169 protein-coding genes and 6 pseudogenes (1 of these 175 running past the window's edge) are annotated in these 230,686 nt (G+C 69.2%); 99 read left to right on the top strand and 76 right to left on the bottom strand.

Features of this window, described 5'->3' with window-relative positions; translation table 11 throughout:
* The 14 genes from AOM45_RS14505 to AOM45_RS14440 all read left to right on the top strand — a co-directional run.
* On the top strand, positions 1-4,890 hold the 3' portion of the coding sequence (locus AOM45_RS14505; protein ID WP_051784489.1) for a non-ribosomal peptide synthetase. 2,280 nt of this gene lie to the left of the window's left edge; the window shows 4,890 of its 7,170 coding nt (coding positions 2,281-7,170); its start codon lies off the left edge, out of view; the stop codon is at positions 4,888-4,890.
* Positions 4,887-6,131, top strand: coding sequence for an MFS transporter (locus tag AOM45_RS14500; protein WP_051784488.1), 1,245 nt, complete (start codon positions 4,887-4,889; stop codon positions 6,129-6,131). The genes AOM45_RS14505 and AOM45_RS14500 overlap by 4 nt, the downstream gene beginning before the upstream one ends.
* Positions 6,132-6,198: 67 nt before the next feature.
* Positions 6,199-7,065 (top strand): 3-deoxy-7-phosphoheptulonate synthase, encoded by an 867-nt coding sequence (aroF, locus tag AOM45_RS14495; protein ID WP_030472202.1) that lies wholly within the window; start codon positions 6,199-6,201, stop codon positions 7,063-7,065.
* Positions 7,056-8,009 carry a 2,3-diaminopropionate biosynthesis protein SbnA gene (sbnA, locus tag AOM45_RS14490; RefSeq protein ID WP_035913067.1) on the top strand — a complete coding sequence of 318 codons (954 nt, stop codon included), beginning with the start codon at positions 7,056-7,058 and terminating at the stop codon, positions 8,007-8,009. The genes aroF and sbnA overlap by 10 nt, the downstream gene beginning before the upstream one ends.
* Before the next feature lies 1 nt (position 8,010).
* Entirely contained in the window at positions 8,011-8,289 is a 279-nt protein-coding gene (locus tag AOM45_RS14485) for an acyl carrier protein (protein ID WP_030472200.1), read from the top strand.
* Complete coding sequence (locus tag AOM45_RS14480; RefSeq protein ID WP_030472199.1) at positions 8,286-9,521, top strand: beta-ketoacyl-[acyl-carrier-protein] synthase family protein; 1,236 nt, start codon at positions 8,286-8,288, stop codon at positions 9,519-9,521. Before AOM45_RS14485 ends, AOM45_RS14480 begins: the two co-directional genes overlap by 4 nt.
* Positions 9,518-10,567 (top strand): beta-ketoacyl synthase N-terminal-like domain-containing protein, encoded by a 1,050-nt coding sequence (locus tag AOM45_RS14475; protein ID WP_030472198.1) that lies wholly within the window; start codon positions 9,518-9,520, stop codon positions 10,565-10,567. Before AOM45_RS14480 ends, AOM45_RS14475 begins: the two co-directional genes overlap by 4 nt.
* Positions 10,567-11,304 carry a 3-oxoacyl-ACP reductase FabG gene (gene fabG / locus AOM45_RS14470; RefSeq protein WP_030472197.1) on the top strand — a complete coding sequence of 246 codons (738 nt, stop codon included), beginning with the start codon at positions 10,567-10,569 and terminating at the stop codon, positions 11,302-11,304. The genes AOM45_RS14475 and fabG overlap by 1 nt, the downstream gene beginning before the upstream one ends.
* The gene (locus AOM45_RS14465; protein WP_051784487.1) at positions 11,301-12,404 is read left to right on the top strand and encodes a beta-ketoacyl synthase N-terminal-like domain-containing protein; all 1,104 of its coding nucleotides are present in this window, start codon (positions 11,301-11,303) and stop codon (positions 12,402-12,404) included. Before fabG ends, AOM45_RS14465 begins: the two co-directional genes overlap by 4 nt.
* Before the next feature lie 26 nt (positions 12,405-12,430).
* The gene (sbnB, locus tag AOM45_RS14460; protein WP_030472195.1) at positions 12,431-13,462 is read left to right on the top strand and encodes a 2,3-diaminopropionate biosynthesis protein SbnB; all 1,032 of its coding nucleotides are present in this window, start codon (positions 12,431-12,433) and stop codon (positions 13,460-13,462) included.
* Positions 13,459-14,571, top strand: a complete 1,113-nt coding sequence (locus AOM45_RS14455) for a carboxyl transferase domain-containing protein (protein ID WP_051784486.1) — start codon at positions 13,459-13,461, stop codon at positions 14,569-14,571. Before sbnB ends, AOM45_RS14455 begins: the two co-directional genes overlap by 4 nt.
* 68 nt (positions 14,572-14,639) lie before the next feature.
* Positions 14,640-14,942: a 3-hydroxyacyl-ACP dehydratase FabZ family protein gene (locus AOM45_RS51765; RefSeq protein ID WP_051784485.1), complete on the top strand. Its 303-nt coding sequence runs from the start codon at positions 14,640-14,642 to the stop codon at positions 14,940-14,942.
* Entirely contained in the window at positions 14,939-15,412 is a 474-nt protein-coding gene (locus AOM45_RS14445) for a 3-hydroxyacyl-ACP dehydratase FabZ family protein (protein WP_030472192.1), read from the top strand. Before AOM45_RS51765 ends, AOM45_RS14445 begins: the two co-directional genes overlap by 4 nt.
* Entirely contained in the window at positions 15,409-16,662 is a 1,254-nt protein-coding gene (locus tag AOM45_RS14440; protein ID WP_051784484.1) for an alpha/beta hydrolase family protein, read from the top strand. The genes AOM45_RS14445 and AOM45_RS14440 overlap by 4 nt, the downstream gene beginning before the upstream one ends.
* A gap of 381 nt (positions 16,663-17,043) precedes the next feature.
* Here AOM45_RS14440 and AOM45_RS14435 read toward each other — a convergent pair whose 3' ends face one another.
* Positions 17,044-18,555, bottom strand: a complete 1,512-nt coding sequence (locus tag AOM45_RS14435; protein WP_030472190.1) for an ArnT family glycosyltransferase — start codon at positions 18,553-18,555, stop codon at positions 17,044-17,046.
* An 894-nt stretch (positions 18,556-19,449) separates the two neighbouring features.
* On the opposite strand from AOM45_RS14435, the gene AOM45_RS14430 reads away from it, so the two are divergent.
* The 8 genes from AOM45_RS14430 to AOM45_RS14395 all read left to right on the top strand — a co-directional run bounded on the left by AOM45_RS14430 (position 19,450) and on the right by AOM45_RS14395 (position 69,333).
* Positions 19,450-50,307, top strand: coding sequence for a non-ribosomal peptide synthetase (locus tag AOM45_RS14430; protein ID WP_059362449.1), 30,858 nt, complete (start codon positions 19,450-19,452; stop codon positions 50,305-50,307).
* Positions 50,308-50,555: 248 nt separating this feature from the next.
* Positions 50,556-62,276, top strand: coding sequence for a non-ribosomal peptide synthetase (locus tag AOM45_RS14425; RefSeq protein ID WP_081902540.1), 11,721 nt, complete (start codon positions 50,556-50,558; stop codon positions 62,274-62,276).
* A gap of 12 nt (positions 62,277-62,288) precedes the next feature.
* On the top strand, positions 62,289-63,299 hold the full coding sequence (gene gntD / locus AOM45_RS14420; protein ID WP_030471430.1) for a guanitoxin biosynthesis L-enduracididine beta-hydroxylase GntD: 1,011 nt from the start codon (positions 62,289-62,291) through the stop codon (positions 63,297-63,299).
* 14 nt (positions 63,300-63,313) lie between these two features.
* Positions 63,314-65,161, top strand: coding sequence for an ABC transporter ATP-binding protein (locus tag AOM45_RS14415; protein ID WP_035912611.1), 1,848 nt, complete (start codon positions 63,314-63,316; stop codon positions 65,159-65,161).
* A complete protein-coding gene (locus AOM45_RS14410; RefSeq protein WP_051784340.1) occupies positions 65,154-66,938 on the top strand; it encodes an ABC transporter ATP-binding protein in 1,785 nt (594 codons plus the stop codon). The genes AOM45_RS14415 and AOM45_RS14410 overlap by 8 nt, the downstream gene beginning before the upstream one ends.
* 13 nt (positions 66,939-66,951) lie before the next feature.
* Positions 66,952-68,070 carry a capreomycidine synthase gene (vioD, locus tag AOM45_RS14405; protein WP_030471427.1) on the top strand — a complete coding sequence of 373 codons (1,119 nt, stop codon included), beginning with the start codon at positions 66,952-66,954 and terminating at the stop codon, positions 68,068-68,070.
* Positions 68,057-69,088: a guanitoxin biosynthesis L-enduracididine beta-hydroxylase GntD gene (gntD, locus tag AOM45_RS14400; protein WP_030471426.1), complete on the top strand. Its 1,032-nt coding sequence runs from the start codon at positions 68,057-68,059 to the stop codon at positions 69,086-69,088. The genes vioD and gntD (AOM45_RS14400) overlap by 14 nt, the downstream gene beginning before the upstream one ends.
* 14 nt (positions 69,089-69,102) lie before the next feature.
* Complete coding sequence (locus AOM45_RS14395; protein WP_030471425.1) at positions 69,103-69,333, top strand: MbtH family protein; 231 nt, start codon at positions 69,103-69,105, stop codon at positions 69,331-69,333.
* 379 nt (positions 69,334-69,712) lie between these two features.
* Here AOM45_RS14395 and AOM45_RS14390 read toward each other — a convergent pair whose 3' ends face one another.
* The gene (locus AOM45_RS14390) at positions 69,713-70,729 is read right to left on the bottom strand and encodes an SMP-30/gluconolactonase/LRE family protein (protein WP_030471424.1); all 1,017 of its coding nucleotides are present in this window, start codon (positions 70,727-70,729) and stop codon (positions 69,713-69,715) included.
* Between the two features lie 433 nt (positions 70,730-71,162).
* On the opposite strand from AOM45_RS14390, the gene AOM45_RS50870 reads away from it, so the two are divergent.
* Positions 71,163-71,372: a hypothetical protein gene (locus tag AOM45_RS50870; RefSeq protein WP_201779963.1), complete on the top strand. Its 210-nt coding sequence runs from the start codon at positions 71,163-71,165 to the stop codon at positions 71,370-71,372.
* 185 nt (positions 71,373-71,557) lie between these two features.
* On the opposite strand, the gene AOM45_RS14385 is transcribed toward AOM45_RS50870, so the two are convergent.
* Both AOM45_RS14385 and AOM45_RS14380 read right to left on the bottom strand, forming a co-directional pair.
* Positions 71,558-72,769 carry a sensor histidine kinase gene (locus tag AOM45_RS14385; protein ID WP_030471422.1) on the bottom strand — a complete coding sequence of 404 codons (1,212 nt, stop codon included), beginning with the start codon at positions 72,767-72,769 and terminating at the stop codon, positions 71,558-71,560.
* Positions 72,769-73,425, bottom strand: coding sequence for a response regulator transcription factor (locus AOM45_RS14380; RefSeq protein ID WP_030471421.1), 657 nt, complete (start codon positions 73,423-73,425; stop codon positions 72,769-72,771). The genes AOM45_RS14385 and AOM45_RS14380 overlap by 1 nt, the downstream gene beginning before the upstream one ends.
* Before the next feature lie 112 nt (positions 73,426-73,537).
* Between AOM45_RS14380 and AOM45_RS14375 the strand changes: the two genes are divergently transcribed.
* On the top strand, positions 73,538-74,710 hold the full coding sequence (locus AOM45_RS14375) for a serine hydrolase domain-containing protein (RefSeq protein ID WP_030471420.1): 1,173 nt from the start codon (positions 73,538-73,540) through the stop codon (positions 74,708-74,710).
* A 187-nt stretch (positions 74,711-74,897) separates the two neighbouring features.
* On the opposite strand, the gene AOM45_RS53795 is transcribed toward AOM45_RS14375, so the two are convergent.
* Positions 74,898-75,122 carry an integrase core domain-containing protein gene (locus AOM45_RS53795; RefSeq protein ID WP_162185731.1) on the bottom strand — a complete coding sequence of 75 codons (225 nt, stop codon included), beginning with the start codon at positions 75,120-75,122 and terminating at the stop codon, positions 74,898-74,900.
* A gap of 1,132 nt (positions 75,123-76,254) precedes the next feature.
* Between AOM45_RS53795 and AOM45_RS14370 the strand changes: the two genes are divergently transcribed.
* The 6 genes from AOM45_RS14370 (at position 76,255) to AOM45_RS14340 (ending at position 84,786) form a co-directional block, all read left to right on the top strand.
* Complete coding sequence (locus AOM45_RS14370; RefSeq protein ID WP_201779962.1) at positions 76,255-76,869, top strand: MmyB family transcriptional regulator; 615 nt, start codon at positions 76,255-76,257, stop codon at positions 76,867-76,869.
* Positions 76,870-77,297: 428 nt separating this feature from the next.
* Positions 77,298-78,728, top strand: coding sequence for a phenylacetate--CoA ligase family protein (locus tag AOM45_RS14365; RefSeq protein ID WP_156094210.1), 1,431 nt, complete (start codon positions 77,298-77,300; stop codon positions 78,726-78,728).
* Positions 78,716-79,186: a hypothetical protein gene (locus tag AOM45_RS14360; RefSeq protein ID WP_030471417.1), complete on the top strand. Its 471-nt coding sequence runs from the start codon at positions 78,716-78,718 to the stop codon at positions 79,184-79,186. The genes AOM45_RS14365 and AOM45_RS14360 overlap by 13 nt, the downstream gene beginning before the upstream one ends.
* 101 nt (positions 79,187-79,287) lie before the next feature.
* Positions 79,288-80,403 carry a cytochrome P450 gene (locus AOM45_RS14355; RefSeq protein WP_201779961.1) on the top strand — a complete coding sequence of 372 codons (1,116 nt, stop codon included), beginning with the start codon at positions 79,288-79,290 and terminating at the stop codon, positions 80,401-80,403.
* Between the two features lie 10 nt (positions 80,404-80,413).
* A complete protein-coding gene (locus tag AOM45_RS14350; RefSeq protein ID WP_030471415.1) occupies positions 80,414-80,764 on the top strand; it encodes a VOC family protein in 351 nt (116 codons plus the stop codon).
* 665 nt (positions 80,765-81,429) lie between these two features.
* The gene (locus tag AOM45_RS14340) at positions 81,430-84,786 is read left to right on the top strand and encodes a diguanylate cyclase (protein ID WP_030471413.1); all 3,357 of its coding nucleotides are present in this window, start codon (positions 81,430-81,432) and stop codon (positions 84,784-84,786) included.
* Between the two features lie 258 nt (positions 84,787-85,044).
* On the opposite strand, the gene AOM45_RS14335 is transcribed toward AOM45_RS14340, so the two are convergent.
* Positions 85,045-86,103, bottom strand: a complete 1,059-nt coding sequence (locus AOM45_RS14335) for an NAD(P)-dependent alcohol dehydrogenase (RefSeq protein WP_030471412.1) — start codon at positions 86,101-86,103, stop codon at positions 85,045-85,047.
* A 490-nt stretch (positions 86,104-86,593) separates the two neighbouring features.
* Here AOM45_RS14335 and AOM45_RS14330 point away from each other — a divergent pair, with 490 nt between their 5' ends.
* From AOM45_RS14330 to AOM45_RS14240, 19 genes are all read left to right on the top strand, one after another.
* Positions 86,594-87,463, top strand: coding sequence for a branched-chain amino acid ABC transporter permease (locus tag AOM45_RS14330; RefSeq protein WP_030471411.1), 870 nt, complete (start codon positions 86,594-86,596; stop codon positions 87,461-87,463).
* A gap of 9 nt (positions 87,464-87,472) precedes the next feature.
* The gene (locus AOM45_RS14325; protein WP_030471410.1) at positions 87,473-89,950 is read left to right on the top strand and encodes an ATP-binding cassette domain-containing protein; all 2,478 of its coding nucleotides are present in this window, start codon (positions 87,473-87,475) and stop codon (positions 89,948-89,950) included.
* Positions 89,947-90,960 carry an acyl-CoA dehydrogenase family protein gene (locus AOM45_RS14320; protein ID WP_030471409.1) on the top strand — a complete coding sequence of 338 codons (1,014 nt, stop codon included), beginning with the start codon at positions 89,947-89,949 and terminating at the stop codon, positions 90,958-90,960. The genes AOM45_RS14325 and AOM45_RS14320 overlap by 4 nt, the downstream gene beginning before the upstream one ends.
* A gap of 77 nt (positions 90,961-91,037) precedes the next feature.
* The gene (locus tag AOM45_RS14315) at positions 91,038-91,826 is read left to right on the top strand and encodes an enoyl-CoA hydratase/isomerase family protein (RefSeq protein ID WP_059362442.1); all 789 of its coding nucleotides are present in this window, start codon (positions 91,038-91,040) and stop codon (positions 91,824-91,826) included.
* A gap of 4 nt (positions 91,827-91,830) precedes the next feature.
* Positions 91,831-92,070, top strand: coding sequence for a Zn-ribbon domain-containing OB-fold protein (locus AOM45_RS14310; protein WP_035912605.1), 240 nt, complete (start codon positions 91,831-91,833; stop codon positions 92,068-92,070).
* Positions 92,067-93,200: a thiolase family protein gene (locus tag AOM45_RS14305; RefSeq protein ID WP_030471406.1), complete on the top strand. Its 1,134-nt coding sequence runs from the start codon at positions 92,067-92,069 to the stop codon at positions 93,198-93,200. The genes AOM45_RS14310 and AOM45_RS14305 overlap by 4 nt, the downstream gene beginning before the upstream one ends.
* Positions 93,197-94,339, top strand: coding sequence for an acyl-CoA dehydrogenase family protein (locus AOM45_RS14300; protein WP_030471405.1), 1,143 nt, complete (start codon positions 93,197-93,199; stop codon positions 94,337-94,339). The genes AOM45_RS14305 and AOM45_RS14300 overlap by 4 nt, the downstream gene beginning before the upstream one ends.
* Positions 94,336-95,244, top strand: a complete 909-nt coding sequence (locus AOM45_RS14295; protein WP_030471404.1) for a phosphotransferase family protein — start codon at positions 94,336-94,338, stop codon at positions 95,242-95,244. The genes AOM45_RS14300 and AOM45_RS14295 overlap by 4 nt, the downstream gene beginning before the upstream one ends.
* 2 nt (positions 95,245-95,246) lie before the next feature.
* On the top strand, positions 95,247-96,446 hold the full coding sequence (locus AOM45_RS14290; protein ID WP_030471403.1) for an acyl-CoA dehydrogenase family protein: 1,200 nt from the start codon (positions 95,247-95,249) through the stop codon (positions 96,444-96,446).
* Complete coding sequence (locus AOM45_RS14285; protein WP_030471402.1) at positions 96,446-97,216, top strand: SDR family oxidoreductase; 771 nt, start codon at positions 96,446-96,448, stop codon at positions 97,214-97,216. The genes AOM45_RS14290 and AOM45_RS14285 overlap by 1 nt, the downstream gene beginning before the upstream one ends.
* Positions 97,216-97,944 carry an SDR family NAD(P)-dependent oxidoreductase gene (locus tag AOM45_RS14280; RefSeq protein ID WP_030471401.1) on the top strand — a complete coding sequence of 243 codons (729 nt, stop codon included), beginning with the start codon at positions 97,216-97,218 and terminating at the stop codon, positions 97,942-97,944. The genes AOM45_RS14285 and AOM45_RS14280 overlap by 1 nt, the downstream gene beginning before the upstream one ends.
* Before the next feature lie 215 nt (positions 97,945-98,159).
* Positions 98,160-98,930 carry an enoyl-CoA hydratase/isomerase family protein gene (locus tag AOM45_RS14275; protein WP_030471400.1) on the top strand — a complete coding sequence of 257 codons (771 nt, stop codon included), beginning with the start codon at positions 98,160-98,162 and terminating at the stop codon, positions 98,928-98,930.
* Between the two features lie 59 nt (positions 98,931-98,989).
* Positions 98,990-99,616 (top strand): TetR/AcrR family transcriptional regulator, encoded by a 627-nt coding sequence (locus tag AOM45_RS14270; RefSeq protein WP_030471399.1) that lies wholly within the window; start codon positions 98,990-98,992, stop codon positions 99,614-99,616.
* A gap of 121 nt (positions 99,617-99,737) precedes the next feature.
* Positions 99,738-100,925: an ABC transporter substrate-binding protein gene (locus AOM45_RS14265; RefSeq protein ID WP_030471398.1), complete on the top strand. Its 1,188-nt coding sequence runs from the start codon at positions 99,738-99,740 to the stop codon at positions 100,923-100,925.
* Positions 100,926-100,955: 30 nt separating this feature from the next.
* On the top strand, positions 100,956-101,321 hold the full coding sequence (locus tag AOM45_RS14260; protein WP_030471397.1) for a nuclear transport factor 2-like protein: 366 nt from the start codon (positions 100,956-100,958) through the stop codon (positions 101,319-101,321).
* On the top strand, positions 101,318-101,704 hold the full coding sequence (locus AOM45_RS14255; protein ID WP_030471396.1) for a hypothetical protein: 387 nt from the start codon (positions 101,318-101,320) through the stop codon (positions 101,702-101,704). Before AOM45_RS14260 ends, AOM45_RS14255 begins: the two co-directional genes overlap by 4 nt.
* Complete coding sequence (locus tag AOM45_RS14250) at positions 101,704-102,024, top strand: EthD family reductase (protein WP_030471395.1); 321 nt, start codon at positions 101,704-101,706, stop codon at positions 102,022-102,024. The genes AOM45_RS14255 and AOM45_RS14250 overlap by 1 nt, the downstream gene beginning before the upstream one ends.
* Positions 102,021-103,502, top strand: a complete 1,482-nt coding sequence (locus AOM45_RS14245) for a class I adenylate-forming enzyme family protein (protein WP_030471394.1) — start codon at positions 102,021-102,023, stop codon at positions 103,500-103,502. Before AOM45_RS14250 ends, AOM45_RS14245 begins: the two co-directional genes overlap by 4 nt.
* The gene (locus AOM45_RS14240; RefSeq protein WP_030471393.1) at positions 103,499-104,509 is read left to right on the top strand and encodes an MBL fold metallo-hydrolase; all 1,011 of its coding nucleotides are present in this window, start codon (positions 103,499-103,501) and stop codon (positions 104,507-104,509) included. Before AOM45_RS14245 ends, AOM45_RS14240 begins: the two co-directional genes overlap by 4 nt.
* Here the strand turns inward: AOM45_RS14240 and AOM45_RS14235 are convergent.
* From AOM45_RS14235 to AOM45_RS14225, 3 genes are read right to left on the bottom strand one after another with little or no spacing between them, the layout of a single operon-like run.
* On the bottom strand, positions 104,506-105,234 hold the full coding sequence (locus tag AOM45_RS14235; RefSeq protein WP_030471392.1) for an SDR family NAD(P)-dependent oxidoreductase: 729 nt from the start codon (positions 105,232-105,234) through the stop codon (positions 104,506-104,508). The two genes, AOM45_RS14240 and AOM45_RS14235, sit on opposite strands and share 4 nt — an antisense overlap.
* 8 nt (positions 105,235-105,242) lie before the next feature.
* Positions 105,243-106,241: a phosphotransferase family protein gene (locus AOM45_RS14230; protein ID WP_030471391.1), complete on the bottom strand. Its 999-nt coding sequence runs from the start codon at positions 106,239-106,241 to the stop codon at positions 105,243-105,245.
* Positions 106,238-107,428, bottom strand: coding sequence for an acyl-CoA dehydrogenase family protein (locus AOM45_RS14225; RefSeq protein WP_030471390.1), 1,191 nt, complete (start codon positions 107,426-107,428; stop codon positions 106,238-106,240). Before AOM45_RS14225 ends, AOM45_RS14230 begins: the two co-directional genes overlap by 4 nt.
* 92 nt (positions 107,429-107,520) lie before the next feature.
* On the opposite strand from AOM45_RS14225, the gene AOM45_RS14220 reads away from it, so the two are divergent.
* Positions 107,521-108,141: a TetR/AcrR family transcriptional regulator gene (locus tag AOM45_RS14220; protein ID WP_030471389.1), complete on the top strand. Its 621-nt coding sequence runs from the start codon at positions 107,521-107,523 to the stop codon at positions 108,139-108,141.
* Positions 108,142-108,345: 204 nt separating this feature from the next.
* Positions 108,346-108,597 carry a hypothetical protein gene (locus AOM45_RS50865; RefSeq protein ID WP_156094208.1) on the top strand — a complete coding sequence of 84 codons (252 nt, stop codon included), beginning with the start codon at positions 108,346-108,348 and terminating at the stop codon, positions 108,595-108,597.
* Positions 108,598-108,780: 183 nt separating this feature from the next.
* On the opposite strand, the gene AOM45_RS14215 is transcribed toward AOM45_RS50865, so the two are convergent.
* Complete coding sequence (locus AOM45_RS14215; protein WP_174517900.1) at positions 108,781-109,752, bottom strand: LysR family transcriptional regulator; 972 nt, start codon at positions 109,750-109,752, stop codon at positions 108,781-108,783.
* Positions 109,753-109,840: 88 nt separating this feature from the next.
* Between AOM45_RS14215 and AOM45_RS14210 the strand changes: the two genes are divergently transcribed.
* The 3 genes from AOM45_RS14210 to AOM45_RS14200 are packed head-to-tail and all read left to right on the top strand — an operon-like array spanning position 109,841 to position 112,742.
* Positions 109,841-111,121: a CitMHS family transporter gene (locus AOM45_RS14210; protein WP_030471387.1), complete on the top strand. Its 1,281-nt coding sequence runs from the start codon at positions 109,841-109,843 to the stop codon at positions 111,119-111,121.
* Positions 111,122-111,130: 9 nt separating this feature from the next.
* Positions 111,131-112,417: an acyclic terpene utilization AtuA family protein gene (locus tag AOM45_RS14205; protein WP_030471386.1), complete on the top strand. Its 1,287-nt coding sequence runs from the start codon at positions 111,131-111,133 to the stop codon at positions 112,415-112,417.
* Positions 112,404-112,742, top strand: a complete 339-nt coding sequence (locus tag AOM45_RS14200; protein ID WP_030471385.1) for an AtuA-related protein — start codon at positions 112,404-112,406, stop codon at positions 112,740-112,742. Before AOM45_RS14205 ends, AOM45_RS14200 begins: the two co-directional genes overlap by 14 nt.
* Here AOM45_RS14200 and AOM45_RS14195 read toward each other — a convergent pair.
* The 4 genes from AOM45_RS14195 to AOM45_RS14180 form a co-directional block, all read right to left on the bottom strand.
* On the bottom strand, positions 112,699-114,069 hold the full coding sequence (locus tag AOM45_RS14195) for an alpha/beta hydrolase-fold protein (protein ID WP_030471384.1): 1,371 nt from the start codon (positions 114,067-114,069) through the stop codon (positions 112,699-112,701). The two genes, AOM45_RS14200 and AOM45_RS14195, sit on opposite strands and share 44 nt — an antisense overlap.
* A 456-nt stretch (positions 114,070-114,525) precedes the next feature.
* On the bottom strand, positions 114,526-114,948 hold the full coding sequence (locus AOM45_RS14190; protein ID WP_051784338.1) for an ankyrin repeat domain-containing protein: 423 nt from the start codon (positions 114,946-114,948) through the stop codon (positions 114,526-114,528).
* A complete protein-coding gene (locus tag AOM45_RS14185; RefSeq protein ID WP_030471382.1) occupies positions 114,945-117,206 on the bottom strand; it encodes a catalase in 2,262 nt (753 codons plus the stop codon). Before AOM45_RS14185 ends, AOM45_RS14190 begins: the two co-directional genes overlap by 4 nt.
* Positions 117,207-117,459: 253 nt before the next feature.
* Complete coding sequence (locus AOM45_RS14180; RefSeq protein WP_236703544.1) at positions 117,460-118,608, bottom strand: alpha-L-rhamnosidase-related protein; 1,149 nt, start codon at positions 118,606-118,608, stop codon at positions 117,460-117,462.
* 265 nt (positions 118,609-118,873) lie between these two features.
* Between AOM45_RS14180 and AOM45_RS52860 the strand changes: the two are divergent.
* A pseudogene (locus tag AOM45_RS52860) lies at positions 118,874-119,068 on the top strand (cold-shock protein); the annotation flags it as partial.
* 39 nt (positions 119,069-119,107) lie between these two features.
* Complete coding sequence (locus tag AOM45_RS53790; protein ID WP_372497396.1) at positions 119,108-119,812, top strand: cold shock domain-containing protein; 705 nt, start codon at positions 119,108-119,110, stop codon at positions 119,810-119,812.
* A gap of 620 nt (positions 119,813-120,432) precedes the next feature.
* Here AOM45_RS53790 and AOM45_RS14165 read toward each other — a convergent pair.
* The 3 genes from AOM45_RS14165 to AOM45_RS51755 all read right to left on the bottom strand — a co-directional run bounded on the left by AOM45_RS14165 (position 120,433) and on the right by AOM45_RS51755 (position 123,306).
* Positions 120,433-121,452, bottom strand: a complete 1,020-nt coding sequence (locus AOM45_RS14165; protein ID WP_156094207.1) for a trypsin-like serine peptidase — start codon at positions 121,450-121,452, stop codon at positions 120,433-120,435.
* Between the two features lie 439 nt (positions 121,453-121,891).
* Positions 121,892-122,581 (bottom strand): hypothetical protein, encoded by a 690-nt coding sequence (locus AOM45_RS14160; RefSeq protein ID WP_156094206.1) that lies wholly within the window; start codon positions 122,579-122,581, stop codon positions 121,892-121,894.
* Between the two features lie 458 nt (positions 122,582-123,039).
* Positions 123,040-123,306, bottom strand: a complete 267-nt coding sequence (locus AOM45_RS51755) for a hypothetical protein (RefSeq protein ID WP_030471376.1) — start codon at positions 123,304-123,306, stop codon at positions 123,040-123,042.
* A gap of 34 nt (positions 123,307-123,340) precedes the next feature.
* On the opposite strand from AOM45_RS51755, the gene AOM45_RS53480 reads away from it, so the two are divergent.
* Both AOM45_RS53480 and AOM45_RS14150 read left to right on the top strand, forming a co-directional pair.
* Complete coding sequence (locus tag AOM45_RS53480; RefSeq protein WP_269083642.1) at positions 123,341-123,463, top strand: hypothetical protein; 123 nt, start codon at positions 123,341-123,343, stop codon at positions 123,461-123,463.
* Positions 123,464-124,044: 581 nt separating this feature from the next.
* Positions 124,045-124,788, top strand: coding sequence for an AAA family ATPase (locus AOM45_RS14150; RefSeq protein ID WP_030471375.1), 744 nt, complete (start codon positions 124,045-124,047; stop codon positions 124,786-124,788).
* Positions 124,789-124,952: 164 nt separating this feature from the next.
* Here the strand turns inward: AOM45_RS14150 and AOM45_RS14145 are convergent.
* The 3 genes and pseudogenes from AOM45_RS14145 to AOM45_RS14135 all read right to left on the bottom strand — a co-directional run.
* Positions 124,953-126,349, bottom strand: a pseudogene (locus tag AOM45_RS14145) (IS1380 family transposase).
* 153 nt (positions 126,350-126,502) lie between these two features.
* On the bottom strand, positions 126,503-127,627 hold the full coding sequence (locus tag AOM45_RS14140; protein ID WP_030471374.1) for a nucleotide disphospho-sugar-binding domain-containing protein: 1,125 nt from the start codon (positions 127,625-127,627) through the stop codon (positions 126,503-126,505).
* Positions 127,628-127,677: 50 nt separating this feature from the next.
* Positions 127,678-128,343, bottom strand: a pseudogene (locus AOM45_RS14135) (oxidoreductase dimerization domain-containing protein); the annotation flags it as partial.
* On the opposite strand from AOM45_RS14135, the gene AOM45_RS14130 reads away from it, so the two are divergent.
* Positions 128,281-128,697 carry an aromatic-ring hydroxylase C-terminal domain-containing protein gene (locus tag AOM45_RS14130; RefSeq protein WP_346004601.1) on the top strand — a complete coding sequence of 139 codons (417 nt, stop codon included), beginning with the start codon at positions 128,281-128,283 and terminating at the stop codon, positions 128,695-128,697. The pseudogene AOM45_RS14135 and the gene AOM45_RS14130 overlap by 63 nt on opposite strands.
* A gap of 36 nt (positions 128,698-128,733) precedes the next feature.
* Positions 128,734-129,090 (top strand): carboxymuconolactone decarboxylase family protein, encoded by a 357-nt coding sequence (locus AOM45_RS14125; protein ID WP_030471372.1) that lies wholly within the window; start codon positions 128,734-128,736, stop codon positions 129,088-129,090.
* Positions 129,091-129,195: 105 nt separating this feature from the next.
* Here the strand turns inward: AOM45_RS14125 and AOM45_RS53785 are convergent.
* The 4 genes and pseudogenes from AOM45_RS53785 to AOM45_RS14115 form a co-directional block, all read right to left on the bottom strand.
* Positions 129,196-129,390, bottom strand: a pseudogene (locus AOM45_RS53785) (multicopper oxidase domain-containing protein); the annotation flags it as partial.
* Between the two features lie 329 nt (positions 129,391-129,719).
* Positions 129,720-130,106: a hypothetical protein gene (locus AOM45_RS50855; protein ID WP_156094204.1), complete on the bottom strand. Its 387-nt coding sequence runs from the start codon at positions 130,104-130,106 to the stop codon at positions 129,720-129,722.
* Entirely contained in the window at positions 130,103-130,975 is an 873-nt protein-coding gene (locus AOM45_RS14120; protein WP_030471371.1) for a sugar-transfer associated ATP-grasp domain-containing protein, read from the bottom strand. The genes AOM45_RS50855 and AOM45_RS14120 overlap by 4 nt, the downstream gene beginning before the upstream one ends.
* On the bottom strand, positions 130,972-132,099 hold the full coding sequence (locus AOM45_RS14115; protein WP_156094203.1) for a 7TM domain-containing protein: 1,128 nt from the start codon (positions 132,097-132,099) through the stop codon (positions 130,972-130,974). The genes AOM45_RS14120 and AOM45_RS14115 overlap by 4 nt, the downstream gene beginning before the upstream one ends.
* Before the next feature lie 288 nt (positions 132,100-132,387).
* On the opposite strand from AOM45_RS14115, the gene AOM45_RS14110 reads away from it, so the two are divergent.
* From AOM45_RS14110 to AOM45_RS14090, 5 genes are all read left to right on the top strand, one after another.
* Positions 132,388-133,458: a sensor histidine kinase gene (locus AOM45_RS14110; protein WP_030471370.1), complete on the top strand. Its 1,071-nt coding sequence runs from the start codon at positions 132,388-132,390 to the stop codon at positions 133,456-133,458.
* Positions 133,455-134,117, top strand: coding sequence for a response regulator (locus tag AOM45_RS14105; protein ID WP_301313362.1), 663 nt, complete (start codon positions 133,455-133,457; stop codon positions 134,115-134,117). Before AOM45_RS14110 ends, AOM45_RS14105 begins: the two co-directional genes overlap by 4 nt.
* A 115-nt stretch (positions 134,118-134,232) precedes the next feature.
* Positions 134,233-134,502, top strand: a complete 270-nt coding sequence (locus tag AOM45_RS14100) for a hypothetical protein (protein ID WP_030471368.1) — start codon at positions 134,233-134,235, stop codon at positions 134,500-134,502.
* Positions 134,499-135,527 (top strand): hypothetical protein, encoded by a 1,029-nt coding sequence (locus tag AOM45_RS14095; RefSeq protein WP_030471367.1) that lies wholly within the window; start codon positions 134,499-134,501, stop codon positions 135,525-135,527. The genes AOM45_RS14100 and AOM45_RS14095 overlap by 4 nt, the downstream gene beginning before the upstream one ends.
* Complete coding sequence (locus AOM45_RS14090; RefSeq protein ID WP_030471366.1) at positions 135,524-136,567, top strand: HAMP domain-containing protein; 1,044 nt, start codon at positions 135,524-135,526, stop codon at positions 136,565-136,567. The genes AOM45_RS14095 and AOM45_RS14090 overlap by 4 nt, the downstream gene beginning before the upstream one ends.
* A 66-nt stretch (positions 136,568-136,633) precedes the next feature.
* Here the strand turns inward: AOM45_RS14090 and AOM45_RS14085 are convergent, their stop codons facing one another.
* From AOM45_RS14085 to AOM45_RS14035, 11 genes are read right to left on the bottom strand one after another with little or no spacing between them, the layout of a single operon-like run.
* Positions 136,634-137,041 carry a nitroreductase family deazaflavin-dependent oxidoreductase gene (locus tag AOM45_RS14085; protein ID WP_035912595.1) on the bottom strand — a complete coding sequence of 136 codons (408 nt, stop codon included), beginning with the start codon at positions 137,039-137,041 and terminating at the stop codon, positions 136,634-136,636.
* Complete coding sequence (locus tag AOM45_RS14080; protein ID WP_030471365.1) at positions 137,038-138,054, bottom strand: amidohydrolase family protein; 1,017 nt, start codon at positions 138,052-138,054, stop codon at positions 137,038-137,040. Before AOM45_RS14080 ends, AOM45_RS14085 begins: the two co-directional genes overlap by 4 nt.
* A 4-nt stretch (positions 138,055-138,058) precedes the next feature.
* The gene (locus AOM45_RS14075) at positions 138,059-138,580 is read right to left on the bottom strand and encodes a 3-hydroxyanthranilate 3,4-dioxygenase (protein WP_030471364.1); all 522 of its coding nucleotides are present in this window, start codon (positions 138,578-138,580) and stop codon (positions 138,059-138,061) included.
* A gap of 18 nt (positions 138,581-138,598) precedes the next feature.
* Positions 138,599-139,018 carry a RidA family protein gene (locus AOM45_RS14070; protein ID WP_030471363.1) on the bottom strand — a complete coding sequence of 140 codons (420 nt, stop codon included), beginning with the start codon at positions 139,016-139,018 and terminating at the stop codon, positions 138,599-138,601.
* Position 139,019: 1 nt separating this feature from the next.
* Positions 139,020-139,766, bottom strand: coding sequence for a 2-keto-4-pentenoate hydratase (locus AOM45_RS14065; protein ID WP_030471362.1), 747 nt, complete (start codon positions 139,764-139,766; stop codon positions 139,020-139,022).
* The gene (gene dmpG, locus AOM45_RS14060; RefSeq protein ID WP_030471361.1) at positions 139,763-140,770 is read right to left on the bottom strand and encodes a 4-hydroxy-2-oxovalerate aldolase; all 1,008 of its coding nucleotides are present in this window, start codon (positions 140,768-140,770) and stop codon (positions 139,763-139,765) included. The genes AOM45_RS14065 and dmpG overlap by 4 nt, the downstream gene beginning before the upstream one ends.
* Complete coding sequence (locus tag AOM45_RS14055) at positions 140,767-141,702, bottom strand: acetaldehyde dehydrogenase (acetylating) (protein WP_030471360.1); 936 nt, start codon at positions 141,700-141,702, stop codon at positions 140,767-140,769. Before AOM45_RS14055 ends, dmpG begins: the two co-directional genes overlap by 4 nt.
* Complete coding sequence (locus AOM45_RS14050) at positions 141,699-142,496, bottom strand: 2-keto-4-pentenoate hydratase (RefSeq protein ID WP_236703488.1); 798 nt, start codon at positions 142,494-142,496, stop codon at positions 141,699-141,701. The genes AOM45_RS14055 and AOM45_RS14050 overlap by 4 nt, the downstream gene beginning before the upstream one ends.
* On the bottom strand, positions 142,493-143,950 hold the full coding sequence (locus AOM45_RS14045) for a 2-hydroxymuconic semialdehyde dehydrogenase (protein ID WP_030471358.1): 1,458 nt from the start codon (positions 143,948-143,950) through the stop codon (positions 142,493-142,495). Before AOM45_RS14045 ends, AOM45_RS14050 begins: the two co-directional genes overlap by 4 nt.
* A complete protein-coding gene (gene kynU, locus AOM45_RS14040) occupies positions 143,950-146,013 on the bottom strand; it encodes a kynureninase (RefSeq protein ID WP_156094202.1) in 2,064 nt (687 codons plus the stop codon). Before kynU ends, AOM45_RS14045 begins: the two co-directional genes overlap by 1 nt.
* Positions 146,010-147,152 carry an indoleamine 2,3-dioxygenase gene (locus AOM45_RS14035; RefSeq protein ID WP_162185730.1) on the bottom strand — a complete coding sequence of 381 codons (1,143 nt, stop codon included), beginning with the start codon at positions 147,150-147,152 and terminating at the stop codon, positions 146,010-146,012. Before AOM45_RS14035 ends, kynU begins: the two co-directional genes overlap by 4 nt.
* Positions 147,153-147,279: 127 nt before the next feature.
* Here AOM45_RS14035 and AOM45_RS14030 point away from each other — a divergent pair, with 127 nt between their 5' ends.
* Positions 147,280-148,836, top strand: a complete 1,557-nt coding sequence (locus AOM45_RS14030; RefSeq protein WP_030471355.1) for a PucR family transcriptional regulator — start codon at positions 147,280-147,282, stop codon at positions 148,834-148,836.
* A 486-nt stretch (positions 148,837-149,322) separates the two neighbouring features.
* Here AOM45_RS14030 and AOM45_RS49520 read toward each other — a convergent pair.
* A pseudogene (locus AOM45_RS49520) lies at positions 149,323-149,639 on the bottom strand (lysine 2,3-aminomutase); the annotation flags it as partial.
* Positions 149,640-149,678: 39 nt separating this feature from the next.
* Here AOM45_RS49520 and AOM45_RS14025 point away from each other — a divergent pair.
* Positions 149,679-149,915 carry a hypothetical protein gene (locus AOM45_RS14025; RefSeq protein ID WP_030471354.1) on the top strand — a complete coding sequence of 79 codons (237 nt, stop codon included), beginning with the start codon at positions 149,679-149,681 and terminating at the stop codon, positions 149,913-149,915.
* Positions 149,916-149,992: 77 nt separating this feature from the next.
* Here AOM45_RS14025 and AOM45_RS14020 read toward each other — a convergent pair whose 3' ends face one another.
* Both AOM45_RS14020 and AOM45_RS14015 read right to left on the bottom strand, forming a co-directional pair.
* Positions 149,993-151,540, bottom strand: coding sequence for a S8 family serine peptidase (locus tag AOM45_RS14020; RefSeq protein WP_059362439.1), 1,548 nt, complete (start codon positions 151,538-151,540; stop codon positions 149,993-149,995).
* Positions 151,541-151,880: 340 nt separating this feature from the next.
* Positions 151,881-152,453 carry a hypothetical protein gene (locus AOM45_RS14015; RefSeq protein ID WP_156094457.1) on the bottom strand — a complete coding sequence of 191 codons (573 nt, stop codon included), beginning with the start codon at positions 152,451-152,453 and terminating at the stop codon, positions 151,881-151,883.
* A 62-nt stretch (positions 152,454-152,515) separates the two neighbouring features.
* Between AOM45_RS14015 and AOM45_RS50850 the strand changes: the two genes are divergently transcribed.
* On the top strand, positions 152,516-152,683 hold the full coding sequence (locus AOM45_RS50850) for a hypothetical protein (protein WP_156094458.1): 168 nt from the start codon (positions 152,516-152,518) through the stop codon (positions 152,681-152,683).
* Positions 152,684-153,322: 639 nt separating this feature from the next.
* Here AOM45_RS50850 and AOM45_RS14010 read toward each other — a convergent pair.
* The 8 genes from AOM45_RS14010 to AOM45_RS13975 form a co-directional block, all read right to left on the bottom strand.
* Positions 153,323-154,978, bottom strand: a complete 1,656-nt coding sequence (locus tag AOM45_RS14010; protein ID WP_030473880.1) for an alpha-keto acid decarboxylase family protein — start codon at positions 154,976-154,978, stop codon at positions 153,323-153,325.
* Positions 154,979-154,996: 18 nt separating this feature from the next.
* On the bottom strand, positions 154,997-155,794 hold the full coding sequence (locus tag AOM45_RS14005; protein WP_201779960.1) for an MBL fold metallo-hydrolase: 798 nt from the start codon (positions 155,792-155,794) through the stop codon (positions 154,997-154,999).
* Between the two features lie 88 nt (positions 155,795-155,882).
* Complete coding sequence (locus AOM45_RS14000; RefSeq protein ID WP_269083644.1) at positions 155,883-156,881, bottom strand: sugar phosphate isomerase/epimerase family protein; 999 nt, start codon at positions 156,879-156,881, stop codon at positions 155,883-155,885.
* A 183-nt stretch (positions 156,882-157,064) separates the two neighbouring features.
* Positions 157,065-157,991, bottom strand: coding sequence for a myo-inosose-2 dehydratase (gene iolE, locus AOM45_RS13995; protein WP_030473883.1), 927 nt, complete (start codon positions 157,989-157,991; stop codon positions 157,065-157,067).
* Positions 157,988-158,497 (bottom strand): hypothetical protein, encoded by a 510-nt coding sequence (locus AOM45_RS13990; RefSeq protein ID WP_030473884.1) that lies wholly within the window; start codon positions 158,495-158,497, stop codon positions 157,988-157,990. The genes iolE and AOM45_RS13990 overlap by 4 nt, the downstream gene beginning before the upstream one ends.
* The gene (locus AOM45_RS13985; protein WP_030473885.1) at positions 158,494-159,603 is read right to left on the bottom strand and encodes a ferritin-like domain-containing protein; all 1,110 of its coding nucleotides are present in this window, start codon (positions 159,601-159,603) and stop codon (positions 158,494-158,496) included. The genes AOM45_RS13990 and AOM45_RS13985 overlap by 4 nt, the downstream gene beginning before the upstream one ends.
* A complete protein-coding gene (locus tag AOM45_RS13980) occupies positions 159,600-161,513 on the bottom strand; it encodes a GMC oxidoreductase (protein ID WP_051784801.1) in 1,914 nt (637 codons plus the stop codon). The genes AOM45_RS13985 and AOM45_RS13980 overlap by 4 nt, the downstream gene beginning before the upstream one ends.
* Positions 161,514-162,944 carry a glycoside hydrolase family 15 protein gene (locus AOM45_RS13975; protein WP_201779958.1) on the bottom strand — a complete coding sequence of 477 codons (1,431 nt, stop codon included), beginning with the start codon at positions 162,942-162,944 and terminating at the stop codon, positions 161,514-161,516.
* A gap of 499 nt (positions 162,945-163,443) precedes the next feature.
* Between AOM45_RS13975 and shbA the strand changes: the two genes are divergently transcribed.
* The gene (gene shbA, locus AOM45_RS13970; RefSeq protein ID WP_081902828.1) at positions 163,444-164,064 is read left to right on the top strand and encodes an RNA polymerase sigma factor ShbA; all 621 of its coding nucleotides are present in this window, start codon (positions 163,444-163,446) and stop codon (positions 164,062-164,064) included.
* A 21-nt stretch (positions 164,065-164,085) separates the two neighbouring features.
* Here shbA and AOM45_RS13965 read toward each other — a convergent pair whose 3' ends face one another.
* Together AOM45_RS13965 and AOM45_RS13960 are read right to left on the bottom strand one after the other, a co-directional pair.
* Positions 164,086-165,093 (bottom strand): alpha/beta fold hydrolase, encoded by a 1,008-nt coding sequence (locus AOM45_RS13965; RefSeq protein ID WP_051784806.1) that lies wholly within the window; start codon positions 165,091-165,093, stop codon positions 164,086-164,088.
* 209 nt (positions 165,094-165,302) lie between these two features.
* Complete coding sequence (locus tag AOM45_RS13960) at positions 165,303-165,776, bottom strand: cupin domain-containing protein (RefSeq protein WP_030473890.1); 474 nt, start codon at positions 165,774-165,776, stop codon at positions 165,303-165,305.
* A gap of 970 nt (positions 165,777-166,746) precedes the next feature.
* Between AOM45_RS13960 and AOM45_RS13955 the strand changes: the two genes are divergently transcribed.
* The gene (locus tag AOM45_RS13955; protein WP_051784802.1) at positions 166,747-169,872 is read left to right on the top strand and encodes an NAD-glutamate dehydrogenase domain-containing protein; all 3,126 of its coding nucleotides are present in this window, start codon (positions 166,747-166,749) and stop codon (positions 169,870-169,872) included.
* A 428-nt stretch (positions 169,873-170,300) separates the two neighbouring features.
* Positions 170,301-170,672 (top strand): hypothetical protein, encoded by a 372-nt coding sequence (locus tag AOM45_RS13950; protein ID WP_156094459.1) that lies wholly within the window; start codon positions 170,301-170,303, stop codon positions 170,670-170,672.
* Positions 170,673-170,752: 80 nt separating this feature from the next.
* Here AOM45_RS13950 and AOM45_RS13945 read toward each other — a convergent pair whose 3' ends face one another.
* Both AOM45_RS13945 and AOM45_RS13940 read right to left on the bottom strand, forming a co-directional pair.
* Positions 170,753-171,958, bottom strand: coding sequence for a leucine-rich repeat protein (locus AOM45_RS13945; protein ID WP_030473893.1), 1,206 nt, complete (start codon positions 171,956-171,958; stop codon positions 170,753-170,755).
* Positions 171,959-172,203: 245 nt separating this feature from the next.
* Positions 172,204-172,383, bottom strand: a complete 180-nt coding sequence (locus tag AOM45_RS13940; RefSeq protein WP_156094461.1) for a hypothetical protein — start codon at positions 172,381-172,383, stop codon at positions 172,204-172,206.
* Positions 172,384-172,766: 383 nt separating this feature from the next.
* On the opposite strand from AOM45_RS13940, the gene AOM45_RS13935 reads away from it, so the two are divergent.
* From AOM45_RS13935 to AOM45_RS13890, 10 genes are all read left to right on the top strand, one after another.
* Positions 172,767-173,810, top strand: a complete 1,044-nt coding sequence (locus tag AOM45_RS13935; RefSeq protein WP_051784804.1) for a hypothetical protein — start codon at positions 172,767-172,769, stop codon at positions 173,808-173,810.
* 67 nt (positions 173,811-173,877) lie between these two features.
* The gene (locus AOM45_RS13930; protein WP_030473896.1) at positions 173,878-174,975 is read left to right on the top strand and encodes an alpha/beta fold hydrolase; all 1,098 of its coding nucleotides are present in this window, start codon (positions 173,878-173,880) and stop codon (positions 174,973-174,975) included.
* A gap of 2 nt (positions 174,976-174,977) precedes the next feature.
* Entirely contained in the window at positions 174,978-176,561 is a 1,584-nt protein-coding gene (locus AOM45_RS13925; RefSeq protein ID WP_030473897.1) for an FAD-binding oxidoreductase, read from the top strand.
* Entirely contained in the window at positions 176,558-178,981 is a 2,424-nt protein-coding gene (locus AOM45_RS13920) for a GMC oxidoreductase (RefSeq protein WP_035913991.1), read from the top strand. Before AOM45_RS13925 ends, AOM45_RS13920 begins: the two co-directional genes overlap by 4 nt.
* Before the next feature lie 3 nt (positions 178,982-178,984).
* Entirely contained in the window at positions 178,985-179,983 is a 999-nt protein-coding gene (locus tag AOM45_RS13915) for an NAD-dependent epimerase/dehydratase family protein (RefSeq protein WP_030473899.1), read from the top strand.
* A gap of 301 nt (positions 179,984-180,284) precedes the next feature.
* The gene (locus AOM45_RS13910; protein ID WP_059362433.1) at positions 180,285-183,122 is read left to right on the top strand and encodes a helix-turn-helix transcriptional regulator; all 2,838 of its coding nucleotides are present in this window, start codon (positions 180,285-180,287) and stop codon (positions 183,120-183,122) included.
* A gap of 99 nt (positions 183,123-183,221) precedes the next feature.
* On the top strand, positions 183,222-183,605 hold the full coding sequence (locus tag AOM45_RS13905; RefSeq protein ID WP_059362430.1) for a hypothetical protein: 384 nt from the start codon (positions 183,222-183,224) through the stop codon (positions 183,603-183,605).
* A 144-nt stretch (positions 183,606-183,749) separates the two neighbouring features.
* Complete coding sequence (locus AOM45_RS13900) at positions 183,750-185,315, top strand: S8 family serine peptidase (RefSeq protein WP_236703479.1); 1,566 nt, start codon at positions 183,750-183,752, stop codon at positions 185,313-185,315.
* Between the two features lie 172 nt (positions 185,316-185,487).
* Positions 185,488-185,805 (top strand): GYD domain-containing protein, encoded by a 318-nt coding sequence (locus AOM45_RS13895; protein WP_030466705.1) that lies wholly within the window; start codon positions 185,488-185,490, stop codon positions 185,803-185,805.
* Positions 185,806-185,901: 96 nt separating this feature from the next.
* Positions 185,902-186,516 carry a cysteine hydrolase family protein gene (locus AOM45_RS13890; RefSeq protein ID WP_030466706.1) on the top strand — a complete coding sequence of 205 codons (615 nt, stop codon included), beginning with the start codon at positions 185,902-185,904 and terminating at the stop codon, positions 186,514-186,516.
* A gap of 132 nt (positions 186,517-186,648) precedes the next feature.
* On the opposite strand, the gene AOM45_RS53635 is transcribed toward AOM45_RS13890, so the two are convergent.
* Positions 186,649-187,353 (bottom strand): Ltp family lipoprotein, encoded by a 705-nt coding sequence (locus tag AOM45_RS53635; protein ID WP_201779956.1) that lies wholly within the window; start codon positions 187,351-187,353, stop codon positions 186,649-186,651.
* Between AOM45_RS53635 and AOM45_RS13880 the strand changes: the two genes are divergently transcribed.
* The 3 genes from AOM45_RS13880 (at position 187,352) to AOM45_RS13870 (ending at position 189,247) form a co-directional block, all read left to right on the top strand.
* On the top strand, positions 187,352-187,645 hold the full coding sequence (locus tag AOM45_RS13880; RefSeq protein WP_081902000.1) for a cytochrome ubiquinol oxidase subunit I: 294 nt from the start codon (positions 187,352-187,354) through the stop codon (positions 187,643-187,645). The two genes, AOM45_RS53635 and AOM45_RS13880, sit on opposite strands and share 2 nt — an antisense overlap.
* Positions 187,646-187,924: 279 nt before the next feature.
* Positions 187,925-188,548 (top strand): DUF4360 domain-containing protein, encoded by a 624-nt coding sequence (locus tag AOM45_RS13875; RefSeq protein ID WP_030466709.1) that lies wholly within the window; start codon positions 187,925-187,927, stop codon positions 188,546-188,548.
* A gap of 57 nt (positions 188,549-188,605) precedes the next feature.
* Positions 188,606-189,247: a DUF4360 domain-containing protein gene (locus AOM45_RS13870; protein ID WP_059362427.1), complete on the top strand. Its 642-nt coding sequence runs from the start codon at positions 188,606-188,608 to the stop codon at positions 189,245-189,247.
* A 167-nt stretch (positions 189,248-189,414) separates the two neighbouring features.
* Here AOM45_RS13870 and AOM45_RS13865 read toward each other — a convergent pair whose 3' ends face one another.
* On the bottom strand, positions 189,415-190,116 hold the full coding sequence (locus AOM45_RS13865; protein WP_030466711.1) for a DUF4386 domain-containing protein: 702 nt from the start codon (positions 190,114-190,116) through the stop codon (positions 189,415-189,417).
* Between the two features lie 105 nt (positions 190,117-190,221).
* Between AOM45_RS13865 and AOM45_RS13860 the strand changes: the two genes are divergently transcribed.
* Positions 190,222-190,911, top strand: a complete 690-nt coding sequence (locus AOM45_RS13860; protein ID WP_030466712.1) for a TetR/AcrR family transcriptional regulator — start codon at positions 190,222-190,224, stop codon at positions 190,909-190,911.
* 80 nt (positions 190,912-190,991) lie between these two features.
* Here the strand turns inward: AOM45_RS13860 and AOM45_RS53470 are convergent, their stop codons facing one another.
* The gene (locus AOM45_RS53470) at positions 190,992-191,120 is read right to left on the bottom strand and encodes a hypothetical protein (protein WP_269083641.1); all 129 of its coding nucleotides are present in this window, start codon (positions 191,118-191,120) and stop codon (positions 190,992-190,994) included.
* A gap of 420 nt (positions 191,121-191,540) precedes the next feature.
* Between AOM45_RS53470 and AOM45_RS13855 the strand changes: the two genes are divergently transcribed.
* A complete protein-coding gene (locus AOM45_RS13855) occupies positions 191,541-192,149 on the top strand; it encodes a hypothetical protein (RefSeq protein WP_030466713.1) in 609 nt (202 codons plus the stop codon).
* Between the two features lie 1,085 nt (positions 192,150-193,234).
* Here the strand turns inward: AOM45_RS13855 and AOM45_RS51750 are convergent.
* Positions 193,235-194,599: a glucosaminidase domain-containing protein gene (locus AOM45_RS51750; RefSeq protein ID WP_063756997.1), complete on the bottom strand. Its 1,365-nt coding sequence runs from the start codon at positions 194,597-194,599 to the stop codon at positions 193,235-193,237.
* 265 nt (positions 194,600-194,864) lie between these two features.
* Here AOM45_RS51750 and AOM45_RS50845 point away from each other — a divergent pair, with 265 nt between their 5' ends.
* Positions 194,865-195,011: a hypothetical protein gene (locus AOM45_RS50845; protein ID WP_156093715.1), complete on the top strand. Its 147-nt coding sequence runs from the start codon at positions 194,865-194,867 to the stop codon at positions 195,009-195,011.
* A gap of 684 nt (positions 195,012-195,695) precedes the next feature.
* Here the strand turns inward: AOM45_RS50845 and AOM45_RS13845 are convergent.
* The 9 genes from AOM45_RS13845 to AOM45_RS13805 all read right to left on the bottom strand — a co-directional run bounded on the left by AOM45_RS13845 (position 195,696) and on the right by AOM45_RS13805 (position 206,287).
* The gene (locus AOM45_RS13845; protein WP_030466715.1) at positions 195,696-195,953 is read right to left on the bottom strand and encodes a hypothetical protein; all 258 of its coding nucleotides are present in this window, start codon (positions 195,951-195,953) and stop codon (positions 195,696-195,698) included.
* Between the two features lie 2 nt (positions 195,954-195,955).
* On the bottom strand, positions 195,956-197,041 hold the full coding sequence (locus AOM45_RS52835) for a cation:proton antiporter regulatory subunit (RefSeq protein ID WP_236703470.1): 1,086 nt from the start codon (positions 197,039-197,041) through the stop codon (positions 195,956-195,958).
* A 37-nt stretch (positions 197,042-197,078) separates the two neighbouring features.
* Positions 197,079-197,531, bottom strand: a complete 453-nt coding sequence (locus AOM45_RS13835; protein ID WP_030466717.1) for a CBS domain-containing protein — start codon at positions 197,529-197,531, stop codon at positions 197,079-197,081.
* Between the two features lie 23 nt (positions 197,532-197,554).
* Positions 197,555-198,295: a respiratory nitrate reductase subunit gamma gene (gene narI, locus AOM45_RS13830; protein ID WP_030466718.1), complete on the bottom strand. Its 741-nt coding sequence runs from the start codon at positions 198,293-198,295 to the stop codon at positions 197,555-197,557.
* The gene (narJ, locus tag AOM45_RS13825; RefSeq protein WP_201779955.1) at positions 198,292-198,996 is read right to left on the bottom strand and encodes a nitrate reductase molybdenum cofactor assembly chaperone; all 705 of its coding nucleotides are present in this window, start codon (positions 198,994-198,996) and stop codon (positions 198,292-198,294) included. The genes narI and narJ overlap by 4 nt, the downstream gene beginning before the upstream one ends.
* Entirely contained in the window at positions 198,993-200,615 is a 1,623-nt protein-coding gene (narH, locus tag AOM45_RS13820; protein ID WP_030466720.1) for a nitrate reductase subunit beta, read from the bottom strand. The genes narJ and narH overlap by 4 nt, the downstream gene beginning before the upstream one ends.
* Position 200,616: 1 nt before the next feature.
* Entirely contained in the window at positions 200,617-204,330 is a 3,714-nt protein-coding gene (locus AOM45_RS13815) for a nitrate reductase subunit alpha (protein ID WP_051783047.1), read from the bottom strand.
* Between the two features lie 355 nt (positions 204,331-204,685).
* On the bottom strand, positions 204,686-205,102 hold the full coding sequence (locus AOM45_RS13810; RefSeq protein WP_030466722.1) for a sensor histidine kinase: 417 nt from the start codon (positions 205,100-205,102) through the stop codon (positions 204,686-204,688).
* A gap of 36 nt (positions 205,103-205,138) precedes the next feature.
* Positions 205,139-206,287, bottom strand: a complete 1,149-nt coding sequence (locus AOM45_RS13805; protein WP_162185632.1) for an acyltransferase family protein — start codon at positions 206,285-206,287, stop codon at positions 205,139-205,141.
* A 268-nt stretch (positions 206,288-206,555) separates the two neighbouring features.
* On the opposite strand from AOM45_RS13805, the gene AOM45_RS51745 reads away from it, so the two are divergent.
* Positions 206,556-206,783: a hypothetical protein gene (locus AOM45_RS51745; RefSeq protein ID WP_030466724.1), complete on the top strand. Its 228-nt coding sequence runs from the start codon at positions 206,556-206,558 to the stop codon at positions 206,781-206,783.
* Here the strand turns inward: AOM45_RS51745 and AOM45_RS13795 are convergent.
* The gene (locus tag AOM45_RS13795; RefSeq protein WP_051783030.1) at positions 206,762-207,589 is read right to left on the bottom strand and encodes a CPBP family intramembrane glutamic endopeptidase; all 828 of its coding nucleotides are present in this window, start codon (positions 207,587-207,589) and stop codon (positions 206,762-206,764) included. The genes AOM45_RS51745 and AOM45_RS13795 overlap by 22 nt on opposite strands.
* The gene (locus AOM45_RS49505; RefSeq protein WP_030466726.1) at positions 207,586-207,987 is read right to left on the bottom strand and encodes a pyridoxamine 5'-phosphate oxidase family protein; all 402 of its coding nucleotides are present in this window, start codon (positions 207,985-207,987) and stop codon (positions 207,586-207,588) included. The genes AOM45_RS13795 and AOM45_RS49505 overlap by 4 nt, the downstream gene beginning before the upstream one ends.
* A gap of 180 nt (positions 207,988-208,167) precedes the next feature.
* Here AOM45_RS49505 and AOM45_RS13785 point away from each other — a divergent pair, with 180 nt between their 5' ends.
* Positions 208,168-208,488, top strand: coding sequence for a hypothetical protein (locus tag AOM45_RS13785; RefSeq protein ID WP_156093718.1), 321 nt, complete (start codon positions 208,168-208,170; stop codon positions 208,486-208,488).
* Positions 208,485-209,585, top strand: a complete 1,101-nt coding sequence (locus tag AOM45_RS13780) for an alpha/beta hydrolase family protein (RefSeq protein WP_081901981.1) — start codon at positions 208,485-208,487, stop codon at positions 209,583-209,585. Before AOM45_RS13785 ends, AOM45_RS13780 begins: the two co-directional genes overlap by 4 nt.
* A 15-nt stretch (positions 209,586-209,600) precedes the next feature.
* Here AOM45_RS13780 and AOM45_RS13775 read toward each other — a convergent pair whose 3' ends face one another.
* Both AOM45_RS13775 and AOM45_RS13770 read right to left on the bottom strand, forming a co-directional pair.
* Complete coding sequence (locus tag AOM45_RS13775) at positions 209,601-210,041, bottom strand: hypothetical protein (protein ID WP_030466729.1); 441 nt, start codon at positions 210,039-210,041, stop codon at positions 209,601-209,603.
* Complete coding sequence (locus AOM45_RS13770; RefSeq protein ID WP_236703467.1) at positions 210,038-212,569, bottom strand: multicopper oxidase domain-containing protein; 2,532 nt, start codon at positions 212,567-212,569, stop codon at positions 210,038-210,040. The genes AOM45_RS13775 and AOM45_RS13770 overlap by 4 nt, the downstream gene beginning before the upstream one ends.
* Before the next feature lie 248 nt (positions 212,570-212,817).
* Here AOM45_RS13770 and AOM45_RS13765 point away from each other — a divergent pair, with 248 nt between their 5' ends.
* Both AOM45_RS13765 and AOM45_RS13760 read left to right on the top strand, forming a co-directional pair.
* Positions 212,818-213,996: an MFS transporter gene (locus tag AOM45_RS13765; RefSeq protein WP_035909739.1), complete on the top strand. Its 1,179-nt coding sequence runs from the start codon at positions 212,818-212,820 to the stop codon at positions 213,994-213,996.
* Complete coding sequence (locus AOM45_RS13760) at positions 213,993-214,328, top strand: cupin domain-containing protein (protein WP_030466732.1); 336 nt, start codon at positions 213,993-213,995, stop codon at positions 214,326-214,328. The genes AOM45_RS13765 and AOM45_RS13760 overlap by 4 nt, the downstream gene beginning before the upstream one ends.
* A gap of 7 nt (positions 214,329-214,335) precedes the next feature.
* Here AOM45_RS13760 and AOM45_RS13755 read toward each other — a convergent pair whose 3' ends face one another.
* Positions 214,336-214,758: a pyridoxamine 5'-phosphate oxidase family protein gene (locus tag AOM45_RS13755; protein ID WP_030466733.1), complete on the bottom strand. Its 423-nt coding sequence runs from the start codon at positions 214,756-214,758 to the stop codon at positions 214,336-214,338.
* Between the two features lie 125 nt (positions 214,759-214,883).
* Between AOM45_RS13755 and AOM45_RS13750 the strand changes: the two genes are divergently transcribed.
* Positions 214,884-216,614 (top strand): GAF domain-containing sensor histidine kinase, encoded by a 1,731-nt coding sequence (locus tag AOM45_RS13750; protein WP_051783032.1) that lies wholly within the window; start codon positions 214,884-214,886, stop codon positions 216,612-216,614.
* 22 nt (positions 216,615-216,636) lie between these two features.
* On the opposite strand, the gene AOM45_RS13745 is transcribed toward AOM45_RS13750, so the two are convergent.
* From AOM45_RS13745 to AOM45_RS13735, 3 genes are all read right to left on the bottom strand, one after another.
* Positions 216,637-217,008 carry a DUF5655 domain-containing protein gene (locus AOM45_RS13745; RefSeq protein WP_030466735.1) on the bottom strand — a complete coding sequence of 124 codons (372 nt, stop codon included), beginning with the start codon at positions 217,006-217,008 and terminating at the stop codon, positions 216,637-216,639.
* Between the two features lie 75 nt (positions 217,009-217,083).
* Entirely contained in the window at positions 217,084-217,872 is a 789-nt protein-coding gene (locus AOM45_RS13740; RefSeq protein ID WP_236703455.1) for a universal stress protein, read from the bottom strand.
* A gap of 298 nt (positions 217,873-218,170) precedes the next feature.
* Positions 218,171-218,617, bottom strand: coding sequence for a hypothetical protein (locus AOM45_RS13735; RefSeq protein ID WP_030466736.1), 447 nt, complete (start codon positions 218,615-218,617; stop codon positions 218,171-218,173).
* A 331-nt stretch (positions 218,618-218,948) separates the two neighbouring features.
* Between AOM45_RS13735 and AOM45_RS13730 the strand changes: the two genes are divergently transcribed.
* The 3 genes from AOM45_RS13730 (at position 218,949) to AOM45_RS50830 (ending at position 220,278) form a co-directional block, all read left to right on the top strand.
* Positions 218,949-219,329, top strand: coding sequence for an STAS domain-containing protein (locus AOM45_RS13730; RefSeq protein ID WP_030466737.1), 381 nt, complete (start codon positions 218,949-218,951; stop codon positions 219,327-219,329).
* Positions 219,330-219,600: 271 nt separating this feature from the next.
* Entirely contained in the window at positions 219,601-220,068 is a 468-nt protein-coding gene (locus AOM45_RS13720) for a hypothetical protein (protein WP_030466739.1), read from the top strand.
* Positions 220,069-220,152: 84 nt separating this feature from the next.
* Positions 220,153-220,278: a universal stress protein gene (locus AOM45_RS50830; protein ID WP_156093719.1), complete on the top strand. Its 126-nt coding sequence runs from the start codon at positions 220,153-220,155 to the stop codon at positions 220,276-220,278.
* A gap of 186 nt (positions 220,279-220,464) precedes the next feature.
* Here AOM45_RS50830 and AOM45_RS52310 read toward each other — a convergent pair.
* Positions 220,465-220,778, bottom strand: a pseudogene (locus tag AOM45_RS52310) (integrase core domain-containing protein); the annotation flags it as partial.
* A gap of 461 nt (positions 220,779-221,239) precedes the next feature.
* Between AOM45_RS52310 and AOM45_RS13710 the strand changes: the two are divergent.
* Both AOM45_RS13710 and AOM45_RS13705 read left to right on the top strand, forming a co-directional pair.
* On the top strand, positions 221,240-224,374 hold the full coding sequence (locus tag AOM45_RS13710) for an RHS repeat-associated core domain-containing protein (protein WP_081901984.1): 3,135 nt from the start codon (positions 221,240-221,242) through the stop codon (positions 224,372-224,374).
* Positions 224,374-224,583 carry a hypothetical protein gene (locus tag AOM45_RS13705; protein WP_030466741.1) on the top strand — a complete coding sequence of 70 codons (210 nt, stop codon included), beginning with the start codon at positions 224,374-224,376 and terminating at the stop codon, positions 224,581-224,583. Before AOM45_RS13710 ends, AOM45_RS13705 begins: the two co-directional genes overlap by 1 nt.
* Before the next feature lie 173 nt (positions 224,584-224,756).
* On the opposite strand, the gene AOM45_RS13700 is transcribed toward AOM45_RS13705, so the two are convergent.
* Genes AOM45_RS13700 through AOM45_RS13685 form a run of 4 tightly spaced genes read right to left on the bottom strand, consistent with a single transcriptional unit; the run spans position 224,757 to position 229,163 of the window.
* A complete protein-coding gene (locus AOM45_RS13700) occupies positions 224,757-225,725 on the bottom strand; it encodes a PDR/VanB family oxidoreductase (RefSeq protein ID WP_030466742.1) in 969 nt (322 codons plus the stop codon).
* A 19-nt stretch (positions 225,726-225,744) separates the two neighbouring features.
* A complete protein-coding gene (locus AOM45_RS13695; protein ID WP_030466743.1) occupies positions 225,745-226,935 on the bottom strand; it encodes an acetyl-CoA C-acetyltransferase in 1,191 nt (396 codons plus the stop codon).
* A gap of 41 nt (positions 226,936-226,976) precedes the next feature.
* Complete coding sequence (locus AOM45_RS13690) at positions 226,977-227,582, bottom strand: histidine phosphatase family protein (protein WP_030466744.1); 606 nt, start codon at positions 227,580-227,582, stop codon at positions 226,977-226,979.
* A 42-nt stretch (positions 227,583-227,624) separates the two neighbouring features.
* Positions 227,625-229,163: an AMP-binding protein gene (locus AOM45_RS13685; RefSeq protein ID WP_030466745.1), complete on the bottom strand. Its 1,539-nt coding sequence runs from the start codon at positions 229,161-229,163 to the stop codon at positions 227,625-227,627.
* Positions 229,164-229,361: 198 nt separating this feature from the next.
* Between AOM45_RS13685 and AOM45_RS13680 the strand changes: the two genes are divergently transcribed.
* Positions 229,362-230,603: an acyl-CoA dehydrogenase family protein gene (locus AOM45_RS13680; RefSeq protein WP_030466746.1), complete on the top strand. Its 1,242-nt coding sequence runs from the start codon at positions 229,362-229,364 to the stop codon at positions 230,601-230,603.
* Positions 230,604-230,686 lie beyond the last annotated feature (83 nt).

The following is a 230,686-nucleotide window of genomic DNA, read 5'->3' as shown; positions in this document are numbered from 1 at the left end:
CTCGCACCGTGGATCAGCCGGTTCGGCCTCGACGGACCCGCTCTGATCAACATGTACGGCATCACCGAGACCACGGTGCATTCGACGTTCCACCGCGTCACCGAGGCCGATCTCGCGCCGAACGCGGGCAACCCGATCGGGCACCCGCTCGACGACCTGCGCATCCACCTGCTCGACCGGCACGGGGAACTGGTGCCGATCGGCGTGCCCGGCGAGATCCACGTCGGGGGCCCCGGCGTGACCCGCGGCTACCTCAACCGGTCGGAGCTGACCGCGCAGCGCTTCCTCTACGACCCGTACGCCCCCGGCGCCAAGCTCTACCGCAGCGGTGACCTGGCCCGCCGGCTGCCCGACGGCAGCCTGCACTTCCTCGGCCGCATCGACCACCAGGTGAAGCTGCGCGGGTTCCGCATCGAGCTCGGCGAGATCACCGCGGCACTGACCGAGCACCCGGCCGTGCGCGAGGCGGTCGTGGTGCTGCGCGAGGACGTTCCCGGTGACCGCAGGCTCGTCGCCTATCTCGTGCCCCTGGGCGAGGGCGCACCCGATCCAGGCGAGTTGCGCGCCACCGTCGGCCGGAAGCTGCCCGACTACATGGTGCCGTCGGCGTTCGTCACCATCGACGTCATCCCGTTGACGCCCAACGGAAAGCTGGACCAGCGCGCCCTGCCGGCTCCCGACGAGAGCGCGATGCGGGCCCGTGGCGAGATCGTCGCGCCGCGGACGGTGACCGAGGCACGGCTGGCCGCGGTGTGGCGTGACGTGCTGGACGTGGAGACGGTCAGCGTGCACGACGGGTTCTTCGACCTCGGCGGTGACTCGATCCGTGCGGTGTCGCTCGTCGGCTCGCTGAGGGCGGAGGGCTTCGCCGTCTCGGTGCGCGACGTCTTCGAGTACCGCACGGTCGCACGGCTCGCCGAGCACCTCGACCAGCAGACCGCGCCGGCGCCGGAGGAGCCACCGGTCGAACCCTTCGCGCTGATCTCCGCGGAGGACCGCGCGCTGCTGGGGCCCGGCGTCACCGACGCCTACCCGATGTCACAGCTGCAGATGATCATGCTGATCGAGATGATGGCCAGCGGTGACACCAACCTCTACCACAACGTCAGCTCGTTCAAGGTCAAGGACCCCAACGCCTTCGACCACGAGGCACTGCTCGAAGCCGGACGGTTGCTGGTGTCCCGGCACGAGATCCTGCGCACCTCCTTGCACCCCGAAGGTTTCTCGGTGCCGATGCAGGTGGTGCACGCGCACGCCGAGATGGAGATCGGCACCCAGGACCTGCGCGGGCTGGACCGGCCGACCGCCGAGGCGGTCATCCGCGAGTGGACGCGCGAAGAGCGGGAACGCCGGTTCGACATCGAACGCCCCGCCCTGCTGCGGTACTTCGCCCACGTCGTCGACGACGGCTGGTGGGTTTCCATCACCGAATGCCACCCGATCCTCGAGGGCTGGAGCTACCACTCGCTGCTGATGCAGCTGCTGACCGCCTACTTCGAGCTGAGCGCCGGCCGTCCCGCGCCCGAGGTGCCGCCGCCCCCTGCGGTGCGTTACGCGGACTTCGTCGCCGCGGAACAGAAATCAGTCGAGTCCGAAGAGGACAGACGATACTGGCGGGACGTCGTTAGCCGGTATCCGGCGTTCGAGCTGCCAGCGGCGTGGCGTGGCGTGGAACCAGGAGAGCGCTACCGCCTCGACCTGTCCTGCCGCGACATCATGGACGACCTGCGCGACATCGCCCGGCGAGCGGACGTCTCCGTCAAGGCCGTGCTGCACAGTGCCTATCTGAAGGTGATGAGCACCCTCACCGACGCGGAGGAGTTCTTCACCGGCCTGGTGTGCGACACCAGGCCCGAGGTGCTCGGCGCCGACCGGGTCGCGGGCATGTACCTGAACACGTTGCCGTTCTCCTGCGACAGGTCCGCGAAGACGTGGCGAGAACTGGTGAAGCAGACCTTCGCCAAACACGTCGAACTGTGGCCGCACCGCCGGTTCCCGTTGCCGGAGATCCACCGGGAGGCCGGCGCGACCGGCAGGCTGATCGACACGTTCTTCATCTACCTCGACTTCCACGTGGTCGACGCCGACCTCGTCGAACCCGACACCGTGATGGACGACAGCCCGAACGAGTTCGCCCTGACCATCGCGAACATGCGTGACGTTCTGTTGTTGCACACCAACACAAGCGTGCTCAGCAGGGCCAACGGGGAACGCCTCATGGCGATGTTCCGCGTGGTGTTCGAAGCGATGATCGCCGACCTCGACGGTGACGCGCGGGCCACCTGCCTGCCGCCCGGCGAGCGCGATCTGGTGCTGGAGCGGTGGAACCGGACCGAGCGCGACCTGAGCCCCGAGGGCGTCGTCGATCGGGTGCGCGACTTCGCCGAGCGCACGCCGGAGGCGATCGCCGTGGTGGACGGCGACGAGTGGGTGACCTATCGGACGCTCGCCGGGCGGGCCAGTGTGGTCACCGCCAGGCTCGCCGGCCTGCCGCGCGGTTCGGTGGTGCCGATCCTCGCGGACTCAGGTGTGGGTTTCGTCGCCGCCGTGCTCGGTGTGCTCGGCGCCGGGTGCGCCTACATCCCCCTGGACACCACGGCACCCGTGCTGCGGACGGCCAAGCTGCTGGCCGACAGCGGTGCACAGGCGATGCTGGTGGCCTCACAACACGTCGAGCACGCCAGGAGCGCGGCCGACGGCCTGCCGGTCGAGGTGCTGGTGATGGTGCGCGCGGAGCACACCCGGGAGGAGTGGACGACTCCGATCGGCGACGAGAACGACCTCGCGTACGTGATCTACACCTCCGGCTCGACCGGCATGCCGAAGGGCGCCGTGGTGCATCGCCGGGGAATGGCCAACCACCTGCTGGCCAAGGTGGAGGACCTGGAGCTGACCTCGGGCGACGTCGTCGTGCAGAACGCACCGCTCACCTTCGACGTGTCGGTGTGGCAGATGCTCGCCCCGCTCGTCGTCGGTGGCCGGGTGCACGTGGTGGACAGGTCGGCCGCGGCAGACCCGGCCGCGCTCTTCGGCGCGGTGACCTCCGAGGCCGTGACGGTTCTCGAAGTGGTGCCTTCGTTGCTGCGCGCGGCTTTGGACGACTGGGAGGCGGGTGCGCCGCTGCCGGACCTCGGTTGTCTGCGCTGGCTCGTGGTCACCGGTGAGGCGCTGCCGCCGGAGCTGTGCACGCGGTGGTTCGCGCTCTTCCCCCACGTCCCGATGGTCAACGCCTACGGGCCCACCGAGTGCTCCGACGACGTCACGCACGCGTTCCTCGACGCGCGGACGCCGATCGAGGGCCCGATCGTGCCCATCGGCAGGGCGATTCGCAACACCAGGTTGTACGTGCTCGACCCGAACCGCATGCCGGTGCCCGTCGGCATTCCCGGCGAGCTGCACGTGGCCGGTGAAGGTGTGGGCCGGGGCTACCTCAACGATCCGGAGCGCACCGCGCAGGCGTTCGTCGAGGATCCGTTCCGCGGCGGGCTGATGTACCGCACCGGTGACCGCGTGCGGTACCGGCCGGACGGGCAGCTCGAGTTCATCGGCAGGCGCGACAACCAGGTGAAGATCCGCGGCCAGCGGGTGGAGCTGGGTGAGGTCGAATCGGCGCTGCGCGCGTGCCCGGACGTCCAGGACGCCGCCGCGAAGGTCCACGCCGGGAGCCTCGTCGGCTACTTCGCCGGAACCGCCGACCCGGCGGAGATCCGGCGGCGGCTGGCGGCCTCGCTGCCCGAGCACCTGGTGCCGTCCGCGCTCGTCGAACTGCCCGTGCTGCCGTTGACCGCGAACGGAAAAGTGGATCGCAAGGCCCTGCCGGCCCCGGACCGGGCCGCGCTCGGGGCGGGGGAGGCCGTCGCGCCTCGCACACAGGCCGAGGCGCGTCTGGTCGAGGTGTGGCGGGCTGTGCTCGGGGTGGACGAGATCGGGGTCGAGGACGACTTCTTCGCGGTGGGCGGTGACTCCATCCGCACGCTGACGCTGGTGTCCGCGATGCGTGCCGAGGGCTTCCAGCTGACCGTGCGGGACGTCTTCGCGCATCGGACGATCGCGGCGCTCGCCGCCCAGGACGGTGCGTCCGGCGAGGACGAGGCACTGGTCTGGCTGCGGCAGGGCGAGGGCAGGCCCGCCATCTACTGCGTGCATCCGCAGGGAGGCAGTGCCCACTGGTTCGTGCCGCTCGCCGACTCCATCGGTGACGGCTGCGCGGTGGCGGCGTTCGAGGCACCGGCGTCGCTCGGCGAGCGGGCGGTCGATCTCCGTGAGCTGGCCGGCCGCTACCTCGGTGAGATGGCGACGGACGGGCCGAGGATCCTGTTCGGCTGGTCCTCCGCCGCGACCCTCGCCTGGGAGATGGCCGCGCAGCTCGACGCGGCGGGTACCCCGGCGGCGGCGCTGGTTCTTCTCGACCCGACGGGCGACCCCACCGCCACGTCCGGCGTCGTGACCACCGACCCCGTCGTCGAGAGGCTCGTCGAGCTGATGGCCGCGGGTGCGGCCGTGCCCGATGACGAGGTCGCCGTGTTGCTCGGGCTCGCCCGGCTGTCCGGGGCCGCGTCGGATCGGGACACCGTGCGGCTCCAGCTCAACCGGATGCGGATGCTCACCAGGGCCATGTACTCCTACCGCTATCCGGCAATCGAGACACCGGTGCTCCTGCTGGCGACCGACGACTGCGCGGAGCACGGCCACGGTGTGCTGCGCGGCCGCGGCTACCCGGAGTACGTGCGGCGCTGGACCGAACTCGCCTCCGGAGGTCTCGACGTGCGGCGGGTGTCCGGTGGCCACGAGGACGTCCTGTCCGAGGCGCGGGTGCACGAGCTCGTGGCGGTGCTGCGCGAGGTCGTCGATGGACTGTCCACGAAGGACACCGCGGTGGTTCTCCCGTGAGCGCACCCCCGATCAGGCCACCAGCGTCCGGACTCAAGGGCAACCGGAACTTCCTGTTGCTCTGGGCGGGCGCGGGACTGTCCTTCCTCGGGTCCAGGGTCAGCGCCTACGCCTATCCGCTCATCGTGCTGTGGGCCACCGGGTCGGCGACCGCCGCCGGTCTGGTGGCCGCGGCGGCGCAGTTGCCGTACCTGCTGGTGCAGCTGCCCGCCGGCGTGCTCGCGGACCGCTTCGACCGCAGGACTCTGATGGTCGTCTGCGACATCGCCAGGGCAGCCGTCGTCGGTGTCGTGGTGGTGCTGGTTCTGGTCAACGGCGTGCACCCGGTGCACTTCGCGGTGCTCGGTTTCGTCGAAGGTGGTTTCACCGTCGTGTACCGGGTTGCCGAGCGAGCCGCGCTGCCGAGCGTGGTCGCGGCGGAGTTCATCGGCGCGGCGACGGCGCGCAACGAGGCCAGGGAACGCGCGGCCGGCCTGCTGGGCCAGCCGGGTGCCGGGCTGTTCGCCGCGCTGGCCGCCTGGGCTCCTTTCCTGTTCACGGTGATCAGCCACGTCCTGTCGCTGCTCATGCTGCTGCGGATCAAGGTGCCGCTTCAGCCGCCGAGGCGGTCGCTGCGCGGCTCGGTGGTGCGGGAGGTGGCCGAATCGGTGAGCTGGCTGCGCGGGCAGCGGTTCGCCCGCCTGGCCGTCGGCCTGATCGCGTCGACCAACCTGCTGTTCCCGATGGTGCAGCTCGCCGTCCTGGTCGTCGTGCGGAGAAGCGGAGGGTCGGAGCTCGTCGCGGCACTGGTCACCGGCGCCGCGGGAGTCGGTGGAGTTGTCGGCGCGTTGAGCACGCCCTGGTGGGTACGGAGGTTCACCCTGCCCCGTCTCATGATCCTGTCGAACCTGCTGTGGGCGTGCCCCCTGCTCGTCGTGGCGTTCGTGAGCGCTCCGGTCGTACTGGGAACCGTGTTCGCCCTGTCTGCCGGTGCCGCCGGGGTGTGGACGGTGGCGCTGAGCGCCTACCTGTTCGGCGTCGCGCCCGAGGACATGCGCGGCCGGATCGCGGGCGCGGTGACGTTGCTCGCCTACGGACCGCTCGCGATCGGGTCGGCGTTGGGCGGTGTCACGCTCGACCTCCTGGGCGTGCGGGCGACGGTGATCGCCGCCATGGGCGTGCACGTCCTGCTGCTCCTGCTCGCCTCGATCAGTCCGGGAACGCGTTCGTTCCACGACGCAGGCAAGTCAGATTCCGCGTGACGCGGAGAGCCGGCCGCGACCGGCTGCACACAGATTGCTCGACGCCGACACATGTCAGGAGATGGTCATGGCCGATCCAATTGAGCTGGTGGGCGCGAACGGACGGGCCGGACGGTCCACGGTCGCGGTGGGAGGGGTGACGATCGGGCCTGGCACGTTCACGCTCGTCGCGGGCCCCTGTGCGGTCGAGACGGCGGAACAGACGCTGCGGGCAGCCCAGATGGCCGTGTCGGCCGGTGCGTCCCTGCTGAGGGGTGGTGCGTTCAAGCCGCGCACCTCGCCCTACTCCTTCCACGGGCTGGGCGCCGAGGGACTGCGGATCCTGTCGGACGTCCGGGCCGAACTCGGGGTGCCGTTCGTGACCGAGGTCCTCGACACACGCGACGTGGACCTCGTCGCGGACCACGCCGACATGCTCCAGATCGGAGCTCGCAACATGCAGAACTTCGCACTGCTGCGCGCGGTCGGGACAACCCGTCGCCCGGTTCTGCTCAAACGCGGGCTGAGCGCGACCGTCGAGGAGTGGCTGCTCGCCGCCGAATACGTCGCTGCAGCCGGAAACGAAGCCATCGTGTTGTGCGAGCGCGGGGTTCGCACCTTCGAGAACGCGACCAGGAACACGCTCGACATCAGTGCGGTCCCGGTGGTGCAGAAGATGAGCCACCTGCCGGTCATCGTCGATCCCTCGCATTCCGCCGGGCGGCGCGACCTCGTGCTGCCGCTCAGCAGGGCCGCCGTCGCGGTCGGCGCCGACGGGCTGATCATCGAGTGCCATCCGGAACCCGCGGTGGCGTTGTGCGACGGCCCGCAGGCACTGGGACCCGAGGACATGCCGGAGCTGTACGCGCTCATGAAGGACGTGCCGCGGCTGGCCGGGCGCGCCCTGACCGAGACGCCCACGCCGGTCGAGGCGGGTGGCCGGGCGTGCCGGTGATCTCCGCACCCGACGCGTTCACGGTCGACGACCTGTACGTCGACCTGCACGGCATCGTCGGCCACCACCTTCATCTCAAGTGCGAGGGGCTCAACCTCGCCGGTTCGATCAAGCTCAAGGCCGCGGCCGGCATGGTCGACGACGCCGTGGCCTCGGGGCTGCTCCGCCCAGGACAGACCCTCGTCGAGTCGTCGTCAGGCAACCTCGGCGTGGCCCTGAGCATGATCGCCGCCCATCGCGGCTACCGGTTCGTGTGCGTCACCGACAACCGGTGCACGGAACCTTCGGTACGCATGATGCGGGCACTGGGGGCTCGGGTGGAGGTGGTCTCCCGGCCGACCGCGGACGGCGGCCTGCTCGGTGCGAGGCTGGATCGCGTGCGGGAGCTGTGCGCTGCCGACGACTCGTACGTGTGGCTGAACCAGTACGCGAACGAGGGCAACTGGAGAGCGCACTACGCGAGCACCGCACCGCAGATCCTCAAGCAGTTCCCGGACATCGACCTGTTGTTCGTCGGCGCGGGCACGACCGGGACGTTGATGGGATGCGCCCGGTTCTTCCGGGACGAAGGGCTGCCGGTCACCGTGGTCGCGGTCGACGCGGTGGGATCGGTGACGTTCGGCGGGAACCCCGCACGCCGGCTGATTCCGGGACTGGGCACGAGCCGGCGACCGGAGATCCTCGATCCGTCCTTCGTGGACGACGTGGTGCACGTCGCCGAGTCCGACGCGATCCGCGCCTGTCACCGGCTCGCCGCGCACGGCTTCCTCTTCGGCGGGTCCACGGGCACCGTCGTGGCCGGAGCACTGCGCTGGCTGGCCCGCAACGGCGGGAGTGAGCACCAGACCGCGGTGCTGATCGCTCCCGACCTGGGGGAGCGCTACCTCGGTTCCGTTTACGACGAGAACTGGCTGCACACCAACTACGGAACGGAATGGACGTGACATGAGCACTCTGATCGATGACCGCAAGAACAGGATCAAGCAGCTGGCCTGTACCTCCTTCGAGGTGGCACCGGAGCAGATGACCGACCAGACGCACTTCGTCGAGGACCTGGGCGTCGACTCGCTCAACGCGATCGACCTGCTCGCCGCGCTCGAGACCGAGTTCGAGGTCGAGATCGAGCCGGAGGAGATCCATCGCATGACCAGCGTCGACGCCGTCTACGACGTCGTGGCGGAGGTCGCCGGCTGGCCTGCCGACGAGAACGTGGCGAGCCGGTGACGGCCCAGGTCGCCGGACGCCGCGTGGTGGTGACCGGCATGGGTGCCGTGTCCGGCATCGGTGTCGGACTGCGCGAGTTCGCCGCCGCGCTGCGGGCGGGCCGCAGCGCGGCGGCACCGGCGACCTCGTTCGACACCACGGGCTTTCCCTCCGATGTCGTGTGCGAGGTGCGTGGTTTCGCCGCGGGCGACTGGATCCGCACGCTCGATCCCGCCCGGCTGGGACGTGCCGCGCAGTTCGCCACCGCCGCGGCGCGGATGGCGGTGCAGGACGCCGGTCTCGAACCGGAGGCCCTGGCGCGGCGCAGAGGACTCGTCACCATCGGCACGACGAACGGTGAGTCGCAGGACGTCGACGAGCTGACCTCGGCCGACGTGCGGCACGGGCCGGAGCACATGCGCCCAGAACTGGCCCGCCGGATACCCCCGCAGACCATCGCGACCTCCATCGCGCGGGAGCTGGGTCTGTCCGATGTGGATGCTCGGGTGATCGGCACCGCGTGTTCCGCCGGCAACTACGCCATCGGCGAGGGGCTGGACGCGATCAGGCTGGGCCTGGCCGACTACGTGCTGTGCGGCGGTTCGGACGCGGTGAGCCGCAAGACGTTCGCCGCGTTCCACCGGCTCGGGCTGGTCGACCCGGACGCGTGCCGCCCGTTCGACGCGGAACGGCGCGGCATCATCACCGGCGAGGGCGCCGGTGTGCTGCTGCTCGAAAGCGCCGAGCACGCTGCCGCCCGCGGGGCCCGTGTCCACGCCGAAGTGCTCGGCTACGGGTTGAACTGCGACGGCGAACATCCCGTCGCGCCGTCCCGTGCGAGTGTCGCGCGCTGCATGCGGCTGGCCCTGGACGACGCCGGGGTGAAGCCGCGGGAGGTCGGCTTCATCTCGGCGCACGGCACCGGGACCAAGCTCAACGACGTCACCGAGTGCGAGGCGATCCGGGACGTCTACGACGGTCGCCCGCCTCCGGTGGTCTCGCTCAAATCGATGCTGGGGCACACGATGGGCGCGGCGAGCGCTCTCGCGGCCATCGGGTGCGTGCTGGCGCTGACCGGGGAGTTCATCCCCCCGACGATCAACCACCGGCAGACCGATCCCGACTGCGGGGTCGACTGCGTGCCGAACGTGGCGCGCGCCGCCAGGGTGGACGTGGTGCAGAACAACGGGTTCGCCTTCGGCGGCGACAACGCCGTCGTCGTGCTCGGCAGGTACGCCGGGAGGGATCGATGAACGACACCACCGCGGTGGTCACCGGCTGGTCGGTGGTGTCACCGTTCGGGTTCGGCGCGAAGTCCTATGTGGATGGTGTGCTGGGCGGCGACATCGCGGCCCGCCCGGTCGACGCCGGCGAAGTGGTGCTGCCGGACGCGCTCGCGTGCACGGTGCGCGGACTCGACCCGGCGGCGATCCTCGACGGCAAGGGCATCCGGCACCTCGACCGTGCGAGCCAGCTCGCGCTGGCGACGCTGAGCGAGCTGGTGGAGCCCGGCCTGGACACCGGTGAGCGCGCCGGGCTCGTGCTGGGTACCGCGCTGGGCAGCGTGCAGACCGAGATGGACCACATGCGCGCCTCGCTGCGGGCCCGCAGGCCGCACCTGCTCGACCCGAAGACGCTGGCGAGCGGCACGATGAACTGCGCGGCCGCGCAGTGCGCGATCCGCTTCGGCATCACGGGCCCCAACACCACTGTCGCCGGTGGTCGTGCCGCGGGTCTGCACGCGCTGGACTACGCGAGCCGTCTGCTCGCCGCCGGCCGGGCGGACCGGGTGATCGCCGGCGCGGTCGAGGAGTACACGCCGGCCAGGGCCTGGCTGACCCACCACGCCTGCAGCCGCAGGCTGGAGTGGCTCGGCGAAGGCAGCGCGATGTTCCGGCTGGAGGCACCCGGAGCGCGCGAACCGCTGGCGCACGTGCTCGCGGTGACCGGACGGGTCGCGGTCGACCGCGATCTGCCCGCCGCGGTGGTGGCGTGCGCCAGGGATGTGCTGGACCGCGCCGGAGTCGGTGCCGCAGCCGTCTGGGCGGCGATCGACGCGGGCAGCTCACTGCGGGAACGCGCAGCCCTCGCCGGGCTCGTCGGGCTGGACGCGCTGACCAGGGTCCCCGGTGCGGAAGGGATCGGTGACACCGGCGCCGCGTCGGCCGCCTTCGCCGTCGCCACCGCGCTGGGACTCGTCGGCAGGTGGCCGGAGGCGGCGGGACGGAATGTGCTCGTGATGGCGACGGATCCGAATGGCGCCGTGAGCGGCGCGTTGCTGCGCTTGGGAGGTGCGTGATGGCCGAAGGCACGCGGGTGGCGCTGGTGAGCGGCGGTTCGCGGGGGATAGGGAGGGCCTGCGTCGCCCGGCTGGCCGCCGACGGGTTCGACGTGGCGTTCTCCTACCGATCGGACTCCGAGGCCGCGGAGCAGCTGGTGAAGGAACTCGACGGGACGAGGGTGTCCGCGACGAGGGTGGACGTGACCGACGCGGCCGCGGTCACGGCGTGGGTCGCGGACGTGGAACGGAACTTCGGCCCGATCCACGCGGTCGTCACCTCGGCCGGTATCACCGCGGACGGCGGGTTCGCCACGATGTCCGCGCAGCGGTGGGGTGACGTGCTTCGCACGAACCTGGACGGCACGTTCCACGTCTGCCGGGCCGCGACGTTCGGGATGATGAAACGCAAGTGCGGCAGCATCGTCACGCTGTCGTCGGTGTCCGGCGTGCACGGCAATCCCGGCCAGGCCAACTACTCCGCGGCCAAGGCGGGCATCATCGGGATGACCAGGGCGCTCGCCAAGGAGGTCGGCAGGTACGGCGTGCGGGCGAACGTCGTCGCTCCCGGACTCATCGCGACCGACATGACGGCGGGACTGTCCGAACAGGTTCGCGCACGCATGATCGAGCGGATCGCGTTGCGTCGCGCGGGCACCGGTGAGGAAGTGGCCGACCTGGTCTCCTACCTCAGCTCGGGACGGGCCTCCTACGTCACCGGCGCGGTGTTCGAGATCGATGGTGGCATCGGCGCATGAGCCCGGTCATCACGGCGATGTCGGTGATCTCCCCGTTCGGGCTCGGCGCCGCTGCCTTCACCCGTGGCGTGCTGGCCGGCCGGACTGCCCTGGCCCCTGTCGACCCGTCCGCCGAACTGCCCTACGCGGCGGCCGGGGTCGTCGAGGAGTTCGACCTCACGGCCATCATCGGCAACGACGCCAAGAACCTCGCCGCACTGGGCCGTGCGGCGAGCCTCGCGGTCGGTACCGCGGGACTGCTGCTGCGACGCCATGATCTCGCCGAATATCCCGCGACCGCGAAGGCCGTGGTGCTCGGCGGCGATCTCATCGCGACGGACCGGGCGATGGAGCTGACCCGTCAGTCGCTGACCAACCCGCAACCGTTCCAGGTGGACACCAAGGCGTTCCCGAGCAGCGTCATGAACAACTCGGCGGCGCAGTGCGCCATCCGGTTCGGCCTGCGCGGCCCGAACACGACGGTGACGACCGGGCGGGTGACAGGCCTGTCGGTGCTCGCCTGCGCGCGGCGGTTGCACCTGCGGGGCCGGGCGCCGGCCGTGCTGGCCGCCGCGGTCGAGGACCTGACGCCACGACGTTCGTGGCTCACCTGGCACGGGCACGGCGCCCGATCGGCCGATCCGCTCGGTGAGGGATGTTGCGTCTTCCTCCTCGAGGACGCCGGGGCGGCCGCCGAGCACGGACGCGTGCCACTGGCGGAACCGCTCGCGCTGGAGTTCGGCGTCGCCCCGCACCCCGGCGCGGCCGCCGAGGTGCTGGCCGCCCTGATCCGTCGTGCGCTGGACGCCGTGGGCGGATCGGTGACCGAGGTTTCGTCGATCGTGGTCTCGCGCCGGTGCGCGGTCGCGGAGCGCCTGGCGGTCGAGAGCGTCTTCGGCCGCGACCGGGAGATGATCGAGCCCGCCGGCCTGATCGGCGACACGGACGGGGCTTCCGCGGCTTTCCAGCTGGCGACGGCGATCGCCCGCGGTTGCGCGTCGGATTCCGTCGCACTGGTGACCTCGGCCGACCCCGACGGCAACGTCGGGTGCGGCCTGTTCCGCATCTCCGCCGCGGTGCCCACGACGGGCAACCACCCGCACTCCGACGTCCTGCCCTGAACATCGACGACCTTGTGGAGACCGACATGACCGAGTCCGTGGCACCGTCTTTCGCCGTCATCACCGGTGAACAGGTGAGCCGGGTACTGCACGGGCAGGAACAGCGCGTGATGGGCATCGTGGCGGACACCTACCGGTTGCACGGTGCCGGGCGCACGGTGAACCCGCCGTCGTACTTCCTCAGGTTTGCCGACCGGCCCGCCGACCGCATCATCGCGCTGCCGGCGTCGCTGGGCGGAGACTCCACTGTGGACGGTGTCAAGTGGATCTCCAGCTTTCCCGGCAACGTCACGACCGGCCTGCCGAGGGCGTCCGGCGTCATCGTGCTGAACGATCCCGCCAACGGTTATCCGTTCGCGTGCCTGGAGACGTCCGTCATCAGCGCCACTCGCACGGCCGCCTCCGCGGTGCTGGCCGCGGGACTGTTGCGCAGGGGCCCGGGCACCCCGAGAGTCGGGTTCGTCGGTACCGGACTCATCGCCAGGTACGTGCACACCTATCTCCGCACCGCGGGCTGGGACCTGAACGACGTCGGGGTGTACGACACAGCGGCAGCGCACGCGGAGGGGTTCTCCTCGTACGTGGCGCGGTCCGGCGGCCGGGCCAGGATCCACGCCGACGCGGGCGAACTCGTCCGCGCGAGCGACGTGGTGGTGTTCGCGACGGTGGCCGCGACGCCGCACGTGCACGACCCGTCGTGGTTCCGGCACAACCCGTTGGTCCTGCACCTGTCGCTGCGCGATCTCGCACCCGAGATCATCCTGTCCTCGGTCAACGTCGTGGACGATGTCGATCACTGCCTGCGTGCGAACACGTCACCGCACCTGGCGGAGCAGCAGGCGGGCCACCGCGACTTCGTGCACGCGACGCTGCCCGACGTGCTGACCGGTACCGCCGTCCTGCCGGACGACCGGCCCGTCGTGTTCTCCCCGTTCGGGCTCGGGGTGCTGGACCTGGCGCTGGCCAAGCACGTCCACGACGAGCTCGACGCCGGCGGCGAACTGCGCACGGTGCCCGGTTTCTTCGACGAGCTCGAGCGGTACGGCGGACGGTCATGATCTCATCACGTTCCGCGTCCTGGCTCGATCCGGGCAGCGCCGTCGTGCTGGCCGACGACGACCGCGCGGGCGTGTACACCGCCCGCGGCACGATCACGGGTGTCCCCGTCGTGCTGTACGTCGTCGAGATGGACGAGGCGAACGAGGTCTTCGAGAAAGTCAGATGCCGTCACGTCGTTGCGGCGATCGACCTCGCCGACCGGGAGGACCTCCCGCTGATCGGGGTGTGGCGGATCGAAGCCGCGACCGGCACCGGGAACGAGCTGTCCGGCGGACTGGTGCACGTGTACGCGGCGATGATGAGTGTTTCCGGCCGTGTTCCCCAGATCCTGACCGTCGCCGGCCCGGCGGGTGGCGGGATGGCCGCCTGCGTGGAGCTCGCCGACGTGGCGATCTCCGTCGGTGGGCGGGGTCTGCACCTGGACGTGGCGAACGAAGTGGACGCGCGGGCTGCCACGACCCGAGTCCTGCGCCTGCTGACCGGATCGGCGCGGGCTGATGACGTAGTGGCCGGCTGCCGCCAGGACCTGCGAAAGGTGTTGCCGGCCTGCGGGCAGCAGCCCTACGACGTCGAACCGCTGGTGCGCGAGCTGCTCGACGACGGCACGTTCGAGGCGCTCCGGCGCGAGACGGCGCAGAGCATCGTGGTCGGCCTCGGCACGCTGGGAGGCCGCGCGGTCGGTGTCGTGGCGAACAACCCGAGCGACCGGTGGGGCCTGCTCGACGTGGCGGCCGCGAGAAAGGCTTCGCAGTTCGTGCGGATGTGCGACGCGTTCTCGGTGCCGTTGATCGTCGTCGTGGACGTGCCCGCGTTCCTGCCGGGCATCGACGAACGGTGGGCAGACCTGTTGCGCGGTGGCGCGGAACTTCTCGACGCCTTCGCGTCGACGTCCGTCCCACGCGTGGTGCTGATCACCCGCGAGTGTTATCAGGGCGCGTACTTCGTGGCGAGGGCCTGCTCTCTGGGCGTGACGACGGTGTATTCCTGGTCATCGTCCGGTGTGGACGCAGCAGCCGTGGACGAGGTGATCGACCCGGAGGAGACGCGGATGAAGGTCGCGAACGCTTTGTCGCACCGGCCGGTCTGTCACGAGCGGATGGTCCGGTGAAGGGCCCGGTGCGGGGCCGGCCCCGTCTCGTCCAGCCACCGTCCTGTGTGGATGGTTGCTGGACCGCGGTGCTGGAACTCGGTGTCTCACCGCGAGAGCCGGTCTTCGCCGGGCACTTCCCGGACCTGCCCATCTTTCCGGGTGTCTGTCTGGTCGAATGCGTCCACCTGGCGGTCCGCCAGGTGGTGCCGGACAGCCCTGCCGGACTCGTCGCCGTGGACTCGGTCAGGTTCCAGTCGCCGGTCTTCCCGCACGACGTGATCACGATCTCGCTGCGCTGGGATCAGCACGTTTGTGAGGCTCGTGTCGGCACGGACAGGGGCCCGGCCGCGGTGGTTCGTCTCAGGCTCGGCAAGAGGAGCGCGGCGTGATCGGCGTGACGGAGATCAAGAAGCTGCTTCCGCACCGGTACCCGATGTTGCTGGTGGACGGGGCGACGTGGACGGACGACGGGACGAGGCTGGTGGTGGTCAAGGCGGTCAGCTGCAACGAGCCCTGGTACGACGAGATCGGTGACGACGATGACCACGCCTACCCGGAGACGCTGGTCGTCGAGTCGTGGATGCAGGCCGTCGGGGTGGTGCTCGGCCTCACCGGCGCCCTTGACCTGCCTCGCGACCACGTGATGCTCGCGGGAAAGCTGTCCGGGCTGGAGTTCCGCCGCCGGGTGGTCCCAGGCGAGGTGCTGCACCACGACGTCCGGGTGGTGCGGGCGATACCCGGCACGGTGATCGTCTCCGGTGAGACCCGCGTCGGCGGAGAGGTCGTGCTGTCGCTGGAACGGGTCGTGCTCGCGATCCGCCCGGCCGGAACGCTGCCCGCGGCGGTGGGCACGTCGTGATCCGGACCAGGGAGGTGTCCTTCGAGAACGCGGGGACGACTCTGCGCGGCACACTTCACGTACCGGCCCGCGGCACCGGCAGACCCGGCGTGGTGCTGGTGCACGGATCGGGGCCAGGACCCCGGTCCTCGCTCACGGCGCACGCCGAGGCTTTCGCGCGCGAGGGCATCGTCGCGCTGACTTACGACAAGCGCACCGAGGGCTACTCGGCCACCCGGCGCGACTACGGCCTGCTGGCCGCGGACGCGCTCGCCGCGGTCAGGCTGCTCGCCGCGCAACCGGAGACCGACCGGAAGCGGGTCGGGCTGTGGGGTTTCTCCGAGGGCGGCTGGGTGGCACCCCTGGCGGCGTCCCGTTCGGACGAGATCGCGTACGTGGTTCTGGTCGGGGCCAGCGGACTGTCGCCGGCCCGCCAGCAGGGCTGGGCGCTGGAGACCTACCTGCGCCGCAACGGCGTGCGGGGCGCGCTGGTGGACGCTCTGGCGGAAGTGGGGATCCGGCAGCTCGCGGGTGCCGGTCTGTTCGCGGAGGCGCACCACGACGGCGTGTCGGTGCTCCGCACGCTGCGCCAGCCGGTGCTGGCGCTTTGGGGTCAACACGACAGTGTCGTGCCGCCGGGGGAGAGTCTGCTGATCTTCCGCGAGGCGCTGGCGGACAACGATCGGATCACCCTCCGAGTGGTTCCGGCAGCGGATCACGGTGTGTGCGAACCGGGGCAACCGGAGAAGCTCGCACCCGGCTACGTCGAGTTCGTGACGTCCTGGATCACAGGCGTGCCGGCGACCGCGTGGCCCGCAACCAGTGCTGTGCCACCGGTGCAAGCCGTGTACAGCAGGACGGTCGACCCGCTGGCGTGGTGGGAGTCGACCGGTGTCCAGTGCGCCGCCGTGGCGTTGTTCTTCATCGCGTTCCCCGGCAGCCTGAGCCGGCCGGGGGAACTGGACCGAGTAGGCCGCTGGGCGGCCGTGCTCGGCTCGGTCACCGTTGGTGGCTGGATCGTCTACTTCCTCCGCGTCACCGTGGATGAGAAACCCGCGCTGGGACCGATGTTCGGTGGCCGGACCCTTCCCTGGCTGGCCCTGCAGGGGACGGCGGCGGCGACCGTGGCGACCACGGCTCTCACCGCGGTGCGGGCGAGACGGCTCTGGCCCCGGCTTCCCGGCGCGGCGAAGGCGAGGCTCGGCCTGCTGATCGCGGGCGGTCTCGCCATGGTGCCGTGGGGTCGCTACTGGCGGCTGCTGCGGCGCTGACGCGTTCGGCCAACGCCGGATCCGTGGCGGCCGTCCGCCTCGGGCGGCCGTCATGTCCTGTACACCCGGCCGACTGTGACGTGAGGGACGGGACGCTTTCCGCAAACAGGCTCCGGCACGTTACGAGCGGCCGCGCCGGGCGGTGCCTGGCCCGGCCGGCGGCAAGGCGAGGTCGCGTGTCCTCGCTTCGGAGTTGAGGCCCGTGACGTGCTGGTCGGCATGGAAGTCCTTTTCGGACGAATTGGGAGGATCCATTGTGTGTCAACGGTGTTCGGCCGTGTTGAACGGTGACCAACGGCACCGTCGTGAGCTGCGGTTTCGGTGTTTTGGCAGGTAGTGTGCTTGATCGACTGTGGGGCAAGGGGTCACAGAGGTGCGGTCTCAGTAGGCGCCCACCAACCGGTACCTGGGCCACAGCTCGGCCCACGGCGCGCGCGGGCCGCGGCACACCGAGATGGCCCGGCCGTGCTCCCTGGTCTCGAGCCCGTACCCGTTGTCGATGCGCGCCAGCGCGGCGCACTCGCGGAAGTCGCGCGCCAGCCGGTCCTCGGGCAGGGCCACCGCGATCACCACGTCCGCGGTGTCGGGCGGTGGTCCCCGGAAGTACAGCTCGTTGTGTCCACTGTAGACCTGCGGGAGTGGTCGGTCGTCGGCCAGCCAGTGCAGCGCGCCCGCTTCGCCGTAGTTCTCCGTCAGCACGATGGCGCGCGACTGTTCGTCTGCCGGCAGTGCGGCGTAGGCGTCGGCGACCTGTCCGACCAGTTGCGGCCAGCCGATGGTCTCCGTCGTCAGACTCGTCAGCGGGAGCTGCGCGTACACCCGCTCCGGCACCACCGGCAAGGTGATCGCCACCTGCGCCACAGCGAACAGTGACAGCACCGACACCGCCGCGGGCCACCGCGCACGGCCCCTGTCCAACCACCCGTCCGCGACGACGCAGCCCGCGGCGACCAGCGGAGGCAGGTAGCCCTCCGTGTAGTCGATGCCGCTCGGCGCGACGACGAGCACCAGGGTCGTGCCGACGAGATAGGCCACTCCCAGCGGCCGTGCCGGTCGCCATGCGGGGTGGCGGAGCAGGCCGACCAGGCCTGCCACCAGGATCGGGGCCACTGCCGGCCCGACCAGCATCGCCAGGTCGACGGGGAACAGCACTCCGTCCGTCCAGTGGCCGTCGGACAACGACCGTGCCATGACGAGCTGCGGCCAGCCGTTGACCGCTTGGTAGAGCAGGTTCGGCGCGCCGATCACGAGCGTCAGCCCGGCACCCGCCCATAACCACCGGCTGCGCAGCTCCTGCCACGGCCCCATCAGCAGCATTGCCGCCAACAGCGTCAGCGGCAGCAGAATGATGACCCACTTGGCGTACGTCGCCACCCCGCACGTCACACCGACGGCGAGCCACCACCTGCCGTCCCCGCGCAGCAGCGCCCGCAGCGCGAACAGCGTCACCGCGCACCAGGCGACGATGTCCGGGCTGTTGGTCAGCAGGAAGTGCCCGATGGTGAGCGTGGTCACCGACGTGCCCACGGCGGCCGCCGCGAGCACCTGCGCGCGCGGTCCGCCGCCCAGCTCCGCGGCGATCAGCGCGGAGAGCACGACGATCGCGACGCCGCACAGCAGGGCCGGCATCCGGATGCCCGACACCGTGTCGCCGAACACCACCGCACCTGCCTTCGCGAGCAGCGGCGCGAGTGGTGGCTGGTCGAAGTAACCCCAGCGCGGCTCGTCGCCCAGCATCCGGAAGTACAGCTCGTCGACCATGAGCCCGTAGCGTCCGGCGAACGGCAGCACCACGGCCGCGTAGAGCACCGCGACGACCGCCACCGGGCCTCGCGCGAGCGGGGCGGCCGTGCCGGCCCGTGTTGCCACGTCCTGCACCGTCAGCACCGGCATCGATCCCCCCAACGGCCGCGCGAATGGGCGACCGGGTGATTTGGAGCGGCCTCGTCCGCGACAGGAATGTCAAGCCGCACGGATGCGGTGATCCGCTGCCACCGCGGTCGCGATGCTACCGAGATCACCGGCCCGGTGAATGATTCATTCCGTTTGGAAAGATCGACAACCGGTGCCGGCTGATTTGCGGCACTGGTCAGCCGGGTGCATTTGGCGCAATCCGTGGGTGGTGGCGGATTGTCGCCACGTTTGCAGAACCCTTGGGTTCACCTATTGTCTGCCGGTCGAGGCGTTTCGGTCACTGCCCGTGTTTGGGCGAGTGCCTCAGGTGACCGGTGCAATTAACATTGCTGCATTGGGTGGAGGGCCGGTTTGTAGAGCTGCGTAACACCTCAAATTGGACTGTTCGGTGGATTCGACCAGTTCACAAGCCTGGTTAACCTCGCTTCGTCACTTCAGTGGCGCAGGGGGCTTCTTTGGGGTGGTCGCTTCCGTTGGTCTGGTTGATTCGCCGCACGAATCGGCTGGATTGATGGATGAGCGGGGGGTGTCGTGGTTGTTCGGCGAGAATTCGTGTACAAGTCGCGCGCGGGCTCGGTATTAGCCTCGCTGCCGATGAACGTCGCCCGTTTTCGGGATTGTCGACGAGATCCGCACGGGATGGCCACCGGTCTTCGCGCCTGCTCGCGTCCGTGACGCCACCGGCCGCGGAGCACGTGGCCGGCCGGGTTCGGCCGCGAAGTCCGCTCTGCGGAGTTCCTTCTTCACCCGCGGTATCTCAGCCTCCGGCGATCGCTCCGTTCTCTCGTGGCGGAGCGGTTTCGCACGTGTCGGCAGCGGCACGCCAACCCGCTCGCGCAGTGGCGGAGGTCATCGATCAGGAGGGGCGGTTCTGTGGTTGAGCGGCGCGCACCCGGCGTTCGGTACTCGCTGACCGCGGCGCAGCTGGACATGTGGCTGTCCGCGGAACTGCTCGGGGACACCCCGGAGTTCAACCCGGCGCAGTACGTGGTGCTGCACGGGCCCCTGGACGAGGAGCTCCTGCGGCGCAGTGCCCAGGTCGCGGCGGAGGAAACCGATGCCTACCGGCTGTTCTTCGGTGAGCACGCGGACGGTTCGCCGTGGCAGGCCTTCGCCGACGAGCTGCCCGGCGAGGTCATGCCCGTGGTGGACCTGCGCGCACAGGACGATCCGGCGGGCGCGGCCGTGGCGTGGATGCACGCCGAGGGCGCCCGGCCGATCGACCACCGGATGGCGCCGCTCTGGCGCTGGGCGCTGCTGCGCGTCGCCGACGACGAGAGCTGGTGGTACCACCGGGCGCACCACCTCGTCTCGGACATCTTCTCGTTCAACCTGATCACGCACCGGGTGGCGGAGGTCTACGCCGGTGCGCACCGGCCCCGCCACTTCGGTTCGTGGGCCGAGGTCGTGGCAGAGGACCAGGCTTACCGGCGGTCCGCCGACCGGGCCGCGGACGAGCGGTACTGGCTGGACACGGTGCCCGGCCGGGAAGAAGGCCGTCCCGAACGCCGGCGCCCGTCACGGCGGCGTACGGTCGCGGTCGACGCGGCGTTGCGCGGTGCCGTCCTCGATCGCTGCGCCGAGCTGGGGATGCGCGTTTCGCACTTCCTCGTGTCGGCGTTCGCGGCCTACCGGCGGCAGCTCGCCGATCACGAAGACGTGGTGTTCGGCCTCGCCACGGCCGCGCGCCGGAGTCCGTTGGCGCGCACCACTCCCGGGCTGCTCGCGAACGTCGCCCCCGTTGTCCTGCACCTGCCGGACGACACGACGGTCCGGCAGCTGACCGGCGCCACCGCCGCGCGGCTGGCGGAGATCGCCGTCAGGTCGCGGTACCGGGGTGAGGACCTGGCCCGGCGGCTCGGGGCCACCGGCAACGGCGCGTGGTTCGGCCCCACGCTCAACGTGATCGACCTCAACCGGCCGCTCTCGTTCGGCGCGGAGGTGCACGCCGACGTGCCCCGCAACCTGTCGGTCGGGCCGATCCGCGACCTCACCGTCACCACCTACGGCTGGTCTCGTGGTGGGCAGGCGTGGCTGGACGTCGACGTGGAGGACGGCGTCGCCGCCGGCGCGGAACTGGCGTTGCACGAGGAACGGTTCCTCGACGTGCTCGACCGGATCGCGCGCGGTCCGCTGGACGGCGCCGTCTCCTCGTCCACTGTGGACCATAGTCGTACCCGGAGCTGGGGAGCGGGAACCGCGCCGGGTGTCACCTCGTGCGTACCGGACCTGATCGCGGGTCACGCCGTGACGCGGCCCGAACGGCCCGCGGTCGTGTGCGGTCAGGAGCAGCTCTCGTTCGGCGAACTGGGGGAGCGGGCCGACGCGCTCGCCGCTCGGCTCCGGCAGGCGGGCGTCACCGTGGAGTCGCCGGTCGCGGTGCTGGTGCCGCGCGGGATCGAGCTGGCGGTCGCCTTCCAGGGTGTGTTGCGCAGCGGTGGCGTCTACGTGCCGATCAATCCCGGGCTTCCCGCGGAACGGCTGGCGTTCCTGCTGGCCGGCGTGACGGTCGCGGTCACGACCGCGGCTCTCGCCGGTGAGCTCGCCGGGTTCACCGGCGAGGTGCTGGTGCTCGACGACGTGGTTTCGGGCGCCGGGGTGTCTTCGGTGCGCATCGACCCGGCTGCGCTGGCGTACCTGGCCTACACGTCGGGATCGACGGGACGGCCCAAGGGTGTGGCGGTGACGCACGGCGCGTTGTCGTCGTACGTGGACGGCTGGCGCCAGGCACTCGGCGCGCTGGGCGGGGCCGGCACGGTGCTGTCGATGTCGGGGCCGGGGTTCGACGTCTCCATCGGTGACATGACCCGCGCTCTGGCGTTCGGGCAGACCGTGGTGTTCCTGCCGCACGACGAAGCCGTGTCCGTCGAGTCGTTGCACCGCACGCTGGTGGACCACGAGGTAGAGGTCGCGGAGATCGTGCCTGGCATGCTGCTGCGCGATCTCGCCGCCCACTGCCGCGAGGCGGGTCCGGTCGAGTCGCTGCGGCTGGTCATCTCCGGCACTGACATGTGGACCTACGACGCACTCGTGTCCGCGGTCGCGGACGTGGCGCCCAATGCGGTGCCGGGCAACGTCTTCGGCGTGACCGAGGCCGCGATCGACTCGATCTTCCACCCCGTCGTGGAGCGGCCGGAGCACGAGGGCGAGGTCGTGCCGATCGGCCTGCCGCTCGCCGGGGTCGACGTTTTCGTCGTCGACGGCCGGATGCGGCCGGCGCCCGTGGGCGTCGAGGGTGAGCTGCTGGTCGGCGGGCCGGGACTCGCCCGGGGTTACGCCGGACGCCCGGACCTGACCGCGGAACGGTTCCTGCCCGACGTGTTCGGTGGCTCGGGCGGCCGGTTGTACCGCACCGGTGACCGGGCCCGGTGGCGTGCCGACGGCGTGCTCGAGTTCCTCGGTCGCGTGGACGAGCAGGTCAAGATCCGCGGGTATCGCGTGGAGCCGGGTGAGGTCGAGGTGGTTCTCGGTGATCACCCGGATGTGCGTGATGTCGTTGTGGTGGCGCGGGATGGCGGTCCGCACGGTGGCAAGCGGCTCGTTGCGTACGTGGTGGGTGAGTTCAGTGCGAAGGTGTTGCGGGAGTGGTTGCGCGAGCGGGTGCCGGACTACTTGGTGCCGTCGGTGTTCGTTGCGCTGGACCGGCTTCCGCTGACGCCGAACGGCAAGGTCGACCGCCGGAACCTGCCCGACCCGGAGCCTGGCACGGCGGAAGCCTACGAGGCACCGCGAACGTCCGTTGAGGACACTCTGGCGGCCGTGTGGTCGCAGGTGCTCGGGGTCGGCCGTGTCGGTGTGCACGACAACTTCTTCGAGCTGGGCGGCGACTCGATCCTGAGCCTGCAGATCGTGGCCCGCGCCCGTGCCGCCGGTCTGGGTGTGGACGTCGCCGACGTGCTGACCCGCCAGACCGTCGCCGAGCTGGCGGCCGTCGTGCGTGACACGCCGGTGGTGACGTCGGCGGAGCAGGGCGTGGTGACCGGCCCGGTGCCGCTGACGCCGATCCAGCACTGGTTCCTGGCGCAGGACATCGCCGACCGCGACCACTGGAACTGGTCGGGGGTGTTCGAGCTGGCACCGGGCACCGACCCAGCCCGGCTCGCCGGCGCACTCGCCGCCCTGATCGACCACCACGACGCCCTGCGGATCCGGTTCTCGGCCGACGGTCAGCACAACGCCGGGATCGAGCCCGTCGATCTCCTGCGGGTCGTCGCGGTGCGCGACGATGACGTGGCCGCCGAGATGACGGCGGCGCACAAGTCGTTGCGGCTGGCCGACGGTCCGCTGGTGGCGGCGGTCTACCTCGACCGCGGTTCCGAACCGGCCTGGCTGGGCCTGATCGTCCACCACGTGGTGATGGACGGCGTGTCGTGGAACGTGTTGCTGGAGGATCTCGGCACCGCGTACCGCGCTGAGGCGTTGGGGCCGAAGACGACCTCGTTCCGGCAGTGGTCTGAGCACCTGGCGGGGTTGGAGGTCGGCGGGGAACGGGACCACTGGGTCGCGGCGACGTCGAACGTGAGCGCACTGCCTGTCGACGGTGTCGGGCCCAACGACGAGCGGTCCGCGCGGGTCCACACGACGTGGCTCGACGCCGGGACCACCGCCGCGTTGCTCGGTGACGCGCACAAGGCGTATCGCACGCGGGGCAACGACTTGCTGCTCGCGGCGCTGGTGCGCACGCTCGGTCCGTGGGCCGGCACCGACGACCTGACCATCGACCTGGAGAGCCACGGCCGTGAGGGCCTGGACCTGTCGAGGACCGTCGGGTGGTTCACGTCGATCTTCCCGGTGCGGCTGAGCCGGCACGAGGACCCCGGTGCGACGGTGAAGGCGGTCAAGGAGCAGCTGCGGGCCGTGCCGCGCCGCGGAGTGGGCTACGGCGTGCTGCGGTGGCTGCACGGCGAACTGGCGGACGCTCCGGACCGTCCGGTGCTGTTCAACTACCTGGGAGCCACCGGGGGCACCGGGGACCTGCTGCGCCGTGAGCTGCCGGCGCACCTGCGCGGTGCCGCGACGGCCGGTCGTGGCACGCGGTCCCACCTGCTCAACCTGGAGGTGACGCGCACCGCGGACGGGCGGCTGCGCGTCGAGTGGCACTACAGCGCGAACCTGCACACGACGGCGACCATCGGCCGGCTGGCCGAGACCTACCAGCGTGAGCTGGAGGGGCTGGTCGAGCACTGCCGGTCCGGGGTCTCCGGCTTCACGCCGTCGGACTTCCCGTTGGCGTCGTTGGCCCAGCACGAGATCGACCGGCTGGCGGCGCGGTTCCCGGGGCTGGCGGACGTGTACCGGTTGGCGCCGGTGCAGTCGGGCATGCTGTTCGGGGTCGTGGGCGCCCCTGCCGAAGGCGACGGACTCTATTGGGGCCAGGGGGTTTACGAGCTCACCGGAACCGTGGACGCCGACCGGCTCGCGGGGGCGTGGCGGTCGGTGATCGCGCGTCAGGCGGCGTTGCGGAGCGGGTTCGTGTGGGAGGGCGTCAGCGAACCGGTGCAGGTCGTGCTCGCCGATGTCGACGTTCCGGTGCAGCTGTGCGACTGGTCCGGTCTCGACGCGGACGCCCAGCACGCCGGGTTGCGGGAGCTGCTGGATTCCGATCGGGCGCTGGGTTTCGACCTGGCGGCGCCGCCGTTGCTGCGCCTGTACCTCGTCGACCGGGGTCGCGGGCAGCACTGGCTCGTCTGGGGGCTGTATCAGGGTTTGTGCGACGGGTGGAGCCTGCCCGTCGTGATGGACGAGGTGTGCGCCGAGTACGCGGGCCGGTCGCTCGGACCGGTGAGGTCGTACCGGGAGTTCATCGCCTGGCTGGACGGGCGCGATCCGGGCGAGGCCGAGGGGTTCTGGCGGTCCTGTTTGGACGGCTTCGAGGCACCCACGCCGTTGCCGGTGGATCGGTTGGCCGCCAGCCACTACGCGCAAGACCGGAGCCGGACCGCGCTCGACGCCGATGTCACGGCCAGGATCGTCGACCTGGCCCGCCGCGAGCGCGTGACGTTGTCGGCGGTGGTGCAGGCGGCGTGGGCGAAGGTGTTGTCGGCGTCGTCGGGTGAGGACGATGTGGTGTTCGGCCTGACGGTGTCGGGCCGCCCGCCCGAGCTGGCCGGTGTCGAGTCGACCGTGGGCCTGTTCATCAACACTTTGCCCGTGCGGGTTGTCGTCCCCGGCGACGTGCCGTTCACGTCGTGGCTGCGCGAGGTGCGCGACAACCAGGTCGCGGTGCAACGGTTCGAGTACACGCCGCTGGTCGACGTGCAGCGCTGGTCGGCTGTGCCCGGCGGCCGCGCGTTGTTCGACAGCATCGTCGTGCTGCGCAACTACCCCGGCGGCACGACCCGCGTCGCCGACTTCGAGCTGTCGCCACTGCTCGACTCGGTGGAGCAGGGCAACTACCCGCTCACCTTCGCCGTCGACGTGGACGACACGCTGCGCGTCGAGGCGGAGTTCTCGACGGCGGCGTTCGACGCGGTCACGGTCGAACGGATCCTCGACCAGCTCGTGGTCGTGCTGACGGCGGTGGCCGAGCGGCCGGACCTGGCGGTGCGCGACGTGCCCTTGCACCGGCCGGAGCAGGCGGCGGCGTTGGTGGCGTGGGGCGAGACCCGCGCACCCGCCGCCGAACGGCCGGTGCCGGACCTGATCGGCGACTGGGCGCGGATCTCGCCCGAGGTCGCGGTGGTCTGCGGTGCGGAGAGCCTGACGTACGCCGAGCTGGGTTTCCGGGCGGAGGCACTGGCCGGGCGGCTCCAGCGGGCCGGAGTGGTGCCGGGGTCCCGGGTCGCGGTCCTGGTGCCACGCGGGATCGAGCTGGCGGTGGCCTTCCAGGGTGTGTTGCGCAGCGGTGGCGTGTACGTGCCGATCAATCCCGGGCTTCCCGCGGAACGGCTGGAGTTCCTGCTGGCCGACGCCGGTGTGGTCGCCGCGGTCACGATGTCGGCGCTGGCCGGCGAGCTGGCAGGGCTCGCCGGGGTGGTGCTGCTGGACGACGACTCTCCGGGTTTCGGGGCGTTGCCGGTGCGGATCCATCCCGAGGCTTTGGCCTATGTGGCATACACCTCGGGCTCGACCGGGCGGCCGAAGGGTGTGGCGGTGACGCATGCCGCGTTGTCGTCGTACGTGGCGGGGTGGCGCGCCGGGCTCGCCGAGCTGGGTGGTCCGGGCACGGTGTTGTCGATGTCCGGTCCCGGTTTCGACGTGTCGATCGGGGACATGACGCGGGCGTTGGCTTTTGGGCGGACAGTGGTGTTCCTGCCGCACGACGAGCACGTGACAGTGGAGTCGTTGCACGAGACCTTGGTGGAGCACGAGGTCGAGGTCGCGGAGATCGTGCCGGGCATGCTGTTGCGCGACCTGGCCGCCCACTGCCGGGAGGCTGGTCCGGTCAAGTCGTTGCGGTTGGTGATCTCGGGTACGGACCTGTGGACGCATGAGGCGTTGACTGTCGCGGTGTCCGAGGTGGCGCCGAATGCGGTGGCGGGCAACGTGTTCGGGGTGACCGAGGCGGCGATCGACTCGATCTTCCACGTGGTGGGTGAGGATCATCCTGCCGCGGTGGTGCCGATTGGCACTCCGCTCGCCGGTGCGCGAGCCGTCGTGGTCGACCGCATGATGCGGCCGGTGCCGGTGGGTGTGCCCGGTGAGCTGCTGGTCGGTGGTCCTGGCGTGGCTCAGGGTTATGTGGGGCGGCCGGATCTCACGGCTGAGCGGTTTGTGCCGGATGTGTTCGGTTCGGTTGGTGGTCGGTTGTACCGCACTGGTGACCGGGCGCGGTGGCGGGCGGACGGGACGATCGAGTTCCTGGGTCGTGTGGACGAGCAGGTGAAGATCCGTGGTTATCGGGTCGAGCCGGGTGAGGTCGAGGTGGTCCTTGGTGATCACCCGGATGTGCGTGATGTCGTTGTGGTGGCTCGGGATGGCGGTCCGCACGGCGGGAAGCGGCTCGTTGCGTACGTGGTGGGTGAATTCAGCGCGAAGGTGTTGCGGGACTGGTTGCGCTCGCGGGTCCCGGACTTCCTGGTGCCGTCGGTGTTCGTTGGCCTGGAGCGGTTGCCGCTCACCCCGAACGGCAAGGTCGACCGTCGCGGGCTGCCGGAGCCGGAGGCTGAGGTCGGTGAGGCGTACGTCGCGCCCCGGACCGCTGTCGAGGAGACGCTCGCGGCGGTGTGGGGCGGGGTGTTGGGCGTTGAGCGCGTTGGGGTGCATGACAACTTCTTCGAGTTGGGTGGCGACTCGATCCTGAGCTTGCAGATCGTGGCGCGCGTTCGCGCCGCCGGTCTGGGTGTCGACGTGGCGGACGTGTTCGCCCACCAGACCATCGCCGAGCTCGCGCTCGCCGTGCGCGACACCCCCGTGGTCTCGGTGGCGGAGCAGGGCGTCGTCACCGGTCCGGTGCCGTTGACGCCGATTCAGCGGTGGTTCCTGGCGCAGGACATCCCGGACCGCGACCACTGGAACTGGTCGGGTGTGTTCGAGTTGGCGCCCGGCACCGATCCGAACCGGTTGCGACAGGCGCTCGATGTTGTGGTGGCGCACCACGACGCACTGCGGATTCGCTTCGGCGTTTCTCAGCACAACGCACCGGTTGAGGGTGGCGGGTTCCTGCGGGTTGTCGAAGCGGCGGATGTCGTTGCGGAGATGACCGCGGCGCAGAAGTCGTTGCGGTTGGCCGATGGTCCGCTGGTTGCGGCCGTGTTCTTCGATCGGGGTTCCGAGCCTGCGTGGCTTGGTTTGACCGTGCATCACCTCGTGATGGACGGCGTGTCCTGGAACGTGTTGCTGGAGGACCTCGACACCGCGTACCGGTCGGAGGCGTTGGGACCGAAGACGGTGTCGTTCCAGCAGTGGGCCTCGCACCTGCAGGAGTTGGAGGTCGGCGGGGAACGGGACCACTGGAGCGCGGCGACGGCCGACGTGGTCGCGCTGCCGGTCGACGGGGACGGCCCGAACACCGAGGACTCCGGGGCGGTGGTGCGCACCTGGCTGGACGCCGCCACCACGACCGCCCTGTTCGGTGAGGCGCACAAGGCCTACCGGACGCAGGCCAACGACCTGCTGCTCGCCGCACTGGCGCACGTCCTGGGGGACTGGGCGGGCAGCGACCACGTCACGATCGACGTCGAGAGCCACGGCCGCGAGGGCCTGGACCTGTCGCGGACGGTCGGGTGGTTCACGTCGATCTTCCCGGTGCGGTTGAGCGGTCACGCCGATCTGGGCTCGGCGATCAAGGCGGTGAAGGAAGAGCTGCGGGCGGTGCCGCGCCGAGGTGTGGGCTATGGCGTCCTGCGGTGGCTGCGGGGTGAGTTCGCCGAGGCACCGGATCGGCCCGTGCTGTTCAACTACCTCGGCGCCTTCGACGCCGTCGGCTCGGCTGGCCTGATCCGCCGTGAGCTCGCGGCCGAGCTCGCCGGTCCGCTGCAGGGACCCGGTGGTACCAGGGCGTATCCGCTGCAGCTCGAGGTGGTCCGCGCGGACGACGGCCGGCTGCGGATCGACTGGCTGCACAGCACGAACCTGCACGAGTCCGCCACCGTCGAACGGGTCGCGGCGCGGTACGTCGAGGCGTTGCACGCACTGGTGGCGCACTGCCGGTCCGGCGTTTCAGGTTTCACGCCGTCGGACTTCCCGTTGGCGTCGCTGAGCCAGGGCGAGGTTGACGGTCTAGCGGAGCGCTATCAGTTGATGGACGTGTACCGGTTGGCGCCGGTGCAGTCTGGCATGTTGTTCGGTGTCGTCGGCTCTCCGGTTGACGGTCTGTACTGGGGTCAGAGCGTCTACGACCTGACCGGACCGATCGACGCGGACCGGCTGGCCGGCGCCTGGCGTCAGGTGATCAACAGGCACGCCGCGTTGCGGAGCGGGTTCGTGTGGGAGGGCGTCAGCGAGCCGGTGCAGGTCGTGCTCGCGGACGTGGAGGTTCCGCTTGAGCAGCGGGATTGGTCTCGGCTTGACGACGGTGCTCAGCAGGTGCGGTTGCGGGAGTTGCTGGCTTCCGATCGGGCGTTGGGTTTCGATCTGGCGGCGCCGCCGTTGATGAGGTTGTACCTCGTTGATCGCGGTGAGGGCCGGTTGTGGTTGGTGTGGGGGCTGTACCAGGGTTTGTGCGACGGGTGGAGCCTGCCGGTCGTCATGGACGAGGTGTTCGCGGCGTACGAAGGCAAGGCTCTCGGTCCGGCGCGGCCGTACCGCGAGTTCATCGCGTGGCTCGACGGGCGTGACCCGGACGAGTCCGAAGGTTTCTGGCGGTCCTTTTTGGACGGCTTCGAGGCGCCCACACCGTTGCCCGTGGACCGGTTGGCGGCGAGTCATTACGCCCAGGACCGCCGCAGGACGATGCTGGACGAGGACGCCACGACCAAGCTGGCGGAGTTGGCGCGGCGTGAGCGCGTGACGTTGTCGACGGTGGTGCAGGCGGCGTGGGCGAAGGTGTTGTCGGCGTCGTCGGGTGAGGACGACGTGCTGTTCGGGCTCACCGTGTCGGGCCGCCCGGCCGACCTGGCCGGCGTGGAGTCGATGGTCGGGTTGTTCATCAACACGTTGCCCGTGCGGGCCGTGGTGCCCGTCGACACGCCGTTCACGTCGTGGCTGCACGAGTTGCAGGACAATCAGATTGCGCTGCAACGGTTCGAGTACACGCCGCTGGTCGACGTGCAGCGCTGGTCGGCTGTTCCGGGTGGCCGCGCGTTGTTCGACTCCATCGTCGTGTTCGGCAACTACCCGAGCCAGGAGCTGCCCGACGACGGCCAGGGCGGCTACGCGGGAGTCGATTCGGTGGAGCAGGGCAACTACCCGCTGACCTTCGCGGTCGACCTGGAGCGCCGGCTGCGCATCGAGGCGGAGTTCTCCACGGCCGCGTTCGACGCCTCGACGGTCGAGCGGATCCTCGACCAACTGGTGGTCGTGCTGACCGCGGTGGCGGAACGGCCGTCGCTGGCCGTCGTGGACGTTCCGTTGCAGCGTCCTGAGCAGGCCGCGCAACTGGTGGCGTGGGGCGAGACGCCGATCCCCGCTGTCGAGCCGACCGTGCCGGAGCTGATCCACAGCTGGGCGGACAGCGACGACACCGCCGTGGTGTGCGGTGACGAGCGGCTCTCGTTCGCCGAGTTGAATGCTCGGGCTGATGCGTTGGCCGTTCGGTTGCGGCGGGCCGGGGTGACGGTGGAGTCGCCGGTGGCGGTGCTGGTGCCGCGGGGGATCGAGTTGGCGGTGGCGTTCCAGGGTGTGTTGCGCTCCGGTGGCGTTTACGTGCCGATCAATCCCGGGTTGCCTGCCGAGCGGTTGGAGTTCCTGCTGGCCGATGCCGGTGTGGTTGCCGTGGTCACGACGGCGGCGTTGGCCGGTGAGCTGTCGGGTGTGGCTCGCGACGTGCTGCTGGTGGACGACGCGTCCGACACCACGAGCGGGTCGCTTGCCCCGGTTGACCGCAGTGCGTTGGCGTACATCGCGTACACCTCGGGTTCGACCGGCCGTCCCAAGGGCGTGGCCGTGACTCATGCCGCCCTGTCGTCCTACGTGGCCGGCTGGCGCGACGGTTTGGCCGCGTTGGGCGGTCCGGGCACCGTGCTGTCGATGTCCGGCCCGGGTTTCGACGTGTCGATCGGGGATATGACGCGGGCGTTGGCGTTCGGGCAGACGGTGGTGTTCCTGCCGCACGACGAGCACGTCTCGGTGGAGTCGCTGCATGCCACGCTGGTGAGGCACCAGGTCGAGGTCGCGGAGATCGTGCCGGGCATGCTCCTGCGCGACCTGGCGGCCCATTGCCGTGTCGCTGGTTCTGTGGAGAGCCTGCGTCTGGTGATCTCCGGCACCGACATGTGGACGCACGAGGCGTTGAGCGGTGCGGTGGCCGAGGTCGCGCCGAATGCGTTGGCGGGCAACGTGTTCGGGGTGACCGAGGCGGCGATCGACTCGATCTTCCACTCCGTCACCGACGATCATCCCGCGGCCGTGGTGCCCATTGGCACGCCGTTGGCCGGCGCCCGCGCTGTTGTCGTCGACTCCGCGATGCGGCCGGTTCCCGTCGGTGTTCCCGGTGAGCTGCTGGTCGGTGGTGCCGGGGTGGCGCGGGGCTACCTGGGGCGTCCCGACCTCACCGCCGCACGGTTCGTGCCGGACGTGTTCGGTGAGGCCGGTGGCCGGTTGTACCGCACGGGCGACCGCGCCCGGTGGCGGGCGGACGGGACCATCGAGTTCCTGGGCCGGGTGGACGAGCAGGTCAAGATCCGTGGTTACCGGGTCGAGCCCGGTGAGGTCGAGGTCGTTCTCGGTGATCACCCGGACGTGCGTGATGTCGTTGTGGTCGCCCGAGATGGTGGACCGCATGGTGGCAAGCGGCTGGTCGCGTACGTGGTGGGTGAGTTCAGTGCGAAGGTGTTGCGGGACTGGTTGCGCGAGCGGGTGCCGGATTACCTCGTGCCGTCGGTGTTCGTCGCGCTGGAACGGTTGCCGCTGACGCCGAACGGCAAGGTCGACCGTCGAGGACTTCCCGACCCCGAGCCGGAAACGAGCGTCGAGGCGTATGTCGCGCCACGCAACGCGGCCGAGGAAACCCTCGCCGCGGTGTGGAGCGGTGTGCTGGGGGTTGACCGTGTTGGCGTTCATGACAACTTCTTCGAGCTTGGTGGCGACTCGATCCTGAGCCTGCAGATCGTCGCCCGCGTTCGGGCGACCGGTCTGAACATCGCCGTGGCGGACGTGTTCGCCCACCAGACAGTCGCCGAGCTGGCGGGCGTGGTTCGCGACACCCCAGCGGTGACCCTGGCTGAACAGGGTGTGGTGGCCGGACCTGTCGCGCTGACGCCGATTCAGCACTGGTTCCTGGCCCAGGACATCCCGGACCGCGACCACTGGAACTGGTCGGGCGTGTTCGAGCTGGCGCCCGGCACCGATCCCGATCACCTGAGCCGGGCGCTCGATGTCCTTGTGGCGCACCACGACGCGTTGCGGATCCGCTTCAGCGAGGGACAGCAGTACAACGCGCCGGTCGATGGTGGCGGGTTCCTTCGCGTTGTCGAAGGGGCGGATGTCGTTGCGGAGATGACGGCGGCGCAGAAGTCGTTGCGGTTGGCTGATGGTCCGTTGGTAGCGGCTGTCTTCTTCGACCGCGGTTCTGAGCCTGCGTGGCTGGGTTTGACCGTGCATCACCTGGTGATGGACGGCGTGTCGTGGAACGTTCTGTTGGAGGACCTCGACACCGTTTACCGCGGTGGAGAGCTCGGGCCGAAGACGACGTCGTTCCAGCAGTGGGCGGACGTTCTGCGGGGACTGGACGCCGAGGAAGAACGCGAGATCTGGCTGGCCCAGACCGCGGACGTCGTGGACCTGCCGCAGGACCGCGAGGGGCCGAACACCGAGACGTCGGCCGGCGTCGTGCGGTCGTGGCTCGATGCCGACACCACCGCCGCGCTGCTGGGCGACGCCCATCGCGCCTACCGCACCCAGGCCAACGACCTGCTGCTGGCGGCTCTCGCCCAAGCGCTGGGCGAATGGGCGGGGAGCGATCACGTGACCGTGGACCTGGAGAGCCACGGCCGTGAGGCGGTGGCCGACGGCGTCGACCTGTCGCGCACGGTCGGGTTCTGCACGTCGATCTTCCCGGTGCGTCTCACGCACTCCGGCGATCCGGCGGGGGCGATCAAGGCGGTCAAGGAGGAGCTGCGGGCGATCCCGCGCCGCGGTGTCGGTTTCGGGGTGCTGCAAGACGAGCTGGCCGGTGCGCCGGATCGGCCGGTGCTGTTCAACTACCTGGGTGCGTTCGACGCCGTCGACTCGCTCGGGGTGATCCGCCGCGAGCTCCCGGTCGAGCTGGCCGGGCCGATGCAGGGGCCTGGCGGGACGCGGTCGCACGTCCTGCAGGTCGAAGCCCAGCAGGACGCGGACGGACGTCTGCGGGTCGAGTGGCACTTCAGCAACAACCTGCACGACACCGGCACGATCGAGCGCGTCGCCGCACGTTACGCGGAGGCGTTGCGGGAGCTGGTCGTGCATTGCCGGACGGCTGGTGGGTTCACGCCGTCGGACTTCCCGTTGGCGTCGTTGCCACAGCACGAGATCGACCGGCTCGTGGAGCGCTATCCGCTGGTGGACGTGTACCGGTTGGCGCCGGTGCAGTCGGGGATGTTGTTCGGGGTCGTGGGCTCTCCCGTCGACGGGCTCTACTGGGGTCAAGGGGTCTACGACCTGTCCGGTCCGATCGACGCCGGACGGCTCGCCGCTGCCTGGCGCGAGGTGATCGCTCGGCAGGCCGCGTTGCGGAGCGGGTTCGTGTGGGAGGGCGTCAGCGAACCGGTGCAGGTCGTGCTCTCGGACGTGGAGGTTCCGATCGAGCGGCGGGACTGGTCGCAGCTCGACGACGCTGCTCAGCAGGAGCAGCTGCAGGAGTTGCTGGCTTCCGATCGCGCGTTGGGTTTCGATCTGGCGGCGCCGCCGTTGATGAGGTTGTACCTCGTGGATCGCGGCGAGGGCCGGTTGTGGCTGGTGTGGGGCCTGTACCAGGGTTTGTGCGACGGGTGGAGCCTGCCGGTCGTCATGGACGAGGTGACCGCCGTCTACCGGGGCCAGTCCCTGGAGCCCGTGCGGTCCTACCGGGACTTCATCGCGTGGCTGGGCCGGCGTGACCCGGCTGAGTCCGAGGGGTTCTGGCGCGGCTACCTGGGCGGGTTCGCAGCTCCCACGCCACTTCCTGCCGACCGGTTGGCGGGCAGCCACTACGAGCAGGACCGGCGGCGCATGCGGCTGGACGAGACCGTCACCGGCGAGCTGGTCGAGTTGGCCCGCCGCGAGCGCGTGACGTTGTCGACGGTCGTTCAGGCCGCGTGGGCACTGTTGCTGTCGACGTACTCAGGTGACGACGACGTCGTGTTCGGTCTGACCGTGTCGGGCCGCCCGGCCGAACTGGCCGGCGTGGAGTCCGTGGTCGGGTTGTTCATCAACACGCTTCCGGTTCGGACTGTGGTCCCCGCGGAGACCCCGTTCACGTCGTGGCTGCACGAGTTGCAGGACAACCAGGTTGCGCTGCAACGGTTCGAGTACACACCTTTGGTGGATGTGCAGCGCTGGTCTGCCGTTCCCCACGGCCGCGCGTTGTTCGACTCCATCGTGGTGTTCGGCAACTACCCGCAGGAGGAGCTGCCGGAGGACCTGGGCGGCTTGCGGGCCACCGACTCGGTCGAGCAGGGCAACTACCCCCTGACCTTCGCCGTCGACCTGGAGCGCACGCTGCGCGTCGAGGCTGAGTTCTCGACGGCGGCGTTCGACGCGGCCACGGTAGAACGGATTCTCGACCAGCTCGCGGTCGTGCTGACGGCCGTGGCCGAGCGGCCGGACCTGGCGGTGCGCGACGTGCCGTTGCAGCGTCCGGAGCAGGCGGCGGAGCTGGTGGCGCTGGGTGCCACGCCGATGCCTTCCGCCGAACGACCGGTGCCGGACCTGATCGCGGGGTGGGCGTCGTCCGACGTGGCGGTGGTCTGCGGCGACGAGCGGTTGACGTTCGCCGAGCTGGGTGCTCGGGCCGATGCGCTGGCCGTTCGGTTGCGGCGGGCCGGGGTGACGGCCGAGTCGCCGGTCGCCGTGCTGGTGCCGCGCGGGGTCGAGCTGGCAGTCGCGTTCCTGGGCGTGTTGCGCAGCGGTGGCGTGTACGTGCCGATCAACCCAGGGCTGCCTGCTGAGCGGGTGGAGTTCCTGCTGGCTGATGCCGGTGTGGTGGCCGCGGTGACGACGGCGGCCTTGGCCGGTGAGCTGTCGGGTGCGGCCGGCGACGTACTGGTGGCCGACGGAGTGTTGCTGCTGGACGACGTGTCTGTGGTCGCCGGTGAGGTGCCGCTGTCCGAGGCAGTCGGTGAGGTGCTCGCCGCGGCCGATCCGAACGCGTTGGCGTACATCGCGTACACCTCGGGTTCGACCGGGCGGCCGAAGGGTGTGGCGGTGACTCATGCCGCCCTGTCGTCCTACGTGGCCGGTTGGCGTGACGGCCTGGCCGCGTTGGGTGGCCCTGGCACGGTCCTGTCGATGTCCGGCCCGGGTTTCGACGTGTCGATCGGTGACATGACTCGGGCCCTGGCGTTCGGGCAACGTGTGGTGTTCTTGCCGCACGACGAGCACGTGACCGTGGAGTCGCTGCACCGGACGTTGATCGACCACGAGGTCGAGGTCGCGGAGATCGTGCCCGGCATGTTGTTGCGCGATCTGGCGGCACACTGCCGTACCGCCGGCCCTGTGGAGAGCTTGCGGTTGGTGATCTCGGGTACCGACTTGTGGACGCATGAGGCGTTGACTGCCGCGGTGTCCGAGGTGGCGCCGAATGCGGTGGCGGGCAACGTGTTCGGGGTGACCGAGGCGGCGATCGACTCGATCTTCCACCCCGTCGGTGAGGATCATCCGTCGGCGGTGGTGCCGATCGGTACGCCTTTGGCCGGTGCTCGGGCTTTTGTGGTGGACGGGGCGTTGCGGCCGGTGCCGGTTGGCGTGCCGGGTGAGTTGCTGGTCGGTGGTCCGGGTGTGGCTCAGGGGTATGTGGGGCGGCCGGATTTGACCGCGGAACGGTTCGTGCCGGATGTGTTCGGTGCGGCTGGTGGTCGGTTGTACCGCACGGGTGACCGGGCGCGGTGGCGGGCGGACGGGACGATCGAGTTCTTGGGTCGTGTCGATGAGCAGGTGAAGATCCGGGGTTATCGGGTCGAGCCGGGTGAGGTCGAGGTGGTTCTCGGTGATCACCCGGATGTGCGTGATGTCGTTGTGGTGGCGCGGGATGGCGGTCCGCACGGTGGCAAGCGGCTCGTCGCCTACGTAGTGGGCGAGTTCAGCGCGAAGGTGTTGCGGGACTGGTTGCGCTCGCGGGTGCCGGACTACCTCGTTCCGTCGGTGTTCGTGGCACTGGAACGGCTGCCGCTCACCCCGAACGGCAAGGTCGACCGCCGGGGTCTGCCCGACCCCGAGCCCGAGGTGATCATCGGCGCGTACGTCGCGCCCCGGACCGTGGCGGAGGAGACCCTCGCCGCGGTGTGGAGTGGTGTGCTGGGCGTTGACCGTGTTGGTGTGCACGACAACTTCTTCGAGCTGGGTGGCGATTCGATCCTGAGCCTCCAGATCGTGGCTCGGGCTCGTGCCGCTGGACTCGGCATCGACGTGGCGGACGTGTTCGCCCACCAGACCATCGCCGAGCTCGCGCTCGCCGTGCGCGACACCCATGCGGTCTCGGTGGCGGAGCAGGGCGTGGTGACGGGACCTGTTCCGCTGACGCCGATTCAGCGATGGTTCCTGGCGCAGGACATTCGGGACCGCGACCACTGGAACTGGTCGGGGATGTTCGAGTTGGCGCCCGGCGCCGATCCTGATCGCTTGAGCCTGGCGCTCGATGCTGTGGTGGCGCATCACGATGCGCTGCGGATTCGGTTCGACTTGGACGGGCAGTACAACGCGCCGGTCGAGGGCGGTGGTTTCCTGCGCGTTGTCGAGGCGGCGGATGTCGTTGCGGAGATGACGGCGGCGCAGAAGTCGTTGCGGCTGGCGGACGGTCCGCTCCTGGCGGCGGTGTTCTTCGATCGTGGCTCTGAGCCTGCGTGGCTGGGTTTGACCGTGCATCACCTGGTGATGGACGGCGTGTCGTGGAACGTGTTGCTGGAAGACCTCGACACCGTCTACCAAGGCGGGCAGCTCGGGCCGAAGACGACCTCGTTCAAGGCGTGGGCCGAGCAGCTCCAGACCCTCGACGCCGAGGACGAGCGCGACCACTGGACCGCTGTCACCGCGGACGTCACGGCCGTGCCGGTGGACGGCAACGGTCCGAACACCGAGGAGTCCGGTGCGGTCGTGCAGTCGTGGCTCGACGCCGAGACGACGACGGCGTTGCTCGGTGAGGCGCACAGGGCGTACCGGACGCAGGGTCATGACCTGCTGCTGACCGCACTCGCCCAGGCGCTGGGCGAGTGGGCCGGCAGCGAGCACGTGACCGTGGACTTGGAGAGCCATGGTCGTGAGGGTGCGGATCTGTCGCGGACGGTCGGGTGGTTCACGTCGATCTTCCCGGTGCGGTTGAGCGGTCACGCTGATCCGGGTTCGGCGATCAAGGCGGTGAAGGAGCAGCTGCGGTCGGTGCCGCGCCTCGGGATCGGCTACGGGGTCCTGCAGGTCGAAGCACCGTCCCGGCCGGTGTTGTTCAACTACCTGGGTGCGTTCGACGCGGTCGGCTCGCACGGGCTGATCCGCCGTGAGCTTCCCGCGGAACTGGCGGGGCCGAGCGAGGGTGGCGGCGGGACTCGCTCGCACCTGTTGCAACTCGAGGTGCAGCAGAGTGCTGACGGGCGGTTGTCGATCGAGTGGTTCCACTCCACGAACGTGCACGACAGCGCGACTGTTGAACGGGTTGCGGCGCGGTATGTGGAGGCGTTGCGTGAGTTGGTCGTGCATTGCCGGACGGCTGGTGGGTTCACGCCGTCGGACTTCCCTCTGGCGACGCTGAGCCAGGGTGAGGTTGACGGGCTCGCGGAGCGTTACCCGTTGGTGGACGTGTACCGGTTGGCGCCGGTGCAGTCGGGGATGTTGTTCGGTGTCGTGGGTTCGCCGGTCGACGGGCTCTACTGGGCGCAGGGTGTCTACGACCTGGCCGGCCCGATCGACGTGGACAGGCTGGCGGCGGCGTGGCGTCAGGTGATCACACGGCACGCGTCCCTGCGCAGCGGGTTCGTGTGGGAGGGCGTGACCGAGCCGGTGCAGGTCGTGCTCTCCGATGTCGACGTGCAACTTGAACAGCGGGACTGGTCTCAGCTCGACGACGGTGCCCAGCAGGCTCGGCTGCAGGAGCTGCTGGATTCCGACCGGGCGCTGGGCTTCGATCTGGCGGCGCCGCCGTTGATGCGGTTGTACCTGGTCGACCGCGGAGACGGGCGCAACTGGCTGGTTTGGGCGCTGTACCAGGGTTTGTGCGACGGGTGGAGTCTGCCTGTCGTCATGGACGAGGTGTCGGCCGCCTACCAACGGCATTCCCTGCCGCCCGTGCGTCCGTACCGCGACTTCATCGCGTGGCTTGGTCAGCGCGATCCCGCTGACACCGAAGGTTTTTGGCGCGAGTATCTCGCCGGGTTCGAGGCGCCTACGGCGTTGCCGGTGGATCGGTTGGCGGCGAGCCATTACGACCAGGATCGGCGGCGTACTCAGCTGAGTGAGGACGTCACCGCTGGGTTGGTGGAGTTGGCGCGGCGTGAGCGTGTGACGTTGTCGACGGTGGTGCAGGCGGCGTGGGCGAAGGTCCTGTCGGCGTCGTCGGGTGAGGACGACGTCGTGTTCGGCCTGACGGTGTCGGGTCGGCCGGCTGAGTTGGCCGGCGTGGAGTCGATGGTCGGGTTGTTCATCAACACGCTGCCCGTGCGGGCGGCGGTACCGGTCGAGACGCCGTTCGCCGCGTGGTTGCGTGATCTGCGGGACGATCAGGTTGCGGTACAACGGTTCGAGTACACGCCGTTGGTGGATGTGCAGCGGTGGTCGTCCGTTCCGCACGGTCGGGCGTTGTTCGACAGCATCGTGGTGTTCGGCAACTTCCCGCAGGAGGAGTTGCCGGAAGACCTGGGCGGGGTGCAGGCCGTCGAGTCCGTCGAGCAGGGCAACTACCCGCTCACCTTCGCGGTCGACCTGGAGACCACGCTCAAGATCGAGGCGGAGTTCTCGACCGCCGCGTTCGACGCGATGACGGTCGAGCGGATTCTCGATCAGCTCGTGGTGGTGCTGACCGCGGTCGCCGAGCGACCTGGTCTCGCGGTCGGTGACGTGCCCTTGCAGCGGCCCGAGCAGGCCGCGGAGCTGGTGACGTGGGGGAGGACGCCGGAACCCGCCGCCGAACAGCCTGTTCCCGAACTGGTCGACAGCTGGGCGCACGCCACCCCGGACACCGTGGCGGCGGTGTGCGGCTCGGACAGCCTCACGTTCGCCCAGTTGGGCGCTCGGGCCGACGCGCTGGCGGCACGACTCCAGCAGGCCGGTGTGACGGTGGAGTCGCCGGTGGCGGTGCTGGTGCCGCGCGGGGTCGAGTTGGCGGTGGCGTTCCTGGGTGTGTTGCGCAGCGGTGGCGTGTACGTGCCGATCAACCCCGGCCTGCCCGCCGAGCGTGTGGCGTTCCTGCTGGCCGATGCCGGTGCGGTCGCCGTGGTCACGACGTCGGCTCTGGCGGGTGAGCTGGCCGGGTTCGACGGCGAGGTGGTGGTGCTGGACGACGTCACCGCGACCGGCGCCCGCCCCGCCCGCCCCGTCAGCCGCGAAGCGTTGGCGTACATCGCTTACACGTCGGGCTCGACCGGGCGGCCGAAGGGCGTGGCGGTGACCCATGCCGCGCTGTCGTCCTACGTGGCGGGGTGGCGTGACGGGCTGCGCGCGTTGGGCGGTCCGGGCACCGTGTTGTCGATGTCCGGTCCCGGTTTCGACGTGTCGATCGGTGACATGACTCGGGCTCTGGCGTTCGGGCAACGTGTGGTGTTCTTGCCGCACGACGAGCACGTGACCGTGGAGTCGCTGCACAAGACCTTGGTGGACAACGAGGTCGAGGTCGCGGAGATCGTGCCGGGCATGCTCCTGCGTGACTTGGCGGCGTACTGCCGTACCGCCGGTCCCGTGGAGAGCTTGCGGTTGGTGATCTCGGGTACGGACCTGTGGACGCATGAGGCGTTGACCGCGGCGGTGGCGGAGGTGGCGCCGAATGCGTTGGCGGGCAACGTGTTCGGAGTGACCGAGGCGGCGATCGACTCGATCTTCCACGCCGTCTCCGACGACCACCCCGCGGCGGTGGTGCCGGTCGGTACTCCTTTGGCCGGTGCGCAGGCTTTTGTGGTGGACGGGTCACTGCGTCCGGTGCCGGTGGGTGTGCCGGGTGAGTTGCTGGTCGGCGGTGCCGGGGTGGCCCAGGGATATGTGGGCCGGCCGGACCTGACCGCCGAGCGGTTCGTCCCCGACGTGTTCTCCGGCTCAGGTCGGCGTCTTTATCGCACTGGTGACCGTGCTCGCTGGCGTGCGGACGGGACGATCGAGTTCCTGGGTCGCGTCGACGAGCAGGTCAAGATCCGTGGTTACCGCGTCGAACCCGGTGAGGTCGAGGTCGTTCTCGGCGATCACCCCGACGTGCGCGATGTCGTTGTGGTGGCGCGGGATGGTGGACCACACGGCGGTAAGCGCCTGGTCGCATACGTGGTAGGCGAGTTCAGCGCGAAGGTCGTCCGGTCGTGGCTGCGCGAACGCGTGCCGGACTACCTGGTGCCGTCGGTGTTCGTGGCCATTGATCGGTTGCCGCTCACTCCGAACGGCAAGGTCGATCGACGAGGTCTGCCCGACCCGGAGGCTGAGGTCGGTGAGGCGTACGTCGCGCCGCGCACCGCGGTCGAGGAGGTGCTGGCCGCGGTGTGGGGCGACGTGCTGGGTGCTGAGCGCGTTGGTGTGCACGACAACTTCTTCGAGCTGGGTGGCGATTCGATCCTGAGCCTGCAGATCGTGGCGCGCGTGCGCGCCGCCGGTCTGGGTATCGGGGTGGCGGACGTGTTCGCCCACCAGACGATCGCCGAACTTGCTCTCGCTGCTCCTGACCTCCCTGTGGTGTCGGTGGCGGAGCAGGGTGTGGTGACCGGTCCGGTGCCGTTGACGCCGATTCAGCGGTGGTTCCTGGCGCAGGACTTGCCGAACCGGGATCACTGGAACTGGTCGGGTGTGTTCGAGTTGGCGCCCGGCATCGATCCGGACCGCTTGAGCCTGGCGCTCGATGTTGTGGTGGCGCATCACGATGCGCTGCGGATTCGGTTCGACTTGGACGGGCAGTACAACGCGCCGGTCGAGGGCGGTGGTTTCCTGCGCGTTGTCGAGACGGCGGATGTCGTTGCGGAGATGACGGCGGCGCAGAAGTCGTTGCGGTTGGCTGATGGTCCGCTCCTGGCGGCTGTCTTCTTCGACCGCGGTTCTGAGCCTGCGTGGCTGGGTTTGACCGTGCATCACCTGGTGATGGACGGGGTTTCGTGGAACGTTTTGTTGGAGGACCTCGACGTCGTCTATCACGGCGGGGGGCTCGGCCCGAAGACGACGTCGTTCCAGCAGTGGGCGCGGCAGTTGCAGGATGATGACGCGAGCGGTGAACGTGAGCATTGGGCTGCGGTGACCGCGGATGTGGTCGTACTGCCGGCTGATGGCGATGGCCCGAACACGGATGCATCCGAAGCGATCGTGCAGTCGTGGCTCGACGCCGAGACGACCGCGACCTTGCTCGGCGACGCGCACAGGGCGTACCGGACGCAGGGACATGACCTGCTGCTGACCGCTCTTGCTCGGACGCTCGGAGAGTGGGCGGGCACTGAGCACGTGACCGTGGACTTGGAGAGCCATGGTCGTGAGGGTGCGGATCTGTCGCGGACGGTCGGGTGGTTCACATCGATCTTCCCGGTGCGGTTGAGCGGTCACACTGATCCGGGTTCGGCGATCAAGGCGGTGAAGGAAGAGCTGCGCGCGGTTCCACGTCGTGGTGTGGGCTACGGCGTGTTGCGGTGGTTGCGGGGCGAGTTCGCCGAGGCACCGGATCGGCCGGTGCTGTTCAACTACCTCGGTGCGTACGACGGCGTCGACTCGGGTGGGTTGATCCGTGGTGAGTTGGACAGCGAGCTCGCCGGCCCGAGCGAGGGCGGCGGCGGGACTCGCTCGCACCTGTTGCAACTCGAGGTGCAGCAGACCGCTGACGGGCGGTTGTCGATCGAGTGGTTCCACTCCACGAACGTGCACGACACCGCGACTGTCGAGCGGGTTGCGGCGCGGTATGTGGAGGCGTTGCGGGAGCTGGTCGTGCATTGCCGGACGGCTCGTGGGTTCACGCCGTCGGACTTCCCGTTGGCGTCGTTGACACAGCACGAGATCGACCGGCTCGCGGAGCGCTATCCGCTGGTGGACGTGTATCGGTTGGCGCCGGTGCAGTCGGGCATGTTGTTCGGGGTCGTGGGTTCGCCGGTCGACGGCCTGTATTGGGGCCAGAGCGTCTACGAGCTGGCGGGCCCGGTCGACGTGGAGCGGTTCGCGGCGGCGTGGCGTCAGGTGATCACACGGCACGCGTCCCTGCGCAGCGGATTCGTGTGGGAGGGCGTGACCGAGCCGGTGCAGGTCGTGCTCTCCGATGTCGACGTGCAGCTTGAGCAGCGGGACTGGTCGCAGCTCGACGACGGTGCCCAGCAGGTGCGGCTGCGGGAGCTGCTGGATTCCGACCGGGCGCTGGGCTTCGATCTGGCGTCGCCGCCGTTGATGAGGTTGTTCCTGGTGGATCGCGGCGAGGGCCGGCTTTGGCTGGTGTGGGGGCTGTACCAGGGTTTGTGCGACGGGTGGAGTCTGCCCGTCGTCATGGACGAGGTGACCGCCGCCTATCAGGGCAACGCTCTCGAACCCACGCGCCCCTACCGGGACTTCATCGCGTGGCTGGACGGTCGTGACCCGGCCGAGCCGGAAGGCTTCTGGCGCGAGTATCTCGCCGGGTTCGAGGCGCCTACGGCGTTGCCGGTGGATCGGTTGGCGGCGAGCCACTACGACCAGGATCGGCGGCGTACTCAGCTGAGTGAGGACGTCACCACCGGGTTGGTGGAGTTGGCGCGGCGTGAGCGTGTGACGTTGTCGACGGTGGTGCAGGCGGCGTGGGCGAAGGTCCTGTCGGCGTCGTCGGCTGAGGACGACATCGTGTTCGGCCTGACCGTTTCGGGTCGTCCGGCCGAGTTGGCCGGCGTGGAGTCGATGGTCGGCTTGTTCATCAACACCTTGCCGATCCGTGCCGTGGTGCCCGCGGACGTGCCGTTCACGTCTTGGTTGCACGATCTGCGGGACAATCAGGTTGCGGTACAACGGTTCGAGTACACGCCGTTGGTGGATGTGCAGCGGTGGTCGTCCGTTCCGCACGGTCGGGCGTTGTTCGACAGCATCGTGGTGTTCGGCAACTTCCCGCAGGAGGAGTTGCCGGAAGACCTGGGCGGGGTGCAGGCCGTCGAGTCCGTCGAGCAGGGCAACTACCCGCTCACCTTCGCGGTCGACCTGGAGACCACGCTCAAGATCGAGGCGGAGTTTTCCACGGCCGCGTTCGACGCGGTCACCGTCGAGCGGATCCTCGACCAGCTGACGGTGGTGCTCGCCGCGGTGGCCGAGCGGCCGGACCTGCGGGTCGACGACATCCCGTTGCAGCGCCCGGAACAGGCCGCGCGGATCGTCGAGCGGGGCACCACGGCCTCGCCCGCGGCCGAGCGGCCGGTGCCGGAGCTGATCGACGGGTGGGCGCGGACTTCCGCCGGAGTCGCGGTGATCTGCGGCGATGACCGGCTCTCGTTCGCCGAGCTGGGTGCCCGGGCTGACGCGCTGGCCGTTCGGCTTCGGCGGGCCGGGGTGACGGCAGAGGCGCCGGTGGCGGTGCTGGTGCCGCGCGGGGTGGAGTTGGCGGTGGCGTTCCAGGGTGTGTTGCGCTCCGGTGGCGGCTACGTGCCGATCAATCCTGGGCTTCCTGCGGAACGTGTCGCGTTCCTGCTGGCTGATGCCGGTGTGGTGGCTGCGGTTGCGACGGAGGCCTTGGCCGGCGAGTTGGCCGGGTTCACCGGGGAAGTGTTGCTGCTGGACGACTCCGTGGTCTCCGGTGAGGTGCTCGCCCCGGCCGATCCGAACGCGTTGGCGTACATCGCCTACACCTCCGGCTCAACCGGCCGCCCCAAGGGAGTGGCCGTGACCCACGCCGCCCTGTCGTCCTACGTGGCCGGTTGGCGCGATGGCCTGGCCGCGTTGGGTGGCCCCGGCCCGGTGCTGTCGATGTCGGGTCCCGGTTTCGACGTGTCGATCGGTGACATGACGCGGGCGTTGGCGTTCGGGCAGACCGTGGTGTTCCTGCCGCACGACGAACACGTCTCCGTCGAGTCGCTGCACCGCACCCTGTCCGCGCACGACGTGGCGATCGCCGAGATCGTGCCGGGCATGCTCCTGCGCGACCTGGCGGCGCACTGCCGCACCGCAGGACCGGTGGAGAGTCTGCGCCTGGTGATCTCCGGCACCGACCTGTGGACCCACGATGCCCTCACCACCGCGGTTGCCGAGGTGGCGCCGAACGCGTTGCCGGGCAACGTGTTCGGGGTGACCGAGGCGGCGATCGACTCGATCTTCCACGAGGTCACCGACGACCATCCCGCGGCCGTGGTGCCCATCGGCACACCGCTCGCGGGTGCGCGGGCGTTCGTGGTGGACGGGTCGTTGCGGCCGGTGCCGGTCGGTGTGCCGGGTGAGCTGCTGGTCGGTGGTGCCGGTGTGGCCCAGGGTTACGTGGGTCGGCCGGATCTCACGGCCGAGCGGTTCGTGCCGGACGTGTTCGGCGCGGCCGGCAGCCGCCTGTACCGCACGGGCGACCGCGCGCGGTGGCGGGCGGACGGGACCATCGAGTTCCTGGGCCGGGTGGACGAGCAGGTGAAGATCCGCGGTTACCGGGTCGAGCCGGGTGAGGTCGAGGTGGTCCTCGGTGATCACCCGGATGTGCGTGATGTCGTTGTGGTGGCGCGGGATGGTGGTCCACACGGTGGCAAGAGACTCGTCGCGTACGTAGTCGGCGAGTTCAGTGCGAAGGTGTTGCGGGACTGGTTGCGCGAGCGCGTGCCGGACTACTTGGTGCCGTCGGTGTTCGTTGCGCTGGAACGACTTCCGCTGACGCCGAACGGCAAGGTCGACCGTCGAGGACTGCCCGACCCGGCGCCCGAGACGGCCGTCAAGACGTATGTCGCGCCACGGACCGCTGTCGAGGAGACGCTGGCCGCGGTGTGGAGCGGTGTGCTCGGCGTCGAACGCGTTGGTGTGCACGACAACTTCTTCGAGCTGGGCGGCGACTCGATCCTGAGCCTGCAGATCGTGGCACGGGCCCGCGCGGCCGGCCTCGGCATCGACGTGGCCGATGTGTTCGCCCACCAGACCGTTGCCGAGCTGGCGGGAGCCGTCCGCGACACCCCGCCGGCAACCCTGGCTGAACAGGGTGTGGTGACCGGACCTGTTCCGCTGACGCCGATTCAGCGGTGGTTCCTGGCCCAGGACATCCCGGACCGCGACCACTGGAACTGGTCGGGTGTGTTCGAGCTGGCACCCGGCACCGATCCGGACCGCTTGAGCTTGGCACTCGATGCTGTGGTGGCGCACCACGACGCACTGAGGATCCGGCTCGACGCCAACGGTCAGTACCACGTGCCGATCAAGAGCGGCGGGTTCCTGCGGGTCGCCGAAGGCGCGGACGTCGTCGCGGAGATGACGGCGGCGCAGAAGTCGTTGCGGCTGAACGTTGGTCCGCTTCTGGCGGCCGTCTACTTCGACCGCGGCGATCAGCCAGCGTGGCTGGGCCTCACCGTGCATCACCTGGTGATGGACGGGGTGTCGTGGAACGTGTTGCTGGAGGACCTCGACACCGTCTACCACGGCGGGGAGCTCGGGCCGAAGACGACGTCGTTCCAGCAGTGGGCGCGGCAGCTGCAGCACGACGACGCGAGCGGCGAGCGTGAGCACTGGGTCGCGGCGACCGCGGACGTGGTCGCGCTTCCGGCTGACGGCGACGGGCCGAACACCGACGCGTCCGAGGCGATCGTCCAGGAGTGGCTGGACGCCGAGACGACGGCGGCGCTGCTCGGTGAGGCGCACCAGGCGTATCGGACGAAGGGCAACGATCTGTTGCTGGCGGCGCTGGCCTGGGCGTTGGGGGAGTGGGCGGGCAGCGATCACGTCACGATCGACCTGGAGAGCCACGGCCGTGAGGGTGCGGACCTGTCGCGCACGGTCGGGTGGTTCACGTCGATCTTCCCGGTCCGCCTGACCAGTCGGCGTGACCCGGCGGCGGCCGTCAAGGCGGTGAAGGAAGAACTTCGCGCGGTGCCACGGCGCGGCGTCGGCTACGGCGTGCTGCGGTGGTTGCGGGGAGAGCTGGCAGGCGTGCCGGATCGGCCGGTGCTGTTCAACTACCTGGGTGCGCACGACGGAGCGGACTCGGGCGGGCTGATCCGGCGCGAGCTGAACGCCGACCTGGCGGGGCCCAGCGAGGGAGAAGGCGGGACGCGGTCGCACTTGGTGCAGATCGAGGTGCAGCAGACCGACGACGGCCGGTTGTCGATCGAGTGGTTCCACTCCACCAACGTCCACGACACCGCGACCGTCCAACGGGTGGCGAAACGCTACGTCGAGGCGTTGCGTGAGCTGGTCGTGCACTGCCGGACTGCCGGTGGGTTCACGCCCTCGGACTTCCCGTTGGCGTCGCTCTCGCAGGACGAGGTCGACGGGCTCGCGGAGCGCTATCCGCTGGTGGACGTGTACCGGTTGGCGCCGGTGCAGTCAGGCATGTTGTTCGGCGTCGTGGGTTCGCCGGTCGACGGCCTGTACTGGGGCCAGGGTGTCTACGAACTGGCCGGTCCGATCGACGCCGGACGGTTGGCGGGTGCCTGGCGTCAGGTGATCAACAGGCATCCCGCGTTGCGGAGCGGGTTCGTGTGGGAGGGCGTCAGCGAACCCGTGCAGATCGTGCCGGCCGACGTCGAGATGCCGCTGACGACCCACGACTGGTCGGATCTCGACGAGGCGGCGCAACAGTTGCGGCTCCAGGAGTTGCTCGCGGACGACCGCGCTCTCGGCTTCGACCTCGCCCGGCCGCCCCTGACCCGCGTCCACCTCGTCGATCGCGGCAACGGGCGGAACTGGCTCGTCTGGGGCCTGTACCAGGGTTTGTGCGACGGGTGGAGCCTGCCCGTGGTGATGGACGAGGTGTCGGTCGCCTACCAGGGCCAGCCGCTGCCGCACGCCCGCCCGTACCGCGACTACATCTCGTGGCTCGGCCGGCGCGATCCCGCTGACACCGAGGGATTCTGGCGCATGTACCTCGACGGGTTCGAGGCACCCACGGCGTTGCCGGTGGACCGTCTCGCCGCGAGCCACCACGACCAGGACCGGCGGCGCACGCACCTCGACGAGGACGTCACCACCCGGCTCGTCGAGCTGGCGCGGCGCGAACGCGTCACCTTGTCGACGGTCGTGCAGGCCGCGTGGGCCAAGGTGTTGTCGGCGTCGTCGGGTGAGGACGACGTGGTGTTCGGCCTGACCGTCTCGGGTCGTCCGGCCGACCTGGCCGGGGTGGAGTCGATGGTCGGCTTGTTCATCAACACGCTGCCGGTGAGGGCCGTGATCCCCGGCAGGACGTCGTTCGCCGCGTGGTTGCACGAGCTGCGGGACAACCAGGTCGCGTTGCAACGGTTCGAGTTCACGCCGCTGGTCGACGTGCAGCGGTGGTCGGCGGTGCCGCACGGGCGCGGCCTGTTCGACAGCATCGTCGTGTTCGGCAACTACCCGCAGGAGGAGGCACCCGGCGACGCCGGCGAGGAGTGGGCCGACGCCGTCGAGTCCGTCGAGCAGGGCAACTACCCGCTCACGTTCGCGGTCGACCTCGAAGCCACGCTCAAGATCGAGGCCGAGTTCTCCACGGCGGCGTTCGACGCGACCACGGTCGAACGCGTCCTGGACCAGCTCGTCGTCGTCCTCACCGCCGTCGCGCACGAGCCGGAGCTCGCGGTCGCCGACCTGCCGTTGCAACGGCCTGAACAGGCCGCACGGCTCGTCGAGCAGGGCGAGACGCCGGCGCCCGCGGCCGAACTGCCGGTGCCCGAGCTGATCCACGGCTGGGCGCACACCGACGCGATCGCCGCGAGGTGTGGCGACGAGCGCCTGACGTTCGCCGAGCTCGACGCCCGGTCGGCGGGGTTGGCGGCACGGCTGCGGCACGCCGGGGTGACGGTGGAGTCGCCGGTCGCAGTGCTGGTGCCGCGCGGGATCGACCTCGCGATCGCCTTCCAGGGCGTGCTGCGCAGCGGTGGCGTGTACGTGCCGATCAACCCGGGCCTGCCGGCCGAACGTCTCGCGTTCCTGCTGGCCGACGCCGGCGCGGTCGCCGCGGTCACGACGGTCGAGCTCGCCCGCGAGCTGGCCGGGTTCACCGGCGAAGTGCTCGTGCTCGACGACACGGTCCGCGACGACCTTCCGGTGAGGGTTGACCCGAACTCGTTGGCGTACATCGCTTACACGTCGGGATCGACCGGCAGGCCCAAGGGCGTGGCAGTGACGCACGGCGCGCTGTCCTCGTACGTCGCGGGATGGCGGGCCGGGCTCGCCGACGTGGGTGGTCCCGGCGCGGTGTTGTCGATGTCCGGCCCGGGTTTCGACGTGTCGATCGGCGACATGACCCGTGCGTTGGCGTTCGGCCAGAGTGTGGTGTTCCTGCCGCACGACGAGCACGTGTCCGTGGAGTCGTTGCACAGCGCGCTGTCCGGTGACGGTGTGGCGATCGCCGAGATCGTGCCGGGCATGCTCCTGCGCGACCTGGCGGCGCACTGCCGCACCGCCGGTCCCGTGGAGAGCCTGCGCCTGGTGATCTCCGGCACCGACCTGTGGACCCACGACGCCCTCACCACCGCGGTCGCCGAAGTGGCGCCGAACGCGGTGCCGGGCAACGTGTTCGGCGTGACCGAGGCGGCCATCGACTCGATCCTCCACAAGGTCGCCGACGACCACCCCCAAGCCGTCGTGCCCATCGGCACGCCGCTCGCCGGTGCCCGCGCCGTGATCGTGGACGACGCCATGCGCCCCGCACCCGTCGGTGTTGCGGGCGAGCTGCTCGTCGGTGGTCCTGGCGTGGCACGTGGTTACGTGCACAGGCCTGACCTGACCGCGGAACGGTTCGTGCCGGACGTGTTCGGTGCGTCTGGCGGCCGCTTGTACCGCACGGGCGACCGCGCCCGGTGGCGGGCGGACGGCACGATCGAGTTCCTGGGCCGGGTCGACGAGCAGGTCAAGATCCGCGGCCACCGCGTCGAACCCGGTGAGGTCGAGGTCGTCATCGGCGATCACCCCGACGTGCGCGAGGTCGTCGTGGTGGCGGCGGACGGCGGCCCGCACGGTGGAAAGCGACTCGTCGCGTACGTGGTGGGCGAGTTCAGCGCGAAGGACCTGCGGTCGTGGCTGCGCGAGCGCGTGCCGGACCACCTCGTGCCGTCGGTCTTCGTGGCGCTGGAACGCCTGCCGCTCACGCCGAACGGCAAGGTCGACCGGAGGAACCTGCCGGACCCCGAGCCCGGGACGGCCGAGGTCTTCGAAGCGCCACGAACGTCCGTCGAGGACACGCTGGCGGCCGTGTGGTCGCAGGTGCTGGGCCTCGAACGTGTTGGTGTGCACGACAACTTCTTCGAGCTGGGCGGCGACTCGATCCTGAGCCTGCAGATCGTCGCCAGGGCCAGGGCCGCCGGGCTGGGTGTGGACGTGGCGGACGTGTTCGCCCACCAGACCATCGCCGAGCTCGCTCCCGTCGTGCGCGACACCCCCACGGCCGTGCTGGCCGAACAAGGTGTCGTCACCGGCCCCGTCCCGCTCACGCCGATCCAGCACTGGTTCGTCGAGCAGGACGTCCCCGGCCGCGACCACTGGAACTGGTCGGGCGTGTTCGAGCTGGCGCAGGGCACCGACCCCGCCAGGCTCGCGCGGGCACTCGACGCGGTCGTCGCCCACCACGACGCCCTGCGCATCAGGTTCCGCCAGGACGGCGACACCTGGGTGCAGGACAACGACGGTGAGCGGACGCCGGCCCTGCGCGTCCTCACCGCTCAGGACGACGACGAGGTCGTCGCGCGGATGACCGAGGCGCAGATGTCGTTGCGCCTGGCGGACGGTCCGCTCCTCGCCGCGCTCTACTTCGACCGCGGGACCGCACCGGCCTGGCTGGGACTCACCGCGCACCACCTCGTCATGGACGGCGTGGCGTGGAACGTCCTCCTGGAGGACCTCGACACCGCCTACCGGGCAGGACCGGAGGCGTTGGGGCCGAAGACGACCTCGTTCCGGCAGTGGGCCGAGGTGCTGCACAACGACGACCCCGATGCCGAGCGCGATCACTGGGCCGCGCAGGTCGAACGGGTCACCGCGTTGCCCGTCGACGGCCACGGCGCCAACACGGAGGCGTCGGCCGACACCGTCCGCACCTGGCTCGACGCGAAGTCGACCGAGGTGCTGCTGGGTGAGGCCCACCAGGCCTATCGCACCCAGATCAACGACCTCCTGCTGGCCGCCCTGCTCAGAACCCTGGGCGAGTGGGCCGGCAGCGGGGACGTCACGATCGACCTCGAGAGCCACGGCCGTGAGGCGATCGGCGACGGTGTGGACCTGTCCCGCACCGTCGGGTGGTTCACGTCCATTTTCCCGGTCCGCCTGCGTCACGATCGCCTCGACGACAGCGGCGAGCTGATCAAAGCGGTCAAGGAACAGTTGCGGGCCGTACCGCGCAGGGGCGTCGGATACGGGATTCTCCGCTACCTGGTACGTGACGCACGTTTGGTCGACGCACCCGAACGGCCCGTTTTGTTCAACTATCTGGGTGCCTTCGACGCCGTGGGCGACGACGCGGTCGGGTTGATCCGGCGAGAACTGTCGGCAGATCTGTGCGGTCCGACGGAGAACGAACAGGGGACGAGATCGCACCTGCTGCAGATCGAGGCCGAGCAGACCTCGGACGGACGCCTGCTCGTCGAGTGGTACTTCGGCATCGGAGTGCACCGGCGGACGACGGTCGAACGGCTCGCGACTCGGTACGTCGACGTGCTGCGCGAGCTGGTCGAACACTGCCAGTCGGGAGCCCGCGGGGTGACCCCGTCCGACTTCCCGCTGGCGGGTGTCGACCAGGCCGGCCTCGCCGCCGTGCTCAGGCAGATGGGCGGGTGATCGGGCCGGACCGAGGCACCGAGAAACAGCGGGCATTCAGGGCACTGGCGTTTCCGCAACTGGGGCAGTGAATTGCACGGCGCCGGCAGGCTTTATTTTGGCGCGCCGTTTTCGTGAGGCGATGGCCGTTGTGAATGATCTGTATTCGAATATTCTATGCGTGGTGATAATTCCTTGCTCTGTAAATGACCGCTGTGTAAAACGGTTGTTAGGAAGAGGGATTGGGGCGGGGACCCTTGATTGAAGACATGTATCCGTTGGCACCTGTTCAACAGGGCATGCTTTTCCACGTCCTGGAGGCGCAGTCGGACGGGGGCGTCTACTGGGCGCAGGGCCTCTACGAATTCGACGGGGTGCTCGACCTCGACGCCATGAGGCGTGCCTGGGAGCTGGTGATCGCCCGCCACGCGGTGCTGCGCACCGGCTTCGTGTGGGAGGGCGTGCCCGAACCGCTGCAGGTCGTGATGAGCGACGTCCGGGTGCCGTTCGAGGTGCACGACTGGACGGCCGTCACCGACCAGCAGGCCGCGCTGGAGGAGCTGCTCGCCCGCGACCGCGCCCAGGGTTTCGACCTCACCAAACCCCCGCTCATGCGCGTGCACGTCATCAACGACGGCACCAGCCATCACCGGATGGTGTGGGCCCTCTACTCCGGACTGTGCGACGGCTGGAGCGTGCCCGTCGTCCTGGAGGAGGTCGGTGCCGCCTACGACGCCCTGTGCCGCGGCAGGAAGCCCGTCCTCGAACCGGTGCGGCCCTACCGCGACTTCATCGCCTGGCTGGGCAAGCGCGACCGTGCGGAGGCCGAGGCGTTCTGGCGGAACTACCTGGCCGGGTTCGACGTCCCGACGGCGTTGCCCGTCGACCGGTCGGTGCGCGACCACTGGGCTCAGGGCCGCCGCCGCGTCGAGCTGCCCCTGGACCTGACCGCCGGGATCATGGACCTCGCCCGGCGCAGGCGCGTCACGCCCTCCACGGTGATCCAGGCGGCGTGGGCGCTCCTGCTCGCCGCCTACTCGGGTGACGACGAGGTCGTCTACGGCCTCACCGTGTCCGGCCGCCCCGCCGACCTGCCCGGCGTCGAGTCGATGGTGGGCGTGTTCATCAACACCCTGCCGGTGCGCGTGCGGGTGTCGTGGGAGCGCACGTTCGCCGACTGGCTCGGCGAGCTCCAGGAGAACCAGGTCGCGGTGCAGCGCTACGAGTTCACCGCGCTGACGGACATCAAGCGGTGGTCGGAGCTGCCGCGGGGCAGCGGTGTCTTCGACAGCATCGTGGTGTTCGGCAACTACCCGCAGGCGCTGTTGGCCGAGGAGGAAGAGGAGGGCGACGAGGACCGCTTCGGCGCGCTCGACTCCATCGAGCAGGTCAACTACCCGATCGCGTTCGCAATCGACCTGGAGGACACGCTCAAGATCGAGGCTGAGTTCTCGGTGGGCGCGTTCGACGAGGCCACCGTCGACCGGCTGCTCGACCAGGTGCAGGCGGTGCTGGGCAGCGCGGTGGCACAGCCCGACCGGCTGGTGCGCGAGGTGACGCCGGAGCCCGTGACCGGGTGGGGCGTGGGGCCTGTGGTGGAGGAGCCGTTCGTCGGCTTGGCCGAGCGGTTCCGGCTGGCGGTAGGGCGGTTCGGGGATCGGGTGGCGGTCGGTGGTCTGACCTATGCCGAGCTGGGTGAGCGGGTGGCGCGGGTGGCTGCCAGTTTGCGGGCCGCTGGTGTTGGCGAGGAGACGCGGGTCGGGCTGTGGTTCGAACGGTCGGTCGACCTCGTGGTGGCGCTTCTCGGTGTGGTGCAGGCCGGTGGAACGTATGTGCCGCTTGATCCTGCGTTGCCGCACGGCCGGTTGCGTGATGTGCAGGTCGCTGCCGGGGTCGAGCTGGTCGTGTCCCGTGGCGATTACGCCCTCGACGGTCCGCGCGTCCTCGACTTCGTGGATCTGGTCAGCGGACCCGCCGAGTGGCCGGAACTCGTTGCTGTGCCTGGGCGTCTGGTCTACACGATGTTCACCTCGGGCTCGACCGGAGTGCCGAAGGGCGTGGAGGTCACCGAGGAGGGCGTTCTGCGGGTCGTGCTCGATCCTGCCGTCGCCGCTGTGCCCGGTGACGTGGTCGCGCACATGGCGGCGGTGTCGTTCGACGCGTCGACGTGGGAAATCTGGACGGCGTTGCTGAACGGCGCCACGCTCGCGGTGGCGTCCGCGAACCTCGCTGAGCGACTGGACGTTGCCAGGTTCTACGCGTCGCACGGCGTCACCTTGTCGTTCATGACCACCGGTTTGTTCCACCAGCTGGCGGACACCGATCCCGCTGTGTTCGCCGGGCATCGCCTGGTGCTGGCCGGTGGCGAGGCGATGTCGCCGGTGCAGGCCCGCAAGGTGCTGGACGCGAACCCTTCTGTGGCCATCTACAACATGTACGGTCCGACTGAGTCCACTGTGTACGCGTCGTTCCACGACATGCACACCGGACGACTCGGTCCGTCGTCGGTCCCGATCGGCACCGCGTTGCGCGGCTTGCGTTTCTACGTGCTGGACCGCTGGCTCCAGCCGACGCCGGTCGGTGTGCCGGGTGAGCTGTACATCGGTGGCATCGGGTTGGCGCGTGGCTATGCGGGTCGGCCGGATCTTGCCTCGGAACGGTTCGTGCCTGACCCGTCCGTGCCCGGTGCGCGGATGTACCGCACGGGCGACCTGGTGCGGTGGGGTGCGGACGGTGCGGTCGACTTCGTCGGACGCACGGACGACCAGGTCAAGATCCGCGGGTTCCGGGTGGAGCCGGGCGAGGTCGAGCACGTGCTCGCCGGCCACCCGGACGTCGCCAACGCCGCCGTGATCGTCACCGACAAGCGGCTGATCGCCTACGTCGTGAGCACCGCGCAGCCGGCGGACCTCCGCCGGTTCCTCGCCGAGCGGCTGCCCGAGTTCCTGGTGCCGTCGGCGATCGTGCCGCTCGACGAGCTGCCGTTGAACCCCAACGGAAAACTCGACAAGCGCGCGCTGCCTGACCCCGGCGCTCCCGAGACCACGTACGAGCCGCCCAGCACCGACGCGGAACGCACGCTCGCCGCGGTGTGGGAAGAGGTGCTCGGCGTCGAACGTGTTGGTGTGCACGACAACTTCTTCGAGCTGGGCGGCGACTCGATCGTGAGTCTCCAGATCGTGGCGCGGGCCCGTGCCGCCGGACTGGGCCTGGCGATCGCCGACGTGTTCACCCACCAGTCCGTGCACGAGTTGGCCGCGCACGTCAGCACGGCCGCACCTGCGGCGGTCGATCAGGGTGCCGTGAGCGGACCGGTGGCCTTCACGCCCATCCAGCGCTGGTTCCTCCGCGAGGAGCTGCCCGAACGCGACCACTTCAACTGGTCCGGGATGTTCGAGCTGGCACCGGGAACCGATGCGGGCACGATGCGGGCCGCGCTCGGCACCGTCGTCGCCCACCACGACGCCCTGCGGCTGCGTCTGGACGACGGTGCGCAGGAGAACGCGGCGGCCGAGACCGCCGAGCTGGTGACCGTGCTCGACGCCGGCGACCTGGACGGCCAGGCGCTGGACGAGGCCGTCACCGCCGCCATGACCACCGCGCAGACGTCGTTGAGCCTCACGGACGGACCGCTGCTGCGTGCCGTGTACGTCGACCGCGGCGACCGGCCCGCGTGGTTCGGCCTCACCGTGCACCACTACGTCGTGGACGCGGTCTCCTGGAACGTCCTGCTGGAGGACCTCGACACCGCGTACTCCGGTGGTGCGCTCGGCCCGAAGACCACCTCGTACCAGGAGTGGGCGGCCGCGCTGGAGGCGTTCGACCCGTCCGGCGAGCTGCCGTGGTGGCGCGAGGTCGTGCGGACGACCACCGCCGTGCCCACCGACCTCGACGGCCCCAACACCGAGGACTCCACCGAGTCCGTCCGGGTCGCCCTCGACGCGGACCGCACCTCGGCGTTGCTCACCCACGCCCACCGCGCCTACCGCACCCAGGGCCACGAACTGCTGCTCGCCGCACTGCTCCAGGTGCTCGGGCGGTGGACCGGCAGCAGCGCCGCCGCCATCGACCTGGAGAGCCACGGCCGCGAGCCGATCGCCGACGGCATCGACCTCAGCCGGACCGTCGGCTGGTTCACCGCCATCCACCCCGTCGGGCTGCACCACACCGACCTCGGCGACATCGGCGGTGTGATCAAGGCGGTCAAGGAACAGCTGCGCGCCGTGCCGCGCCGCGGTGTCGGCTACACCGTGCTGCGCGAGCGGGACGAGCAGCTCCGCAACGCCCCGGCGCGCCCGGTCGTCTTCAACTACCTCGGCGGTGTGGACGCCGTGGAGGACTCGGACGGCGGCCTGTTCGCCCGTGAGCTCTCCGAGGAGCTGTGCGGCCCGGCCGAGGGAGAGGGCGGACTGCGCTCGCACGTGCTCGGCGTCGAGGTGACCCAGGCCGCCGACGGGACTCTTTCCGTGGAGTGGCAGTACAGCGCGAACCTCCACCGGCGTTCGACGATCGAGCGGCTCGCCGAGGCCTACGTGCGGGCGCTGGCAGATCTCGTGGACCACTGCCGGTCCGGCGCACACGGCCTGACACCGTCCGACGTTCCGCTGGCAGCCCTGGAACAGTCCTCTTTGGACGCTCTGGTCGCACGTGCGCCCGGACTGGTCGACGTCTACCCGTTGTCGCCGTTGCAGCAAGGAATGCTCTTCCACGCCGTCGAGTCACCGGACAGCGGCGTCTACTGGACCCAGGACGTGCGAGAGCTGACCGGTGAGCTGGACGTCGACGCCGTGCGCGCGGCCTGGCAGCTCGTCCTCGACCGGCATCCCGCACTGCGCACCGGCTTCGTGTGGGAGGGCGTGCACGAGCCGCTCGAGGTCGTCTTCGGTGACGTCGACGTGCCGTTCGAGGTGCACGACTGGTCGGCTGTCACCGATGTCGACGCCGCCATCGAGGAACTGCTGGCCCAGGACCGCGCACGCGGCTGCGATCTCTCTTCCGCACCGCTGCTGCGCGTTCACCTGGCTCGCGGACGCGATCGGCACTGGATCCTGCTGGCGTTCCACCACCTCTACGCCGACGGCTGGAGCATCCCGCTGCTGTGGGACGAGGTCACCGCCGCCTACCGGCGCGAGTCCCTGCCTCCCGCACGGCCCTACCGCGACTTCATCGCCTGGCTGAGCCGGCGTGACTCCGTTGAGGCGGAAGCGTTCTGGCGCGAGTACCTCGCCGGGTTCGACTCACCGACGCCGTTGCCGGTGGACCGCGTGGTGCGCGAGCACTGGGCCCAGGGACGGCGTGAGCTGGCATTGCCCCGTGACGTCACGGCGGCACTCGTGTCGCTGGCCCGCGAGCGGCGGGTCACCCTGTCGACGGTCGTGCAGGCGGCGTGGGCGGTGCTGCTGTCGGCCTACTCGGGCGAGGACGACGTCGTGTTCGGCCTCACCGTGTCCGGGCGCCCGGCCGAGCTGCCCGGCGTGGAGTCGATCGTCGGCCTGTTCATCAACACCCTGCCGGTGCGGGTGCGGGTGGCCTGGGAGCGCACGTTCGCCGACTGGCTCGGTGAGCTCCAGGAGAACCAGGTTCTCATGCAGCGCCACGAACACACACCGCTCGCGGAGATTCAGCGCGTCTCCTCAGGTGGCCTGTTCGACAGCATGCTCGTGTTCGGCAACTACCCGCAGGGTGCGATGCCGGAGGAGGGCGAGGAGGACCCGGAGGAGCTGTTCGCCTCGATCGACTCGGTCGAGCAGATGCACTACCCGATGATTCTCGCGGTCGACCTCGAAGCGACGCTGAAGGTCGAGGCGAACTACTCGGCCGGCGCCTTCGATCCGTCCACTGTGGAGCGGTTGCTCGGGCAGCTCGCCGAGGTGCTCACCGCGGTCACCCGCACGCCTTCCGCCGTCGTGCGCGAGGTGACGCCGGAGCCCGTGACCGGGTGGGGTGCGGGGCCTGCGGTGGAGGAGCCGTTCGTCGGCTTGGCCGAGCGGTTCCGGGTTGCGGTGGAGCGGTTCGGGGACCGCGTGGCGGTCGGTGAGCTGACCTACGCCGAACTGGGTGAGCGGGTGGCGCGGGTAGCCGCCGGTCTGCGGGCTGCCGGTGTTGGTGAGGAGACGCGGGTCGGGCTGTGGTTCGAGCGGTCGGTCGACCTGGTCGTCGCGATCCTGAGCGTGGTGCAGGCGGGTGGGACGTATGTGCCGCTTGATCCCGCTTTGCCGCACGGCCGGTTGCGTGATGTGCAGGCCGCGGCCGGGGTCGAGCTGGTCGTCTCCCGTGGTGACTACGCCCTGGAAGCACCGCACGTCGATCTCGCGGAGTTGCTCACGTCGGGTGCCGAGTGGCCGGAACTCGCCGCTGTGCCGGGACGTCTGGTCTACACGATGTTCACCTCGGGCTCGACCGGTGTGCCGAAGGGTGTGGAGGTCACCGAGGAAGGCGTCTTGCGGGTCGTTCTCGACCCGGCCGTGGCCGCTCAGCCCGACGACGTCGTGGCGCACACCGCCGCGGTGTCGTTCGACGCGTCGACGTGGGAGATCTGGACGGCGTTGCTCAACGGCGCCACGCTCGCAGTGGCGTCCGCGAACTTGGCCGAACGACTGGACGTTGCCACGTTCTACGCCTCGCACGGCGTGACGTTGTCGTTCATGACGACAGGGCTCTTCCACCAGCTGGCGGACACCGATCCGGGCGTGTTCGCGGGACATCGTCTGGTGCTGGCCGGTGGCGAGGGGATGTCGCCCGTCCAGGCCAGGAAGGTGCTGGACGCGAATCCTTCTGTGGCGATTTACAACATGTACGGTCCGACTGAGTCCACTGTGTACGCGTCGTTCCACGACATGCACACCGGACGGCTCGGCCCGGCCACCGTGCCCATCGGCACCGCGTTGCGGGGCTTGCGTTTCTACGTGCTGGACCGTTGGCTCCGGCCGACGCCGGTCGGCGTGCCGGGTGAGCTCTACATCGGTGGCACTGGGTTGGCGCGTGGCTATTCGGGTCGGCCGGATCTTGCCGCGGAACGGTTCGTGCCTGACCCGTCCGTGCCCGGTGCGCGGATGTACCGCACCGGCGACCTGGTGCGGTGGGGCGCTGACGGTGCGGTCGACTTCGTCGGGCGCACGGACGACCAGGTCAAGATCCGCGGGTTCCGGGTCGAGCCGGGCGAGGTCGAGCACGTGCTCGCCGGGCACCCCGACGTCGCCAACGCCGCCGTGGTCGTTCGCGAGCTTCCGCAGGGCAAGCGGCTGGTGGCCTACGTCGTGGGCGCAGCTGAACCGGCGGACCTGCGCGGCTTCCTCGCCGAGCGGCTGCCCGAGTTCCTGGTGCCGTCGGCGATCGTGCCGCTCGACGAGCTGCCGTTGAACACCAACGGAAAACTCGACAAGCGCGCGCTGCCGTTGCCCGACGCGCCGGACTCCTCTGGTCACGAGGCGCCCGGCACCGACGTCGAACGCACGCTCGCCGCGGTGTGGGAAGAGGTGCTCGGCGTCGAGCGCGTCGGCCTGCACGACAACTACTTCGAGCTGGGCGGCGACTCGATCATCAGCCTCCGGATCGTGGCCAGGGCCAGGGAAGCGGGCCTGGAGCTGCGGATCGCCGACCTCTTCACGCACCAGACCGTGCAGCAGCTCGCCGCTCACACGGGCGTCGTGGTCGACTCCACCGCCACCGCAACACCGTTGGTGGACCTGGAGTCGCTGCACGTACCGGGCCTCGTCGACGCCTACCCGTTGTCGCCCATGCAACAGGGCATGCTCTTCCACGTGCTGGAGGCGCCCGCCGACACCGCGGTGTACTGGGCGCAGGACGTGCGCGAGCTGCGCGGCCCGCTCGACGTCGCCGCCCTGCGGGAGGCCTGGCGGACCGTCGTCGGCCGGCATCCCGCGTTGCGCAGCGCCTTCGTGTGGGAGGGCGTCGACGAGCCCGTGCAGGTCGTCATCGGCGAGGTCGACGTGCCGTTCGAGGTGCTCGACTGGACTTCCGCGGCGGACCCGGACGCCGCGCTGGACGAGCTGCTCGACGCCGACCAACGCCGCGGGTTCGACGTCACCACCGCGCCACTGCTGCGGGTGTACGTGGCGGATCTGGGCGAACGGCAGTGGGTCGTGTTCACGTTCCACCACCTCTACCTCGACGGCTGGAGCATCCCGCTCGTCTGGGACGAGGTGATCGCGGCCTACCGGGGGGAGCCCCTGCCGGCCGTGCGTCCCTACCGCGACTACATCGCCTGGCTGCGGGAACAGCCCGCCGCCGACGACTTCTGGCGCCAGTACCTCGACGGCTTCACCTCGCCCACCGCTCTGCCCGTCGACCGCACCACGCGGCTGCACTGGGAGCAGGGCAGGCGGCACCGCGAGCTGCCGGAAGACGTCGCCCTGGCACTGGAAGCCCTGGCACGACGTGAGCACGTCACGATCAGCGCCGTCGTGCAGGCGGCGTGGGCGCTGCTGCTGGCGTCGCACAGCGGTGAGGACGACGTGGTCTTCGGGCTCACGGTGTCGGGGCGTCCCGCTGCTCTGGCGGGTGTCGAGTCGATCGTCGGCCTGTTCATCAACACACTGCCCGTGCGGATCGAGGTTCCGCGCGACCGCACGCCGTTCGACGAGTGGCTGCGGACGGTTCAGGACGGCCAGGTCGCCGTGCAGCGCTTCGAGCACTCGCCGTTGGTCGACATCCAGCGGGTGGCCGGGGTGCCGCGGTTGTTCGAGAGCATCGTCGCGGTCCAGAACCTGCCCGGCGGTGTCGACGACGGGGACGACGCGGACGAGTTCGACTCACCCGCGTTGCTGGAACAGGGGCGTTATCCGCTGAAGCTCGTCGTCGACGTCGACGGTCAGCTCGCGCTGCTGTGCGAGTACTCCACGGGCGCGTTCGACGACGCCACCGTGGAGGCGTTGCTCGACCAGCTCGAACGCATCCTCACCACCGTCGCCGGCGCGCCCGGCACACCTGTGCGCGAGATCGCGTTGCTCGACGACGACCAGCGCGCCGAGGTGCTCGCGTGGAGCTCGTCGGAGCCCCGCGAGATGCCCGCGGCACACCTGGCCGCCTTGTTCGGGCGCCAGGTAGCGGCTGACCCGGACCATCTGGCGCTGCGCGGTAGCGGTGTCGAGCTCACCTACGCCGAGCTCGACCGCCGGGCCTGTGCGGTCGCGGAACGGTTGCGCGCCAACGGTGTCGGTGCCGGCACGCGGGTCGGGCTGCACTTCGACCGGAGCGCGGAGCTGATCGTGGCGATGCTCGGGGTGATCGGGGCGGGCGGCAGCTACGTGCCGCTGGACCCGGCCCAGGGGACGGCGCGCACGAGGCAGATGATCGCCTCGGCGGGTGTCCGGCTCGTGGTGTCCGCGGGTGACCGGCCTCTCGACGTACCCGGCGTGCGCGTGCTCGACCTTCCCACCGCCGAGACCGAAGGTCCGCTACCAGTGGTCGGCGGCCCCGCCTGCGAGCTGTACGTGCTGTTCACGTCGGGCTCCACCGGCGTCCCCAAGGGCGTGTCGCTGACCCACGAGGGCGTGGCCAGGGTCTGCACCGATCCCACCTTCGGCGTCGGGCCCGGCGACGTCGTGTCGCACCTCGCGGGCATCGGCTTCGACACCGGCGCGTTCGAGATCTGGCTGGCACTGCTCAACGGCGCCACCCTCGTCGTCGGACCCACGGACCTCGCCGAGCGGATGGACGTCGGCAAGTTCCTGCGCCACCACGGCATCACCGCCTCGCTGCTCACCACGGGCCTGTTCCACCAGCTGGTCGAGACCTCGCCCGACGTGCTCGACGGCCTGCGCCTGCTCGTCGTCGGCGGCGACGCGCTCCAGGCACAGCACGCCCGCACGGCCCGCGAGCGCCGGCCGGAACTGCGCATCGTGAACGCCTACGGGCCCACCGAGACCACCATGACGTGCACCGTCCACACCCTCGACGAGGTCGGTGCGCAGGTACCGATCGGCAAGCCGTTCGCGGGGATGCGGGCCCACGTGCTCGACCCGTGGCTGCAGGTGCTGCCGCCCGGTGTGACGGGCGAGCTGTTCGTCGGAGGTCCCGGCGTGGCACGGGGTTACGTCGGCCGTCCGGACCTCACCGCGGAACGCTTCGTCCCCGATCCCACCGGCACCGGGGAACGCCTGTACCGCACCGGGGACCGGGCGCGCTGGCGGTCCGACGGCACGCTGGAGTTCCTCGGCAGGACCGACGACCAGGTCAAGATCCGGGGGTTCCGGGTCGAGCCCGGCGAGGTCGAGGCGCTGCTGACCCGGCGCGACGACGTGCGGGCCGCCGCCGTCGTGGCCACCCAGGGATCCGGGAAGCGTCTCGTGGCCTACGTGGTCACCGACGCCGACACCGCGGAACTGAGGACGTTCCTGCGCGAGCGGCTGCCGGACTACCTGGTGCCGTCGGCGTTCGTGACACTGGAAGCCCTGCCCCTGACGGCCAACGGCAAGCTCGACCGCCGTGCCCTGCCTGCACCCGCCGCCGCGGAGACCGACGCGTACGTGGCCCCGCGCACCGACGCGGAACGGGCGCTGGCCGACATCTGGGCGAAGCTGCTCCAGACCGACCGCGTCGGCGTGCACGACAACTTCTTCGACCTGGGAGGCGACTCGATCGCCGGTCTCCAGGTGGTGGCACGCGCCCGTGCCGCGGGTCTCGGCCTCGCGGTGGCGGACCTGTTCACCCACCAGACGATCGCGGAACTGGCCACCACGACGACCACCCCTGTCGTCGTCGAGGAGGGCCCGGTCACCGGACCGGTACCGCTGACCCCGATCCAGCGATGGTTCACGACGGCCACGATCGACGACCGCAACCACTGGAACTGGTCGGGACTCTTCGAGCTGACCCCGAACGTCGACGCCGCACGGCTCGCCGCCGCGCTCGCCACCCTGGTGACCCACCACGACGCCCTGCGCACCCGCCTGCACCACGGGCCCGACGGCTGGAGGCAGCACGTCGCCGAGCCCGGCGAGGCGGTCGCGTTCGCGATCGTCCAAGGCGATGTCCAGGAGCACATGGACGCGCTGCAACGGTCGCTCGACCTCGCGAACGGGCCTCTGGTGGCAGCCGTGCTGTTCGACCGCGGCGAGGAACCGGCGTGGCTCGGCCTCGTTGCGCACCACCTGGTCGTGGACGGCGTGTCGTGGAACGTCCTGCTGGAGGACCTCGACGCGGCCTACCACGGCGAACCCCTCCCGCCGAAGACGACGTCGTTCCGGCGGTGGGCCGAGTCGGTCGCGGCCTTCGCGGGCAGCGACGAGGTTCGGGCCGAACTGCCGTACTGGCTCGCGAAGGCGGAGACGGCCTTCACGCTGCCGGTCGACGCCACCGGCGCCAACACCGAGGACTCCGCCGCCGTCGTCGAGGTCGCCGTCGACGCGGCGGGACTGCCGAACGCCCAGGTCCTGGATCTGGTCCTGGCCGCGCTGCACCAGACGCTGGGGGAGTGGGCAGGCACCGACACGGTCGTCGTCGATCTCGAACACCACGGCAGGGAAAGCTTGGCGCCCGGCACCGACCTGTCCCGCACGGTCGGCTGGTTCACCTCGGTCCACCCGCTGGTGCTCCGGCACGACGACCTGACCGACCGCGCCGGACTCGTCCTAGCCGCCGCGGAAAGCCTGAAGTCCGTGCCACGCCACGGAGTCGGCTACGGCGCACTGCGCCACCTGACCCCGGACGACCAGGACGTGCGCCGCCTGCGCGCGGCCCCCGACCGGCAGGTCAACATCAACTTCACGGGCGGGCTCGACGCCGTGAACGACGACGGGAGCAGGGGCCTGGTCGTCGACGAGTTACCGGGTGACCTGTGCGGCGAGAGCACGAGCGGAGGCTTGCGCCCGTACGCACTGCACCTGGAGATCGAGCGCACCGGCGAGGGAGATCTCCTCGTCGAGTGGCACCACAGCACGAACCTCCACCGGACCGAGACCGTGCGGCGGGTCGCCACCCGCTTCCAGCACGCCATGGAGGGCCTGATCGAACACAGGAAAAGGAATTGAGGGGAGCAGTCCTTGTCCACGTCGAAGAGGATCTATCACCTGACGGCCGAGGAGGCCGCCGAGGTCGAGAACCTGACACTGCGCATCGCCAAGGAGTACTCGGGCCCGGAGGACGAGCAGCTGCTGCGCGACCTTCCGCTGCTCGCCACCGAACTGCCCTTGGGCCAGCGCCGCTTCCTGCGTGACTTCGCGCTGGAGGACGAGCTCGGCTACTGCGTGGTCCGCGGCCACGTCATCGACGACGAACGCATCGGCCCGACACCGCAGCACTGGCGCGGCCGGCCGACGCCGACGCCGGAGTTCGCCGAGGAGATCCTCCTGCTGCTGCACGGTTCTCTGCTCGGTGAGCCGTTCGGCTGGAAGACCCAGCAGGACGCGCGGCTCGTGCACGACATCTTCCCCATCAAGGGTTTCGAGACCGAGCAGATGGGGATCGGCAGCACCGACACGCTCACGCTGCACACCGAGGACGCCTTCCACCCGTGGCGCGCCGACTACCTCCTGCTGGAGTGCCTGCGCAACCCGGACCGGATCGCCACGATCGTCTCGGAACCGGATCTCACGACGCTCGCCGCCGAGCACCTGGACCTCCTGCACGAGCCGAACTTCCTGATCCGGCCGGACGACTCGCACCTGGCGAAGCACAACGTCACCGAGGGCGTCGACGCCGAGTTCGCCGAGATCGCCGAGATGAAGGCCGACGACAACCGCGTCGCCGTGCTCTACGGGTCCCACAAGCACCCGTACATGCGCCTCGACCCGTACTTCATGGAGACCCCTCGCGACCCCGCCGCACGCGAGGCCCTGGAGGCGGTCAACGAGCTCCTGGAGTCGTCCTGTTTGGACGTCGCCCTCGAGCCGGGGGACGTCCTCGTCATCAACAACCACCGGCTCGCGCACGGCCGGCAGGCGTTCCAGGCCCGCTACGACGGCACCGACCGCTGGCTCAAGCGGGTCAGCATCACCACCGACCTGCGCAAGTCGCACGAGCGGCGCGCCTCGGCGACCGCCCGCCTGATCTGACGGACACGGACCTCATGCCGAACCCGCTCCACAACCTCCCGCCCACCGCCAAGGGCATCCTCGCCGTCCTCCGAGTCCTGCCACGGGTCAGCCGGCCGCGCACGGCACTCCTGGCGGGCGGGGTGGTGGTGAGCGCCGTCCTGCCCATCGGGATCGCCGTCCTGACCGGCCTGCTCATCGGCGCGATCGAAGGTGCCGCGCGCGACGGTGCGGACTCGGCCGCGGCCGGGCGGGTGGGCACCCTGCTGGTCGCCGTCGCGATCACGATCCTCGTCGAGCGCCTGACGTCACCCCTGCTGCGGGCCACCGTGTCCACGCTCGGCCGCGACGTCGACCGGTACCTGCAGGAGGTGGTGCTCACGGCGCTGGCCAGACCGAGGGGCATCGCCCACCTGGAGGACCCGGCCGTGATCGACGAGATCCGCATCGTGCGGGGCCTCGGCATGAGCGCGTACCGGCCGGGCCAGACCGTCGAAGCCCTGCCGGAGGTGCTCACGTCGTGGCTGCGGGCCGTCGGCTCGGCGGCCGTGCTCACCTGGTTCCACTGGTGGCTCGGCCTGCTGTGGCTCGTGGTCTGGCCGATCATCGTCTACCGGATGCAGCGCGACTACCTCCGCGTCGGAGAGGAGGGGTTCGGGCAGAGCGCCCAGCTGCGGCAGGCCGAGTACGTCCGCGACCTGGCGCTGGATCCACCGCCTGCCAAGGAAGTCAGGCTCTGGGGCGTTCTCGGCTGGCTCGTCACCCGCTTCGACACGTTGTGGCAGGCCGGTGTCGGCCCGATCCGCAGGGCGCGGCGGCCGCGGCCGGGCATGGTGCTCGGCTCCGCGTCCGCGATCCTGGTGATCAACGCCCTGTCCTACGCCCTGCTGGCGTACGCCGCGGTGCGGGGAGACCTGACGCTCGCCGCCCTCGCCGTGTTCGTGGAGGCACTGGCCAACGCCAACGACTACGCGGTCGGCGACGAGCACCTGTACCTGTCGCACGCCGCCGTCACCGTGCCCAAGGTGCTGTCCCTGGAGAAGCGTCTCGCCGACAGCGCGCCCCCGGAGTCCGGTCTCCCCGTCAACCCGGACGTTCCGGTGCAGGAGATCCGCTACGAGGGCGTGTCGTTCCGCTATCCCGACACCGAACGCGACGTTCTCAGTGGACTGGATCTCGTGGTCCCGGCAGGGGGATCGTTGGCGGTCGTCGGTGACAACGGCGCGGGCAAGACCTCGCTCGTGAAGCTGCTCGCCGGTTTCTACGAACCGACAGCGGGCAAGATCACCGTCGACGGCGCCGACCTCGCCAGTCTCGATTCCGAGGCGTGGCGCAGGCAGGTGGCCGTGCTGTTCCAGGACTTCACGCGCTATCACCTGCCGGTGCGCGACAACATCGGTCTCGGAGCCCCCGAGCACGCGGGCGACGAGGACATGCTGCGCCGCGCCGCCGACCGCGCGGGGATCGGTGACCTGATCGAGTCGTTGCCGAACGGCTGGGACACCGTGCTGTCGCAGGCCTACACCGATGGTGTCGACCTCTCGGGCGGGCAGTGGCAGCGCGTCGCACTGGCCCGCGCGATGTTCGCCGTCGAGGCGGGCGCCAAGGTGCTCGTGCTCGACGAACCAGCGGCGGCACTGGACGTGCGGGCGGAAGCCGAGCTGTACGAACGGTTCCTGGACCTCACCCAGGGGCTCACCACGATCCTCATCTCGCACCGCTTCTCCACTGTGCGGCGTGCCGACCGGATCGTGGTCGTGTCCGGCGGGCAGGTCGTCGAAGCCGGTGCGCACGACGAGCTGCTCGACCTGGACGGCCGCTACGCCCACCTCTTCCGCCTGCAGGCGGAACGGTTCCAGCCCGCGGGAGGCCTCGATGCGTGACACCTGGCGGGCCTTCGTCACCACGATCAGCTTCGGTTTCCGCGCGGCGCGCTGGTACGCGTTCTTCCAGATCGCGACCGAGATCGCGCTCGCGCTCACCGGCCCGATGATCGCGTACGGCGCCAAGGTCCTCGTCGACGCCGCCACTGAACGCGACCTGAACCTCGCGCTCACCGCGGGGCTCGGCATCGCCGCCGCCACCGGGCTGCTCATCGTCGCCCAGTACTACAACGCCCACTGCGTGTTCGCGGTCCTCGAACGCACCCAGGCGTTGTCCGACCGCACCCTCATGCGCCTGCTCGGCGGGATCGACAGCCTGGCACCGCACGAGAACCCCGAGTACCTCGACCAGATCCAGCTGTTGCGCGAGGAACGCGAGAGCCTGGCCGAGATGACCAACGCCACGGCGGGTCTGATCAGCGCCTTCGTCGGGTTCGGCGCCACGGCGGTCCTGCTCGCCGAGGTCCACCCGGCACTCATCTCGTTGGCGCTGCTGGCGTTCATCTCGTTGTGGATCACCAGCCGGGCCAACGACCTCGCCGTCGACGCGCAGGAGGACACCGGCGAACCGGAACGCCTGCGCCGCCACCTGTTCGACATCGGCACGAACGCCGGTGCGGGCAAGGAGCTGCGGGTCTTCGGGCTCACCCGCGAGCTGGTCCGGCGTCACCACGAGGCGTCCGGCGAGGTGCTCGACACCCGCAACCGCGCGGCCTGGCGAGGTGCCGCACTCAAGAGCGTCGACGCCGTGATCAACGCGGCCGGGTTCGTCGGTGCGGTCGCGCTGGTCGTCTGGCTCGCCGTGAAGGGCCAGGCCACCGTCGGCGACGTCGTCCTGGTCGTCGGGCTCACCATCGAGATGGCCGCGGTCGTCGCCACCTCGGTGGGCTACAGCGGTGACTTCCTGTGGTGCCTCAAGCAGGCGCGGCGCTACGTCTGGCTCGAACGGTTCGCCGCCACCAGCGGCAAGCGGCCGGACGAGCCAGCCGCCCCGCCCGCGTCGCTGAGCCGCGGCATCGACCTCGTCGACGTCACCTACCGGTATCCGGGCAGCGAACGCACGGTCCTCGACGGTGTGTCCCTGCATCTGCCCGCCGGGTCCGTGGTGGCGCTGATCGGCGAGAACGGCGCGGGCAAGTCCACCCTCGTGAAGCTGCTGTGCGACTTCTACGAACCGGACGGCGGCGAGATCCTGGTCGACGGCGTGGACCTGCGCCGCATCCCGACCCGCGAGTGGCGAACCCGGCTCACCGGCGCCTTCCAGGACTTCGTGGAGCTGCAGCTCCTGGCCCGCGAAACCGTTGGTGTGGCGGACATCGACCGGATCGACGACGACGCGGCACTGCACGCGGCTCTCGAACGGGCCGGCGCGACCTCGGTCGTCGAAGGCCTGCCGCGCGGCCTCGACACCGGACTGGGCCGAGCGTGGGACGGCGGCGTCGAGCTGTCCGGTGGGCAGTGGCAGAAGCTCGCCCTCGCCCGCGGCCTGCTGCGCACCGAGCCGTTGCTCGCGGTGTTCGACGAGCCCACCGCCGCGCTCGACCCGCAGACGGAGCACGCGTTGTTCGAGCGCTTCGCCGGTGCGGCCAGGGCAGGGCGGTCCAGGGGAGCGGTGACGTTGCTGGTGTCGCACCGCTTCTCCACGGTGCGCATGGCCGACCTGATCGTCGTCCTCGACGGCGGCCGCGTCCGCGAGATGGGCAGCCACGAGCAGCTCATGGCCCACCCCGACCTCTACGCCGAGCTGTACGAGCTGCAGTCCTCGGCCTACCGATGAAAGGCACCGCCTCATGAAGTTCGAACCAGCGCCCCTCGAGGACTGGATGCGTCTGTACTACTTCGCGGTGGACGACGACATCGGCAGCAGCGGCGTCGAGGACTACTCGCTCGCCGACCTGCGCGCGCTGCTCGGCATCACCACCGACGAGCTCGACGCCGTGGTGTTCCGCGACAGCACGTCGTTCGGCAGCGAGGAGGTGCGCACCGCGATCGCCGAGCAGTGGGGGACCGGCGACCCCGACCGGGTCATGGTCACGCACGGCGGCAGCGAGGCGATCTACCTCGTGCTGAGCACCCTGCTCGACCCCAGCGACGCCGTCGTCGTCACCGAGCCGACCTACCACACGCACACGTCGATCGCCCGGACCATGGGCTGTGAACTGCGCGTGTGGCCGCTACGACCGGAAAACAACTTCCGGCCCGACCTCGACGACCTGCGTGCGGTGATCGACGGCGCCAAGGCTGTCGTCGTGAACTTCCCGCACAACCCGACCGGTGCGTCGCTCACTCCGCAACAGCGCGACGAACTGGTCGCGGTGTGCGCGGAGGCCGGCGCGCACCTGGTGTGGGACCAGGCGTTCCGCGAGATGGTCGTCGAGGGCGAGCCGCTGGTCGATCCCGTGCACGACTACGACAAGGCGATCTCCATCGGCACGCTGTCCAAGGGCTACGGCCTGCCGGGACTGCGGGTCGGCTGGGCGATCGCGCCGCACGAGGTCCTGCGCGGCACCCTGGACCTGCGCGACCGCATGACGCTGCACCTCTCGCCGCTGGTCGAGCTGCTCGCCACCCGCGTCGCCCGGCACGCCGACCTGCTGGTCGGCCCGCGCATGGCGAGCGCCCGCGGCAACCTGGCGCTGCTGCGCCGTTGGGCCGCCGACCACCCGGACCTCGTGGACCTGCCGGAGCCGATGGGCGGCGTCACCACGTTCCCGCGACTGCTCGGCCACACCGACACCACCGCCTTCTGCCACGACCTGGCGCGCGACCACCGCACGCTCCTGGTGCCGGGGTCGTGCTTCGGGGACCCGACCCGCGTCCGGCTGGGCTACGGCGGTTCCCCTGCCTCGTTCGCCAGAGGCCTCGAAACGCTCGCACTCGTGGGGGAGAAGACCCGTGTTCAGAGTTGAACTGTCCACATCGGACATCGAAGAGGCCGGTGCGCTCGTCACCTCGCTGGCGCAGCGGTACCAGACGGTCGAGGACCCGGCCTTCGTCCGCGAGGCCACCGTCATCGCCCACGAACTGCCCCGCGCCCTGCGCGCGGGCCTGACCGAGTTCCGCCTCACCGAGCCACATCCGCTGTGCGTCGTCGGCGGCTACCCGATCGACGACGAGCGCATCGGACTCACCCCGGCGCACTGGAAGGACTGCGGCGGCGAGGGCAGGCCCACGCTGGCGGAAGACCTGTTCTTCTACCTGTGCGCGTCGTTGCTGGGCGACCCGATCGCCTGGTCGACCCAGCAGGACGGCCGGCTGCTGCACGACGTGTTCCCCATCAAGGAGCACCAGTACGAGCAGCTCGGCTCGGGCAGCGAGGAACTGCTCACGTGGCACATCGAGGACGCTTTCCACCCGATGCGCACCGACTACGTGGGCCTGATGTGCCTGCGCAACCCGGACGGCGTGCGCACCACCTACGGCTCACTGGAAGGCGTCGACCTGCCGGCGGACGTCGTCGAAGTCCTGCGCCAGGAACGGTTCCCGATCCGCCCCGACCGCTCCCACCTCGCCGCCAACCGCCAGCACGACGACGGCGACGAACAGCTGCGCCGCCTGCGTGACCGCAGCTACGAGTGGATCTCCCGGCTGGACACCGACCCCGAGCCCATCGCAGTCCTCTTCGGACCGCAGGAGAACCCGTACCTGCGCCTCGACCCGTACTTCATGGAAGTACCCGCGTCGGACCCCGAGGCCGCCGCCGCACTGGACACGATCGTCAAGGCCATCGACGCGAACATCTCCGGCTACGCCCTGGCACCAGGCGAGATCCTCTTCCTGGACAACTACCGGGGAACACACGGCCGTGAGCCGTTCACCGCCCGCTTCGACGGCACCGACCGCTGGCTCACCCGCCTGAACATCGCCCGCGACCTCCGCAAGTCGCGCGCACACCGCCGCAGCGCGGACGACCGCACCATCTACTGAGACGGAGTTTCCCGATGCGCACCAGTCCCTTCGACGACGAGGACGGCCGCTTCTTCGTGGTGGTCAACGACGAGGACCAGCACTCCCTGTGGCCGGCGACGCTCGCCACCATCCCCGACGGCTGGACCGTGGTCCACGGCGAGGAGACCCGGCAGGCCTGCCTCGACTACGTGAACCAGCACTGGACGGACATGCGTCCGCGCAGCGTTCGTGAGCAGCTCGACCGCCAGGCGGCTGAGTGCTGAGCCGCACCACGCCGACGCCCGGTACCCGGTCGGGGCCGGGCGTGGCAGGCTTCTCGGGCGGTCAGCCACGGCTTCCGCGGGCGGCTCTCTGGGCCGGTGAGTGCGCGCAGCCGGCGACAACGCGCTGCGCGAGTACGAGAGGCACTACAACGAGCACCGGACCCACCGATCACTCGACGCCGCAGCACCCTTGAGGGCCCGGCCGCAGCCTCTTGAGCCCGATCAGATCGAACGCTTCGCCGTGGAACGACGTGACCGTTTTGGGGGAGTCGTCCACGAGTACCACCGTGTCGCTTAACCAGCACGGATGCAGTTTTCGGCACGTACAAGGCGCGGCCCGGCGTGACACGTTCGCCTGGACTGTCGAAATGTGCCGGGGTCAGTAGGGCCAGCCGGGAACGTTCAGGCGAATGCTGTACAGGCCGAAGTTTCCGGTGTTGCCGCCGGTGGATGCGGTACCCGACGTGATGTAGAGGGTTTTCCGGTCGGGGCCGCCGAAGGCGACGTTGGTCGTGTTGCGGCCGGCGGAGATCGTGCCGAGGAGCTTGCCGGCCGGGGAGTACACGTGGACCTTTCCGCTGCCGTAGGTGGCCTGGTACAGGTTTCCCGCGCAGTCGACGGTGCCGCCGTCGGTGCCGTCGAGCGACGCGAAGTCGCTGCGCTGTCCGGTGCTCCCGTCCGCGTTGACGGGGTAGCGGTAGATCTTGCCGGTCGCGTTGCCGCCGACGTAGAGGGTCTTGCCGTCGGGGGAGAGCTCGATGCCGTTCGGCTGGCGGATCGTGTCGTCGATCAGGGTGACGAGACCGTTGGTGACGCGGAAGACGCCGGTCCTGCCCGACATCTGGTCCGGGCGGTTCGCGCGCTGGAAGTTCGGGTCGGTGAAGTAGGCCGTTCCGTTCGCGGCGACGGTGACATCGTTGGGAGAGTTGAACAGTCGTCCCTGGTAGGTCGCCGCGATCGTCGCCCGCCGCCCGGTGGTCAGGTCGTACGAGGACAGGCTGCGCTGGTCGTGGGTCGCCGCGAGGACGGACGTGCCGTCACGGCTGATCGCCAGGCCGTTGCTGCCCGCGTTCTTGACGAACGTGGTGAACGTGCCCGTCGAGGGGGTGTACCGCAGGATGTCCGAAGGCTGGACGTTCTGCGGGCCGGTGCCGTCGTACATGTTGGACAGCAACAGGGTTTGCGTCGCCGCGTCCCAGGTCGGGCCCTCCAGGAAGTTGAACCCGTCCTTGATCTTGGCCGCGGTCAGGTTCGGTGAGGGCAGCGGAGTGCCGAACGGCCCGCCGGGACACGGTCCTTCGGGTGCCGCGGCCGAGGTGCCGGTGACGCTCGCGGAGACCACGCCCAGGATGATCGTGGCCACCGCGATCTTTCGCTGCCGTGCTCGGATGTTCATGCCGGCGACATCCTCGCTTCCGGTTGGAGGACTGGTGCCATTGAACTGTGAAGGATGATTTCGAAGCGGTCAAGACACGACGAAAACATTTCTTCCGGCTGAGCGGTGGATCGTTGGAGTGTATTCAGGATTGCTAAAATTCGGGTGAGTTTTTAGCTTGAGGGGTGGCTGCGCGCGGGCGCCGTCAGGTCCTCGCTTCACGTGCGCTGCGGTTCGACAGTCGAATCGAGTGGTGGTTCGATGAATTCGACGAGCGGTCCATGTGAGAAAGCGGTGGACGTAGGACGTGTCGAGTGCGAATTGTTCGTACTTCATTCACGCGTGACGGCCGCGTGGCAGCCGGAACGCCGTGCCTCGCTATCGCGCATGTGCGCGCCGGGAAATACGTCCGTGCAGGTCAGCAGGCGTCGGTGGGTAGAGGTCGTCATCGGGCATGATCGCGGCCGTGCTGGTTCGCATCGCCTACCTCGCTGTCTCCCACGCTTTCGCCGCGCTGTGGCTTCTGCGCATGTCCGCTCGGGAGAAGGATGTCGAGATCGGAGGAGAGGGTGTTGCTCGCAGCCTTGCTTGTGCCCTTGGCGCGCGCGACGTTGCGTCGGCTCCGGCTGTTGGTCAGCCCGGATACCGTGCTGAGGTGCGGTGATCAGGTTCTGTCGTCCTGCAGGCATGATCGTGAGCGTGACGGTGCGACTGCTCTATCTCCTCTTTGTTGCGACACGAAAATACTGACCGTGCCGCTCATCGGCATGGGAACGAGTCGAGGGTTCGAGAACTCCCCAGCCGACATCGCCGACCTCCGTGAGGTCGGGATGATCTGAGGACCGAGGATCAGGTGTGTTGCGTTGCGGCAGCTGGGAGCGTGACGGTGACGATCAGTCCGCCGTCATGGCCTGGGTGTGCGGTGGCTTGGCCGCCGTGGGCCTGCGCCACCGATCGGACGATGGACAGGCCGAGCCCGGCGCCTTTGGCGGTGGGCGGATGGTTGGTGTGCAGGCGGCGGAACGGCTCGAAGAGCGCGGGGATTTCGTCCTGTGGCACAACAGGACCGGTGTTGGTCACCTCCAGTTCGACCGTGCCGTCGTCGCGGCTGCGGCTGGTGATCGTGACGTGGCCGCCGGGTCCTGTGTTGTGTCGGATGCCGTTCTCCACGAGGTTGTGCACGAGTCGCTCAAGCAGCAGGGCGTCGCCGGAGGTGGGCGCGTTGTCGGCGTGCTCATGGAGGGTGATCTCGGTGTTCGCTGCCTCAGGCGTGGTTTGTGCGACGACGTGGGTGACCAGGTCGGCCAGGTCGACCGGGAGTCGTTCGGTGATCTCGTGCTCCGATTTGGCCAGCAGTAACAGGCCGGAGATCAGCTGTTCGTGCCGTGAGTTGATCTCCAGCAGGTGCTTGCCGAGTTCTTTGACGTCCGCGGAGGCGGACTTGCGGTGCATGGCCAGTTCGACCAGGGAGCGCCCCAGCGTCAACGGGGTGCGCAGCTCGTGGGAGGCGTTGGCGACGAAGCGGCGCTGACCGTCGAAGGACCGGTCGAGCCGTCGCACCATGGTGTTGAAAGCATCGGCGAGGTCGGTGACCTCGTCGTGCGGGCCGTGCGAGGTGATGCGTTCGGGCAGGCCCCGATCGGCGGCCGGCGCCGCGGCGATTCGTCTGGCGGTATCGGTGACCCGGCGCAGCGGGACGAGCGCCCGGCCAGCGGCCAGCCAGCCGAAACCGGCCGCGAGGCCGGTGACCACGCCGAGCGCGATCGAGCCCTGGGCGAGTAGTGAGGTGGTGGCGGCGTTGTGCAGCATTTCCCGCTGTTGCTTCATCCACCGTTCGGCGTCCGCTCCGGCCAGCAGTTCGCCGGCATCGGTGAACACGAACCCTTCCTTCGTCACCGGCCAGCCGTCAGCGCCGCGGGCGACGAGCAGTCGGCCCGGGTTGGCGAGCTGCTGGTCGAACAGCGCGTAGGTGGTGCCGAGCAACACGACTCCGGCGACGGCGAACAGACCACCGTAGATCAGGGTCAGCCGGGCCCGCAGGGTGATGCGACGCGGCGGCATCACGCGATCCGGTAGCCCACTCCGGTGACGGTCTCGATGACGGGTGGGTCGCCGAGTTTGCGCCGCAGCTTCAGGATGGTGAGCCGGACGGTCCCGGTGAACGGGTCGGCGTGTTCGTCCCATGCCTTCTCCAACAGGAACTCGGCGGAGACCGTCGCTCCCTCGGCGCGCAGCAGTTCGGTGAGGACGGCGAACTCCTTTCTGGACAAGGGAAGGTAATGGCCGTCGCGGAACACCTGGTGGCGTGCGGGGTCGAGGGTGATCCCGGCCCGGCGCAGCACCGGCGGGGCGGCCGGGCGGGAGCGTCGTCCCAGTGAGTGGATGCGGGCGGCCAGCTCGGGGAAGGCGAAGGGTTTGGTGAGGTAGTCGTCCGCACCGAGGCCCAGCCCGGCGACGCGGTCGGTGACATCCGCGGCAGCGGTGAGCATCAGCACGCGCGTGGGAGCTGACGACTCGACCAGTTCACGGCAGACGTCGTCGCCGTGGACGACTGGCAGATCCCGGTCAAGGACCACGACGTCGTAGTCGTTGACCGCAAGTCTGTCGAGTGCGGCGCCACCGTCGTGCGCGACGTCCACCGCGAACGCCTCGTCACGCAACCATTCCGCGATCGCGCCGGCCAGCATCGGCTCGTCCTCAACCACCAGAACCCGCATCCGGGCATGATCGCCGATCAGGGTGTTTCCTCCCCGTTAGCGCCCCAGCAAACACCTGGGAAACGCGCTGTCGCGTTGCATCTCCTGCCGTCGACCGACGACAGGAGCAACGATGACTAAACCATCTCGGCGATCGGTACTCGGCATGCTGGGCGCAGTACCCGCCACCATGCTCGTCGCTTCCGGTACCGGCGCCGCCGACGGGTCCCGGACACCCGAAGACCTGCGGCCCGGCGGAGCATACGACCGCTTCGTCGCACAACTGGCAGCCCAGGACAGGTTCTCCGGCACCGTGCTGGTCAGCCACCGGGGAAAGACGGTGCTGTCCAGGTCCTACGGCATGGCCGACAAGCAACTGTCCACACCCAACCGGGCGGACACCATCTTCGCGCTCGCGTCGGCGTCCAAACCGTTCACCGCGCTGGCGATCTTGCAACTGGCCCAGCGGGGCGACATCAACTTCTACGACACGCTCGGAACCCATTTGGACGGTTTCCCGGCCGCGATCGCCGACACCGTGACCGTTCATCACCTGCTCACCCACACCTCCGGCATGGGCGACCTGCTCGCCAACCAGGAGTTCCTCGCCAAGGCCGGCACGTGGACCAGTGCCGACGAGGTCATGACCGAGCTCATGAACATCATCCGGAAGGAACCCCTGAAGTTCGCCCCTGGCACCGGGAACCAGTACAGCAACAACGGCTACGACACCCTCGGCGCGATCGTGGCGGCGGTCTCCGGGCAGTCCTTCTACGACTACGTTCGCACACATGTCTTCGCCCCGGCCGGCATGACCCGCACCGACTTCTACACCAGACCGCAGTGGCTGACCGACCAGCGCATCGCCCATCCCTACACACTCGATGCCTCCGGGCAACGGGTTGACGCGCTGCGCACCGGGCAAGGCGCGTCACGCATGTTCATCGGCACCGGCGGCGGCAATGCGTTCTCGACGGCGCCTGACCTCGTCCGGTTCGCGTGCGCGCTCCAGGACGGGAAACTGCTCAACCCCGCCTACACCGAGCTGTACATGAGCGCGAAGCTTCCCATGCGCCAACGAGCCGCGGACCCCGCCGTGCGGAGTTTCATGGCTTACGGCGCGACCGCCCCCATCGTGAACAACCACCGGCTTCTCACCCACGGCGGCGGTGCTGCGGGCGAGTCGACGAACTGGACCATCTATCGCGACCTGGACTGGTGCGGGGTCATCCTCAGCAACTACGACCAGATCGATCTCACAGCCATGATCAACCAGGAACGGAACTCGATCGTCGGCCAGGCATGACCGAATCCAGCTCGCCAAGGCACACTTAGTTCCGGAGCACAACATGCTCGTACTCATCCCAACCTGAAGCCGAAACGGTCTTCCGCGCCAGGTATCGCACCGGCACTCAGCTCAAAGCCGTACGAGATAGCCGGGATGGTCGAGAGACAGGTAGCACGAGGACTTGGTGAAGGTCGCCCCGGCAAGCTCATCGGGAACTTCGACCGAGGCCACGGGGCTGAGGTAGCCGAGGCTGGAATGCCGTCGGCGGGTGTTGTACCAGCCCCTCGATGCATTCGAAGATTGCCTTGTGCGCCTTGGCTTTCGTGGGCCAGGCCTGCCGGTCGAGCAGCTCGGTCTTGATGGTGGTGAAGAACGACTCGGCGACCGCGTTGTCCCAGCACTGACCCGTGCGGCCGACGGACAGCCGCACCCCGGCGTCGACAGCCGTCTGCCGAGAAGTGGGAAGCACCCGCGGGCGCGGGCAGGCCGCTACGCGTGGTGGCCGAGCTCATCCCGGTCCCGCCGCGTGGTGATCGTCTCTCGTTCGCGAGCTCGGGTGATCACCGGACGCTGTTGGGCGTCCTCGGCCTCTGTCACCGGCTGGATCTGTACCAGTCGTCGTTGCGGCCCGACCGACGTGCCCTCTCCGGAGAAGGCACGTCAAAGTCGGTCGCGGCTCAGGCGCACACCTTGCCGTTCAGGGCGAGAAGGCGAACGGCGGCGCGCCACCGCCCCGCGCGATCCCACGCCTCGGTCACCGGACCTCGGTGTCCACAGGGGACCAGCTCACTCCACGACGAAGGTCCTGATGCTCAGGGCAGGCAGCTGGGCCCCGGACGCTCCATTCGACGTGGAGAAGGTGTCGTAGTGAGCCAAGGTCCGCGTCGCGCCGGTCAGCCAGGCCGAGTCGTTTCGGGGAAAGTAGCGCGCAGGTTCGTCCAGGGCGATCAGAAAACTATTGGACCATGTCGGTGAACTGCTGAAGAGAATGTTGCCAATATTATATCCGTCATTTCGGTGTGTTCGACGAAGCATCAACGTTGCCGGCCTTGAGTCGAGTCATACCGCCCGTGACTCCGCTGCCTCGCGTCAGATCGCCTGACAACGCCTCATCGCCCCTGTCTGGCCGAACGGGACAAGCCCAGGTGTGCTGTACCTGGGATGAACAGGTGAAGTGCGCCGCTCGGGAAGGCAGCCCGCACATCGAACTCCGTCGTGCCGGCCGCGTCCGTGTAGTCCACTGTGGAGTTTGGCGGAACATGCCATTCACAGCTTCCGCACAAGAGATTCACAACTCCTCGCTTTACCGTCGCGTCATGAGCAAATCCGAGCTGACTTACGAAGGCCGTCCGCTGCCCACCTCAGGCGCGGCCTGACCGTCGGCACCCGCGTCACCCTGGAGGCCGGTAAGTCCTGCGGCAGGTGCGCACGCAGGGCTGAGCACCGCGGGTCGCCGTCGAGTTCCCGGCCTGCGGCGAGACGAGGTCGCCCTGCTCGCCGGGCTGAGCGCGGGCTACTACGCCAGGCTGGAACAGGGCCACGAGCGCCCGACCCACCAGACGGTGGAGAGCCTGAAACATGCGCTGCGCCTGGACGAGAGCGCCGCCATCGAGCTGCACCGGCTGGCTCGCCCCGCGCCCCGCCGGCGGACCCGCGACCGGCCCGAGCGCGTCAGTCCGCACCTGCTGGTCCTGCTCGACGACTGGACCGCGGCGCCCGCCTACGTTCTCGGCCGGTCCGGCGACGTCCTGGCGCGCAACGCCCTCGCCAGCGCACTGCACACCCGTTTCGTCCACCGCGACAACCTGCACCGCATGATCTTCCTCGACCCCGCGGCACTCGAGTTCTTCCGCGACTGGACGGCCACGGCCCGCGCCGCCGTGCACGACCTGCGTCAGGTCGCCGGCCGCACCGCCGGCGAGCGCGGGCTGCGCGAGCTGGTCGGCGAGCTCGCGATCGCCAGTCCCCGGTTCCGCGGGCTCTGGGCCGAACCGGCGCCACGCGGCGCGGTCCGCCCCGGAACCTCCTTCTTCCACCCCGACGTCGGCGAACTGGACCTGCGCACGGAGATCTTCCCGATCAGCAGTGCACCCGGTCAGCGACTGGTCGCCCAGCCGGCCGAGCCGGGGTCCCGCTCCGCCGACGCGCTGGTGTTGCTGAGCACGCTGGACCTGTGACCGGGTCGGGAAAGTGCCATCGGAGTCGGGACCCGGCAAACCTGCGGGTTCTCACCGCCCCTGACATGTCGATCTTTGTCAGACCTGTTGCCCGCAGTCTGCCCGTCGCGATCCGTCCAGCCCCGTTGTTTAAATGCCCGTTCGGGCGACTTTGGTGCCCAATGAGCCTGTTTGGTGGTGGGCGCGTAGTTGGCTCCTGCCCGGAAGCGTCGCTCGTTCCGTCGGGTGGAACGTGATGTGCTAGATACGTTGGTATGTAGCCGAAGCCGGAGTCGTGGCGCCTCCACTCTGGACCCGCGCCGCCAACCTCAACCACCGCAGGCCCGGGCTGGAGTCCGTTGCAGGTCGACGGCGGGCTGCCTGTTTCGCTCGACGACAACTTCGATTCGCCCTGCTCTGTCACGTCGTGTGGAAGCGAGGGAGTGCACATGTTGCTCATGCGTGACGAGGCGCGTCGCCGGGCCGCCGCTCGAACATTTCGGCGCCACCAGTCGCTCATTGCAGACATCCACACGGGGAGAGCGGTTTCGGACGAGCTGCGTCTCCAGAAACTGCGCGAGATCCTCGCCGCCGCGTCGCGCGCGGAACTTTACGCGGACTCGGTGCCGGCGCTGCTCGCCGACGACGTCAGGCGCCTCCGGCCTCTTGCCGAGGTGCTAGGTGCACTGCCCCTGCTGCCGAGGAGTGAACTGAGCGCTCACAGCCACGCCGCGTTCACGGTGCCGCTCGGCGAGTTCCTGCACTACTACGAGACATCCGGAACCACCGGTCCGGCCTCGGCTGCACCGAAGGCCGACGACGACCTCATCGTCAACACGGTCAACATCGGTGAGATGTGGGCCCGGTTCCTCTCACCGGGGGACATCGCGCTGATCTTGATCATCGGTGCGCTCGCGCCGGCTCCGTACCAGTTCGAGAAGGTGTTCGAGTACCTCGGCATCACGTCACTGCGGCCGACGGTGGACTACATCGACGGCGACTACTCGAAGGTGCTGCGGCTGATCGACGAGCTGTCGGTGAACGTCTTCGTGGGAGCCCCGTCACGATTGCTGGCGATGATCCAGTTCGCCGCCCGGCACGGCCTCGCGGTGCCGCGGTTCGACCGCCTGCTGCTCATCGCCGAACAGGTCGGTCCGGCTTGCCGGCGGCACTTGAGCCGTCTGACGGGAGCGGAGGCGTTGGTCGGGAGCTTCGGCTCGTCCGAGACCGGGACGACCGCGGTGACCTGTGAACGCGGTCAGCTCCACCTGCAGCTGCAGAGCTATGTCCTCGAGTTGCTGGACGAGCGCGGTGTCCGCGTGGTGGATGGCGCTGCCGACAGCGGGGAACTGGTGGTCACCACACTCGACCTGCCCGGCCGGCCGCTGCTGCGGTACCGGACGGGCGACCTGATCGAGGTGGTCGGGACACCGTGCGCGTGCGGACTGGCGCTCCCGGTCATGCGGACCAGGGGGAGGGAGTCGGACGTGCTCGCCTTCGCCGGTGGCACTGTGCGCCAGGAAGACGTCGAGTCCGCTCTGTGGGTGGATGGCTCGCCTGACGCGACCGTCCTCAACTACATGCTGGTCATCCACGAGGACGAGATCGTCTGCCTGGTGACCACGGATGTGCTCCCCGACAACGGGTGGGCGGACCGGACGGCCAGCCGGATCGCCCATGTCTTCCCGGCCCACCACCTCACCGTCCGGCCGGTAGAGGTGCTCTCGCCGTTGACGACGTTGAGCGGGGACCTCGGCTGGAAGCTGTCCCGCGTGCTCGATCTCGGTGACATCGGGGCGTGGAGCCGGTTGCCGACGTCGTTGAGCCACGTGGTCAAGGAAACCCTTGAATCAAGAGGAGTGATGGTGTGCCCGAGATGACCGACCGCGAGAAGTACGAGTTCGTGCTCGGGGTGTACTTCCGCACCCAGGCCGCCATCGAGAAGTACATGGGACGTGAGCGGCTTCCGGAGTGGGCCGCTCACGTGGCGCGGATGAACACCGACGCCACGAGGAAGCGTTTACCCGAGCGGGTCGACCAGGAACGCAGCGTCCTCGGTTCGCTGGCGGCCATGTTGGACGTGTACGGCTCGGACCAGACATTGGCGGAGGACGACGGCGGGTACCGGCTCGAGGTCCGGCGCTGCGGCATCTTCGACTACCGCGAACGGGCCCGTGATCAAGGGGTGGAGCTGACCCTGCCCGTCCCGTGCGAGTTCTGCGTGGAGCTGCGCTACCAGACGGCGGCCAACCTGGACATGGTCGTGTCGCACCAGTTGGGTCATCGGTCCTGCACCTGGGAGTGTCACTCTGCCGCTGAACCCGAGGGTTCGCGATGACCGCGACCCGGACGGAACCGCCGTTGCCCTACCGGCGAGATTCCGCGCATCCGTGCAACCCCGCGAGTGACCTTCGAGCGGCAGCGGCCGGGAACCCCGTCGTGCGACTGCCGCTCACCAGCGGAGTCCTGGTGTGGCTCGTGACCGGTTACGACGAGGCTCGACAGGTGCTGGCCGACTCCAGGTTCAGCAGCAACCTCACGACGCCCGGCACCGCGTTGCCGAAACCAGGGGAGCGGACAGTCGCCGAGGAGCTCCAGGATCGGCAGCCGGGCACGTTCCTGGAGTACGACCCGCCTGACCACACCAGGCTGCGCGGCATGGTGGCCGGAGAGTTCACCGCTGGAGCCGTGCATCGGCTCCGGCCGCGGATCGAGGCCGTCGTCGAGGAATGCCTCGACGCGACCGAGGAAGCCGGCTCACCCGTCGACCTGGTCGAGACGTTCGCCTTGCCGATGCCGTCGAAGGTCATCTGCGAGATGCTCGGCGTCCCGTACGACGACGACTTCGACTTCGCGGGTCACACCGTTGTCATGACGGATCTCATGGCCCGGCCCGAGGACACCCTGGCGGCGCGCGACGCGCTGCGCGGCTACATGCGCGGCATCGTCCAAGACCGGCGCAAGAACCCGACCGACGACGTCCTCGGGAGGCTGATTCGCAACTACGGCAACGATGTTACCGACGAGGAGCTGGTCGGCATCGGCAACCTGCTGCTCATCGCAGGCCACGAGACCACCGCGATGATGCTCGGCCTCGGCACGCTCGCCCTGCTCCAGCACCCCGAACAGCTCGCGATGGTGCGAGACGACCCGTCGGCGGTACCTTCCGCGGTGGAGGAGTTGCTGAGGTACGCGTCGATCGCGAATCACGGCGCCATCCGCACCGCCACCGAAGATGTCGTGATCGGCGGCAGGCTCATCCAGGAGGGTGACGCGGTGGCGGTGTCGATCCCCGTGGTCAACCGCGATCCCGATCGGTTCGACGACCCGTACCGCTTCGACATCACCAGAGATCCGAAAGCGGGACACCTGGCTTTCGGCTACGGCATCCACCGCTGCATCGCCGCCCCGATGGCGAGGATGGAGATGCAGATCGCCTACCCCGCGTTGTTGCGCAGGTTTCCCGCGCTCTGCCTGGCGATGCCCCTCGATCGCATCCCGGTCCGCACGTCGAACGCGACCCACGGCCTGCACGCACTTCCCGTGGCCTGGTGAAGGAGCTCCAATGGTCAACATCATCGAGGTGGTCGCCAGAGTCCACGTCGACGATCTGGACGCGGCGCTGCCGTTGTACCGCAGACTTGCCGGTGTGGCTGAGGCGAAGCGATTCGAGTTCGGCGAGGTCCAGCTCGCGAGCATTGGTCCGTTCCTGTTGCTCAGCGGCAACACCGCCCCCTACCGGGACCGTGTCGCGACGCTCGTCGTCGCTGATCTGGTGCCGGTGATCGAGGCGCTGGAGGAGAGCGGCGGGACGATCTTGGACGGGCCGTCGCCGACTTCCAACGGCGATCGGCTGATCGCACGACATCCAGACGGCTCGGTGTTCGAGTACATCGGTAAGGGAGCAGCGATCTGACGCGCAGCGCGTCGTCGGCCAGCCACGACTGCTGCTCTGCACCAGAGCGAGGTGGTGACGGTGTGCGTGCCGAGAAATACGTCCGTGCAGGTCAGCAGGCGTCGGTGGGTAGCGGTCGTCATCCGGCGTGATCGTGGCCGTGCTGGTCCGGTTCACCTACCGCGCCTTCGCTCCGCTGTGGCTCTTGCGCATGACTGATCGTGGAAGAACGTCGAGATTCTCGTTCTGCGCCATCAAGTCGCGGTCCTGCGTCGCTCACCGGCAGGCACTACCACCACCGCTACCGAATCGGGCTGCAGCCGCGGCCGTGACGCCCGCCGGAGGCCGGGTTCCAGGACGCTTCGATCTCCGGGGCGATCTCACCGAGCCGGCGGGAGGTGACCGGGTCAGGCACTGGGGAGTGCAGTCGCCGCACCACGTTGACGTCGCCCGTCTTCGCGCGAACGTCGGTCGCGGGCAGCCTGGAGTTCCAGGTCTGGTGGTACGTCGACCTCACCGCGATCGGACAGGGATGATCCCACCTGTCCCCCCGCAGCTGATCGGCATGGCCGAATTGGAGAATTGCGGCGGTTGGTTGTGGTAGTCGTTGGGTACCGTCCAACTGCCGCTGCGGGTTACGGTACGCGGCTCACGAAAGCGGGCGTCCAAACCTCTAACGGAGCGTCGTGACCGATCCCCCCGATCTCGACCGCGGTGTGCTCCGCACACTGCTCACCGACGTGGTCACCGGTGCGCTCGCGCGCGAGGCTCTGATCGGCTGCCTCGACGGGGCGATCGCCAGGGCTCGGCTCATCGGCGGTTGCTGCTCGGTGTTCGTGTTCGACGTCGACCACTTCAAGACCGTCAACGACGCGTACGGGCACGCCCGCGGTGACGCGGTGCTGCGGTCGATCGTCGAGCGGGCCAAGGGCGTGGTCCGCGACGCCGACGTGCTGGTGCGCTACGGCGGGGACGAGTTCGTGCTGGTGCTGCCGGAGACGGGCGCGGTGGAGGCGCTGCAGGTCGCGACGCGGCTGGTGGACGCGGTCGGCACCAAGCCGTTTCCCGGTAATCCGCCGCTGTCGGTGTCGATCAGCCTCGGGCTGGCCACCTTCCCGGACGACGCGGCGGATCGGCAGTCGCTGCTCGATCTCGCCGATCGCCGCAACTACCTGGCCAAGCGCCGCGGCCGGGGCCGCGCGGTCGGTGACGACCTGCAGGCGAGCGGGCGGCGGTCCTCCGAGAGGTTGCTGGAGCGGGACGCGGCACTGGCGGTCGTGCGCGACTTCCTCGTCCGGCTGGACGCGTGCGGACGTGGTGCGCTGAGGGTGACGGGCGAGCGCGGCGCCGGGCACACCAGGTTCCTGGCCGAGGTAGGCAAACTGGCCGGGCTGCGCGGGTTCGAGGTGGTCAACTGGGCTTCGGCACCGGCGGGGCACGCCGAGCGGGTGCTCGTGCTCGCCGACACCGACGCCGACCTCGCGGACGTGGGACGGCGGGTGCGGCGACTGGCCGCCTCCGGTGGCGCGCGGGTCGTGGGGCTGGTCCAGGCGATGCACGATCCCGCGGGTCCGGTGCCGCAGGTGCTGCCGCTGCTGGACACCGCGGTGCTGACGCCGCTGTCCGAGTCGGCACTGCACGTGTGGCTGCGTTCGACGCTGCGCGGTGAGCCCACGCGGGAACTGGTGCACTGGCTGGCTCGGCGCAGCAGCGGCCTCGTCGCTCAGGCCGAGCGCGGGCTGACGCAGCTCGCCGACCGCGGCCACCTGGAGCAGGGCGGCGAGGGGGACTGGGGCGTGTCCGCGGAGGCCCTCGCCCGTGCCGACAACGCCCGGCGACGGTTGCCCGCGCCGGTCAGCAGCCTGGTGGGCCGGGCGCGAGACGTCTCGCGGATGGCCGACCTGCTGTCCGAACGGCGGCTGGTCACGCTGACCGGCGCCGGTGGCATCGGCAAGACGCGGCTGGCGCTGGCCGTCGCGGGGGCCGTGGCGGATGAGTTCGCGGACGGGGCCGTGTTCGTGTCGCTCGCCGAGGCCACCACGACCGAGATGGTCGTCTCCGCGGTCGCCGCGGTGCTGGAGGTGCCGGAGGGCACGAACGAGCCGCTGACCGACGCGGTGATCCGGGCGCTGAGCGAGCTCGAGCTGTTGCTGGTGCTGGACAACTTCGAGCACGTGCTGAGTGCCGGCTCGTTCGTGGCGGCGCTGCTGGCGGCGGCACCGGGGGTGCGGGTGCTGACCACGAGCCGGCAGCGGCTGCGACTCACCGGCGAGCAGGTGTACCCGGTCCCGTCGCTGCCGGTGCCCGACCTCGACCGCCTGCCGTCCCGGCCGGAGGAGACCGACGAGGCGCTGGTGTCCTGGCCCGCGCTGGCGTTGTTCGTGGCCAGGGCCACCGAGGCCGTGTACGGGCTGACGTTCTCCGCGGACGACCTGCGTGCCGCGGCAGAGGTGTGCATCCGGCTGGACGGGCTGCCACTGGCGATCGAGCTCACCGCGGCGAACTGCGACGTCCTCTCGCCCACCCAGATCCTCGCTCAGCTGAACGAGCGGTCGGAGCTGCCTGCCAGCGGGCCCCAGGACCTGCCGGCGCGGCAACGTACCCTGCACGCCACCATCGACTGGAGCGTCGCCCTGCTCGACGCCGACGACCAGGAGCTGCTGACGCGCCTCGCGGTGTTCGCCGGTGGTTGCACGGCTGACGCCGTCGCCGCGATCTGCCTGCCGTCCGCGACGAGCGACGAGTCAGTTGCCAGGCTCACGAAGCGCCTGAACGGGCTGGTGGACCGCAACCTCCTCGGCGCGCGGCACACCGAGGACGGCCTCAGGTACACGATGCTGGAGACCATCCGGGCTTACGCGGGCGAACGGCTGACGGACGAGGAGGTGATCCGGCGCCACACCGCCTTCTTCGCCGAGCTCGCCGAACGCGCGGACCGCGGACTGGGTGGCCACGACGGAGCGGCCTGGTACGCGCGGGTCAGCCGCGAGTACCTCAACCTGCGCGCGGCGCACACCCAGGCGATGGCGGCCGGGGATCCGCTCACCGCTGCCCGGATCGTCCTCGGCGTCAACCGGTTCTGGCAGAAGGGCTGGCACATCCGCGAGGGCAGGGAATGGCACCGCCGCCTGCTCGCGGACGCGGTGGACTGGCTGCCGGAGGGTGTCCGCGGCAGGGTGATGGAGTCTGCGGCGTTCCTCGCGATCAAGCAGGACGACCAGGCGACTGCCCTGTCGCTCGGCGAGGAGAGCCTGCGGATCGGCCGCCGGCTCGGCGACCACGACCTGGTGGCCCAGGCGCTCAACATCGTCGGCCTCGTCGCCCGGCAGAGCGGTGACCTGGACCAGGCCCGTGCGTGCTTCCGCGAGTGCGTCGAAATCGAGCAGGCGCACGGGAAACGCGGCACCGTCCTGGCTGCGGCGCGGGGCAACCTGTCGATCATCGCCCGCTTCGAGGGTGATCTGCACACCGCGCGCGAGCTGATGCGGCACAACGTCGAGATGGACCGCAGGGTCGGCAACCTCCGCACGCTGTCCCTGGACCTCGTCGGTCTCGGCGACGTCTGCGTGGACCTCGGCGACGCCGCCGCCGCTCGTCCGCTGCTCACCGAAGCCGTCGAGATCAGCAGGCAGATCGGGGACATGGGCGGTGAGGCGTACGCCTTCCACATCCTCGGCCGCCTCACCCGGCTGGAAGGCGATCCGGTCGAGGCGTACCGCCTCTACACCGCCGCCATCCGCATCCACCACGGGTTCGGCGACCGGTTCGCGGTCCTCTACACGCTCAGCTCGCTCGTCGACCTGCTCAGCACGGTGGACGCCGCGTCGGCCGCCGGGATGCTGGGCGCCGTCGAGGTGATCCGCGAACAGGACGGCCTACCGATGACCAAGCACCAGTGTGCCGTCCGCGACAGCACGCTGCGCCGCATCCGCGCCGTGCTCACCGAAGACGAACTGCACGTCGCGACGGTCGCCGGAGCCGCGATGGACCTCGACGCCCTGGTCGCCCACGCCTTCGAGGTGGATCCGGCCGTGTTCGCCTGACCCGGCATGTCCAGTGAGATCAACGGCGCGTGTACGCATCGGGATGGGTAACACTCATCATCCGTCATGATCGCGGCCGTGCTGGTCCGCTTCGCCTACCTCGCTGTCTCCCACGCCTTCGCCGCGCTGTGGCTCCCGCGCATGACCGATCGAGGTGCTTGGTGGCGGTGCAGGCGGTGCCTGGCCACGGGCTGTGCACCGTGATCGAGCCGGGCCGGCTGCCGACACGGGGCTCTCGGCACCGAGAAGGTGAGACCGTCACGACGGAACGAGCACGACACGGCCGAGGACGCGGCCGGCTCTGAGGTCGTCGAAGGCCTGGACGGCTTCGGTCAACGGACGGACGTCCGTTGCCACGCGGAGTTTTCCGGCCAGGGCGAGCGCGACGACGGCGTGCAGTTCCGGTCCGGTGCCCCAGAACGGCAGGCTCAGCGTCGCGCCCTGGGGAAGTGGTCCTGGTTTGCCGATCATGAGGCGCCCACCCCCGCTGCCGAGCGCGACGAGGGTGCCGCCGGTGCGCAACGTCGCGGCGCCGAGCGCGAGCGTCGCGTCGTTGCCGACGAAGTCGAGGACGGCGTCGAAGCCGGTTCCGCCGGTTGCCGCGCGTAGGACGTCGGCCGTGTCCGCGCGGGCGAGTGTGCCGAGGTGGGCTCCGCAGGAGTGGGCGAGTTCGAGCGCGTCCTCGCGGGTGTCCACGGCGACGACCCGGCTCGGGGTGAGGGCGCGCAGGAGCTGGACGGCGAGGTGTCCCAGGCCGCCGACACCGACGACCGCCACGGCCGAGTCCTCGCCGAGTTCGTCGACGAGGCCGGCGATCGCGTGGTACGGAGTGAGGCCGGCGTCGGTGAGTGGCGCGGCTTGGGTGGCGTCGAGTTCGCCCGCCGGGACGAGATGCCGGGCGTGCGGCACGAGGACGTGGCCGGCCATGCCGCCGTCACGGCCGAGTCCTGCCCCGGACCACTCGAGGCCGGCGCGGCGGTCGCAGTAGTTGTCCTGCCCCGCGACGCATCGCCGGCACTGTCCACAGCCCCACGGTCCGTGAACGACCACTCGCTCGCCGATCGTGACGCCCCGGGCCTCCGTGCCGATCGCGGCCACCCGGCCGGCGATCTCGTGGCCGAGTGTGAACGGCAGGCGATACGGCAACGTTCCCGGCCGGGCGTCGAGGACGTGCAGGTCCGAGTGGCAGACACCGGCCGCCTCGACCCGCACGAGCACTTCGTCGCCGATGGGATCGGGCACCTCGGCCTCGGTGAGTTCGGGGTGGCCGCCCCAGGTGGAGAGGCGCACCGCAGGAGTCTTGCGCGTCGGCGTCACGCCTGCCCACGATACAGAAATGAACTCAGTTCAAGAAGGTGGCAAGGGAAAGTGGCTCGGGTGGCCGGTGCCGCGGTCGCGCACAAGCTCGCCGGGCTCGGCGCCCAGGTCGTGTGAGCCGACGTCACCGCGCCGGACGGGGGAGGGGTGGTGAACGTCGCGGCCTCGCCAGGTCGAAAGTCTCGTCGTCGGCGTGCGGTCCGACCACGGCAGCCTCGACGTCGTCGTGCACGCGGCGGCGCGCCAAACTGGCCGACGGGTGCTGAGTGTGAACCTTGACGGCACGTTTCGCGTCCAGCGCCGCGGTGCGGGTGATGTCCCGCGCGCGGCACGCACGCTGGACGTTCGCGGGTTTTTCGTGTGCGACGCCGGAGCAGATCGCGGTGTTCCTCGCGGGCGGCCGTTCACGGTCTGAGGGTTGTCAGCGGCCGAGCCGCGGTCTACCGTCACCTGAACTGAGTTCACTTTGTCCTCAACGGAGAGGCGTGACGTGGATCAACTTCTCCTCGTGCTGGTCAGCGGGGTCGCCAGCGGTGCGATCTACGGCCTGATGGGCCTGGGCCTTGTGATCATCTACCGCGCGACGGACGTCGTGAACTTCGCGCTGGCGAGCCTGGCGACGCTCGGGCTCTACGTCGCGATCACCTTTCACGACAACGGCACCGCGGTGATCGTGGGCGTGCTGGGCGCGGTCGCGGTGACCGTCGTCGCCGGACTGGCCGTCCGCGAGGTCGTCATCAGGCCTTTGGGACAGGGGCAGCTCTTCGCGGCTCTCGTGGTGACGATGGGTGTCGCGCTGATCGCCGAGAGCGTGATCAGCGAGCTCTGGGGCACGCAGCCCAAGGCGTTCCCGAGCATCGTCGACGGCACGGTCCGCGTCGGGGAGCTCGCGATCCCGACGCAGAGCCTGCTGACCATCGCTGTGGCCGGGGTGGCGATGGCGCTGGTCGCGTTCCTGTTCGGACGGACCACGCACGGCTCGGCGATGCGCGCGGTCGCGGAGTCCGCCGACACCGCGCAGGTGATCGGGATCAGCGCGCAACGGATCGCGCGGATGGCGTGGGCGCTCGGGCTCGGGCTCGCCGCACTCGCCGCGTGCCTCTACGCACCGAAGGTCGGCCTGGTGCCGACCGTGCTGTCGGCGCCGCTGTTCCGGGCGTTCGCGGGGATCTTCCTCGGCGGGCTGAACAGCATGTACGGCGCGGTCGTCGGTGGTCTGGTCGTCGGGGTGCTGGAGAACCTCGGCGCGAGCTACGTGTCGGCGAGCTTCCGCGACACCTTCGTCTTCTCCTTCACCGTCCTCGTGCTGCTGATCCGCCCGCAGGGTCTGTTCGGCACACGCACGTTCCAACGGGTGTGAGGTAACGCGATGACCTTTCTCGGTTCCACAACGGTGCGGGCGCTGCTCGGCCCGCTCGCCGCGGCCGTGGTGATCGCCTTGATGAGTGTGGGCGCGCTCCCGCCGTACCAGGCGTACTCGGTGGCGCTCGCCGCCGTCTACACGATCGTCGTGCTGTCGGTCGGGCTGCTGGCCGGCTGGTCCGGCATCTGGTCGGTCGGCCATCCCGCGTTCTTCGCGCTCGGCGCGTACTTCGCCGCCTACGGCAGCGGGCACGGCTGGTCGTTGGAGACCATCCTGCTCGGCACGGTCGTGTCCGCCGCGGCGCTCGGCGGGTTCGTCGGGTACGCGGGTGCTCGCTTCTCGACGCTCTACATCGCACTGCTGACGCTGGCGTTCAGCCTGGTCTCGCTGGAAGTGATCCACCGCTGGACCGCCGTCACGGGTGGTGACCAGGGCGTGCCGGTAGCGGAGGTGCCCACGCTCGCGGGACCGGTGCCAGGCGGTGGCACCGAAGCGCAGCTCCTCTCGGTCGCCGCGGCCGGGATCTGCCTGGCGATCGCGGTCGTCGCCAAGGGATCGGCGTTGCGGATGCGGCTGGTGGCGGCGAAGTCCCACCCCCTGGTGGCGCAGTCGGTCGGGATCGCGCCCGAGGCGCAGTCGGCGCTCTCGTTCGCGGTGAGCGCCGCGTTCACCGGCGTCGGCGGGGTGCTGCTGGGCCTGATGACCGGGTTCGTCAGCCCTGACCTGTTCTCGCTCAACCTCGGGGTCTCGCTGATCGCCTCCTGCGTGCTCGGCGGGGTCGGCAGCGTGCTGGGCGCGGTGGTCGGCGGCGTCTACCTGGCCTGGTCGCCCACGCTCGCCGGCGCGGTCGGGCTGCCGCAGCCGGTCGTGCAGGGCCTGGTGCTGATCGCGGCGCTGCTCTTCCTGCCCGGCGGCGTGGTGCCGTTCCTCGGCAAGCTCGTCCGGAAGCGGCCCCGCAAGACCCGCCCCGTGGCCCTGCTTCCCGAGCCGGAGATCGTCCGCCGGACACCGGAGGGTCCGCCGCTGCTGACGTTGAACGACGTGTCGGTGCGCTTCGGTGGACTGAAAGCCCTCGAAGAGGCGTCGCTTTCGGTGCGGCGAGGCGAGGTGCTGGCCGTCATCGGACCGAACGGCGCCGGCAAGACGACCCTGCTGAACGTCCTTTCCGGACTCTCGGGCGGCGGCAAGATCGAGGGCGCCGCCCAGTTCGACGGCGGGCAGCTGCTGACGGCCCGCGCGACGGCCCGGCGGCGGTTCGGGATGGGACGCACCTTCCAGCACGCGGAGACGTTCGACGAGCTCACCGTGGTGGAGAACCTCCTCTGCGCGCATCGCCGGATCACCTCTCGGCGACGCACTGCCGTTCTCGATCTGCTGAACCGGGTGGGGCTCGCCGACGTCGCCGACCGCAACCCGGCCGACCTGCCCTTCGGCCTGCAGAAACGCCTGGACCTGGCCAGGGCGGTCGCGGAGGACCCGAAGCTGCTGGTCCTGGACGAACCGTTCGGCGGACTGGACGCGGACGAGCGCGCCATCGCGGCCAAGCAGATCGAGCGGCTGCGGGACGGCGGCGCCGCGGTGCTCATCATCGACCACGTGCTGGACGACCTGTTCGCCGTCGCGGACCGCGTCGTGGCCTTCGACTTCGGCAAGCCGATCGGGGAGGGCCCGCCGGGGGAGGTGTTGCAGGACAGCGCGGTTCTCGCGTCGTACCTGGGCACGTCCACCAGCCGGGTCCGGCCCGCGGACCGGCCGGACGACGCACCGGTGGTCGTCCGGCTCGCCGGGATCGAACACCACTACGGTGGCATCACCGCGTTGCGCGGGATCGACCTGGACGTCCACCGGGGTGCCGTCCTGGGCGTCGTCGGGGCGAACGGCGCGGGCAAGAGCACGCTCGGCCGCGTCCTGCACGGCTCGCTGCGGCCCTCCGGCGGCTCCCGCGAGGTGCTCGACGTGCGCGCCGGCCTCGTCCCGGAAGGGCGGGCGTTGTTCAAGACGTTGTCGCTCAAGGAGAACCTCGAAGTCGCGGCGTACGCGGCCGGTCTCAAGGGCGCCCGGCTGCGGGCGCGGCTGGACGAGACGGCCGGGTGGTTGCCGCCGCGCGTCCGGGACCGGCTCGGTGTCCAGGCCGCCGGGCTCAGCGGCGGCGAGCAGCAGATGCTCGCCATCGCCCGCGCCCTGATGGCGGAACCGGATGTGCTCATCGTCGACGAACCCGCGCTCGGCCTCGCCCCGGCACTGGTCGACGAGGTCTACACACGCCTGGCGGAACTCGCGGACGGCGGCATGACGGTGGTCTTGCTGGAACAGCTGCTGAGCCGGGCACTGGCGAGCTGCCACGAGGTGGTCGTGCTGCACGAAGGAGTCGTTGCCGCGAAAGGCGCGGCAACGGATCCGGCGTTCACCGCACGGGCCGAGTCGGCGTACTTCGGCGGCGAGCACGCCGTCGCACTGGGCATGACGGCGCTGGAGCCACGATGACGTATCCGCGGATCGATCCGGCCCTGCTCGTCGAAACTCCGGAGCAGCGAGAACTCCGTTCCGTCGCACGGGACTTCTTCACCGAGCACGGCGGAGACCAGTGGAAGCGGATGGCGGGCGAGCTCGGCATCCAGGGACTCGCGATTCCTGAGGACTACGGCGGCTCCGGGTACACGTTCGCCGAGCTGGCCGTGGTGCTGGAGGAGGCCGGACGGGCGTTGTGCGCGGTGAAGTTGCTCCCGACCGTGGTGCTGGCCGTGCACACGTTGCTCTACAGCGGCAACACCGAGGCGTGCGCCCGCTACCTGCCGGGCATCGCCGACGGCACCCTCACCGCGACGGTGGCGTTCGGCGGCGACGTCCACGTTCGGGACGGGACCCTGCACGGCACGGTGGACTATGTCCTCGACGGAGCGGACGCAGACCTGGTGCTCGTAAGCGCGGATGGTCAGATCTTCGCCTGCGAGTCCGTGACGCGCACTTCCCGGCGCGTGCTCGACGAAACACGGCCGCAGGCCCTGCTGGAGTTCCGCAGCTCACCAGCGACACCCGTGGGCAGCGCGGACGTCGTGCCACGGGTGCGCGACGTCGGCCGAGCGGCCCTGGCGGCCGAACAGGTCGGCGGCATCGGGCACGCTCTGGACGCCACGGTGTCCTATGTGGAGCAACGCAGGCAGTTCGGGCGGCCCATCGGCTCGTTCCAAGCGGTGAAACATCGGCTGGCCAGGCTGCTCGTCGAGTACGAGGCAGCTCGATCGGCCGCCGCGTACGCCACCGCGTGCGTGGCGACCGAGTCGGCCGAGCTTCCGGTGGCCGCCGCCGCGACCGCCGTCTGTTCGTCCGCCTACCAGCTCGCGACCGCCGAGTACGTCCAGCTGCACGGCGGGATCGGCTTCACCTGGGAACACCCGGCGCACCGCTACGTCCGGCGGGCACGTTCGTCCGAGGTGCTCTTCGGCACGACCCAGGACCGGCTGACGGACCTCGCCGCCGTGCTGGGAATCGCCTGACCACACCAACCCATTGACAGCGGGCGGTTCCCGCCCTTAGAACTTGAACTGAATCCAGTTCAGTTAGGAGAACCGAGATGGCCGTGGAAGACGAGATCCAGTTCGAGCGCGACGGGCACGTGGCCAGGGTGTGGCTGAACCGGCCGTGGAAGAAGAACTGCGTCACCGTGCCGATCCTGGAGCGGCTCGACGAGATCATCGCCGAGGTCGACAAGGACCCGGACCTGCGCGTGCTGGTGCTGCGCGGCCGTGGCGGCACGTTCTGCTCCGGGTTCGACCTGGACAGCCTGCAGGCCGAGTACATCGGCAGCTCGACGGCCATGGACGTCGCGGTCATCTCGGCCAAGGTCTGCGACCGGCTCTACTCGATGAACACCCCGTCGGTCGCCGTGCTGGAGGGCTACGTCACCGCGGGCGGCTTCGAGCTGATGATCTCCTGCGACTTCGCGATCGCGTCCGATGACGCCAGGATCGGCGACTTCCACATGCGCCGGGGGCTCTTCGGCGGCGCCGGCCCGATCTACCGGGTGCCGCGGATGATCGGCATCCGCAAGACGAAGGAGCTGATGCTGACCGGCAAGCTGCTGTCCGGCGTGGAGGCCGAGAACTTCGGCCTCATCAACAAGTCAGCTCCGGCGGAGGAGCTCGACGCCGCGGTGGACGAGTTCATCGGTCAGCTCACGGACAAGAGCCCGTTCCAGATGCGGATCACGAAGATGACCGTCGACCGCAGCCTGGACGCGGACACGCAGTCGTTGATGGTCATGGAGCACCTCGCGGTCGGCGTGACGCTGAACTCCGACGACGCCGCCGAGGGTGTGGCGGCGTTCCTGGAGAAGCGCGAGCCCAAGTGGACGGGGCGCTGATCAGATGACCGAGGGCACGTTGTGGACCTGGACGGTGCAGCGGTTCGCGCCGAAGTCACCCCCGTACGTCCTGCCGGAGGACGGCTTCCGGCCCTTCGCGGTCGGGTACGTGGAGCTCGACGGCGAGGGCGTCCGGGTGGCCGCGGTGCTCGACGTGCCGGATCTCGACGACGTCCGCATCGGGATGAGGTTGTCGGTGAAGGCATCGGGCGGCGTGCCGCGGGCCAGGCCGGTGTCGTCGTGACCGGGGTGCTGATCTGCGGCGCCGCCCGCACGTCGTTCGCCCGGTCCGAGCGGACCGGCAGGGAACACGCGGTCGCGGCGATCAACGCCGCGCTCGCCGACGCCGGGATGGAGTGGTCACGGGTGGGAGCGGCGTTCGGCGGCAGCGACGCCGCCGGGCTCGCCGACACCCTCGTCGCCGACCTCGGGCTCACCGGGCTGCCGTTCGTCAACGTCAAGAACGGTTGTGCCACCGGCGGAAGCGCGCTCGTCTCGGCGGTCAACGCGATCCGGAGCGGGATGGCGGACGTCGTCGTCGCCGTGGGGTTCGACAAGCACCCGCGAGGCGCGTTCGATCCACGGCCGGAGGACTGGGGCCTGGACGACGCCTACGGGCGTGACGGGCTCATGGTCACGACTCAGTTCTTCGGCATGAAGATCCAGCGCTACCTGCATGATCACGGCATCACGCCGCGAACGTTGGCACTGGTCGCGGAGAAGGCGTACCGCAACGGCAGCCTCACGCCGGAAGCGTGGCGGCGGAAGGAGGTCAGCGCGGACGAGGTCCTCGCCTCCGGTCTGGTCAACGACCCGCTGACCCGCTTCATGTTCTGTTCTCCGGGGGAGGGCGCGGCGGCGGTGGTCCTGTGCTCTTCCTCGGTCACCACCCGCGACCCGGTCACCCTGCGCTCGGCCGTCGTGCGCACGCGGCGGGCGGGCTCGTTCGAGGTGTTCAGCCCGCTGGTCGACGCGGGCCCGTTGACCAGTGTCAGCAGGGACGCCGCCGCGGCAGCGTTCGAGCAGGCCTCGCTCGGACCATCCGATGTGGACGTCGTGCAGCTGCAGGACACCGAGAGCGGCGCGGAGGTGATGCACCTGGCCGAGTGCGGGTTCTGCGACGACGGCGAGCAGGAGAAGCTGATCGCCGCGGGCGCCACCGAGATCGGCGGGACGCTGCCGGTCAACACCGACGGCGGCTGCATCGCCAACGGCGAGCCGATCGGCGCGTCCGGGCTGCGGCAGGTCTACGAGATCGTCCAGCAGCTGCGTGGCCGGGCCGGTGCACGGCAGGTGCCAGGGCACCCGCAGATCGGTTTCACCCACGTCTACGGCGCCCCCGGGGTCAGCGCGTGCACGGTGTTGAGCCGATGAGCTTCCGCGAAGAGGCCAGAGCCTGGCTGTCCACTGTGGCCGATCGGAAGCCGGAGGCGGCCTGGGGGAGTGGCGACGACTCGGTGGCCGTGTTCGAGAACTGGACCGAGGAAGAGGAACGCGAGCACACCGCGCGTCGTCAGGACTGGGAACGAATCCGGTTCGATGCGGGCTGGGGCGCGCTGTCTCCGTTCCACGAGCACCTGTACCGCACCGAGGAAGCGGCGTTCGACGTGCCCCGCCGGCCGGAGATCTTCCCGGTCACGCAGCAACTGGTCGCTCCGGCGATCGAGCTGTGGGGCACCGAGGAGCAGAAGGACCGCTGGCTGCGGCCGATGCGGCGGACCGACGAGCTGGCGTGCCAGCTGTTCTCCGAGACCGAGGCCGGTTCCGATCTCGCGGCCGTGCGGACCCGTGCCGTGCGCGACGGAGACAGGTGGATCCTCAACGGCCACAAGGTCTGGACGTCCGGCGCCACGGTGGCGACCTGGGGCGTCGCGGTCTGCCGGACCGATCCCGACGTGCCCAAACACGCCGGCATCACGGTGTTCCTGGTGCGGATGGACGCACCGGGGGTCACGGTCCGGCCGATCCGGCAGATGACCGGCGGAGCGAGCTTCAACGAGGTCTACCTCGACGACCTCGTCGTGCCGGACACGGATCGGCTCGGCCCGGTCGGGCAGGGCTGGCGGGTCACGCTGAGCGTGCTGGCCGCGGAACGGCTGGACTCCGGCTCGCTCGGCCTCGACAACGCCGACCGCGCGATCGAACTGGCCCGCCATCAGCCGTCGCTGACCGGCGTCGAACGGCAGCAGACCGCGGAACTGTTCGTGCGCACGCTCGTCCAGCGGCTGATCGGCCTGCGGGTCACGGCCACGCTCGCCGCGGGCCGCGCACCCGGCGCCGAGGCGTCGGTCGGGAAGCTCTACGCCACCGAGACGATGCGGCGGACCAGCGATCTCGTGCTGCGCCTGCTGGGGCCGAAGCTGGTCGCGGACACCGGTGAGTGGGGCACCTTCGCCTGGACCGAGCACCTGCTCGGCGCCCCCGGCTACAGCATCGCCGGTGGTTCCGACGAGATCCAGCGGACGATCCTGGCCGAGCGCGTGCTCGGCCTGCCGAAGGAGCCGTCCAGATGACGCTGTCCGAACGAGTGCGCGCACGACTCGGCACCGCCGGCGAGCTGGAAGTCCTGCCCGGCGGGCATTCCGGCCTCACCTACACCTTCAACGGCACCTGTGTCGTCAAGGCCGTGCCGCCTGGGCAGAAACCGCTCGGGCGCAACGACGTCCTGCGGCAGGCGCGGGTCCTGCGCGCACTGGAGGGCTCACCGGTGCCGGTGCCGGGTGTGCTCGCGGTCGACGAGGAGCCACCCGCGTGGTTCGCGATGGAGTTCGCCGACGGTGAGGCGATCGAGCCTGTCCTCGACGAGCACACACTCACCCCCGGACTCACGCGCGCCAGGATGATCGAGGCGGCGAAGGTGTTGCGGCGCCTGCACGACTCCGGTCCGGTCACGGAGGAACCCGTCGGAGTGGCGGGGGAGCTGGAGCGGTGGAGCCGGACGATGCACGCCGTTCCCGCCGAGTTGCGGCCAGGAGCCGACAAGTTGTTGCGGCTGCTCGGCGAAGACGTGCCACAGGACGGTCCACCGGTGCTGGTGCACGGCGACTTCCGGCTCGGCAACGTTCTGTTCGCAGGGACCAGGCCGACCGCGGTCGTCGACTGGGAGATCTGGAGCACCGGCGACCGGCGGGTCGACCTCGGCTGGTTCCTGCTCTTCGCCGACCCCCGCAACTTCCCCGAGCTCGGTCGTCCGGTGCCGGGTCTGCCGAGCGAGGACGAGCTGCTGGAGGCCTACGGCGTGGAGCTGTCGTCGATGGCGTGGTTCCGGGCGCTCGGGCGGATGAAGATGGCCGCGATCATGGGCCACAACCTGCGCCGTCACCGCGAGGGCCGTCACCACGACCCCGACCAGGAACGGCTGCCGCCGACGATCGCCGCGATGATCCGGTCCGCCGTGGACATTCTCACCAGGAGGTAGCCGTGGACTTCGCGTACCCCACCGAGCTGGTGGAGAGGGTTTCGTCATTCATGGACACTCACGTTTTGCCCGCTGAACCGGTGTACGACCGGCAGATCGCCGGGGCCGCGAACCCGCACGCGTTGCCGCCGATCATGGTGGAGCTGAAGGAGAAAGCCCGCGCCGAGGGCCTGTGGAACCTCTTCCTCGCCCATGGGGACTGGGGCGCCGGGCTGACCAACCTCGAGTACGCGCCGCTCGCCGAGCAGATGGGCCGCTCGATCATCGGCAACGAGGTGTTCAACTGCTCGGCCCCGGACACCGGGAACATGGAGCTGCTCGCCCTGTTCGGCACCCCGGAGCAGCAGGATCGCTGGCTGCGCCCGTTGCTGGACAGCCGGATCCGCTCCTGTTTCGCGATGACCGAGCCCGACGTCGCCAGCTCCGACGCCCGCAACATCCGCACCCGCATCACCCGCGACGGCGACGACTACGTCGTCAACGGCCGCAAGTGGTACACCTCCGGCATCCTCGACCCGGACTGCGAGCTCATCATCCTGATGGGGGTCAGCGACCCGGACGCGCCGACGTACCGCCAGCAGAGCATGGTGCTCATCCCGCGGGACACGCCTGGTGTCACGGTGCTGCGTGACTTGCCGATGTTCGGCTACACCGACCGCCTCGGCCACGGTGACGTGCTCTTCGAGGACGTCCGCGTGCCGGCCGTCAACCTCCTCGGTGGTGAGGGACAGGGGTTCGCCCTCGCCCAGGGACGGCTCGGACCTGGCCGCATGCACTACGCCATGCGCGCGGTCGGGTTCGCCGAACGGGCGTTGCGGCTGATGTGCGAGCGCGCGCTCTCCCGCGTCGCGTTCGGTGGCCCGCTGGCGGACCGGGGCGTGGTGCGCGAATGGATCGCCCGCAGCCGCATCGAGATCGAGCAGGTGCGCCTGCTGGTGCTCAAGTCGGCGTGGCTGATGGACACCATCGGCAACGCCGCCGCACGCATGGAAGTCGCCGCGATCAAGGTCGCCGCACTGGAAGTCGCCCACCGCGTGGTCGACCGCGCGGTGCAGGCACACGGCGCTGCGGGCGTGAGCGACGACACCGTGCTGGCCAGGCTGTTCTCGATCACCCGCGCGCTGCGCATCGCCGACGGGCCCGACGAGGTGCACCTGCGCACGGTCGCCCGCCATGAACTCGCCAAGTACGAGGAGAAGTGATGAAGGTTCTCGACGGCCGCGTAGCCGTCATCACCGGTGGCTCGCGCGGCATCGGCCTCGGCATCGCACGGGCGTTCCGTGCCGCGGGCGCGCACGTCGTGATCGCCGCCCGCAAGGAACAGGGACTCAAGGATGCCCGCGCCGAGCTGTTGCGCGGTGAAGGCACGGGCGACGTGCTCGACGTCGTCGCGAACGCGGGCGAGCCCGACCACGCCCAGCGGTGTGTCGCGGACACGATGCTCCACTTCGGACGATTGGACGTCCTGGTCAACAACGCGGCGACGAACCCGTACATGGGCGATCTGCTGGAACTGGACCTGCCGCGCGCGGAGAAGACCGTGCGGGTCAACCAGTACGGGATGATCGCCTGGAGCCGATCCGCCTGGCACGCCTGGATGTCCGAGCACGGCGGCACCATCGTGAACATCGCCTCGGTCGGCGGCCTGATCGTCGATCCGCAGATCGGCTACTACAACGCCACCAAGGCGGCCATGCTGCTGATGACCCGTCAACTCGCCTACGAGCTGGGTCCGAAGGTCCGGGTCAACGCGATCGCCCCCGGCGTGATCAAGACCGAACTGGCCCGCGCGGTCTGGGAGGCGCGCGAGCCGGTGCTCACCGCGAAGCTGCCCCTGCGCCGCCTCGGCACGGTGGAAGACGTCGCGAACGCAGCGGTGTTCCTCGCTTCGGAGGCGTCGTCGTGGATGACCGGCCAGGCCCTGGTGCTGGACGGCGGCGCGACCGCTCTCCCGATCGCGGTGGACTCCTGATGAGAGACCTGTTCTCGCTCGAGGGCAAGACGGCCGTGGTGACCGGTGCCTCGTCGGGCCTGGGCGCCCGCTTCGCGTCGGTGCTGGCCTCCGCGGGTGCCACCGTGTTCGCCGCTGCGCGCCGGGTCGACCGGCTGCGGGAGCTGGGTGTTGGCGTGGTGAGCTGCGACGTCTCGGTGGAGGCCGATCGCGTCCGGCTGGCGGAGACCGCGTTCGCCGAGACGGGCCGGTTCGACATCCTCGTCAACAACGCGGGCGTGCCGGGGGAGACGCAGGCGGCCGAGGAGACCGCGGACTCGTTCGCCTCGGTGCTCGCGGTGAACCTCGTGGCACCGTTCCACCTCGCTCAGCTGATGGCCTCGCGCGGCGGCACCAGCATCATCAACGTCGCGTCCATCCTCGGCCTGGTGTCGGCCGCACCGTTCGGCGGCGCGAGCTATGCCGCGTCGAAGGCGGGGCTCATCGGCCTCACCCGCGAGCTGGCCGGTCAGTGGGGCGGCGCCGGTGTCCGGGTGAACGCGCTGGCGCCCGGCTGGTTCCGCACGGAGATGACCGAGGACCTGTTCTCCGACGAGCGGTCCAGCCGCTGGGTGGACCGCAACACCATGCTGAAGCGGGGCGGCGAGGTGGGTGAGCTCGACGGTGCGCTGCTGTTCCTCGCCTCGGACGCGTCCTCGTACTGCACCGGCCAGGTCATGGTCGTCGACGGTGGTTGGACGGCGCGATGAGCGCCCCGGTAGTGGTGGTGTCGTGTGTGTGAGGTTTGCTGGCTGGTGGCTGGAATGTGCGATGAGTGCCCAGGTCCGTGGGCATGCCGCGCGCCCACGGCCTGTGAGTGGCCGGCGTGCGGTGGACCGGCGCCAGAGCTGAAGCAGCCGATGAGTGCCCAGACCCGTGGTGGTGCCGTTGAGCGGCGCCCCTGCCCGGACAGCCGGAGCGGACGATGACCGTCGAGACGGAAGTCCGGGACGGCGTCGCCCGGGTGCGGCTGACCCGCGACACGATCGGCCTGGCCACCGCACGTGGGCTGCTCGACGCGGCCCAGCGCGCACAGGCCGAGGACGTGCGGGCCGTGCTGCTCACCAGCGCGGCCAGGTCGTTCTGCGTCGGCGGGGACCTCAAGGAGTTCGCCGCCGTCACCGACCTCCGTGAGCACCTGATCCAGGTCACCACGGCCCTGCACGAGGCGCTGAGGATCCTCGCGGCGCTGGACGCACCGCTGGTCGCGGCGGTGCACGGCGCCGTGGCGGGGGCCGGACTGGGCCTCGTCGCCGCCGCCGACCTCGCGATCGCCGCGGACGACGCGACGTTCGTCGCCGCCTACACCGGGATCGGGTACTCGCCGGACGCGGGCGTCACCTGGTCGTTGCCCCGTCTCCTGGGGCCGAAGCGTGCGCTGGACCTGCTGCTGACCAACCGCAGAATGGACGCCGCCGAAGCGCTGTCCGCCGGGTTGCTGACGGCGGTCGTCCCGGCCGGACAGGCGGTTCCCGCGGCGACGGAGCTTTCCGCGCGACTGGCCGGGGGACCGTTCCCCGCCTTTGCCGCGACGAAACGCCTTGTCCGGCAAGGGATGTCGGCACCCTTCGGCGCGCAGCTGGACGATGAGGCCCGCGCGATCGCCGACGCGGCCGTGTCCGCGCACGGGCGTGAAGGTGTCGCGGCCTTCCTGAGCAAACGACCACCCCGGTACCCGGCGGACCACTGCCCGTGACTGTACCGAATTCAGGTTGGTACTACGCTCGGGCAAGAACACCGACGAGAGGGTAGGCCATGACGGGGGCAAGGCTCGTGGAGCCGGACGAGGGACCGCGGTCCAAGCGCGGCGCGATCCTGGCCGCGGCGATCGAGTACTTCGGCGAGACCGGGTACGAGACCACCAAGTGGTCGGCGGTCGCGAAGCAGGTCGGCATCGGGCAGACCGCGCTGTACCACTACTTCGAGTCGAAGGCCCACTGCCTGCTGACGATCATGCGGCTGGAGCTGCAGCGTTCGCGGGACGAGTTCGTCGAGGCGACCCGCGACGAGAAGGACCCGGTCGAGGCGTTGCGGGCCGCTGTGCGTGCGGCGTTCGCGGTGTCCGAGCACGAGATTCTGCAGATGCGCATCCTGCAGAACAACATGGTGCTGCTGGCCGGAACGCGGGCGTCCCAGCGCGAGGAGACCGAACGCCGCGCGGCTCGCGAGCTGGTGCAGCTCATCGAACGCGACTGGACGCGCCTGCTCACCCAGGGCATGTCGCAGGGCGCGTTCCCGGTGCGGGACGCCCACACCCTCGCGCTCGCGTTGCTCGGCCTGATCGTGAGCGTGTGGCGCTGGTACCGGCCGGGAGGCCCGACGCCGCTCGACGAGGTCCGTGACCTCATCGAGGGCTGCTGCGTCCGCATGGTCACGGAATAGCCGTACTGGCAAGGCTTTTCGCGCGTCGCTCCTGATTGGATAGTTTTCCGCGTCCCTTGTCTGCGCGGGGTGCCCCAGTTACAGTCAAACTGAACTGAACTCAGGTTGCTAGGAGCCAGCCATGCGCCTCCGCTCGACGCACGTCAGAGTTGCCAGCGTCGCCGCCACCCTGGTTCTCGCCCTCACCGCCTGTATGAGCGCGAACTCGGCCGGCACGAACAGTGAAGAGATCACCATCGGTGCCTGGTACCCGTTGACGGGTGCGGTGAGCGCCTCCGGTGTGCCACAGCGGGCCGGTGCCGACGCCTACTTCAAGATGATCAACGACCAGGGCGGCGTCAACGGCCGCAAGGTGAACTGGATCGTCAAGGACAACGCGTTCGACCCGCAGCAGACCGTGCAGATCGCGCGTGAGCTGATCGGCCAGCACAAGGTCGCGGCCATCGTCGCGGCGAACGGCACGTCGCAGGCAGAAGCCGCGTTCCCGTTCGTGCTGCAGCAGTCGAAGGTGCCGATCCTCAACGAGCTCGGCGGGCTCGACTCCTGGTACACGCCGCCGCGCGCCAACCTGTTCGGCACGCAGACGCTGTACGAGGACCAGGCCGCGGCGCTCGGTGAGTGGGTGGCCAAGGACGGCAGGAAGAACGTGGTGGTCGTCCACAGCGACCCGGCCGCGTTCGTCAAGGTCGCGCAGGCGGCCGAGAGCGTGGCCAAGAAGTCCGACCCGTCGATGAGCACCAGCCTGTTCCCGGTCAAGTTCCAGTCCACGGACTACAGCCCGGTCATCAGCCAGCTCAAGGCGAAGTCGCCGGACGCGGTCGTCCTCATCCTCGCCTCGCCCGAGGCGGCGGCGTTCCTGAAGGAGGCCGAGCTGCAGGGCCTCACGGCACAGACGTACGGCTACGCCCCGGTGGCCGCGGAGTCGACCCTCACCCTGGCCGGAGCCGCGGCGGAGGGTGCCCGCGCGGTGCAGTTCGTCAAGTCCCCCAACGACTCCGACGCCGCCGTGCAGGAGTTCCGGGACGCCATGACCAAGTACGAGCCGGGTCAGCCCGCGGACTTCATCGCCCTGTGGGGATGGACCGCAGCCAAGGTGTTCTGCCAGATCGCCAAGACCGTCCAGGGTCCGGTCACCTCCGAGTCGCTCGCGAAGGCCTACGAACAGGCGAAGAACGTCGACCCCGGCGTGGCGCCCGTGATGAGCTTCGGCCCCGACAAGCACATGGGTACGCGCGACGTGCAGAAGGTGGTCGTCAAGGACGGCAAGTGGATCTCGGAGGGGACGTTCTACACCCCGCCCACACGCTGAACACCGCCCACCGCTCAAAGGAGAGTGACCGTGGCGTTGCGCGAGTATCTGGCCAGTATGGACAGTCAGGACCCGAACCGGGCCCTGGAGCTGATGGAGCCGGACCTGCGGTTCCTGATCGCCCTGCCGGGCCGCGAGGTCGCCGGTGAGTCCAAAGAGGACTTCGCGGCCTACATCTCCGGACGCAACGCCGTGGCACGCGTCCACGAGGTGCTCCGCTGCTGTGCCGACGGCGACACCGAGATGGTGTACGGCGTCGTCACCGAGTCCGGCGCGGTGGTGGGCGCGTTCCACTCCGCGGCGGTCGTGTCGCCACGTGGGCTGATCGCGCGGTACCAGTCGTTCTTCAGCACCTCGTTCGCGCTCATCGACCGGCAGGCGGAGGTGCACCCGTGAACGGTGAGGCGCCCTTCCTGACGGCCTGGTTCGAGATCATGGACAGCGACACGCCGTCGCGGATCCTCGATCTGATCGACGACGACTTCTCCTTCTCGATCCTGTTCTCGACGGACACCGGCGCGACCGACTTCGCGGGCGGCAGGGCCGAGATGGAGGGCTACCTCGCCCAGCGCGAGAAAGGCACGCTCACCCACCACCGGCTCGCGGCGGGCAGCACCGGACGGGACGAGTTCTTCCTCGGCGAGGTCCGCCGCGCGGGGGAATCGGTCGCGAACTTCGTCGCGGCGGGTCAGATCACCGCGGCCGGACGCCTGGAACGACTGCTCATCGGCCGTTCGCCCGGCGTGCGGTTCGCGTCCCAGAACGAAGGAGGCCGGTGATGTACAACCTGATCCTGCTCGCCGCGAGGCCGCCGGACTGGACCCACGACCAGTTCATCACCTGGTGGCGAACGGACCACGCCGAGCTGACCTGCCGGCTGCCGGGCCTGCGGTCGTGGCGGCACACCGAGATCGAGGCCGCGTTCGAGCCGCGGTCGGAGGGCTGGGACGGCATGTCCGTGCTCGGCTTCGACAGTGAGGACGACCTGCGCAAGGCGCTGACCAGTCCCGAATGGGCCGAGGCGGTGGCACAGGTCGGGGACATGCGCGGCAGGCGGGTCGCCGTCATGGGCACCGAGCGGGAGATGTTCGCGGGATGAGGGAGGTGGTGCTGGACTTCGCCAAACGCGCCGAGCAGGCGGACTTCGTCGCCGTCGTCGACGACGCGGGCGAGCACACGGCGCGACACCTGCTGAGCCGCGCGGAGGAGCTCGCCGACGCGATCGGCCATCGCGGCACCCTGCTGATCCAGGCCGACAACTCGTGGAGGACCGTCGTCGCGGCGCTGGCCGTCGGCCTGACCGACGGTGTCCTCGCGGTGGTGAACCGCCACACGACGCGCGCCGAGTTCGCGGCGGCGTTCGACGACATCCGGCCGGACGTCGTCGTGGCCGAACCGTCCGCGCTGGACGACTGGGATGTCCCGGCCCTGCTGTCAGGAGACGCCGCGACCGTGCTCGACGGCTGGACCGCACTGCGCGGAGTGGAGCGTGGAGGCACGGACCGCTGGAACGGCGGCGTGTTCATCGGTCTCACGTCCGGCTCGACCGGCCGCGCCAAGGGGGTCGTGCAGCGCGAGGAGGCGTTGAACTACGCCTGCGCCTGCACGATCGCGATCAACCGGCTCGCACCGGGTGACGCCGTCGCCGCGATCGTGCCGCTGTCCTCGACGGCCGCGTTCTGCTTCGGCGTCTACTGCTCGTTGCTGCTGTGCGGCCCGCTGGTGCTGACCGCGAAGTGGGACCCGCCCGCAGTGGTGCGACGGCTGACCGAGACGGGTGCGCGGTGGACGATGTGCGTACCGACCATGGCACTGCAGCTCGCCGCCGCGGCCGAGCCGCGGGCGCTGCGCGGGGTCCGCTCGATCACGGTCGGCGGCGGGCCGATGGACCGCGCCGCATTGGCCCGCGCCGAGGCCGCGCTGGGCACGAGGATCCTCCGGGTCTTCGGCATGTCGGAGTGCCTCGGTCACACCTCGCCGTTGCCCGACGAGCCGGAGGAGGTCCGGCTGGGCCACGACGGCAGGCCGTTCCCCGGCACGGAGGTGCGTGCCGTGTCACCGGAAGGTGCGGTGCTCGCACCCGGCGAGATCGGGCGGGCGCAGGTGCGCGGCCCGTCGCTGTTCCTCGGCTACGCGCGGGGCGGCCGGGTGGAACCCCCGGAGTTGACCGGCGACGGGTTCTTCCCGACCGGTGACCTCGTCATGTCCGATGTGGACGGACTGGTCACGATCATGGGGCGGGAGAAGGACGTCATCATCCGCGGCGGCCGCAACATCGACATCACCGAGATCGAACGCGCGATCGCAGGCTACGAGCGGCTGGACCACTCCTGTGTGGTGCCGGTACGCGACGACGTGCTGGGGGAGCGGGTGGCGCTGCTCGCCGTCCCCCGCGACGGCGGCCGGGTCGAGCTGGACGAGATCACCGGGTTCCTGCGCGACGCCGGGCTGTCCAAGACGAAGTGGCCGGAGTTCGTGTACGTGGTCGAGGCGTTGCCGCAGACCAGGGTCGGCAAGCTCGATCGCGTCCGCGCGCGTGAGCTGGCCGACGGGCTGCGCGCAGGGGAGCTCCCGTGAGCCTCGACCGCGGCCGGTGGGCGACGGGCGGCACGGAGACCGTCGCACCGGGCGTGCACCGGGTTCCGTTGCCGCTGCCGAACGACGGCCTGCACGCGGTCAACGTCTACGTGTTGGAGCAGGACGACGGTCTCGTGCTGATCGACGGTGGCTGGACGTTGCCCGAGTCCGTGGCCGTGCTGAAGGACGCGCTGGCCGGGCTCGGTCACGGGCTCGACGAGATCACCGACGTGTTCGTCACCCACGTCCACCGCGACCACTACACGCAGGCCGTCGACCTGCGTCGGCGCGTCGGCGCGCGCGTGCACCTCGGCGCGGGGGAGGAGCGCGGGCTGAGGATGCTCGCGGAACTGCGCACCGACGTCCCGGTCAGCTCGCTGGCGACGTTGCGCAGGGGCGGGGCAGGAGAGCTGGCCGGGCGGCTCGCCGACGGCTACGGCGAGTTCGACCCGTCCGGCTGGGAGCCGCCGGACCGGTGGCTGGAGGCGGGCGTGCTGTCGCTGGGGTTGCGGGTCGTGCCCACGCCGGGGCACACGCGGGGGCACGTGGTGTTCCTGGACGAGACACGTGGTGTGCTGTTCTCCGGTGATCACGTGCTGCCGCACATCACGCCGTCCATCGGGTTCGAACTCGGCGCCCCCGACCTGCCGCTCGGCGACTACCTCGACTCGCTGCGGCTGATGACGACGTTCCCGGACACCCGGCTGTTCCCCGCGCACGGGCCGGTCTCGGCCAGTACGCACACGCGAGTCGAGGAACTGCTGGCCCACCACGACGAGCGGCTCGCCGCGACCGAGGACGCCTTGGGCGCCGGAGTGCGTGAGGGCCACGCGGTCGCTTCCCGGTTGCGCTGGACCCGCCGCTCGATCGCGTTCGACGACATGAACGACTTCAACCGCATGCTCGCGGTCAACGAGACGGTGGCGCACCTGGACGTCCTCGTGGCGCGGGGCCGGGCCACGGTGTCCGAAGTGGACGGTGTGGCCCGGTTCCGGCTGAGTCGCTAGCGCGCCGTCCAGCCGCCGTCGACGTAGAGCTCGGATCCGGTCACGAAGCTCGCGTCGTCCGACGCCAGGAACACCACGGCGCCTGGGACCTCGTCGGTCCGCCCGAGCCTGCCCAGCGGCGTCCCGTCGACCATGGCCGTGTACCGGCTGGTCCCGTGCCACAGCTCACGTGACCGCGGAGTCTCGATGAACCCGGGATGCACCGAGTTGACCCGGACGCCCCGCTTTCCCCAGTGCAGCGCGGCGTTCTTCGTCATGAGCCGGACGGCGCCCTTCGCCGCGTGGTAGGAGAAGTGCGTGCCGAACCCGCCGACGGTGCCGAAGATCGACGCGATGTTGACGATCGAGCCACCGCCGGCGCGTTCGATGGCCGGGCCGGCGTGCTTCATGCCGAGCCACACGCCGCGCTGGCTGACCGCGATGACCTTCTCCCAGGTCTCCAACGTCTCCGTCTCGACCGTCCACGCCTCACCGATGCCCGCGTTGTTCACCAGCACGTCGACCCTGCCCACCTCTGCCACGACGCTCTGCCAGGCGACCTCGGACGTGACGTCGAGCGCGAGGCCGATCGCGTCCGGCAGCTCGGCGGCGAGGGCCTCGCACCGCTCGGCGTCCACGTCGGTGACCACGACCCTGGCGCCTTCCGCGGCGAGCCGGCGGCTGATCGCCTCACCGATGCCTCCCGTGGCGCCGGTGACCAGCGAGACTTTTCCGGACAGTCGCATGGATCCTCCTAGGCGAGCAGGTCGAGACCCGTGGCGAGCAGGTCGGGCACGGCCGAGCCGACGGTGCCGAAGCCGGTGCCGACGGTCCGTCCGGCGAGATGTCGGGCGTGGATGCCCTCGGCGATGACGGCGAGCTTGAAACACGCCAGCGCGCGGTGGAACCGGATCCCGGTCAGGTCCCGGCCGGACCGCCGGGCGTACCGCTCGGCGAGGTCGTCGGCGGGCGGAAAACCCTTGTTGTCGCTGGGGACGTGCCGGACGCCCAGCGCCGGCGTCACGATCGGGTCCCAGTAGAGGAGCAGCAGGCCGAGATCAGTGAGCGGATCGCCGAGCGCCGCCATCTCCCAGTCGACGATCGCCGCGATCCGGCCGGGATCGCCGGGAGCGAGGATCGTGTTGTCCCAGCGGTAGTCGCCGTGCACGAGTGCGGCACCGCTCTGCTCCGGCAGCGCCTTGACGAGCCGGGCGTGCAGGTCCTCCACCGCGGTGGAGTCACGGGTGGCGACCCGGTCCCACTGCCCGCGCCAGCGAGTCACCTGCCTTCCGAGAAACCCGTGGGGACGGCCGAAATCGCCGAGCCCGACCTCCACGGGGTCGACCGCGTGCAGCGTGACCAGCTCGTCGACGAGCGCCTCGGCACACCGGCGGGCGTCCTCTGTGGACAAAGTGGTGCCGTCGCGCACCACCAGTCCGTCCACGTGCTCGACGACGGTGAACGGCACGCCGATCACGTCCCGGTCGGTGCAGGAGACCACGGTGCGCGGGACCGGGACGTCCGTGGGGCCGAGCGCGGCCATGACGCGGTACTCGCGCCCGACGTCGTGCGCCGTGGGCGTGAGCGGTCCCAGGGGCGGGCGGCGCAGCACCCAGCGGCGGGTCCTGTCGGTCACGGCGTAGGTCAGGTTGGACCGGCCGCCGTGCAGGAGCTCGATCCGGACGGGACCGCTGCCGACCTCCCGTGTGAAGAACCGTTGCACGGCCGCGGTGTCGAGTCCGGCGACGGTCATCGCACGGCGGCCCTGGCCTTCGAGGCGCGCCGGGCGATCGCCCACCGGTGCGTCTCGGACGGGCCGTCGTAGATGCGGAACGGCCGGACCTCCCGGTACAGCCGGGAGAGCGGGGCGTCCGCGGAGATCCCCAGCGCGCCGCAGATCTGCACCGCCCGGTCGACTACGCGGTGCACGGCCTCGGCGACGAACGTCTTGGCGATGGACGTCTGCTGCGCACCCGTGCGGCCCTGGTCGAGCTCCCAGCACGCCTGCCACAGCAGTGCCCGCGCCGCCGCGATGTCGATCTCCGAGTCGGCGATGAGTTGCTGGACCATGCCGAGCTGGTCGAGCGGCTTGCCGAAGGCGGATCGCGTGGCGGCGCGGTCGAGTGCGATTTCCTGTGCCCGCACCGCGATGCCGAGCCACCGCATGCAGTGCGTGAGCCGGGCGGGCCCGAGCCGCACCTGGGCGTAGTCGAAACCGCGATCCGGTTCGCCGAGCACCGCGTCGTCGGAGACCTCGCAGCCGTCGAAGAGCACCTCGCTGTGCCCGCCGAACAGGCCTTCGTCGAGGGTCCTGATGTTGCGGACGATCTTCATGCCCGGGTTGTCCGCGCCAACCAGGAACATCGTCGCTCCGCCTGCGTCGCCGGGCGCGCCGCTGGTGCGTGCCATGCAGATCGTGAACGCCGCACCGTCGGCCCCGCTGATGAACCACTTGCGGCCGTCGATCCGCCACCCACCGGGAATCCGGGTCGCGGTGGTGGTGAGCGCCCTGGGATCTGACCCGGCGCCCGTCGGCTCGGTCATCGCGAAGCACGACCGCACGTCGCCCGCGGCCAGTGGTGCGAGATACCGCTCCTGCTGCGCTTCGGTGGCCACCTTCTCCAGCAGGTGCATGTTGCCCTCGTCCGGCGCGGCGATGTTCAGCGCCAGCGGCCCCAGCAGCGAGTACCCGGCCGCCTCGAACACGACCGCCTGGCCGCGCAGGTCGAGCCCGAGCCCACCCCACCGCGGCGACACGTGAGGGCTGAACACCCCGGCGTCGCGCGCCGCCTGCTGGAGTCGTCGCCGCAAGGGCTCCGGCCCGTCGTGCAGCACGCCGTCGCACGCCTGTTCTTCCGCGACGACGACGTCCCGGACGAACTCCGTCACCCGTGCCGCTGTCTGCGCGGCCCGTTCGTCGGCTTCGAACTCGATCGGCACCCGGCCTCCTCGGCTAACAGTCATTAGCCATAACAGTCCTCAGCTCTGGCTCTGTCAAGACAGCAGAGGCTAATGTCCGCTAGCCTGTCGGCATGAAGGTGGAGCGACAGCATCGACCAGGTGGCGTGCCGGGTGCGTTGCCCGGCGACCGTGCCGCCGCGATCCGCGTCGCGGCGCTGCGGCTGTTCGCCACCCAGGGCTACCGTGCGACGACGATGGCCGACATCGGCGCCGCGGTAGGCATCCGCGGCCCCAGCATCTACAAACACGTGTCGGGCAAGCAGGTGCTGCTCGCCGAGATCATGCTGGGTACGATGGACGCCCTGATCGCCGCACACGCCGAAGCCACCGCCAGTGCGGTCAGCGTGGGTGACCAGCTCCGCCGCGCAGTGGAGGCGCACGTCCGCTACCACGCCCGCCACCAGCTCGAGGCGTTCGTGGGCAACCGCGAGATCGCCAGCCTCGACCAGCCGGACCGCGACCGCGTCCTGCGCCGCCGCAGCACCTACGAGCGCGGCTTCCGCAAGCTCATCGAACGCGGGGTCAGCGAAGGCGCGTTCGACGTCCGCTCGGCGCGCCTCGCCTCGTACTCGATCCTCGACATGGGCATGGGCGTCGCGAACTGGTTCCACGACGGCGGCGAGTTCTCGGTGGACCAGCTGGCCTACCAGTACGGCGACCTCGCCCTGCGGGTGGTTGGTTGCCAGGCCTGATCACGCACCACCGACGGCCTCGCGCCCCGCGCGGCGCCCCTGCCGCACCAGGCAGGCGGCTGATCGTCCCGTGCACCGGACACACCGGAGATCGCCGGGCACGGAGCTACCAGCCTGGTGTCAGGGTGTTCGATTCCGCCTGTTTCGTGCTGGCCGCGACGCCGGCATTATCATGGCCAGCACGCCGAGGATCAGCCCTGGTTCTTGAGCAGCGAGCTCAGGTCGCCGCTGTCGGAAGCCGGCTCGCCGTCGGTGATCGCTGTCCACGAGCACGTCCGCGACGAACTCGGGCAGACCAGCGCCGAGCAGGACGTCGCGCTGCTGCTGGGCGGGCACGTCCTGGTAGGAGACCGGTTTGCCGGAGATCCGACCGACGGCTTCGACCAGCTCGGCGTAGCTCCAGGCCTCGTCGGCCGGCGAGCTCGTAGACCTTGTCCTCGTGGCCGGTGCCGGTGAGCAACTCGACCGCGGCGGCGGCGTAGTCGGCGCGCGGCACGTCCCCGACCTTGCCCGCGCGACAGCAGTACGACGAGGCGCGCCGGTCGTGCGCCTGATCCGGCCCCGAGATCGGCGCGAACCGCTGCCCCGTGGCCCAGCCCGATTTGCCGGTGGATTCCGGAGCAGGACTCCAGCCTCACATCACTTCGAGGACGGCCGGCCGGGCGCCCCCGGCCGTTGCGGCAGCCACGTGCTTTCCGGCGGTAGCGGAAGGTGTTGGCGGCCTGCGTCGGTGATCGCGGTGCGGAACGCGGCGGCGGCCGGCGACAGCGGTCGGTGGGGGACGCGGACGATGGCGATGCGGCGCTCGGTGCGTGGTGTGCCGAGCGGCCGGTGCAACAGTCCGGCGAACTGCGTCAGCGGCAGCACCAGGCCGGGCACGGCCGACACGCCCAGGCCCGCCGCGACGAGGCCGGCCACGGCGCTGATGTTGCGTGCCTCGATCGCGTTTCTCGGACGGGAGCCGGAATCGGCGAACGCTCGGTCGAGGTGCTGACGGATGCTGGTCGTGCGGTCGAACGCGATGAACGCCTCGCCGGCGAGATCCGCCCAGGCCACCTCGTCGAGTCGCGCGAAGGCGTGGCCCGCCGGGAAGACGCAGCAGAACCGATCGGTGGCCACTGGGGTGACTTCGAGGTCGTCCGTGGGCTCGGCCACCGCGGACACGACGGTGACCGCGAAGTCGACGACACCCGTGCGCACCAGGTCGAGCACCTCGGTCGCCAGAGCGTCCTCAATGGACAGTTCGACGTCCCGGCGTGCCCGCTGGTACGTGGACACGATGGAGGGCAACAGGATCGCGGCGAGTGACGGCAGCGCGGCCACGCGGACCCGTCCGCGCCGACCGTCCAGGAAACCCTCGAAGTGCCGGAGGTTCGCGTCGAACGTCGCGAGCGTCGAGCGTGCGATCGCGACGAACTCGCGTCCCTCCGCGGTCGGCTCCAGCCGGCGTGTGGTGCGTTCGAACAACGCGACGCCGAGTTTGCGTTCGACCTCCAGCACGCAACGGCTCAGTGACGACTGCGCGAGGAGAAGCCCTTCCGCGGCCGCGGTGAAGCTCCCGGCGTCGTGCACGGCGACGACCACGCGAAGCTGCTGGACGGTCAGATCCATGCGCACAGCACATCAATCTATCGAAATCCGATGCTTGAAGGCGATAGCGCATTCGCCGCAAGGTTGGGGCACTCGAAGGAGGTCGACGATGCTCGCCGCGGGTGGCTTCATCACGATTGCCGTGTTCCTGGTTGCGGTGCTGTCCCGGCGGGTGTCGGTGCTCATCGCGCTGACCGCACTGCCGATCCTGGCCGCGCTGCTGACCGGGTTCGGCGGCAGGCTGGGCACGCTGATCGGCGACGGGCTGATCAAGGTGGCCCCGGTCGCCGTCATGATCACGTTCGCGGTCCTCTACTTCAGCCTGATGGTCGACGTCGGCCTGTTCGACCCCGCGGTGAGGCGAGTGTTGCGGTGGGCGAAAGGGGATCCGCTCAAGATCACGGTCGGCACGGCGGTGCTGACCCTGCTCGTCGCGCTCGACGGGGACGGCGCCTCGACGTTCCTGATCACCGTCTCGGCGCTGCTGCCGATCTACCGCAGGCTGGGCATGCGCCCGCTGGTGCTGGCCGGGGTGATCTGCCTCGGGGCGGGCGTGATGAACATGGTGCCGTGGGGCGGCCCGACCGCGCGGGCCATGGCCGCGCTCAAGCTTGACAGCTCCGAGGTGTTCGTGCCGGCCCTTCCCGCGATGGCCGCCGGCATCGTGTGGGTGCTCGTCGCCGCGTTCCTCATCGGACGGACCGAGCGCAAGCGGCTCGGGGTGGTGGACATCGACGACGACGCGGAGCCACCCGAGCGCACCCGGCTGGAGAGCTTCCGCTTCTGGTTCAACGTGGTGCTCACGCTCGCGCTGGTCGTGGTGCTCCTCGGGCAGTTGGTGAAGCTCGAAGTGGCCTTCGTGATCGCCTTCGTGGTCGCGGTGATCGTGAACCGGCCGGCGTGGGCTCAGCAGCAGGAGTTGTTCGCCAAGCACGGCGGCAACGTCGTGCTGGTCACAGCAATGATCTTCGCGGCGGGCGTGTTCACCGGCATCCTCACCGGTACCGGGATGATCCCCGCGATGGCGCGCAGCCTGGCCGCCGTCATCCCGGACGGCGCCGGCGGGCTGCTGCCGGTCGCGGTCGCCGTCACGAGCATGCCGCTGAGCCTGGTCTTCACGCCGGACGCGTACTACTTCGGCGTGCTGCCGGTGCTCGCGGAGACGTCGTCCGCCTTCGGCGGCAGCGCGGCCGAGATCGGCACGGCTGCGATCCTCGGGCAGATGACGACCGGCTTCCCACTGAGCCCGCTGACCGCGTCCACCTTCATCCTCGTCGGCATGAGCGGCGTGGATCTGGGCGCACACCAGCGGTTCATCTTCAAACGGGCGTTCGGCACGACGATCGTGATGACCGTCGTGGCCCTGCTCACCGGCGCGATCTCGTTCTAGGGGAACCAGATGCAGACGACCAGGATCGGCTGTGGCGCAGGGTTCGCCGGTGACCGGATCGAGCCGGCGGAGGACCTGCTGCGCCGCGCCGGACTCGCCGACCTCGTGCTGGAGTGCCTCGGCGAGCGCACGATCGCGCTGGCCCAGCAGCGCAGACTCACCGACCCGGGCGGCGGGTACGACCACCGGCTGCCCGCCCGGTTCGAACGACTGCTGCCGCTGGCGGTCGAGCACGGCGTGCGAGTGCTGACGAACATGGGCGCGGCGAACCCGCTCGCTGCGGGCCGGGTGACCAGGGCCCTGCTGGACCGGATCGGGGCACGCGTCGCGGTCGCCGTCGTGACGGGGGACGACGTGCTCGGCGAGGTCGACCTGGACGCACCCGCCTGGGAGAACGGCATCCCGTTGCGCGAGCACGGCGAGATCGTCTCGGCGAACGCCTACCTCGGCGCGGACGCGATCCTTCCGGCACTGGACGCGGGCGCGGACGTGATCATCACCGGCCGGGTCGCCGATCCGTCGCTGTTCCTCGCCCCGCTCGCGCACCGGCTCGGCTGGGACCTCGGCGACATCGCGACGACCGCGGCCGGCACCCTCGTCGGGCACCTGCTGGAGTGCGCGGGCCAGCTCACCGGTGGTTACTTCGCTGATCCCGGTCACCAGGACGTGCCTGATCTGGCCAACCTCGGTTTCCCGTTGGCCGACGTGGCCGCGGACGGGACCGCGGAACTGGGCAAGCTGCCCGGCACCGGTGGTCTGCTGTCCCGCGCGACCGTGCGGGAGCAGTTGCTGTACGAGATCACCGATCCGGCCGCGTACCGAACACCCGACGTCGTGCTCGACGTGCGTGCGGTGACCGTCGACGAGCACTCACGAGGGGTGCGCGTCGCGGGCGCTCGTGGGATGCCGCGGCCCGACCGGCTCAAGGTCAGCGTCGGATACCGGGCCGGGAAGAAGGTCGAGGCCGAGATCTCCTACGTCGGCCCGAACGCCGCCGCACGGGCGGCGCTGGCCGGTGAGATCGTCACCACCCGGTTGAACGGCCTGCCGTTGCGGGCCGAGGTGCTCGGCGGCGAAACGGACTGCAGGTTGCGCGTGGCCGCGATCAACCGCGACGACGCGGTGCTCGAAGCGATCGGTGACGAGGTCGAGTCGTTGTACACCAACGGTCCCGCCGGCGGCGGTGGGGTGCGCGTGCACATCGGCGAGGTGCTCGGGATCGCGTCAACCCTCATCCCGCGGGAACTGGTGCGTCCCGTGGTCACCCTGGTGGAGACCGCCGATGTTGCTCCATGACCTCGCCCACTGCCGCGCCGGTGACAAGGGAAATGTGGCCACCCTGTCCGTTTTCCCCTACGACGAACGGCTTTTTCCGCTGTTGCTGCGTGAGGTCACCGCCGAGCGGGTCCGCGAGCATCTCGCGGAGTTCGTCGCCGGCCCCGTGGTGCGCTACGAGCTGCCGAACCTGGCGGCCCTGCACTTCGTGTGCCACCAGGTCATCGACGGCGGCGTGACGACCTCGCTGGCACTGGACACGCACGGGAAGTCGCTGAGCTCCAGGCTGTTGTCGCTGCCCGTCAACGCCGCCGGGGACGTGACTGGGCGAACAGCCACTCGATGATCACGTCGTTCTCGTAGGTCTGGGCCCACGAGAAGTGGGGGTTCACCGCCGTCGTCCCTGCCGAGTAGCTCGTGAACATGACGTGGCTGCCGGTCGCTTGTGCCGTGCGCAGCAGTTCCCGTGACCGTGCCTCGAACTCCGCCTTCGGCAGGTTGTTGGCCCACTCGCCGCGAGTCACCTTCGCGCCGGCCGCCTCCAGCGCGTTCATCAGCGTCCAGGTGCCTGGCTTGCCGAACCGGCCCTCGCGATACGGCACGGTCGGGTCGTCCACCGAGTGATCGGCCCACAGCGGGACGTCGACCATCCGTTCCATTGTGGACTGATCGCCCCAGCCCGCGGTCGCGACGGCCGCGGCGAACTTGCCGGGGTACCGCGGCAAGAGGCTGAACACACCACGGCCGCCCGAGGACAGGCCGACGACGTAGATCCGCTCGGTGTCGACCGGGTACCGGGCCGTGACCGTGTCGATGAGCTCGACGGTGGCCCGCTGCACGCGAGGGTCGGTCCAGTCCGTGCCGTCGGGTCCCTCCATCGGGCGCGGCAACGGGATCTGCGGCGAGAGCACGAACGCCGGGTGCCTGCGCCGCCGTCCGGGCGTGGCGAACGTGACCGCAATCCGGTTGGCGGTCAGCTGGGTCATGTTGTTGTCGGCGACCTCGCCGCCGCCGTGCAGCGTGACGACCAGTGGGTACCGGGTGTTCCGCAGGAGGTCCACCGGCTGGCAAAGCCGGTAGTCCAGTTCGAAACCGGCGGAGTCGACGAACGAGCCCGCGGTGAAGTCGTCGACCACGGGGTTGCGCACGCCGTCGTTGCGGACCGCAAGAGGGCTCGCGGGAAGAACAACGTCACCCGCGGGGTTCGTCAGGTCCGCCACCTGCCGGACCGCGTAGGCGCGGTCGAGCGGATACGGGTCGGTCCCGGCGGCGGAGGCGTTGACGTCGCTCGCGGCGAGTTCGATGATCAGATGATTGCCCGGCCGGCCGTGGTCGGTCACTTCGGCAGCGGTGTTCGAGTAGACCCTGGTCACGGTCCGCGGCGCGGTCTGCCGCTGCACGGTGGCGGTGACCTTGAACGCGCTCAGGGGGATCGTGCCGCCGCGCAGGTCGACGGGGTTCGCGTACCGGATGGCCACCGCGGTGACGCGCCAGCCGCCGCTCGGCGTCACGGTCGTGATGAGGTCGGCGCGCACGACCGGGTTGAGTCCGGACGCCGTCAGCCGCGGTGTTGCCGCGGCCGACGCCGTCACGGTGCTCATGGTGCTCACGGCCGGGGCAGCGGCCACGCCGGCGGCCAGAGCGAGCGCGGTGCGCCTGGAAATTCCTCTCATGGGCCCTCGTCTCGTCGTTGAGCTGCGGCGTGGCCTTGAGTTTGCTGCCGGAATCTGCGCGTGGTCCAACAGCAATGTCCGATGCATTGATGCTTGGCGCGCATTTGTCGCGGTCGGGTGCGGCGGTCCGCGGTGAACCTCCAGTGCGCGTGCCGCCGGGCAGCACAACACCTGTCGGTACCGGCGAAATTCACCCGCGCTGTTCGATGTGCTGGAGCAGGTGCCACATCAGGAGGGGGCGACGGGTCTCCAGCGTGAGGTCTCGCGCTTCTCACGGTGGGAACACCGTCACCGATAGGCGGTCGACATGGGCTCGACACCCCGCAGGGGGACGGCAAGTCGGCGGTGAACTTCACCCGCGACCGGCGCCGCCAGCCCGCGGAGTAGCCCCGCCACCACTGGCAATCACGCGAACCGCTCGGGGCAGCGGAACACCGCCGCCCCGAGCGCCGATTCTCAGCCGTGACCGCTGCCCGCCCGCGGAGCAACCGGCGCCTCCAGCAGCGCCAGCATCTCCGGCAGGCCGAAGAACCGCGCCACGTCCAGCGCCGACCGAGCCCCGAGCGCCGGGTCCGCACCCGCGTCGAGCAGCAACCGGACGGACCGCTCGGAACGGCGGAACACCGCCGCCCCGAGCGCTGTCTGCCCGCGGTCGTTGACCCGCCCGGTGGCCGCGCCGCGCTCCAGCAACGCGGCGACGGTGTCCGGGTGGTCGTGGTAGGCCGCGAGGATCAGCAACGTGTCGCCCGCGCTGTTGGTGAGGTTCACCGGCACGCCCGCGTCGACCGCCTCGGCCAGCTTCGCGGTGCCGCCGGAGCGGGCCAGGTCGAACATCCAGCGCAGGAACGTCAGCTCCTCCTCGGTGAGTGCGCCCGTCATGCGATCGTCGCGGGGAAGCGGTCCCACACCCGGTGGGCGCCGAGCAGGGTCATGAGCTCCGTGAACACCTTCGTCGCGTCGTCCATGGTCACGATCCCGGGAGCGCCGGCGATCCCAGCGGCGTCGAGGGCCAGGCGGCCGTTGCCCCACGCGCCGATCGCCTTGGCGTGGCGGTAGCACTCCTCGACCATCAGCAGGACGCGCGGGTCGATCGCCTCACCGGGCGCGCCCGCCTTCGCGTCCCTGGCCGGCGTCGCGTCCGGGCCAGGCGGCGGGGAGCCCGCGAGCAGCAGGGCGTCGAACTCGATCGAGCGCGCGGTGAGGAACGTGCGCTGGGCGACGAGACCGGAGTCGCCGATCGGGCCGCCGGTCGGGGCGATCAGCAACGGCACCATGCCACCGGCGAGGATGGTCTCGCGCACGGTCCGCACACCGTCCAGCGAGGCCGGGTCGACCACGATGCCGATCAGGCGGCCGTCGGTCGGCCAGGTCTGCCCGACCTGGGACAGCGCCGAGCTGGGCATGACCTTCTTCGGCCGCACGGTGGCGGCGGGCGCGGGCAGGCCGAGGCCGCGGGCGACCTCAGCGCACAGCACCGGGTCGACGTTGGCCAGCACCCGCAGCTGCCGTTCCTTGATCGCCTGCTCGTAGCACTTGCCGAGCTCGAAGGTGAACGCGCGCACCAGGTGTTCCTTCTCGACCGGCGAGAGGCTCAGCCAGAACAGCCGCGGCTGCGTGTAGTGGTCTGCGAACGACGCGGGCGACTGCCGCACCTTCACCGACTTCGCCACCGGCTGCGCCACCTCGACGAACGGCCGGTCCGAAGGCCCTGCGGTGAACGGGTTGCCGCCGTCCAGCGTGTTCGGCCGGTACGGCGCGACGCCCGCGTGCACCGCGTGCTGGTGGTACCCGTCGCGGAGCATGTCGTTGACCGGAACGTGCGGGCGGTTGATCGGGATCTGGTTGAAGTTCGGCCCGGCGAGCCTGGTGAGCTGCGTGTCCAGGTAGGAGAACAGCCGGGCCTGGAAGAGCGGGTCGTCCGTGACGTCGATGCCGGGCACCAGGTTGCCGAGGTGGAACGCCACTTGCTCGGTCTCGGCGAAGAAGTTCGTGGTGTTGCGGTTCAGCGTCAGCATCCCGACCGGCTGCACCGGCGCGAGCTCCTCCGGCACGATCTTCGTCGAGTCGAGCAGGTCGATGCCCTCGAACGTCTGCCGCGGCGTGTCGGGGAAGACCTGCAGGCCGAGCTCCCACTGCGGGTACGCGCCGGACTCGATGGCGTCGGCGAGGTCGCGGCGGTGGAAGTCGGGGTCGAAGCCGTTGATCATCTGCGCCTCCTCCCACACCAGGGAGTGCACGCCCAGCTTCGGCTTCCAGTGGAACTTCGCGAGCGCGGTCTCACCGTCCGCGTTGACCAGCCGGAACGTGTGGACGCCGAATCCCTCCATCGTCCGGTAGGAGCGCGGGACACCGCGGTCGGACATGTTCCACATGACGTGGTGGGTCGCTTCGGTGTGGGTCGACACGAAGTCCCAGAACGTGTCGTGCGCGCTCTGCGCCTGCGGGATCTCCCGGTCCGGGTGCGGCTTGCCCGCGTGGATGATGTCCGGGAACTTGATCCCGTCCTGGATGAAGAAGACCGGGATGTTGTTGCCCACCAGGTCGAAGTTGCCCTCCTGCGTGTAGAACTTCGTCGCGAACCCGCGGGTGTCGCGCACGGTGTCCGCTGATCCGCGCGAGCCCAGCACAGTCGAAAACCGCACGAACACCGGTGTCTCGACGCCGTCACCCAGGAACGCGGCCCTGCAGACGTTCGCGGCCGTGCCGTAGCCCACGAACACGCCGTGCGCGCCGTAGCCGCGTGCGTGCACAACGCGCTCCGGGATGCGCTCGTGATCGAAGTGCATGACCTTCTCGCGCAGGTGGTGATCTTGCAGCAACGTCGGGCCGCGGTCACCGGCCTTCAGCGAGTGGTCGGTGTCGTACAGCCGGGCTCCGGCCGTGGTCGTGAGGAACTCACCCTGCTGGGCCTTGGTGGTCTGCGGCGCACCGGTCGGCGCGCCCGTCGGCGACACCGTCTGCGGTCCGGTCTGGTCGGACTTGGGCGGCAACGGGCCGCGCGGCTCTGTCGGCTCCTCGAGCGATGGCGGCTCGCTGTTCGGGACACCCGGAATCGGCGGGTTCACCATCTCGGTGACCTTGTCCACCGCCTTCTCGAGTGCCGCCTTCACGAGCTTGCCGGGCTTGCGGTTGGCCACTGCTTCCTCCTCGGAGCGACGACTTCAGTCAGGCAGTACCCGCGCTTCAGCCATCTATGCGATCCAAACGGGTTCAGCACCGGCGGGTCATGAACGCGCATGTGGTGACGGTCAACGATGTTCTTGGGAGCGATCACTGGTAGGTGCCCATCTCTGGACTGACCCACGCCGTCCTGATGACGATCATGTACACGGGTAGGTCCTGTATCGGTCCGAACCGGTCGTGCGCACGATGACGTTGGACCCGAATTCGCTAGGCGCCGCAGCTGTCGACATGGGTACCGGGACCTGCGGTGAAACTCCGCCCGTCCGGCATCGTTGCAGTCGCGGTTGTTCCTGGCGGCACCGTGACGGACAGGTGGAACAGGTCGTCCGTGATGTGCCACTGAGACGTGGTGCGGCCGTGCACGGAGTCGAGCTCGGCCTCTGCCCACGTGAGGCCGCCACCCGGCTGCGGACGCACCTCGAAGTGGCGGTATCCCGGAGAGTCCTCGCGTAGCCGGATTCCCGCGGTGTAGCAGTGCAGGAACGAGACAACCGCGCCCTTGCTGTAGTGGTTGAGCGAGGCGTGCGGGGTGCCGTGTTCGTCGAGGCCGTCCCAGTGCTCCCAGATCGTGGTCGCCCCGCGGTCGATCATGGTCAGCCACGACGGCGCGGTGTCCTGGAACAACAACTCGTAGGCCACGCCGAGGTGCCCTGTGTCCGCGAGCACAGGCAGGAGATACGGCGTGGCGAGGAACCCGGTGCCCAGATGGGTGCCTGCAGCGCGGATCAGTTCGACGAGCCGGTCCGCGGTGGCCGCCCGCAGATCATCGGGAACCAGACCGAAAGCAAGCGCCCGTACGTACGTCGCCTGGGTGTTCGGGATCAGCGAGCCGTCGTCTGCGATGAACTCCTTGTGCCAGGCGTTGAGCGTGTTCGCCGCGAGGAGTGCGTAGCGGCCGGCGTCGTGGGGGTGTCCGGTGAGGGCGCAGATTCTGGACAGCAACGATGCCGAGCGGTACAGGTACGCGGTCGCCACCGCACCGTGGTCCGCGGTGCGGAAGGCCTCTTCGTCGACGTCCGGCTCGCACCACTCGCCCCAGTGGAAGCCGCCGTCCCAGACGAACTCGTGGTGTGGCGCCTGGGCGGTGCGGCTCGGGTGGCTTCGGGTGCGGGCGCGTTCCGCGGCGAAGTCGACCCAGCGGGTCATCATCGGCCGGAACTCCGCGAGCACGGCGAGGTCGTTGTAGACCAGGTACAGCTCCCACGGCACGATGACCGACGCGTCGCCCCATCCGGAGGAACCGGCGAACTGGTCCAGGATTTCGGCCGGCAGATGCTGGACGGCGCGTCCGCCCGGGTCGGGTGCGAAGTTGGTGAGACAGCCGTTGTCCCACTGGTCGACCGCGAGGTCGCGCAGCCATTTGACCGTCGTTCATCGTCGGCGAGTACACGGCTTGATCAACGAGTAGGAATCTGCGGCGGCCTGAGGCGCAGGTCAGACCACCAGGCATAGTTTTGGCCCCCACACGTCCGCATACTCGGGCAACGGCTGGTGACGGCGCGTGAACTCGGTGACTTCGGCGAGGTACTCACGGCGGAGCTGTCGCGCGTCGGGATCAGGATGTAAAGACAGCGCCTGGGACACTGGACCCCCGACCAACCCGCTAGACCAGGAGTGCACCGTGCAGCAGGGAACCGTCCGCTGGTACGACCTCGAGCGCGGCTTCGGCTTCCTCGCCCCCGACGACGGCAGCGACGACATCTTCGTGCACGTCTCGCAGGTGCAGGGCGAGGGCGCGGCCCGGGCGCTGCGCGAGGGCCAGACGGTGGAGTTCGAGACCGGTGAGGGACCCCGCGGTCCGCAGGCGCTGCGCGTCGTCGTCACCGGGGACGGCTCGCCCGACGCGGCCCTGGGCGTGCTCGCCACCGTCTCCTGGTACGAGCCGGCCAAGGGCTACGGGTTCGCCGTGCCGGACGGCGGGGGCGCGGAGGTGTTCGTGCACTCCTCCGCCATCGTCACCGGGGGCGTCCTGGCGGCCGGGCAGCGGGTGGCCTTCGTCGTCATCGCGGGGGAGAAGGGGCCGCAGGCCCAGCACGTGGTGCCGCTGAGCTTCGACGCCGGGGTCCGCAGAGCCCCTCTGGCCGCGCCCGGCGACGGCGCCGACGGCTCCGTCCTGTGGTTCGACGAGGAGAAGTCGTTCGGCTTCGTGGCCGCCGACGACGGGGCGGGCGACGTGTTCCTGCACGTGCGTGCCCTGGTCGACGACCGGTATCTGCCGGTGGAGGGTGACCGGGTCTCGTTCACCACGGTCACCGTGGACCAGGGTCGTCAGGCGCGCGAGGTGCGGTTCGTGGCCACCGGCGAGCCGGTGGAGGCTGCCGCAGCGCCCAGCCAGGCCCGTTCGTCCGCCCGGCCCGCAGCCCGCGCCGGCGACGGCACGGTGGCCCGCTACGACGCCGACCGCGGCTTCGGCTTCATCACCCCCGACGCGGGCGGGCCCGACCTCTTCGTGCACGTCTCGGTGGTCTCGGGCGAGCCCCTGGTGGCTGGTGAGCGGGTGCGCTTCCGCATCCGGCAGAGCGACCGGGGCCCGCAGGCCGACGCCGTCGAGCGCGCCTGACCGTCCGGTGGTCGTAGCGCACCCGCAAGCCGCGCGCGACGGGCGGGTGGAGCTCGCCTGCGGCGGGGTGACGGTCGCACCGGGACCTCGCTGGAGTGCCTGGCCGTCCTGGACGGGGTGCCGGCCGCCGAGGTTGTCACGTACGTCCACGCCTCCCGCAGCGCGTCCGCGGCGGGTCGGTTCATGAGCCAGGAGACCAGGCGGCATGGTGAGGGGTGCGACGCGGTCGAGGTTGGTCCGGCTCTGATTGAGAGAAATTCGGACTGTCGAACCAGCGCAGACGACGCGCGGTGTGTGCCGGGAAATACGTACCTGCAGGCCGCGATTGAGCCCAGGCAAGCCCATGCCTTGTCGTCCGAACAGGACTAAAAGTTCGACGGGCCGTCGCCGGCCGCGCCGAGCCAGGGCGAGATGTGGGTGCCGAATTCGGCGACCTAGGGCACCCGCGGTGAGTCGTATGTGCAGCCGCTCGCCCCGGATGCGGTCGGGGCGCGTCGACCTGGCCGCCGAACACCACCTTGCCTTCTGGGCCAACGAGTCCGACCGTGGTGAGAGGGGGCTGCCCAGGCAGCCCCCTCTCGGTACAACCCGGCGCGCGGTGTTACGACGGTTCAGGTGGCTTACCTGGCTTGCACGTCCGCGCGGACGTTGATCGCGGCTTGGCCGAGTGGCGGGCTGTAGATGTCCTGGCCCCCGCTGCCGACGTGGAAGCTGTGGCTGCCGATCACGTAGCCCCAGCCACGCGACCGCAGGTCGTAGATCCACGGTCCGCCACTGGCGCCACTTCCCAGGTCACAGTTGATAGATCGGTAACCGGGGACGGACGAGGAACCCACGCAGTACCGCAGGTCCTCACCGCTGGAGCTGATCCCCGACCGCGCCGGGTGGGTGTTCTGGGCGTATCCGAAGGCACGCACGTCGCCGTAAGTCGCCGACGAGGGGGTCCTGCCGAACTTGTACCCCTGCCATCCGACGACGTCACCGACCTTGCCGCGCGAGTTGGAGTTGAGCGCGAGTGCGGCCATGTCGTAGTAGTGATCGCCGCCGTCGTGGTAGCGGGTGGGTACCGACCAGGCCTTCGCGGTCCACGTCCCGTAGGGCCGCGACCCGTTGTGGTAGTCGGGGGCGAACTTGAAGTTCTTGTACCAGCCGCGGTGACCGTTGCTGACGCAGTGGCCTGCGGTCCAGATCGTGTTGTGGTTGCTGGCGCTGATGACCGTGGCGGTGCAGTAGTGGTTGCTGCCGTCCGAGTGGGTCATGTACAGCTTGCCGATGCTGCGCGCGGGGAGTCTCCCGTGTCCTGCCCAGACTTTGGACGTCCGGAAGTACGCCAGCGCCTCGTCGCTTTGGGCCGCGAGTGTGTCGGCGGGCCCGGCGTCACCGTCCCCGCTTTCGCTGACGTCGGGCTCGGTCGGCGTGGTCGTGGTATCGCTGTTCGGCGGGGACGGGTCGACCATCGGGGTGGCTTGCTGCATCCGCGCTTCGGTCCAGTAAGCGTCGACGCTGCCGGCGGGCTCGCTCCCGATGCCGGAGGTGGTCTCACTGGCCGCGGTCGCGGCGGAAGTCCCCGGCGAGACGAGCGCGAGGGTGCAACAGGCTGCGGCGAGCACAGCGGAAACGGGTTTGAATCGACGGGACAATGCAACTCCCCAGTTACGTGTGAAGTGTCGGAATTGCGCGCTGTGACTGGGTTTCGCAGTCTTCACGCCCGGACGACCGGGAGCCTAGGAGGCGATCATCAGGGACCCGCCCGATGTCGGACACAGTCGGACACTGTCGGACGCTCTCATTTTTGTTTGACTGTCAGCGCTTTTGCACGAGTCCGTTGATGTGCACATACGCGCGACGGCGTGCACGCGATCCCGCAACCCCAAGTTGGCCAACACCGATGCCGCGCAGTCACAGCGCTCACTGGTGTAGCCGCCCGCATCGCCCGGCGCTTTGCCGCTAGTTCAGAGCCGAGATCGTGGTCGATCGCATTTCTTCCCACCGAGAGAACCTGACCACAGCCCCGGCTTCCCGCGGTACCCCCAAGCGCCTGGGCCGCCGTGTTCGGTGCGCAGGCGGGGGTGTTCACGGTCAGATGCGCGGCAGGTAGGCGGAAACCTCGGCGATGGCGTCGAGGGTGTCGTGGTCGAAGTGGCCGGAGAAGAGTTCGGTTTCGGCGATGGTGACGGATTTGCCGTTGCGGTCGCTGCCGTAGTTCTCTCCGGTGAAGCGGATGTCGGCCAGACCGAGCGCGGTTGAGCCCAGGGGCCGGATGTCGCCACTGCCGGGGATGTCGATGACGGTCTTGAACTTGCCGGCGTCCTTGGTCGAGGCGAGGCCGACCCAGGCCACCGACAGCACCGCGGTGTTGCCTGCGCCGTCGCCGATGAGGAACACGGCGCGCTCGAGGGAGGTACAGCGGGTGCGGGTGAAGAAGTCGCGGACCTGCCCGAACGACATCGCGACGCACTCAGCCTGCTGACGGGCGGTGCGCTTGAGCTGCTTGACCCCGAGGCGTTGCCAGGCTGCGTCGCTGTCGCCTTTGCGCGCGGACTTCTGCCCCTCGCTCCTGCGGGCTTTGAGCTGCGGGGACCCGCCCGAACCCGCCCCGGATGCGGCCTCGTCGGCGACGGTGCCGACTTCGGAGACCACACCGGACCCGCCTGCGATGGTGAAGCCACCGGCACCGCCGGCCAGGCCGAGCGCGAGCACCCCGGCCGCCACCACCGCCCCGCTCTTGCCGCCACTGCCCCCGATCGGGACGCGCCGACCGTTGATCATTCTGAACTTCATCAGATTCCCGCCCTCAGCTGGATCGTGTTCACACCACAGCCGCTTCTGGTCGCTGATCTTGTGCCCAGCGACGAGAACTGTCGGTGACCGTTCTGCGGCGCTCTGTGAGCAAACGCGACCGGGCGCCCACCCGTTGACCGGCAAATGGGTGGATGAGAGCAAGGCGTGAAGGCGACCTTCGTGGTTTGCGCCGGAACGCGGCGGTTCGTTGATGCCTGCACGCGAGTGGGCGTTTCACGGTGATCAGTTCCGTGAAGTTGATGGTGGTCGGCATCCGAATCGGGTGCATGGGCGGTGGGTCGGTGAGTGCAGGTGTTGGTGCCGGATCCGATGGCTGCGCCGTGGGTGCGGACCCGGCGCAGAATGCGCACAGCCTCGACAAGTCCACAGCCCCTGTGACGGCGCCGCTGGCCCGAGCCTCGTGGCGGCCAGTCGAGCCGAGTCACTCACGGGACAAGGCGGCCACCTCCAGATCGAGTTCGCAGCACGCGGAGCAGCACCTCGTCGTCGATCTCCGTCAGGTCCCGCGCCCTGACGAACTCGTCGCGCTCGGCTTCGAGCATCGCCTTGCGTTCTCGCTCCCTCAGGCGCCGGGACAGCCGGTACGGGATCCACGCGGCGGGGTACATCCAGACGAACCTGGCGAGGATCGTCGCGAGCAGGACCGTGGCGGCGCCGGCAAGCAACGCGGCCGACGTCCGCTGGTGGCCCACCAGCAGGAGACTGGAACAAGCTTTCCTGTCCGGAGTGTCGCAGCTGCCGGAGCGCGGCAGGCGCCTGCTGCTGATCGCCGCGGCACCGGAGTCGTCGCTCGGCCAGCTGATGAGAGCGGCGGCCTGCGCGGGGCTGGGCCCGGACGACCAGCACTGACTTCAGGTGACGCTCGTTGATGATGAGCAGCCGGTCTGTGAGCTCTCGCCTGACGGTGCCGACAAACCGTTCGGCGTAGCAGTTGGCCCGCGGACACTGCGGCGGGATCTTTACAACGTCGATGCCGGCGTCAGCGAGAACGGAATCGAACGATGCCGTGAACTGGCCAGACCTGTCACGAACCAGGAAACGAAACTCGCTGGCCCGGTCACCCAACTCCATGAGCAAGTTGCGAGCCTGCTGCGTAGTCCACGGGCCGTCAGGGTTGGTGGTCGTGCCGAGGATGTGGACGTAGCGGGTGCCGACCTCCATCACGACGAACAGTCGACGCAGACGTCCGGTGGCCGAGCTTCAGCAGTTCACCCTGGATACGCCGATAACCCCGGCCCGTGTTCTCCCGCGCCATGGTCTCGACCACCGCCACCACGGTCTCATCGACCTGCGGTCTTCCAGTCCGCGTGCCCAACATGTGTGATCCGCAGTGCGGGCCGAGCTGCAGCCCGGCGTGTCGACCGGCCGGCAACTGCACACCTACGGGAGCCTGCGCTCCGGACTACCACTGACCGAAGGAACTGCCGCTCATGCTCGCCCGCCGTGCGTACATCCCCGCCGAGCAGCGTCCTCGTGACTCACGGCGGACATGGCCGCTCGACGTGCCGTGCGTCGCCCAGCTGGCGGACGAAGGGATGACATTCGAGCGGCCGGTGACCTTCCTGGTCGGCGAGAACGGCTCCGGAAAGTCGACCCTGGTCGAGGCGTTCGCTGAAGCGTGGGGGCTGGACGCGCAGGGCGGGCGGGCTGGGCGGAAGTACGTCAACGACAGGCCGAAGTCCGTGCTCGGCGAGATGGTGCAGTTCGAGACGACCGCGGCCGGCGCCCGGCATCGGATCGGGCCGCGGACGAAGCGCAAGGGCTACTTCCTGCGCGCGGAGACCGCGTTCGGGTTCATGAACGCGGTCAGCGGGATGCGCGGGTATTGGGACGAGGACACGAGCGAGATGAGCCACGGCGAAGGCTTTCTCACCGTGTTCGCCGCGATGTTCCGCGAACCAGGCTTCTACCTCATGGACGAGCCCGAGGCGGCGCTGTCATTCCAGTCCTGCCTGCGTTTGATGCACCTGATGTACGAGCTCGGCAAGTCGGGTGCGCAGATCATCTGTGCGACCCACTCGCCGATCCTGGCGTCCACACCGGACGCCGACATCATCGAAGTGGGCGAGCACGGCTTTCACCGGTCCAAGTGGGAGGACCTGGCACTGGTCGACCACTGGCGCAGGTACATGGCCACACCTGAGGCCTATCTGCGTCACGTCACCGAGGACTAGCCCGGATCTTTCGCGCGGGTGAGGGCCCCGCGCCGCTGCGTTGGCGGCTCGGTGACCTCTTCTTGTGTTCGGGGTGGGCGGGTTTGCCCCTTTGTCGACTGGGGTGTCGCCGGGTTCCACGTGTCCGGTGGTGGTGCTTGTTGGTAGGGACGGTTTCGGGCTGGTCAGGTCGGTGCGGGCAGGGTGGTCAGGCGCTGGTGGGCGGTGAGGGCCAGGTTGGCCCAGGGGCATGTGCGGCCAGTCGTAGGTGGATGAGTCGGGCGTGGTGGGCGATGCGTCCGGCGATGGTGAACAGCCGTAGCCGCAGGCGTTTGGGCTCCCAGCGGCGAGCGGGGTGGTCGTGCAGGGCGAGCATCTGCATCCACGCGGTCAGTTCGAGGGCGAGTGCGACGATCGCGACCCAGATCTGGTTGTGGGCGAATCCGTGCAGGGGCAGGTTCGATAGGCCGGTGGCTTTGGCGGCGCGGATACGGTCCTCGGCGCGGGCGCGGCGGCGGTGCCGTAGTTCGAGGTCGGCCAGTTGGCCGCGGCCGGTATTGGTGGCGAACGCGGTCAGGCGGTTGCCGTCGGCGTCGGTGAACCGCAGTTGCGCGCCGGGATGCGGCCGTTCCTTGCGCACGATGACCCGCATGCCGGGTGGCCGGCCGGCGAGGTCCAGCACGCCGGTGGCCTCGGCAACCCAAGCGCCGTCGCGGGGTGTGCGCTCGTCGTCGTAGGCCGGGGGCCACGCCTGGCCGGGGATCTGGGCGATGCGCTGCACCGCGTCATCGGGCAGGGTGAACCCGAGCGAGTAGCCCGGTTTCCGTGCGTGCAGCCAATCCACGAACTCGTGGGTGCCGCCACCGGAGTCGGCGCGGATCAGCACCTTGCGGCCGATCCGGCCGCCCTTGCCGGTGAACGGCAATTGCCGCAACGCATCCCGCGCCACGCTGATGTGATCTGCCGCCGTGTTCGAGCCGGCGTTACCCGGTCGCAGCAGGATGGATAGGGGTTCCCCGGTGCCCTCGGCACCGTGATCGACAAACGCGCACAGCGGGTGGAAGCCGTAGCCCCGCTTGAACGTCGGCGCCGCCTTCTCCTTGTCCGAATGCGCGGTCACCAACGTCGCGTCCACATCGACGATCACCGGATGATCGCCACTGATGCCACGGTCCGGGGCGTGCGCACCAGCCAGCTTCCACGCCCCGGCACGTGCCCTCGCACGGGCGGCGGCGATCGCGGCCAGCGCCTTGTCCGCGTCCCGGGCCAACGTGTCAATCAGCCGCGACACCGTCGGATCCGAGGCAACCAGGCCGAACACCGCCTGCTCCGCCCGCACAGTCGCGATGTCGGCCAGGCAATCGCCGCCCAGGGCCACCGCGATCGCCAGATCACCGACGATCTTCCCAGGGTCGTGGATCGCGGTCGGCCGACACCACCGGCCCAGTGCCGCCGACAACGCACGATCAAGCCCGACCCTGACCATCGTCGCCACCAGCAGCGTCGCGCCCGCATTCGACACCACACCCGTGCCCGCAGTGTCGACCTTCAACGACGGGTACAACGCGGTAGGGTTCCTCACCAGAAAGGTGCTCCAGAACTTGTACGGATACGGCCCTCAGTAAGCCATATCCTCGCAGTTCAGAGCACCTTTCTGCTTGATCGACACCCGTCACACCAAACCGTCATGAATGCGGCGGGTTGCTGCACACCACGGTGTGCACCCCTGGCAAAGTCAGGCGAGGCCGGCGATTTTCGGCACGAGGTCGGCGGGCTTCGGCAGCGTCGCGATCTCGTCGGCCACCTCGGAGGCGGCCCGGCCCAGTTCCGGGTCGGTGAGCAGGCGGTCGATCAGCTCCGCGTCCACCTGATCCGGCTCCGAACGCAGACCGAGCCCGCGCCGCGCCACGGCGTCCGCGTTCACGTACTGGTCGGCGCCGTGCGGCAGCACGAGCTGCGTGACTCCGGCGTCGATCGCGGTCAGCGTCGAGCCGGCCCCGCCGTGGTGCACCAGCGCCGTGCAGGTCGGCAGCAGCGCGGACAGGGGCACCCACCCGGCCGCCCGCACGTTGTCCGGCAGTTCTCCCAATGGCGACGGGTCCGCGTCGCCGAGGGCGAGTACGAACTCGGCGTCCAGATGCCGTGCCACGTCGACGAGTTTGGTCAACGACGTGAGCGCGCCGACCTGGGTCAGCACCGTGCCGAGTGTCACCGCGACGCGCGGGCGCGCGGGCCGTTCGAGCACCCACTCGGGCAGCACGCCGCCTCCGTTGTACGGCACGTACCGCATCGGCCAGCCGCGCACCGGCCGGTCGACCATGCTCGGCGGCGCCACGTCGATCGACTCGTGCACCTCGGGAAACCCTTGCACGCCATGCCGTTCGCGTTCCTCGACCATCTTCTTGAAGATCGCCTCGGTCATCGACGCCTCGTCGGCGAACCCGAAGCCGTGCGACACGGCCGGCACGCCGAGCTTCGCGGCGACCAGCGGCCCGGTGCCCTCCATCGACGAGTACACGACCACGTCCGGCCGCCACGATTCGGCCGCCGACACGGTCCGGTCCACCGACACGCCGGACAACTTGGCGAAGATCGCGCCGACGAACTCCAACCCCTTCCCGGTGTCGACGTCCGTGCTGTAGTCGAACTCCTCGGGTTGCTCGCTGGCCGCCTGCTGGAACACCGCGCCGATGTCGACACCCGGCGCGGTGTCCACGACGTGCAGGCCGGCGTTCGCGGCCTCCTTGCCGCCCGCGGTCGCCACCAGCACCTCGTGGCCGGCGGCACGCAGCGCGTGCGCTAGGGAGATCGTGGGGAACACATGGCCAAGACCGGGGGAGGCCGCGAAGAGTGCGCGCACCATTCCCATCTAACACGCGATCGGCGACCTTGGCGAACGTGACGGAACGGTCAGTCGAGCGGCAGGTTCAGCAGCGCGTTCTCGATCAACTCCGGCATCGCCGGGTGAATCCAGTACTGGCCGCGCGCCATGCTTCGCACGTCCAGACCGAAGCTCATCGCCTGGATCACCGGCTGGATCAGCGTCGAGGCATGCGGGCCGATGATGTGCGCGCCGAGCAACTGGCCGGTCGACGGGGTCGGCGACCAGCTTGGCGAACCCGGTCGTGTCCTCCATCGCCCAGCCGTAGGCGATCCCGGCGTACTCCTGGCGGGACACCACGTGCCGCGCACCGCGCTCACGCGCCTGCACCTCGGTCAGGTCGACCGACGCGACCTGCGGCGAGGAGAATACCGCGTGCCGCACGAACCGGTGGTCGGCGGCGATCGGCTCGCCGGGGTGCAGCAGGTTGTGCTGGACTACCCGCGCCTCGTGGTTCGCCACGTGCTTGAGCTGGTGATACGACGACATGTCGCCCAGCGGTATACACCGTCCACAGTGGATCTCTGGTGCTCGTCGACGATCACATGACCGCCGTCGTCCACGGCGACCCCGGTGGCCGCCACGTCCAGCAGATCGGTGTTCGGACGGCGGCCGGTGGCGACCAGGATCTCTTGCGCCGCAAGGGTTTCGCCGTTGTCGAGCTGAAGTGTCCGGAGCGTGACCTGCCCGAACCGACCTTCGCCGACTACACGCCGTGTGCGGCACCTGGTTACCGCGCGCCGCATCTCTGGTTGGCGGACGGGAGCTCGCTCTACGACCACCTCGGCCTCGGCCTCGGCTTCACGCTGCTCGACTTCGGTGGAGTCGACGCAACCGAGTTGGCGAAGCGCGCCGAGGAACGCGGGATTCCGCTGGCGGTCTTCGCGCCGGACGAAGGGGACCGCGAGTCGCTGTTCGCCCTGTACGAACGCCGGGCCGCCCTCGTGCGCTCTGACCACCACGTCGTGTGGCGGGGGGACGAGCTGCCGGCGGAGATCGAGCACCTTCTCGACATCGTCACCGGACACGCCTCGTGGGGACACCTGTGACCGACCTGGAATCGGACCCCGGATTTCGTGCGCGGCATGCGAGTGCGCCGAGAGGTGCTGGGTGACGGCCGGGTCGACGGCTCAATCGCCCGGTTGAGCCCTTTCAACCGTCCGTTCTTCGACTACCTGACCCGGTCCGTCTGGGGCCAGGTGTGGAGCCGCGAGACGTTGGACCGCCGCGTGCGCAGCTGCATCACTCTCGGCATCCTCACGGCGCTCGGGCGCGAGGACGAGATTGCGCTGCACACCGAGGTCGCGGTGCGCAACGGACTGACTCCCGAAGAGATCGCGGAGGTGCTGCTTCACTCGGCGGTCTACGCCGGGGTACCGAACGCACGCGGCGCCATGTTGGTCGCCGAACGCGTGCTGGACGCGCTCGCGGCGAGTGACTGACAAACTACGGTCGATTCGCCCCAGGGCCGTTCGCGGTCCAGGTCCAGGCTGATAGGTCAGGGGCTGGCCGGGCTTGCCGGACAGGAAGATGTTGTCAGCGTTGCCCTCCGGGGACAGGTGCATCCCGTGGAAGTGCAGGTTGGTCGACGTGGTGAGATCGTTTTTCAGTTGCAGGGTGACGCGCTGGCCGGGAACCACGCGCAGGGTCGGCCCGACGAGGCTCCCGTTGTAGGTCTGCGCGAGCACCTTCTTGCCCGAGATCTCCACCTCTTGCTGAGCCGTCGTGAGCTGAACGGTCATCTCCGCGGGGGTTGCCGTGTTGAGATCGGGCGGTTCCACCAGTGCGGCGCCGGGAACCATGCCGGCCGCCTGCTCCTCGACGGACGACAGTCCCTTTCCTCCGGCGGCCGACACCGGCCCTCCGCGCTCGCATCCTGCGAGGCAGGCGGTCAGGAGAGCGGCCCCGGTAGCGAAGCCTCCGAGGCGGGCGATGCGCGATCGGGATGCGGTCGAGCGTGCGGTCAAAGGATCATCCCTCCGTGGGACAGGCTCATGAACGAGCGCAGGGCTGCAGTCCGACGTGGACGGTCGCGGCCGCGTCACGAGATCAGGTGAAGCCGAGCGGCCGGCTACCGATCGGACGTCGTTGCGCCGGTGCACTCGGGATCGTTGTCCGCGCAGACCGTCTCGTCCGCCCCGCCGGTGTCTCCGGCATCGCCCGCCGGCTGCTGCTGTTCCTCGTCCATTGGCCGGGGCTGCTCCGTTGTGGACGGTGCGACCGGTGGTTTCTTCGAGGTGCTGGGCTTCGTCGAGGTGCTGGGCTTCGGCGGTTTGGTCTTCGACGTGGTCGGCGTGGACGTGCTCGTCGTGGAGGTCACCGTTGGCGCGGCTTCGTTTCGCGACTCGGGCGACGGTGTGGTGGTGAGCAGGCTGTAGCCGAGCAGTGCGGCACCGGCCAGCGCCGCGAGGGCGCGTCCGGCGAACCACAGTCCGCTCTGGGCGAAGAGTGTTTTCAACGCGAGATACCTTCGTCGAGCGCGATGGATGCGATGAGGCCCTGGCCGCTGATGTTCTGGATCTGGAGGCCGGGCCGGGCGTTGACCTCGAGGATGAGTGGTCCTCTGGTCCTGTCGACGACGATGTCGGCTCCCAGGTAACGCAGCCCGGTGGCCGCCGCGCACCGGCTGGCCGCGTCGAGCACCGCCGTCCAGTGGGGAACGGCCGCGCCGATCAGCGGGTAGCCGGTGTCCGGGTGCGATTCGATCGGCTGGGTGCCGACGCGGGCCTTGGTGACGCGGCCGGTGTCGAGGTCGACGGCCGCGCCGATGGCGCGCTGGTGCAGGTTGGCCCGGCCGCCGCTGTGCTTGGTCGGCAGGCGCAGCATCGCGAGCCGCGGTTCGTCGCCGACGCAGATCACCCTGATGTCCGGCAGCCCCTGGAACGACATGCGGGCGAGTGCCGGGTGGGCGTGGATCAGCGGTTCGAACAGCGCCCAGTCGGTCAGCCGCGGGGAGAAGTCCCCGTCGATGATCCGCGCGAGGTGGCTGGTGATGTCGTTCTGGGACAACGGTTTACCGGAGACCTTCCGCCAGTGCGAGTCCTGTCGCCCGGCGGCGAGCATGATGCCGGAGCCGCCGAGTCCCTGGTTGGGCTTCATCGCCCAGCTGTCGGGCATCGCGGCCCAGTCGATGTCCTTGATCTCCCGGCGGGTCCGCACCAGCCGCACCGTCGGCGAGGTCGGAGCGCCGGCGTCGGTCAGCGCCTGTTTGGTCTCGTACTTGTTGTTCACCAGGCGAATCGCGTTCTTGGAGTTCACCTCGGCGATGAGTTTGTTGCGGGCGTTCATGCCCATGATGGGGTCCCAGCCGCGCAGCAGCGGGCTCATCTGACGGCCTCCTGCGCACGCGCGGCCGAGCTGAAGCGCAGCAGTTCGGTCAAGCGCAGGCCGCGATAGGTGCCCGCGACGAACGACCAGATGAGGCAGGCCGCGGCGAAGGACAGCGGCACGGTTTCGCCCAGGTAGCGCACCATCGGCGTGACCATCACCAGGGCCGAGATGATTCCGGCGCCGATGGTGAGCGCGGCGCTGCCGGCAGCGTCCTTCAGTCCGTCGGCTTCCCACTGCTCCCACAGCCTCTCGATGATCACCGCGGTGACCACGACCGGCAGCGAGGAGCCGACCAGCACCGACACTCCGTTGGCCGCGGTCATCTCCCGCAGTGCCAGCAGCACGAGCACGACCACCCCGACCAGCACCGCGAGCCTCGCCACCCGCGGCAGATGCGTGCGGTGCAGCACCGCCTGCGCCGCGAACCCGATCACGATCATCACGAAGGTGGTGGCCAGGCCGGCGGCCAGACCGGTCTGCGTGTAGCCCAGGGCGAGCAGCACGGGGCTGAAGGTGCCGAGCGTGTTGAGCCCGATCCACACCCGGAGGACGACCATGAGCAGGACGGCCAACGGCAGCAGTGCGAGCAGGGACTCGACACCGATGCTCGGGGCCGGGGTGAGCAGCACGCCGATCGAGTTCGGCGAGGCCTTGCCGTCCGGGGTGGTCAGCATCTGCTGGCCGATGCGCACCTGGAGGTCGGTGAGCTCCGCCCTGCCGATGAGCACCAGCGCGTCCCGGCCGGTCCGGCTGTTGACGTTGACCTTCGCCACCCGGTCGTGCCCGGCCAGCTTGAGGTTGGCCTGTACCTGCGGCCGCCGTTCCTTGCCCAGCGACGACGACACCGTGACCTTGGGCGCGTTCTCCAGGTCGAACCCGAGCTCCCTGGCCAGCTCGGTGTCCATTGAGGACGCGGCGGCACCGGAGTCGATGATCGCCTTGACCTCCGTCGTCTGACCCGTCGGCCCGATGATCCGGACGATCTCCTGCTCGCCGACGATGTCGGGGCCGATCACGTTCCTGGCGGGCGAGAACAGCAGCCCCGCCGACAGGACCGCCGCCCCGACCGCGATGACGACCACCTTGACGACCGCGGGAAGTCGGCCACGCCGAACCGTCACGCGCTGTGCTTCGGACACACGCTCTCCGATCTACCTCACTACCTGGATCTGGCTGATTCGCCAGACGAGGAGACACCGCGCGCACTGTTGAGTTGCGTTGATGTGCGGATGGATGCATCGCGATGTGCGGATAGATACATCGCGGCAGACGAGTCCGGCGCGATCCCCTCGAATGCCCGTTCGACTCCACTTTGCACAGTTCGCCGACGCGGACACTGAACCCGCACACTGGGTCGCCACGTAGTAGCCAGCGATGGCGCAGCCCTGTCGTCGGCACGAGTGAATCCGGTGGACGTGAACATTTCCGTGGTCAAGAGGATCGAGACGCGCTGGCGGGGCGTCGGTAGACGGAATCGAGACCTGCTGGCCGACGTCACGGCCGTCGTGGCGTGCGCGGGCATCGACCTGGTCTCGGCGCACGGATCCGAGGAGACCGCGTGGGCTGTCGCTGCCGCCGTGCTGCTCGCGGCGCGCAGGAAGTTCCCCGCGACCGTGGCGGTGCTGGTCGCCTCCATCGACATCGTGACTCCCGGTGCCGTCTTCGCTGCCGTGTTCTGCGCCTTGTACACGGTCGGCGCCCGCGCCCGCGTCGGCCCGGGCTCGCTCGCGGTCGCCGCGACCTCGGCGGGCTACCTGCTGCCGCTGTGGGACGACGAGGAATCGTTCGGCCTCACCGTCGTCGCGTCGGAGATGGTGCTGCAGATCCTGCTCCCGCTCGCGATCGGCCTGTACCTGCGCCACGCTCGGCGGATGGTCGCGATGCAGCGGGATCAGGCCGTCGCACGGGAACGCGACCGGATCGCGCGTGAGATGCACGACGTCCTGGGCCACAAGCTGAGTCTCATCGCGTTGCACGCGGGAAAGCTGGAGCTCATCGGTACGGACACCGAGACCGCGCAGCTGCTCGGCGGGACCAGCCGCGCCGCCATGCGGGACCTGCGTCAGATCATCGGCGTGCTGGACGCGCGACCGGTACCGGTGGCCGAGCTCATCGAGAGCTCGCGCCGCGCGGGCCTGCGGGTCAGGTCGGCGTTGCCCGGCGATCTCGACACTCTCGCGCCCGAGGTGTCCGACGCTGTGCGGCGCGTGGTGCAGGAGGCGTTGACCAACGTGCACAAGCACGCCGGACCGGTCGACGTCGTCGTCGAGTACGAGGTAGTGCGGGGCAGGCCGCGGTTGACGGTGCGTAACAGCCCACCCGCGCAGCCGCCGCCCACGCACGGCACCGGCACCGGCCGGGGCCTCGCCACGCTGGCCGCGGAGGTGCGCGCACGCGGAGGCGAGCTGAGCTGGGGACCGCAGCCGGACGGCTGGTTCACGGTGACCGCGGTGTTCGAGCAGGGAGTGGACGTCAGATGATCTCCTCGGTGATCTCCGTTGTCGTCGCCGACGACGAAAAGCTGGTCAGGGCGGGCATCCGGGGCGTGCTGGAGACCGCGCAGGACATCAAGGTCGTGGCGGAGGCCGCCACTGGTTCGGAGGCGTTGCGGCTGGTGCACCAGCACCGGCCCGACGTCCTGCTGCTGGACATCCACATGCCCGACGGCGACGGGCTGGCCACCGCCGAGATGGTGAGCAAGCACGTGCCGTCCACCGCGGTCGCCATGCTGACCACCTTCACCCACGACCGGTACGTCGAGCGCGCGCTGCATTCGGGCGCGGTCGGCTTCCTGCTCAAGGACATGGAACCGCGCGCGCTCATCGACGCGGTGCGGTCGATCGCCGCCGGCGACGCCTTCCTGGCCCCGCAGGTGACCCGGTCGGTGCTCACCACGTTCCGCGAGCGGGACCCGCGGCGCGCGAACCGCGCCCGTACCCGGCTGGCCGCCCTGTCCGACCTCGAACGCAAGGTCCTGCGGCTGCTCGCGCAGGGCCTGTCGAACGCCGAGATCGCGCGGTCCTGCCACATGAGTGAAGGGTCGGTGAAGGCACACGTGAGCCGCATGCTCGTGAAGCTGGACTGCGCCAACCGCGTGCAACTGGCGATGATCGCCTACGACGCCGAGGACAACTACTGACGGGCGCCACCGCCGTCCTGGCGACCACTGGTTGAGTCGTCCGGATGTCCAGTGCTGACTGGACGATAGATACATCGCCGGGCCTCGGTCGGCATGGCCGTGTCACGTTCGGTTCGTGCAGAAACTCCGCTCGACCGCACGGGCGAGCGTGACGATCGTGGCCGTGATCGTCGTCGTGGGGCTCGTGCCGTACCTGCTTCCCGCCGGCGGAGAGGGTCCAGGGCCCGGGAAACCCGACGCGAGCAGGATCGACCTGCAGGCGCGGTACTCCGCCGAGCAGAAGGCCGACTTCGTTCACGTCGAGGTGCCCGAGGACCTCCGAGAGACGCCCTCGGCACGTGACCAGGTCGGGTCCGCGCTCGTCGGAAAGGGGGCCAGCCGATGAGCCGCACCCGCGTCCCCGGCGTACTGGCACCCTGGCTCACCGGCCTGATCCTGTTCTCCCTGCTGGCCGGCGGCGCCACGACCTACCTGGCGCGCCCGCGGCAGCTGTCCCCGATTCCCCAGTCCGTGCTGGACGCGAGACGGGAGAGCACGACCGCGTCCGCGCAGGCCGTCACCCGCTCGCTCAACGGCGGACTGACCAGCCTGTCCGAGATCGCCACCGTCGTCGACGAGTCGCTGAAGCAACGCAACCAGGCGCTGCTGGACCCGTTCCGTGCGCGGAGGTGGAAGTCGCTCTACGTCCTGGACCAGACCACCGGGACCGTGGTCGCCCAGGTCGGCGAGTCCGCGCAGCCCTCGGTCCTCGGTGAGCCCCTGCCGAAGGAGGCGGGCATGCGGACCGCCCAGGTCGGCACCGCGACCGAGGTCGTGCAGTACACACCCGTCGGCAAGCCGGCCGAGGCGAAGTACCTGCTGGTCGGGCACCACGACGTGAGGCGCCTGCGCGACCTGCTCACCCCAGCGGCCGCGGACGGCACCTGGCTGGTCGACCGGTCCGGCGCCGTGATCGAGGGCGTGGGCACCGGTGAACCACCGCAGGCGTTCGTCCCGCCGGCCCCGGCTCCCGGCGAAAGCGTCGCGGGCAGCCACGCGCGGCGGCTGGGCAGCCAGCTGGAGGTGTTCGCCTGGGCCTCCCTGACCGGAGGGGGACCGGCGACCGCGCTCGACTGGACCGTGGTGTCGGTCAAACCGGTCACCGACGTCACCATGGCCACCGACGACACGCGGCGTCGCGGCGTCACCGCCGGTGGGACGCTGGCAGCCCTGACCGCGGTCGTGTTCGGGGCGTTGTACCTGGTCGTGCTGCGTCCGATCCGGCAGCTCGGACAGGTGATCGTCGGGACGAGGTCCCCGGAGCGCGGACCGAGTCACGGCGAGGCGGGACACATCGCCCGCACGGTCGCGCAGGCCCGCAGAACCACGTCCGGCCGCCCGGACCACGAGACGGTGGCAGGAAGGCGATGACCAGGTCACAGCGGCGCCGCCGGCGTCACTTCTCTCTCGCTGCCCTCGTCTGGGCCGTCGGCGCCACCGCGTTGCTCGGACTCGGCGCGGGCATCGCGACCGCCCCGTCGTCCTGGCTGGTCGAGGACATCCCGCAGAGCGTGGTGACCGAGCAGCGGACGCGCACCGCGTTGGCCGCCCGTCAGCTGCAACGATCGCTCAACAGCAGCGTGTCCGACCTCAAGACGGTCGCCGCGGGCGTCCGGGAGCTGGACGACGACGAGACAGCAGGCCGTCTGCTCACGCAGCTGCTGGCCACCCGAACCGGTTACCGCGGAGCCGCCTACCTCTCCTCGGACGGCGCCGTGCTGGCCGTGGCCGGAGACGACATCGACGTCACCGCGGTCACCGTGTCGGACAAGCCTGCGCTGACTGCCGCCCCGCTCCAAGACGTGTCCCCGCGGGTCTACGTGTCGGTCCCGGTCACCGGTGACCGCGCGGGCTGGATCGTCGCCGAGTTCACACCGCAGGCGCTGATCCAGCCTCTCTCCCTGGCGGGCCCCGGCAACACGAGGCTGCTCAACTTCGACCGGCTGGTGATCGGCGCGACCTCCGACTTCACCACCTTCGAACCGCTGATCCGGCCCGACCTCGACCAGGCCGCTCAGTCCGCGCGCACCACCGGCGCGGGCGCCGCCGTGCACGCGGTCGACGGTCGCCGCCACGTCGTGAGCTGGGCGCCGGTCACCTCGGCGGAAGCCACCCGGCAGCTGGGTCTGTCCGTGGTGACCGATCGCCCGGAAACGTCGCTGCCGCTGCCACACTCGGCGGAGCGCAGCGAGCTCGCACTGCTCGGCGTGCTCATCGCCATCCTCACCGTGGTGATCTTCGGCTGGCTCTACGTGGTGGTCATCGGCCCGCTGCACGCCCTGGCCCGCGACGCCGCGCGGATCGCTGCCGGCGACCTGGCCACACCGGTCACCGTCCGCCGCTACGACCGCCTCGGCCTGATCGCGCGCGACCTCGAACGCCTGCGGCGCGACATGTCGTGGAGGTCCTGAATGTTCTTCCTGTACGCGGTTTTCGCCGTGTCGGTCGTCCTGCGGAGACTGCGACACCCGGCTTCGTCATTCGCGAGATTCCAGCACCAGCACGGGAATCGTCCGCGTGGTCTGGCTCGCGTAGTCCGCGTAGGGCGGGAACGTCGACACGGCCTCGTCCCACCACCGCGCCCGCTCGTCGTCGGCCACCTCGCGCGCGGTGAACCGGGAGACCTCGGTCCGGTCCTGCACCACGACGTCCGGGTTGGTCTTGACGTTGTGGTACCACGACGGATTGGTGTCAGCGCCACCGGCCGAAGCCACGATGGCGTAGACGCCGTCTCGTTCGATCCGGATCACCGGCGTTCGCCGCTCCGCGCCCGACTTCGCGCCGGTGGTGTGCAGCAGGATCACTGCTGTCTTCTTCCCGTCGATCTCCACGGCGATGCTGTCCGTTGTTCCGGTCCGGTCGACCAGGTCCAGCAGTTCCTTCATCTCTGTTCTCCGTTTCTCGGGAGCCGACCCAGAAACCGCTCGGCGTTTCCCCGGTAGATCTTGTGTCGTGTCACGGCGTCGAGGTGCTCGCTCGCGCGCACCACCGCGCCGGCCGGGCGTTCGCCCAGTGGGTAGGGGTAGTCGCTGCCCACCATCACCCGGTCCGCTCCGAGGGTGTCCACCAGCAGTCGCAGCGCCCGCTGGTCGAAGACCACCGAGTCCACGGAGAAGCGGTCGAGGTAGTGCGCGGGCGGGTGTTCCGACGTGCCGACGACGTCGTGCCGGCGGTGCCAGGCGTTCTCCACCCGGCCGAGCCAGAAGGCGAAGGAACCGCCGCCGTGGGCGAAGCAGATTTTCAGGCCCTGGTCCACGCGGTCGAAGACGCCGCCGAGGATCATCGCGAGGATCGAGAGGTGCGTCTCCGCGGGCATGGCGGTGAGCCACTGGGCCATCCACCGCGCGGACCTGGGCGAGGTGTCCACGTCCCAGGGGTGGACGAAGACCGGGACGTCCTGTGCGGCGCAGTGCTGGAGGAACGTCACGACTCCGGCGCTGTCCAGGTCGTCGTCGCCGACGTGGTTTCCGATCTCGACGCCGCGGTGCCCGTTCGCGAGGCAACGGTCGAGCTCGCGGCACGCGGAGTCCGGGTCCTGCAGCGGCACCTGGCAGAACGGGATGAGCCGGTCGGGAGCCTTCGAGGTGATGTCGAGCGCGAGGTCGTTGAAGATCCGCGCGATCCTCGTCGCTTCCTCCCCGTCCCGCCCGTAGTTGAAGAAGACCGGGGTGGGGGAGACGACCTGGGCGTCCACTCCGTCCGTGTCCATGTCGCGCAACCGGGTCTCCGCGTCCCAGCAGTCGGCGTGGACGCGCCGGAACTCTCGCGAGCCCAGCATGATCATCGCGTCGGACTCGGACTCGATCCGCAGCCAGGGAGCATCCACAAAGGACTCGTTGGTCAGGTTGGGCCAGCCGCGCGGTACGTAGTGGGTGTGGACGTCGATCAGCCCGTCCACGCGTTCAGCCCTTTCCCGGATGCGTTGTGCCGCACTCGGCACAGGTTCGGGCCTGCTGGTCGTGGTAGAACTGCTCGAAGACCGGGGGCAGGTCGGTCACGATGTCGTGGACCTGAAGTTCCACCTCGTGCAGGAGTGCGGAGCAGTTCTGGCAGTACCACAGGAACTTCTCCAGCGTGCCCTCCTCACGGACGCGCTCGATGACCAGGCCGATCGAACCAGGGTCCGGGCGCTGGGGCGAGTGCGGCACGTTCCCGGGCAACAGCCAGACCTGCCCCTCCCTGATGTGCACGGCCTGGGGCCCGTCCGAGGTCATGAGGTTGACGTGCATGTCGCCCTTGAGCTGGTAGAACCACTCCTCGTACGGGTCGAGGTGGTAGTCGGTGCGCTGGTTGGGGCCTCCGACGACCTGGACGATGAAGTCGTCGCCGACCGCCATGGTGCGGTTGTTGACCGGCGGCTTCAGCAGGTGCTCGTGCTCGGCGATCCAGCTCGCGAAGTCGATCACCTTGGGGATGTCGGGCACGGGTCTTCTCCTTTGCGGTCAGGTGGTGCGGGGCAGGTGAGCGACCACCTGGATCTCGATGAGCAGGTGCGGGTGCGGGAGCTGGTGCACGGCCACCGTGGTCCGGGTGGGGCCGTGCTCGTCGAAGTACTCGCCGTAGACCTCGTTGTAGCCGCCGAAGTCGTTCATGGACACGAGGTAGGTGGTGAGCTGCACGGCGTCCTGCAGCCGTGCGCCTGCGGTGCCGAGGATGTCGCGGATGTTCTCGATCACGGCACGGGTCTGCTCGCGGATGTCGAGCGTCGCTGTACCCATCTGGTCGACTTCGACGCCGACGAACGTGTTGTCGGGCCGACGCGAGCTCGTGCCGGAGACGAAGACGAAGTCGCCGGCGACTTTGACGTGCGGGAAGCGGCCCCTCGGGGTGGCTTTGCCCGCAATGACGTGGGCTTCGGTCATCTCACACCCCTCGCACGGTGACCATACCGAGTCCGGCGACGTCGCACGTGGTCACGCCACGGGTGAACGGCACCGCGGCGGTGACCGCGCCGGCGAGCACGATCTGCCCGGCCCGCAACGGGATTCGGTGGTCTCGGCACACACCGCGGAGTGCGTGCAGCGCGCGGACGGGCGCGCCGAGGATCGCCGCGGTGGAGCCGACGAGTTCCGTGCGTCCGCTGAGCAGGCGTACGGCCCGGTTCGTGAGGTCCTGCACGGGATGCCAGGCGCCGATCACGTAACCGGCGGCGGAAGTGTTGTCCGCCACCACGTCCACGTGCGTGAACCGGAAGTCGCGATACCGGGAGTCGATGATCTCCAACGCGGGCGCCACAGCGTCCACACAGGACTCGATGTCGGTGGGGTCGTCGGACTCGATGTCACGGCTCAGCCGGAACGCGATCTCCGGCTCGATCCTCGGGTGGATGAACCGGGAGAGGACCACGTCCGCGCCGTCGTCGGATCGCATGGCGTCGGTGAGCCGGCCGAGGATGACCTCGGACACGCCCATCTGCGCCATCTTGGCCTTGCTGGTGAAGCCCAGCTTGACGCCGGTCAGTCGTTCACCTCGCGCCGTCCGTCTGGCCAGCACCGCTGACTGCACGGCATAGGCGTCCCCGATGCCGAGCCCGTCGCCGAGGCTCGGGATGGCAGTCCGCGAGAGCTGTGCGACGTCCAGCCGCTCTGCCAATGCCTCCAGGGTGCTCACCGGGCACCACCGGCCAGGTCCAGTGCGACGTCCACGATCATGTCCTCCTGACCACCGACGAGCTGGCGCCGACCGGCCTCGAGCAGGACTTCCCTGGTGTCCAGCCCGTACCGGCGTGCCGCCCGCTCGGCGTGCAGGGCGAAGCTGGAGTAGACACCGGCGTAGCCGAGGGTGAGGGTCTCTCTGTCCACTTGGACCGGACGGTTCCGCAACGGCCGCACCACGTCGTCGGCCGCGTCCTGCAACGCGAAGAGGTCGCAGCCGTGCTCCCAGCCCAGCAGGTCCGCTACGGCCACGAACGCCTCGGCGGGACAGTTGCCCGCACCGGCGCCCTGGCCGGCGAGGGCGATGTCGACGCGTGTGGCGCCGTGTTCGACGGCGGTCACGCTGTTGGCCACCGACAGCGACAGGTTCTCGTGGGCGTGGATGCCGATCTCGGTCGCCGGGGCCAGCACCTGGCGGTAGGCGTCGACTCGTTCGGCCACGTCGCGCATGGTCAGCCGGCCGCCGGAATCGGTGACGTACACGCAATGCGCGCCGTACGACTCCATCAGTTCGGCTTGTGCGGCCAAGGCGTTCGGCGGGGCGAGGTGGCTCATCATGAGGAACCCGGCCACGTCCATGCCGTGCTCCCGCGCCCAGGTGATGTGCTGGGCACTGACGTCCGCTTCGGTGCAGTGGGTGGCTATCCGGACACTGCGCACGCCGAGGTCGTACGCGCGTCGCAGGTCCTTGATGGTGCCGATGCCGGGCAGCAGCAGCGTGGTCAGCTTCGCGTTGGTCACGACCTCGGCGGCGGCCGCGATCCACTCGTCGTCGGTGTGTGCACCGAAGCCGTAGTTCGCGCTCGAACCGGCGAGCCCGTCGCCGTGCGCGATCTCCACGGCTGCGACTCCTGCCTTGTCGACGGCGGAGGCGATGGCGCGCACCTGGTCGAGGGTGTAGGCGTGGCCCATGGCGTGCATGCCGTCCCTGAGGGTCACGTCCTGCAGGTAGAGCGTCATGCCGGCACCCACCCTCGCAGCACTGCCGCCTGCTCGGCCGTGCGCACCGCGGCGGCGGTCATGATGTCGAGGTTGCCCGCGTAGTCGGGCAGGTGGTGCCCGGCGCCCCGCACTTCCAGGAACACCGAGACGCGCACGCCGCTGACTCGCCTGCCGAGATCGGGGACCAGCACGTCGTCGACCGGGTCGAACTGCACCCGTTGCTTGAGCCGGTAGCCGGGCACGTACTCGCGGACGGCGTCGACCATGGCCTGCACGGAGTCCGTGATCCGGTCGCTGTCGACCGGTCCCTCGACGAGGCAGTACACGGTGTCGCGCATGACCAGGGGTGGTTCGGCGGGGTTCAGGACGATGATGGCCTTGCCCGCCTCCGCCCGGCCGACCTCGCGTATCGCCCTGGCGGTCGTCTCGGTGAACTCGTCGATGTTGGCGCGGGTTCCCGGACCGGCCGAGCGGGACGAGATGGAGGCGACGATCTCGGCGTAGGCGACCGGTGTGACGCGGGAGACGGCGGCGACGATCGGCACGGTGGCTTGCCCGCCGCAGGTCACCATGTTGAGGTTGCCGTCGTCGGCGTGGGTGCCGAGGTTGACCGGTGGGACCACGAATGGGCCTAGTGCCGCCGGGGTCAGGTCGATCATCAGCTTGCCGTGCTCACGGCAGACCTCGGCGTTGCGGGCGTGTGCCTTGGCGGAGGTCGCGTCGAAGACGACCTTGACGTCGGCGAACTCCGGCATCGCGGCGAAGCCGTCGACACCTCCCGCGGTGGTGGGCACGTTGAGCCTGGTCGCGCGCGCGAGTCCTTCGGATGCCCGGTCGATCCCCGCCATCGCGGCCATGCGCAGCGTCGGCGAGTGCCGCAACACCTTGATCATCAGGTCGGTGCCGATGTTGCCGGAGCCGATGATCGCAACGGGCACAGTTCCGTTCACGCGTCCTCCTCCTCTTCGATGACGGCCTCGACCTCGCCGAGTCCGTCCAGCACCAGCCGGTACCGGCCGGCTCCGGTGATCGGGACCATCGGGCCGAGCGCGCCGGACATCACCACGTCTCCCGCTGCCAGCGGCTGTCCTCGCCTGGCCAGTTCCCTGGCCAGCCACGCGACCGCGACCACCGGTGAACCCAGGCAGGCGTGCCCGGCGCCGAACGACACCGGTTCGCCGTCGAGGTGCAGGGTCATGCCAACTCGTGCGAGGTCGAGTCCGTCCAGCCGGAACGGCGTGGTGCCCAGGACGACCGCGCCGCTGGAGGCGTTGTCGGCGACGGTGTCGGTGATGGTCAGGTCCCAGCCCGCGATGCGCGAGTCGACGATCTCCACGGCGGCGAGCACGAAGTCCGTCGCGCGCAACACGTCCGCGACCGTCACGCCGGGCTGGTCGAGATCACGGCCCAGCACGAACGCGATCTCGCCTTCGGCGCGGGGTTGCAGGAACCGGTTGCGCCGCAACGGTTCGGTGTGTCCGTTGACCATGTCGTCGAGCAGGATCCCGAAGTCGGGCTGGTACACGCCGAACTGTTGCTGCACGGCGCGCGCGGTCAGGCCGATCTTGGCGCCCACCCGCCGGGCGCCGGTCTCGACGCGGGCGGCGGTGAGCCGGCGCTGCACCTCGTAGGCGGTGTCGATGTCCGCCACATGGTCGCGCACCGGAGGACACGGGATGCCGCTCCTCGCGGCCTCGGTCAGCATCGTGACGGCGGTGTCGATCTGGGCATCTCGGTCGGTCACAGGCGCACGCACACATTCGTCGGCTCGGTGTAGAAGTGCAGTGACGAGGCCCCGCCTTCGCGGCCCAGCCCGGACAGGCCGACCCCGCCGAACGGCGAGCGCAGGTCGCGCAGGAACCAGGTGTTGACCCACGAGATGCCCACGTTCATCGCCTGGGCGACCCGGTGGCCGCGGCGAAGGTCAGTGGTCCACACGGAGGCGGCGAGACCGTAGTCGGTGTCGTTGGCCAGCGCGACGGCCTCGTCCTCGGTGTCGAAAGGGATCAGCGCGGCCACCGGGCCGAAGATCTCCTCCCGCACCGGAGCGTCCACATTGGTCAGACCCGTCCACAACGTAGGCTCCGCCCAGGAACCCGAGTCCAGGTCACCGCCGAGCGTCGGCACACCACCACCGGTGAGCACCTCGGCGCCGGCGCGTCGGGCGAGTTCGAAGTAGTGGAGGACCTTGTCCCGATGTGTCCGCGAGATGAGTGGCCCTGTGGTGGTCGTCTCGTCCAGCGGGGATCCCATCCGCAGCGCACGTGCCCGTTCCACGAGCCCGTCGGCGACGTCCGCGAACACCGACCGCTGCACGTAGACCCGTTCTGTGCACAGGCAGACCTGACCGGTGTTGGCGAACACCGACCGCGTCAGACCGTCCACCGTCGCCGCCAGGTCGGCGTCGTCGAACACGATCGCCGCGTTCTTGCCGCCGAGCTCGAACGACACGGGCCGCACCCGTGCCGCCGCGCTCCGCATGACGTGGATTCCTGCCTCGGAAGAGCCGGTGAACGTCACCCCGTCGACTCCCGGATGCCCGCTGAGGTGTCCGCCCGCCGACCCGGCACCGAAGCCGTGCACGACGTTGTAGGCACCGGACGGCAGCCCGGCCTCGGCCAGGACCTCAGCCAGCAGGGTGGCGGTGGCAGGCGTCTCCTCGCTCGGTTTGACCACCACGGTGTTGCCGCAGGCCAGTGCCGGTGCCACCTTCCAGGTCAGCAGGAGCAGCGGAAGGTTCCACGGCACGATCACCGCGACGACCCCGAGTGGTTTGCGTACCGCGTAGTTCAGCGCCTGCCCACCGCCGGGCAGGTCGGTGAGGAACGACTCCAGCCCGGCGGTCGCCACGACGTCGGCGAAGGTGCGCAGGTTGCTCAGCGCCCTCGCGACGTCGAGCTCCCTGGCCTGGGTGACGGGTTTGCCGGTGTCGGCGACCTCGGCCGCGGCGAACTCGTCGAACCGTTCGGCCAGCAGGTCCGCCGCGCGGCGCAGCACCGCGACGCGTTCGGGCACCGGCGTGCGAGCCCACGCGGGAAGGGCACGCCGGGCTGCGATGACCGCGCGGTCAACCAGTTCCGGGGAGGCCTCGTGGATGCGGGCGTGCACCTGGCCGGTCGCCGGGTTCACGTCGTCGAAGCCCGCGTTCTCGTCGGGGTCGACGAACTCGCCGCCGACGAAGTTGCGAATCCACATCATCACGTCACCGCCAGCCGCTGCTGGTAGGCCGGGCGCGCCCACTCTTCTTGGGCCAGAACGGTTTTCAACGCCTCGACCGCCTTCTGGACGTCGGCAAAACGCGTGTAGAGAGGGGCCAGCCCGACTCGGATCACGTCAGGGGCGCGGAAGTCGCAGACCACTCCGCGGTCGATGAGCGCGCGTACGACTCCGTACGCGTGGTCGTGCCGCAGTGCGACGTGACTGCCGCGGTGGGCGGGGTTTCGCGGCGTGAGGACTTCGAGACCGAGCTCGGCCTCGACCGCGTTGATCAACATGTCCGACAGCGCGAGGCTCTTGGCGCGGACCTCGGTCAGGTCCACCTCGCGCCACAACTCCAGACTCGCTTCGAGCGGTGCGTAGGACAGGATCGGCGGCGTGCCCGTGCGGAACCGGTTGATCCCGTCCGCAGGCACGTACTCGATCGCGAACTCGAACGGCGAGCGGTGGCCGTGCCAGCCGGACAGGGGCTGCCGGGCCGCTTCCTGGTGGCGGCGCGCGACGTAGTTGAAGGCGGGTGATCCCGGGCCGCCGTTGAGGTACTTGTAGGTGCAGCCGACGGCGAAGTCGGCCTCGCTCTCGTCGAGGTGGATCGGCAGCGCGCCTGCGCTGTGGCAGAGGTCCCAGATCACCAGGGCACCGCTGCGGTGCACGGTTCTGGTCACCTCGGCCAGGTCGTGCAACGCGCTGGTCCGGTAGTCGACGTGACTCAGCACGACCACCGCGACGTCGTCGTCCAGCGCGGCTTCGAGGCCGCCGCTCTCGATCAGCCTGGTGCTGTGCCCGAGAAAGGACTCCAACGCACCCTCGATCACGTAGAGGTCGGTGGGGAAGGCTCCCGCCTCCGCCACGACGACACTTCGGCCCGGTCGCAGGGCGAGCGCGGCCACGAGCGCCTTGTAGAGGTTGATCGAGGTGTTGTCGGCAGCGATCACTTGGCCGGGCGCGGCGCCGATCAACGGGGCGATCTGCTCACCGACCGTTCTCGGCTTGTCGAACCAGCCGGCGGAGTTCCAGCTGCCCACCAGACCGCGCCCCCACTCCTCGCCGAGCACCTGGCTCACTCGCTGCCACGAGTTCTTCTGCAACGGTCCCAAGGAGTTGCCGACCAGGTAGACGGAGTCCTCCGGCAGGCTGAACCACGCACGATGGCGCGCCAGCCGGTCCGCGCGGTCCAGCGTTTCCGCTGTCCCGTCCACCAGCCGGAGCACCTCCGTGAACAACCTGCTGTCCCGCTCGCCCAGGTCGTACGGCGAGTCGAAGTGGTTGCGCCCGGCCTGTTCGAAGCTCGTCACCGGGATCCCGCGCGAACGCAGGTGCTGCGCGAACTCGCTGGACTGGCGTTTGAACTCGGCGGTCTCGTGCTCTCCCCAGGCGACGACGACCGGGCAGTGGACGGCCGCGCTGTTCAGCTGTGGGCTCAGGCGAACGACGTCGATCTCGTTCAGCCCCATCACGTCGTTGACGTAGGTCAGGCGGATCGGGCGGAGATCGAACACACCGCCCAGCAGCACCGCTCCGGCGATCGGGTCGCGGGGGAGACCTCGGGTGGTCCAGTCCGTGGCCAGGAGCGTGGCCACCAGATGGGCCCCGGCCGACGAACCGGCCACGACGATCCGCTCGCGGTCGATTCCATGGGAGGAAGCGTTGTGCCACAACCAGGAAAACGCTTCCCGGACGGACTCGACGATGGTGTCGAGCCGGGCGTGGGGAGCCAGCGGGTAGTCGGGGGTGACGTAGCGCAGTCCGGCCTCCAGCAGACCGGGGGCGGGAAACGTCGAGTCGTCCTTGCTGAGTTGCTGCCAGTAGCCACCGTGCACGAAGAACACCGCGGGACCCGGCTCGTCCGAGGGAGAGAAGATGTCGAGTGTCTGGCCCGGCTCGGTTCCGTAGCGCAGGTTCCGCCTGTCGTGGGGGAGCAGCGCGCGGGCCGCGGCGCTGTCGTCGCGGTAGGCGTCGATGACGGCGCCGAAGTCCGCCACGAGGCTGCTGGGGGAGTACTGCAGGTCCAGCTCGTGCTGCTGGTAGCCGCGGTAGACGGTCATGAGAGCTCCCTCGAGGTGGTCTCGGCCCTCGATGCCGTCAACATCGCGGTGAAGTTCGTGCCACCGGTGCCGCGCTCTTCGGCGCCGCGTTCGAAGCGCCTGATGTAGCGACCGGTGAGACCGATGTGTTGCGCGCGCAGCTCGGCGAGCGCCGTCACGCACAAGTTGTAGGCGGCGGTGAGCTGTGGACTGGCCTGACTCGTGACGTGGTCGTGCACGGAGGGTCCGGCTTCGAGGTCCTCGAGGAACCGCCGGTGCGGCACGGGCATGTAGTCCCGCATTCCGCGCAGGAACGACCGGGTCAGCTCGTGCTCGTGCGGGATGTCGAGGCCCGCGTCGATGGCCTGGATCAGTGAGCTCTGCGCGGCGCTGCCACCGGAGAAGACCCGCGGCTCGTCGTCGACTCCCTCGTAGACGATGCCGGGCTCGTCCCAGCCCGCGAGGTACGGACGCACCCGGTGGTAGAAGACGTGCGGATCGCACCAGCGTTCGACGTCGAGGAAGGCCCCGGTCGTCTGCGTGATCACCTCGGCGATGGCCAGCAGGTCGGCGGTCAGCCGGTCCGTGTTGCCCGCCACCACCGCGTGCTGGGCACCGACCAGCAACGGCAGCACGGGAGCGCCGGTGAGCTCGACGCCGACCGTGGCGAGGTAGAACCACTTCTCGTCCACCCCGCCGAGGAACGTCAGCTGGGTGTCGATGTTGGTGGTGCTCAGGGGTTCGTCGGTGGTGAGACGCCGCCAGTTGTTCAGCACGATGGACGCGTGCGCGATGACCGGTGGCCGGTTCAGCCGCGTTGCGAGGGCGCACCAGGGGACGGCGAGCGCCCTGGGAATGGTGGTCGCCGGGCTCTTGCCACCCCAGACGTAGGCGTTGCCCAGACAGGACAGCAGGAGGAACGCGCGTTCCAGCTCGGGTTCGCTCGTGAGTCCGTCGATCGCCAGTTCCGGCATGTGCTCGACCGCCGCGCGCAGCCGTCCGGTCATCACCAGCGCCGAGAGGTCGAGCGCGAGCGACTCCCAGATCGCGAACCGGCTGTCGAGCGCGTCGAGTGGATCTTGCGCGGGTAGGAAACCGTGGTGCGGGTCGATGGAGTAGCCGGCGAGGTCGGACACCCGGATCGATGCGTGAGTTGTCACTGCGTTCCCTTCGGGCTGTTGACTCGCACAGCCTCGGACATGGCGACCCTCGTCAGATAGGTCGAAAGGGCCAGGATCGCCAGCGACATCCGTGCGTTTTGCACAGTGGCTCTCATATGATGGGAAGGTGCAGGCGTATCCGACGTGTGACGAGCTGGTCGGCACCTTGGGCGACTCGATCGTCCGGTTGGTCGCGTCGGACGGGCCGGCGACCTCTTCGGTGCGGCAGGTGGCGATCTACGACCCGAACGAGCCCGTGTCGCCCGGGACGTTGTTGCTCGCCCCGAACGTCACGGAGGCCGACGTGCCCGCGCTGCAGCGGGCCGGCGCCAGGATGGTCGTGTGCCGCGGTCCGATCGCGGACTCGCTGCTCCGCGCCGGCGCTTCAGCTGTGCTGGAACTGGCCGCCGGCATCTCCTGGACGGACTTCGTCGACGACGTGCGCCGGGTCGTCACCGCGTGGTCGGCGACCTCAGCGCCGGCACCTCCGACGGACGACCTGTTCACCACGCTGAACGCCGCGGCGATCCTGGTCGACGCCCCGCTCGTGCTGGAGGACCCGAAACTCGCGGTGCTGGCGTGGTCCGACCGGCAGGACGAGGCCGACGACGAACGCGTGACCGGCATCCTCGGCAGAAGGGCACCGAGCTGGCTCATCTCGACCCTGCGGGAACGCGGCACATTCGCACAACTCGCCGCGTCGGACACGCCATTGTTCCTCGAACCCGCTTCCAGCACCGCCAAGCCGAGAATGGCCACCTCCGTGCGCATCGACGGCCGCCTGTTCGGTTACCTGTGGGCCACCGCCGACGAGCCGTTCGATCCGGATCGCAACCGCGACTTCAGCCAGATCGCCCACGCGATCGCGCGCATCCTGAGCACCGGCGGCGACCCGCTCCCCACCCGCAAGTCCGATCTCCTCGCAGCCCTGCTCCGCGGCGGCGACATCACCGGCCCTGCGGCCGGCCTGGGGATCGCCACGAACAAACTCACGATCATCGCCGCGCGCACTCCGGCGGCGGCCCGAGCCGACGACACCTGGTCCGACCGTCGCAAGGTCCTCGAACCTCTCACCCTGCACCTCGCGATCGGCCACACCCGCGCCACCACGACGTTCGTGGACGGCACGACCTACGCGGTGCTCCCGTGGCAGCCGTCGACGAGCGACGCCGAAGCGCTGGCACGCACGAGGAGGATCGCTGAAGCCTTCCACCGCCGAGCGGTCCAGCACGACGAGATCGTCCTGGCTCTGGGCGGCGTCAGCGACGGCGCCGACGACATCGTTGCGGCCAAAGAAGAAGCCGATCTCGTCCTGCGAACGCTGCTGAAGCACCGCACCGTGCCGTCGATCGCGTCGTTCGCGGACATCCAGGTCGCCTTCGTGCTCTCCGAAGTCGCAGGCTCACTGCGACGCGCCGGCACCCCGCTCGACGGCCCGGTCGACCAGCTCGACCGGCACGACCGCGTGCACCACACCGACCTGCTCCCGACCCTCACGGCCTACCTGGACTCCTTCGGTGACGTCGCCGCAGCCTCCAACCACCTGCACATCCATCCCAACACCTTCCGAAACCGGCTGCGGCGAATCACCGAACTGACGGGATTCGACGCGGCCGACGCGGACGCACGTTTCCTGGCCGAGCTGCAGCTTCGTCTCCGTCACCTGCACATGGGCACGTGGTGACCGCGCTTGCGCAGCAGGCTCGGAGCCCTCCGGACGGGCTTATTTGATCCACATCCGCAATGTCCCGTAGTGCACCTCACATGGGACAGATCCCTTGGGCGGCACACGGACACCCGAACTCACAGAGTCGCGTGGATCTCAACAGCTGGCGAACGGACCTGCTCCTTCTCGGCTGCCAGCAGGGACCGCGAAGTGACACCCGTTCGATCATGCTTGGACAACTCGACACCAGGCCCGCGATGATCGCCGAGTTGCGCGAGTCCCGCACAGCTTGAGCCCGTTGAAATAGCAGTACAGGTCAGACTCCAGTGTGGAGAGGCCCGGAGTTGAAGGTGATGACGTCGGCGAATGCCTGTGGCAGGTCGAACGTGTGGCCGGTGATGTCGGCGTAGGCGGAGTATCGGCACGCCGCTTGACCTGTGCGGACGTAATTTTCGGCACGCACAGCCTTCGGAAGATGTCCCGAAACGGCCCCATCGTGACCTGTCAGGTCTGGTCGGTCCACCACTTCTGGCCGGCCTCGCCGAGGGTGGAGATCGGGTCGTAGTAGGGGTAGCGGCGATCCAGTGCCTCCGGGTCTTTGAGCTCGATCCCGGTGCGGTAGTTCTTCGTCCAGTAGGAAATGCCCAGCTCACGGTCGTATTCGGCGAGCTGGTGCACCACCGCTTGCCCACGGCACGCACAACGTCGCACACGATCCGCGGCGTCGCGTAGCCGGGCAGGTAGCCCATGATCGCGTGCTGCAGCTCCTGCGCCTCCCACACGGACACCCGCCAGTGCTCCGCGTTGGGGATCATGTCGCACGTAGCTGGGCGACACGCCGGCTGTTGCGCAGGCGGTGCATGCGCGTCCTGTGCTTCTGTCACGACGGCAAGGCCAAGCTGATCTACGGCAAGGCGGTGCTCAGCCGGTCGGCCAGCTGGGACCTGCACGCGTTCGAGGCGCGCGAGGGGCCGGTTCCCCAACCACTCGACGAGTCAGCAGATGTTCACCGACGAACAGCTCGAGGCCGAGAAGCCCTGGGTCTGCTGAACATCCCGGAAGCGCTGCCGCGCCAGGTGCGGATCGTGCGCGGTTGAAGGGATTCACCCGCACCGCCAAGTCCGGCACGGGTCTGGTCGGCCTCGCTCACGAGGCTGACCAGGAAAGCCGCGGTTCAGAAGACGAGCTGCCAGGAATCGATGTAGCCGCTGTCGGTAGGTCGGTACACGTCGTGCACCCGCAGACGCCAGATGCCGTTGGCGGCCTCACCGGAGCCGTCGACGGTGTAGGGAGCGGCCAGGTTGGCGGAGTCGTCGGACTCCTTGGCGGTGACCAGCGGGTAGGCGCTGCCGTCCGGCGCAAGCAGCTGGATGGTCAGGTCACCGCGTGCGCTGTGCTTGATGTCCAAGTTCACTCTCAGGTTGACCGTGGCGTTGCCCGTGCGCCCCGCGACGGTGACCGGGCTGGTGACGGTGCCGCTGCCGGGGATGGCCGCGTCGACCGTGGTGAAGAAGATCGACGGGACCGGGGGCGCGACCGCACCGGTGTACAACAAGCGGTTCGGGGATCCGTTCGTGGTGTTGAGGACGACACCGGTGGTGGCCAGGTTCACGAGTCCACTGTGGACCTCGGCGGGGGTGGCGGCGGGGTTGGCGGCGAGGTGCAGGGCTGCGGCGCCGGCGACGTGGGGGGTGGCCATGGAGGTGCCGGACATGGTGCCGGTGGAGGTGTCGGAGGTGCGGGTGGCGGAGGTGATGGCGACGCCGGGGGCGAAGAGGTCGACGCAGGTGCCGTAGTTGGAGAAGGAGGCTTTGGTGTCGGTTTTGTCGACGGCGCCGACGGTGATGGCCTCGGTGACGCGGGCGGGGGAGACGGTGCAGGCGTCCTGGTGCACGCCCTGGGCGTTGCCGTTGCCGGCGGCGACGGCGTAGGTGAGGCCGGAGGCGATGGAGTTGCGCACGGCCTGGTCGATCGCGGAGTTCGCGCCGCCGCCGAGGCTCATGTTGACCACGGCGGGCTTGACGGCGTTCTGGGTGACCCAGTTGATGCCGTTGACGATCTGCTCGCTGGTACCACTGCCCTGACAGCCCAGCACCCGCACCGCCACCAGCTTCACCTGCTTGGCCATGCCGTAGGTGGCGCCGCCGACGGTGCCCGCGACGTGGGTGCCGTGGCCCTGGCAGTCCTGACCGTTGTAGCCGTCACCCACGGCGTCGAACCCGACACGGGCCCGGCCACCGAACTCGGCGTGCGACGTGCGGATGCCGGTGTCGAGGATGTAGGCGGTGACGTTGGCTGCGGTGGTGGCGTAGCCGTACTTGGTGTCCAGCGGCAGAGCGTGCTGGTCCGTGCGGTCAAGGCCCCACGGTGCGCCGGACTGCGTGTCGCTGAGCTTCACCTCCACGACCGGTTCCACGTAGTCCACCAGCGGATCGGCGGCCAGCAGGGCGGCGTTGCGCTCGGTCATCTGCACAGAGAACCCGGCCAATGCGGCCCCCCAGACCTGACGCACCTTGCCACCGTGTGCTCCGGCCAGCTGCGACGCGACGGTCGGCAGCGCCAGCGTGACGTGCGGGGCAAGGACCACGATGAACTGCTCGGGAACGGGCTTTCCGTTCGCCCGCCGTATCGGATCCTCAGCCGAGGCATCGGCCACACCTGTGACCGCAGCCAGCCCAGTCACCGCCACAGTCAGCATCGTTGCCACACGCGCGTTGAACATGTTGGTCTCCCTTGTAAGACAGCAACACGAGGAGGACGCAGAAGGGATTCCCGGTCAAACCGCAGTCACTGGTGCAAGTCGGGTGCAGATCGGGTGCAGTCCCGCAAAACAAGGGGTTCGCTCACGAACGGGTGAACGTTCGAGCGAAAGCAAGACCGGGGCCGCCGGCCGTGGTCTTGCTTTGCGCGGCGGATGTGCCCGCCGAGCCTTGGCGTTGGGACTCGTCACTACGTCCCGATCAGGGGTTACCCATGGCAGCACCCAAGTCCGAGGTGCCGGCTCGGTGCACCGGTATCCCTTGCCCCGCCGCAATTCTGTGGCCAGACAAGGGGTGGTGTCGTTACACCAGCTCTTGAACGGCCCTGAAACGGTCGTCGGTGCGCGCGGATGGCATCCTTGCGGCGTAGTCCTTGGCGCGGTCGAGTGTCGTTCTCGCGGCGTCCAGGGCGCCCGTGCGAGCGCATGACTCCGCAAGCCACGAGAGGGACAGGGCGATCTCGCGCGAATGTCCGTCCGGATACGACGCGACGGCGGCCGGCAACAACGGCTCCGCTCGGCCGGGATCGCCTAGCGCTACGGGCCAGAAGTAGTGCGTCGTCAGGCTCTCCGACGTTCGCAATATGGTAGCTGAGCGAGGAAAACAGTTGCGCGGCAAGGGGATCGTTGCCCGCTTCGTTCGCCACGGACGCGCCCACAGGTACAGCCGTTGAGCGTCCGCATGCTGTCCGGCATCACTGGCAACCCATCCGGCAATCTGCGCCAACTCGCCCGTGACCGTGAGCAATCTCCGCCCGGTCGCGTCGCTGTAGGACGCGTTGCGCACGAGCGTCTGAGATTCGGTCAGTTCCTTCCGGATTGCGGGCAACAAGTCAGCACTGCCCACGACGTCGTCAAGGTGCCGCAGCTCGACCACGCGCGCATCCATCGCGTCCGCCAGAGAGCTACCCACCTGGCGACCGGAACGACGCCAACGGGTTGCGCACGATCACCGACGAGACCGGGATCGTGTGGCAACGCACGGGCACCCTGCGCGAGGTCGTTCACGGGCTGTTGGAGCTGCCCGCGCCCGGCACCCGCAACGCCCCTCAACTCCTGGTGGCACGCGCACCGGGTCTCTGGACGCCCAACGGCGGCGCCGCGTGAGCCATGGGGCCGACGAGTACCAACGGGCGATGGTCATGGCGGTCCTGCTCGTGAACAGCCCCGCCGCCGTGCACCACACGATGATCAAGGTCGCGCTCGGTCCAGCGATCAGCGAAGCCGACGTGTTCACCAGGGTCACGGAGATGTGCGCATGGGTCTCCTCGAACTCGGCGAGACTCAACAGGGTGTCGGCTACACGGTGTCCGACATGGGCCTTACGGCGGCGCTGCGGATGCTACCCGCGCTGGACGGGCCAGACCTCGAGCTCCGCCGCCGTGCACCAAAGGGGGCGTGGCGATCGACACCGCGTTGCGCGTCGCCCGTGAAGGGATCGGCGTCACCGACGACGACAGGTGACCCCCAAGACTCGACCCCCGTACCTCGTTCGCGGGGTACGGGGTCCCTGGTCATTCTGGGCAGTTGCTTCCGCCGGGTACGCGGTCTGCCGGTGCCGGTACGCGCCGGGTACACGGGAGGACCACCAGCGCATGCAGCCGACGGCAACGACGAGAGCAAATTCGCTGCTCACACGGTTGTCGATCAGAGACCCGCAGGTCAGGAGCGGAAGTGCCTTGAAGGGCTCCTTCATCCACCCTCGAGGTGGATGAAGGAGCTCTTCATCTCAGCTCCGTCAGCCAGCTACTGGGTCTTCCAGTCCGCGTTGTCCGGAATCGATTTGCCGGGTACCAGGACCTCGATGATGGACGGGCTGCTCGTGTTCGCCAGAGCGCCCTTCAAAGCATCCTCGAGCTCCCCGTACGTGCCGGCCCTCCATCCCTGGCACCCGAACACCTCTGACAGCTTGCTGTAGTTCCACGGGTGCAGCGTGCAGGACTGGTAGAACGGCTTGTCGGTGTGGAAGACCGTCGAGTCGGCGAGCCACTGCTCGACGCCGTAAACCCCGTTGTTGACGACGAAGATGATGGGGTCGAGCCCGAAGCGGGTCTGTGTCGAGAGGCATTGGGCGGTCATCTGGAAGCCGCCGTCACCAGAGAAGACCATGACCCTCTGGTCGCTCTTCTTCGCCAGGCAGATGCCTGTGGCGGCCGGCGCGATGTACCCGATCGACGAGTAGGAGGATTGAGCGACGAACCCTCCCGGGCTCGGCACGTCGAGCAACAGGCTGCCGAAGTAGTTCATGCTGGGATCGCTGCCGACGATGGTCTTCTCGTCGACGTACCTCTGAATGAAGTCGTAGAACCCCTGGTAGGTGATCTCGTCGACCGGGCTCACGGTTGGTGTGCTGCGGACTGGCTTCTCCGGCACGTGCCGGACCCTGGGTGCGACCAGTTTTGCCAGTATCCCGTCGATCAGGTGCTCCAACGCGACCTGTCCGCCGAAATAGGTGCCGAACTTGACGGCGTCCAGCGACGCGAACGCCGTCTTGTCGAAGTCCGGTTCCCAGCCCAGCGAATTGATGTCGGTCAGCCACACGCCGAGGGCGAGTATGAAGTCGGACGTTCTGGCCAGGTCCGTGACGGCGGTCGACGACGCCTGGCCGTCGAGCACGCCGACGAACAGCGGATGATCCTCGGGGAGGACGGCCTTGCTCATGAGTTCCGTGACGAACGGGACGTTCAGTCGCTGGATCAGGCTCAGGGCCTGCTGCTGCAGTCCGAGCCGATCGATCTCCACGCCTACCCAGATCAAGGGGTTGTCGGCGTTTTCGAGTTCTGCGCAGATCTGGGCGACCGACTGTTCGAGACTGGTCTCGTCGGACAGGATCCTGGCGGGCTGCAGAACGCCCCTCGGCGGCTCGCACTCCAGGTCGATCATGTCCTGGAGCAGTTCCAGGTAGATCGGGCGGCGTTCGCTCATGCACTGGGTCAACGCATAATCGATCAGCATCGGTGCGAGGACGGGGTTGTCGACTCGTGCGGTCGCGACGGTGATGTGCTCGAACGACTGGAGATCCGTTTCGCGTCCGCTGATGAAGTGATGCGAACTGAATCCGGTCTGCTCGAAGGTGAGAGTCTTCTTGATGCTCGGTGTGCCGTTGATCAACACGAGCGGCACCTTCTCGACATAGGCTCCCGCGACGGCGTTCACTGCGCACAACGCGCCTGCGGAGTAGGTGACGCACAGCGCCCCGATGCCCTTCAGGCGCGCATAGCCGTCCGCCGCGTAGCCGGCATTCACCTCGTTGACTTCTTCGACGATCTCGATGTCGCTCGGCGTGACGTACCGGTTCAACCATTCTATCGAATAGTCGCCCGCGATCGAGAACAGATGCTCCAGGCCCAGTTGGCGGAGCCGGTCCACCAGGTACTGCCCTACGGTGTATCCCTTGTGCATGGCTGAACACCTTCGCCGTCAGTAGTCGCTCGCATTGCCGAACAGCCGGGGTAGGTAGATGTCGAATATCCCCGGGCACTTGCGCTCGGGATACCGCTGCAGCAGGAAACTCTTGAAGGCGTCGCCCGTCAGTCCGTCGCCGATTGCCTGGCGCGCGGCCAGAAGGTACTCGATGTTGCGGGCGATCTCGTTCTTGTCGGCCGGCAGGCCGTGGCCGGGGAGGAACAGTTCGTAGTCCTCCAACAGCATTTCCTGCAGAACCTGGATCCAGTGGCCCATGTCCTTGGACAGGTACAGGTGGGTGCCGCTGTAGACCAGGTCCTGGGTGAAATACACGCCCAGTTCGGGCAGCTTGATGGTGAGGTGGAAGTCCGTTTCGGTGTCTGTCACCAGATCGAAGACGTACCTCACCCCGTCGATGGTCTCGTCCCCGGGGCTGACGACCTGTTCGGGGACCACCACTCGGTCGGGAACGAGGTTGCCGAGTTTCCAGTGGTCACTCAGCGAGTCTTCTCCGTGTTCTTTGATGAAGCTCATCGTCTCGGCCAGCGCGTAGGTGCTGACGTCGCTGAACGCGGCGCCCAGACCGAACCAGTGGTCAGGGTGCCGGTGAGAGACGTAGAGCCGGTCGATCGGCTTGCCGAGACCGTCCGCGTAATCCCGGAACGCCCTTGCGTAAGGAACCAGGAACTGTGCGTCGACGAGAACGAGCTTGTTCTTGGTTTCGATGACGTGTGTGGCGTTCGCGATGTTGCTGTACGCGAAGGACGAGACGAACGAGTGAATGCGGACGTCACCCGTCTGTTTCGCGACCACGGCGATTGGATCTGATATTTGGGGTAGCATTCGTGGGCCTTCCCGACGTCATGGCGAGATGCGGCTCGGGTCCAATGAGAACCTCGGCCTAGGTGGCGGCCTGGCGCGATCGATCGGATCGAACTCGGGCGGAAGTGGTGATCCGGTCCTGCAGTTCCTTGAACGCGGCCGCGGCGACGTCGTAGGCGCTGTCGGCGTTGGGTGACGGGTCGTCCTCGCCGGGTCGCCAGAAGCGCCGGCGGGCCATTCGCATGGAGCTGTCGAACGGCGGGATCGCGTTGAACACCTCGACCAGGTACGGGCCGCGGTAGACGGGCTCGATCTCGTTCAGGACGGTGTCCCACGGAATCCAGCTGTCCTGGACGGCACCGCGGTCGGGTGCGGAGATGTGCACGTAGTAGAGCTGGCCCCGCCGTGCGGCTCGGGCGACGTTGGCCTTGAAGACCGATGGTCCCTGGCTTTCCATGACGACCTGCGCGGTGTCGATCGTCACGCCACACCGCGTGCTGCCGAGCTCGTCGAGGAAGTCCAGCACCTCCGAGACCATGTTGGGCGGAGGTGTCTCCCAGCTCTTGACCGGCTCGATGGCGAGCTTCACTTCCTGTGTGTCGGCGTACTCGACCAGGTCCTCGAACACGGAACGCGCCGAGCGATAGCGCGACCTCATCCAGTCCAGGAGGGCATCGCTCCACATCGGCTCATCGGCATCCGTGACCGGGAAGACGCCGTAGGGGTAGAGGAACGGCCCGGACATGATCGAGTCGCCGCCCAGGACGCGGGTGATGTCGACGCGGGACTTGAGGTAGGCGAGAGCCTGGCTGCGCTGTTCCTCATAGGGCGAGGTCGGGTCGAAGGTGCGCGTGGTCCCGACGTTGGTCGTGAACTTCACATCCTTCAGGCCTGCCTTGTCGAAGGCTTTCTTGAGGCCGACATAGCTCTTGATCTCGAGCTTGTGGTCGACGGTCGCGGGCTGGGAGGCGATGTGCAGGTCGAAACCGTCGTAGCCCATGTCGGCGAGTGTTTTCAGATGATTGACCAGAATCTGGGTGTAACGTGAGTCCTGCGGCCTCAAATCGGCTGTGAACATGAAGAAGCTGAAGAACACGTCTCGCTTGAACGTCGCGCTCATTTTGGTGACCTCGCGGTTCTGAGTGGGGTGATTCGGTGTCAATGGACTCGACGCCGCCGCTCCGGACCAACCCGGAGCGGGGCGCTGACCCTCCTACGTCCGAACGAAGCCCAACGAACGGCTGCGATCCGGAGTTCGCTGCTACCAGCCCAGGACGTCGGCCAGGTAGCCGCGGGCCTTCTTGGCGTACTCCAGCGGGATGGCCTTGTTCGGGTCCTGCTCGGCTTCCACCACGAGCCATCCCTGATAGTCGACGTCGGCCAGCACCTCGAGGATCGGCCGGAAGTCGATCGCGCCCTGAGGGTCTCCGGGCACCGTGAAGACGCCGAGTTCGACGGCTTCCTGGAACGACAGGCCTTCGTCGCGCACCTGGTTCACGACCTCGGTCCGGACGTTCTTCAAATGGACGTGGCCGATGCGGTCGGCGTGTGCCTGGGCCAGGTCCAGCGCATCGTCGACATCGCCGGCGAAGGCGATGTGCCCGGTGTCGAGCAGCAGGTGCACAAGAGCCGGATCGGTCGACGCCATCAGCCGGTCGACGTCGGCCATGGTCATGACACCGGTACCCATGTGGTGGTGATAGCTGAGTTTCATCCCGGCCGAGTTGGCGATCTTGCCGAGTTCCTCGAGACCCGAAGTCAGGTCGTCCCACTGGGTTTCGGTGAGAACCGGGCGGTTGGCGAACACGTCGACGGGGAGCAGGTGCGACGACGCTCCGAACTCGGCCACGACCAACTCGGTCCCGCCGAGCGCCCTGATGTGGACCAGCGTCTCCTCGAAGGCGGTGATCGTCTTCTGCCGCATCTTGTTGATCGTGAAGTACGTGCTCGTCCAGGGCTCGGACACGCGCAGACCGCGGAGGTCGAGAGCGGCCTTGAGCTCCGCGGCGTCCGATGGGTACTTGTGCCCGATGCTGCAGCCCTGGAAGCCGGCTAGCGCCATCTCGCTCACGGCCTGACCGAAGGAGATGCCGGCGTCGATGGTGGGGAAGTCGTCGTTCCACCACAGGGTGCAGCAGACCCCGAGCTTCACCTTGTCCGGGCTGAGGCGATCACCTGGTCGTGTCATTTCGCAGCTCTTTTCAGATAGCGGTCCTCGATGCGGGGTGGCTGAGCCCAGGAGCCGTAGCCGGGCGCCTTGGCACCTGGTGGATGAGCCCCGATGGCAGGCCACAGCAGCCCCTCCTGGTAGGAGGCGGCGGTGACGGTCGAGGTAGCGGCTGCGGCACGGGCGCCGTAGCGGTCGGTCCACTCGGGAGGCAGCCCGTACCACATCCCGGCGTACCAGAGCTTGATCACATTGCGGGCCACCGGGCCCAGGGTGTCGTCGCTGAAGATCCGGTGACGCAGGGCCCGGTCGAGCAGGACAGGGTCACGGTCTCCTGCGTCACGGCTGGCGTCGGACCTGGCCAGCCGGTGGGCGGCCAGGAGGTCGGCGAAGATCTCGTCACCGCAGGCGGCCCGCACTTTGGCCAGGTAGTGGTGAGCCAGACCGGTGCCGAGCAGTTCGGTCTCCCGGAAGGCGGTGAGGTCCACCGACAGGTTGAGGAACCGCTCGAACGACCGGGCGGTCACCGCGACACCGCCTGGGCCATCTCGCCGGTCGTGCGGGAAGCGTCCTGATCGGACCCGACCGCGGCGGGGATCTCGAAGGTGGGAGCGGCGTGGAGCCAGTCGCTGCCCGGCAGGGGATTGCGCACCAGCTGGTTGATCCCGTCGCGCAGACGGAACATGTACCAGACGGCGTCCTGCAGAAGAGCCGGCTGTCCGTTGAACGCCTTGGTGAGCAGGCCGAGGAAGGCGCCGTAGTCGGCGTTGAACTGACGGGCGGCGTCGGCGAGCTCTCCCGGCGGGTAGTCGGCCAGCCGAGCACTCACCTTCACCTGGTAGACGTCGTCCCAGGTGACGAAGAGCGGTGGCCCCGAGGGCGCGTCGGGTTCGTCGCCCACCTCGTAGTAGCGGCCGAGCTGCAGCTGCCGGAACCGGTAGTAGTGGGCCAGTTCGCCGTCGTCGTCGTACAGGCCCGAATCGAGGCCCTCGCCCTGATCGGCGATGAAGTGGAGCGCCCGCAGCGCCGAGTCCAGGTCGGTGACGGGGAACAACGCTCCGCCTCCGGAGTAGAAGGACTCGGGTCCCACCTGCCGGGCCGGATCCCCGCAGAAGAGCGCGGGGTCGGAGGCGGCCACCTTCTCGAGCCCTTCGATGATCTCCGCGTAGAACTCGCCGATGCTGTAGAAGCGCATCCCCTCGACCGTCGGGCTGGACACCAGGAGCGGCCTCCCGCTGTCCGCTGTCTGCACCAGCCGTGGGCCGGCACCGGAGGTCGTCCCCGGCCGCTCGATCTTGCAGAACGTCTCCACCGCTTCGGGGGAGAAGGGCCGCAGGTCGACGGTGAAGTCGTCCTCTCCGTCCGGCAGGTAGGCCGGGTAGGAGGGCACGAAGCCGGGGCGGGTCAGGTCGGGCGTCCCGCCGATGGCGTTCAGGACGTTGGCGGCGAGGGTCAGGTGCAGCATCTCCTCCACCGCGACCACCCGGATGATGTGCGCGGCGTCGGAGTTGGTGTTTGAGTGGATGGAGTAGTACGCAGTCAGGTACGGCGGGATGGTCGCGTGCTCGAGTGCCATTGCCGTGTGCAGGTAACTGATCAGGTCGTCGCGGTTGGCGATGGTCGGCGCGGTCACTGGGCGACCTCCTGGGGGATGTCGAGCGAACTGATGTCGATCGGCGCGGTCTCGGAGTCGAGCTGGGTCAGCATTGCCCGGACGCTGCGCAGGCAGAGGGCGGCGACGGTGAGCGTCACGTTCGACGTGCTCACGGTGGGCATGCTGCCCCCGCCGACCAGGTAGAGGTTCTGGTGGTCCCAGCTCCGCTGGTCCGCGTTCACCACCGAGCTGGACGGGTCGCTGCCCATCATGTGCGTGCCGGCGAGATGGTTGCCGCCGCGGATCTCGTACCCCTCGCCGCCGTAGACCGCGTAGCCCCAGAAGTTCGGGTCGTACTGGGTGTGGTCCTCGGCGCCGAGCCGGGCGAAGATCCGTTTCGACAACTGCCGGGCGTACGCCACGCCCCGCATCGTGTAGTCGGGGATGTCGTAGGTGAGGATGGGCCGCATGTTCCCGAGGTGGTCGGTGAAGGCCGGGTCCACGGTGATCCGGTTGCTCGGGTTGGCGGGGACCTCGACCATGAACGCCAGCTGCAGCTGGCGGGACACCCGGTCCACCAGGCCCTGGCGAAGGGACTCGCCGTAGCGGCCACCGGCGTCGACCAGGTCGATCAGGTCGGTCATCGGGGCCCCTCGGGCCCAGCCCCAGCCGTCGTTGTGGATGTCCACGCTGAACGCCGCCTGGCGGCGGCGGAAGCTGCCCCCGCGCAGATCGGTGATACCGCCGGTGCAGTTCGTGCCGCGGAAGGTGCCGGCCACCTCCGGCAGCAGGCCCCACGCCAGCAGATAGGCGTGGTCCATGAAGTTCCGTCCCATCAGGCCGCTCGCGCCGCGCAGGCCCGAGGCCAGCATCAGCCGCGGGTTCTCCACCGCGTTCGCGGCCAGGACGAACAGCCGGCCTCGGGCTTTCACGGTGGTGAAATCGGGACTGTCGGGCCGGTCGTAGCGGCGGTACTCGATCTCGGTGACCCGGCCGGTCTGCTCGTCGATGTGCACCTTGTACGCCACCGCCTGGGCCACCAGGTCGACCCGGCCGCTCTGGAGGGCCACCGCGAGAGTCTTGCCGGCGTGGTACTTGGCCTGCACCGGGCAGATGGGCACGCAGTTGTTGTTGCCCTGGCAGCGTCCGCCGACCTCGACCTGGTACGTGCTCACCGCTCCCCGCGGCACGTAACCGTTCCCGTTGTCGTAGGCGGGGTTCGGTATCCCGTTGCGTCCCTGTGGCCACGGCCGGACCCGCAGCTCCCGCCTCTCCCCGTCGAGCTCGACCGGCATCCCGTCGACGTCCTTGGCGACCATCTGGTCCAGGTACGACAGGGGCAGCCCCTTCATGGGGAACACGTAGCCCTCGTCGAAGCTGATCCCTTGGTAGGCCTGGTCCTCCACGTCGGCGGAGACGCCGATCTCGCGTTCGGCCTCGTTGTAGTACGGGGCGAGGTCCTCGTAGGTGAGCGGCCAGTCGGCCCCCTCGCCGTAGAGTGTGCGCATCTGGAAGTCCTCGGGCAGCATCCGCGGCGTCTTGGCTTCCCAGTGCATGGTGGTGCCGCCGAGAACCCTCGTGTAGGTGGTGTCGGTGGCGAACGGTCCACTTTGGACGATGTAGGCCGAGGAGTCGGGCGCACCGGGGAAGATGCGCCGTGCGTCGGTGCCGCGGGGCATCGGTGCGTTGGCGACGACGGGGTAGGGGGCCTGGTTGTCCTTGCTGGTCGCGGAGTAGAAGCGGTCGAGGTAGCCCTCGTAGCCCCGCAGCGTGAGGTCCTCGGCCGAGCCCGCTTCGAGAATCAGCACTCTCTTGCCGGCTTCACCGAGTCGCGAGGCGATGATGGCGCCGGCGATGCCGCCGCCGACGATGACGGCGTCGTAGAGAACTTCGGCCGCCGCCGCGGGGTCCGTGCGCTTCGCCGCCCCCTCGGGGAATTTGACGTACATCTACAGCGCCTCCGCCCTGGCTCGCATGGCGGACAGGTAGGCGGCGTAGCTCCACGTCAGGTTGTGAACACTGCGCTCGTAACCGCTCCAGCCGTCGAACTGCTCGGAGAGCTCCAGGTTGTCGCTGTGGTAGACGACGGCCCGCACCATGGCGTCACCAGTCGCCACCAAAGCGGCGGCGGCTACCGCAGGGGCCGTCCCCGCGTTGATGCCGGACTGGGCGAAGAAAGGTGCGGACAGGTCGTCGAAGGGCACCTTGCGGGTCGACCTGATCTCGGCGGCCAGCCGGTAGTGCAGCTCGGCGACGTTGCACGTGGAGAGGGCCCACGGGTGGCCGCCGAGCACCGGGTGCGCGGTGTCACCGTCGTAGACGTCGCCGGGGTAGCGGCCGAACAGCGGCCCGATGCCGAACTGTTCCTTGTCCGCCTTGTTGACCGGGTAGAAGGCGATGCCGCCCTCCTCCCACTGCGCGCGCAGTTGGGCCGCCGTGGCGAGCAACTTGGTGTCGGTGACGGGAATGGCGCCGTATACGGCCGACTGGACGATGTCGATGTTCGGGTCGTAACCGCTGACGACCGGGTTCTGCGGCGATGGCTTGGCCCCGTTGCCGGGGTCGGCCATCATGCTCACGTACTTGTTCCCGTCCCAGTGACCCGCGAGGGCCTGGCGCAGCCACTTGATGGCCGGCTGCAGTCCGGCGGGCTTGTCGATGGCCGGAATGGTCGAGGCCTTGATCTCCTCGAAGCAGCGCAACTGGGCGGAGCGGGCGAAGAAGCTGTACCCGCTGTGCTCCTCCCACAGATTCGTGGTGGGTTCCTGGTAGACATCGAGGAGGAAGGCCACGTTCGAGTTCACCAGGTCGGCAGCCCGCTTCTGGGTGCCGGGATCGAGCTGGTCGTAGGCGGCCAGGATGGTGATCGACTGCAGCGCCGGACCGTCGTTCTGCTCGGTCCACGGGCGGGCGTCGCCGGCGATCGTGAAGCAGGCGTGCCCCTTGGTCCACGGCGGCTGGGCGTTGGAGTGGCAGAGGTCGGCGAACGTCACGTAGTCGTTGAGCGTCTGCACCGACCCGCCAGGGCGGGTGGGCATTGCGGCTTTGGCCACTTCCATGGCCGTGATGGCCCCGTCGCGCACCCAGTTGAAGACGTAGTCCTCATCGATGCCGGGGGTGTCGGCGGGGAACGACGGGGCGGCGATGACGCAGCCCGGCTTCGAGTCCCGGGACGTGTCGCCAGGAGACTGCGGATCGCTGAAGACGAAGCCGTCGCTGGCGATGTTCCGGAACATGAAGGTGTACATGACCGGCACGAGCGAAAGCAGATCGACCGCTCCTGGCGCAATGGAGTTCTGGACGCTCGCACGTGCTCGGGAAGTGTCGTCAGGCCTGTTCGTGCGGGCGGGCATGCCGGGCGTGGTGCTGGACTCGACCATTGCTGGGCTCCGTTGTCTTCAGAGTGGATGTGTCGGATCGGCGAGCGGCGAGCGGTGTCGAGCCGCAGGCGGTGAAAATGGATTTCCTTCATGTCGACTGAGGCGGTTTCAGGCCCGCCCGCAACCATCACTCAGACAGCCCGTGAACGCCGAGACCACGGACCGGCAACCACACCATCGGATGGACTACCTGGGCACTTGATGGTGTGGAGACAAACTCGAACGACGTAAAAACGAACCAGGAAATCCATTGGCCGTGCGACCTGGTTCGAAAGTAAAGCGCCTAGGAATTCCTTCGCCGTCGCATTGAGTGGGAGGCGTTGCGTGCGGTGCCGGCGCGCTCACTCGCGGTGAGATTCTCGCAGAATCCGGTGTCACTGAGTATTCGGTCGAGCGCGGAGCGAATACTTTTCGCATTTTGGTCAGATTCGTCTCCGTGCCTCCGCTGTGGAAGGTGGCGGCAATGCCGGCCGCAGAGATCACGTAGGAGGCATCGCCAATGATCATCGACGGGAAAGACGCACCCGCTACCCAGGTCGAGTCGCACGTGCTGATCAAGAGCAGGTCTCGTGACGACGTGAATGCCGAAGTGGCCGCGGCTGCCAACGGGGACCGTCGGGCGATCGAGCGTCTGCTGGCGAGCATCCAGCCACTGGTGGTGCGGTATTGCCGGGCCCGAGTGGGCAGGCGGGAGCGATCTTTCGTGTCGGCGGACGACGTGGCTCAGGAAGTGTGCATCGCGGTGCTCACGGCGTTGCCCAGGCACCGCGACGAGGGACGGCCGTTCCTGGCGCTTGTGTACGGCATCGCGGCGCACAAGGTCGCCGATGCCCATCGGGCCGTGGCAAGGAACCGCTGCGAACCCGTCTCCGAGGCTCCTGAAACCCTCGTGACAGAGGAGGGGCCGGAGCAGCGGGCTTTGCAGGGTGAGGCGCACGAGCGAATGGCTCGGCTGCTGATGGTCCTCTCGGAGAGGCACCGGGAGATCGTCGTGTTGCGGGTGGTCGTGGGGCTGTCGGCGGAGGAGACCGCCAAGACGGTCGGATCGACGCCGGGTGCGGTCCGGGTCGTACAACACCGTGCGTTGGCGCGGCTCCGGAGGACGCTGACCGAAGGGTGAACACGTGAGCTCCGGTCTTGGTCACGAGCCGCTGGGATGGGTGGCTCGGTGCACCGCGTCGAGGATTTCCGGTGCGACTTGCTCGCCCTGTGGCAGGTCGAAGTGGCCGGTGCACAGCATGGTGCGCCAGAGGTTGTGGTCGTGCTCGGCGGCCGCGGTGCCGGCGTGGAAGTCCGACAGCAGCGAGACGAACCGTTCCGGATCGGCCTGGTGGGGAAAGTGACCCGCGCCCGTGAAGATCTCCAGGCGGCTGTGGGGCATGGCCGCGTGTGCCAGATCGGCGTGGTCGGTCGGTACGACCCGGTCCCGATCACCCCACACCAGCAGGGTGGGAGTCCCGAGGAGCAGATAGCTCCGGTCGAGCATGGTGACTGTCTGCCCACGCCAGTCGACTGCGGATCGCAGGGTCCGCAGGAACGCCAGGCGGCTGGTGCTGTCGGCCAGCGAGCGAAACCGCTCCAGAACGTAGTGGAGATCGGCGTCGAGGCCGAGACCGCCGATGCCGCGCATGAGCGGGGTGAGCAGTGAGGTGGCCATCAGGACCGGGGCAGCGGTGGCCAGTGAGATGACCAGGTCGGCGCCGGGCAGGCAGGCCAGCCGGAGCAGCGGGTGCACGTACTTGCCGATGCCGCCGCTGCCGACCAGGACGAGCCGTTCACACCGCTCCGGGAACTGGTAAGCGAACTGGATCGCCACGCCACCGCCGAGCGAGTGTCCGATCACGGTCGCGTGATCGACGTCCAGCACGGTCAGCAGGTCCCGCATTCCACACGCGTACCCGGCAACCGAGTAGTCGGCACTCGGCTTGTCGGAACCTCCGTGGCCGAGCAGGTCCGGGGCGATCACGGTGAAGTGCTCGGCCAGTCTCGGCAGTACGTGCAGCCAGGTGGCCGAACTGTCGCCGATCCCGTGTATGAACAGCAGGACCGGGCCGCTGCCGGCCATCCTGAACGCGCGGCGGTAGCCGTGCACGACGACATGCCGCACGCCGAGTTCGCCCTCGGGCGGGCTGGCTGGCGCGTCGTCCATGCTCTCGTCGGCCTTCGTCAGGTTGGTCACCGCGATGACCGGACGGCTGACCCGCCGTCCCCGTCCAGGCCTTCCATTTTGCAGGCAGACGTGACAATCCGGTCTCTTGGTGTGTCACCCGCTCGGCTGAACATCCCGTGAGGGCGCCTGCGGCCACCCTCCGGCCGGCGACCGCGAGAGGAAGGCCGCCGAATCGAGTCAGCCTCGGGTCAGCTCCTTTCGGGGATCTGCATCTGCATTCCGTACCGCTCGCCGACGGCCGCGAGTCGCTCCAGGTCGGGCGGAGTCTCCGACGGCGGTGGAAGCTCCCGGCTCGCCGCCGGTTCGCCGACCTCGGCGAAGAACCTGTCGATACCGCCGGGCAGGTAGGTCACCAGCACACGGGCGGTGTCCGACACGGGCTCGAACGTCTCCAGCGTGCCCGCGGGGAAGAAGAAATAGGCCCCAGGCCCTGCCTCGACGGTCTCGTCGTTGATGTGCACGCGCACTGTGCCGTCCAGCACCCGGAACGCCTCCGAACCGGGGTGGGTGTGAGGCGGTGGCCCCATCCCCGCCGGAACCGTCATCTCCATGACGGTCATTTCACCGTTGGTGTCGTCACTGCTGACCCTGACCTCGTAAAGGCCGCCGAGCACCCAATAGGCATCGCCCTCATCGTGTTGCCGCACAACGGTCTTGGCCATCGCAAGCTCCCTTCGTCCGCAACGACAGTCGCACCCTCGAGCGTCCTCTCGTCCAGACGTTCCGCCAGGGTCGTTCGTCACCGGCGAGGCCCCAGTTCGGGCACCTCGGTGAGCACGGACGCCGGACCGATGTGGACGTTCCGTGTGGACGTTGCCACGCCGCAAGCGCTTTGGGGCTGGGCGAGGTCCTTCGACTCTTTCAGCGGCCACGGTGTCCGCGCACCCTCGTGACGCATCCTGCAACAGCTCGGCGTCTTGTCCGACGAGGCCGAGTAGGCCGCTCAGCACCACGATGCCGCCCCGGCGGTCCGATGTCGACGTGGCCGAGGACGTACCCGTTCTCCGGGCGATGACTGGCCTGTGACCCAGACAGGTCAGAGGCCAGTGGTGCTCAGCGAGCGCTGCAGTTGATCTGCCGCAGGCTTTCTGCGGCTTCGGCTACAGGGCGCATGCCCCGAGCGCCTCGCCGAACAGCGCACCCCGGGCCTGCTCGATGTGCTCCAACCCGCTGCCGTCGGCGAGGTTCGGCCCCCACCATCAACAGCGCGGCCGACATCGCACCGAGCGTCAGGCTTCTCGTGAAGACGCCGATCCTCCATCTCCACGACCGTCTCATGTGGATTTGTGGAGCACGAGAACGTTACGTCAGAAGGGTCATGGAGCCCTATGGCACGCCCATGGCCGCGTTGCCTTGGCGGTCCCAGATGGACTTTCATCGCAACGTGTCAGCGCGGAGACACTCCGTTGCCACGTAACGGTCTTGTCTGTCGTCCGATTCTCCCTTCACCGGGCTGGACGGGGACCGGCGATACCGCAGCGACCGCAGCCCTGCTCGCGTTGGCTCTCTCGCTTCCGCAGTTCGGGGTGGTGCGGCCCACCGCCTCGGCGGCCACGCCCCAGCCGAACTTCCAAGACCGGTTTCCCTGCGGTCATCGCCAGTCAGCCATAGCCTTGGTGGTGGAGGCGCGACATGGCCATGGCCGACATGCTCAGGGCACTCGGGGCGCCACCGCGCGTCACGTGGAGTGCCGACGGTTCAGGGCTCAGGTGCGTGGTCGGCTGGGGCGGCGGTCGGCCTCCGCTGGCGCACGTGCTGCCCCTGTTCGAGCACCTCGGACTTGCCCTCACCGACCATCAGCCCGGTGAGGCCGAGGACAGCTTCATGTTCGCACCGGTCGAGGACCCAAATCTGGACGAGGTGCTGCCGTTGCTCGCCCAGGCGTTCACCGCGGCCTGGGAACGCGGCGTGGATCGCGACGAGCTCGCCTCGCTCGTGCTCAAGGCGCATCTGGATCCACGGCAGGTTCAGCTCGTGCGCGCGGCCGGTCAGTACCTGCGTCAGGCGGGGGTCGGTGCGAGCGCGTCGTACGTGCGCGGAATCCTCTCGGCGCATCCGCAGTTCGTCCGGCACTGGGTGGAGGTGTTCGAGCAGCGTTTCGCCCCCGGCGCTGCCTCGCTGGTCGACAACAGGCTCGCGAAGTACGCCGATGCCGCCACGACCAGGGACGAGTTCAGGGTGCTGGACTGGTATGCGGGTCTGGTGGACGCGGTCACGCGGACCAGCTACTTCCGGCGCGACGAGACCGGCCGGGCATCGGCGACCATCGTGCTCAAGCTCGACCCGGCGAGGCTGCCCTTCCCCGTCGATCCCGCGGTTCGGGTGGAAACGTTCGTTCACCACCCGGACGTCGAAGGTCTGCACGTGCGGTACGGCCCGGTGGCGAGGGGCGGGCTGCGGTGGTCGGATCGGGCCGAGGACTACCGGGACGAGGTGATCGCGCTCGCCAAGGCGCAGCAGGTCAAGAACTCGCTGATCGTGCCAGCGGGAGCCAAGGGTGCGTTCGTCGTGAAGGCGCCCGTGGCCGACCTGGCGCCTGCTGCGGCAGGAGAGGAGGTGCGTCGCTGCTACCGGCTGTTCGTGCGCGGCCTGCTGGACGTGACCGACACCGTCACCGACGACGGGGTGGTCACTCCACCCGCCGTGGTGGCCCTTGATGGTCCCGACCCGTACCTCGTCGTGGCGGCGGACAAGGGCACGGCGGCCTTCTCCGACCTGGCCAACGCGGAGTCGGCCGAGGCCGGGCACTGGCTCGACGACGCGTTCGCCTCGGGTGGCTCCGCCGGTTTCAACCACAAGCAGCTCGGTGTGACGGCACGAGGCGCCTGGGTGGCCGTGCGCCGGCACTTCACCGAGCTCGACGTCGACCTGGAGCGGGACGACATCACCGCCGTCGGAATCGGCGACATGTCCGGAGACGTCTTCGGCAACGCCATGCTGCTCTCCGACCGGCTTCGCCTCGTCGCCGCGTTCGACCACCGGCACGTCTTCCTGGACCCCGATCCTGATGCGAAGACCTCGTTCACCGAGCGCGCGAGGCTCGCCGCGCTACCGGGATCGTCATGGGCGGACTACGACCCCGTGCTGATCTCCGCCGGCGGGGGTGTGTTCCCGCGGTCGGGCAGAGCTGTCGCAGTGTCACCTCAGGCGCGTGCCACGCTCGGTGTCGACGCGGAGGTGCTGTCAGCCGACGAACTGGTGCGGGCGGTCCTCCAGGCGCCGGTCGACCTGTTGTGGAACGGGGGTGTCGGAACCTACGTGCGGGCCTCGCACGAGTCCGACACCGAGGTGGGGGATCGCGGCAACGACCGGGTGCGGGTACCGGCCGACCGGCTGCGCTGCAGGGTTGTCGGTGAAGGGGGCAACCTGGGACTCACCCAACTCGCGCGCATCGAGTTCTCCGTGGCCGGAGGACGTTTGAACGCCGATTTCATCGACAACGCCGCGGGAGTCAACACCTCCGACCGCGAGGTCAACCTCAAGATCCTCCTGCGTTCGGCGGAGCGGTCAGGGCTCATCGACCGGGTGCAGCGCGACCGGGTCCTCGCAGCCTGTGCCCCTGAAGTCGTTCACGCCGTGCTGGCCGACAGCGAGCGGCTGACACTCGCGATCAGCGTCGAGCACGGGTACGGCCTGGCCGCCCTGGACCGGCACGAGCAGGTGATCCACGACCTCGAGGACCACGGGCTCGTTCGTGCCCGCGAGCACCTGCCTGACGCCGAGGAGATCGAGCGGCGGCGAGCAGCTGGTCGCGGGCTCGTCCGGCCGGAGATCGCGGTGATTCTCGCGCATGCCAAGAACCTCGTGCACGAAATCCTGCTGAAGTGCGACATCCCTGACGATGCCGGCATGGCGGGCGTCCTGGCCGGTTACTTCCCGGAGTCCCTGCGCGAGGAGTACGCCGAGCAGATCTCGTCCCATCAGCTGGGGCGCGAGATCATCGCGACGCGGCTGGCCGACGAGCTCATCAACCGCGTCGGCCCCGGTTTCATCTACCGCGTCGAGGACCGCACCGGCGCCCCCACCGATCAGGTGATCAGATCGGTGCTGATCGTCAAGGACCTCCTCGGCCTGGACGCGCTGTGGGACGGGCTGGCGCCGTGTCCGGTCGTCCCGACGATCCCACTCCGGCACTCGCTCGCGCGGACCTTGGAGTACAACGTGGCATGGCTGGTCCGGCGGAAGAGCAGGCTGGGGGCGATCGACGCCGAGGCGGCGGCGTTCCGCCCTGCCGTCGCCCGCCTCCACGCGGCAATGGCCGAACACCGTCCCGACGAGGACGGCACGCCACTCGGCCGGAGCACCCGCGATCTCACCGGTCTCGGCCTGTCCGCAGAGCTGCTGGCAGCCTGCCGCGCGGTGTCGCGCATGCAGACGGCTCTCCCCCTGGCCGCAGCGGCCGAGGACAGCGGCTTCGACGTCGTGGATCTCGAGACGACCTGTGCGCACGCGGAGGAGACCCTGGGGCTGTCGTGGCTCTACGACACGATCCCGATCACGTCGGCGGACTCGCACTGGGTCCAGCTGGCCAAGGCCGCTCTCCGTGACGAACTCACCGCGCTCACTGTCGCGATCGCCACGGACGTCCTCAGGACCGGTGGACTGACGGAATGGACGCGAGACAACCACGACGCCCTCGGCCGGGCCCGGTCCTCCTATGCGGGTCTGGCCGGCAGCGCTGACGTCGACGTGGCGATGCTCACCGTGGGGGTGCAGGTTCTCCGGGACCTGTGCCACGCGGTGGGTGCCAGCGAATGACTGTCGCTTGGAGCAGCGGCGCGCCGAGCAGGAGGGACGCGCCGTGCATGCATCTGAAAGGACTGCCTGAACCCGCTCAGCAGAAGACGCTTGTTCGAGTGTTGGCGCGTGCTGAACGTCGCCACGACAGAGCATCAGCGGCATTGCGCTACCACGAGCTTTGTGCCGGGCGAAGGCCCAGAAGGGCTCGGCACACACCGCAGCAACACGTCCACAGCAAGTGGCGGCAGAGAACGATGTGGACGATCCCAAGTGGACCGAAGAGCTCGATCACGGCCCGTTCACCGCGTTTCGAGCCCAGATCGCGCTGGGTACCCGAAGTTACTCCCGCAAGACTTGGGTTCATCACCCGCCGCTACCGGGATGCCGTTATGACACAGTCACAGGAAACAGACAGATGGTTTCCCTTCGAGTGGGGGGAGCCTGTGGTGGTCGAGAAGGTGGCCGCTGCTCGAGGCGGTCACGTCAAGCTGCGCACCGTCCGCTCGGTCTGCGCGGTCATCGGCATCGTGTGCTGGGTGTTCGCCGCCGTCCTGCTGGTGCACGTCTTCCTCGTCGTAGCGGGCGTGAGCACGAGCTACGGGTTCGCCGGCCTCGTGACGAACTGGGCCGGTGCCGTCAACCTCGGGACGAGTGATCTGTTCACAGTGGGCGACGAGGCTCTTGCCCTGCTGATGAATGAGGGCCTGGCGGCACTGCTTTGGCTGGTGATCGGGGCGTTGCTCACGAACTTGATCTCGCGAGTCGTGCTGCCCGTGGATCAGCGGCGAGAGTGGTACCGGCGGGACGCCAGGCAGTGACCAGACGCTGACTCGGAGCGATGGCGGCCGCTGCCGAGGTGGTTGCGGTGACCCCGACGCCACGGCGACAGCCGCTCGGATCAGGGCTTGGGCCGGACCGGGAGCCCGGGGTTGCCGGACGGCTCGAAGTTCGCCCACACCGCGGGATCGCCGGTGTGGTAGATGATCGCGTTCGGGCTTCCGGCGAAGACACCGGCTTCCTGCCTCGGCGGTGTCGAGCCCAGGTGGATCGCGGTCAGGGCCGGATTGTCCCGGACGGCGCCCGGTCCGAGCCGGGTGACGGCCGGTGTGATCACGGTGGTCAGCTTCGGGTTGTTGGTGATGGCGTTGTGCCAGACCGTGGTCAGGCGAGGGGTGTGGACCCAGCGCAGGTTCGCGAAGTTGGTGACCGCGTTCTTGTCCATCTCGGAGAGGGCAGGCAGGCGCAGCCCGACGAGCTTGTGGTTCAGGTCGAAGCAGTTGATGCCCAGGTACTCCAGCTTGGGCAGGTTGACCGACACCAACTCGTGGCTGTCGTTCAACGCGTTGCGCCCGAGCCGTCGCAGAGCGGGCGCGGTGAAGTACCGGAGGCGGGAGGCGTCGTCGAACGCGAAGTCGTCGACCTGGGTCGCGTTCGGCAGGTTCACCTTGACCAGGTACTGGTTGCGGCGGAAGGCGTCGTGGGCGATGGTGCCGGCGCTGGGCAGGTACAGGACGCTGAGCTTCGCGTACGGGGCGTGGCCGAAGGCCATGACGCCTATCGACCGGGCGCCGCGCAGGCTCACCTCGCTGAAGTTGTGGTTGCTGAACGCGCCATCGGGCACTGCGTCCAGGTCGTCGAGTACGAGTTGCCTGACCCAGGTGTCCCACCAGCCGTTGTGCCAGAGGTAGGGGAACTTGCCGCCGCGGGCCTGCTGGCCCGCGCACGGCAGTCCGGAGGCGGGAGTGCACTCCCGTCCACCCTGAATGCTGCGCAGGTTGTAGATGTGCAGTCGGCTGAGGTTGCTCAGGCCGAGGTCGCGATGCACGCCCTGCAGTGCGGCGAGGTCGCCGTCGGAGAGCGCCGTGCCGCCGGTGAGGTACAGCGCTACCCCGGTCGCCTTGGCCAACTCCGGTTTGCGTTCGGCCAGGCGAACTTTCAGGGCGTTGGTGGCGACGTCGTACTGGAACGCGAGGGTCCCCGCGGCCAGTTGGTGGTCACCGGGTTTGCTGGGCTGATAGCTGTAGCCGTCGTTGCGGCGCAGATCAGGGTCGGTGGCGAACACGGGATCCGGTCCGGGATCGTCGGTCGGGTTCTCGGGCAGCACGCCTTCCGAGTACGCCAGGGCTGGATCTCGAACGGATCCCCGCCCCGCACCCTGAGTGGTGGATGTGGCGGAAACCTGCGACGACGTGGCCGGTGCGCTCGAGGCAGGGTTGTCGGAGGCAGCGGTTGCGGTGTTTTCGACGGCTGCCGGTGGCTCAGCGGAGTTTCCGCCGGAAACGAGGACGATCGCGCCGGCGCCTGAGACGGCGAGGACGATTCCGACGGCGGCAAGGATGGTTTTTCGCTTCATGTCGATGTCGGCGTCACTGCTTCGTGGTCGAGGTGGACGGGTGCCGGCTGGGAGCGACCCGGCAGGGCACGATCGTGATCGTGAAGTGGTGTGAACGCTAACATCGAGACGTTGCCGTCAACAAGGTCGACTTCGACGACGATCACCGAGTTCTTCTCCTGCAGGACTTTCAGCACCAGGGCGGAACCCGGCGACCTCAGGAGCCGTGTCCACCTGGTCGGTTCACCCGGTTCCCGGCCGAGGTGCGCCGGGCGCACCCCGAAATGTCGGAGCCTGCCCAGTGTGATCATTCGGTCTGTCTCAGCGGTCCTGGTTCACCCGGTCCCCGTGTGAGGTCGACTCTGAGTGTGTTTCGCCCGTCTCCGCTACCCGAAAGCGATCTGCGCGACCGAGGCTTTCGCCATTCCAGATGGCCGTGGAGTCACAATTGTTTCCACATTTGAGTGATCGTCCTGGCTGTCGCTGCCTGATAGCTTTGGGCGTCTCTCTATTGCGGAACGTGAATGCCGACGGTGATGGGACCAGTGTGAGCCGCAGCAAAACTGCCACCAAGTTGGCTGTGATCTTCGTTCACGGTGTCGAGATCAACAATCCGCGCTTCGCCGACGGCGCCACGGCCAGGTTGAAGAAGGCTTTTGCCCGTTACTCCGGGGTCGACCCGGACGAAGCACTGGTCCTCAAACCCGCTTTCTGGGCGCCGGAACTGGACGCCGGCCACGACGAGCTGCTGAACCGGCTCGGCGGGGGCGGAGCCACCTGGTTCTTCCGCATGCTCAGCCGGTGGGCCACGGCCACGGACGCCGGCTCCGGCCTCGCGCTGGCGGCGCTGGTTCTCAGCGGCCTGGTCCGGCGCCTGCCAGGGGCTCGCGATTTCCGCTTTCCGACGATGCGCTGGCTCGCGGTCCACTACGTCGGTGACGCGGTCGCGTACCAGATCAACTCCTCCGAGCGGGAGCTTTACGACCGGGTGCACGCTGTGATCGCGCGAACGTTGACCGAACTGGCCGCCGAGGCCGGTGAGAAGGCTCCGCTGTGCGTGATCGCGCACAGTCTGGGATCGGTGGTCGCCAGCAACTTCTTCTACGACCTCGAAGTCGAGGCGGGCTGCTACGGAGAACCGCGGAAGTCGAAGGGCCGCCGGGTTGCGCGCAGCCTCGGCTCCAGTCCGGTCGAGCGCGGTGAAACGCTCGGTTTCCTGTACACGCTCGGCAGCCCGATGGCGTTGTGGGCGGCCCGACTGCCCGACCGCGGCACGCCGTTGATCGTCCCGCACCCGCGCGCCGCCCACCACCACCCGCGGATCAAGGGCGAGTGGGTGAACGTCTACTCCCCCGACGACGTCATCAGCTCCCCGCTGAAGCAGTTGAACGACCGGTACGACCGGCAGGTCGCCGAGGATCGCCGGCTGTCGGTGGGGCCGTGGTGGTTGTCCTGGAGTCCGATGTCGCACCCCTGGTACTGGAACGACGACAGGGTCATCGACCCGATCGCCAAGTCCCTGGCAGACGCCTGGCACGCGTTGCGAGCCGAGGGCAACGGGGCATCGGAGACGAGGGGGGTGGATGCCGGCGTCACCACGCTGCCGCTCGGCCGCCGGCGCTGACCGACGGTTCGGCCGGCAACTCGTCCCGTTGTCGTAACAACTCTCTCCCAAGATTGCGGTGGTAGCCGTGCAGCGTGAGATTCCGTTGTTCACCCTCACCGGCGTCCAGGACGCCGAGATCACCGAGCATCCGGTCACGACAGCCGACGGTCTCGGGCTCCACCTCACCAGATTCCACCGTGACGAGTCCGACGACATCGTCCTCGTCATCCACGGACTGACGACCTCGACCGACATGTTCATCATGCCCGAGCACGAGAACCTCGTCTCTTACCTGCTGGGCAACGGATTTCCGGACGTCTGGACGCTCGACTACCGGATGAGCAACCGGCTTCCGTACAACCGGTCGATGCATCGCTACACCATGGACGACATCGCGTTGTACGACTATCCGGCGGCGTTGGACGAGCTGCGCCGCGTCGTCGGTAACGACCGGCAGATTCACGTCATAGCGCACTGTCTGGGTTCCGTGTCGTTCATGATGAGCCTTTTCAGCGGTGTGGTCGGGAACATCGCGAGCGTCATCGCCAACAGCGCCGCGCTGACGCCACGGGTGCCGAACTGGTCGCGGATCAAGCTCGCCGTCGCGCCGAACCTCGTGGAACGGGTGCTGGGGCAGCCGTACCTCGATGCCGCGGCCGGGTCCGGACCGCGCTTCTCGCGCGGTTGGCTGCTGTCCAAAGTGGTCGATCTCGTCCACCGGGAGTGCGATGTTCCCGCGTGCCACATGCTGAGCCTCATGTGGGGCACCGGGTGGCCCGCGCTCTACAGCCACGACAACCTGTTGCCCGTCACGCACCGCCGCGGCGGTGACCTCTACGGCGCGACCGGGCTGCACTACTACCGGCACGTGTCGAAGATGGTCAACGCGGGCCGGGCGGTGAAATACGACGACAACAACCCGGCGCACGCACGTCTGCCCCACGACTACCTGGCTGGCGCGGCGGACATCACGACGCCGGTGCTGCTCACCACCGGCGACGACAACCGGGTCTTCGCCGACTCCAACATCGTCTGCTGGCAGCGGCTCAACGAGGTGGCGCCGCGCAGGCACGAGCTCAGGGTGTTTCCCGGCTACGGGCACCAGGACGTGTTCATGGGCAAGGACGTGAGCCGGGAAGTGTTCCCGGAGATGCTCGAATTCCTCAAGAGGCAGGGGAGCTGACCATGGCAGGCAGGAACGGTGCCGGCAGGGGCACGAAGCCCGGTAACCACCAGAAGTACGTGCCGACGAGCCACGACGGCATCAGTCACGACTCCCTCGCCAACCTGGGCCAGGACTGGTCGCTGGTCGCCGACCCCGGTATGAAGCCGCGGCCGCCGTTCAAGGTCTACCTGCCGCGCACCACCGAGGACGTGGTGACGGCCGTGCGTGAATGCCGTGACGCGGGTGTCCAGCTGGTCGTGCGCGGTCATGCCCACTCCAGCAACGACCTGGTGACTCCCGACCACGGCACGGTCCTGCTCACCGATCTGCTGAACGGTGTGCTGGACGTCGACCCGCTCGACCTCACGGTCACCGTCCAACCGGGAGCCCGGCTCGCGATGGTCGACGAGGTGCTGTCCGAACACGGATTCGGCCTGAAGGTGATCGGCGACCACGACCACATCACGGCGGCCGGCTTCGCCTCGGTGGGCGGCATCAGCCCCGCCTCGCACCGCCACGGCATTTTTCTCGACACCGTTCTCGCGCTCGAATACGTCGACTGGACGGGCGAGGTGCACCGATGCGGGCGGGAGCAGGACCTCGACCAGATGCTCAAGGTGCTCGGCGGGACCGGGCGGCACGGTGTCATCACCGAACTGACCCTGACCGTCGAGGTGGTGGACAAGTTCCGCACGATCCTGCGCAACGAGCGCCACATCACGACCTCGCTCGACGAGTTCGTGCGCTACTCGTCGCGCATGATCCGGAATCCGGGTGACGCGGTCATGGAACGCGGAGTGTGGGCCGACTTCGAGGTGCCCGGCCTCCGCGACGTCAGCGACCTCAGCCTGCGCGTCGGCCAGTTCTCCTCCTACCACCCGACCTCGCAGAATCCGGTGAAGACGCTGTGGAACCGCGTTGCCTACGGGTACCAGCAGGCGATCGGGGCCGTCGCAGGCCGGCTTCCTGCGGCGATGGACAACCTGCTGAAGTACGTCGGCATGGGCTGCATCATCCTGAGCCCGCGGTACGGCAACCACAAGAACGTCGAGCGGTTCACCGACCAGATCCTCGACTCGACGGTCGGCGACCCCACCCGGATGTTCGTCGTGCTCGGGCCGGTCGAGCGGTACGAGAACCTGTTCTACGCGCTGAACGACCTCGTCGTGAAGGAACGGCGCCGCAGCGGGGCGATCACGTTCATCTCCGTCTACGTGAAGTCGATCCGCTCGCGCTACCTCAGCGGCCCGCAGGCGTGGGGCCTCGCCGGTGAGGAGCGGGAGCCGGGGCGCTTCTGCGAGCTGATGCTCTACGTCGGGGTGCGGCCGGAGAAGATGACACGCGCCGTGACGGCCCGGCTGGTCGCGGAGGTGGACGAGATCTGCCTCGCCCACGGTGCGTTCCGCTATCTGCACACGCTGACCAGCACCGACCCGACCAAGCTCGCCCAACTCGATCCGAACGCGCTCTACGGCGGCCGCGAGTTGCCCGTCGGGCGCCGCAACGGGCAGGCGAAGGTCGCCAAGCCCGGCGGACAGCGGATCACCGCGGTCAACACGCGCACTCCGCGCGGCCGCAAGCAGGTCGAGGAGGCGGTGGGTTGAGCGGGCCGCGGGAGCGAACGAGCGTCGAACACGTCAACGCGGTCGTGGTCGGTTCCGGTTTCGGTGGCTCCGTCGCCGCCTACCGGCTGGCCGAAGCGGGTCAGTCCGTGGTCCTGCTCGAACGGGGCAGGCCGTACCCGCCGGGGAGTTTCCCGCGCACGCCCGCCCAGATGGGCAAGGCGTTCTGGGATCCCGGTGCCGACCTGCACGGGTTGTTCGACGTGTGGCGTTTCGGCGGCTTCGACTCGGTGGTGTCCAGCGGGCTCGGGGGAGGCTCGCTGATCTACGCGAACGTGCTGCTGCGAAAGGACGAGAAGTGGTTCGTCCGGGAGGACCCGCTGCCCGGCGGCGGCTACGAGCACTGGCCGGTCACCCGGGCCGATCTCGACCCGCACTACGACGCCGTCGAGAAGATGCTCGGTGCCACGCGTTACCCGTTCGACGCGGCACCGCACCGATCCACCCGCAAGACGCACGCGATGATCCAGTTCGCGGAACGGAACGGGCTGGACTGGCAGTTGCCTCCGCTCGCGGTCAGCTTCGCCCCGGCGCTGGGCGCCGAACCCGGTATGGGACTGCCGATCGCCGAGCCCGCCTACGGCAACATCCACGGCGTGCCGCGCCGGACGTGCCGTCTGGTGGGGGAGTGCGACATCGGCTGCAACGACGGGGCGAAGAACAGCCTCGACCACACCTATGTGTCCGCTGCCGCTCACCACGGCGCGGACGTGCGCACAGGTTGCGAGGTAAGAGGAATCGCGCCGCTTCCCGAGGGCGGCTACACGGTGGCGTTCGTCCGCCACGACTTCGACGGCGACGGCGCTCCCGCTCCCGCGCGCAGCCTGCCGGTGCACCGCATCACCTGCGACCGGCTCGTGCTCGGCGCAGGTGCCTACGGCACGACGTTCCTCCTGCTGCGCAACAGGGCTGCGCTGACCGGTCTGAGCCCGACCCTCGGCAGCCGGTTCTCCGGCAACGGCGACCTGCTCACGTTCGTCGTGCCGGAACCGGGCAAGGTCAGCGCGCCGCTGGACGCGAGCTTCGGCCCGGTGATCACGACCGCGGTGCGCGTCGACGACGCCACCGACGGGACAGGCCGTGGCTTCTACCTCCAGGACGGCGGGTATCCGGGCTTCACCGACTGGTTGCTCCAGTCGACCGACCTGACCGGCTCGGTGTTCCGGTTCGGCGAGTTCGCCACCAGGTGGGCGTTGAACCTGCTGAGCCGGTCTCCGCAGACCAACATCAGCAAGGAGGTCTCGCGCCTGATCGGCAGCGGTGCGCTGTCCGCGGGTTCGTTGCCGTTGCTGGGAATGGGACGAGATGTGCCGGACGGTTGGATGCGCCTGCGCGACGGGATGCTCGACATCCGGTGGAGCACCCGGACCAGCAAGGAGTACTTCCGCCGGGTCCGCGACACGATGCGGGAGTTGTCGGACTCGCTCGGCGCCGGGTTCCTCGACAACCCGATCTGGTTCTTCCGGCGCATCGTCACCGTGCACCCGCTCGGTGGTGCCCCGATGGGCCGCGGTGACGGCGAGGGGGTCTGCGACTCCTACGGTGAGGTCTTCCACCACCCGGGGCTGTTCGTGGCCGACGGCGCCGCCATGCCCGGACCGGTCGGCGCGAACCCGTCGCTGACCATCGCCGCCCACGCCGATCGCATGGCCGAGCACATCCTGCAGCAGCCGAAGCGGCGCCGACAGGCGCCTCGTCGGCGGGCACCACGCCGCCAGCCCGTGCCGGCGCGCAGGTCAGTGGTGATCCGCGCCCCCGCCCAGGCCGGGCGTTCGACCTCGTTGGCGTTCACCGAGGAGATGAAGGGGTTCTTCGACTTCGCCGCGACCGACCTCCGCGGTGGCCTCGCCTCGGGCAAGGCCAAGGACCAGGCGTTGATGTTCCGCCTCACCATCACCACCGACGACGTCGACACCTTCATCCGCGTGCCGAGCCACGTCGCGCAGGCGACCGGATACGTGGAGTCGGACGTGCTCGGCGGACGACTGCCGGTGCAGGCGGGCTGGTTCAACCTGTTCACGGCGGGCGCCGCGGCGGACTCGCGGTCGATGCGGTACCGGCTGCACTTCGCCGACGGTGTCGGCAATCCGCTCACGCTGAGCGGGTTCAAGGACATCCGCCCCGGCTCGCCGCTGCGTATTTGGCCCGACACCTCGACGCTCTACTACCGCGTCCTCACCGGGCACGTCGACGAGAAGCACGAAGCCGACGCGCCGGTCGTCGGCGCGGGCGTGCTGCGCATCCTGGAGGCGGACTTCCTGCGCCAGCTCACGACGTTCCGCACCAACGGCCCGACGGCACTCCCGGCGCTGACCGAGTTCGGCCAGTTCTTCCTCGGGCAGCTCTGGAGTGTCTACGGTCCCCAGTTCAGGGCCAACGCCCTGCAAGTCGCGACGGGGTGACCCATGCACGTCTTCCTCACCGGCGGATCCGGCTTCGTGGGAGGTGCGGTGCTGCGCGCACTGCGCGAGCGAGGCGACACCGTGGCCGCGCTCGCCCGCTCCGAGAACGCCGCCAACGCGGTTCGCGACGGCGGCGCCACCCCCGTCGTGGGCGATCTCGACGACCACGCGGCCCTGCGCTTGGGATGCCGTGACGCCGACCTGATCGTGCACGCGGCCGCCAAGCTGAGCGGCGGTCCCCGCGAGCACACGGCGTTTCGCCGGGTCAACGTCTTCGGTACCGCGAACGTGCTGGCGGCCGCACGTGCCGAGCAGGTCCCCGCGCTGGTCCACCTCTCGACCGAACAGGTGGTGCTCGGCCGTCGGCCTCTGATCGGCGTGGACGAGACCCAGCCCTATCCACATCAGCACCCCGGGTCGTACGCCGAGACCAAGGCCGAGGCGGAGCGACTGGTGCTCGCCGCGGGCGACGACGGCTTCCGGACGGTGGCGGTCCGGCCCCGCCTCGTGTGGGGCGCGGGCGACCGCACCGTGCTGCCGGCACTCGTCGCCGCGGCCCGGTCCGGGCGACTGCGCTGGGTCGACGGCGGACGCTATCCGACATCGACCTGTCACGTCCGCAACGTCGTGGAGGGCGCGCTGGCGGCCGCCGAGCGCGGGACGACGGGCGCCGCCTACTTCCTCACCGACGGCGAGCCGATGGAGTTCCGGACGTTCATCACCGCGTTGCTGGACACGCAGGGTGTGCCCGCGCCGACGGGCACGATGCCCCGTCCGGTCGCGAGTGCGGCGGCGACCGCGTGCGACGTGCTGTGGCGCCTGCTGCCCCTGCCGGGCGAACCTCCGCTCAGCCGGACCCTCCTGCTGGACGTCCTCAGCGCGTGCACGGTTTCCGACGCACGTGCCCGCGCCGAGCTCGGCTACGCCGGCCAGGTCCGCGTCGCGGACGGCCTCGCGGAGTTGCGCGGAGACCCGGTGACCGAGCCCGGTGCCGGTCGTTGAGGCGCCCCGATCACTGCGCGCTGCCGGTCACGACCACACGGCATCCGGCCAGTCTCACGGGCCCTTGACGACCCGCGCAACGGACGGCGCGTTCGGCCTTGCCCCTCCTGACGTCCGGTGCGAACGGAACCGGGAAAGGAGTAGGACGGGCTGGGCCGGCTCACGGCTCTTGCAGGTCGGCGCGGTCCACGCGGGCTGCTCCCAAGGCCCATCGGCTCTGCCTTCTCTGAGGCCTGCGCACACGCTCGGCGGGGTGAGCGGACGTTGAGCAGTCCCGGCGGTGGGAATGCACACTTCGTCCATGGCTCCGGTGGCCCGGCCGCGGGTGGCCAGTCCGGTGATGATCGGGCGCGAGCCCGAGTTGGCCGCTCTGGTCGAGCTGGTTCACGCGCTGAGACCGGACGTTGCCGCGACGGCACTGGTAAGCGGTCGAGCCGGGATGGGGAAGACGCGGCTGATCGCGGAGGCGTCGCGCCGGTGGCGCGAGGAGGGGGCGCGGACCCTGATCGGCCGCTGTGTGCCGGTCGAAGGCACGCCGTACGCCCCGCTGGTCACGAGCCTGCGAGCAGCGCTCCCGTCGAACGCTCCGCTGCTGCGCATGCTCGCCTCCCAGCACGCCGTGAGCCGACAGGAGCTCTTCGACGCCCTGGGATCGGCGCTCGCCGGGCTGTCGGCGCGCGCTCCTCTGATCCTGGTCGTCGAGGACCTGCACTGGTCCGATCGCGCAACTCGCGACGCCCTGACCTACGTCCTCACTCAGCCTTTCGGTGGGCGCTTGGGCATGGTGGGCACATACCGCTCTGAGCGTTCGGCGTCCCCTGCGGACCTCAGCGGGTTCGCCGATGCGTTGTCCCGCGATGGCCCCATCACCTGGCTCACGCTCGAGCCGCTCACCCCGGCGCAGGTCGGGGACCTGGCCGTCGCGATCACCAGGGCGCGGCCGACTTACCTGGAGTCGGCGAGCCTGCACCGGAGGACCGGAGGCATCCCACTCCTCGTGGAGGAGGTGCTGGCGCTGGGAGGCACCGGCTTGCCGGACCACCTGCGCGCGATCTTCGTGACCCGGGTCGCCGAGCAGGGGGGCGCGGTGGCGGCAGCCCTCCAGGTCGTGGCTGTGGCCGGACACTGCGACGAGATGCTCGTGGCCGACGCCCTGGACGTCGACCTGCCGGGAGTCGCGGACGTGCTCGGCCGCGCTCGCGACGCCGATCTCGTGGTGGTCGACAGGGAGGGATACCGGTTCCGGCACGACCTGCTTCGTGAAGCCGCGTACGACGAGATACCTCCGGGCAGGCGCCGAGAGCTGCATCGCCGAGTCGCCGAGTTGCTGTCTTCGAGGGGAACCGTCGACCCCGCAGTCCTCGCGGGCCACTGGCACCTGGCCGGGGATCGCGAGCGCGTCGCGGTGACGAGCATGGCCGCGGCCGAGCAGGCTGAGCTGGTGCACGCGCCCGTTGCGGCGCACCACCACTACGAGCGGGTGGTGGACGCATGGCCCGAGCTAGGTGCGCCCGCACGGCGGACGTGCGGCCCGCGAGATGAACTGCTTCGCCGTGCGGCGTACGCGGCGGACCGGGCCGGCATGTTCGCCCGAGCAGTAGAACTCACGGAGCTGCGAGTCGTAGCGGGAGGGGGCACCCCGGCAGATCATGCTCTGCGCTGGGAGCGGCTGGGGCGCTACCGCTGGGAAGCGGGAGACGGCCACGGCTCGCGTGCGGCGTACGAGCAGGCGGTGCGCGTGCTGCCGGCCGACGCGCCGGCGGCGGTACGAGCCACGGTGCTGTCCGGCCTCGCCTGGCACCTGGCTCAGAGCTTCCGCTCCGAGGAGGCGAAGCCGCTGGTCGCCGAGGCGCTCGCGGCGTGTGAGACCGTCGACGATCCGGGCGTGCGGTGGCAGGTGCACCTCGCGCAGGGAATCGCCTGGCTCGGCACCGGCACCGGTCACGCGGCGTTGGCGGAGTCGTGCCGCCTGGCGACCGCGGTCGGGGCCGGGGAACGGGTGGTGTTCAGCCGGCTGTGGCTCAACATCAGCGAACAGCGGCGCGGGCGGGACGCCGAGCGAGAACCGAACCTCCGCACCGCCCTGCGCGCGGCCGCGGCGGAAGGACTCGCATCGGGCATGGAGGCAGCGCCGCGCTACATGCTCGCGGAGTTCCTCGGTGAGACCGGCCGGTGGGACGAGGCCGTCGAGGAACTCGAGTTGAACGTGGGCCGCCTCCACGTCACCGGTGTGCCGGCGCTGTTCTCGTGGGGGTACTTGGCACGGCTCACCGCACTTCGGGGTGACCTGGTCGCGGCCGAGCAGGCACTGGAACGGACCCGCGTGCTCACCGCGCGTGCGCCGCAACAGCCGGTGCCGCTCGCGGCGGCACTGGTCGGCCGCGCCGAGCGGCTGCTGTGGGAGGCACGCGTCGACGAGGCTGTCGCGGTCGCCCGGGAGGCGGTCCAGCTCGGGTCGGTGGACGCGTACGAAGCCGCGGAGCCACTCGCTGTGCTGTGCCGGGCCGAGGCCGACCGTGCCGAGCAGCGAGTACGGCACGGTTCAGTTCCAGACGCCGGCGTTCACGGCGGTCTGTCCACGCGGCTGAACAGTGTCCGTCCGCATCCGGCCCCTCGTGTCCGGGCGTTCGTCGCCACCTGTGAGGCCGAGCTCCGCCGACTCTGCGGGGAGCGGTCGGCCGCGCCGTGGGAGGCCGCTGTCCAGGCGTGGCAGGTCGCCGGAGATCCTTACCGGGAGGCGTGTGCCCGCTGGCGCCTGGCGTGGGCACTGACGGCGGACCGGTCCGGTCGTGCCGAGGCGGCCGCGCAGCTGGGACGGGCCCACGACACCGCGACCCGGCTGGGTGCGCTGCCCTTGGCGCGTGCTGCCGAGCGCTTCGCCACCAGGGCCCGCCTTCCACTCGGGCCGAGTCGGCCGGTGCGCGAGGAGCCGTCCCTCGTCGCAGGCCTGACCGCGCGTGAGATGGAGGTGTTGCCCCTTCTCGCCGCCGGGCACAGCAACGCCGAGATCGCCCAGATCCTGGTCATGAGCCCTCGCACCGCAGGTGTTCACGTCTCCCGCATCCTGCACAAGCTGGGCGCGACGCGGAGAGCGCAGGTCGCTGGTCTCGCGCGACGTACCGGCCTCCTCGAAGCGTGACCGGACCCGGTGGGAGTACGTCGTCTGACAGATGTCCTCGGTTCGGACCCGCTCGTAGCGTCGAAGCCGGCCAACGAACACGACCACGAGGAGCACTCGATGTCCGGTCCATTCATCGTGATCAGCAAGTCCCGGATCCGGCTGGGCAAGGCGGAGGCCTACGGAGACTGGTGCGCGGACATGTTCGCCGACGTCATGGAGCAGGAGCCCCGGCTGCTGGCGTTCAACCAATGGGAGTCCGAGGACCGCACGACCTCGGTCGTCATCCAGGTGCACCCGGACGCGGAGTCGTTCGAGTACCACCTGAAGCTGTTCGGCGAGCGCGTGCGGGAGTCGTTCGAGTACGCCGAGCTCGATGCGATCGAGATCTACGGCCCGCCCAACCCGTTTGCGGAACAGTTCATCAACCACGGCCTCGACGGCGTGCAGGTGACCAGCCACCCGCGGCACACCGTCGGCTTCACCAGGTTGACCGAGGCCTAGTTCTACTGCCCCGAGAGGTGCAGGAACGCGGCTCGCGGGTGGAATTCGCCGCAACCGTAGGGCAACCGAACACGACCGGGTCGCGCTACCGCGGGCTCTGAACCTTGTGACATCGAAGCGGTCGATGTGCACAAGGGAGTCTCAGTGATCACAACGCGTGTGGTGGCGGCAGCGGCGACGTTCGGTATCGCGGTGCTGGGTCTGCTCGGTGCGGGTGGCGTGGCCAGCGCCTCGGCGGCCGAGGGCGAGATCCGGCCGGTGCCCGGTGCCACGGTCGTGGGCGGCCGCTACATCGCGGTGTTCAAGGACGGCACGACCGGTGCCGCGGGTGAGCTCGCGGGCCGGTTCGGCGGCAGGCTGCGCAGCACCTGGTCCTCCGCGCTCAACGGCTTCTCCGTGGAGATGACCGAGGCCCAGGCCCGCCGGCTGGCCGCGGACCCGCGCATCGCCTACGTGCAGCCGGTCACCGAGGTCCGCATGACCGACACCCAGACCGCCGCCACCTGGGGCCTGGACCGCACCGACCAGCGCACCCTGCCGCTGGACGGCAAGTACTCCTACGCCACGACCGCGGGCAACGTCACCGCCTACATCCTCGACACCGGTATCCGCACCAGCCACGCCGAGTTCGGTGGCCGGGCCCGTGTCGGGTTCGACGCCGTGGGTGACGGCTACAACGGTCAGGACTGCCAGGGCCACGGCACCCACGTCGCGGGCACCGTCGGCGGCGCCACCTACGGCATGGCCAAGCAGGTGAAGCTGGTGGCGGTGCGGGTGCTGGGCTGTCAGGGCAGTGGTACCAGCGAGCAGATCGTCAACGGCATCAACTGGGTCACCCAGAACGCCGTCAAGCCCGCCGTGGTCAACATGAGCCTCGGTGGCGGCGCGAACTCCGCGATCGACCAGGCCGTGCGCAACTCCATCGCCTCCGGCCTCACCTACGCCGTCGCCGCCGGCAACGGCAACGCCCAAGGCGTGCAGCAGGACGCCTGCACCGTCTCCCCCGCCCGCGTGAGCGAGGCCATCACGGTCGGCGCGGTGGACAAGACCGACACCAAGGCCTCCTTCTCCAACTACGGCACCTGCGTCGACCTGTTCGCCCCCGGCGTGTCCATCACCTCCTCCACCCGCACCTCCGACACCTCCACCGGCACCATGTCCGGCACCTCGATGGCCACCCCCCACGTCGCCGGCGCCGCGGCCCTGCACCTGGCGGCCAACCCGGCCGCCACCCCCGCCGAGGTCCGTGCGGCCCTGGTCGGCTCCGCCACCACCGGCCTGGTGCGCAACGCCGAGACCGGCTCGCCCAACACGCTGCTGCACGTCGGCACCACCCAGACCACCCCCGCGCCGGCTCCGGCTCCGTCGGTGTTCGCCAACACCACCAACGTCTCCATCCCCGGCACCGGCACGATCACCAGCCCCATCACCGTCACCGGCCGCACCGGCAACGCCCCCACCACCCTCAAGATCACCGTCGACATCAAGCACACCGCCCGCGGCGACCTCCAGCTCGACCTGCTCGCCCCCGACGGCACCGCCTACCGGCTGCGCAACGCCTCCCTGACCGACACCACCGACAACCTCAACGTCACCTACACCCTCAACGCCTCCACCGAGCTGGCCAACGGCACCTGGAAGCTGCGGGTGCAGGACGTCTACCGCACCTCTGACACCGGCTACCTCGACGCCTGGCAGCTCAACTTCTGACACCACCGCCAGACCGCCCCGCCTGGCCACCGTTCCGGTGGCCAGGCGGGGCTTTTCGCGGGCCCGGCACGCTGCCTTTCGGTGTTCACCCGTTCGAGTGGTGATCAGTCGACGGCGGACCTACCTTTCAGCGGGGGAGCACCGCAACGACTGGGGAACGACGAGGTGCACCATGGCGAAATTCCTGATTCACGGCAGGTACACGCAGGCCGGCTACCAGGGGCTGGTCAAAGAGGGCTTCGGCGCGCGTGAGGCCTACATCCGCACCCTCATGGAATCTGTCGGAGGGAAGGTCGAGGCGTTCTACTTCACCTACGGCCAGGACGACGTGATCGTCCTCATCGACGCTGATGTCTCGGCGGCCGCGGCGATCTCGCTCGCGGTCAACCAGAGCGGCAGTGTCGAACTCAGCACAACCCCGCTGCTGACCGCCGCGGACATGGACGAGGCGCGGGCCAAGGTTCCGGACTACCGGGCACCCGGAGTTTGATGGCGCGGTGCGCGCTGCTGGGTGGACAACGCGAGGAGGTGCTGAACACCCGGTCCGGTGATTGCCGCAGATGCGTCGCGGACGTTCGATGAGCGGATGAGCGAACTGACGCTGGACCCGAAGACGACCGCGGTGGTGCTGATCGAGTATCAGAACGACTTCACCAGTGAGGGCGGCGTGCTGCACGGCGCGGTGTCCGAGGTGATGGACAAAACCGGAATGCTCGACAAGACCATCGCGGTCGTGTCCGCGGCCCGGGCCGCCGGGGCGACGATCATGCATGCGCCGATCACGTTCGCGCAGGGCTACCACGAGATCTCGGCGCACCCGTACGGAATCTTGAAGGGGGTCGTGGACGGTAACGCGTTCGTGAAGGACAGCTGGGGCGCGGCGATCACCGACCAGCTCGCCCCGCAGGACGGCGACATCGTGGTGGAGGGCAAGCGCGGGCTGGACACGTTCGCCAGCACCAACCTCGACTTCATGCTGCGCAGCAAGGGCATCACGACGATCGTGCTCGGCGGGTTCCTGACGAACTGCTGCGTCGAGTCGACCATGCGCACCGGTTACGAGAACGGCTACCGCGTCATCACGCTGACCGACTGCGTGGCCGCCACCTCACAGGCCGAACACGACAACGCGATCACGTTCGACTACCCGATGTTCTCCCTTCCCGTCAGCGCTGATCAGGTCATCGCCGCATTGGCCTGACCATCGTCGGGCACCAGCACGCACCAGCACGCACCAGCTCGAAGCTCGGCGGGACCACGACCGGACGGGTCCGTCCCGCCGAGCGGCGGGTGTCTCGCCGAGCGGCCACGTCTGTTCGCGCACGCCGAATCCTCAGTCGTCCAGATGAGCCAGAGCATAATCAGCTTCTGCCTGGGTGAATTTCTCGCCGTACTCGGACGTCAGCTGATCATGAATAGCTGCCGGAGACATGTGCATGTTGTTCTGGTAACTTTTCGCGCTGGCCAGCGCTTGCGCATTCCAATCAACCTTCACGTTGTCGACTGCGTACTGGGCGGCGGCCGCAGAGAACTTCTCGCCGTGCTCGGAAGTGAGCTGATCGTAGACACCTCGCTTGGACATGTGCATTAGATTGGCGTATGACTCGGCCTGCTTGAGCGCCGATTTGTGCTCGATCGGCACGGCCGGCTTGGTTTCGGTCGTTGTCACGACCGGGGGCGGTGTTGTTGTGGCTGGGGGAGGAGGTGTTGCGTTGGTCGTAGCAGTAGTCGGCGACGTTTCATGTTTGGCCTGCCCTGTCTGCACGGTTTGCATTGATGAGCCCAACAGGCCGATGAGCGCAATCAGGGTGAAAAGCCCGCCGACGGTGGCGATCACAATCTTGGCAGCCTTCTTCATACTTCCCTCCAGGTGGGTTGACACGTCAGGCTCGCCGTCTGGGGTGCCAAGAAATCGATTCATGGGCTTCTCGGGCAGGACCTGCTCGACGTGAACAGCGGCAACTCGGCGCGTCCGATCAGCTGCCGCTGCAAGGTTCACCTCATCAGGTGAACGCATCGGAGCGGCGGTGATCGCCATGGAAGCGGACTGGATCATCGCTGAGGTTGGCCGGTGGCCGTGGGTGGTCTACGGCATCCTGCGCACCGCCGACGCGGCGAGCCCCGCAGCGGGCCCGGTGGCGGTGGTGGGCGTCTACACCGTGCTCGCGGCCTTCACCGTGGTAGTGCTTGAATCTCAGATCGCGAGTTGTTCGTTCAGTCGGGACAGCGACGGGGTGGTTGTCGCCGTTCACGCTCATCAGGAAATCCATCGCGTCTGGCGTCTCCTCGGTGTTGATCTCGAAGCACTCGATTCCTCCACGGTCGAGTGAACCTTTCAGGATCCGGCATAAGAACAGCTGCAGCACGAGGTCTCGTATACGACCAGATCCCGACAACATGCAGCAGGTCACATCTTGCGTTCGAGCATTTTCGCCGCCAGGTTTCGACGACTCGAACGGGCCCGTCGTCGCCGTGCGAGCAATCAACAAGTCCTCTCGGTCAACATTTCAAGAAGTCCAGCCACACCCATTCGGACCTTCTTGGCGAGATTTCAAATATCGCCTGACTTCCGCCCGCTGATACCACACCTTCGGAAAGAAAGGCTTGCCATGCTGAAAACGATAGCGGCTGCTGCCCTCGTGCTGACTGCGATACTCACCGCGCCTGCTGCACAGGCAGCTCCCGATGTTCCCGATTACGTCAGGATCGACGTGGTCACGGTGAACGGGTCCGGCTGCCCGGCCGGCACCGCGGCGGTCGCGCCCGCTGACGACCGCACGGCATTCACGGTCACCTACAGCGACTACCTGGCCCAAGCCGGACAGGGCTCGTCGCCAACGGACTTCCGCAAGAACTGCCAGCTCAACATCAGAGTGAGCTATCCGCAGGGCTTCACGTACGGCATCGCTCAGGCGGACTACCGCGGGTTCGCCCATCTGGAGGCGGGCGCAACCGGCGTGGAGAAGGGCACCTACTACTTCCAGGGCATGTCGCAGAGCGCGAGCCGCACCCACAGCTTCTCCGGTCCGAAGAACGACAACTGGCAGGCCACCGACCGCGCCCAGGTGTGGGAAATCGTCTACGCGCCGTGCGGTCAAGTCCGCCACCTGAACATCAACACCGAACTGCGTGTGAACGCCGGGAGTTCGTCGAAGGCCAGCAGCTTCATGACGATGGATTCCACGGACAGCAGCGTGAGCACGAAGTACCAGTTCTCCTGGAAGCGCTGTTGACCAGGCACCAATTGCCGCCGCCCGTTCTTGGTTGAACTTCAGACGGAAAGGTGCCCCATGCTCAACACATTGGCCGCGGCCACGATCGCGGCGTCGACGATCATCATCCCGTCCGGTGGCGCCCCCGGCGACACGCCTCCGCCGGACCACATCACCATCGACCTCGTGACCATCAACGGCTCAGGCTGCAAGGCGGGAACGGCCGCCATAGCTGTGAGCCCGGACAACAAAGCGTTCACCGTCACCTACAGCGAGTTCATGGCTCAGGTCGGCCCGCAGGCCCTGCCGACCGACTTCCGCAAGAACTGCCAGCTGAACCTGCGCGTCAACGTGCCGCAAGGCTTCACCTACGGCATCGCGTCCACCGACTACCGCGGCTTCGCGCACCTCGAGCGCGGCGCCACGGCCCTGGAGAGGGCCAACTACTACTTCCAGGGCATGTCGCAAACGGCGTACAAGCAGCACAACTACAAGGGCCCGTTGAGCGAGGACTGGCAGGCGACCGACACGACCGCCCTGGCCGCGATCGTCTACCACCCGTGCGGTGAGAAGAGAAACTTCAACATCAACACGGAGCTGCGGGTCAACCAGGGCACTTCGGACAAGACGAAGACCAGCTTCATCTCGATGGACTCCACCGACGGGTCGATCGAGACGACCTACCACTTCGCGTGGAAGATCTGCCCACCGAGCCCCTGACCCTCACCCCGTGCCGGGCGCCCCGTGACGGGGTGCCCGGCACGGGGCGCCCAAGATCGTTTGACGTCCGGCCGAGTGACAGGCACAGTGCACATCCCTCTAGTCCCTGCCTGAGCCATGCGCCCCGGCCATAGGGCGTGTTTTCTCGCCTGGACCTCGTTCGCCTGTCAGCCGGCCGCTGGCACGGGTGCGGTCGGCGGACCTTCGTGCACAGCGTGGCGGCGGACGCCGCGGATGAGCAGGTAGCCGATCATCCAGAACTCGCCCACGGTCGCGGGAAGGGTCAGAGCGTCGGCGGCGAGAGGCACGGCGGGTGCGAGGTATTCGACGAACGTGCCGAGCAGGTACGCGGTGCCGCCGCCGATGAGGATCCAGCCGAGGGTGCGGGGCATCCAGCCGGAGCGGAGCACGCACCGGCCCATCGGGATGAGCCACAGGCCGAAGAACAGCGCTCCCACGCCCCACAGGTTGGTGCTGACCAGGTGCAGCAGTTGGACGGTGGCCGCCGTGTCCCCGATCGGGGCGACCGCGAGTCGGGCCGCCGTGGCCAGCATTGCCGCGCTGACGAGGATCGCGACGGCGTTGACGAGGCCGAAGGCGGCGACACCCGCGGCGGCGAGCGGGTCCGCGCTGCGGAACAAGCGGTAGAACCACGCCGCCGCCAGGGCTTGGGTGAGGACGACGAGCAGCTCGAAGGCGACGCCGACGCGGGCGAGCGCCTGGTGTCCGGCCAGGTTGGCGAGCGTCGCGCCGGGATCGTCGGTGACGAAGAGCTGCGGCTGGATCACCAGGAAGCCGAGCACGCCCGTGACGGCGAGGCCGAGGTAGAGCAGTCCGGTCGTGCGAGCGGTGCGGATCAGCGCGTGCATCGTGGCTCCTTCGGGGCCGAACGGGCTCGTGACGGTGATCAGATCCGATTCTTACATTGTAAGGTAACCATACGATGTAAGGTAAGGACAAGAGTGAGGAGATCGGTGGCAGCGAAGGCGTCCCGCAAGCCGCTCAGCCGCCAGCGCGTGCTGGCCGCGGCGGTCGGTTTGGCTGATGCGCAGGGGATTCAGGCGCTGACGATGCGCCGCCTCGCCGCCGAGCTCGACGTGGAGGCCATGTCGCTCTACTACCACCTGCGTGACAAGGAAGCCCTGCTCGACGGTGTCGTCGAGACCGTGATCGCCGAGATCGTCGCCGCGGTCGGCCGACTCGAGGCGAACGGCGGTCGAACGGACTGGCGCACGCGGCTTCGGCAGCAGTTCCTCACGGCCCGTGACGTCATGCTGCGGCACCCGTGGGCGCCTGTGTTGCTGGGCTCGCGCCGGACCATCCCGGCGGACGTGTACACCTACTACGACGAGATCGTCGGCACGCTCGTCGCCGCCGGGTTCTCGTACCACCTCGCCCACCGGGCGCTGCACGCGTTCGGGAGCCTGCCGCTCGGGTTCGCGCAGGAGCTCTTCAGCCCGGCGTCGGCCGGCGGGAGCATGGAGGACGACGCCGCGGAGGCGGACGCGGCCGCGATGGCCGAGACGCTGCCGCACCTGACCGCCATGATGGCGGCCGAGATCCACGACGCCGCCGATCCGACGCTCGGGTGGTGCGACGGCCAAGTCGAGTTCGAGTTCACCCTCGACCTGCTTCTGAACGGACTCGAACGCCTCCACGGCTAGTTGCTCGGCCCGCTTCCTTTTCGGATCGTCGCGCCAGCGGCCGGGGCCGGTTCCGGCTCGGCTGGTTCCGGCTCGGCTGGTCAACGCACTTCAACACGCAGGTGGTTGTAGTGCCCCAGGTAGGTTCGAACTCCCTTGATCTCCTTGTCGTTGAAGAGGATCACGCGCACGGACGCGTTGGCCTGCAGGCCCGCACGAGCTGCCACCACGTTCCATCCCTGCTGTATCCCGGGTCCCGACGACCACCGGGCCGCGGGTGTTGTTCGGCCGCAGCGGCCACAGGTCCGCGTTTCCACACTCGCTTCACTCTCTACCGCGGAGCGACACCCGATCACCAAGATTCAGGACGCCTGGACCGGGCTCCGCGATCAGTTCCTCGCTGCCGATCTCGCCCTCGGCACGCACCTGGCCATCCCGCCTCACCCCACGGACATCAACCCGATTCCGACCAACTCCACGGTGCGGTGCTGACCAAATCGCGCCTTGAGTGCAACATCAATCAGGCATCGCGGCGTCGATGACTGTGGAGTCCGGTGATCGGCGAGCGGCGGGCCCGAGGCGGTCGTAGTGTCGGTGGTTGCGCAGGCCCGGCCACCGGCAGCCGGGTGCGGCGGGATCGGAGGCTCACCATGTTTGTGCAGGTAGTGCAGGGCAAAGTATCCGACGCCGAGCGAATGCACGCCCAGTTGGACAAGTGGATGCAGGACCTGGCTCCAGGGGCGACAGGGTGGCTGGGTTCGACCTGTGGCGTGACCGACGACGGCACCTGCGTGTGCTTTGTCCGGTTCGACACGCCTGAGCACGCCCAGGAGAACAGCGACCGGGCGGAGCAGGGTGCCTGGTGGGCGGAGACGTCCAGGTTGTTCCCGCAAGGCGCGGAATTCCTCGACAGCGAGCGGGTCACCGAGGACACGCCGGGCGACCCGGCGAAAGCTCAGTTCGTGCAGATCATCGAAGGGCGCTCGAGCGACGCGGCCAGGGGTCTGGAACTGTCCATGGAGAACTCGGACAAGTGGGCCGAGTTCCGGCCGGACGTCCTCGGCAGCGTCGGCGTCAACTTCCCCGGTGGCCGGTACGCCATGGAGATGTTCTTCACCAACGAGGCCGACGCGCGCAAGGGCGAGCAGAAGGAGCCGCCCTCGGAGCTCAAGGCCCAGATGGACGAGATGCAGGCGCTGGCGGCGGAACCCCCGAAGTTCTTCGACCTCAAGAACCCCTGGATGTACTCACCCCGCTGAAATCGCCTGGGGTGAGGCACGTTCAGGCGCCTCACCCCCGTGGCCTGGTTGTGGCGCAGCACCTTCATTCGACGGATCCTCAAACCGGCCGTCAAAGGCAACCAGGACGGTCCACCTTCGGCGAGCTGGTGCACCACCGCTTGCCCACGTACTGGCACCCTCCGATGTTCTGCGTTGGGGATCATGACCCACATGGTTTCGCGACACGCCCAAGCACAGGTCTGGCTTGCGCAAACGTGTAGATCTGGGTGTTAGACGATCATGGGGCTTACCCCCGTCGGGGTGGCGAGGGCGAGGTGGGTGAGAACCTTCCCGGCCAACAGCAGCGGACGGTTCGGGACGCAGACCTGGAGAACGCCACCCGTCCGACCTTGCGGAGCAGGTCGGACGGACGTGGCGCTCCGTCGCGCCGTGCACCGTGACGCCGGGGTCCTGCCACCACCGGCCAGCTGAACTCGATCGAGCAGGGAGGCCTGCGGCACGAGGCAACGAAACTCGGTGGCAGCTCCGGTTCAGCGGCGATAGCGCGCTCGACGACCACCGCAGCGTAATGGTGCCGCCGCTACCGGCTGTCCACCAAGCGACCGGACACCTTGGCGATCGTGATGTCGGCCCGCCCAGTACAACGGCGTTCGTGCCGGTGCTGCTGCGATCGGACTCGGCATCGGTTGCGGCCGCATGCGCAGACCGATCCCGGACCTCACCCGGAAGCTTCCCGGTGCCTACTTGTATGTATCTGGTGAGGTTGTCACCTAACGGTGCAGCAGACCCGACCGCCGCCCGATGCTCGCAGTGGAACTGGCCTTGCTCGCCGTGGGCGAGTTCGCTCCGAGCCGCCGTAGAGCGGCCAGTGCGGCTGGGGATCATCGATGTGCCGTGCCTGCTCGTCGATGCCCTTACCGTAGCTGAACTCGATTCACGACTCCTGGTCGGAAGAAGACGAAGCTTCAGTTGTTGACGTGAGGGGGAGCTGTACGAGCGATCCGCCGGGACCTCGTGCCGGGTGTGTCGGGGCGTGAGATCGAGCGCCGGTGCCAGTCGCGAACACCACGGTCCCGGCCGACGACGGGCTTGCGTTTGATGGATCAGACGAGGTGCAGCCCGCTGTTGGTGAAGCCCTTTCCGATGATGGCCTCGCGGCCGTCCCACGGGTAGTGCGCGAAGCCCGAACCGTTGTGCCACGCCTTCACGTCACCCTCGGCGAGCACCGTGACGATCTCGGACCTACCGTCGCCGTCCAGGTCGGCGAAGTGCGCCGTGTCGTTCGTGAAGCCCTTTCCGATGATGGCCTCGCGGCCGTCCCACGGGTAGTGCGCGAAGCCCGAACCGTTGTGCCACGCCTTCACCTCACCGTTGGGCAGGACGGTGATGATCTCGGCCTTGCCGTCGCCGTCGAGGTCCGCGAAGTGGATGTTCTGGTTGGTGAAGCCGTTGCCGATGATCGCCTCGCGACCTGACCACGGATAGTCCACGAACCCACCGCCGTTGTGCCAGGCCTTCACCTCACCGTTGGGCAGGACGGTGATGATCTCGGCCTTGCGGTCGCCATCGAGGTCTGCGAAGTGGACGGTGTCGTTGCCGAATCCGTTGCCGATGACGGCCTGCGCGCCGTCCCACGGGTTGTCCCTGAACGTGCCGCCGTGGCGCCAGGCCTTGACCCGGCCGTCGGCGAGGACCGTGATGATCTCCTCGTCACCGTCCCCGTCGAGGTCCGCGAAGTGCAGGCCGTCGTCGGTGAAATCCCAGCCCACGACGGCCTCCGCGTCCCACGGATGCGGTGCGAAGCCCGCGCCGTTGCGCCACGCCTTCACCCGGCCGTCGCCCAGCACCGCGGCCACGTCGCTCCTGCCGTCACCCGACAGCGACGAGCCGGAGCGAAGGTTGAAGCGGTAGAGGTTCCACGTGCGCATCAGCGAGATGACCTTGTTCGCGTACTCGGGGTCCGTCGCGTACCTCGCGGCGATCTTGCGCGCGAACTCGTCGGGATCGTCGAGGTGGTCGAACGCCGGTGCGTAGACGGAGTACGTGGAGAGCAGCCTGCCGTAGTCACGGAACGAGTCGCGCATCGAGGCGTACACCCGGAAGTAGGCCGTCGTAATGTGGCAGTCGGGTGTGCACTCCTCGGTGAGGTACTGGTGGCAGTCGATCGCGATCGGGCCGGGACTGCTGGGCCCGGTGCACTTGAAGCCGAAGTAGTTCTTGTCGTTCGCCGACAGCGTGCTGCGCCCCCAGCCGGACTCGAGGATCGACTGTGCGGCGGCGACGGACGCGGGCACCCGGTACTCGGCTTGCACGGCCTGGGCGTTCGGACCGGCCACGGCGATGAAGTCGTCGTGATACTCCGCCATCGCCTTCTCGCGGGTTTCGCTTTGATCGATCTCGACAGGTGCCGTCTGTGTCGTGCCGGTGAGGGCGAGCGCGGCGAGCAGCGCGAGAGCTGCGGTTTCCATGACTGTCCTTTCCGGATGCCCGTTCGTCGGGGAAGCCAAGCATCGTTGTTGGTCCTCAGTGGACGTCCCGAGGCTCTGCCGTGCTTCGCGAAGCAACTGCCGGTCACCTGAACGGGTTGTTTGCGATCGACGAGAACGGCCCGATGGGAGGAAAGTCCCATGTCCATTGGTGAAGGTCCGACGAACATGTCGCTGAGACCGTCGTTAGCGGCGGGGTCGTCAATCCCGTGAACTACGCACGAGGCGGAGCGGTATTCGAGCGTCGTTGAGGATCGCAGCGGACCGCGCCAGTTCACTCCCTGCCGACCGGCAGGACGAAGGGCTCGCGTCCGTGCTCGCCGAGACGCTCGCCGACGGTCAAGTCGCCGTGCTGACCTCGGCCCGCTGCTTCAGGATTGCGCCCACCCTGTAGGCACTCCTCAGGGTTGGTGGGGTGCGTTCGTCGAGTCAGGGCGTTGTTCCAGTTCATCGGGACGGAGCGACGTCGCTGAAGGTCGCGCGGAAGAACTTCGGGCCAATAGTCACCGCGTGGTTGACTGCACGGGGTTGCTCCCAATCTGCTCTCACTCCGTGCTCCCAAGGATCATCGGCGCTGTCTCGTCTGAGGGCCGGCCTGCACGCTCGGCGGTTACTTGAGACTGGGCGGCAGGACCGGGTCCGGCCCAGACTCTGGTCCAGGTGCGCGGCGAGTCGCTCGCTCACAGCGGCTGCCCGCCGGTGTCATTGGCCTGGCTCTCTCATGGCATGCGTCTCGCCGAGCGGCGCAACGGACGGCGGTGCCCGGAACAGCTCGGGGCTTTGACATGTAGCTTGCCGGCTCGACTGCGAACGTCAGGTCAGACAGCGAGCAGGGCCTGGCGAGCGCGTCCGGCTCGGTTCGAGTGGCCGACATCAGCTGGCACCCCCAGACTTGGACAATCCGAGATCTCTTGATCAGCGGACTGGCGAGTGCAACCCCAACAGCGAGACAAGGTGGACAATGGTCTACCTTGCAGCTGCGGCGAATCTGGGCCAAATGAGCAATGCCCCCGTGATCATCTATTGCGCTCAAATACACACGTTTGCACAGGTCAGCCTATTTCTTGGTGTGTCGCCGTCATATGTGCGACATGATCCCCAACGCTGAGCACTGTCCGAGGGTGAGCAGGAGCAGCACGACGCCGATCGAGGCACCGATCTCGACGAAGTCGCCGGCGGCGGCCACCGGTGCGATGCCGCCGTTGCCGAGTGCGAGACCGGCGAGCAGGTAGAGCGGGATGGGGGAGAACGACCACCGTCTCGCGGCCGCGCCGAGCACGCTGAGCCCGACGAGGATGACGCCGAGTTCGAGCAGCAGCGCGAGAGAGGTGTGCACTGTCAGGCCTCGATTATCCGGCGCACGCCGTTGATGCCGTCGTGCGTGCCGATCACCACGAGGACGTCGCCTGCGCGCAGCACTTCGTCGGGCGTGGGGGAGGCGATCACGTCCTCGCTGCGCACGATCGCGACGATCGACGCCCCGGTGCGGGTGCGGGCTCGTGTGTGGCCGAGCGGTTTGCCCGCGTGCGCGGACGCGGCGGGCACGACGACCTGTCCGGCACTGAGCCCTGGCACCTCCCTGGTCAGGTCCGCGAACCGTTCGGCGATGCGCGGGGCTCCGAGGATCTCGGCGACGGTGTCGGCCTCGGCGGTGGTGAGCCGGAACAGCGGCTGTGCCTCGTCCGGGTCGTCGTTCGCGTAGCGGATCACCTCGAAGCTGCCCTCGCGGCGCGCGACGATGCCGATGCGGTCACCGTCGGCATTGGTGAACTCGTAGCGCAGGCCGACGCCGGGCAGCAGTACCTCGTTCACGTCCATCCGGTCATCATGGCAAGCCGCGCCGCCCGAGACCTCTCCAAGCGGTAGGGCTTCTCGATCACTTCCCGAGTGTGCCGTGTCGAACACCTCGTACCGGATGTCGGCGGCGTGCACTCCACGACGAAGGAGTCTGGCGCGCACGAGCGCGATCGGTCCGCACAAGTACGCGATGGCCTTGGCGGGCAACGGAACCGCGGCCATGTCGACGAGGCCCGGCTGCCCGCCCTCGCCACCGTTTTCGTACCAGGTGAGCTCGTGGAAGCCCGCAAGGCGCACGTACTCCGCGCGATGCACGTGCCGATCGGGCGAGTTCTCCGCCGTCTTCGACCAGGCCGAGAACCGCCTGCACACGATCAAGGCGGTCATGGTCGCCGGGCAGGCGTCCTGATGCGCATCGTCGTCGCACTCGGAGGGAACGCCCTGCTCACGCGCGGCGAACGAGCCGACGCCTCCGTTCAGCTCCACCACGTCGAAGCGGCGGTGCGAGTACTCGCACCGCTGGCCGCATGCCATGAACTCGTGCTGTGCCATGGCATTGGTCTGCAGATCGGTCTGCTTGCGCTGGAGAGCGAAGCTGATCCCGGGTGGGTGAAGCCGATCGATCATCTGGGCCGGAGTGCCGGAGTGGATTGGTGACAACCGTCTATGTCGATTCCCTGAATCGCTCCGGTGCGGCGCGTTCGGCTGCCCGCGCGGCGACGTCGGCGTCGCTGCAGAATCCGGTCAGGCGGCGTTTGAGGCAGAGCAGGCCCAGCAGGGTGCCGTTGTCGTCGATCACGGCGCGGCGCCGCTGCCCACTCGTCACGAGGAGCTCGCGGGCTTGTTCGGCCGGCATGTCCGCCGGGATCGTGCGGCCCGACATGCGGGAGTGGGGCAATGCGAGCTCCGCGTCGTCGAGGTCCTCGCGCAGGTCGGTTCGCACGAGGGTGCCGATGAGACGTCCGGACTCGGTGAGCAGGAGCAGGTGGACGTGGTCGTCGGTGAAGCAGGCGCGGGCCTGGCCGACGGAGATGTCGATCGGCAAGGTCTTCGGGTGTCGCACCAACACGTCGTCGACGGTTTTGCCGATCAGCGCCGGCGGGGTGGGAACAGGCACGGTGTGGCCATTCAGTGGAGCGGTCAGTGTCGGATGTCGTGCATGCCGCGGTCCCGCACGGTGGCAGGAGCCGGGGCAACAGCGGCGGGTGCCCCGCGGCGGGCGCGATAAACGACGTAGGGGCGCCACAGGTAGGCCAGCGGTGCCGACCACACGTGCACCAGCCGGGTGAAGGGCCACAGCGCGAGGAACAGGAAGCCGCCGAGCGCGTGCAGTTGGTAGACCAGAGGAGCTCCGGCCATCAGGTCGGTCTGCGGGGAGAACCAGAACATGCCGCGGAACCAGACGGCGATCGTCTCGCGGTAGTCGTAGCCCTCGCCGAGCAGATTGGTCCCGAGGGTGGCAGTCATGCCGAGGATGACCATCGACGCGAGTGCCACGTAGAGCACCTTGTCCATGGTCGTGGTGACGCGGCGGACGCGGCCGTTGACGAAGCGGCGGGCGATCAGCAGGGCGAGGCCGGCGACGAGCATGATGCCGGTGACCGTGCCGCCCCACACCGCCGTTGCGTGGTAAACGTGCTCGGAGACACCGATCTTCTCGGTCAGCGAAGCCGGCACGAGCAATCCCATCGCGTGGCCGATGATGACGCCGAACGCACCGAGGTGGAACAGTGGTGAGCCCAGTCGGAGAATCCGGCTTTCGAGGAGTTGGCTGGTGTGGGTGGTCCAGCCGAACTGGTCGTGCCGCCACCGCCACACGTGGCCGACGACGAACACCGCCAGGCAGGCGTAGGGGACGACGATCCAGATGAGGGTGTTCATCGGGCTCTCTCCATCGAAGGTGCGCATGGTCCGGCGGCGCTGAGGTCGGTGATGGCCGGGCCGAAGCCGATCGAGTCGACGTCCGTGCCGTAGGGCGCAAGTCCGACGGACTCCACGGGCGGGCCGTCCTCGGCGAGGGCTCGGATCGCGGCGAGGTCGGTCTCGGTCAGCGGTGGCAGTGCGGCAACGACGGCTTCGAGCAGGTGCCGGTAGGGCGATCCGTTCTCGTCCAGGGCCGCGCGCAGCAGTTCCACGCCGCGGCGGTGCTGGCGCAGCGGTGCCTCGCCGTCGCCGGGGCCCGCGACGGCGGCGAACTCCAGCACCACCGGCAGCAGGTCGGGCAGCTCGCCGTCGGCCAGGCGCAACCCGTGGGCGCGGTAGCGCTGCTTGAGGGTGAGCAGGGCGATCCCGCGCTTGCGGGTGTCGCCGTGCAGGTAGTAGGTCAGGTAGAGCCCGGAGCGGCGGCGCAGGTCGAAGGTGTGCACGTAGTGGGTCTCGACCTCGATCGCGTCGGTGGTCAGGAACCAGTCGAGGAACGTCGCGAGCCGCGTCCGCACCTCGTCGTCGCCGATTTCGCCGACGGCCGCGCGCAACTCGTCCCCTGCCGCGAGCAGGCGGGCGTCCGGGTAGGTGAGCAGTGTCGAGGTGAGACCGAACAGGCGGGATCGGTCCGCTCCGGCCACTGTGGACTGTCCGGTCACGAGCGCTCTCCCGTCGGGTCGATGGACAGGCCGAGCCTGCCGTCGCCGCGGCGGGCGAACAGGCTTCGGCGCCCCGGACGGGTCTGGCCGCCCTCGGCCACGAGGTGGAACCGCTCGGCGGTGGCGGCCTCGGTCATCCCAGGGCCACCGGCGCAGTCCAGCGAGCAGTCCGAAGTGGATGCTGCCTGTGCTTCCAGAGCGGCGGCGTCCTTGCTGTAGGCGGTGGGGATGACGTAACGCTCGTCGTACTTGGCGATCGCGAGCAACCGGTACATGCTCTCGATCTCCTGGCCCGTCATGCCCACCGCCTCGCACAGCTCCTCGGCGACGGTGCCGTCGAGGGTCCTGGCCCGCATGTAGGAACGCATCGCCGCGAGCTTCATCAGCACACCGGCCACGGCGTCGGCGTCGCCGGCGGTGAACAGCTCGGCGAGGTACTCGACGGGGATCCGGAGATCGCGGATGGTGTGGAAGACGTCGTCGGCGTCGGTGTCGTCCAGGCCCGCGGCGCCGACGGCGTCCAGCACGGGGGAGAGCGGCGGGACGTACCAGACCATCGGCAAGGTGCGGTATTCCGGGTGCAGGGGGAGCGCGATCTGGTAGTCGCTGATCAGCCGCCACACCGGTGACGCCTGTGCGGCGAGCACCCACTCCTCCGGCAGACCTGCCTCGGTGGCCAGCCGCACCGTCTCGGGATCGTGCGGGTCCAGGAACACCTTCCGTTGTGCCGCAAGCAGATCCCGCTCGTCCTGCACCGAAGCGGCGGCGAGCACGGCGTCCTCGTCGTAGAACACCAGGCCCAGGTAGCGCAGCCGGCCCACGCAGGTCTCCGAGCAGATGGTGGGCTGCCCGGCCTCGATGCGGGGAAAGCAGAAGGTGCACTTCTCCGCCTTGCCGGTGGCGTGGTTGACGTAGACCTTCTTGTAAGGGCAGGCGGTCACGCACATGCGCCAGCCGCGGCAGCGGTCCTGGTCGACCAGGACGATGCCGTCCTCCTCGCGCTTGTACATCGCGCCCGACGGGCACGCCGAGACACAGGCGGGGTTGAGGCAGTGCTCGCAGATGCGCGGCAGGTGGAACATGAACGTCTTCTCGAACTCGAACTTCACCCGCGCCGCCGCGTCGGACGCCATCGCGGTGATGTTCGGGTCGGTGCCGGCCCGCTCGTGGGCACCACCGAGACCGTCCTCCCAGTTCGCACCCCACTCAAGGCTGATCGGCTCGCCGGTGAGCGCGGACCGGGGCTGCTTGACCGGGGTGTCGGTCAGACCGGCGGGTGCGGACACGAGGACGTCCTTGTCGAACGTCGCAGGTTCGTAGTAGTCGTCGAGCGTCGGCAGGTCGGGGTTGGCGAAGATCCGGGACAGTCGCCTGACCCGGCCACCGGAGCGCAACACCAGGCGCCCCTTGGCATCGAGCTGCCAGCCGCCCTTCCACCGCTCCTGGTCCTCGTAGTGCTTGGGGTAGCCGATGCCGGGTTTGGTCTCAACGTTGTTGAACCAGACGTACTCGGTGCCCTCGCGGTTGGTCCACGTCTGCTTGCAGGTCACCGAACAGGTGTGGCAGCCGATGCACTTGTCGAGGTTCATCACCATGGCGACCTGGGCGCGGATCCGCATGTCAGTACTCCACTTCCTGGGTGCGGCGGCGGAGGACGGTGATCTCGTCGCGCTGGCTGCCGATGGGGCCGTAGTAGTTGAAGGCATAGGTCATCTGGGCGTGGCCGCCCGCGAGGTGCGTCGGCTTGACGAGCAGACGGGTCATCGAGTTGTGGTAGCCGCCGCGTTTTCCCTTGCCGCGACCGGTTTTCTCGGTCTTGGGCACGTTCACCGTGCGTTCCGGCGAGTGGTACTGGAACACCGTGCCCTCGGGCATCCGGTGGCTGACCACGGCGCGGGCGACGATCACGCCGTTGCGGTTGACGGCCTCGACCCAGTCGTTGTCGGCGACACCGATCTTGGCCGCGTCCTCGACGCTCATCCAGATCACCGGACCACCGCGCGAAAGCGCGAGCATCAGCTCGTTGTCGTGGTACATGGAGTGGATCGACCACTTCGCGTGCGGGGTGAGGAACCGGACCGTCACCCCGCCGTCGGCCACGTCGCCGGGCTTGCCGAAGTGCCGTGCCATGTTCAGCGGCGGCCGGTAGCCGGGCAGGTGCTCGCCCAGTTCGGCGACCCAGTCGTGCTCGACGAAGAAGTGCTGCCTGCCCGTGAGGGTGTGCCAGGGCTTGAGGCGTTCGACGTTGATGGTGAACGGCGAGTACCGGCGGCCGCCCTTCTCCGAGCCGGACCACTCCGGACTGGTGATCACCGGTTGCGGCGCCTCCTGCGTGGCCGCGTAGGTGACGTGGTCGGTCACGTGGCCCTCGACCAGATCGGTGAACTGCTGCCCGGTGCGCTTCTCCAGCTGCTGGAAGCCGTCGTGCGCCACACGGCCGTTCGTCGTGCCCGACAGAGCGAGGATCGCCTCGCACATCCGGTCCGCAGTGGACAGTGAGGGCCTGCCGACGAACGGGCCGTCGGTCACGACGCCGTTCTGGTGGCGCAGGTACTCGAGCTCCGCGGTGACGTCGACCGTGATGCCCTTCGTGGTGGTGCCGAGCTTGTCCAGCAACGGGCCGACCGCGCGCATCTTGGCGCCGATGAGGGTGTAGTCGCGTTCCACCTCGATCAGCTTCGGCATGGTCACGCCCGGCACCGGCTCGCACTCGCCGCGCTTCCAGTCCCGCACGCGGCCGTGCGGCGTGACCAGCTCGTCCGGGGTGTCGTGCTGCAGCGGCGCGGCCAGCACGTCGCGGCGGGTCCCGAGGTGGGTGACCGCCAGCTCGCTGACCTTGTCGGCGATCGAGAGGAAGGCGTCGTAGTCGGTGTGCACCTCGGCAGGCGGGGCGACCGCGGGGGAGAACGCGTGCACGAACGGGTGCATGTCGGTGGTGGAGATGTCGTGCTTCTCGTACCAGGTGGCCGCGGGCAGCACGACGTCTGAGTGCAGGCCGGTGTTGGTCATCCGGAAGTCGATCGCGGTGAGCAGGTCCAGCTTCCCGGTCGGCGCTTCCTCCCGCCACGCCACGTCCCGGGGCCGCTCGTCCGGCCCGCACTCGTCCGCCGACGCGAGGGAGTCCACACCGAGCAGGTGCTTCATGAAGAACTCGTTGCCCTTGCCGGACGATCCGAGCAGGTTGGCCCGCCACAACGTCAGGCAGCGGGGGAAGTTCGCGGGGTCGTCGGGATCGTCCGCGACGGCCTTGAGGCGTCCGGCGCGCAGTTCGGCGACGATGTGCTCAGCGGTGCTCACCCCAGCCGCGGCGGCCTCGTCGGTGAGGTCGAGCGGGTTGCGGTTGAACGCGGGGTGGCCGGGCGACCAGCCCATCCGCTGGGCGGCCGCGACGGTGTCGGCGAAGGTCATGCCCGCCAGAAGCCCTTGTCCCAGCGGGGAAGCGAGCTCGTCGGCGGGCACCTTTTCGTAGCGCCACTGGTCGGTGTGCAGGTACCAGAACGGGGTGCTGGCCTGGTGGCGCATCGGGCGCTGCCAGTCGAAGGCGAAGCTCAGGTGCTGCTGCCCGGTGATCGGCCTGGCCTTCTCCTGACCGACGTAGTGCGCCCAGCCGCCGCCGTTGACGCCCTGGCAGCCGGTGAGGGTGACCAGTGCGATGAACGCGCGGTAGGTCATGTCCGAGTGGAACCACTGGTTCGCGCCGGCACCCAGCGCGATCAGGGAACGGCCGCGGCTGCGTTCGGCGTTGCGGGCGAACTCGCGCCCGATCTTGGCCGCCAGCGCCGCGGGCACCCCGGTGATCCGCTCCTGCCAGGCCGGGGTGTGCGGAGATTCCGCGTCGTCGTAGCCGGTGGGCCACTCGCCGGGGAGGTCGCCGCGCCGCACGCCGTACTGGGCCAGGACGAGGTCGAAGACGCCGGTGACGAGCTGGCCGCCGACGCGCGTGACGGGGACACCGCGGCGCATGGTGGCACCGCCCTCGGTCTCGCCGATGTCGAACCGCGCGAGGTCGACCGCAACTTGCCCGCTGGCGTGGCCGAGCACGCCGAGCGCGGGCACGACGTCGCCGAGGTCGAGGTTCCACCGGCCCTCGCCCTCGGGTCCGTACCGGAATCCCAGGGATCCGCCCGGCACCACGGGTTCGCCGGACGCGTCGTCGAGCAGCACCGTCTTGTGCTCGGCGCCGGGGCCGTCGTCGCCGAGGTCGGCGGCGGTGAGGAACCTGTCGGCGACGTACACGCCCGGCTCCCGCTCCCGCAGCGTGACCAGGAACGGAAGGTCCGTGTAGGACCGCACGTAGTCGGTGAAGTAGGGCACCTGCCGGTTCGCGAAGAACTCGGTGAGCACCACGTGCCCCATGGCCATCGCCAGTGCCCCGTCGGTGCCGGGGTGCGGGGCCAGCCAGTCGTCAGCGAACTTGACGTTGTCGGCGTAATCGGGGCTGACGGCGACGACCTTGGTGCCGCGGTAGCGGGCCTCGGCGAGGAAGTGCGCGTCCGGGGTGCGGGTGACCGGGATGTTCGAGCCCCACATGACCAGGTAGGTGGCGTTCCACCAGTCCGCGGCCTCGGGGACGTCGGTCTGGTCGCCCCACACCTGCGGCGAGGCGATCGGCAGATCGGCGTACCAGTCGTAGAACGACAGCAACGTGCCGCCCAGCAGCGCGTGGTAGCGGGTGCCCGCAGCGAAAGACGCCATCGACATCGCCGGGATCGGGGAGAACCCGACAACGCGATCAGGCCCGTAGGTCTTCGTGGTGTACACGTGTGCGGCGGCGACCATGGTCGTCACCTCGTCCCACGAGGCGCGTACGAACCCGCCACGGCCTCGCTGTCCTTTGTAGACAGCCGCCTTGCGGGGGTCCTCGACGATGTCGGCCCACGCCGCGACCGGGTCTCCGAACCGCGCGAGACCGGCACGGAACATCGTGATCAGCGAGCCACGCACGTAGGGGTGCCGCACGCGCGAGGGCGAGTACTCGTACCAGGAGAACGACGCGCCACGGGGACAGCCCCGCGGCTCGTAGTCCGGGCTGTCCGGACCCGTCGTCGGGTAGTCGGTCGCCTGGTGCTCCCAGGTGATCAGGTCGTCCTTGACGAAGACGTTCCAGGAGCACGAACCAGTGCAGTTCACGCCGTGGGTGGACCGCACGACGCGGTCATAGCTCCACCGGTCGCGGTAGAACGACTCCCAGGCCCCGGAGTCGATCTGGTGCAGCGTCCGCCCGTGGTCGCCGACCGTCTCCTTGGTCAGGAACCGCCGGACACCGAGCAGTGCACCGTGGCCCGGAACATGATCGTTCCCAAGCCCCTCGGGTGATTCGGGAAGGGTAGGCACGGGCACAGCTCCTTCTGGTGGTTCTGGCTGAACTGCAGGCCAGAACCACGAAGGCGGGAACCGGCCAGGCACCACCCAGGATCACGAAGCATCGCCGGCACCCCATCAGGCGAACGTCCCGCATCTCGGATGACCTTCGTCCCCGAGTCCTGGTGGGCACTCGCCGGCCAACGCGGAGATCACAGGTCGCGTTGCTCGACCGGACCTGGTCGCGGCAGCGCGGTGCCGCAGATCAATCCGGTCTCGGTTGTCGCTCTCGTGGAGCATTCCGCTGGGAATCCGCCCCAAGGCCGCGACGGCGTGGTCATCGTGACCTGGAACCGGCTGAGGATCCTCGGCGTGATGGCGGATCCGCTCAGTTCAGCGGGACCTGCCATCTCAAGAGGGTGCCGCCGTTCGGAACGGGGTCGACGGTGAGGTGACCGCCCGATTCGGCGGCACGGCGTTCCAGGTTGCGCAGCCCGCTGCGTGCCGCGCCCAGGTCGATGCCGACGCCGTTGTCCACGACGTCCAGGGTGAAGCGGTCGGCGGTCGCGTCGACGGTGACCGTGGCCTTGGTGGCCAAGCCGTGGCGCACGGCGTTGGACAGCGCCTCCCGCAGGACCGCCTCGGCATGTGCGGCGATGTCGTCGGGGACGAGGGTGTCGACCGGTCCCGACATCTTGACCGTCGAGGTCAGCTCGCCGGCCCGTGAGGTGGCGATGTCGAGCAGGCGATGGCGCAGGCTCGTCGCCGCCTCATCGGGGGGAGTGTTCAGGTTGAAGATCGCCATGCGGAGTTCGCTGATGGGAGAGCACCCCCGAAGGGCTCAACCGCCGAGGACCTGCCGCAACGGTGTTCTGGTCACCAGCACGTGGCCGATGCCGAACGAGGCCGCGATCCCCACAACCGCAGCCACCAGGGCCTTGGCCTCGGCGGGCAGCGCCAGCGGCCTGAGCGCGACCGACGTGGCCACCAGCACAGGGCCTTGAAGAACGAAGGCGGCGAAGGCGGCACGGCGGGTGGACCGCGAGAGCCTCCGCCGGCCGGGCAGGCGTTGCGCCACACCAAGCAGCGCCACCGAGCCGCACACCACGAGTACGGCCTCAGTGACCGCCAAGGCCAAAGCCTGCCAGTGCGGTCCCCCGAGGAAAGGAGTGACATCGGGCATGCCACCGCGCACCACGACCACGCCGAAGGCCACGACGGCGATCAACACGAGCACGGCTGCCGTGATGCTCGTGGACCGGCGGGCGAGTGCCTCCGGAACCCGGCGGACGAAGCCCGTGTCCGCCGCGAGCAGCCCGAGCACGAACATCCCGGCCAGCTGGGGCCACTGCCACAGGTGCAGGTCCCCTGGCTGACCGCTGCGCGCCGGGAACACCAGCCGGACCAGAAAGGTGGCCACCGCGATGATCACCACCGCGACCGGCAACCAGTGGTCTCGCCACACCGGCAACCGGTGCCCGTAGCGCGCCCACGCCGCGTACCCGAGCGAGAACAGCAGCAGGACCTCGGCGAACCACATCGATCCGCTGTCGAGTGCCGGGTCGCGCTGGGTGAGCACCCACCAGTACCCCACGTCGTGGCCCGCCGAGCGGTAGGCCAGCAGCATGCTCGCTGGCCACAGCACGACGGCGGAGAGAACGAACGGCACACCCAGTCTCAGCGTCCGGTCGCGGGCGAAGCGCCGCGGCCCGCGCCGGTGCAGCGATCCGGGAGTGAACAGACCTGCCAGGAAGAAGAACGTTCCCATGAAGAAGAATCCGGACGGGCCCAGCGCCGCCATCAGGGCCAGCTCGACCTGCGGGGTCAGCGTGGTCTCCCGGACCTCGTCGTAGGGCCAGCCGCCGACGGCGGAGTAGCCCAGCAGCGCGTGACCGCCGATGACCCACGCGACGAGCACCGTCTTCAGGTCATCCACAGCAGGTTGACGCGTGCGGGGCTCGTCTGAGGTCGCTCGGTCGATCGTGCTCACGCTGTCGAGTGTTGGCGGTCGTGCGCACGGGTTGCAGTGCCGCTGGGCCGTACGCGACCGGGTAGGAAGCCTCACGGACCGGGACCGGCACCAGTCATCTCCGGTGGTGACCTTTGCCCCTGAAAGATCATCGTCGTGCGGGTCAGCAGGGCGGGTACGCGACCTGCCGCCGAGGTGGAGCTCTCGCCCTGCTGAGAAACGCCTGCGGCACCCTGACTCACCGCTGCGTCACCGTGAGGCCGACCCGAGACGGTGCCGTGCCTACGTCGTGAACAGCACCGGGCTCGCCGCCGCACCAAGCCCTGTCCTGGATCACGAACGCGCCGTCACCATCGCCGGTGAGGCCCCGGAATCAGGCGAACGGGTCTACGACCTGATCCTGCGCAACGGATGGCTCGCCCAGCAGGAACTGGACGAGCTGCTGCGGCCCGGGAACATGATCCAGCCCGACCAGCCGATGTCGGCTCTCGTCAGTCACCGCCGCACGGACGCGTGAGCGCCGTCAAAGCCATCCGTGTCCTGTCCGCGGTGTCGGGCCTTGCGCCACCACTCGGCTGTTCCGACGCCGGCGGCGACAGTCCCGATGACGGCCGCGGTGACTGCCGGGTCGTAGTGCGACCCGTTGTTCGGGAAGAGCGTGTAACTGACGTTGCTCATGGCGTGGAACACCACCGCGCCGAACACGCTGCCGGTGCGCGCGTACAACCAGACCATGATCACCCGCAGCGCGATGATGGACAGGCTGTGCCAGGCGATCCAGCGGACTGAGCGATGGGCCTGGACGAGCGGAACGACGTGCCACGCCGCCCACACCAGCCCGAGCAGCAGGCCTGCGGTCAACACGTTGTGGCGGCGCAGCAGTGGATCGGTGGCGTAAGCGGTCCACCCTCCCTCCTCACCTACCGCCGCGACGAAGAACAGGACGAACAGCAACGGTGCCGCGAGCAGCGGAACCGTTGCCTGGGGCAGCGGGCGCCCGATCAGGCGCATCACCCAGTAGCTGACGAACAGAATCGTCGGCATCAGCAGCACGATCGGCGCGTACCAGCCCTTAGGCCGCAGCTCGTGGTGATCGAACACGCGCCGCCAGAGCCCCCGGATGCCGCCTGCTTCACGGCCGCGAGCGATGAGGAGCATGGCGGCGACGATCGGGCACACGGCCGCCAGTGCGCTGATGGGCAGGCGCATCGGTGCCCACGCCGGAGCGTCGCCGATGATCGCGCCCGCCAGCCAGATCGGAACGGAGAGGGCGAACGTCCACGCGAAGAACTTCAGCGGCGACCTGACCGACGGCACCTTCACGACCAGTCGCCGATCCGACGGCCGATCAGCACTTCCGGCACGATGTAGACGTAGACCGCCTCGCCTCCGTGAGCCGGAAGACCACATTCCTCGACAGCGGCGATCTGGCCGGGTTCGAGGAGCCCGAGCTCGCCGTGAACGGAGACCGATCGCGTGGCCGTGCCACTGTCGGTCAGATCGTCGACCTGGAACGCCCCCACGGTGCAGCCGTAGCGGACGACTCCGGCCGCGGTCACCGGATCGAGACTGAAGACGATCAATCCTCGATGCAGCACGAACGGCACGGGCTGCGCCAGCGGCATCGCGTTGCGGGTGTAGAGCACACGGCCGACATGCGCGGTCTTGAGCATCTCCCAGCACTCGGCCTGCGAAAGCTCGACCCCGTTCTTCGTCAACATCGCTGCCCCCTAACGAAGTTCAATGGGCACAAGGCAAGCATGGCTCTCGTCGCAGCCCGGCGACGGAGCACAAGGCCCCCATCTCACCGGGCTGATCGTCGGCGGCTGAGCACAACGGTCCGGTCAGGACAGGTCCACAGTCCCTGGTCGGAGATCAGTCCTGACTGGATCGTGGAACACGTGACCGTTCACGTTCCCGAGCAACACCGGTGGGAATCGCCACCACAGCCGATGATCCACCTGCACCTGGGCAGGGGAGCGGCTGCCGCCTGGTTCTCCCCGCTGTTGCGCCGGATGCGCGTGCTCGCGGCCGCCGAGTTCCCGGCCGCGGACACCGTCGATCTGACGATCAGCCGCATGCCGCATCCGGCGATGCCCGACGCGGTGCTCGCGGACGTGACCGCCCTCATGCCGGATGGCGTCCACCGGGTGCGTGGTGTTGGACGCACGCCACAGGCCGCGGTCGATCGGGTGCAAGTGCACCTGGCCGCACGTGAGTGACGACGCGACCGTTGTTCCGTCTACCGCGTCCGTCCGGGCCATGTGCGGTCGGCACGGTCACGCACCACTGGGTGGACACCAACCGGCCTGACGTCTTCACCGCCGATCCCGATGACCGCCGTGAACTGGTCGTGCAGATCTGGTACCCGGCAACACGTCCCGCATCGGCCACGCCGGCTCCGTACGTTCCCGACGCCGCCGTTCTAGCGCCGCTGGCGAAGCTGCTGGGGCTGCCGAGTTTCGTCTTGCGGTGCCTCAAGCACGTCTCCACGAACGCCGTCGCGTCCGCGCCGGCGGCGTGCGATGAGCCGAGCTTCCCGGTGCTGATCTTCTCGCCCGGCCGGAGCGGCTATCGGCAGCACAACACCTGGCAGGTCGAAGAACTGGTGTCGCGCGGCTACGTCGTCGCGGCCATCGACCACCCGCACGCGGCAGCCGGTGTGCGGTTCCCGGACGGACGGCTGGTGACGATCGACTCCCGCATGGTGGACAACGACTTCGTCGAGACCGTGGTCCCGTTCCTCGCCCAGGACGCGGTCTTCGCGCTCGACCGGCTGACCGCGCTGAACCACGCCGACCCCACCGGCATCCTCACCGGACGGCTGGATCTGTCCCGCGTGGGCATCTTCGGACTGTCGCTCGGCGGCGCGGTCGCCGCCGAAGCCTGCAGGCAGGAATCCCGTTTCCGCGCCTGCCTTCCGATGGACGTCTGGATGCCGTCCAGCGTGGTCCGATCGGGCTTGTCCCAGCCCACGATGTGGATCACCCGAGATGCCGGGACGATGCAGCGCGAGGGCTGGTCGCAGGCGGACATCGATCGGACGATCACCACCATCCGGGCCGTGTTCGACACCATGCCCGGCGACGCGTACCTGGTGCAGGTGCCCGGCATGTACCACCAGGACTTCTCCGACGCGCCACTGCTGTCCCCGCTCACCCGCTGGCTCGGCCTCACGGGGCCGATCGACAAGCACAGGGCGCACGACATCGTGACCGCCTGCTCGCTGGCGTTCTTCAACCGACACCTCAAGGACCGGCGGGCCGCGTTCGACGGCCTGGCCGAGCGCTGTCCCGAAGTGCTCCTCGAAACCGCCTGACGGCGCCGCAGGCCTTCAGCCTTCGACCAGCCCCGTCGCGAGCAGCACCACTCCGGCCGAACCGATCAATGCCGTGATGGAGGCGGCTCTGGCCGCGCGCGGTCGTTGCTTGGCCTGAGCGACACCGTGTACGGCCGTGGCCGCCATGACCACGACGAACAACAGCAGCTTCGTCGCGAGGACCCTGCCGTAGCCGGGGTGCAGGAGCGAGGCCCAGGTGACGCCGTGGCGGTCGGCGAGCAGGATGCCCGTGGTGATCTGGACGGGCAGGAACACCATCGCGGTGATGACCGCGAACCGCTTGCCCACCGCCCGCAGCACGTCGGCTCGGTCGGTCGGCGTGAGCGCCCGGCGCGCGGGTGGCAGGACGACGAGGGTGATGGTCAGCTGCCCACCCACCCAGATGATGGCGCCGAGCACGTGGAGGAACCGGACGACGGTCCAGATGTCGATCACTGGTGCTCCGTGACGGTGAAGAGGCCGTGGGCGCCGTTCTCGGCGTGGCGCATGTCGTGGTCGACGAAGGGATAACGGCCGGGTTCGGGGAAGGTGAGCTCGACGAACCCGCCCTGGGCCGGTGCCAGGTCCAGCACCTGGGCGCCCCCGGCGGCGTCCGACGGTCGGAGCAGCCAGGCCCCTTCCCGGTAGACGGTGTCGAACTGGGCGCCGACGACGTGGAACGCCGTGGTGTCACCGGGACCGGCGTTGACCACCCAGATCCGGACGCGCTCGCCGGTGCGGCCGATGAGCGGGGCGTGGTCGTACTGGGCGGCCATGCCGTTGAACATCCAGCAGTCGGGCTGACCGGCGCGGATCTTGCCGGCCTGGGCGTCGCTGCCCGGTGCGCCGAGGAACAGCTGGGAGCTCACGAGGAGGTATTCGCGATCCGTTGCAGGCAGGCCGGGCGGGTCGATGATCACCGCGCCGTACATGCCGTTGGCGATGTGCTGGGACATCGGCATCGTGCTGCAGTGGTAGAGCCACGCCCCGGCACGGTTCGCGGTGAACCGGTAGACCAGACGCTCACCGGGGGAGAGGGTGCGCATCGGTCCGTCCGGGGCGAGGGCTCCGGCGTGGAAGTCGATGCCGTGGCCCATCGTGGTGTCGTTGATCAGGGTGATCTCGAACTGGTCGCCGACGCGCCCGCGCAGCGCGGGACCGGGTGCGGTTTCGGCGAAGGTCCAGCGTCGTTCCCGTCGTCCTGGGGCGACCTCCACGTCCTGTTCGGTGGCCCGCAGCTCGACGCGATGCGTTGTGCCGGTTGCCGGAGCCAGCGCGGCGTCCCGTGGCTTCCATCCGGGCGAGGGACTGGCGGCGAGGTCGAGCGCCGGCGCGGCGTCGCGACTGTCCTGTTCGGACGGTTCGTGTCGGTGGCCGCCGTCGACCCGGATGGTCATGGTCATGCCCGCGGCGCGGTGTCCGGCCACTGTGCACCAGGCACGCCGGTCACCACGAACCTGTCCGACGTCCAGCAGGGCGGTCTCACCCCGTGCGAGCCGTGGCGTGCTCTCTCCGCTGTCCAGGCGCAGATCGTGCGGCATCGCCTCCTGGTTGGTCACGCGCAACACCAGGCGCGTGCCGGCCGGAACGGTCACCGTGTCCGGTCGCGCCCGCATCCCGCTCAGCGTCACGTCAACGGTGCGCGCCCCGTCCGGGACGGCGGACGTGGTGCTGTGTCCGCTGGTGGCCAGCGCGACTGCGACCACGACAACAGCCAGCCCCGCCAGCACGCCGGTGGTGGTACCGCGGGGTTGCACCTGGCCGGGTTCTGACGTGAGCGCACGGTTCCGCGCCGCCGGGACCGCCACCCGCAGGGCCAGGACGACGAACGTCGCGACGCTGACGGCCGCGAGGGCCCAGCCGATCTGTTTCACAGAGGCCGGCCAGCCGAAGGCGACCAGTGGGACCGCGATGTTGGTCGCGAGGACCCTCGACTGCCAGCCGCGGGCGAGGACGTCCGCGCTGGCCTTGTGTTCCGCAGGGCCACGACCCAGCACGACCGGCAGCAACCAGGTCAACGCGCCCACGAGCACCTGAGCGGTGAAGCCCACCGCCAGGACCGGCAAGACGGTGCCGATCACCTCGGGCAGGCCCTCCACCGTCCCGGCGAGCAGCAAGCGGACGGCGTCGAGCAGCACGGCGATGCCGAGCCATCCCGTGCCGGCCGCGAGCATCCACGCCGCAGCCCCGCGCGGGCGGCTCCACAGTGGAGTGATGGCGACGGCGATTCCCGTTGCGTAGCCAAGCAAACCGACTGCGGCCACCCACACGTTCGCGGCGAGCACGCCGCCGGTGGCGAGTGCCAGCCCTCCTGTCAGCACCGGCAGAGCACGCCGGGCGGCCGTGATGGTGCCTTGCTGGATCCGCGAGCCCGTCGTGGTCGGCCACAGTGTGAACAGCGTGCCCAGCACCGACAATCCGATCCAGCCCAGCAACGTGAGGTGCACGTGCGCGGCCCACAGCCGGGCGTACCAGTGGGCGGCGCCGACCGCCAGACCGGCGCCCGACACCGCGCCCGCGACCAGGGCGGCGCTCGCGGTGCCGTAGAAGCCGGTCAGGTAGCCGAAACGTCCTGGCAGCGCGACCTTCTTCAGCCGTAGCAGGTGGACGGTGTGCACGGCCGCGATCACGGCCACCGCCGTTCCGCCGATGCCGGCGAGGACCGCCACGTCGGTCGTGACTCCCACGAGCGCGATGAGGATGAACAGATTCAGTGCTGTCAGTCCCAACGCGAGCCTGCGCGGCGGCGGCCCCGGGACTCGGCACAGCGTCACGACGAAGTGTTCAGACCAGATCACGATCGCGTTGGTGACCGCTCCGAGCAGCAGGGCGTGCAGCGCCACCCAGACCGGTACTCGGAACGCGTCGTGCAGCGCCAGCAGCATTACGGCCAGTGCCAGCCAGCCGAGCACCACGACGTTCGCCCACACGAACACCCGCCCGCGCACCACGTGTCCACGCGCGGGCGTGCTGATTTCCTTCACGCCGTCAAGGGAACTCACTGATCATCGCGTCGAGTAGGGACGTTGGTCCTGTCCGACAGCGGGCCCTCGCCCCTGAAGAGATGACCCCGAGTGGCTGACGCTGAATGCGAGCCCTCCGGACCGGTGGGCCGACACGACCACGCAGATGACGAGCTGAGAAGCCGATGACTTCACACCGGATCGCCGACAGGACAGTCGCACCCGAACGGCAGACACCGCCGCCGCCCTCCTCCGGGCAACGGGCGTTGATGCTGAGCCTGGCCACGGCCGGGTTCGCGATCAACTTCTGGGCGTGGGCGCTGCTGAGCCCGCTCGGTCCGCGGTTCAAGGACTCGCTGGGGCTGAGCGCGTTCCAACAGGCTCTGCTGGTCGCCGTCCCGGTGGTGGTCGGCTCGGTCGGGCGGATCCCGGTGGGGGCGCTCACCGACCGGTTCGGCGGCCGGACGATGTTCCCGGCGATCTCGCTGATCACGATCGTGCCGGTGCTGTTCCTCGGGCTGGCCGGGCACTCCTCGCTCGCCGCGCTCCTGATCGGCGGGTTCTTCCTGGGACTGGGCGGCACGGCGTTCGCCGTCGGGGTGCCCTTCGTCAACGCCTGGTTCCCGCCCGAGCGGCGCGGGCTGGCGATCGGGATCTTCGGCGCGGGCATGGGCGGCACCGCGATCAGTGCGCTGACCACCGTTCGCCTGGTCGGCTCCGGCGGGGTGGCGACGCCGTTCATCGTGACAGCGGTGGTGCTGGCGGTCTACGCGGTTCTTGCGGCGCTGTTGTTGCGCGACGCTCCAGGACGGACGGTGCCCACCGAGTCGGTCACGCGCCGCCTGCTGGACACCGCTCGACTGCCGGTGACCTGGCAGGCATCGTTGCTGTACGCGGTGGCGTTCGGCGGGTACGTGGCGTTCTCGGTGTACCTGCCCGCCTACTTGAAGACCGCTTACGGACTGACCCAGGCCGACGCGGCGAACCGAATGGCCGGATTCGTGCTGCTCGCGGTGCTGATGCGTCCGGTCGGCGGCTGGCTGTCCGACCGGATCGGCCCGGTGCGGGTGCTGGCAGCGGCGCTGGGCGTCGTGACCGCCGGAGCCGCGGTGCAGGCGTTCACGCCGTCGTTGATGCCACTGGGCACGATCGCGTTCCTGTCGATGGCGGCCGCGCTCGGCGCGGGCAGCGGCGCGGTGTTCGCGCTCGTCGCGCTGCTGGCGCCGGGGACCAAGGTCGGCTCGGTGACCGGCGTGGTCGGTGCCGCGGGCGGTCTGGGCGGGTTCGTCCCGCCGCTGGTGATGGGCGCCCTCTACGGTGCGTTCGACTCCTATGCGCTCGGGCTGGCGGCGCTGGCCGTGGTCGCCGCGGGCACGCTGGCCTTCACCGTCACCGTCGTGCAGCGCTCGCTGCACGACGCGGAACCCGGATGGGAGCCTGTGCGGTGACCGACCACCCGACTGTGTCCTCGCTCGACGCCCTCGGCCCGGAGTTGCTCGCCCAGGCTCGCGAGCACGGGTCCCGTCGTGCGACGCGGACGCTGGTGTCCGGCTCCTCGCAACGCGTCACGCTCATCGCGCTGGCCGAGGGAGCTGAACTCGCCGAGCACGACTCGCCGCCCGCCGCGACTCTCCACGTGATCACAGGAACGGTCCGGCTGCACACCCCCGACGACGAGTGGGTCCTGGAAAGCGGCCGGCTCGCGGTCATTCCGCCGCAGCGCCACGGGTTGACCGCACTCGCGGACGCGGTCGTCCTGCTCACCGTTGCACTTCGTTGAGCTGCGATCAGGCGGAGGTGCCGACCGGGGAGTGCAGGCGTCGTCCGGTGACTTTCTCTGTCTGGATGCGGACGAAGTGGTCACGCCGTCCGTCCACCCACGGCTGCAGCCAGGTGCCGGCGATGTCCGTGAGCTCGGTGACGTCGGTGATCAGGCTCGCGTGACCGACCACCGTCACGCTCCACCCGGTGCGCAAGTCCGGGTCCAGCTCGTCGGCCTCGAGGGCGACCACGGAGTTCCCGGTCGCAGCGGCGAGTTTGGCCCCGCCGGCCACCCGGATGACCACCTGCCCCCGGTGCATCCGGAAGTTGACAGGTTGCACCGCCGGCAGCGCGTCCTCGGTGAAGACAAGTCGTCCCACCCGCACGGTCTGCAGCAACGCCAGACACACATCGAGCTCCAGGACCTCGAGCTGTTGCCGATCTGACACGACGACTCCCAGGGACGAGACAACGGTTCCAGCATCGAGGATGAGCGTCAGTGCCGCAGCACGCGCAGTGCCAGAGGTCCCGTGGCGCGGGAGCCGCTCGGCACCACCCGTCCCGCGCGACCATCATGGACACTGTCCACCAGATCGTCGCGGAGGAGGCGAGCGTGACCGAGCACGGCAGGAAATCTGATCCGCCCTCCAGCCCTGCCGACCCGCTCAGGCTTCCCGGCACCGCCCGCACCGAACGGCTGTGGGCGCTCCTGCGGGCAGGCCATCTGGTGGCCTCCCACGTCGAGCTGCCCGTGGTGCTGCGCCACATCGTCGATGCGGCGAAAGACCTCGTCGACGCCCGGTATGCCGCGCTGGGAGTGCTCGGGCCGGACAAGGTCGTGCAGGAGTTCGTGCACAGCGGTGTCGACGACGAAATCGCACTCGAGATCGGGCACCCGCCGCACGGCGAGGGCATTCTCGGTCTGCTGATCACCGAGCCACGTCCGATCCGGCTGGCCGATCTCACCTCGCACCCCGCCTCCGCCGGTTTCCCACCCGGCCATCCACCGATGCGGTCCTTCCTCGGCGTTCCGATCGTCATCCGCGGCCAGGCCTTCGGAAACCTCTACCTGACCGAGAAACAGGGCGGCCACGACTTCAGCGCCGAGGACGAGGCACTGGTCGAGTCGCTCGCCGGGTTCGCCGCCGTCGCCGTCGACAACGCGCGGCTCTACACCGAGGCCCAGCGCCGTGCCGCGTGGCAGCACGCCAGCGTCGAGATCACCGCCGCGCTGCTGGCCGGAACCAACACCGACGACGTGCTGCACCTGATCGCCGACCACGCGCGCACCGTCGCCGACGCCGACATCGCCGCCGTCATCGTGCCCACCCACGACCCCGCTGTGCTGAGCATCCGCGCAGCCGCCGGACAGAACGCGGGCGAACTCCTCGGACAGGAGATGCCCGCGGCGGAATCGCTGTCCGGACTGACCATGTCCAACGCACAACCGCTGCTCAGCGACAACATCGCCGCAGACGCACGCCGTCACGTCCCGGGCGCACCCTGGTCCGCCCACCTCGGCGCGGGAATGACCGCCCCGCTCGTGGCACCCGGCGAAACCCCGACCGGTGTGCTGGTCGTCGCCAACAGCCCCGGCCGCCGCGGCTTCGACCACCGCGACCTCGACCTGCTCGCCTCGTTCGCCTCCCAGGCAGCGCTGGCCCAGCGCCTCGCCCTGCACCGCGCCGACGCCGAGACGCTGCAGTTGCTGGAAGATCGCGACCGCATTGGCCGCGACCTGCACGACCACGTGATCCAGGAGGTCTTCGCGGCCGGCCTGTCCCTGCACAGCATCGCCACCACCGCGACCACCGACCAACGACGGCGACTCGTGACCGTCGTGCGCAAGCTGGACCAGGTGGTCGGCGACATCCGGACGACGATCTTCAACCTGCAGACACCACTGACAGCCGACGAGCCACCGAGTCTGCGCCGCCAGCTCACCGCCGTCATCCACGACGCCACCGAGCCCCTCGGCTTCACCCCGGCCCTGCGGTTCGACGGCCCGCTGGACACCCTTGTGCCCGGCGACATCGCCGCGGACCTTATCGCGGTCGTCCGCGAAGCCTTGTCCAACACCGCACGCCACGCCCGTGCCAACACTGCGACGGTCGACGTCACCGCGACTCCCGACGCGGTCACCGCTCGGATCGAAGACGACGGCTGCGGCATCGGCGGCACCACTCGCCGCAGCGGCCTGGCGAATCTCCGCACTCGCGCCGAAAAACACGCCGGAACGCTCACCATCGACAGCGCACCGGATCACGGCACCGCCCTCGTCTGGAGTGTGCCGCTCTTGCCCTGAACCGGCGATCGAGCAGCTGCGGTCAACCGGCGCTCGCGAAAGCCTCCGCCAGCCATCCGAGAACCTGATCGTCCAGCTCGCTGGCGTCGTGCAGCTCGATGTGGTGCATCCACACGCCCGCCGAAGGATGGACGACCTCCTTGAAGCGGTCGGACCTCACTTCGCGGGGCAAGGCGATGCTGAGCACCGCCGGCACGGCACTGTTGACGTACTGGCCCGGACGCCACACGTAGGCGAAGCCTCGGCGACGGCGGAAGGCGACCTGGCTCTTCGTCGTCTTCGTGGTCGCTTCGCCGATCGCGCAGACGGCCCTCTGGATCGCGCGACAGAGGGCAAGCCCCTCGGGGAATCCGTCGAAGAGATCCTCAGGGCTTCGTTCGGCGTCGTTGCGCATCTGCCGAGCGTAGTTCAGCGCGTGCGGTTCGGGCGTCCCTAAAGCTCCACTTCGGACGGTCGGCTGAACCGGAAATCAGTGCTGTGTCAGCGGAACCACCGCGACGGGGCAACAAGCGTGGTGGATCAGCGCCTGGCTGGTGGATCCGAGCAGCAGGCCGCGGAAACCGCCGCGTCCTCGTGTGCCGACCACGATCAGCTGTGCGTTCGCGGACTGCTGGACCAGGGTGTGCGCCGGCCGGTCGCGGGTGAGCACTCGGTGCACGGGCACATGGGGATACGCCGCCGCACAGGTGGCCAGGTGTTCGGTCAGCAACCGCTGTTCCGCGGCCTCGATCGACGCGAGATTGGTCGCGGTCAGTCCGCGCTGCCACGCCGTTTCGGCGGTGACGTCCCACCACGTGTGCACGGCGTGCAAGGCGACTCCGCGCAGCGCGGCGGCCTCGAAGGCGAACGCCAGGGCGGCATCGCCGGCGGGCGATCCGTCCAGACCGACCACGACAGGTGCGTCGCGCTCAGCAACCGCTTCGGAAGACGGCTCCCGAATGACGACGGTCGGGCAATGCGCATGGGTCGTCACACCAACCGCGACAGAGCCCACGAGCAGACCGGTGAACCCGCCCAGACCGCGCGAACCCAGCACCACCAGCTGGGCCGACGCGGATCGCCCCACGAGTTGCTCGGCCGCACCGCCGGTGGTCAGTTCCGTGGTCACCTCGATCTGAGGCGCTGTCTCCGCGGCCACGGTGGTGGCCTCGACGAGCACCACCCGGCCGTGGTCGAACACCGCTTCCGCACAGGCCTCGGACGATCCAGCCAGGTGTGGCGCGTGGACCGGGACCAGCAGGCAGGAGTGCAGGATCACGAGCCCCGTCTTGCGCCTCCGCTTCCCCGGCGGCCCATCGCACCGCGTGTGACGCCGATGCCGATCCGTCGACGCCGACGACCACCGGCCTGGTCGAGTCCGTCATCAATTCCTCCGGTCGGGTGCGTTCAGCAGTTCGCGGGTCCATGCCTCACTCGGGTTTCGTTGCTCCCACGCCGTCTTCCGGATCGATCGCGAAACAGGGCATGGGGTCCCCACGGGGCCGGGCTGAGGTCACGCCGCAATCGGCCCCTCAGACACTGTGATCGGGTACCCGGGCCGCGAGGTGGTACGCCTGCTAGTCGCGCCGCTCGGGCCCGAGTACGAGGACGCGCACCAGCACGACGAGCTGCACCACCAGGGCGATGGACACCACGACGATGATCGAGATGAGGGTCAGGCGAGTGATTGCGGCCCAGTCCGTGGCCGAACCGGCGAAGCTGAACGGGAACACCTGAAGCACTCTGAACACCGCAGCCAACCCGGCGGCCGTGCTGACCACGTCGCCCACTGCGGCCAACGACCGTCGAGGGCGAGCCAGACAGAGCAGGTTGACGACGAGCGCGACGGCAAGCGCGACGTCCACCGCCACGACCACGTCGGCCGCCGCGGCGGTGAGCACCGGTATCGCCTGCCAGCCCGGTGACACGTTGATCAGAACCAGCAAGGTCACGTCGAGCAACGCCGCAACCAGGTAGCTGCTTCGACGTGCCGTTCTGCGGGACCTCCGTGCCGTGTCGGTCACGACGACCTCCAGTCGTGTTGCTGCTCGTCGTCAGGTGCTCTCGCACCCCTGTTCGGGAAGGTGATCGGTTGCTCCTCAACGATGCGGACACCACCCACTGCGAACCAGGGACCGCGGACCCGAGGTGACTGGCCCGTTCGGCTTCACGAGCTGTGAGCACTAATCTCCCGCTTGCGGTAAACGGGTGATCCTCCGATCGCCTGATCGGCTGGTGTTCCACCTGAGCCGAGGCCCGATCTCTGGTTGGCTGGTTGCCTGGCGGGCAACGTGAGCGCTTGTTCGGGCCTCCCGTGCTCGGATGCCGTTCTCCCCGGTCGGTGAGGGAGCAACCATGGGCGAGCAGGACCACGGCCACGAACTCCAGATAGCCGTCTGGCTGTCGTGGTGCCACGGTGTGCACGTGATCGGTGTGTCCGGCGAAGTCGGCCAGGACACCATTGAGCCTTTGCGTTCGGCGCTGAGCGATGACGTGGCGGTCGAGGTGGGCGGAACGGTCGTCGATCTGCGCGGCGTGACGTTCTTCGGTTCCGGCGGCGTCAACCTCCTCGCTCATGCTCACCAGCAGGCGACGTGCCGTGGCGGGGCCGTGGCCGTGGTGGCCGCTCAACGCGCGGTGCTCCGGCCACTGACCGTCACCGGGCTCCGCCAGGTGATCGGATGCCATTCCTCGCTGGGGGACGCCGTCGCCGCGGTTCGGCGAATCGCCGGCTGAGACCAGGAGGTCAGCGCACCTGGATGCCGTACTGGGGCGAACTGACCGCGTACCCGGTCCACCAGTTCACGGCTCAGCGTGGGCACCTGCTGAAGCGGAGCGGGATCCTGAGTGCGGCGTACTTCGGCGCGCCGAGCGCCTTCATCGAGATGCCGCTTCCCGGACTTGTCGGTGCGTTGGGCGTGTCGCAGAGCCCGTCGTCCCCAGCGCTGGGGACCTTCGAATCTCCTGCGCTCCAGCGCGGCCGGCCTAGCGTCGATGTGGGTGATACGTGAAGGCGGCAGACGGCATGAAGGCAGGACAGATCGGCCAACCGGGCCGAGCCTGGCTGGTGTCTGTGGTCGTCGCGGTGCTGATGACCGTCTCGTCGGTGGTGGGGCTGTGTGAGCAGAGCCTCTATCAGGACCCGCTCGAGGTGGTCGCGGAGCTGCGTGCCTACGACCTGGTCACGCTGGTGCTGGCGGTGCCGTTGCTGGTGGGCTCGCTGGTGATGTCGCGACGTGGATCCGTTGGCGCGCAACTGACCTGGCTCGGCGTGCTGATGTACGCGATCTACAACTACGCCATCTACGTCTTCGGATCCGCGTTCAACGACATGTTGCTCGTGCACACGGCGGTCCTGCCCCTGTCCGTTGCGGCTGTGGTGCTCCTGCTGCTGAACGTGGACGCCGCCGCTGTGCGCGGGAGATTCAGGCCGGGGACACGGACGCCGCAAAACCTACGGGCAGCGTCCGCTTGACCTCCCGATGTCTACCGTTGCCGCGGCGGGATCTCCGCCACCGGTTCTTGCTGGAGGACAACGACGAAAGCACCGTCCGCGCCGATGGTCGTAGGCGTCGACAACTCCACCTCGGCACTGTCGGCCGTGGCGTGGGCCGCGCAGAAATGCGCCCGGCACAAGGTGCCGCTGCGGCTCGTGCACGCCTACCTGCTACCGGACCGCGGCTAGCCCGAGGTCGTTCTACCGGTCAGCGAGATCCGTCAGGCGATCGAGCAGTTCGGCGCGACAAGCCGGCAAGCCACCGCAACGGCGTGGGCGGCGCCAGGGGTCGAGGTGATGACTGATTTCCACGTGCGCGCGGCTCGTAGTGATCGGTTCTCGGGGGTCTGCTGCACGAGTAGGTGACAGTTGTAGTCACGCAGCCTGACTGGCTGGCGTGGGCATGATTGTCTCGTATTCGATGGGGGTCAACCTGCCGAGGGCGGCTTGGCGTCTGCGGCGGTGGCAGGTGCGTTCGATCCAGGTCACGATCGCGATCCGCAGTTCCTCGCGGGTGGTCCAGGTGTGCCGGTCGAGAACATTGTTCTGCAGCAACGCGAAGAACTTTCCATCGCGGCGTTGTCACCCGCGGCGCCGACCCGGCCCATCGACCCGGTCAAGCTGTGGCGCACGAGTGCCTGGACGAATTTCCTGGATCGAAATTGGGCCGAGCCGCGGTCGCTGTGGTGGATCAACTCGCCGTCGCGGACCTCCAGCTGGCCGGATTACCCGGTGCTGCGCGACATCCGCGAGTTACGGCTGGCGTGTTTCGCCGCCCAGACCGCGACCGACGACCCCGCCAGCAACAGCAGGCCGCCTCGCGTGTCTGCGAGGCGACCTCGGTCCCTGGCCGGGCTGGACCACAGTCTCCTGACCAGGCTGCGAGCCGAAAGACCTCCCGCATCGTCACCAGGTTCACCGCCACAGGAATCACAATTCCGGAAGGTGACGGCAAGAAACGCCTGCCAATGGAGACGACACTCCATAATTCGGGGAAATTTGATGTTTGAAGCGACTGAGAACGGGTATCGACTGGCGATTGGCCGAGTCAATCACTCCTCATGGCGGTGTGGCAGGAGTTGATCTATCGCTAACTTGGGATTCGTGTCGGCCGGGGGGCCTGCACGGTCGCTTAGGGGGAAGAACAAGAATGAAGCGCAGATTGCTGCGCGGCTTCGTGCTGCGCGCGTTCAGCTGTGCCGTTATCACGGCTCTGGTGGCGAGTGGGGCATCCGCTCCCGCCGCCGCAGAACCGGCGAAGCCGACGATCGAGGTGAACCGCACGCCCGTAGGCGGCGCACCGCCGGACCGGGCGTGGCGGGCGCCGGGTGACGCCTCGGCGATGCGGACGACCTGTCTGAACTACAACCTCGGTGTGCTGCCGTGGTACCCGATGGAGCGGCACCAGATCAGCGACCGGCTGGAACTGCTGGTCAACCTGGACACGCGCAACGTCGTGCTGTCCTATCGCGAACTGACCATCAAGGGCACCGGCCTCAACATGTCCGCCGACCGGTTCTACAACGCCCAGACCGCGTACAACTGGATCCACAGCGGTACCGAGATCGGGCTGGAGGACCCGGGCTTCACCAACGCGAAGATGCGGATCCTGCACGGCCCCAACGGGTATTGCGTGGAGTTCCCGGAGAACGAGGACGGCACGTTCGCTCCCGCCAAGCACTTCCGCGCGTCGCTGACGAAGACGCCGGAGGGTGGCTACGTCGTCACGTTCAACGACTCCGGCGAGCGGTGGCTGTTCACCGGCAAGGGCTGGTTCGTGTCGCAGACCGACCGCAACGGCAACGCCAACACCAACCGCTACCGGCCGGACGGGTCCCTGGCGTCGATCACCGACTCGCAAGGCCGCGTCACCACGTTCAACCGCGATGCTCAGGGCAGGGACTCCTCGCTGACCGACCCGACCGGGTTGACATTCGGCAACTACATCTACGACGACGACCTGATCAGCGAACTCACCGACCGGGCGGGAAACAAGGTCAAGTTCGGCTACGACACCGAACGGGATCTGTTGACCTCCGTCACCGACGGCCGCGGCAACATCTGGAAACTCGAGTACGAAACGGATTCATCGCAGATCACCAAGCTCTCCGAACCGACCCGCGACGGCACCGGGGCGTCCACGACCTACGCCGATGACAGCGTCGACCGGACGAAGGTCACCGACCCGAACCTGCACAGCTCGGTGCACGAGTTCGAGTCGCCAGGGCGGCAGACGAAGGCCACCGACGCCCTCGGCCACACGCAGTCACGTACCTGGACGGCCAACAGCGACGTCAACGTCACGACCAACGGGCTGCAGCACTCCACCACCTACGACTACGACCCGCAGCAGAACCTGATCGGGACGAAACTCGCGACCGGTGCGAAGAACGTCGTCGGCTACACCGACTCGGCGCATCCCCACCTGCCGACGCAGATCACCGACGCGTCGGGCAACCAGGTGACCCGGCACTACGACGACAACGGCAACGTGACCAGCATCCGATCGACGGGCCTGAACGCGGACCTCGAAGTGCTGACCTACACCGAACGGATGGGCCTGGTCGAGTCGAAAACGGACGGCAAGCAGGCCAAGACCACCTACGAGTACGACGACCGCGGCAACCTGACAAAGGTTGTCCCGCCAGCACCGGCCAAGCCGACGACGTTCACCTACGACGCACTCTCACGCATCGACAGCATGACCGACGGCAACGGCAAGAAGATCGTCTACAGCTACGACAAGCTCGACCGCGTCACGACCATCACGCACAACGGCACCGTGTTGCAGTCCAACGCCTTCGACGCCAACGGCAACCTCACCAGGACGCAGACCGCCGACGCGACGAGGGTCTTCGAGTACGACCCGCGCAACCTGCTCGAGAAGGTCACGCGAGGCACCGAGGTCGTCTCCTACACCTACGACAAGGCGGGCAACGTCAAGACGCTGACCACCCCGACGGGTGTGGCGAAGTACGACTACGACGAGGCGAACCGCCTCAAGACGTTGCAGGACTCCTACGGCGGCACAACGACCTTCAACTACGACAACGCCGATCGGCGCACCACGACGACGTTCCCCGGTGGCGCCGTGCAGACCACCGGCTACGACAACGCCGGACGCCAGACCTCGGTGACCGTCACCCGGCCCGGTGGCGGTGAGCTGCTGAAGACCACCAACCGCTACACGAAGCCCGACGGCACCGACACCGACAGGATCCAGGTCAAGACCAGGGGCAGCAGCACCCGGTCCTTCGCCTATGACGGCGCAGGCAGGCTCAAGACCGCGCCGGGCACGACTTACGACTACGACAACGCCACGAACCTGCTCTCCGGTGAAGGCCGCACGTACACCGTCAACGCCGCCGACCAGGCCACCAAGGCAAATGACACGACCGTGGCGTTCGACGGCGCGGGCAACCACGCGTCGACGACCAACCCGGAATCGCGGTACACCTTCAGCCCCACCAACCAGGTCCTCACCGGCCACGCCGGCACGACCCAGGTGCTCGACGTCCGCTACGACACCAGCCAGCAGACCCAGCCCAGGACGATCACCGAGACCGCCGGCGGCAGCCAGGTCACACACGTCTTGACGCACACCGCCCTGGGCATCACGGAGACCGTCGACAACGGCAAGCGCTCCAGCTACACCCGCGATGCGGAGGGACTGCTCATCGGGCTGAAGGATGGCGCCGGTGCCCGGTACGGGGCGGTCACCGACCACCAGGGCAGCGTGATCGGCCTGGTCGACACCTCCGGCAACCTGGTCGCCGAGTACGACTACACCGCGTACGGGACGGTCACGGCGACCGGAACCGCGGCCGCAGTGAACCCGTTCCGATACCTGGGTGCGTACCAGTTGCAACTGGGTACCTATTTCATGGGGTACCGGGTGTACGACAGCGCGTTCGCCCGTTTCCGGTCACCGGACCCCACCGGCCAGGAACCGAACCCGTACAACTACGCCCAGGGGGACCCGATCAACAACAGCGACCCCACAGGCGCCAGCACGGGCTCGACGTGGGGCGCGGCAATCGGCGGGCTCGTCGGCGGCGTAGCCGTCGGAGCACTCGCACTGTCTTGCCCCGCGACGGCCGGAGCGGGCTGCATCGCGGCGGGCGGCGTGATGTCCGCACTCGGTGCGGGCGCCGGCGCAGGGCTTGGCTCCTCGCTGGGCGGCGGCACTCCGCAGGAAGTCCGCGACGACGGCCTGAGCGCCATGGCGATCAGCGGCTTCACCGGTGGCGCGAAGTTCGTCTCAGGATTGAAGGGACTCTTCTAATGCCCAACCGCGCGGCCAAATCCCCACGGGTGCGGTTCTGGATCATCACCTCCACGATCTACATCGCGCTCATTGTGGCCACCGTCCTGCTGCACGACCAGGTTCCGTGGATGGGTGCGGCCGTAGGAGCACTGGGCGGTTCACTGATCCTGGCCGCACTGCTGGGTTGGTGGCGCCGCCACCCATCCAATCCCGACCGAGTCGAGTAACTCTCGAACACTGTTGTGGGGTAGCTGGCAACTGGCGCGGTGAGGTCGAACAACCGGCATAGCACTGAAGGCCGTGAACAGGTCTGGGCTGATCAGGTCCAGACCTGTCTGGGCTGACGTCCTGGCAGATGACTGGCGGGCGGAACAGGGACGGTGTGAGTGAGCCCCACTGCTCACAGGTCGAGGACCAGGCGAGGCCCGCACGAACGCGAGACGCAGATGAGGATGGTGTCGCCGGCGGCCCGCTCGTCCTCGGTCAGCAGGGAGTCGCGGTGGTCGGGCCTGCCGTCGAGCACGTCGGTCTCGCAAGTACCGCATGTGCCCTCCCGGCAGGAGAAGGTCACCGCGACACCGGCCTCCTCCACGGCTTCGAGCACCGAGCGGTCCGGCGGCACGGTGAGAGTGAGCCCGGAACGGGCGAGCTCGACCTCGAACGCCTCGGCCGGACCCGCCCCGGCCGAGGCAGCCGACGCGAACCGCTCGACGCCCAGCGTGCCTGGCGGCCAGTCCGCGGACTTCTCCTGTACGGCCCGCAGCAGGGGTTCGGGACCGCAGGCGTGCACCAGCGTGTCCGGCTCGGGTGGGCCGAGGAAGGCGGCGAGGTCCAGCAGGCCGTACTCGTCCTGAGGACGGATCAGCACACGGTCCCCGTACGGTGCGAGACGGTCCAGGAACGCCATGGAGGTGCGGGTGCGGCCGCCGTACAGCAGACGCCAGTCGGCCCCTGCGGCCTCAGCGGCCTCGACCATGGGCAGGATCGGCGTGATGCCGACGCCGCCTGCGACGAACAGATGGCGTGCGGCGGGCCGCAGCGGGAAGTTGTTCCGTGGACCGCGGACCCGGACGGTGCTGCCTTCGCGCATGTGGTCGTGGACGTACGCGGAGCCGCCGCGGCCCTGCGGTTCGCGCAGCACGGCGATCTGCCAGGCCTCGCGTTCCTCTGGGCGCCCGCACAGGGAGTACTGACGGATCAGGTCGCCGTCGTCGCTGTCCAGGAGTACGTCGATGTGGGCACCCGGCGTCCAGGAGGGGAGTGCCTCGCCGTCCGAGCGGCGCAGGGTGAGGGAGACGACTCCGTCGGCTGCCGGGGCGCGGGTCGCCACGGTGAGGATCGTCTCGGCCAGGGGCGGTTGGTCGTTCATCATGCGTCACCTCCGGGGTTCAGGCCTGCGTGGGCACGTGCAGCAGCAGCGCGTCGCCCTGGCCGCCGCCCCCGCACAGGGACGCCGCCCCGGTTCCACCGCCGCGCCGCCGCAGCTCCGCCGCGAGGGTCAGCACCAGGCGGGCACCCGTCATGCCGACGGGGTGGCCGAGGGCGATGGCGCCGCCGTTGACGTTCACCTTCTCCAAGGGGATGTCCAGCTCTCGTACGGAGGCGAGGGCTATTCCTGCGAACGCCTCGTTGATCTCGAAGAGGTCCAGGTCGGCGGCTTTGAACCGGCCGTCCCTGGACAGGGCGTCGCGGACCGCGCCGGCCGGCTGGACCAGCAGGGAGGGGTCGGGGCCCGCGACCGTGCCGTAGGCGCCGATCTCGGCGAGCGGGGTCAGGCCCTCCCGCCGGGCGCGTTCGGCGCTCATCACGACGATGGCCGCGGCGCCGTCGGAGAGCTGCGAGGAGTTCCCCGCGGTGATGGCGCCCCCGCTGGAGAAGGCGGACCTCAGGTGCCCCAGGCTGTCGGCGCTGCTTCCCGGCCGCACGCCCTCGTCGGTGTCCACCACCGTCTCGCCGTGCCGTCCCGTCACCGTGAAGGGGACGATCTCGTCGGTCAACGCGCCGGACTCCTGGGCGCGGGCGGCCCGTCGGTGGGAGAGCGCGCTGTACTCGTCCTGCTCCTCACGGGTCAGGGCGAACGGCTGCTGGTACCGCTCGGTGGCCGCGCCCATGGAGACGCCGTCGAAGGCGCAGACGAGGGCGTCACGGTCGAGAGCGTCCTCGACGGCGGCCGCACCGTACTTCCAGCCGGTGCGCGCTCCGCGCAACAGGTGCGGGGCGCCCGACATGGACTCCATGCCGCCCGCGACGACCACCTCGTGGCGGCCCGACGCGATCATGAGGTCGGCCAGGGCGATGGCGTGCAGACCTGACAGACAGAGCTTGTTGACGGTGCTCGCGGGTACGGAGAACGGGACTCCGGCACGGATCGCGGCCTGCCGTGCCGGATTGGGGCCGGCCCCGGCCTGGACGACATGGCCCATGACGACGGCCTCCACCGCGGCCGGGTCCAGGTGCACGGCGTTCAGCGCCGCGCTGATGGCGTGGGCGCCGAGGTCGACGGCGGACGCGGTGCTCAGAGTGCCCATCAGTTTGCCGATGGGCGTTCTGACTCCGGCGACGATGACGGATCCGGGCATGGCCGGGACCTCCTGGGGAGTGGGGCGGGTCGGGCCGGGGGTCAGGCGATCGCGTCGACGGCACGCTCGGCGATCAGGTGGGCCGTCTCGTTCACCGAGTGCAGAACGATCCGGCCGCCCGGCAGCCGCCGGACCCGGCAGACCGAGGTGTAGCCGGGGTGGAACCAGAACATCGTGGGCAGGCCGAGCACGGTCGCCAGACAGGTGTTCGTGATGCCGCCGTGGCACACGGCCGCGACTTGCCCGCCGGAGTGGGTGTCGAGGATGGTGTTCATGGCCCGTACGGCACGCGCGCGGAAGGCGTCCCAGTCCAGATCGGGCACGAAGTCCTCGTACCGTCCCTCTGCGAGCGCCGCCGCTTTGGGATCGTCCGCGTTGATCTGCTCAGGTGGCGTGTAGGGGTGTGAGACGTCCGTGTCCCACTCGCGCAGGTCGTCCAGCACCGTCGCGGTCATGTCGGTGAGTCGTTCCAGGGGCGCCACCGTCTCGCGGGCACGCCGGAACGGGCTGGTGTACAGGGCGTCGATGTCCTCGTGCACCAGCCAGGCGGCGAGGCGCTCGGCCTGCGCGGTGCCCTCCGGCGACAGCCCTGGGTCGTACACGCCCGCCAGCGGGAGGCCGTGCCGGATGAGCAGGAGTTCGGTCATGGATGATCCTTCGTACGAGGGGTCGGCGGTCCTCGGCCTGGCTCAGCCCGCGATGGTCCGCTCGGAGCGCCAGTAGGGCCGGCGCATCGCGCGTTTGTCGAGCTTGCCCATCGCGTTGCGCAGGAGCTCAGGAACGAACTCGTAAGTCTTCGGGCACTTGTAGGCGGCCAGCCGGTCGCGGCAGAACCGGTCCAGTTCCTCGGCCAGCGTCCCATCCACGGCTGCCACGACCAGCGCCCGCAGCGACTCGCCGAAGTCCGGATCGGGCACGCCGATGACCGCTACCTCGGCGACCGCCGGGTGCTGCCGCAGCACCGCCTCGCTCTCCGCCGGGTACAGGTTGACGCCGCCGGAGACCACGACGTCCGCGGCTCGGTCGGTGATGAAGATGTAGCCGTTCGCGTCGACGTAGCCGATGTCGCCGAGGGTGAAGACGCCGGGAGAGAGATAGGCGGCCTTCGTCTTGTCCGGATCCGCGTGGTAGCGAACGCCCCGGTCCTCGGGCGCGCGGAAGGCGAGCAGTCCCCGTTCGCCGGGCGGCAGAGGTCGGCCGTCGTCATCGGTCACCAGGACCTCGAACGGGGGTTGGGCGCGCCCCACCGAGCCGGGGTGTTCGAGCCACTCCGTGCTGCTGATGCGGGCCACGGTGCCCGCCTCGCTGGCGCCGTAAGACTCGGTCAGCACCGGTCCGAACCACTCGATCATGGCCCGCTTCACGTCCGGCGGGCACGCGGATCCCGTGTGGGACACCTGGGCGAGGCTGGAGACGTCGTACCGCGTGCGCACCTCTTCCGGCAGGGCGAGCAGTCGTTGGAAGTGGGTGGGCACCATGACGGTGGAGGTGACCCGCCACTTCGCGACGCGGCTCAGGAACGTCGCCGGGTCGTATCTGCCGAGGACGATCACCTGCTGACCGGCCACAAGGTGCCGCAGCGACGTCAGCGGCGCGTTGTGCTGCAGCGGGCCGCACACCAGGTGCGGTCCCGGCGGGAATCCGGACCGGGCGGCCATCGCGGTCAGATACGCGGCGCTGTCGGCGACCGGGCCTGTCACCCAGCGAACCTCGGTGCCGCGTGCCCGGCCCGTGGTTCCCGAGGTGTAGACGAGGGGCGGCCGGGCGGGCCGGTCCGCGGGGACCGGGCGGCCGGCGGGCGTGGCCGCCAGCCAGAGGTCCCAGTCGAAGGCGTGCCCGATCGGCGGAGCGCCGTGCATCACCAGCGGCAGGCCCAGTTCCCTGGCCGCGTCCAGGGCGGCACCCGCCCCGGCGGGGCCGGCGATGATCCCGGTCGCCCCCGCGTCGATGATCTGGTCCACGAGCTCGCCCGGCGTCAGATGCCGGGACGCGGCAACGGTCCCCACACCGGCGCGCAGTCCGGCCAGATGGGTCACCACCGTCGGAATGGCGTTGTCGCCCAGCACTACGACCCGGTCGTGAGGGCCGGGGGCGATCTCCAGCAGCCGTGCCGCCGCCCGTGTCACCTGGCCGGCGAGGCCGGACCAGGACAGCACTTCCCAGTCGTCCACCAGGGCGGGTTCGGCTGGGGTCTCCTGGGCGCGACGGTCGAGTGGCAGCAGCGACATGGCTCCTCCGGCGGCTCTCGGCTCTCTCCCGGGTTCAGGGGAGGGTCGATGCGAGGACTGTAGCGTTTATCAAGAAAGTGCGGAACACTCTGCGCCAAGCAGAACGCATCCGTGCGTGTTCAAGCGGATGGCTCGGGATTCCTTCTGGCCACTGTTACTGCAACTGTCGTCTGGTAAGTGTCGTCCGAAGGAGGAGCCATGTCCCAGCCCGATGTGGACGCATGGCGTGCACCGGTCCGACAGTGGCTGGTCACTGTGCTCGAACCCGTGCGAGCGCCGGAGACGACCTGTGAGGCCGCCGGCCTCGCCGTGTTCCACAACATCCCCGAAGCCGAGGAGCGCCTGCTGCTGGAGCGCTGCCGCGCCTACCAGCGAGCCCGCTTCGACGCCGGGTACCAGGCCCTCACCCTGCCCCGGGACAAGGGCGGCGCCGGCCTCACCGCCGCCCACGCGGCGGCCTTCGCCCAGGAGGAGTCGGCCTTCGAGGTGCCGCCGTCCACCGAGCTGATCAGTGTCACCGTGCGCCTGGTCGCGATGGCCGTCTCCCTGTTCGGAACGGCCGAGCAGCGCCGTGACTACGCACGCGCGTTCCTGCGCACCGACCTGCTGGCCTGCCAGCTCTTCAGCGAACCCGGTGCCGGCTCCGACCTCGCGGCCCTGCGCACCCGCGCCCGGCAGGAGGACGGGGGAGACTGGGTCGTCGACGGACAGAAGGTGTGGACCTCGGGAGCACAGTTCGCCGACTACGGCCTGCTGCTCGCCCGCACCGATCCGGATGTCGTCAAACAGGCGGGCATCACCGCCTTCCTGGTCCCGCTGGACACCTCCGGCGTGGAGGTGCGCCCCATCCGCCAGATGAGCGGCGGTGCCTCCTTCAACGAGGTCTTCCTCAGCGGCGTACGCGTCCCGGACCGGCTCCGGATCGGGCGCCCTGGTCAGGGCTGGGAGGTGGCCACCACCACCCTCGGCTTCGAACGGACCGCCTCCGGCAGCGGCAACCGGCGCAAGGGTGGCACCTTCACGGACGTTCTCGCCCTCGCCCGGTCTCTCGGCCGCACCGGCGACCCGCTGGTCCGTCAGCGCCTCGCCGACCTGTACGTCCGCACCGCGCTGCGCGCCGCCACCGTGGACCGCGTCGCCAGAACGAGCGTCTCCGGCGGCCGGCCCGGCCCGGAGGCGTCGCTGACCAAGCTCATGGCCTCCGACCTGCTCACCCGCACCGGGCAGGTCGCCGCCGAACTCATGGGCGCCCGGATCTGCGCCGACACGGGCGAGCCGGGAACGTTCGCCTGGACCCAGCATCTGCTCGGCGCTCCCGGCTACCGGCTGGCCGGAGGCACTGACCAGATCCAGCGCAATCTGATCGGCGAGCGAGTGCTGGAGCTGCCGCCGGAGCCGCGCGTGGACCGGGTGCCGTTCTCGCAGATCTCCGGCAACTGAGGGACGACAACCTGGGGGCCTCGCGGTTCGTTCCCGCAGTCACCTGGGGCCTGTCCCGCACCGGGGCCTGTTCCGCAATCACA

The organism is Lentzea aerocolonigenes, assembly GCF_000974445.1.
GTDB lineage: Bacteria > Actinomycetota > Actinomycetes > Mycobacteriales > Pseudonocardiaceae > Lentzea > Lentzea aerocolonigenes.
This window is presented reverse-complemented; position numbering and strand designations above follow the sequence as displayed.

Coding starts and splice junctions, on each gene's coding strand:
- AOM45_RS14375 (WP_030471420.1), top strand. CDS start 73,538: ATGACTAAACCATCTCGGCGATCGGTACTCGGCATGCTGGGCGCAGTA.
- AOM45_RS13910 (WP_059362433.1), top strand. CDS start 180,285: ATGGCTCCGGTGGCCCGGCCGCGGGTGGCCAGTCCGGTGATGATCGGG.
- dmpG (WP_030471361.1), bottom strand. CDS start 140,770: ATGACGCTCTACCTGCAGGACGTGACCCTCAGGGACGGCATGCACGCC.
- AOM45_RS50830 (WP_156093719.1), top strand. CDS start 220,153: ATGGTCGTAGGCGTCGACAACTCCACCTCGGCACTGTCGGCCGTGGCG.
- AOM45_RS13870 (WP_059362427.1), top strand. CDS start 188,606: ATGCTCAACACATTGGCCGCGGCCACGATCGCGGCGTCGACGATCATC.
- AOM45_RS51750 (WP_063756997.1), bottom strand. CDS start 194,599: ATGGAAACCGCAGCTCTCGCGCTGCTCGCCGCGCTCGCCCTCACCGGC.
- AOM45_RS13915 (WP_030473899.1), top strand. CDS start 178,985: ATGCACGTCTTCCTCACCGGCGGATCCGGCTTCGTGGGAGGTGCGGTG.
- AOM45_RS14300 (WP_030471405.1), top strand. CDS start 93,197: ATGAGCTTCCGCGAAGAGGCCAGAGCCTGGCTGTCCACTGTGGCCGAT.
- AOM45_RS14215 (WP_174517900.1), bottom strand. CDS start 109,752: ATGGATCTGACCGTCCAGCAGCTTCGCGTGGTCGTCGCCGTGCACGAC.
- AOM45_RS14485 (WP_030472200.1), top strand. CDS start 8,011: ATGAGCACTCTGATCGATGACCGCAAGAACAGGATCAAGCAGCTGGCC.
- AOM45_RS13965 (WP_051784806.1), bottom strand. CDS start 165,093: ATGGACGACGCGCCAGCCAGCCCGCCCGAGGGCGAACTCGGCGTGCGG.
- shbA (WP_081902828.1), top strand. CDS start 163,444: ATGATCATCGACGGGAAAGACGCACCCGCTACCCAGGTCGAGTCGCAC.
- AOM45_RS50870 (WP_201779963.1), top strand. CDS start 71,163: ATGATCGCGGCCGTGCTGGTTCGCATCGCCTACCTCGCTGTCTCCCAC.
- AOM45_RS14095 (WP_030471367.1), top strand. CDS start 134,499: ATGAGCCGCACCCGCGTCCCCGGCGTACTGGCACCCTGGCTCACCGGC.
- AOM45_RS14350 (WP_030471415.1), top strand. CDS start 80,414: ATGGTCAACATCATCGAGGTGGTCGCCAGAGTCCACGTCGACGATCTG.
- AOM45_RS14190 (WP_051784338.1), bottom strand. CDS start 114,948: ATGACGGGCGCACTCACCGAGGAGGAGCTGACGTTCCTGCGCTGGATG.
- AOM45_RS14250 (WP_030471395.1), top strand. CDS start 101,704: ATGTACAACCTGATCCTGCTCGCCGCGAGGCCGCCGGACTGGACCCAC.
- vioD (WP_030471427.1), top strand. CDS start 66,952: ATGAAGTTCGAACCAGCGCCCCTCGAGGACTGGATGCGTCTGTACTAC.
- AOM45_RS14410 (WP_051784340.1), top strand. CDS start 65,154: ATGCGTGACACCTGGCGGGCCTTCGTCACCACGATCAGCTTCGGTTTC.
- AOM45_RS13765 (WP_035909739.1), top strand. CDS start 212,818: ATGCTGAGCCTGGCCACGGCCGGGTTCGCGATCAACTTCTGGGCGTGG.
- AOM45_RS13855 (WP_030466713.1), top strand. CDS start 191,541: ATGTTTGTGCAGGTAGTGCAGGGCAAAGTATCCGACGCCGAGCGAATG.
- AOM45_RS14105 (WP_301313362.1), top strand. CDS start 133,455: ATGATCTCCTCGGTGATCTCCGTTGTCGTCGCCGACGACGAAAAGCTG.
- fabG (WP_030472197.1), top strand. CDS start 10,567: ATGGCCGAAGGCACGCGGGTGGCGCTGGTGAGCGGCGGTTCGCGGGGG.
- AOM45_RS14020 (WP_059362439.1), bottom strand. CDS start 151,540: ATGTTCAACGCGCGTGTGGCAACGATGCTGACTGTGGCGGTGACTGGG.
- AOM45_RS53635 (WP_201779956.1), bottom strand. CDS start 187,353: ATGGCGATCACCGCCGCTCCGATGCGTTCACCTGATGAGGTGAACCTT.
- AOM45_RS13695 (WP_030466743.1), bottom strand. CDS start 226,935: ATGCCCGGATCCGTCATCGTCGCCGGAGTCAGAACGCCCATCGGCAAA.
- AOM45_RS13700 (WP_030466742.1), bottom strand. CDS start 225,725: ATGAACGACCAACCGCCCCTGGCCGAGACGATCCTCACCGTGGCGACC.
- AOM45_RS13955 (WP_051784802.1), top strand. CDS start 166,747: ATGGCCATGGCCGACATGCTCAGGGCACTCGGGGCGCCACCGCGCGTC.
- AOM45_RS14320 (WP_030471409.1), top strand. CDS start 89,947: ATGACGTATCCGCGGATCGATCCGGCCCTGCTCGTCGAAACTCCGGAG.
- AOM45_RS14380 (WP_030471421.1), bottom strand. CDS start 73,425: ATGCGGGTTCTGGTGGTTGAGGACGAGCCGATGCTGGCCGGCGCGATC.
- iolE (WP_030473883.1), bottom strand. CDS start 157,991: ATGACACGACCAGGTGATCGCCTCAGCCCGGACAAGGTGAAGCTCGGG.
- AOM45_RS14265 (WP_030471398.1), top strand. CDS start 99,738: ATGCGCCTCCGCTCGACGCACGTCAGAGTTGCCAGCGTCGCCGCCACC.
- sbnB (WP_030472195.1), top strand. CDS start 12,431: ATGACCGAGTCCGTGGCACCGTCTTTCGCCGTCATCACCGGTGAACAG.
- AOM45_RS14415 (WP_035912611.1), top strand. CDS start 63,314: ATGCCGAACCCGCTCCACAACCTCCCGCCCACCGCCAAGGGCATCCTC.
- AOM45_RS14210 (WP_030471387.1), top strand. CDS start 109,841: ATGCTCGCCGCGGGTGGCTTCATCACGATTGCCGTGTTCCTGGTTGCG.
- AOM45_RS14365 (WP_156094210.1), top strand. CDS start 77,298: ATGTTGCTCATGCGTGACGAGGCGCGTCGCCGGGCCGCCGCTCGAACA.
- AOM45_RS13960 (WP_030473890.1), bottom strand. CDS start 165,776: ATGGCCAAGACCGTTGTGCGGCAACACGATGAGGGCGATGCCTATTGG.
- AOM45_RS14120 (WP_030471371.1), bottom strand. CDS start 130,975: ATGAGCCCGCTGCTGCGCGGCTGGGACCCCATCATGGGCATGAACGCC.
- AOM45_RS14000 (WP_269083644.1), bottom strand. CDS start 156,881: ATGTTCACAGCCGATTTGAGGCCGCAGGACTCACGTTACACCCAGATT.
- AOM45_RS13905 (WP_059362430.1), top strand. CDS start 183,222: ATGTCCGGTCCATTCATCGTGATCAGCAAGTCCCGGATCCGGCTGGGC.
- AOM45_RS14195 (WP_030471384.1), bottom strand. CDS start 114,069: ATGAGAGGAATTTCCAGGCGCACCGCGCTCGCTCTGGCCGCCGGCGTG.
- AOM45_RS14150 (WP_030471375.1), top strand. CDS start 124,045: ATGCTCGCCCGCCGTGCGTACATCCCCGCCGAGCAGCGTCCTCGTGAC.
- AOM45_RS14285 (WP_030471402.1), top strand. CDS start 96,446: ATGAAGGTTCTCGACGGCCGCGTAGCCGTCATCACCGGTGGCTCGCGC.
- AOM45_RS14270 (WP_030471399.1), top strand. CDS start 98,990: ATGACGGGGGCAAGGCTCGTGGAGCCGGACGAGGGACCGCGGTCCAAG.
- AOM45_RS13810 (WP_030466722.1), bottom strand. CDS start 205,102: ATGGCGATCTTCAACCTGAACACTCCCCCCGATGAGGCGGCGACGAGC.
- AOM45_RS14070 (WP_030471363.1), bottom strand. CDS start 139,018: ATGACCGAAGCCCACGTCATTGCGGGCAAAGCCACCCCGAGGGGCCGC.
- AOM45_RS14455 (WP_051784486.1), top strand. CDS start 13,459: ATGATCTCATCACGTTCCGCGTCCTGGCTCGATCCGGGCAGCGCCGTC.
- AOM45_RS14425 (WP_081902540.1), top strand. CDS start 50,556: ATGTATCCGTTGGCACCTGTTCAACAGGGCATGCTTTTCCACGTCCTG.
- AOM45_RS13925 (WP_030473897.1), top strand. CDS start 174,978: ATGGCAGGCAGGAACGGTGCCGGCAGGGGCACGAAGCCCGGTAACCAC.
- AOM45_RS13730 (WP_030466737.1), top strand. CDS start 218,949: ATGGGCGAGCAGGACCACGGCCACGAACTCCAGATAGCCGTCTGGCTG.
- AOM45_RS14085 (WP_035912595.1), bottom strand. CDS start 137,041: ATGAAGGAACTGCTGGACCTGGTCGACCGGACCGGAACAACGGACAGC.
- AOM45_RS13750 (WP_051783032.1), top strand. CDS start 214,884: ATGGACACTGTCCACCAGATCGTCGCGGAGGAGGCGAGCGTGACCGAG.
- AOM45_RS14325 (WP_030471410.1), top strand. CDS start 87,473: ATGACCTTTCTCGGTTCCACAACGGTGCGGGCGCTGCTCGGCCCGCTC.
- AOM45_RS13865 (WP_030466711.1), bottom strand. CDS start 190,116: ATGCACGCGCTGATCCGCACCGCTCGCACGACCGGACTGCTCTACCTC.
- AOM45_RS14295 (WP_030471404.1), top strand. CDS start 94,336: ATGACGCTGTCCGAACGAGTGCGCGCACGACTCGGCACCGCCGGCGAG.
- AOM45_RS14010 (WP_030473880.1), bottom strand. CDS start 154,978: ATGCACAAGGGATACACCGTAGGGCAGTACCTGGTGGACCGGCTCCGC.
- AOM45_RS52835 (WP_236703470.1), bottom strand. CDS start 197,041: ATGATCGATCGGCTTCACCCACCCGGGATCAGCTTCGCTCTCCAGCGC.
- AOM45_RS14395 (WP_030471425.1), top strand. CDS start 69,103: ATGCGCACCAGTCCCTTCGACGACGAGGACGGCCGCTTCTTCGTGGTG.
- kynU (WP_156094202.1), bottom strand. CDS start 146,013: ATGACCGTCTACCGCGGCTACCAGCAGCACGAGCTGGACCTGCAGTAC.
- AOM45_RS14275 (WP_030471400.1), top strand. CDS start 98,160: ATGACCGTCGAGACGGAAGTCCGGGACGGCGTCGCCCGGGTGCGGCTG.
- AOM45_RS14310 (WP_035912605.1), top strand. CDS start 91,831: ATGACCGAGGGCACGTTGTGGACCTGGACGGTGCAGCGGTTCGCGCCG.
- AOM45_RS14200 (WP_030471385.1), top strand. CDS start 112,404: ATGTTGCTCCATGACCTCGCCCACTGCCGCGCCGGTGACAAGGGAAAT.
- AOM45_RS14160 (WP_156094206.1), bottom strand. CDS start 122,581: ATGATCAACGGTCGGCGCGTCCCGATCGGGGGCAGTGGCGGCAAGAGC.
- AOM45_RS14230 (WP_030471391.1), bottom strand. CDS start 106,241: ATGACCGTCGCCGGACTCGACACCGCGGCCGTGCAACGGTTCTTCACA.
- aroF (WP_030472202.1), top strand. CDS start 6,199: ATGGCCGATCCAATTGAGCTGGTGGGCGCGAACGGACGGGCCGGACGG.
- AOM45_RS13980 (WP_051784801.1), bottom strand. CDS start 161,513: ATGTACGTCAAATTCCCCGAGGGGGCGGCGAAGCGCACGGACCCCGCG.
- AOM45_RS14315 (WP_059362442.1), top strand. CDS start 91,038: ATGGCCGTGGAAGACGAGATCCAGTTCGAGCGCGACGGGCACGTGGCC.
- AOM45_RS14220 (WP_030471389.1), top strand. CDS start 107,521: ATGAAGGTGGAGCGACAGCATCGACCAGGTGGCGTGCCGGGTGCGTTG.
- AOM45_RS13890 (WP_030466706.1), top strand. CDS start 185,902: ATGAGCGAACTGACGCTGGACCCGAAGACGACCGCGGTGGTGCTGATC.
- AOM45_RS13685 (WP_030466745.1), bottom strand. CDS start 229,163: ATGTCGCTGCTGCCACTCGACCGTCGCGCCCAGGAGACCCCAGCCGAA.
- AOM45_RS13880 (WP_081902000.1), top strand. CDS start 187,352: ATGGAAGCGGACTGGATCATCGCTGAGGTTGGCCGGTGGCCGTGGGTG.
- AOM45_RS13745 (WP_030466735.1), bottom strand. CDS start 217,008: ATGCGCAACGACGCCGAACGAAGCCCTGAGGATCTCTTCGACGGATTC.
- AOM45_RS13895 (WP_030466705.1), top strand. CDS start 185,488: ATGGCGAAATTCCTGATTCACGGCAGGTACACGCAGGCCGGCTACCAG.
- AOM45_RS13680 (WP_030466746.1), top strand. CDS start 229,362: ATGTCCCAGCCCGATGTGGACGCATGGCGTGCACCGGTCCGACAGTGG.
- narI (WP_030466718.1), bottom strand. CDS start 198,295: ATGAACACCCTCATCTGGATCGTCGTCCCCTACGCCTGCCTGGCGGTG.
- AOM45_RS13875 (WP_030466709.1), top strand. CDS start 187,925: ATGCTGAAAACGATAGCGGCTGCTGCCCTCGTGCTGACTGCGATACTC.
- AOM45_RS13705 (WP_030466741.1), top strand. CDS start 224,374: ATGCCCAACCGCGCGGCCAAATCCCCACGGGTGCGGTTCTGGATCATC.
- AOM45_RS14125 (WP_030471372.1), top strand. CDS start 128,734: ATGCGAGTGCGCCGAGAGGTGCTGGGTGACGGCCGGGTCGACGGCTCA.
- AOM45_RS13690 (WP_030466744.1), bottom strand. CDS start 227,582: ATGACCGAACTCCTGCTCATCCGGCACGGCCTCCCGCTGGCGGGCGTG.
- AOM45_RS14390 (WP_030471424.1), bottom strand. CDS start 70,729: ATGAACATCCGAGCACGGCAGCGAAAGATCGCGGTGGCCACGATCATC.
- AOM45_RS13710 (WP_081901984.1), top strand. CDS start 221,240: ATGAAGCGCAGATTGCTGCGCGGCTTCGTGCTGCGCGCGTTCAGCTGT.
- AOM45_RS14245 (WP_030471394.1), top strand. CDS start 102,021: ATGAGGGAGGTGGTGCTGGACTTCGCCAAACGCGCCGAGCAGGCGGAC.
- narH (WP_030466720.1), bottom strand. CDS start 200,615: ATGCGGATCCGCGCCCAGGTCGCCATGGTGATGAACCTCGACAAGTGC.
- AOM45_RS14280 (WP_030471401.1), top strand. CDS start 97,216: ATGAGAGACCTGTTCTCGCTCGAGGGCAAGACGGCCGTGGTGACCGGT.
- AOM45_RS13975 (WP_201779958.1), bottom strand. CDS start 162,944: ATGGTCGAGTCCAGCACCACGCCCGGCATGCCCGCCCGCACGAACAGG.
- AOM45_RS14435 (WP_030472190.1), bottom strand. CDS start 18,555: ATGCCGGTGCTGACGGTGCAGGACGTGGCAACACGGGCCGGCACGGCC.
- AOM45_RS14205 (WP_030471386.1), top strand. CDS start 111,131: ATGCAGACGACCAGGATCGGCTGTGGCGCAGGGTTCGCCGGTGACCGG.
- AOM45_RS14025 (WP_030471354.1), top strand. CDS start 149,679: ATGCGCGTCCTGTGCTTCTGTCACGACGGCAAGGCCAAGCTGATCTAC.
- AOM45_RS14090 (WP_030471366.1), top strand. CDS start 135,524: ATGACCAGGTCACAGCGGCGCCGCCGGCGTCACTTCTCTCTCGCTGCC.
- AOM45_RS14045 (WP_030471358.1), bottom strand. CDS start 143,950: ATGATGTGGATTCGCAACTTCGTCGGCGGCGAGTTCGTCGACCCCGAC.
- AOM45_RS14475 (WP_030472198.1), top strand. CDS start 9,518: ATGAACGACACCACCGCGGTGGTCACCGGCTGGTCGGTGGTGTCACCG.
- AOM45_RS14465 (WP_051784487.1), top strand. CDS start 11,301: ATGAGCCCGGTCATCACGGCGATGTCGGTGATCTCCCCGTTCGGGCTC.
- AOM45_RS49505 (WP_030466726.1), bottom strand. CDS start 207,987: ATGTTGACGAAGAACGGGGTCGAGCTTTCGCAGGCCGAGTGCTGGGAG.
- AOM45_RS14235 (WP_030471392.1), bottom strand. CDS start 105,234: ATGCGACTGTCCGGAAAAGTCTCGCTGGTCACCGGCGCCACGGGAGGC.
- AOM45_RS14385 (WP_030471422.1), bottom strand. CDS start 72,769: ATGCCGCCGCGTCGCATCACCCTGCGGGCCCGGCTGACCCTGATCTAC.